At 54.8% G+C, this 195,899-nt stretch carries 190 protein-coding genes, 1 pseudogene and 1 riboswitch (2 of these 192 only partly in view); of the genes and pseudogenes, 124 read left to right on the forward strand and 67 right to left on the reverse strand.

The window, feature by feature from the left end; all coding sequences use genetic code 11:
- The 6 genes in view from AABB29_RS06095 to AABB29_RS06120 are tightly spaced (at most 12 nt apart) and all read right to left on the reverse strand, a layout consistent with a single transcriptional unit that may run on beyond the window.
- On the reverse strand, positions 1-100 hold the start of the coding sequence (locus AABB29_RS06095) for a hypothetical protein (RefSeq protein WP_341367781.1). It extends 569 nt beyond the left edge of the window; only the first 100 of its 669 coding nucleotides appear in the window; it begins with the start codon at positions 98-100; the stop codon falls past the left edge of the window.
- A complete protein-coding gene (locus AABB29_RS06100) occupies positions 97-495 on the reverse strand; it encodes a type II secretion system protein J (RefSeq protein WP_373636825.1) in 399 nt (132 codons plus the stop codon). The genes AABB29_RS06095 and AABB29_RS06100 overlap by 4 nt, the downstream gene beginning before the upstream one ends.
- A complete protein-coding gene (locus AABB29_RS06105) occupies positions 492-926 on the reverse strand; it encodes a Tfp pilus assembly protein FimT/FimU (protein WP_373636826.1) in 435 nt (144 codons plus the stop codon). The genes AABB29_RS06100 and AABB29_RS06105 overlap by 4 nt, the downstream gene beginning before the upstream one ends.
- Positions 913-1,350, reverse strand: coding sequence for a type II secretion system major pseudopilin GspG (gene gspG, locus AABB29_RS06110; RefSeq protein WP_341367778.1), 438 nt, complete (start codon positions 1,348-1,350; stop codon positions 913-915). Before gspG ends, AABB29_RS06105 begins: the two co-directional genes overlap by 14 nt.
- Entirely contained in the window at positions 1,334-2,563 is a 1,230-nt protein-coding gene (locus tag AABB29_RS06115; RefSeq protein ID WP_341367777.1) for a type II secretion system F family protein, read from the reverse strand. The genes gspG and AABB29_RS06115 overlap by 17 nt, the downstream gene beginning before the upstream one ends.
- 12 nt (positions 2,564-2,575) lie before the next feature.
- Entirely contained in the window at positions 2,576-4,270 is a 1,695-nt protein-coding gene (locus AABB29_RS06120) for a GspE/PulE family protein (protein ID WP_341367776.1), read from the reverse strand.
- A gap of 300 nt (positions 4,271-4,570) precedes the next feature.
- Here AABB29_RS06120 and AABB29_RS06125 point away from each other — a divergent pair, with 300 nt between their 5' ends.
- The 5 genes from AABB29_RS06125 to AABB29_RS06145 all read left to right on the forward strand — a co-directional run bounded on the left by AABB29_RS06125 (position 4,571) and on the right by AABB29_RS06145 (position 10,544).
- Positions 4,571-7,060 carry a DUF1800 domain-containing protein gene (locus AABB29_RS06125; RefSeq protein WP_341367775.1) on the forward strand — a complete coding sequence of 830 codons (2,490 nt, stop codon included), beginning with the start codon at positions 4,571-4,573 and terminating at the stop codon, positions 7,058-7,060.
- Positions 7,061-7,091: 31 nt separating this feature from the next.
- A complete protein-coding gene (locus tag AABB29_RS06130) occupies positions 7,092-8,402 on the forward strand; it encodes a DUF1501 domain-containing protein (protein WP_373636827.1) in 1,311 nt (436 codons plus the stop codon).
- Positions 8,403-8,479: 77 nt separating this feature from the next.
- The gene (locus tag AABB29_RS06135; protein WP_341367773.1) at positions 8,480-9,547 is read left to right on the forward strand and encodes a PilN domain-containing protein; all 1,068 of its coding nucleotides are present in this window, start codon (positions 8,480-8,482) and stop codon (positions 9,545-9,547) included.
- Positions 9,544-10,074 (forward strand): GspMb/PilO family protein, encoded by a 531-nt coding sequence (locus tag AABB29_RS06140; protein WP_341367772.1) that lies wholly within the window; start codon positions 9,544-9,546, stop codon positions 10,072-10,074. Before AABB29_RS06135 ends, AABB29_RS06140 begins: the two co-directional genes overlap by 4 nt.
- An 8-nt stretch (positions 10,075-10,082) precedes the next feature.
- Positions 10,083-10,544, forward strand: coding sequence for a hypothetical protein (locus AABB29_RS06145; RefSeq protein WP_373636828.1), 462 nt, complete (start codon positions 10,083-10,085; stop codon positions 10,542-10,544).
- Positions 10,545-10,552: 8 nt separating this feature from the next.
- Here AABB29_RS06145 and AABB29_RS06150 read toward each other — a convergent pair whose 3' ends face one another.
- Positions 10,553-11,104, reverse strand: a complete 552-nt coding sequence (locus AABB29_RS06150) for an ActR/PrrA/RegA family redox response regulator transcription factor (protein ID WP_373636829.1) — start codon at positions 11,102-11,104, stop codon at positions 10,553-10,555.
- Positions 11,105-11,255: 151 nt separating this feature from the next.
- Between AABB29_RS06150 and regB the strand changes: the two genes are divergently transcribed.
- The 12 genes from regB (at position 11,256) to AABB29_RS06210 (ending at position 27,422) form a co-directional block, all read left to right on the forward strand.
- The gene (regB, locus tag AABB29_RS06155) at positions 11,256-12,626 is read left to right on the forward strand and encodes a sensor histidine kinase RegB (RefSeq protein ID WP_341367770.1); all 1,371 of its coding nucleotides are present in this window, start codon (positions 11,256-11,258) and stop codon (positions 12,624-12,626) included.
- Between the two features lie 76 nt (positions 12,627-12,702).
- Positions 12,703-14,298, forward strand: a complete 1,596-nt coding sequence (locus AABB29_RS06160; protein ID WP_341367769.1) for a PAS-domain containing protein — start codon at positions 12,703-12,705, stop codon at positions 14,296-14,298.
- Positions 14,299-14,338: 40 nt separating this feature from the next.
- Positions 14,339-14,803: a tRNA (adenosine(37)-N6)-threonylcarbamoyltransferase complex ATPase subunit type 1 TsaE gene (gene tsaE / locus AABB29_RS06165; RefSeq protein ID WP_341367768.1), complete on the forward strand. Its 465-nt coding sequence runs from the start codon at positions 14,339-14,341 to the stop codon at positions 14,801-14,803.
- Positions 14,790-15,767: a phosphotransferase gene (locus AABB29_RS06170; RefSeq protein ID WP_341367767.1), complete on the forward strand. Its 978-nt coding sequence runs from the start codon at positions 14,790-14,792 to the stop codon at positions 15,765-15,767. Before tsaE ends, AABB29_RS06170 begins: the two co-directional genes overlap by 14 nt.
- The gene (locus AABB29_RS06175; RefSeq protein ID WP_341367766.1) at positions 15,764-16,435 is read left to right on the forward strand and encodes a nucleotidyltransferase family protein; all 672 of its coding nucleotides are present in this window, start codon (positions 15,764-15,766) and stop codon (positions 16,433-16,435) included. The genes AABB29_RS06170 and AABB29_RS06175 overlap by 4 nt, the downstream gene beginning before the upstream one ends.
- Positions 16,428-19,355 carry a double-strand break repair protein AddB gene (gene addB / locus AABB29_RS06180; RefSeq protein ID WP_341367765.1) on the forward strand — a complete coding sequence of 976 codons (2,928 nt, stop codon included), beginning with the start codon at positions 16,428-16,430 and terminating at the stop codon, positions 19,353-19,355. The genes AABB29_RS06175 and addB overlap by 8 nt, the downstream gene beginning before the upstream one ends.
- Positions 19,352-22,687, forward strand: a complete 3,336-nt coding sequence (gene addA, locus AABB29_RS06185) for a double-strand break repair helicase AddA (protein ID WP_341367764.1) — start codon at positions 19,352-19,354, stop codon at positions 22,685-22,687. Before addB ends, addA begins: the two co-directional genes overlap by 4 nt.
- Before the next feature lie 58 nt (positions 22,688-22,745).
- Positions 22,746-23,066: a thioredoxin gene (gene trxA / locus AABB29_RS06190; protein ID WP_341367763.1), complete on the forward strand. Its 321-nt coding sequence runs from the start codon at positions 22,746-22,748 to the stop codon at positions 23,064-23,066.
- Between the two features lie 137 nt (positions 23,067-23,203).
- A complete protein-coding gene (hslV, locus tag AABB29_RS06195; protein ID WP_341368997.1) occupies positions 23,204-23,761 on the forward strand; it encodes an ATP-dependent protease subunit HslV in 558 nt (185 codons plus the stop codon).
- The gene (locus AABB29_RS06200; protein ID WP_341367762.1) at positions 23,758-24,816 is read left to right on the forward strand and encodes a hypothetical protein; all 1,059 of its coding nucleotides are present in this window, start codon (positions 23,758-23,760) and stop codon (positions 24,814-24,816) included. Before hslV ends, AABB29_RS06200 begins: the two co-directional genes overlap by 4 nt.
- Before the next feature lie 8 nt (positions 24,817-24,824).
- Positions 24,825-26,135, forward strand: coding sequence for an ATP-dependent protease ATPase subunit HslU (gene hslU / locus AABB29_RS06205; protein WP_341367761.1), 1,311 nt, complete (start codon positions 24,825-24,827; stop codon positions 26,133-26,135).
- A gap of 51 nt (positions 26,136-26,186) precedes the next feature.
- On the forward strand, positions 26,187-27,422 hold the full coding sequence (locus AABB29_RS06210) for an MFS transporter (RefSeq protein ID WP_341367760.1): 1,236 nt from the start codon (positions 26,187-26,189) through the stop codon (positions 27,420-27,422).
- Here AABB29_RS06210 and AABB29_RS06215 read toward each other — a convergent pair.
- From AABB29_RS06215 to AABB29_RS06225, 3 genes are read right to left on the reverse strand one after another with little or no spacing between them, the layout of a single operon-like run.
- Positions 27,405-27,986, reverse strand: a complete 582-nt coding sequence (locus AABB29_RS06215; RefSeq protein WP_341367759.1) for a Smr/MutS family protein — start codon at positions 27,984-27,986, stop codon at positions 27,405-27,407. The two genes, AABB29_RS06210 and AABB29_RS06215, sit on opposite strands and share 18 nt — an antisense overlap.
- The gene (locus AABB29_RS06220; RefSeq protein WP_341367758.1) at positions 27,986-28,987 is read right to left on the reverse strand and encodes an MltA domain-containing protein; all 1,002 of its coding nucleotides are present in this window, start codon (positions 28,985-28,987) and stop codon (positions 27,986-27,988) included. The genes AABB29_RS06215 and AABB29_RS06220 overlap by 1 nt, the downstream gene beginning before the upstream one ends.
- 26 nt (positions 28,988-29,013) lie before the next feature.
- Positions 29,014-29,673 (reverse strand): Tim44/TimA family putative adaptor protein, encoded by a 660-nt coding sequence (locus AABB29_RS06225; RefSeq protein ID WP_341367757.1) that lies wholly within the window; start codon positions 29,671-29,673, stop codon positions 29,014-29,016.
- A gap of 111 nt (positions 29,674-29,784) precedes the next feature.
- Between AABB29_RS06225 and AABB29_RS06230 the strand changes: the two genes are divergently transcribed.
- Both AABB29_RS06230 and secB read left to right on the forward strand, forming a co-directional pair.
- Positions 29,785-30,273 (forward strand): FxsA family protein, encoded by a 489-nt coding sequence (locus AABB29_RS06230; RefSeq protein WP_341367756.1) that lies wholly within the window; start codon positions 29,785-29,787, stop codon positions 30,271-30,273.
- Between the two features lie 57 nt (positions 30,274-30,330).
- Complete coding sequence (gene secB / locus AABB29_RS06235; RefSeq protein ID WP_341367755.1) at positions 30,331-30,825, forward strand: protein-export chaperone SecB; 495 nt, start codon at positions 30,331-30,333, stop codon at positions 30,823-30,825.
- Here secB and dnaQ read toward each other — a convergent pair.
- The 4 genes from dnaQ to AABB29_RS06255 are packed head-to-tail and all read right to left on the reverse strand — an operon-like array spanning position 30,818 to position 33,516.
- The gene (gene dnaQ, locus AABB29_RS06240; protein ID WP_341367754.1) at positions 30,818-31,513 is read right to left on the reverse strand and encodes a DNA polymerase III subunit epsilon; all 696 of its coding nucleotides are present in this window, start codon (positions 31,511-31,513) and stop codon (positions 30,818-30,820) included. The genes secB and dnaQ overlap by 8 nt on opposite strands.
- A complete protein-coding gene (gene coaE, locus AABB29_RS06245; RefSeq protein WP_341367753.1) occupies positions 31,506-32,096 on the reverse strand; it encodes a dephospho-CoA kinase in 591 nt (196 codons plus the stop codon). Before coaE ends, dnaQ begins: the two co-directional genes overlap by 8 nt.
- Positions 32,093-32,920, reverse strand: a complete 828-nt coding sequence (locus AABB29_RS06250) for a shikimate dehydrogenase (RefSeq protein WP_341367752.1) — start codon at positions 32,918-32,920, stop codon at positions 32,093-32,095. The genes coaE and AABB29_RS06250 overlap by 4 nt, the downstream gene beginning before the upstream one ends.
- Entirely contained in the window at positions 32,920-33,516 is a 597-nt protein-coding gene (locus AABB29_RS06255) for a Maf family nucleotide pyrophosphatase (RefSeq protein WP_341367751.1), read from the reverse strand. Before AABB29_RS06255 ends, AABB29_RS06250 begins: the two co-directional genes overlap by 1 nt.
- Before the next feature lie 396 nt (positions 33,517-33,912).
- Between AABB29_RS06255 and hemJ the strand changes: the two genes are divergently transcribed.
- The 7 genes from hemJ to AABB29_RS06290 all read left to right on the forward strand — a co-directional run bounded on the left by hemJ (position 33,913) and on the right by AABB29_RS06290 (position 41,248).
- Positions 33,913-34,359 carry a protoporphyrinogen oxidase HemJ gene (gene hemJ / locus AABB29_RS06260; RefSeq protein ID WP_341367750.1) on the forward strand — a complete coding sequence of 149 codons (447 nt, stop codon included), beginning with the start codon at positions 33,913-33,915 and terminating at the stop codon, positions 34,357-34,359.
- 116 nt (positions 34,360-34,475) lie between these two features.
- A complete protein-coding gene (gene rho / locus AABB29_RS06265; RefSeq protein WP_341367749.1) occupies positions 34,476-35,747 on the forward strand; it encodes a transcription termination factor Rho in 1,272 nt (423 codons plus the stop codon).
- A 30-nt stretch (positions 35,748-35,777) separates the two neighbouring features.
- Entirely contained in the window at positions 35,778-37,058 is a 1,281-nt protein-coding gene (mnmE, locus tag AABB29_RS06270; RefSeq protein ID WP_341367748.1) for a tRNA uridine-5-carboxymethylaminomethyl(34) synthesis GTPase MnmE, read from the forward strand.
- 12 nt (positions 37,059-37,070) lie between these two features.
- A complete protein-coding gene (gene mnmG / locus AABB29_RS06275; RefSeq protein ID WP_341367747.1) occupies positions 37,071-38,942 on the forward strand; it encodes a tRNA uridine-5-carboxymethylaminomethyl(34) synthesis enzyme MnmG in 1,872 nt (623 codons plus the stop codon).
- Position 38,943: 1 nt separating this feature from the next.
- A complete protein-coding gene (gene rsmG / locus AABB29_RS06280) occupies positions 38,944-39,561 on the forward strand; it encodes a 16S rRNA (guanine(527)-N(7))-methyltransferase RsmG (RefSeq protein ID WP_341367746.1) in 618 nt (205 codons plus the stop codon).
- On the forward strand, positions 39,551-40,360 hold the full coding sequence (locus AABB29_RS06285) for an AAA family ATPase (protein WP_341367745.1): 810 nt from the start codon (positions 39,551-39,553) through the stop codon (positions 40,358-40,360). The genes rsmG and AABB29_RS06285 overlap by 11 nt, the downstream gene beginning before the upstream one ends.
- Positions 40,361-40,363: 3 nt before the next feature.
- The gene (locus AABB29_RS06290) at positions 40,364-41,248 is read left to right on the forward strand and encodes a ParB/RepB/Spo0J family partition protein (RefSeq protein ID WP_341367744.1); all 885 of its coding nucleotides are present in this window, start codon (positions 40,364-40,366) and stop codon (positions 41,246-41,248) included.
- Here AABB29_RS06290 and hemW read toward each other — a convergent pair.
- From hemW to rph, 3 genes are read right to left on the reverse strand one after another with little or no spacing between them, the layout of a single operon-like run.
- Complete coding sequence (gene hemW / locus AABB29_RS06295) at positions 41,245-42,402, reverse strand: radical SAM family heme chaperone HemW (protein ID WP_341367743.1); 1,158 nt, start codon at positions 42,400-42,402, stop codon at positions 41,245-41,247. The two genes, AABB29_RS06290 and hemW, sit on opposite strands and share 4 nt — an antisense overlap.
- Complete coding sequence (gene rdgB / locus AABB29_RS06300; RefSeq protein WP_341367742.1) at positions 42,395-43,003, reverse strand: RdgB/HAM1 family non-canonical purine NTP pyrophosphatase; 609 nt, start codon at positions 43,001-43,003, stop codon at positions 42,395-42,397. Before rdgB ends, hemW begins: the two co-directional genes overlap by 8 nt.
- Entirely contained in the window at positions 43,003-43,710 is a 708-nt protein-coding gene (gene rph, locus AABB29_RS06305; RefSeq protein WP_341367741.1) for a ribonuclease PH, read from the reverse strand. Before rph ends, rdgB begins: the two co-directional genes overlap by 1 nt.
- Positions 43,711-43,825: 115 nt before the next feature.
- Between rph and hrcA the strand changes: the two genes are divergently transcribed.
- From hrcA to AABB29_RS06320, 3 genes are read left to right on the forward strand one after another with little or no spacing between them, the layout of a single operon-like run.
- The gene (gene hrcA / locus AABB29_RS06310) at positions 43,826-44,890 is read left to right on the forward strand and encodes a heat-inducible transcriptional repressor HrcA (RefSeq protein WP_341367740.1); all 1,065 of its coding nucleotides are present in this window, start codon (positions 43,826-43,828) and stop codon (positions 44,888-44,890) included.
- A 12-nt stretch (positions 44,891-44,902) separates the two neighbouring features.
- Complete coding sequence (locus tag AABB29_RS06315; RefSeq protein WP_341367739.1) at positions 44,903-45,460, forward strand: nucleotide exchange factor GrpE; 558 nt, start codon at positions 44,903-44,905, stop codon at positions 45,458-45,460.
- 23 nt (positions 45,461-45,483) lie between these two features.
- The gene (locus AABB29_RS06320) at positions 45,484-45,948 is read left to right on the forward strand and encodes a TPM domain-containing protein (RefSeq protein WP_341367738.1); all 465 of its coding nucleotides are present in this window, start codon (positions 45,484-45,486) and stop codon (positions 45,946-45,948) included.
- A gap of 644 nt (positions 45,949-46,592) precedes the next feature.
- On the opposite strand, the gene AABB29_RS06325 is transcribed toward AABB29_RS06320, so the two are convergent.
- Both AABB29_RS06325 and mutS read right to left on the reverse strand, forming a co-directional pair.
- The gene (locus AABB29_RS06325; protein WP_341367737.1) at positions 46,593-48,524 is read right to left on the reverse strand and encodes a TonB-dependent receptor domain-containing protein; all 1,932 of its coding nucleotides are present in this window, start codon (positions 48,522-48,524) and stop codon (positions 46,593-46,595) included.
- A 196-nt stretch (positions 48,525-48,720) separates the two neighbouring features.
- The gene (mutS, locus tag AABB29_RS06330) at positions 48,721-51,348 is read right to left on the reverse strand and encodes a DNA mismatch repair protein MutS (protein WP_341367736.1); all 2,628 of its coding nucleotides are present in this window, start codon (positions 51,346-51,348) and stop codon (positions 48,721-48,723) included.
- 124 nt (positions 51,349-51,472) lie between these two features.
- On the opposite strand from mutS, the gene AABB29_RS06335 reads away from it, so the two are divergent.
- Complete coding sequence (locus AABB29_RS06335) at positions 51,473-53,728, forward strand: NADP-dependent malic enzyme (RefSeq protein ID WP_341367735.1); 2,256 nt, start codon at positions 51,473-51,475, stop codon at positions 53,726-53,728.
- Positions 53,728-54,591 (forward strand): ribokinase, encoded by an 864-nt coding sequence (locus AABB29_RS06340; protein WP_341367734.1) that lies wholly within the window; start codon positions 53,728-53,730, stop codon positions 54,589-54,591. Before AABB29_RS06335 ends, AABB29_RS06340 begins: the two co-directional genes overlap by 1 nt.
- On the opposite strand, the gene msrA is transcribed toward AABB29_RS06340, so the two are convergent.
- Positions 54,585-55,202, reverse strand: coding sequence for a peptide-methionine (S)-S-oxide reductase MsrA (gene msrA, locus AABB29_RS06345; RefSeq protein ID WP_341367733.1), 618 nt, complete (start codon positions 55,200-55,202; stop codon positions 54,585-54,587). The two genes, AABB29_RS06340 and msrA, sit on opposite strands and share 7 nt — an antisense overlap.
- A gap of 70 nt (positions 55,203-55,272) precedes the next feature.
- Positions 55,273-56,517 (reverse strand): argininosuccinate synthase, encoded by a 1,245-nt coding sequence (locus AABB29_RS06350; RefSeq protein ID WP_341368996.1) that lies wholly within the window; start codon positions 56,515-56,517, stop codon positions 55,273-55,275.
- 223 nt (positions 56,518-56,740) lie between these two features.
- On the opposite strand from AABB29_RS06350, the gene AABB29_RS06355 reads away from it, so the two are divergent.
- Together AABB29_RS06355 and AABB29_RS06360 are read left to right on the forward strand one after the other, a co-directional pair.
- Complete coding sequence (locus tag AABB29_RS06355; RefSeq protein WP_341367732.1) at positions 56,741-57,490, forward strand: DNA repair protein; 750 nt, start codon at positions 56,741-56,743, stop codon at positions 57,488-57,490.
- 223 nt (positions 57,491-57,713) lie between these two features.
- Entirely contained in the window at positions 57,714-58,424 is a 711-nt protein-coding gene (locus AABB29_RS06360; RefSeq protein ID WP_341367731.1) for a DNA helicase, read from the forward strand.
- 46 nt (positions 58,425-58,470) lie between these two features.
- Here AABB29_RS06360 and AABB29_RS06365 read toward each other — a convergent pair whose 3' ends face one another.
- Positions 58,471-58,908, reverse strand: coding sequence for an NUDIX hydrolase (locus tag AABB29_RS06365; RefSeq protein WP_341367730.1), 438 nt, complete (start codon positions 58,906-58,908; stop codon positions 58,471-58,473).
- Positions 58,909-58,985: 77 nt separating this feature from the next.
- Here AABB29_RS06365 and AABB29_RS06370 point away from each other — a divergent pair, with 77 nt between their 5' ends.
- The 7 genes and pseudogenes from AABB29_RS06370 to AABB29_RS06400 all read left to right on the forward strand — a co-directional run bounded on the left by AABB29_RS06370 (position 58,986) and on the right by AABB29_RS06400 (position 66,067).
- A complete protein-coding gene (locus AABB29_RS06370; protein WP_341367729.1) occupies positions 58,986-59,975 on the forward strand; it encodes an Hsp33 family molecular chaperone HslO in 990 nt (329 codons plus the stop codon).
- Positions 59,968-60,552, forward strand: coding sequence for a CoA pyrophosphatase (locus AABB29_RS06375; RefSeq protein WP_341367728.1), 585 nt, complete (start codon positions 59,968-59,970; stop codon positions 60,550-60,552). The genes AABB29_RS06370 and AABB29_RS06375 overlap by 8 nt, the downstream gene beginning before the upstream one ends.
- Positions 60,549-61,684 (forward strand): annotated as a pseudogene (locus AABB29_RS06380) (CCA tRNA nucleotidyltransferase). Before AABB29_RS06375 ends, AABB29_RS06380 begins: the two are co-directional and overlap by 4 nt.
- A complete protein-coding gene (locus tag AABB29_RS06385; protein WP_341367727.1) occupies positions 61,677-62,258 on the forward strand; it encodes a LysE family translocator in 582 nt (193 codons plus the stop codon). Before AABB29_RS06380 ends, AABB29_RS06385 begins: the two are co-directional and overlap by 8 nt.
- Positions 62,259-62,454: 196 nt before the next feature.
- The gene (locus tag AABB29_RS06390; RefSeq protein ID WP_373636830.1) at positions 62,455-64,287 is read left to right on the forward strand and encodes an ABC transporter ATP-binding protein; all 1,833 of its coding nucleotides are present in this window, start codon (positions 62,455-62,457) and stop codon (positions 64,285-64,287) included.
- A gap of 1 nt (position 64,288) precedes the next feature.
- A complete protein-coding gene (locus AABB29_RS06395; RefSeq protein ID WP_341367726.1) occupies positions 64,289-65,491 on the forward strand; it encodes a class I SAM-dependent RNA methyltransferase in 1,203 nt (400 codons plus the stop codon).
- 105 nt (positions 65,492-65,596) lie between these two features.
- The gene (locus AABB29_RS06400) at positions 65,597-66,067 is read left to right on the forward strand and encodes a L,D-transpeptidase family protein (RefSeq protein WP_341367725.1); all 471 of its coding nucleotides are present in this window, start codon (positions 65,597-65,599) and stop codon (positions 66,065-66,067) included.
- 63 nt (positions 66,068-66,130) lie between these two features.
- Here the strand turns inward: AABB29_RS06400 and AABB29_RS06405 are convergent, their stop codons facing one another.
- Positions 66,131-66,679, reverse strand: a complete 549-nt coding sequence (locus AABB29_RS06405) for a CAP domain-containing protein (RefSeq protein ID WP_341367724.1) — start codon at positions 66,677-66,679, stop codon at positions 66,131-66,133.
- 169 nt (positions 66,680-66,848) lie between these two features.
- Here AABB29_RS06405 and AABB29_RS06410 point away from each other — a divergent pair, with 169 nt between their 5' ends.
- Positions 66,849-67,430, forward strand: a complete 582-nt coding sequence (locus tag AABB29_RS06410) for a L,D-transpeptidase (RefSeq protein ID WP_373636904.1) — start codon at positions 66,849-66,851, stop codon at positions 67,428-67,430.
- Between the two features lie 61 nt (positions 67,431-67,491).
- Here AABB29_RS06410 and AABB29_RS06415 read toward each other — a convergent pair whose 3' ends face one another.
- The 5 genes from AABB29_RS06415 to AABB29_RS06435 all read right to left on the reverse strand — a co-directional run bounded on the left by AABB29_RS06415 (position 67,492) and on the right by AABB29_RS06435 (position 71,902).
- Positions 67,492-68,811, reverse strand: coding sequence for a protein kinase (locus tag AABB29_RS06415; RefSeq protein ID WP_341367722.1), 1,320 nt, complete (start codon positions 68,809-68,811; stop codon positions 67,492-67,494).
- Between the two features lie 453 nt (positions 68,812-69,264).
- Positions 69,265-69,405, reverse strand: a complete 141-nt coding sequence (locus AABB29_RS06420) for a glyoxalase superfamily protein (protein ID WP_373636831.1) — start codon at positions 69,403-69,405, stop codon at positions 69,265-69,267.
- Positions 69,393-69,875, reverse strand: a complete 483-nt coding sequence (locus tag AABB29_RS06425; RefSeq protein ID WP_373636832.1) for a hypothetical protein — start codon at positions 69,873-69,875, stop codon at positions 69,393-69,395. Before AABB29_RS06425 ends, AABB29_RS06420 begins: the two co-directional genes overlap by 13 nt.
- Positions 69,876-69,920: 45 nt before the next feature.
- The gene (gene hemH / locus AABB29_RS06430; RefSeq protein WP_341367720.1) at positions 69,921-71,006 is read right to left on the reverse strand and encodes a ferrochelatase; all 1,086 of its coding nucleotides are present in this window, start codon (positions 71,004-71,006) and stop codon (positions 69,921-69,923) included.
- Between the two features lie 62 nt (positions 71,007-71,068).
- Positions 71,069-71,902: a methyltransferase domain-containing protein gene (locus AABB29_RS06435; protein WP_341367719.1), complete on the reverse strand. Its 834-nt coding sequence runs from the start codon at positions 71,900-71,902 to the stop codon at positions 71,069-71,071.
- A 13-nt stretch (positions 71,903-71,915) separates the two neighbouring features.
- Here AABB29_RS06435 and AABB29_RS06440 point away from each other — a divergent pair, with 13 nt between their 5' ends.
- From AABB29_RS06440 to AABB29_RS06455, 4 genes are read left to right on the forward strand one after another with little or no spacing between them, the layout of a single operon-like run.
- Positions 71,916-72,638, forward strand: coding sequence for a double zinc ribbon domain-containing protein (locus tag AABB29_RS06440; protein WP_341367718.1), 723 nt, complete (start codon positions 71,916-71,918; stop codon positions 72,636-72,638).
- Between the two features lie 33 nt (positions 72,639-72,671).
- Positions 72,672-72,929 carry a glutaredoxin 3 gene (gene grxC, locus AABB29_RS06445; protein ID WP_341367717.1) on the forward strand — a complete coding sequence of 86 codons (258 nt, stop codon included), beginning with the start codon at positions 72,672-72,674 and terminating at the stop codon, positions 72,927-72,929.
- Positions 72,926-73,756: a carbon-nitrogen hydrolase family protein gene (locus AABB29_RS06450; RefSeq protein WP_373636833.1), complete on the forward strand. Its 831-nt coding sequence runs from the start codon at positions 72,926-72,928 to the stop codon at positions 73,754-73,756. The genes grxC and AABB29_RS06450 overlap by 4 nt, the downstream gene beginning before the upstream one ends.
- On the forward strand, positions 73,756-74,199 hold the full coding sequence (locus tag AABB29_RS06455) for a helix-turn-helix domain-containing protein (RefSeq protein ID WP_341367715.1): 444 nt from the start codon (positions 73,756-73,758) through the stop codon (positions 74,197-74,199). Before AABB29_RS06450 ends, AABB29_RS06455 begins: the two co-directional genes overlap by 1 nt.
- Here AABB29_RS06455 and AABB29_RS06460 read toward each other — a convergent pair.
- From AABB29_RS06460 to ubiG, 3 genes are all read right to left on the reverse strand, one after another.
- Positions 74,182-75,141, reverse strand: coding sequence for an NAD-dependent epimerase/dehydratase family protein (locus AABB29_RS06460; protein ID WP_341367714.1), 960 nt, complete (start codon positions 75,139-75,141; stop codon positions 74,182-74,184). The genes AABB29_RS06455 and AABB29_RS06460 overlap by 18 nt on opposite strands.
- Before the next feature lie 3 nt (positions 75,142-75,144).
- Complete coding sequence (locus AABB29_RS06465) at positions 75,145-76,134, reverse strand: glycosyl transferase family 90 (RefSeq protein ID WP_341367713.1); 990 nt, start codon at positions 76,132-76,134, stop codon at positions 75,145-75,147.
- A gap of 98 nt (positions 76,135-76,232) precedes the next feature.
- Positions 76,233-76,979 (reverse strand): bifunctional 2-polyprenyl-6-hydroxyphenol methylase/3-demethylubiquinol 3-O-methyltransferase UbiG, encoded by a 747-nt coding sequence (gene ubiG / locus AABB29_RS06470; RefSeq protein WP_373636834.1) that lies wholly within the window; start codon positions 76,977-76,979, stop codon positions 76,233-76,235.
- A gap of 51 nt (positions 76,980-77,030) precedes the next feature.
- Here ubiG and pip point away from each other — a divergent pair, with 51 nt between their 5' ends.
- The 9 genes from pip to infB all read left to right on the forward strand — a co-directional run bounded on the left by pip (position 77,031) and on the right by infB (position 89,461).
- Positions 77,031-78,026, forward strand: a complete 996-nt coding sequence (pip, locus tag AABB29_RS06475; protein ID WP_341367712.1) for a prolyl aminopeptidase — start codon at positions 77,031-77,033, stop codon at positions 78,024-78,026.
- Positions 78,027-78,083: 57 nt separating this feature from the next.
- A complete protein-coding gene (locus AABB29_RS06480; RefSeq protein WP_341367711.1) occupies positions 78,084-79,076 on the forward strand; it encodes an ABC transporter permease in 993 nt (330 codons plus the stop codon).
- Positions 79,073-80,275: an ABC transporter permease gene (locus AABB29_RS06485; protein WP_373636835.1), complete on the forward strand. Its 1,203-nt coding sequence runs from the start codon at positions 79,073-79,075 to the stop codon at positions 80,273-80,275. The genes AABB29_RS06480 and AABB29_RS06485 overlap by 4 nt, the downstream gene beginning before the upstream one ends.
- Complete coding sequence (locus AABB29_RS06490) at positions 80,272-81,921, forward strand: ABC transporter ATP-binding protein (RefSeq protein ID WP_341367710.1); 1,650 nt, start codon at positions 80,272-80,274, stop codon at positions 81,919-81,921. The genes AABB29_RS06485 and AABB29_RS06490 overlap by 4 nt, the downstream gene beginning before the upstream one ends.
- Before the next feature lie 73 nt (positions 81,922-81,994).
- Positions 81,995-83,545 carry an ABC transporter substrate-binding protein gene (locus AABB29_RS06495; protein ID WP_341367709.1) on the forward strand — a complete coding sequence of 517 codons (1,551 nt, stop codon included), beginning with the start codon at positions 81,995-81,997 and terminating at the stop codon, positions 83,543-83,545.
- 545 nt (positions 83,546-84,090) lie between these two features.
- The gene (rimP, locus tag AABB29_RS06500; protein ID WP_341367708.1) at positions 84,091-84,696 is read left to right on the forward strand and encodes a ribosome maturation factor RimP; all 606 of its coding nucleotides are present in this window, start codon (positions 84,091-84,093) and stop codon (positions 84,694-84,696) included.
- Between the two features lies 1 nt (position 84,697).
- The gene (gene nusA / locus AABB29_RS06505) at positions 84,698-86,320 is read left to right on the forward strand and encodes a transcription termination factor NusA (protein WP_341367707.1); all 1,623 of its coding nucleotides are present in this window, start codon (positions 84,698-84,700) and stop codon (positions 86,318-86,320) included.
- Positions 86,321-86,345: 25 nt separating this feature from the next.
- Positions 86,346-86,978 carry an RNA-binding protein gene (locus AABB29_RS06510; RefSeq protein WP_341367706.1) on the forward strand — a complete coding sequence of 211 codons (633 nt, stop codon included), beginning with the start codon at positions 86,346-86,348 and terminating at the stop codon, positions 86,976-86,978.
- On the forward strand, positions 86,975-89,461 hold the full coding sequence (gene infB / locus AABB29_RS06515) for a translation initiation factor IF-2 (protein ID WP_373636836.1): 2,487 nt from the start codon (positions 86,975-86,977) through the stop codon (positions 89,459-89,461). The genes AABB29_RS06510 and infB overlap by 4 nt, the downstream gene beginning before the upstream one ends.
- A gap of 55 nt (positions 89,462-89,516) precedes the next feature.
- On the opposite strand, the gene AABB29_RS06520 is transcribed toward infB, so the two are convergent.
- The 5 genes from AABB29_RS06520 to AABB29_RS06540 form a co-directional block, all read right to left on the reverse strand.
- Positions 89,517-89,810: a hypothetical protein gene (locus AABB29_RS06520; protein WP_341367705.1), complete on the reverse strand. Its 294-nt coding sequence runs from the start codon at positions 89,808-89,810 to the stop codon at positions 89,517-89,519.
- A 100-nt stretch (positions 89,811-89,910) separates the two neighbouring features.
- A complete protein-coding gene (locus tag AABB29_RS06525; protein ID WP_341367704.1) occupies positions 89,911-90,798 on the reverse strand; it encodes a hypothetical protein in 888 nt (295 codons plus the stop codon).
- A gap of 86 nt (positions 90,799-90,884) precedes the next feature.
- Positions 90,885-91,283, reverse strand: a complete 399-nt coding sequence (gene mutT, locus AABB29_RS06530) for an 8-oxo-dGTP diphosphatase MutT (protein WP_341367703.1) — start codon at positions 91,281-91,283, stop codon at positions 90,885-90,887.
- Positions 91,280-92,494: a bifunctional glutamate N-acetyltransferase/amino-acid acetyltransferase ArgJ gene (gene argJ, locus AABB29_RS06535; RefSeq protein ID WP_373636837.1), complete on the reverse strand. Its 1,215-nt coding sequence runs from the start codon at positions 92,492-92,494 to the stop codon at positions 91,280-91,282. The genes mutT and argJ overlap by 4 nt, the downstream gene beginning before the upstream one ends.
- Positions 92,495-92,500: 6 nt before the next feature.
- The gene (locus tag AABB29_RS06540; RefSeq protein WP_341367701.1) at positions 92,501-93,346 is read right to left on the reverse strand and encodes a peptidylprolyl isomerase; all 846 of its coding nucleotides are present in this window, start codon (positions 93,344-93,346) and stop codon (positions 92,501-92,503) included.
- 194 nt (positions 93,347-93,540) lie between these two features.
- Here AABB29_RS06540 and secA point away from each other — a divergent pair, with 194 nt between their 5' ends.
- Both secA and AABB29_RS06550 read left to right on the forward strand, forming a co-directional pair.
- Positions 93,541-96,240, forward strand: a complete 2,700-nt coding sequence (gene secA, locus AABB29_RS06545) for a preprotein translocase subunit SecA (RefSeq protein ID WP_341367700.1) — start codon at positions 93,541-93,543, stop codon at positions 96,238-96,240.
- A 67-nt stretch (positions 96,241-96,307) separates the two neighbouring features.
- Complete coding sequence (locus AABB29_RS06550) at positions 96,308-97,297, forward strand: hypothetical protein (RefSeq protein ID WP_341367699.1); 990 nt, start codon at positions 96,308-96,310, stop codon at positions 97,295-97,297.
- Here the strand turns inward: AABB29_RS06550 and radC are convergent.
- The 4 genes from radC to AABB29_RS06570 form a co-directional block, all read right to left on the reverse strand.
- Complete coding sequence (gene radC / locus AABB29_RS06555; RefSeq protein ID WP_341367698.1) at positions 97,294-98,055, reverse strand: DNA repair protein RadC; 762 nt, start codon at positions 98,053-98,055, stop codon at positions 97,294-97,296. The genes AABB29_RS06550 and radC overlap by 4 nt on opposite strands.
- A 44-nt stretch (positions 98,056-98,099) precedes the next feature.
- A complete protein-coding gene (gene dnaJ, locus AABB29_RS06560; protein ID WP_341367697.1) occupies positions 98,100-99,242 on the reverse strand; it encodes a molecular chaperone DnaJ in 1,143 nt (380 codons plus the stop codon).
- Positions 99,243-99,318: 76 nt separating this feature from the next.
- Positions 99,319-101,229: a molecular chaperone DnaK gene (gene dnaK / locus AABB29_RS06565; protein ID WP_341367696.1), complete on the reverse strand. Its 1,911-nt coding sequence runs from the start codon at positions 101,227-101,229 to the stop codon at positions 99,319-99,321.
- 225 nt (positions 101,230-101,454) lie between these two features.
- Entirely contained in the window at positions 101,455-102,273 is an 819-nt protein-coding gene (locus AABB29_RS06570) for an ABC transporter permease (protein WP_341367695.1), read from the reverse strand.
- A gap of 110 nt (positions 102,274-102,383) precedes the next feature.
- Between AABB29_RS06570 and cysQ the strand changes: the two genes are divergently transcribed.
- From cysQ to AABB29_RS06605, 7 genes are all read left to right on the forward strand, one after another.
- Positions 102,384-103,181 carry a 3'(2'),5'-bisphosphate nucleotidase CysQ gene (gene cysQ, locus AABB29_RS06575; protein WP_341367694.1) on the forward strand — a complete coding sequence of 266 codons (798 nt, stop codon included), beginning with the start codon at positions 102,384-102,386 and terminating at the stop codon, positions 103,179-103,181.
- Positions 103,181-103,981 carry a 3-deoxy-manno-octulosonate cytidylyltransferase gene (gene kdsB, locus AABB29_RS06580; RefSeq protein WP_341367693.1) on the forward strand — a complete coding sequence of 267 codons (801 nt, stop codon included), beginning with the start codon at positions 103,181-103,183 and terminating at the stop codon, positions 103,979-103,981. The genes cysQ and kdsB overlap by 1 nt, the downstream gene beginning before the upstream one ends.
- Positions 103,982-104,103: 122 nt before the next feature.
- Positions 104,104-104,997, forward strand: coding sequence for a UTP--glucose-1-phosphate uridylyltransferase (locus tag AABB29_RS06585; protein WP_341367692.1), 894 nt, complete (start codon positions 104,104-104,106; stop codon positions 104,995-104,997).
- A gap of 8 nt (positions 104,998-105,005) precedes the next feature.
- Positions 105,006-106,043 (forward strand): glycosyltransferase family 2 protein, encoded by a 1,038-nt coding sequence (locus AABB29_RS06590; protein WP_373636838.1) that lies wholly within the window; start codon positions 105,006-105,008, stop codon positions 106,041-106,043.
- Between the two features lie 38 nt (positions 106,044-106,081).
- Positions 106,082-107,092 (forward strand): glycosyltransferase family 2 protein, encoded by a 1,011-nt coding sequence (locus AABB29_RS06595; RefSeq protein ID WP_341367689.1) that lies wholly within the window; start codon positions 106,082-106,084, stop codon positions 107,090-107,092.
- Entirely contained in the window at positions 107,089-108,792 is a 1,704-nt protein-coding gene (locus tag AABB29_RS06600; RefSeq protein WP_341367688.1) for a beta-1,6-N-acetylglucosaminyltransferase, read from the forward strand. The genes AABB29_RS06595 and AABB29_RS06600 overlap by 4 nt, the downstream gene beginning before the upstream one ends.
- The gene (locus tag AABB29_RS06605) at positions 108,789-110,222 is read left to right on the forward strand and encodes a sulfotransferase family 2 domain-containing protein (protein WP_341367687.1); all 1,434 of its coding nucleotides are present in this window, start codon (positions 108,789-108,791) and stop codon (positions 110,220-110,222) included. The genes AABB29_RS06600 and AABB29_RS06605 overlap by 4 nt, the downstream gene beginning before the upstream one ends.
- Before the next feature lie 9 nt (positions 110,223-110,231).
- Here the strand turns inward: AABB29_RS06605 and AABB29_RS06610 are convergent, their stop codons facing one another.
- From AABB29_RS06610 to AABB29_RS06645, 8 genes are all read right to left on the reverse strand, one after another.
- Positions 110,232-110,696 carry a PTS sugar transporter subunit IIA gene (locus AABB29_RS06610; RefSeq protein ID WP_341367686.1) on the reverse strand — a complete coding sequence of 155 codons (465 nt, stop codon included), beginning with the start codon at positions 110,694-110,696 and terminating at the stop codon, positions 110,232-110,234.
- Positions 110,697-110,724: 28 nt separating this feature from the next.
- Positions 110,725-111,300: a ribosome hibernation-promoting factor, HPF/YfiA family gene (hpf, locus tag AABB29_RS06615; protein WP_341367685.1), complete on the reverse strand. Its 576-nt coding sequence runs from the start codon at positions 111,298-111,300 to the stop codon at positions 110,725-110,727.
- A 235-nt stretch (positions 111,301-111,535) separates the two neighbouring features.
- Positions 111,536-112,297 (reverse strand): LPS export ABC transporter ATP-binding protein, encoded by a 762-nt coding sequence (gene lptB, locus AABB29_RS06620; protein WP_341367684.1) that lies wholly within the window; start codon positions 112,295-112,297, stop codon positions 111,536-111,538.
- A complete protein-coding gene (locus AABB29_RS06625; protein WP_341367683.1) occupies positions 112,297-112,782 on the reverse strand; it encodes an LptA/OstA family protein in 486 nt (161 codons plus the stop codon). Before AABB29_RS06625 ends, lptB begins: the two co-directional genes overlap by 1 nt.
- Positions 112,783-112,810: 28 nt before the next feature.
- Positions 112,811-113,410: a hypothetical protein gene (locus tag AABB29_RS06630; RefSeq protein ID WP_341367682.1), complete on the reverse strand. Its 600-nt coding sequence runs from the start codon at positions 113,408-113,410 to the stop codon at positions 112,811-112,813.
- A gap of 2 nt (positions 113,411-113,412) precedes the next feature.
- Positions 113,413-114,381, reverse strand: coding sequence for a KpsF/GutQ family sugar-phosphate isomerase (locus AABB29_RS06635; protein WP_341367681.1), 969 nt, complete (start codon positions 114,379-114,381; stop codon positions 113,413-113,415).
- Positions 114,381-114,992, reverse strand: coding sequence for a ribonuclease D (locus tag AABB29_RS06640; protein ID WP_341367680.1), 612 nt, complete (start codon positions 114,990-114,992; stop codon positions 114,381-114,383). The genes AABB29_RS06635 and AABB29_RS06640 overlap by 1 nt, the downstream gene beginning before the upstream one ends.
- 58 nt (positions 114,993-115,050) lie before the next feature.
- Complete coding sequence (locus tag AABB29_RS06645; RefSeq protein WP_341367679.1) at positions 115,051-117,030, reverse strand: EAL domain-containing protein; 1,980 nt, start codon at positions 117,028-117,030, stop codon at positions 115,051-115,053.
- Positions 117,031-117,465: 435 nt separating this feature from the next.
- On the opposite strand from AABB29_RS06645, the gene AABB29_RS06650 reads away from it, so the two are divergent.
- The gene (locus AABB29_RS06650; RefSeq protein ID WP_341367678.1) at positions 117,466-118,602 is read left to right on the forward strand and encodes a polysaccharide biosynthesis/export family protein; all 1,137 of its coding nucleotides are present in this window, start codon (positions 117,466-117,468) and stop codon (positions 118,600-118,602) included.
- A 10-nt stretch (positions 118,603-118,612) separates the two neighbouring features.
- On the opposite strand, the gene AABB29_RS06655 is transcribed toward AABB29_RS06650, so the two are convergent.
- Entirely contained in the window at positions 118,613-119,116 is a 504-nt protein-coding gene (locus tag AABB29_RS06655; protein WP_341367677.1) for a GNAT family N-acetyltransferase, read from the reverse strand.
- Positions 119,113-119,676 (reverse strand): HD family hydrolase, encoded by a 564-nt coding sequence (locus AABB29_RS06660; RefSeq protein ID WP_341368995.1) that lies wholly within the window; start codon positions 119,674-119,676, stop codon positions 119,113-119,115. The genes AABB29_RS06655 and AABB29_RS06660 overlap by 4 nt, the downstream gene beginning before the upstream one ends.
- A gap of 274 nt (positions 119,677-119,950) precedes the next feature.
- Here AABB29_RS06660 and AABB29_RS06665 point away from each other — a divergent pair, with 274 nt between their 5' ends.
- Complete coding sequence (locus AABB29_RS06665) at positions 119,951-123,115, forward strand: AAA family ATPase (protein ID WP_341367676.1); 3,165 nt, start codon at positions 119,951-119,953, stop codon at positions 123,113-123,115.
- A gap of 11 nt (positions 123,116-123,126) precedes the next feature.
- Here AABB29_RS06665 and AABB29_RS06670 read toward each other — a convergent pair whose 3' ends face one another.
- The 5 genes from AABB29_RS06670 to AABB29_RS06690 form a co-directional block, all read right to left on the reverse strand.
- On the reverse strand, positions 123,127-124,524 hold the full coding sequence (locus AABB29_RS06670) for a hypothetical protein (protein ID WP_341367675.1): 1,398 nt from the start codon (positions 124,522-124,524) through the stop codon (positions 123,127-123,129).
- The gene (locus tag AABB29_RS06675; protein WP_341367674.1) at positions 124,521-125,063 is read right to left on the reverse strand and encodes a hypothetical protein; all 543 of its coding nucleotides are present in this window, start codon (positions 125,061-125,063) and stop codon (positions 124,521-124,523) included. The genes AABB29_RS06670 and AABB29_RS06675 overlap by 4 nt, the downstream gene beginning before the upstream one ends.
- A 172-nt stretch (positions 125,064-125,235) precedes the next feature.
- The gene (locus tag AABB29_RS06680) at positions 125,236-126,249 is read right to left on the reverse strand and encodes a catalase (protein ID WP_341367673.1); all 1,014 of its coding nucleotides are present in this window, start codon (positions 126,247-126,249) and stop codon (positions 125,236-125,238) included.
- Positions 126,250-126,363: 114 nt separating this feature from the next.
- On the reverse strand, positions 126,364-127,413 hold the full coding sequence (locus AABB29_RS06685) for a patatin-like phospholipase family protein (protein WP_341367672.1): 1,050 nt from the start codon (positions 127,411-127,413) through the stop codon (positions 126,364-126,366).
- Positions 127,414-127,494: 81 nt separating this feature from the next.
- Positions 127,495-128,151: a hypothetical protein gene (locus AABB29_RS06690; RefSeq protein ID WP_341367671.1), complete on the reverse strand. Its 657-nt coding sequence runs from the start codon at positions 128,149-128,151 to the stop codon at positions 127,495-127,497.
- 210 nt (positions 128,152-128,361) lie between these two features.
- Here AABB29_RS06690 and AABB29_RS06695 point away from each other — a divergent pair, with 210 nt between their 5' ends.
- The 32 genes from AABB29_RS06695 to AABB29_RS06850 all read left to right on the forward strand — a co-directional run bounded on the left by AABB29_RS06695 (position 128,362) and on the right by AABB29_RS06850 (position 162,036).
- Positions 128,362-129,216, forward strand: coding sequence for a branched-chain amino acid ABC transporter permease (locus AABB29_RS06695; RefSeq protein ID WP_373636839.1), 855 nt, complete (start codon positions 128,362-128,364; stop codon positions 129,214-129,216).
- The gene (locus AABB29_RS06700) at positions 129,217-130,242 is read left to right on the forward strand and encodes a branched-chain amino acid ABC transporter permease (RefSeq protein ID WP_341367669.1); all 1,026 of its coding nucleotides are present in this window, start codon (positions 129,217-129,219) and stop codon (positions 130,240-130,242) included.
- A complete protein-coding gene (locus AABB29_RS06705; RefSeq protein ID WP_341367668.1) occupies positions 130,239-130,988 on the forward strand; it encodes an ATP-binding cassette domain-containing protein in 750 nt (249 codons plus the stop codon). The genes AABB29_RS06700 and AABB29_RS06705 overlap by 4 nt, the downstream gene beginning before the upstream one ends.
- A gap of 3 nt (positions 130,989-130,991) precedes the next feature.
- Complete coding sequence (locus AABB29_RS06710; RefSeq protein ID WP_341367667.1) at positions 130,992-131,684, forward strand: ABC transporter ATP-binding protein; 693 nt, start codon at positions 130,992-130,994, stop codon at positions 131,682-131,684.
- Positions 131,685-131,732: 48 nt separating this feature from the next.
- Complete coding sequence (locus tag AABB29_RS06715; protein WP_341367666.1) at positions 131,733-132,977, forward strand: ABC transporter substrate-binding protein; 1,245 nt, start codon at positions 131,733-131,735, stop codon at positions 132,975-132,977.
- A 197-nt stretch (positions 132,978-133,174) separates the two neighbouring features.
- A complete protein-coding gene (locus AABB29_RS06720) occupies positions 133,175-134,443 on the forward strand; it encodes an ABC transporter substrate-binding protein (RefSeq protein ID WP_341367665.1) in 1,269 nt (422 codons plus the stop codon).
- Between the two features lie 94 nt (positions 134,444-134,537).
- Positions 134,538-135,629, forward strand: a complete 1,092-nt coding sequence (locus AABB29_RS06725; RefSeq protein WP_341367664.1) for an iron-containing alcohol dehydrogenase — start codon at positions 134,538-134,540, stop codon at positions 135,627-135,629.
- Positions 135,630-135,638: 9 nt separating this feature from the next.
- Positions 135,639-137,069: an aldehyde dehydrogenase family protein gene (locus tag AABB29_RS06730; protein WP_341367663.1), complete on the forward strand. Its 1,431-nt coding sequence runs from the start codon at positions 135,639-135,641 to the stop codon at positions 137,067-137,069.
- 132 nt (positions 137,070-137,201) lie between these two features.
- Positions 137,202-138,023, forward strand: a complete 822-nt coding sequence (locus AABB29_RS06735) for an AraC family transcriptional regulator (RefSeq protein WP_341367662.1) — start codon at positions 137,202-137,204, stop codon at positions 138,021-138,023.
- 176 nt (positions 138,024-138,199) lie between these two features.
- The gene (locus tag AABB29_RS06740) at positions 138,200-139,219 is read left to right on the forward strand and encodes a branched-chain amino acid ABC transporter permease (RefSeq protein ID WP_341367661.1); all 1,020 of its coding nucleotides are present in this window, start codon (positions 138,200-138,202) and stop codon (positions 139,217-139,219) included.
- A gap of 4 nt (positions 139,220-139,223) precedes the next feature.
- Positions 139,224-140,279, forward strand: coding sequence for a branched-chain amino acid ABC transporter permease (locus tag AABB29_RS06745; RefSeq protein ID WP_341367660.1), 1,056 nt, complete (start codon positions 139,224-139,226; stop codon positions 140,277-140,279).
- Positions 140,276-141,040 (forward strand): ABC transporter ATP-binding protein, encoded by a 765-nt coding sequence (locus AABB29_RS06750; protein WP_341367659.1) that lies wholly within the window; start codon positions 140,276-140,278, stop codon positions 141,038-141,040. Before AABB29_RS06745 ends, AABB29_RS06750 begins: the two co-directional genes overlap by 4 nt.
- The gene (locus tag AABB29_RS06755) at positions 141,037-143,199 is read left to right on the forward strand and encodes an ABC transporter permease (protein ID WP_341367658.1); all 2,163 of its coding nucleotides are present in this window, start codon (positions 141,037-141,039) and stop codon (positions 143,197-143,199) included. Before AABB29_RS06750 ends, AABB29_RS06755 begins: the two co-directional genes overlap by 4 nt.
- A 3-nt stretch (positions 143,200-143,202) precedes the next feature.
- Positions 143,203-144,027 carry a phosphoenolpyruvate hydrolase family protein gene (locus AABB29_RS06760; RefSeq protein ID WP_341367657.1) on the forward strand — a complete coding sequence of 275 codons (825 nt, stop codon included), beginning with the start codon at positions 143,203-143,205 and terminating at the stop codon, positions 144,025-144,027.
- A gap of 11 nt (positions 144,028-144,038) precedes the next feature.
- A complete protein-coding gene (locus AABB29_RS06765; protein ID WP_341367656.1) occupies positions 144,039-147,248 on the forward strand; it encodes a flotillin domain-containing protein in 3,210 nt (1,069 codons plus the stop codon).
- A complete protein-coding gene (locus tag AABB29_RS06770; protein WP_341367655.1) occupies positions 147,248-147,685 on the forward strand; it encodes an SRPBCC family protein in 438 nt (145 codons plus the stop codon). Before AABB29_RS06765 ends, AABB29_RS06770 begins: the two co-directional genes overlap by 1 nt.
- Before the next feature lie 24 nt (positions 147,686-147,709).
- Positions 147,710-148,177 carry a nuclear transport factor 2 family protein gene (locus AABB29_RS06775; RefSeq protein ID WP_341367654.1) on the forward strand — a complete coding sequence of 156 codons (468 nt, stop codon included), beginning with the start codon at positions 147,710-147,712 and terminating at the stop codon, positions 148,175-148,177.
- 17 nt (positions 148,178-148,194) lie between these two features.
- Positions 148,195-148,641 (forward strand): SRPBCC family protein, encoded by a 447-nt coding sequence (locus AABB29_RS06780; RefSeq protein WP_341367653.1) that lies wholly within the window; start codon positions 148,195-148,197, stop codon positions 148,639-148,641.
- Entirely contained in the window at positions 148,638-149,423 is a 786-nt protein-coding gene (locus AABB29_RS06785) for an FAD binding domain-containing protein (protein WP_341367652.1), read from the forward strand. The genes AABB29_RS06780 and AABB29_RS06785 overlap by 4 nt, the downstream gene beginning before the upstream one ends.
- On the forward strand, positions 149,423-149,905 hold the full coding sequence (locus tag AABB29_RS06790) for a (2Fe-2S)-binding protein (protein WP_341367651.1): 483 nt from the start codon (positions 149,423-149,425) through the stop codon (positions 149,903-149,905). Before AABB29_RS06785 ends, AABB29_RS06790 begins: the two co-directional genes overlap by 1 nt.
- Positions 149,902-151,740: a molybdopterin cofactor-binding domain-containing protein gene (locus AABB29_RS06795; RefSeq protein WP_341367650.1), complete on the forward strand. Its 1,839-nt coding sequence runs from the start codon at positions 149,902-149,904 to the stop codon at positions 151,738-151,740. The genes AABB29_RS06790 and AABB29_RS06795 overlap by 4 nt, the downstream gene beginning before the upstream one ends.
- Positions 151,740-152,777: a molybdopterin cofactor-binding domain-containing protein gene (locus AABB29_RS06800; protein ID WP_341367649.1), complete on the forward strand. Its 1,038-nt coding sequence runs from the start codon at positions 151,740-151,742 to the stop codon at positions 152,775-152,777. The genes AABB29_RS06795 and AABB29_RS06800 overlap by 1 nt, the downstream gene beginning before the upstream one ends.
- Complete coding sequence (locus AABB29_RS06805) at positions 152,777-153,658, forward strand: MoxR family ATPase (RefSeq protein ID WP_341367648.1); 882 nt, start codon at positions 152,777-152,779, stop codon at positions 153,656-153,658. Before AABB29_RS06800 ends, AABB29_RS06805 begins: the two co-directional genes overlap by 1 nt.
- The gene (locus AABB29_RS06810; protein ID WP_341367647.1) at positions 153,655-154,740 is read left to right on the forward strand and encodes a VWA domain-containing protein; all 1,086 of its coding nucleotides are present in this window, start codon (positions 153,655-153,657) and stop codon (positions 154,738-154,740) included. Before AABB29_RS06805 ends, AABB29_RS06810 begins: the two co-directional genes overlap by 4 nt.
- The gene (locus AABB29_RS06815) at positions 154,737-155,609 is read left to right on the forward strand and encodes an amidohydrolase family protein (RefSeq protein WP_341367646.1); all 873 of its coding nucleotides are present in this window, start codon (positions 154,737-154,739) and stop codon (positions 155,607-155,609) included. The genes AABB29_RS06810 and AABB29_RS06815 overlap by 4 nt, the downstream gene beginning before the upstream one ends.
- An 18-nt stretch (positions 155,610-155,627) precedes the next feature.
- A complete protein-coding gene (locus AABB29_RS06820; protein WP_341367645.1) occupies positions 155,628-156,476 on the forward strand; it encodes an N-acyl homoserine lactonase family protein in 849 nt (282 codons plus the stop codon).
- Between the two features lie 78 nt (positions 156,477-156,554).
- Positions 156,555-158,150, forward strand: coding sequence for an isochorismatase family protein (locus AABB29_RS06825; RefSeq protein WP_341367644.1), 1,596 nt, complete (start codon positions 156,555-156,557; stop codon positions 158,148-158,150).
- Complete coding sequence (locus tag AABB29_RS06830; RefSeq protein WP_341367643.1) at positions 158,150-158,875, forward strand: SDR family NAD(P)-dependent oxidoreductase; 726 nt, start codon at positions 158,150-158,152, stop codon at positions 158,873-158,875. The genes AABB29_RS06825 and AABB29_RS06830 overlap by 1 nt, the downstream gene beginning before the upstream one ends.
- Positions 158,876-158,885: 10 nt before the next feature.
- Positions 158,886-159,728: a fumarylacetoacetate hydrolase family protein gene (locus tag AABB29_RS06835; protein ID WP_341367642.1), complete on the forward strand. Its 843-nt coding sequence runs from the start codon at positions 158,886-158,888 to the stop codon at positions 159,726-159,728.
- Complete coding sequence (locus tag AABB29_RS06840) at positions 159,728-160,486, forward strand: SDR family oxidoreductase (RefSeq protein WP_373636840.1); 759 nt, start codon at positions 159,728-159,730, stop codon at positions 160,484-160,486. The genes AABB29_RS06835 and AABB29_RS06840 overlap by 1 nt, the downstream gene beginning before the upstream one ends.
- Positions 160,487-160,629: 143 nt before the next feature.
- Positions 160,630-161,151 carry a YqhA family protein gene (locus tag AABB29_RS06845; RefSeq protein ID WP_341367640.1) on the forward strand — a complete coding sequence of 174 codons (522 nt, stop codon included), beginning with the start codon at positions 160,630-160,632 and terminating at the stop codon, positions 161,149-161,151.
- 144 nt (positions 161,152-161,295) lie between these two features.
- Positions 161,296-162,036: a sulfite exporter TauE/SafE family protein gene (locus AABB29_RS06850; protein ID WP_341367639.1), complete on the forward strand. Its 741-nt coding sequence runs from the start codon at positions 161,296-161,298 to the stop codon at positions 162,034-162,036.
- Between the two features lie 21 nt (positions 162,037-162,057).
- Here AABB29_RS06850 and AABB29_RS06855 read toward each other — a convergent pair whose 3' ends face one another.
- Positions 162,058-162,420, reverse strand: a complete 363-nt coding sequence (locus AABB29_RS06855; RefSeq protein ID WP_341367638.1) for a dihydrodipicolinate reductase — start codon at positions 162,418-162,420, stop codon at positions 162,058-162,060.
- Positions 162,421-162,503: 83 nt separating this feature from the next.
- Complete coding sequence (gene dapB / locus AABB29_RS06860) at positions 162,504-163,313, reverse strand: 4-hydroxy-tetrahydrodipicolinate reductase (RefSeq protein WP_341367637.1); 810 nt, start codon at positions 163,311-163,313, stop codon at positions 162,504-162,506.
- A 99-nt stretch (positions 163,314-163,412) separates the two neighbouring features.
- Here dapB and rbfA point away from each other — a divergent pair, with 99 nt between their 5' ends.
- Together rbfA and AABB29_RS06870 are read left to right on the forward strand one after the other, a co-directional pair.
- On the forward strand, positions 163,413-163,808 hold the full coding sequence (rbfA, locus tag AABB29_RS06865) for a 30S ribosome-binding factor RbfA (protein WP_341367636.1): 396 nt from the start codon (positions 163,413-163,415) through the stop codon (positions 163,806-163,808).
- Positions 163,808-164,527: a phosphodiester glycosidase family protein gene (locus AABB29_RS06870; RefSeq protein WP_341368994.1), complete on the forward strand. Its 720-nt coding sequence runs from the start codon at positions 163,808-163,810 to the stop codon at positions 164,525-164,527. Before rbfA ends, AABB29_RS06870 begins: the two co-directional genes overlap by 1 nt.
- 2 nt (positions 164,528-164,529) lie before the next feature.
- Here AABB29_RS06870 and AABB29_RS06875 read toward each other — a convergent pair whose 3' ends face one another.
- Entirely contained in the window at positions 164,530-164,955 is a 426-nt protein-coding gene (locus tag AABB29_RS06875) for an NUDIX hydrolase (RefSeq protein ID WP_341367635.1), read from the reverse strand.
- A gap of 106 nt (positions 164,956-165,061) precedes the next feature.
- Here AABB29_RS06875 and AABB29_RS06880 point away from each other — a divergent pair, with 106 nt between their 5' ends.
- The 9 genes from AABB29_RS06880 to AABB29_RS06920 all read left to right on the forward strand — a co-directional run bounded on the left by AABB29_RS06880 (position 165,062) and on the right by AABB29_RS06920 (position 173,433).
- Entirely contained in the window at positions 165,062-165,973 is a 912-nt protein-coding gene (locus tag AABB29_RS06880) for a tetratricopeptide repeat protein (RefSeq protein WP_373636841.1), read from the forward strand.
- 27 nt (positions 165,974-166,000) lie between these two features.
- Positions 166,001-166,642, forward strand: a complete 642-nt coding sequence (locus AABB29_RS06885; RefSeq protein ID WP_373636842.1) for an LON peptidase substrate-binding domain-containing protein — start codon at positions 166,001-166,003, stop codon at positions 166,640-166,642.
- Positions 166,639-166,818, forward strand: a complete 180-nt coding sequence (locus AABB29_RS06890; protein WP_341367634.1) for a Trm112 family protein — start codon at positions 166,639-166,641, stop codon at positions 166,816-166,818. Before AABB29_RS06885 ends, AABB29_RS06890 begins: the two co-directional genes overlap by 4 nt.
- 62 nt (positions 166,819-166,880) lie before the next feature.
- Positions 166,881-167,138, forward strand: coding sequence for a hypothetical protein (locus AABB29_RS06895; protein WP_341367633.1), 258 nt, complete (start codon positions 166,881-166,883; stop codon positions 167,136-167,138).
- A 68-nt stretch (positions 167,139-167,206) separates the two neighbouring features.
- Entirely contained in the window at positions 167,207-168,925 is a 1,719-nt protein-coding gene (locus tag AABB29_RS06900; protein ID WP_341367632.1) for an ATP-binding protein, read from the forward strand.
- Positions 168,922-170,214, forward strand: coding sequence for a sigma-54 dependent transcriptional regulator (locus tag AABB29_RS06905; RefSeq protein ID WP_341367631.1), 1,293 nt, complete (start codon positions 168,922-168,924; stop codon positions 170,212-170,214). Before AABB29_RS06900 ends, AABB29_RS06905 begins: the two co-directional genes overlap by 4 nt.
- A 113-nt stretch (positions 170,215-170,327) precedes the next feature.
- Positions 170,328-171,338, forward strand: a complete 1,011-nt coding sequence (locus AABB29_RS06910) for a C4-dicarboxylate ABC transporter substrate-binding protein (protein WP_341367630.1) — start codon at positions 170,328-170,330, stop codon at positions 171,336-171,338.
- Positions 171,339-171,409: 71 nt separating this feature from the next.
- Positions 171,410-172,033, forward strand: a complete 624-nt coding sequence (locus AABB29_RS06915; RefSeq protein ID WP_341367629.1) for a TRAP transporter small permease — start codon at positions 171,410-171,412, stop codon at positions 172,031-172,033.
- Entirely contained in the window at positions 172,033-173,433 is a 1,401-nt protein-coding gene (locus tag AABB29_RS06920; protein ID WP_341367628.1) for a TRAP transporter large permease, read from the forward strand. The genes AABB29_RS06915 and AABB29_RS06920 overlap by 1 nt, the downstream gene beginning before the upstream one ends.
- 6 nt (positions 173,434-173,439) lie before the next feature.
- On the opposite strand, the gene AABB29_RS06925 is transcribed toward AABB29_RS06920, so the two are convergent.
- The 3 genes from AABB29_RS06925 to AABB29_RS06935 are packed head-to-tail and all read right to left on the reverse strand — an operon-like array spanning position 173,440 to position 175,468.
- Positions 173,440-174,237: a metal ABC transporter permease gene (locus AABB29_RS06925; RefSeq protein WP_341367627.1), complete on the reverse strand. Its 798-nt coding sequence runs from the start codon at positions 174,235-174,237 to the stop codon at positions 173,440-173,442.
- Positions 174,237-174,974: a metal ABC transporter ATP-binding protein gene (locus AABB29_RS06930; RefSeq protein ID WP_341367626.1), complete on the reverse strand. Its 738-nt coding sequence runs from the start codon at positions 174,972-174,974 to the stop codon at positions 174,237-174,239. The genes AABB29_RS06925 and AABB29_RS06930 overlap by 1 nt, the downstream gene beginning before the upstream one ends.
- The gene (locus tag AABB29_RS06935; RefSeq protein ID WP_341367625.1) at positions 174,971-175,468 is read right to left on the reverse strand and encodes a transcriptional repressor; all 498 of its coding nucleotides are present in this window, start codon (positions 175,466-175,468) and stop codon (positions 174,971-174,973) included. Before AABB29_RS06935 ends, AABB29_RS06930 begins: the two co-directional genes overlap by 4 nt.
- Positions 175,469-175,544: 76 nt before the next feature.
- Between AABB29_RS06935 and AABB29_RS06940 the strand changes: the two genes are divergently transcribed.
- The 7 genes from AABB29_RS06940 to pnp all read left to right on the forward strand — a co-directional run bounded on the left by AABB29_RS06940 (position 175,545) and on the right by pnp (position 183,113).
- Positions 175,545-176,609, forward strand: a complete 1,065-nt coding sequence (locus AABB29_RS06940; RefSeq protein WP_341367624.1) for a metal ABC transporter solute-binding protein, Zn/Mn family — start codon at positions 175,545-175,547, stop codon at positions 176,607-176,609.
- Positions 176,610-176,847: 238 nt separating this feature from the next.
- Positions 176,848-177,291: a cytochrome C gene (locus AABB29_RS06945; RefSeq protein WP_341367623.1), complete on the forward strand. Its 444-nt coding sequence runs from the start codon at positions 176,848-176,850 to the stop codon at positions 177,289-177,291.
- A gap of 121 nt (positions 177,292-177,412) precedes the next feature.
- Positions 177,413-178,261: a calcium-binding protein gene (locus AABB29_RS06950; protein ID WP_341367622.1), complete on the forward strand. Its 849-nt coding sequence runs from the start codon at positions 177,413-177,415 to the stop codon at positions 178,259-178,261.
- A gap of 145 nt (positions 178,262-178,406) precedes the next feature.
- Entirely contained in the window at positions 178,407-178,676 is a 270-nt protein-coding gene (rpsO, locus tag AABB29_RS06955) for a 30S ribosomal protein S15 (RefSeq protein WP_341367621.1), read from the forward strand.
- 170 nt (positions 178,677-178,846) lie between these two features.
- The gene (locus tag AABB29_RS06960; protein WP_341367620.1) at positions 178,847-179,770 is read left to right on the forward strand and encodes an FkbM family methyltransferase; all 924 of its coding nucleotides are present in this window, start codon (positions 178,847-178,849) and stop codon (positions 179,768-179,770) included.
- On the forward strand, positions 179,767-180,708 hold the full coding sequence (locus AABB29_RS06965) for a glycosyltransferase family 2 protein (protein ID WP_341367619.1): 942 nt from the start codon (positions 179,767-179,769) through the stop codon (positions 180,706-180,708). The genes AABB29_RS06960 and AABB29_RS06965 overlap by 4 nt, the downstream gene beginning before the upstream one ends.
- A 272-nt stretch (positions 180,709-180,980) precedes the next feature.
- Entirely contained in the window at positions 180,981-183,113 is a 2,133-nt protein-coding gene (gene pnp, locus AABB29_RS06970; protein ID WP_373636905.1) for a polyribonucleotide nucleotidyltransferase, read from the forward strand.
- A 69-nt stretch (positions 183,114-183,182) separates the two neighbouring features.
- Here pnp and AABB29_RS06975 read toward each other — a convergent pair whose 3' ends face one another.
- Positions 183,183-184,436 (reverse strand): DNA polymerase IV, encoded by a 1,254-nt coding sequence (locus AABB29_RS06975; RefSeq protein WP_341367618.1) that lies wholly within the window; start codon positions 184,434-184,436, stop codon positions 183,183-183,185.
- Positions 184,437-184,461: 25 nt separating this feature from the next.
- Between AABB29_RS06975 and AABB29_RS06980 the strand changes: the two genes are divergently transcribed.
- Positions 184,462-184,911 carry an NUDIX hydrolase gene (locus tag AABB29_RS06980; protein WP_341367617.1) on the forward strand — a complete coding sequence of 150 codons (450 nt, stop codon included), beginning with the start codon at positions 184,462-184,464 and terminating at the stop codon, positions 184,909-184,911.
- 19 nt (positions 184,912-184,930) lie between these two features.
- On the opposite strand, the gene AABB29_RS06985 is transcribed toward AABB29_RS06980, so the two are convergent.
- Positions 184,931-185,335: a VOC family protein gene (locus AABB29_RS06985; RefSeq protein ID WP_341367616.1), complete on the reverse strand. Its 405-nt coding sequence runs from the start codon at positions 185,333-185,335 to the stop codon at positions 184,931-184,933.
- A 135-nt stretch (positions 185,336-185,470) separates the two neighbouring features.
- A riboswitch (glycine riboswitch) is annotated at positions 185,471-185,558 on the forward strand.
- Positions 185,559-185,665: 107 nt separating this feature from the next.
- Here AABB29_RS06985 and AABB29_RS06990 point away from each other — a divergent pair.
- From AABB29_RS06990 to AABB29_RS07000, 3 genes are read left to right on the forward strand one after another with little or no spacing between them, the layout of a single operon-like run.
- The gene (locus AABB29_RS06990; protein WP_341367615.1) at positions 185,666-186,907 is read left to right on the forward strand and encodes a D-amino acid dehydrogenase; all 1,242 of its coding nucleotides are present in this window, start codon (positions 185,666-185,668) and stop codon (positions 186,905-186,907) included.
- A 42-nt stretch (positions 186,908-186,949) separates the two neighbouring features.
- Positions 186,950-187,843, forward strand: a complete 894-nt coding sequence (locus AABB29_RS06995; RefSeq protein WP_341367614.1) for an SPFH domain-containing protein — start codon at positions 186,950-186,952, stop codon at positions 187,841-187,843.
- Positions 187,843-188,115, forward strand: coding sequence for a hypothetical protein (locus tag AABB29_RS07000; protein ID WP_341367613.1), 273 nt, complete (start codon positions 187,843-187,845; stop codon positions 188,113-188,115). Before AABB29_RS06995 ends, AABB29_RS07000 begins: the two co-directional genes overlap by 1 nt.
- A 49-nt stretch (positions 188,116-188,164) precedes the next feature.
- On the opposite strand, the gene pyrF is transcribed toward AABB29_RS07000, so the two are convergent.
- A complete protein-coding gene (pyrF, locus tag AABB29_RS07005; protein ID WP_341367612.1) occupies positions 188,165-188,881 on the reverse strand; it encodes an orotidine-5'-phosphate decarboxylase in 717 nt (238 codons plus the stop codon).
- A 108-nt stretch (positions 188,882-188,989) separates the two neighbouring features.
- Positions 188,990-189,178, reverse strand: a complete 189-nt coding sequence (locus tag AABB29_RS07010) for a hypothetical protein (RefSeq protein ID WP_341367611.1) — start codon at positions 189,176-189,178, stop codon at positions 188,990-188,992.
- Positions 189,179-189,379: 201 nt separating this feature from the next.
- On the opposite strand from AABB29_RS07010, the gene clpB reads away from it, so the two are divergent.
- Together clpB and AABB29_RS07020 are read left to right on the forward strand one after the other, a co-directional pair.
- The gene (gene clpB, locus AABB29_RS07015) at positions 189,380-191,992 is read left to right on the forward strand and encodes an ATP-dependent chaperone ClpB (RefSeq protein ID WP_341367610.1); all 2,613 of its coding nucleotides are present in this window, start codon (positions 189,380-189,382) and stop codon (positions 191,990-191,992) included.
- A gap of 188 nt (positions 191,993-192,180) precedes the next feature.
- Positions 192,181-192,792, forward strand: coding sequence for a YitT family protein (locus AABB29_RS07020; RefSeq protein ID WP_341367609.1), 612 nt, complete (start codon positions 192,181-192,183; stop codon positions 192,790-192,792).
- Between the two features lie 48 nt (positions 192,793-192,840).
- Here AABB29_RS07020 and AABB29_RS07025 read toward each other — a convergent pair whose 3' ends face one another.
- A complete protein-coding gene (locus AABB29_RS07025) occupies positions 192,841-193,314 on the reverse strand; it encodes a fasciclin domain-containing protein (protein WP_341367608.1) in 474 nt (157 codons plus the stop codon).
- Between the two features lie 283 nt (positions 193,315-193,597).
- Here AABB29_RS07025 and msrP point away from each other — a divergent pair, with 283 nt between their 5' ends.
- Genes msrP through msrQ form a run of 3 tightly spaced genes read left to right on the forward strand, consistent with a single transcriptional unit; the run spans position 193,598 to position 195,641 of the window.
- Positions 193,598-194,497: a protein-methionine-sulfoxide reductase catalytic subunit MsrP gene (msrP, locus tag AABB29_RS07030; RefSeq protein WP_341367607.1), complete on the forward strand. Its 900-nt coding sequence runs from the start codon at positions 193,598-193,600 to the stop codon at positions 194,495-194,497.
- A 26-nt stretch (positions 194,498-194,523) separates the two neighbouring features.
- On the forward strand, positions 194,524-195,027 hold the full coding sequence (locus AABB29_RS07035) for a hypothetical protein (protein ID WP_373636843.1): 504 nt from the start codon (positions 194,524-194,526) through the stop codon (positions 195,025-195,027).
- Positions 195,024-195,641: a protein-methionine-sulfoxide reductase heme-binding subunit MsrQ gene (msrQ, locus tag AABB29_RS07040; RefSeq protein ID WP_341367605.1), complete on the forward strand. Its 618-nt coding sequence runs from the start codon at positions 195,024-195,026 to the stop codon at positions 195,639-195,641. Before AABB29_RS07035 ends, msrQ begins: the two co-directional genes overlap by 4 nt.
- Here the strand turns inward: msrQ and AABB29_RS07045 are convergent.
- Positions 195,638-195,899, reverse strand: partial view of a hypothetical protein gene (locus tag AABB29_RS07045; RefSeq protein WP_341367604.1) — the 3' portion only. It continues 260 nt past the right edge of the window; the window shows 262 of its 522 coding nt (coding positions 261-522); the start codon falls outside the window, past its right edge; it ends in the stop codon at positions 195,638-195,640. The two genes, msrQ and AABB29_RS07045, sit on opposite strands and share 4 nt — an antisense overlap.

Consider the following 195,899-nt stretch of genomic DNA (forward strand, 5'->3'; position numbering starts at 1 on the left):
GCGCCAATGTCATGGCGGCAATTGTCAAAGACACCAATGCCTCGGCCAGAGCAAAACCAGATTGCCCAGATCGCCGTTTTTGTACCCAGCGCCGTCTCATAGCGGTGTTTCCCGATAGCGGATGGCCCGCAGCGTCACGGGGCTGCCGTCATCCAAGGGGGGTTGCACCGTGACGTATATAAAGACCAGCTCACCTGGTTGCACAGGGCCAAGGCGCATATCGGATGTCCCGGCCTCGGACACTACCATAGACCATTCCATATCCCGGATCATTCCGCTGTCCTGCATGCCTGGTTGGACTGCAAGATCGACGCCGATCTGATCCATGATCCGGGTGGCCACCAGCATCTGTTCGGCTTGCATACCCGCCCGGCGTTCCATGAACAGCCCCGTCGATAACGCCTGGTAGAACCCCGTGATCGCCAATGTCGCGATTGAGAGCGAAACAAGCGTCTCGATCAGCGTGAACCCCTTATGCGATGCCCGCCGTCTCATTGGGAAAGCCTGATTTGTCCGGTGAGCCAGTCCAGCTCAACGATCCGGGACACTTCGCCAGCAACCAATTCCAGCGCAAGCCCTTCGTTTTCGCCGGAAGGACGGATTTGCAGCCGCGTGGTTTCATTTGTGCTGCTGACACCACGCGAAAGCGTATGTTCAGCACGCCCAGCGCGCAAAATCCCGTCATCTGCATCAAATTCCACTGCCACAGACCGCCCGGTTTCTGCCGCTTCCAGGCGGGCCTGCTGCAAAGCCAGTGCAATTCCTGCGACATCGTCTTGCAAAGCGGCCCTGTCAGACCTGCCGAAGGCCAGGATCGAGATCGAACCGATCAGGATGACAATAGCCACCGTCACCAAGACTTCGACCGTTGCAAAACCGCGCGACCCGTTGCGGCGCCCAGAGAATGGCCGCTTAGCCTTCCACATCGGCGTCAAGGCCGGTGCCGCCGGGGCTTTGATCTGCACCAAGAGAGGTGATGCGGACCTGACCGTCTTCCAGCGCATAGATGAACGGCACACCCCATGGATCTACGGGCAGATTACCATCGCGCAGATAAGGCCCGTTCCAGCCGGGAACATTGCCCGCGTTATCAACAAGCGCATCAAGCCCCTCTTGTTCAGAAGGGTAGCGCCCTGTTTCGATGAGGAAAATATCCAAGGCACTGCGCAGTTGAACAATTTGCGCTTCTGCCGTTGTGACACGTGAGGATTGCAACTGGCGCATCGCGGCCGGTCCGACCACGCCGATCAAAAGACCAACGATTGCAACGGCCACCAGCATCTCGATCAATGAGAAACCAGCGGTTGCCGCATGACGGCGGGCTTTGGAACGTCTAAAACGAGATCGCATTGACGGATACAATCGCTGAGAAAAGGGCATAAAGGCTAACTCCGATCAGAAGTCCAACACCTACAATCAAGGCAGGCTGAAATAAAAGCAGAAACCGTTCGAGGTCGCGATCGGCGGCTTCCCGCATATCGAGGGATGATCGGCTGATCATTCCCCCCAGATCACCAGCCTCTTCGCCGATCCGGATCATCTCAATCGCTTCGCGCGGCAGCAGGTCTTCGCGGCCCAGCGCATCTGAGAGCGCGGCGCCGCTTTCGACCTCACTGGTGACTGTGGCCATGCTGGTTTGCATTGGTCCTGAAGGCGCTGATTTCGAGACCACCCGCAACGCCCCGCTGAGCGTGATATCGCGGGTGAGCAAAGCGCCAAGCACGTGCAAAAGCAGCATCATTTGGTTACGCAGCAGCAACCGCCGCACAAAGGGAATACGGTTACCCAGTTTGATCAGGATTGGTGTAAGGCGTCCCCGCCGCGCGGCATAAATGGTTGCGCAGACAAGCAAGATGATCCCAAGCAAAATATATGGCCAGAGCCCGGCAAAAAGACCCGAGACCGCGAAAACCATTCGCCCCATAAACGGAACAAGTTCAATCCGGTCTTCGATGAGTGGCAAGAACTGCGGAATGATCGCCACCATGATCAGACCCAAAGATAGTAGTGCCACTGCGAGCAATATCCCAGGATACATCAATCCCGTAACGATCCGCCGTTGCACGACCAGTTTGTTCTGCATGATTTCAGCCGCAGTTGTTAATGCGCTGCTCATGTCGCCTGACACTTCTGCACCGCCAACCAGCGAGAGCGTCACCGCATCTTCTATGCCAGCCTGTTCATTTAGTGCCCGCGATAGCGGTGCGCCTTCCCGTAAACTGTCACGCACCCGCAGCGCGGCTTGCGAGATCGCATCATCACCGCCTTCGCCCATGATGGCCAATGCCCGTTCAGATTGGATCTGCCGGCCTGACAATTTGGCAAGCCGCACCAGAAAATCAGATATCTGTTTGGCCGACATCTGACCCGTTTCGCGTTTTCGCTTCTTGGTGGTTTTCGTCGCAGCCTTTCCTGTTCCAGCGTCCAGGCTGATCGGAAACAGACCCTGCGCCCGCAGATTGCGGGTTGCGTCAGTTTCATCGACCCCTTTGACAACACCAGATTGCCGCGCGCCATTTGTATCGCGTGCAACATAGGAAAATGTGCGCTGCGCCTGATCCAACAGTTTGACCCTTTAGAAATACCTGACGCCCAGGATGCGCATCACTTCTTCCATAGTCGTATGCCCTTTGGCAATCATGCGCACCCCTTCTGATCCCATCGTTTGCAATTGCCGTGCGGCATCGCTGCCCTGAGGGGTAAATAGCTCATCCGGTTCCATCGCTTCGAATAGCGCGAGCCGTCCGCGAAAACCGGTTTGATTGCAATTGTCGCAGCCAACCGCATTGACCAGATTCCATGTTGCCGGGTCCGTCTGCCCCCCAGTGCGTTGATCAAGTTTGGCAAACAGGTCCCGCGTTTTCGGGTGCGCCTTTAGATCAATGGGCGCCGCACAGTCAGGGCAAACCCGGCGTACCAATCTCTGCGCCGCCACAAGCCGCACAACAGAGCGGATCAGATATTCAGGCACCCCAAGATCGATCATCCGCGTCGCCGCATCTGAAGCTGTATTGGTGTGTAATGTTGAAAACACCAAATGCCCGGTCATCGCGGCCCGTACGGCAAGTTCAGCGGTTTCGCTATCTCGGATCTCACCCACCATAATGACATCAGGGTCATGCCGCAGCACGGTGCGCAAAGCCGCCGCAAAGGTCCAACCCAATTCAGGGTTCACCTCGATTTGCTGTAGGCCAGGTGTTTGAATTTCAACCGGATTTTCGATTGTCACGATTTTGCGTCGCGTTTCATTCAGTGCGTTCATCGCCGCATGCAGCGTTGTGGTTTTACCGCTACCTGTTGGCCCGGTCACAAGGATCAAACCATTGGGTTGTTTGATCGCAGCCCCAATGCGTTTTTCCACATGGGCTGGCAATTTCAGGTCCGGCAAGGTCGATAACCCTTCGTGGTTATCAAGAAGCCGCAGCACGATTGTTTCGCCATGGATCATTGGCGCGCTGGCCACGCGCATATCGATGTCACGTCCCGCAAGACGTTGCTGGATCCGCCCATCCTGCGGCAAACGGCGTTCGCTGATATCCATCCCGGCGAGGATTTTCAGGCGCGAGATCACACCTTCATAGATTGCTTTTTCTGGCGCGCTGACTTCAACCAGTTCGCCATCTACCCGCAGCCTGACCCGGGCTGACGTTTTGGAAGGCTCAAGATGAATGTCTGTCGCACGTCGTTCGACCGCGTTATCGAACAGACCTTCGAGGTAGCGGACGGTTGGCGCGTTATTTGCCAGTTCGGTCAGTTTGTCCGTATCAAGATCGAGGCCATCCATCTTAGGCGACACGATTGTGCTGCCAGTGGATGCATCCGCCTCTGCAGCGACCTCGCTTCTAGCCATCGCAAGTTCAATATCGCGATCGGTTCCCACGGCTAGCTTCAAATCACTGCCGAAGATCATTTCAAGCGCGGTGATTGCATCTTCATCAAAAGGATCAGCGACTGCGATATAGGCCTGTGATGGCGAAATCTCGATTGGTACGATCGCGTTACGGCGCAGGTATTCTTCGGATAGACGGGGATCTTGGGGAAGACGCTCGGGGATATCGTCAAGCGTGACCAGCGTGAAGCCAAACTGCGCCGCACTGGCACGCGCCCATTCTTTTTGTGGGACCAATCCAAGCCGATCGAGAACGGCCCTAATAGGTTGTCCTGTGCTTGACGCGGCATCAGTGACTTTGACCAGATCTGCATCGGTCAAAGTGCCATTCTCGAGAAAAACTGTCGGAAGCTTATCCCGCTTCGCTACATCAACAAGCATCTTTCAACCGCCCTCAGAAATACGCACCACGATTCGGCCTGCTACCGATATCAGCATTATTCTCAGTACTTTATCCACAGTCCCATTCCAGAATGTGGCCTAATTGAGGCATTGGCGCGTCAGCAAAGACATATACGGCACGTTCTGGATAAATGTTCTCAATCTGGCAACCAATCTGGGCATAATGCTGCCGATTGTGCCCAAATGCTATTTCCAAGTTGTTTGCCCAACACAATTTCGCCCAGATAGCGGGGGACCTTACGTCATCCGACGATCACTCTTTGCATGAGAGACATTATAATGAAAATTACGCGATCCAGACTGCTGACAGTTACTCCGCTGATTCTGGCCGCCGTTTCTAACGGCGCCGCCGCCCAAGAGGCTGCTAGTGCGAGCTCACTGTTGATCCAGAACGCCCAGACGGTAAATGCCGATACGGCGCAGGGGGCAACGACTATCCCTCTCCAAATCACAATCCCTGACGATGGGACCTACGTCTTCTCGGCCCCTGCTATCAGCGGCATCCAGCTGATTGTTGGTGGTCAGAGCCTGTTTGGCAGCTCTGTTTCATCGAGCGATGAAACTGTCAAAGCTCTGATGTCAATGACAGCCGGTACATTTGATGTCGAAGTCTCTGGCGAAGGCCTGACACTGGCTGCGCTGGCTGACGTCACCGCAAACCTTCTGGGTATGCCAGAGGCGAGCATCGTCAGCATCGCGTCAACAGGCGAGACGAGCGTTTCTTCGTCATTCTCAGCGCGGGTCGCCTCTTCTTCAGTCGCCGACGCCGTTACAGACGCGACGGCAAGCACGAGTGTTTTGACCGAAGTCAGCACCGCGTCAACGAATGTGCGGACCACGGCAACTTCAGAAGCCGCAGTTGTGAACAATATCATCACAGTCCCAAGCCCAGGTGACAATGACCGTGAAAACGTTGGCGGCATTCTACGCAACACCATTCGTGACGCGATTACTGTCGCGATCGCAAATGATCCCGTTTCTGGTGGAGGCGGTGGTACCGTTGTTGTCGGTGACGGCGAAGCGCAATCCAGTATGCTGAGCCCACCAACAGGCGTTACCTTGATCGAAGCCGTCGAAATTGTCGGCGGTGCAACCGATGAAGGCGTTGTTGCAAGCAGCGGCCAAACGATGTTTGGCGCTGTCATGGATCCAACTACATACGACGCTGTCGTCGTTACCATTGAGCCATCGGGCCGTACAGAAACCGTCGATGTGGGTCCAACGACCGGCCAGTTTGCATTCCGCTTGTTCCCTGAAGACCTGGCAACGGGTGCTGCCTCTGTTTCCGTCATGGGCGTTGACAGTGCAGACGCGACAATCGCCACTGCCCCTGTGACTTATGACTATACATCCGGGGTGGTCGCCGATGGTCTGACTGTCGCGCTATCGCGTCTGACTTATGGCCCAACGGTCGACCTGTATTCGCGCGTGCGCGGCATGGGTTTTGAAAACTATGTCAATGAGCAGCTGAGCCCTGGCAGCATTCGTGATGCCGCATTCGACGCGATGGATGTGGATCAGCTGGTCGAAGATCTGACAAACAGTTTCTCAGGAATGCAGCGCCGGGAAATGGCGCACCGGATTGCGTGGGCCGCTTACTCTGACAAACAATTGCAGGAGGTGATGGGCGATTTCTGGTCTAACCACTTCTTCGCATCGACTAAGAACACCCGCATCTACCTGCAAAACGTCATTGATCGTCAGTATTATCGCGACAATGCGTTTGGTGATTTTGAAGATCTGCTTCTCTATTCGGCGCGTAGCCCGCTGATGTCGCAGTTCCTTGACAATGACCAAAGCCGGGTTGGTAACATCAACGAAAACTATGGTCGTGAAATTCTTGAACTTCACACTGTCGGCGTTGATGGCGGATATGGCGACGAAGATGTGATTGCCGTGTCGCGTATCTTCACTGGTTGGCTCTATGAACGCACAAATCCGAACGAAGATACTTTGGCGCAAGAGTTCGCCTTTACATTCGAAAGCGATCGCCACGATACCGATGACAAGCTTATCCCATTCTTGAACACAACGATTACAGGCCGTACCGGCGCTGCTGGTGTTCAGGAAGGCGAAGAACTGATTGCCATGCTGGCTGATGATCCGCGGACACATGAATATGTATGTGGTAAGATCGTTCAGCGCTTCGTGGCGGACGTTCCACCTGCTGAGTTTGTTGAAATCTGCACCACAACCTGGGCCGACACCGACGGTGATATGCGCGAAGTGTTGCGGGACATCTTGCTTGCCCCAGCGTATCTCGAAGGCGCCGCCGATCGCGGCACGAAGTCAAAAACACCATATGAATACAGCATCGCGGTTATGCGTGCACTTGGTGTCGATATTGAGCCTAGTGATGGTTTTGGTATTTTCAGACGCTTTGAAAACATCAGCACCGACGGTGGGTATGATGCTCTGACATTTGGCCTTCCTACCGGTTTGGACGAAGTCGGTGACGCTTGGACAAACTCGGCCTCCATGTTGGGTGTTTATCGTGAAGCAACTGAGGTTGCTGAATTGACAAACACCTACGACATCGATCTGGGCGCCATGACCGAGGAAGCCGGTCTGGAAACTGCTGAGGAAGTGGCTGCGTTCCTTCTGACCATCGCCACGGCCGATGATTACACGTTGGAGGAATACGAGGCGATGGTTACGGTTTTGAAGGGCGAAGATGGCATCTTTGAACCACTGACCAGTAACGAATCTTCCGCATTCGAACAAGCTGGTGGACTGATGATCGTCCTGCCAAGCTTTTATATTCAATAATTGCCCATCCGAAATTGGAAAGGTTCAAAAAGTGACAACGCGTAGAGAATTTCTAAAGTCCTCCGCCCTCGCGGCAGCAGCAAGTATGGCTGGTGTCGCAGGAGCCCCCCAATTTGCTTTCGGTCAAACGACGGGTGGCAAAACATTCATCAAGGTGTTCATGCGCGGCGGCGCAGACGGTCTGCATCTATTCCCGGCTTATGGTGATCCGATCTACTATCAACACCGCCCAAATATCGCCATCGAAGCACCAAGCGACTCAGATGCCAACACGGCGCTTGATATCGGCGACAGCTATCGGGGCATGAACCCCAACCTGGAACCCATGATGGAAATCTGGGATGCGGGCCGTATGATGGTTGCCCCAGCAACCGCGCTTGAAGAAGGGAACCGTTCCCACTTTGATAACCAGCGTTGGATCGGTACAGGCGCTCAAAACAACCTGATCGACGGTTATTTGAACCGGTATATTCAACTGACTGGTGGTGCGTCCGACCCGCTGACTGGTGCTGTTTTGGGTAAAACTTCCATCAGTACAGAAGCACGCGGTAGCGTTGTCTTCCCCGCGGTTTTGACCGGTGACAGCTTCAGTTTGGAAAACAATGATTTCTGCAGCGGCACCGGTTGCGCCGACAACCAGTTGACTGAATTGATGCGCGAAATCTCATCTCACCCCGTTGTCGAAGATGGTCTAGAAGCATCCGTGCGCGACAACCAACTGGTCATGTTGGATTCGATTGCACAGATTCAGGCGGCTAACACCAACTACGAGACAAATGCGGGTGGTTTGGAATATTCAAACACCGACCTTGGCCGTGGTTTGAAACTGGCTGCGCAGCTTCTGAAGGCTGACGTGCCGCTGGAAGTCGCGGCGATGGACTGGAACATCGGCTGGGACACGCATTCCAATCAAATCTCGTCCTCTGCTGACAGATTTACCGATCAATCCCTGAACTATCACTCTCGGATGAGAACAGGTGCAACTGACTTCCTGACTTTCTACCGCGATATGGGCACAGCAATTGATAATGTTGTGGTTATGGTTTGCACAGAGTTTGGCCGCACAGTGATTGAGAACGGCAGCCAGGGTACCGACCACGGCCATGGATCGACATGGTTCGCGTTTGGTGGCCCAACGGTATCTGGCGTCGGACCTGACATCACAACCTTGGATACAAGCGAGCTGCGCAACAACCGCTTTGTCCCAACGCGGACCCAGTTTAAGGATATCGTTGCCGAGGTCATGATCCGCCACATGGGGATGAACCCAACGCTGGTATCGCAGGTGTTCCCTGGCCATACTACATTTACAGATCATAATCTGTTCAACAGAATTAGCTAAATCAGCGATAATGTTGTAATCGAATGCGCTGAAGGGCTACATGTCCTTCAGCGCAACTTTTTTGAGGCCCCTTTGGTATGACGCAAACTGATGATCAGTCATCCAAACCATCTTCGGTCCGTAAATCTGTCAACACACTGACAAAATACGTAAATCTGGCCTCAGCCGGTTTGGCAATGCTGAACGCACCACGCCGAATCCCGACCAAAGCACCCCCACCAGAAGTCATCGTCAGAGATAAGGGTTTTGCGATCCGTATTGATGAAGATGTCACCGAGTTTGATGATCCAAACACGCTTGCGGCAGAGTTGCGGGAACTGCCTGAAAAACGTTTAGATGTCATCTTTCACGGCCGTACCGCCCTTGATCTAAGCTTTACTATTCCAAACGCCCCGTTCAGTGATCTGGAAGCCATGATCGACGCCGAACTCGCCTACAGGTCACCATTTCAGCGTGATCAATGCGTCTGGTTTTGGCGCGCCAAGGAAACGGAAACACTTGATTGGCAGGTTGAGGCGGCCATCGTTTTGAATGCTTCTATCGATTGGGTGATCGCAGCATTTAAGGAAACCGGAAAGACAATCAACCTCGCCAGACGTACCGCACCTGATGGCACAACAAAGCTAGCAGTCTATCCCAGCTGGCTAACGCCACTGCGCCGCTTAAAGGGCCCGCGCACCGTCGGCGAAAGCATTCGCAAAGTACCCCCGTCCCTGCGCGCGCCTGCGATTGCATTGATCATTCTTCTCATCTCGGCCGTTGCCTTGTTTGCAGTGCAATCGACGCAGAACAGTTCTGTGTCTGCCCAGGCGTCGGCTGCGAATGCCCAGATTGCACAGCGCGCCGCTGAAGCCGCCCGTGTCCAAGCCTTGAAAGAATTGCGAGACGAAGGCGCTGCACGAAGCGCGCTGGTTGGCAGCCTTGCAGGTCTTTTGCCAGATGACGTATGGCTTGAGCAGTTAACTATTGAAGACGACCGCATGACCATTACGGGCTACGCCCCCTCTGCTGCCGAAGTCACCCGGTTGCTTTCAACACTGGATGCCTTATCCGATATCCAGTTTGGCTCTCCGGTAACGCGCGATAACACGCAAAACCAAGAACGCTTTCGCATCGATGCCACGCTGACGGGGAATTTGGGATGAGCGAGTTTATTTTCCAAAACCCCCGCGCTGTCCGCCGGTTTGGCACCATGCTGATCATCGGCGTATCCGTCTTGATCATCTTAATCGCGCTGATGATCTGGAACTTCACGGCCCAGCGCTTTGCCAATATCGATGAGTTGAACGCGACAATTGCCCGCGCCGAACAATTGTCGAACGCGTCGAGGGCAAACAGCGCCCAAGTCAGTTTTTATCAAAATGAAACACCCCAGTTGTCGCAATCTGAAATGCAAAGCGACATGCAGGATCTTGCACAGCAATATCAGGTTAGGCTTGAAGTTATTCGTGCCGATCAGATCGAGCAAGTGCAGGGCAATGTTCGTATGGCGCTTACACTGAACGGCGTTGTTCCAGAAAATCAATTGGGCGGTTATTTACAGAACTTAGCTGCGCATGAACCCATGGTTATTGTCGATAATATCAACCTGCGCCGCGCCCGTGGTACCCGAAATAACGAAGAACGGCTTTTGGCCATTCAGCTTAAGCTTAGCGGGTTTTCGACACAATGAAGACAACCTTGGAAAAAGTGCAATCATTTGCTCCGCTCGTTGCAACTGCCTTATGTATCGCGCTCGCTGGGGTCATTTGGTTGCCTTTGAATAGTGAAACAAGAGCCGAAACAGGATCCGTTCAGCAAAGTGATGCAGCTTCAACGGAAGATCCCAGCTTGGGCGTGCTGCAAAATGGTGCGCAATCGCTCGTCGAACGCCCCTTATTTCATGTGACAAGGCGCCCCCCCGTGGTGGCCGAGACTGTTCAATCTGCACCTGAACAGGTTTCTTTAGTACTAACAGGTGTGCTGAAGAACGACGATGTCTATATTGCGCTTCTGAGTCTATCCAACAGCAACGAAGTTTTGCGTCAACGCGTCGGAGACCGGTTTAGCGGTTGGGAAATAGTAGACATTACCCCCACCACCGTCACCGTCATCAACCCCGACGGGGAACAGCAGCTTATCGGGCTGTCTTCTTCAAATTAATCGCGACCTTAGCGCGGGCTGCGCTTAGCCAAAATCCGTTGCAATGTCCGCCGGTGCATCGACAGACGCCGCGCGGTCTCGGACACGTTTCGATCGCAGAGTTCGTATACGCGCTGGATGTGTTCCCAACGCACGCGGTCAGCGCTCATCGGGTTTTCCGGGGGCGGTGGAAGCGTGTCGGCGCCAGCAAGAAGTGCGTTTGTCACATCAGTTGCATCAGCTGGCTTCGCCAGGTAATCGGTCGCACCGATTTTCACGGCCGCTACGGCTGTCGCGATTGCTCCGTATCCTGTCAAAACCACGATGCGGCTTTCCGGGCGGCGCGCGCGCAGTTTTTCAACAACGTCCAGCCCATTTCCGTCTTCAAGACGCAGATCGACGACCGCATAGGCCGGCGGGCGCGCAGTCGCGATGGCTGTTCCCGCCGCAACAGACCCGGCCGTTTCGACCTCAAACCCGCGTTTCTCCATCGCTTTTGCCAAGCGGCGCAAGAACGCTTCGTCGTCATCGACAAGAAGCAGACTTTTATCGTCACCCAGATCCAAACCGTCGGTATTCATAGCTACGCCCTTTCTGAACTTCTACGGAAGGTAGACCAGCAAGGAAGAAGGTCAATCCTGTGGCAAGTGCGGTAGACCCGCGTTCAAACCGCTGCATTGATCACCCCCTAGCTGCGGCCTATCTTTAGACGGGACACCCCGGGACAACCAGATGCAAGCCACCGAAATCCAGCTATTCCAAGAACAAAAGCGCAGTAACTGGGTCCGTTTGCGCACCCTGATGACCCTGCGTTGGTTTGCGATTATCGGGCAGGCTATCGCCGTCTTCGCGGCGATCAAAGTTTATCATTTACAGATCAATGTTGGCCTTCCGGCCGTCGTCATTGGCGGTTCGGTGGCCGCGAATATCTTTTGCTTTTTTGCCTATCCCGAAAATCGGCGTCTGTCGGAACGCGAAGGCTTTGTTTGGCTGATTTTTGATATCGTTCAGCTAAGCTTTTTGCTGTTTTTGACAGGTGGGCTAAACAACCCGTTTGCGATGCTGATCATGGCGCCAGTGACAATCGCAGCGACGGTGCTTCATCGCAGCAGTACCATCGTTCTGGGTGTGCTCGCGCTGCTGTTGCTCAGCCTGATCAGCCGATATCACATCCCTATCGTAACCGCGGATGGTGCGATCCTGTCCTTGCCTGTCCTGTTTCAATTTGGATTTTGGGTCGCGTTGATGATTAGTGTCGTTTTTCTGGCGATCTACGCACGGCAGGTCACAACCGAAATGCACACCATGGGTGAAGCGCTGGTCGCAACCCAGCTTGCATTGGCGCGGGAACAGAAGTTGACGGATCTGGGCGGCGTTGTCGCAGCGACAGCCCATGAGCTTGGCACGCCGCTCGCTACAATCAAGCTGGTCAGTAGCGAGTTGATGGAAGAGCTCTCTGACCATCCGGACCTGATTGAGGACGCAGAGTTAATCCGCAGCCAAGCAGATCGATGCCGCGATATCCTGCATTCGATGGGCCGAGCGGGGAAAGATGATCTCCACCTCAAGCATGCCCCGATCGAAACTGTCCTGCGTGATGCGGCGGAACCGCATCTGGACCGGGGCAAAGAGGTTATTTTTGATATCACACCCGGCGATGATGGCGAACCTTCACAACCTGCGATTCCCCGTCGACCCGAGATCATTCATGGGCTGCGCAATTTGATTCAGAATGCCGTAGACTTTGCGCGTTCAGAGGTCGCCGTCTCGGCCATATGGTCACCTGAACAGATTACTATTCGTATCGCAGATGATGGGCGCGGGTTCCCCCAATCAGTGATTGGCCGCATTGGTGAACCTTATGTCAAACGCCGCCGCCTATCCGAAGATGGGCCCAGACGGCCCGGTTATGACGGGATGGGTCTGGGTCTGTTCATTGCAAAGACCTTGCTCGAACGATCTGGCGCCACGTTAACTTTTGCCAATGGCGCATCAGGAGGTGCTGTTATCGATGTTGTCTGGCCGCGTGATGTGCTTTCACCCGTCGCATCGGAACAAACACCCGCCCTTGGTGAAAACCAGCCCAACGATCCCTGGACGTAACCTTTTTCAAGCACTTAACGCTGCATTAACCTTCATATTCGATGTTCATCTATGGCGATATGCGAGGATGAACGCGATGTCATTTGGTTTATCAGAACTGATAATTTTAGGTGTGATCGCCACGATCGGCGCTGCCGGGTTATTTACCCTGTTACTGCGCATGGACAATCGCAGAACCAGACCAAATCTACAGCTTGGTAGGGCCGGGGACGGACCAGTTTTTCTATTTCAAGACAAAGATCTGATTGATGCCACCCCGGATGCGTTGGCGATGATTGCGCCCCATGTTCAAAAGATGTCTGAATATGAAGCCACGCTGCATGTCTTAGGTGCCCACTTTATCAACCTGGAGGATGTTCTTGCGGCCCACGACAAAGGTCATGTCCGTGTTGACGGTGAACACCCCAATGCCCTGTCGATGCATATCGAAAGGGAGGGTCCTGTTCTTCGTATAGCTGTGACTGACGAGGTTTCGAATGGACCAACTAAAGTAACAGACATGCTGGAGCATGATGTTCGCCTTGCTGAACTTTCAATGATGCGTGAGCTGACAAAGCATACACCCCAATTGATTTGGCAAGAGAACGGTAATGGCCGTTTGATCTGGGCAAATCAGGCATATCTTAGTTTTTCGGATCGCTTGAGAACAGGCATTGAAACTGTAACGCCGACCTGGCCCAGCAAATCCGTCTTTCCTGATCTGACAGACGCAACAGCGCATGCCGGCTCTACAAGTCGCCGTGTTGCTGTAACACTGCCGGACAAATCTGCCGAGCATTGGTTTGACGTGACAACTGTGGCCCAGCAAAACGGGTTTCTTCATTTCGCCACCGATGCCAACGCTGCCGTACGCGCAGACCGGCAAAGGCACAATTTTGTTCAGACCCTTGGTAAGACATTTGCCGAACTTTCGACCGGTCTTGCGATTTTCGACAAGCGCCGTCAGCTGGCCATGTTTAACCCAGCTTTGCATGAACTGACCCGGCTTCCGATTGAATTTCTCAGCAGCAGACCAAGTATCGACACTGTCCTGGATCGTCTCCGCGAAACACGCATTTTGCCGGAGCCCAAAAACTATGCCAGTTGGCGCGAACAATTCACAGCGCTCGAAGCTGAAGCCAGAGAAGGGACCTATTGTGAGGTTTGGGAATTACCCGATGGACAGACTTATCGCATCACCGGAAGGCCCCATCCCGATGGTGCATTCGCACTTCTGTTTGAAGATATCAGCGCAGAAATATCCTTAACACGTAGGTTTCGTTCAGATATTGAGACCGGCCAAGCCGTTCTGGATACATTGGGCGATGCAATCGCTGTTTTTTCCAGTACTGGTTCGCTGGTTATGTCCAATAAAGCCTATGCTGATCTTTGGGACACCGCAGAACCGAGTTATCACGATCAACGTGCGCTTCAAACGGAGTTGGAAACCTGGCGTGGCCGCTGCACGCCAACGCGAATGTGGTCCGAAATGCGGGATTTCATCTACGGCTCGGGCACACGAAAAACATGGGCTGATGACGCTATTCTTGATGATGGCAGACATATCCGGTGTCATGCCAATCCCATCGCCGGCGGCATGACGATGGTCCGCTTTGACTTCGCACCACCGAAAACACCCGTGATCAGCAAACTGACGATGTCCGACCCTGCGCTCTTAAGTGCAAAACGCTGATTTGGCTTGCAGGTGAGATCAGAGATCATAATGTCTCAGCATGATCACCGCAGGCACGACCATTTCTCTTCCAGATGAAAGCGACACCAGAGAATTCGCCGGAAGGATTGCCGCGATCTTGCAGCCCGGCGATACATTATTGCTGGAGGGGGATATCGGCAGTGGCAAAACCGCGTTTTCGCGCGCGGTTATTCGCGCCCGACTTGGTCAACAGGAAGATGTCCCCTCACCGACTTTTACCCTGGTTCAGACATACCACGCACCTGATGGTGATATCTGGCATTGCGATCTGTATCGCCTGACCGCCCCCGACGAAGTGCTGGAGCTGGGTTTAGACGAGGCTTTTGAAACGTCAATCTGTTTGATCGAATGGCCTGATAGGCTTGGCGATGATATCCCTGATAATGCTCTAAGGCTTGGGTTTACCGCGGATAACAACACACATTCAGTGACGTTGCATATGACTAACAGATGGGCTGACAGGTTGCACAATGTCGCATTCTGACCGTGAAGCCGTGATTGAAAATTTCTTAGCACAGTCAAGGTGGGTAGGCTGGGCGCGCAGACCCATCGTGGCAGATGCATCCGCACGTAGCTATACCCGGCTTGAAAAAGAAGGTGCATCAGTCATCCTAATGGATGCACCACCCAATCAGGTCGACAATACCGAACAGTTCATCGCGGTTGCAAAATACCTATCCGAATGCGGACTTAATCCGCCACGCATCCTGGCCCAAGAACTGGCAGATGGTATTCTTGTGCTTAGTGATCTGGGCCAATTGGACTTTGCCGAATGGCTTCGATCGAAGCCTGATGATGCGGCGGAACTATATAAAGCGGCAATCGACATATTGATTAGGTTGGAAAGCTGCCGTCCCCCCACCGATCTGACCCGACTGACCCCGGAGCTGGGTGCTGACATGATTGCGGTCACCGGGGAGTGTTATGCCCAAGGCCCAATCCGTGACTTGCAAAACGAATTGCTACAGGCCTTGCGCCAATTTGCGTACGATGCCGACACATTCGCATTGCGCGATTTTCATGCTGAAAATCTGATTTGGCGGCCGGATCAAACGGGTACGGCACGCGTCGGGTTACTCGATTTTCAAGACGCTATTGTTGCGCCTTGCGGATATGATCTTGTCTCATTGCTACGCGATGCGCGCCGAGATACCGATCCTGATTTTGTCCAAGACATGCTACAGTATTATTTCGACAAAACTGGGAAAGATCAGGGCTTTCGAACGCAGCTCGCCTGTTTGGGCATACAGCGAAACCTTCGAATCCTTGGCATCTTTGCGCGGCTGGCCACCGTCATGAATAAGCCCCGCTATATCGATCTGATCCCACGCGTTTGGTATAATATTCAGCAAGACTTAGATCACGCTGCATTGGCTAATCTGCGTGATGCAATTAACGACACTCTACCATTCCCTGATCATGATTTCCTGGAAAGCCTACGACAATGAATGCACCCATTTTGTTCTTTGCAGCGGGTTTGGGGACCCGTATGGGTGTGCTTGTCAAAGATAAGCCAAAACCTTTGGTCAAAGTTGCTGGCCGCGCCTTGATTGATCACGCGCTGGATCTTGCTGAAATCCCCCAAGTGGAACGACGCGTTGTGAACATCCACTATCGCGCCAATATGATCACGGAGCATTTGCGCAACCGGGCTGTCGTTTTCTCGGATGAAACGACACAATTGCTTGAAACCGGTGGTGGGTTAAAAAAGGCAATCCCTGCACTAAAAGGGAACCCTGTGCTGACCATGAATACAGATGCCGTTTGGAAAGGGCCGAACCCGATCAAGTTTCTTTTGGAGTCTTGGAAAGATCACATGGAAGCCCTGCTTGTCCTTGTACCAAAGGATCGGGCAGTCGGTCATTCAGGCCGTGGTGATTTTAACATCTTGGACAATGGGCAGCTGGAGCGCGCGCCAGGCCCCGTTTATACAGGCCTGCAGATGATCCGTACCGACTGCTTTGCCAACATAGAAGAGACTGCGTTTTCAATGAACGTTGTTTGGGACCAAATCGCAGCGCGAGGTGGCCTATTTGGCTGCCTTTATGATGGCGGTTGGTGTGACGTTGGCCAACCTGATAGCATCCCACTCGCCGAAGCGATGCTAGATGTTTGAGGAGAGCGATCACCCACGTGTTTTTGCGCTGCCCCCGGGCGCAGACTTTGCAACAGGTCTGGTCGATGGGTTGCTGGACCGTGCCGGTGGGTTGACGCCCGAAATGTGGGCGCGCACAGAAATCTATGTAAATACCACACGTATGCAGCGCCGTATCAGATCGGTATTTGATGCGGGCCCCGCGCGATTGTTGCCTCGGATCCGACTGATCACTGATCTGGCCTCAGACCCGGTATCAATGGGTATTGCCCCTGCGGTTTCACCGCTTCGGCGCAGACTAGAGTTGTCGCAATTCGTGGCTAAACTGTTGGAGCAGGAACCCGATCTGGCGCCACAAACCGCCTTATACGATCTGTCTGATAGTCTGGCAAACCTGATGGATGAGATGCAGGGCGAAGGGGTCAGTCCAGACGCCATCGCCGCGTTGGATGTCACTGATCAGTCCGGGCACTGGGAACGCGCGCTTAAATTCGTCAATATTATTGCACCGTTCTTCGGGGATGATGCAGAGCGGCCAGATCTGGAGGCGCGCCAGCGCCTTGTTATTGAGGCTTTGACTGAAAGGTGGGCAGCCACACCGCCCACCCATCCGATCATCGTTGCGGGCTCAACCGGATCACGCGGTGCAACAGCCCTGTTCATGCAGGCAGTGGCAAAACTGCCCCAAGGTGCGATCATCTTGCCAGGGTTCGACTTTGATTTGCCTGATGCCGCCTGGGCCGCAATGGCCGACACCAAAACATCCGAAGATCACCCACAATATCGCTTCAAGCGCTTAATGGATCGGATCGATTTTGGAAGGCAAGATGTCAGAAACTGGTCGGCCGCAGCCGAACCCCACACAGCGCGTAACGCATTAATATCACTATCACTTCGCCCTGCCCCCGTCACTGATCAGTGGTTACAAGACGGACCGAAGCTGGGTAATCTGGAGGACGCGACCCGAGGCCTAACGCTGATAGAGGCGTCTTCTCCGAGAGCTGAGGCCGAGGCCATCGCCCTGCGTCTGCGGCAAGCGGCCGAGGATGGGATTACCGCAGCATTAATCTCGCCTGATCGGACGTTGACCCGTCAAGTAACCGCGGCACTGGACCGTTGGGATATTGTTCCCGATGACAGCGCTGGCACGCCGCTTGCCCTTTCTCCTCCGGGCCGGTTTTTGCGTCATGTCGGCGAATTGATAGCAAAGCCGTTAACCTCGGTTTTGCTTTTGACTGTACTGAAGCACCCTCTGTGTCATTCGAACCGGGATGATCGCGGCGAACATCTGCGCCACACCCGCGAGTTAGAGCTTTATCTGCGTGATCGCGGCATCCCCTTTCCCAGCGAAGAAATTCTGATGCGCTGGGCCAAAGGGAACGATGCGCGTATCAAGTGGGCCACCTGGCTATGCGTCATCATCCAAGCTGGTGCGGCGAAGGATATCGGGCCGCTTCATCTTCTTTTGGATCAACATATTGCACTGGCCGAACAGCTTAGCGCCGGGCCGGGCGCCGATGGAACCGGAGGTCTATGGCAAGAGGCCGCTGGACGTGAAGCAAAACGAATTTGCGATGAGTTGCGCCAAGCGGCTGACGCGGCGGGCAGTTTATCCCAACACGACTATGCCGCGCTGTTTAACGCCATCATTTCAAGTGGAACGGTCCGCAATCGGGATGCCGGCCACCCGGGTATTCTGATTTGGGGCACCTTAGAAGCGCGTGTTCACGGTGTTGATTTAACCATCCTTGGCGGCATGAATGAGGGCGTTTGGCCGGAAGCGCCACCACCAGACCCTTGGCTGAACAGAACAATGCGTGCGCAGGCCGGATTACTGCTGCCCGAACGTAAAATCGGCCTTTCGGCGCATGATTACCAACAAGCTGTTGCCGGTTCTGACGTCTGGATCACGCGGGCTAAACGATCGGCGGATTCTGAGACGGTTCCGTCGCGCTGGATCAATCGCCTGACAAATTTACTATCGGGATTGGCTGCCCAAGGTGGGCCAGACGCATTGGAAGCGATGCGGTCCCGAGGGGACCATTGGCTGGCCATGTCAGCAGAACTTTCGACCCCATCCACGCGTGAAGAACCAAGCCCGCGCCCAGCACCTTGCCCACCAGTTATTGCCCGACCAAAGCGGTTTTCGGTCACGCAGATCAAAACCCTCATCCGGGATCCTTATGCGATCTATGCCCGGAAAATCCTGCAACTGTCCCCGCTCGAACCTTTGATCCCCAATGCAAATGCGCCCTTACGCGGCACAATCGTTCATGGGATCCTCGAAACGTTCATAAAAGAAAACCATGATCCGCTAGACCATGCGACATTTATGAAAATCGCACGGCAGCAGTTTCAGGAACACTGTCCATGGCCGACAATCCAAGCGCAGTGGGTTGCCAAACTGAATGCTATCGCCCCCAAGTTTTTGGATGCAGAGGCCGAACGCCAGACGCTTGCATCAGATCGTGTGGTCGAGGCGGCGGGTAAAGTTACAATTCCACATCTTGGTATGACCTTAACCTGCAAAGCGGACCGGATCGACAAAACCAATGATGGGTCTGCCATCATATATGACTATAAAACGGGCGCCGTCCCAACCGGGCCTCAGCAGGAAAAGTTCGACAAACAACTGTTGCTGGAAGCGGCTATGCTGGAAAAGGGCGGCTTTGACAAAATACCTGCTACACCCGTTCAGGATGCTGCCTTTATCGGCGTGAATGCAGCGTTAAAAACCGTCAAAGCCCCGTTGAAAAAGCAGCCCGTTGCGCAGGTTTGGGCAGAGTTAGAGACGCTTTTTGAAAATTGGCAAGTGCCCTCGCAGGGTTACACTGCACGGTTGGCACTGTTTTCAAAAAATGACTTTGGCGCCTATGATCATCTGTCTCGATTTGGCGAATGGGATACAAGCGACACACCTTATCCTATGGTTTTGACATGATCCGCGATGCTGCCTCTCAGCGTCAAATCGATGCTGCTGACCCGCAGGTTTCAACTTGGCTGTCTGCCAATGCTGGATCGGGGAAGACCCGCGTTCTGACTGACCGGGTGGCTCGGCTTTTGCTGGACGGTGTGTCCCCGCAAAACATTCTTTGTCTGACCTATACCAAAGCTGCGGCTGCCGAGATGCAGAACCGTCTTTTCAAAAGACTGGGCACTTGGGCCATGATGCCCGCCGCACAACTAACCCATGACCTGCAGTCACTCGGCGTTGATCGTGCCATCGATACAGACCAGTTAAAAGAGGCGCGCACATTGTTTGCCCGGGCGATCGAAACTCCGGGCGGGCTTAAAATTCAGACGATTCATTCATTCTGTGCCAGCATCTTGCGGCGCTTCCCGCTCGAAGCACAGGTCAGCCCACAATTTCGCGAAATGGAAGATCGCGATGCAGAGCGACTACGTGCCGATGTTGTTGATCAAATGCTCTCCGGTGATGATGCGACTGTTGTGCATGAGCTTTTGAGCCATTTCACTGGCGACGATCTATCAAAACTGACCGCGGAAATCGCGTCTCATCGCGACACCTTCAAAGCGGATCATTCGGTCGCTGAAATCAAAACCTCGCTTGGTTTGGCCCCAGATGCCATGCGTTCGGACGCGCTGAAAATAGCATTTACCGGCACTGAAGCTGACATCGTTTCCAACCTGACCGCATGTTTTGCCAATGAGTCCCCCAGCTACAAGAAATTCGCCGCCGCCCTTGCCGCCCTTGATCTGGAGGATCCTGATTGGTCAACCTTGGACACATTGTTCGGTTTGTTTCTTTATGCGGGTACAGCAAACTCTAAATCCGCCAACTTTCCGCAGAGCAACCATACAAAAGCCGTAGAAGCGATGGCGCCCATCGCCGAAGAGGTCCATGATTGGATGGACCGCACTGCGGAAGCCTGCCGCCATCTTTGGACGATGGATGCGGTTGAACGAACCCAAGCATTATACGCGTTTGGCACCAAATTTGTCCCAAACTATGAAGCACGCAAGCTGGCAATGGGTGCCTTGGATTTCGATGATCTGATCCATAAGGCAAATGCCCTTTTGATTGACCCAAATGTCGCCCAATGGGTTTTGTTTCGCCTTGACGGTGGCATCGATCACGTATTGGTCGATGAAGCACAGGATACCAGCCCGACCCAATGGTCTGTGATCAAACAACTGACCCAAGAATTTGCAACCGGCGAAGGCGCCCGTCCAGATCGGCAGCGCACGGTTTTTGTCGTCGGCGATAAGAAACAATCCATCTATTCATTTCAGGGGGCTGATCCGGCGGCTTTTGATGAAATGAAGGACCATTTCCAGGGGGCTCATGCGGCGATTGGCAAACCGTTTGAAGCAACATCGCTTGATCATTCCTTTCGTTCGGCCCAAGCGATATTATCGGTTGTCGATGAGACATTCACCGGTGAATTGGCCGCTGGTATGGATGACCGCCTCAGCCATATTGCCTTTAAGACAGAGATGCCTGGCCGCGTCGATTTGTGGCCGGTTATCGAAAAATCCAAAACCGATGATACCCGTGTTTGGTACAAACCAGTCGATGAACCAAGCGAAACCGACCATACCGTTCTTTTAGCAAATCAGGTTGCCGCGCAAATCAAACGGATGATCAAGGAAGAAACCCTTCCGGTTGAGATCGACAATACCAACACCTATGCCTCTCGCCCGATCACTGAGGGTGATTTTCTAATTCTCGTACAACGACGCTCAGACCTGTTTGCTGAGATTATTCGCGCTTGTAAGGCTGCCAATCTTGAAATTGCCGGAGCTGATCGTTTGCGCATTGGTGCAGAATTGGCTGTCAAAGACCTTACGGCATTGCTGAGTTTTCTTGCCTTGCCAGAGGATGATCTGTCTTTGGCGGCGGCACTGCGATCACCCTTGTTCGGTTGGTCAGAGCAACAGCTGTTCACGCTTGCCCATCACCGGCCAGAGAAAAGCCATCTCTGGGCGGCGCTGCGTCATGCTGATCACCCTCAGACACTTGCCATTCTAAACGATCTGCGCAAACAGGCTGACTTTTTACGCCCCTACGATCTGATTGAACGGGTGCTGATCCGTCATCAAGGCCGACAAAACTTGCTGGCCCGCCTTGGCCCCGAGGCAGAGGACGGCATTGATGCGTTGCTTCACCAAGCATTGAGTTATGAAAGCAATGGCGTTCCCAGTTTGACCGGCTTCCTGACCTGGATCGAAACCGAGGATGTTGAGGTCAAACGCCAGATGGATAGTCAGGGTAACCGCATCAGGGTCATGACGGTTCATGGCGCGAAGGGACTGGAAGCACCCATTGTCATTCTTCCAGATGCTGCAAAGCGCGATGTTAAACTGAATGCCGAGTTCCTGCCTTCGGGTGAACATCTGATTTGGAAAACGCCAACCAAGGCATCAGCACCCGCTGTAATGCAGCTGCGCGATGAGGTGATTGAACGCCAAAATCAAGAACGCGCCCGGTTGCTATATGTGGCCATGACCCGTGCCGAAAAATGGTTGATCGTAGCGGCTGCAGGGGATGTTGGTGACGGCAATGCAAGCTGGTACAATATTGTGCAGAACGGGATGCAGCGACGGGGTCTATTTGATGCGACTGCGGGGGATTTGCCCATTAAACGCGTCGCAGAGCTTGATTGGAATGGTCCAAGTATCGAGATCAAAGCCCCCATAAATCAACCGGAAATCACGGTGCCAGAATTTGGCCCGCTTCCCGCAGTTGAACGGATTGTAACAGTCGCACCCTCTGATCTGCCGGGCAAAAAGGTTCTGCCGGGCGATCTGTCAGGCACCAGCAATGAAGATGCGATGGAACGAGGGACACTGATCCACAAGCTTCTCGAGCATTTGCCGAACGCTGACCGCCAAGATCGAACCAATCTTGGTCGGATGCTTGTGGATGATCCTGATATCATCGCAGAAGCGATCACGCTGATCGATCATCCTGATCTAGCGCATATCTGGACGGATGATGCGCTTTGCGAAGTTGATATCACAGCCGATATCATCGGTTTGGGCCGGATGCATGGCACCATCGACCGGTTAATCGTTCAAGATGACGAAGTACTGGCCATTGATTTCAAATCAAACCGGCTTGTGCCTGATAATCCCGCAAATGTCCCTGTCGGTCTGTTGAACCAGATGGCAGCGTATGATGCGGCGCTTCGGCAGATCTATCCAAATCATCGGATCCAAACCGCAATCCTTTGGACAGCGACCGCGAAATTGATGCTCATTCCGAAAGACCAACTTCACGATGCGCTGATCGCTGTTGCAGCGTCTTGACGATTTCGGTTGAGGTTCCTAGTTTCGGTCTCCGTATTTCTCGCCAAGGAGACACCTGATGGCAACTGTAGCAGTAACAGACGCAACCTTTGACGCCGAAGTGCGTCAGTCCGATATCCCCGTCGTTGTGGATTTCTGGGCAGAATGGTGTGGACCATGCAAACAGATCGGCCCTGCGCTGGAAGAATTGTCCGACGAAATGAACGGCAAGGTCAAAATCGTCAAAGTCAATATTGATGACAACCCAAACTCGCCCGCGCAGTTGGGTGTACGCGGTATCCCAGCACTGTTTGTCTTCAAAGGCGGTGAAGTTGTGTCGAACAAAGCTGGCGCTGCACCCAAAGCTGCAATTCAGGGCTGGATTGAAGATTCGATCTAAGTCAAAGTCGGATGGCAAGAAACGGGCGCCTTCACGGCGCCCTTTTTTATATGGCTTGGCCGTCGGCTGCGCATTTGGCAGGGTTGTTTGATGATGTTTGCCACTCCATATATGCTGCGACCCGCAAGGAGCAGATGATGACCAAAGAAGAATTTCCCGGCTGGCATGGGACGACAATTATTGGCGTCCGAAAGGGCGGACAGGTTGTTATTGCCGGCGACGGTCAGGTCAGTCTTGGCCAAACAGTGATCAAAGGCACCGCGCGCAAAGTCCGGCGCCTTTCACCCGGCGGACAAGACGTAATTGCCGGTTTTGCCGGATCCACCGCAGATGCGTTTACATTGCTCGAGCGGCTAGAGAAAAAGCTAGAAGCAACGCCCGGACAGTTAGCCCGTGCCTCGGTCGAGTTGGCAAAAGACTGGCGGACCGACAAATACCTACAAAAACTAGAGGCAATGTTGATTGTCAGCGACGGTGCGGATTTGTTTGTGATCACCGGTGCCGGTGATGTGCTTGAGCCTGAACATGATATTGCCGCTATCGGGTCGGGCGGCAATTATGCACTTGCGGCCGGCCGCGCGATGATGACGACCGGGCTAAACGCCGAAGAGGTCGCCCGTCAGGCCATGGCAATCGCCGCTGATATTTGTGTTTACACCAACGGCAATCTGACCGTTGAATCGATTTCCGCATGATTGAGAAAGACGATCTTCGGGCGGCTGTGGGTAGCGGCCTTTTGACGGAAAAGCAGGCGGCAGATTTAATCAGCCTGTCAGACAGTCGCCGCGGCGCGCGTGAAAACCTTTCCCCTGGGGATGAACCATTTGAGCTGTTCAAAGGGTTCAATGAAATCTTTATCGTTGTCGGACTAACCATTTTGGCTTTCGGCTGGTTCGGTGTCGTTGGATTGGCGCTGGGCGATCGGATCGTTGACCTTAAGCAATACGCCGCTGTCGTCGCGTTGACCGGTGCTGGTGTACTTTGGCTTTTGTCCGAGTATTTCGTGCGCAAGCGCCGAATGATTGCGCCCGCTATAGCGCTTTCGATCATGTTTGCGGGCAATGCTGCATTTGGTTTTCTGACCCAAATGACGCACCTTTTCATGATACCACAGAGTGACTTTAGCAGCGTTCCACTTCCGCTTTTATTGGCGACCCTTTCGTTGCTGATCTATTGGTGGCGCTTCCGTGTGCCTTTTGCGATGGCCATGATCGCTGTTGGGCTTTTTTCCGTTGCGATTGTATTCGCTGCCAGCCGGGGCGGCCAAGTCGAAGAGATCGGTGATCTTTTCCTGCTTTCCGCAGGCGGTCCTTTCGCATGGATCACGCTTGTCCTTGGTACATTGGTTTTTGCCGTCGCGATGTTCTTTGATATGAGCGATCCGCACCGGGTCACACGGCGTTCGGCCAATGGTTTTTGGCTGCATGTCGTTGCTGCACCAGCTTTGGTGAACACGATTGCGCTGTCGTTGTTAGATAGCGACCGCGATGGGATCTTGCTGGGCGTACTTATGTTATTCGCCATTGTTGCCATCATCATTGATCGGCGATCCTTCTTGATGGCCGCTATTGGCTATATCGTCGCCATCGCTATTACCTTGCTGGATGGCGACGGGGCAGCGATGACCGTGCTGATCCTTGGCGTTGTACTTCTTTTGCTAGGCGCCTTCTGGGAGCGGATCCGCGCTTGGATCTTGCGTCTGCTGCCCGGCTTTATCCCGCTTCACCGCTTGCCACCTTCTCAAGTCTGAGGACATCTATGACCGACCTGACACCCCGCGAAATCGTTTCTGAACTAGATCGGTTCATCATTGGCCAAAAAGACGCCAAGCGCGCCGTTGCCGTTGCCCTGCGCAACAGATGGCGACGCAAGCAGCTTGGCGATGATTTACGGGATGAGGTATACCCCAAGAACATCTTGATGATCGGCCCTACCGGTGTTGGTAAAACAGAGATTTCACGCAGACTGGCAAAATTAGCCCGCGCACCCTTCATCAAGGTGGAAGCCACGAAATTTACCGAAGTTGGGTATGTCGGCCGCGATGTCGAACAAATCGTGCGCGACCTTGTCGATACCGCCATTCTTGATACGCGCGAACATATGCGTGAAGATGTACGCGCCAAAGCGCATGCTGCCGCAGAAGATCGCGTCATTAACGCTGTTGCTGGCAGCGACGCACGGGATACCACACGTGAGATGTTCCGTAAAAAGCTGAAAACCGGTGAACTAGACGATACCGTGATCGAACTTGAGCTTGCCGATACATCCAACCCACTGGGCGGCTTCGAAATACCCGGTCAACCTGGCGGTATGACCGGCGGCATGATGAACCTGGGCGATCTTTTTGGGAAAGCCATGGGCGGGCGCACCGTCAAAAAGAAGATGACCGTCGCCGAAAGCTACGAGGCACTTATCGCTGACGAAGCGGATAAACTGCTCGATGATGAGATCGTCACGAAAGCAGCACTTGAGGCCGTGGAACAGAATGGCATCGTATTCCTTGATGAGATTGATAAGGTTTGTGCGCGCGCAGATGCGCGCGGCGCGGATGTGTCCCGCGAGGGCGTTCAACGCGATCTTTTACCACTGATTGAGGGAACAACCGTTTCGACCAAACACGGTCCAATCAAGACCGACCATATTTTGTTCATCGCCTCAGGCGCGTTTCACGTTGCAAAACCATCCGATCTGCTGCCCGAGTTGCAAGGGCGCCTGCCAATCCGGGTTGAGCTGCGCGCACTGACCGAAGATGATTTTGTGCGCATCCTGACAGAGACGGATAATGCGCTTACCTTGCAATACTCAGCCCTGATGAAGACCGAAGAGGTGACCGTCAGTTTTGCTGACGATGGCATCAAAGCACTGGCAAAAATCGCCGCTGAGGTAAACGAGTCCGTCGAGAATATTGGCGCGCGTCGCCTTTACACCGTGATTGAACGTGTCTTTGAGGATTTGTCGTTCAACGCCCCCGATCGGTCCGGTGAGGACATCACAATTGATGCCGCTTTCGTTGAGACGCATCTGGGCGAACTGGCCCGATCTACAGATGTAAGCCGATACGTTCTCTAGCCATCAAATTAGCCCTTTCGCACGACGCCCTTCGCCGTCATCAAAGGGCGTATGACAACCCAACCCGGATACCTGCGTTTTATTCGTGAAAACCTGCCATTTCTGGGAACAGGTGTGCTGTTGTCGTTCCTGTCCAGTTTTGGGCAGACGTTTTTCATCGCCATTTTCGGCGGCGAAGTACGTGAAGCATATGGTCTGTCCAACGGTGATTGGGGCATGATCTATATGATCGGTACCGGCGCGTCCGCGCTTGTGATGGTCTTTGCCGGAGGGCTGGCCGACCGGTTTCGGGTTCGTACATTGGGTATCGCGGTAATCTTGTTATTGGCGGGCGCCTGCCTGTTGATGGCATTCAATGCAACAGCAGCCCTTTTGCCCTTTGTCATCTTTGCGCTTCGATTCACAGGGCAAGGCATGACAAGCCATGTCGCAACTGTCGCGATGGCCCGGTGGTTCGTGGCAACCCGCGGGCGTGCGCTTGCGGTCGCAGCTTTTGGTTTCATGTTTGCAGAAGCAACACTGCCATTGACGATGGTTTGGCTGAAATCCTTTATCGACTGGCGAACACTTTGGATGTGTTTTGCTGGTTTCTGCGTTCTTGCCTGTATTCTGCTACATCGCCTGCTTCGCTTGGAACGCACACCCCAAGCCATGTCGGACAACAGTCAATCAACCGGTATGGAAGGCAAACACTGGACCCGTAGCGACGCCCTGCGCCATCCACTTTTCTGGGCGATGATCCCAGCCGTGATGTCTTTCTCTGGGTTTGCGACAGCCTTTTGGTTTCACCAGGCGCATTTTGCCGAAATCAAGGGATGGTCTCATCTGGCGCTTGTGTCCGTATTTCCCCTTGGGACGACCGCTTTGGCATTGTCGACAATCGGATATGGTTGGGCCATTGACCGGTTCGGCGCCATTCGCCTTTTGCGTATTTATCTGCTGCCGCTGGTAATCGCATTTGTTTTGCACTGGTATGCCCCATCGCTGGTCTGGACCGGTTTGGCTGTTATCTTGATGGGCATCGCGGGCGGCGGACAAGCTACTTTGCTAAACGCCTGTTGGGCAGAATTCTACGGAACGCAACATTTGGGCGCGATCAAATCGGCGGCAGCAGCATTAATGGTGCTTGGGTCGGCGATTGGACCGGGGCTAAGCGGTTGGTTAATCGACATCGGTGTCGGATTTGAAACCCAGCAACTTGGCTATGCCGCCGTTTTTGCATTTGCCGCATTGCTACTGATTAAACCAACCCAAATGGCGGCCAGAGCTTTAGCGGTTCCGACGTAGATACACGTAGTAGGCCCCATCGCCGCCATGCTTTTGATGGGCAGGCGTAACTTGCAAAATCGTCGGGGCCAAAGGCGCCAAGGCAAGCCATCTTGGAACTTGGTGTCGCAAGACACCATATCGGGTTGGAATAGGACCACCATCATCACGATCCTTGCCCTTACCTGTAATCACCAGGACGAGCCGTCGACCCGCAGCCTGCGACTGTAAAATAAACCCGACAAGTTCGGGATGTGCTTCCGCCAATGTCATGCCATGAAGATCGATCCGCGCCTCAGGCGACAGTTTCCCCCGTTTCATCCGCCCAAATGACTTGTGGTCCATATTGATCGGCGTGCGACCGAGGCGGTCTGCAATTTCGGGTAGGATATCATGCGCCCGGTGTACCGAAGCCTTTTCACCGACCACAAAGCGGGGTGCTGGTTCTTTGGTGAGTGGTTTCGTTTGCGCAGGTGTTTTCGGCTTTTCTGGTAAGGATGGCTTAGGGTCGATTGGAGTCGTCCGTTCTGCGACACGGTCCCAAAGCGCGCGTTCTTCCGCCGATAAGTGTCGTGGCCTTCGCATTACCGATGGGTCGCAATAAGACGATGCGCAATTGTTGTTGGCATCAGTACAATCATCCGGCCGGCGTCCTTGATGGTACCAGCCTCGCGGCCTGCCGCATCGCCGGTGCCGATAAAGATATCAGCGCGTTGCGCCCCTTTGATCGCTGATCCCGTGTCTTGTGCGATCATCAAGCGGTTCATCGGTACGGCGCCTTCCTTTTCGATCCAGACCGGAGCGCCCAATGTGACAAACGCCGGATCAACCGCAATGGATCGGCCCGGTGTGATAGAGCGGTTCATGGCACCCAATGGACCGCGCTCTGCTGGCACTTCACTTACTTCACGAAAGAAGACATAGCTTTCATTTTCCCACAAAAGTGCCCGGCCCTCATCCCGATTCTCGCGAACCCAGTTCCTGATCACCGCCGCCGAAACCTGATGTGGTTCAAAAACACCACGATCGACCAGTGCCATACCAACAGACGAATAATTCCGACCATTCTTGCCACCATAGCCGACCCGCATGACCGACCCATCCGGCAATTTGATCCGACCAGATCCCTGGACTTGCAGAAAAAACAGATCAACCGGGTCGGTCAACCAAGCCAATTCTAAGTCGCGACCAGCAAGGGGGCGATCTTCATCAATCTGACGGCGGGTGAAATACGGCTCGCCCGGTGTCAGATCGTCTGGAACTGCATATATGGGGTATTGATAATCATTGCCACGTCGACGTGATCCCGGCAATTCGGGTTCAAAGTATCCGGTGAAGACCATTGGTGTCCCATCTTCGATGAGGATAGGAACAAAGAATTTTTCAAAAAAGTCGCGTGGGTTTGGATCAGTTGCTAGAAAATCGCAAAGCACTTCCCATTCGATACCGGGTATATCGCGGCACGTATTTTGGAAGACAACCAATGCAGATTGATGGTCATCACCCGCCCAACCGTTCAGATCATCAAAGCTAAGCTGTTGATAGGTAGGTTCGGCCATCACACTGCCCGTCAAAGTCAACGACATGCAAAGGCCGCCAAACCAGGAACGTATCATTCGCCAGTGGCAACAAGCCGCCAGTTTGGATCGCCAGAGTCCATGGACCGCGAGAATGTCCAAGTATCTTTCTGACGTTTGATTTCCTTTTCGCTTCCTTCAACGATATCACCAGCATTGTCGCGTACCACAGACGTCATCTCGCTTTTGAAGCGAACAGAGATGTCCCCTTCTTTAGTCGCTTCGTCAAATTCAGCATGGGCCAGTGTCATATCGCTCACGCCGATAAAATTCGCCTCAACCGTCAGACCCTTGCGTTCGCGATCTTCGACAACACCGGCAAAAGCTTCGTAAACATCATCCGATATAAACGGCTTGATCGATTCCAGATCGCTGTTTTCAAACGCCATCAGGATCATTTCATAAGCGCCGCGTGCACCGCCCAGGAATTCACCAACATTAAAGCTGGGATCAGTCCGCTTCATAGCGGCAAGCGCCGTCGCCGCCGCTGATCCTTCGCTTACGTGATCTGTGATATCCAAATCTGGCCCACCATCGATAACATCGAATTCAGGCGTACGACGACGATCTGGATCAGGACGGGTAACAGCAGGTTTTTCAAAACCTTCGCGTGTTCCCAAGACGCCGCGAAGCCGTATGATCAAAAAAACAGCGATGCCGGCAAGCACCAGAAGCTGGATTAGCGGAGAGTTCATTAGGACCTCGTTCAAGGAAGGCATGGAAACATGCCCAATCCATACTTATGTAGGTCAGGGGCAGGCCCAAGTCCACCTTGCCTCAAAACAACTTACGAAAGGTTCAAGATCATGTGGCTACTCGTCGCATTTATTGTAATCCCAATGATCGAAGTTGCCCTGTTTATCCAGGTCGGCGGCTTTATCGGTGTTTGGTGGACATTGCTGATTATTCTCGCCACAGCGATTGTCGGTTCGTACCTGGTACGCAGCCAGGGGCTGCGCGAGCTGGGCAAGCTGCAACAATCCTTGTCTAATCTAAAAGATCCATCTGAACCGCTTGCAAATGGTGCCATGATTTTATTTGCCGGCGCGCTTTTGTTGACGCCAGGTTTCTTTACCGATGCAGTCGGGCTGTCACTGCTGGTTCCTGGTGTGCGTCGGACCGCATATCTTTGGGCAAGAGAACGCGTCAAAATCAAAACCTTTCAAATGGGCGGTGGCGCACAATCGCAGCAACAGGCAGATCAACCGTCCGACACAGTTATCGATGGAGAGTTTGAGGACCTTACTGCGAACAAAAAACCAACACATGGCCCGTCGGGCTGGACCCGGCATTGAGCCTTTGCAAACGGCCTGCTAGGAACGGGTAATTTTTATTAACTGGAGCAGTTTCCAATGTCCGATACACCCGAAAACGGTGCAAAACCCGCAGAACCCAAGCAAGTGAACAGCCGTGTCGTCGCCCAGTATATCCGCGACATGTCTTTCGAAAACATCCTGGCACAAAAAGGCGTGTCAGGTGACGCACAACCTGAAATTCAGGTGCAGGTTAACTTGGACGCACGTAAGCGGTCGGCCGAGAACCAGTTCGAGGTCATCACCAAGCTGAACATCACCAGCAAGACCAAAGAAAAAGGCGAGCCGCTTTTCGTTCTTGAGCTGGAATATGCTGGTGTTTTCCAGATCGAAGGTGTTCCGGATGAACAAATGCATCCGTATCTGTTGATCGAATGCCCGCGGATGACGTTCCCGTTCCTGCGCCGCATCGTTAGCGATGTCACACGCGATGGCGGCTTCCCGCCATTGAATCTGGAAACTATCGACTTCCTGTCGCTTTATCGCACAGAGCTCGCCCGTCGGGCAGAAGCAGAAAAAGCCAAAGTTAACTAAACGACTTTTTCCAAAGCGCATCGTCGCCCAACGCATCTATGAATGCTGTATGGGCGGCGGCCTCTTCTTCGGTAAGCTTTGACGCAAGCGGCGTTGGCCGTGCAGTCGGGCGCCAATTATCATCCTGATGATCATTTTTCGTCTCAGTTGACGCTGCTGTTAATGCAAAGTCAGGCTGCCTGCCCCCAATCAGCTCAAGATATACTTCGGCGAGGATTTCACTGTCCAAGAGCGCGCCGTGAAGGGTCCGAGACGAGTTATCGATGCCAAAACGCCGGCACAAGGCATCAAGTGAAGCAGGCGAGCCGGGAAAACGGCGCCGTGCGATGGCTAACGTATCCAGGGCCTGATCCATTGGCAAAAGCGGCATGTTCAGCCAGCCAAGTTCAGCATTCAGGAATTTCATATCAAAAGCGGCGTTGTGGATGACCAGCCGCGCATCGCGGACAAACGCGACAAATTCTGCAGCAATTTCTTTGAATACTGGTTTGTCGCTCAGGAATTCATCACCTAGGCCATGCACGGCAAAAGCCTCTTCCGGCATCGCGCGTTGTGGGTTGATATATTGATGATACGTGCGCCCCGTTGGAACATGCCCGATCAGCTCTACGGCACCAATTTCGACGATCCGATCACCCTCGTCCGGTTCAAACCCTGTGGTTTCCGTATCTAGAACGATCTCACGCATAGGCTGGCCCCGATAATTTAGCGATCAAGTCTTTCACGGCTGCTTTTGTATCATGAATGTTAAGCGTCTCAATCACATGATCCGCACGCGCCCGCTTGGTTGCATCGGGCATTTGGCGTGCCAGTATATCGTTAAATGCCGTTTCAGTCATACCAGGGCGGGCCAAAACACGGGCCCTTTGGACATCGGATGGCGCCGTCACAACGAGAACCGAACTCAACCAAGCCTCCGCCCCCGTTTCGAAGAGAAGCGGTATGTCGAACACAAGCAATGGATCTGAATGGGAGGTAATGAAGCCTTGTCGATCTTGAGCGACAAGCGGATGTACAATCTCTTCGAGTTGGTTCAGCACATTCGGATCAATCTTGATAAGATCTTTCAGCCGATCTCGGGAAACAGCGCCATTTTCGATAGCTTCGGGAAATCGCTTGGCAATTAACGGTACTGCAGCACCGTCTTTTGCGTACAAGCGATGAACTGCCGCATCAGCATCCCAAACGGGAACACCAAGAGACTGAAACATCTTTGCCGTGGTCGATTTTCCCATCCCGATCGATCCGGTCAGACCAAGCAGATATGTCATGCGAGAACAGCCTGGCGTGTATTGTCGTCAACCTCTGGACGCATGCCGAACCACCGCTCAAATCCGGGGACACCCTGGTGTAGCAGCATACCCAGACCGTCGACCGTCTTGCAGCCGATGGCTTCTGCGGCGATCAAGAAAGGTGTGCGCAATGGGGTATAGACAATATCCGTAACAACCGTTTGAGATTGCAAATCGTCCAAGGGTACCTTGAATTCCTGTGCGCCCTTCATCCCAAGTGATGTGGTGTTGATCACAATATGTGCGTCAGCCAACATCGGGCCGGCCTGCACCCAGTCGACAACTTTGATACGTGCACCAAATTCAGCCCGCAGCGCCTCAGCTTTTGGACGGGTCCGATTTGATAGCAATATCTCAGGCACGCCTGCATCAGCCAATGCCACAATGATCGCCCTTGCCGCGCCACCTGCACCGAGAATAGCAGCGGGTCCGGATTTGGGATTCCAGCCGGGTGCACCCTGTTTCAGATTTGCTATGAATCCATAACCATCTGTATTATCAGCAAAAATCCTGCCGTCTTCTTTGAAAGTCAGTGTATTTGCCGCACCGATTAGCGTTGCGCGGTCAGTGATGTGATCGGCAAGTTGAAGTACAGAGACCTTGTGCGGCAAGGTTACATTTGCGCCGATAAAACCTTGGCCCGGTAAAGATCGGATTGTGGTTTCCAAATCCTCTTCGGCAACTTGAAGCGCAGTGTAACTGCCAGCCAAATCATAGCGGCGGAGCCAATAATTGTGGAGTTTCGGTGAGAGCGAATGACTGATCGGATTGCCGATCACACCTGCTTTTGGAATATCCGTCATTATTCAATTGTCCCTCTAAGCGCGAGATAAGACAAGAGCTCAAGAAGCGGCAGCCCCAGCACATTGAAATGATCACCTTCGATACGTGTGAACAAACGTACACCTTCTTCTTCAAGCTTGTAGGCCCCCACCGCATGCTGGATGCTTTCCCAGTTACGAGAAACATATGATTGAAGGTAGGTATCCGAAAAATCGCGCATGAACAGACGAACGAAACCGACATGGCGCCACAGTGGTTTACCATCAAGATAGATAACAGCTGCAGAGAAAAGTTGGTGCTTTTGTCCGCGCAGCTTTTTTAACTGATCAACCGCTACCTCTGTCGAGGCAGGTTTGGCGAAAATCGTCTGCCCCATCGCAAGAATTTGGTCACAGCCGATGACAAGGGCACCGGGTGCTTTGACCGACACACGTTGTGCCTTCATTTCTGCCAGGCTGCCGGCAATATCACGCGGGCTGGCTTGCTCTGCTTGCAAAGACTGGCGAATGAGGTCTTCATCAATGCGCGCAATCACTGTGGTAAAGTCCACGCAAGCGTTACGGAGCAATGTTGCCCGAATTTCTGAGCCAGAAGCCAAGATGATCGGCTCAGACATGTGGATAACCTTTAGGAAAAACGATGTGCATTCAAGAGGACCAACTGTGCATCTTCAGTCCGCCAACGGCTGGCTGGGGACTGTCCAGGTTTTCTATCACGACGATCCAACGGTTTTCCACAGTGCGTAAGAATAATTTGTGCTTGGGGACAAACTAGGATCAAACGCATGACATCCACCTTCTCGACAGCACATTGCTGGGTTCGGATGAGGTACAAGGCATTGATAATAATAATGTATATTTGAAAAATGCTACTACTTCTCAATCATCTAACGGCCGGGGATAAGTTTGAGGATAGAAAAATAAGTCACAGAAAATCTGCGTACAAACAACTACATCATCTTTTCTTTCTTTCTATATTTATCAAAGAAGAAAAACAAAGAAGGTAAAACGGCATGGATATATTGATCGGATACTATGATTGGATCAAAGCGGTACATATCATGGCCGTGATCGCTTGGATGGCAGGATTGTTCTATCTGCCAAGACTATTTGTCTATCATGCTGAGCGTGCTGCAGTCGGTTCCGAAATGGATAAAACCTTTCAGATCATGGAAGAAAAGCTACTGCGGGTGATCATGACGCCGGCGATGATTGTCGCTTGGGTGGCCGGACTTATGATGATTGGGATGGGTGGGTTTGATTGGGGTTCTGTTTGGGCCTGGGTTAAAATCATATCTGTTGTCTTGATGTCAGGTGCGCATGGCTGGATGAGTGCACGACGGAAGGATTTTGCAACTGGTCAGAATACACGGTCTGGACGGACGTATCGGTTGGCGAATGAGGTCCCGACAGTACTGATGGTCTTCATCGTTATTGCGGTGATAGTGCGGCCGTTCTGAAACATTGACTCGCATAGCATGTCTAGCTTATACGCCGAGGCACTTCCCGTCCGGGAAAGTATTTTCCATGTAATCTCAAAAATAGGGCAACTTTCTTTTGCCCGTGGAATGCTTCTATGTCCCAACATCGATTGAATCTTGCTGATCTCAAGGCGCAAAGCCCGAAAGACCTACTTTCGCTGGCTGAAGAGCTTGAAATTGAGAATGCGTCTACGATGCGCAAAGGCGACATGATGTTCGCGATCCTGAAAGAACGGGCGGATGAGGAATGGGTCATCGGTGGAGACGGTGTTCTAGAAGTGCTTCAGGACGGGTTTGGATTTCTCAGATCACCCGAAGCAAACTATCTGCCAGGTCCTGATGATATTTATGTATCGCCTGATATGATCAGGAAACACTCTTTGCGGACCGGGGATACGGTCGAAGGCGTGATGAAAGAGCCAAATGATAGTGAGCGGTACTTTGCGCTTACATCGGTGGAACGGATCAACTTCGAAGAGCCGGAGAAAGCGAAGCATAAGGTTGCGTTTGACAACTTGACACCGCTCTATCCTGATGAGCGGCTAAATATGGAAGTGGAAGATCCGACGATTAAGGACCGGTCAGCCCGGATTATCGATTTGGTTGCGCCAATTGGTAAAGGGCAGCGATCGCTGATTGTTGCACCACCGCGGACGGGTAAGACGGTGTTGCTGCAAAATATTGCCAACTCGATCGAGAAAAATCACCCAGAGTGTTATCTGATCGTTTTGCTGATTGATGAGCGTCCTGAAGAAGTGACTGATATGCAGAGATCAGTGAAAGGCGAGGTTGTTTCATCCACTTTTGATGAGCCAGCGTCGCGCCATGTTGCGGTTTCTGAGATGGTAATCGAAAAGGCGAAGCGGCTGGTTGAACATAAGCGTGATGTTGTCATCCTACTGGATTCGATTACGCGTTTAGGACGAGCATTTAACACGACCGTCCCATCCTCTGGTAAGGTTCTGACGGGTGGTGTTGATGCGAATGCGTTGCAACGGCCGAAGCGTTTCTTTGGTGCTGCGCGGAATATTGAGGAAGGTGGATCGCTTACGATCATTGCGACAGCTTTGATTGATACGGGATCGCGGATGGATGAGGTAATCTTTGAAGAATTCAAAGGTACTGGCAACAGCGAGATTGTGTTGGATCGGAAGGTTGCAGATAAGCGCGTCTTCCCAGCGATGGATATCCTGAAATCTGGTACGCGGAAAGAAGAGTTGCTGGTCGATAAAGGTGATCTTGCCAAGACTTATGTGTTGCGTCGGATTCTCAACCCGATGGGGACCACTGACGCAATCGAATTCTTGATTGGAAAGCTGAAGCAGACCAAGACAAATTCTGACTTCTTCGATTCAATGAATACGTAATTTATTGTTTATTTACAATAGGTTGTATATTTGGACACGATTTTTGCCCTAGCAACGGCGCGTGGTCGGGCCGGTGTAGCGGTTGTCAGAATATCTGGCAGCCAAGCACGGGGTGCGGCAGGCCGAATTATGCGGGATGTTCCAACATCGCGCGGTGTCCGTCGCCTTTTTGATGCTGAGGGCGAACTTTTAGATAAGGCTTTGGTATTGTGCTTTGATCGCGGTCGAAGCTTTACAGGCGAAGACGTTGTAGAACTGCACTTACATGGCAGTCCAGCGATTGTCGTGGCGGTGCTAAGCATTCTTGGTTCAGATACAGCTTTGCGTCCAGCCGATGCGGGAGAGTTTACAAGGCGGGCGTTGGACAATGGTTGTCTTGATTTAGCACAGGTTGAGGGACTTGCTGATCTGATTGATGCCGAGACAGAGAGCCAGCGAAAGCAGGCTTTGCGTGTGTTCTCTGGCGCCTTGGGTGAGATTGCAGAGCGGTGGCGCTCAATGTTGATCCGCGCGGCAGCTTTACTAGAGGCTACGATTGATTTTGTTGATGAAGAAGTACCCGTTGATGTGACGCCAGAGGTAGATCAGTTGCTGCGGGCAGTTACGCTGGAGATGAATAAGGAGATCGCGGGGGTACATATCGCTGAACGCATTCGGGATGGTTTTGAAGTGGCGATTATCGGTGAGCCGAATGTTGGGAAGTCTACTTTACTTAATCGGCTTGCTGGTCGAGAGGTCGCGATTACTTCGGAAGTAGCAGGTACAACGCGGGACGTCATTGAGGTTAGGATGGATTTGCAGGGTATTCCTGTGACAGTTCTTGATACAGCGGGAATGCGGGAGACAGATGATTTTATCGAAGGTCTGGGTGTAGAGAAAGCAAAGGAACGCGCCGCAAGAGCGGATGTTCGTGTCCATATGATGTTAGATGATAGTATACCAACACCAAATATCGATAGCGGAGATATTTACGTGCGAGCAAAGGCAGATCTGTCAGACAGTGCTGCGCTGTCGGTTTCCGGTATGACAGGTGCTGGTGTCGACAGATTGATTGGGTTGGTAAGCGAGATTCTTGAAGAGCGCGTTGCTGCCGTTGGCGTTGCTATGCGTGAACGACATCGGAATGCAATGCAAAGGGCGGTAGAATACCTAAGTGTAGCGGTCACTATGTTGGAAGATGAAAACGCTACAGTGGATCTAATTGCTGAAGAGCTTCGATCGGCGATTCGATCGGTAGATAGCCTTGTTGGCCGGGTTGATGTAGAACATGTATTAGATGAGATCTTTTCCAGTTTTTGCATTGGCAAATAAGGAGTGTTTCACGTGAAACATTTGGATTACGACGTGGTTGTTATTGGCGGTGGGCATGCCGGAGCTGAAGCTGCACATGCTGTCGCGCGTATGACACGTCGTGTCGCGCTTGTTACGCTAAGTCGTGACACGATTGGTGTCATGTCATGTAATCCAGCGATTGGTGGTTTGGGAAAGGGACACCTGGTCCGCGAAATTGACGCACTTGATGGTGTTATGGCCCGGGTAGCTGATAAAGCTGGTATTCAATTCCGTCTTCTAAACCGAAAAAAAGGTCCAGCAGTTCAGGGTCCTCGGGCCCAATCAGATCGTGCAATCTATCGGTCCGAGATTCAGCGAGAGCTATTTGAGCTGGATGACCTCGATATTATCGAGGGCGAAGCGACTGATCTTCTAATGGAAGGTGATCGTGTCGTCGGTGTGTCGTTGAAAGATGGATCGGAGATTAGGTCCTGTAGCGTCATTTTGACCACAGGAACATTTCTGCGTGGTGTTATCCATATTGGTGACGTATCTCGGCCAGGAGGACGCATGGGCGACGATCCATCAATCAAGATGGCCGAGCGGCTCGAAAGCTATAACCTGCCGCTTGGACGCCTGAAAACTGGTACACCGCCTAGATTGGATGGTCGGACTATTGACTGGGATCGCTTAGAAAAGCAGCCCAGCGATACTCAGCCTGTGTTGTTCTCGTTCCTATCGAGTGCCCCTTTCGCCCGACAAATCGAGTGTGGCATTACGCATACAAATGAGAAGACTCATGAGATCATTCGCAAAAATCTAGATAGATCCGCGATGTATGGTGGGCATATCGATGGAATTGGTCCTAGATACTGCCCCTCAATCGAGGATAAAATTGTCCGTTTCTCCGAAAAACCGTCGCATCAGATATTCTTAGAGCCGGAAGGGTTGAACTCAGATACAGTATATCCAAACGGAATCTCGACATCGTTGCCCGTTGATGTGCAAAACACCTATGTGAAATCAATCTATGGTCTTGAAAAGGCGGAGATTTTGCAGCCAGGATACGCGATCGAATATGACTATGTGGATCCCAGATCATTGAAGGAAACACTTGAATTGCGCTCGGTGCCTGGACTTTACCTTGCAGGGCAAATTAATGGGACGACAGGTTATGAGGAGGCAGCTGCGCAAGGCCTTGTAGCAGGACTGAATGCGGCATCAGCGGCAGCTGGAAAAGACACAATCGTGTTTAGTCGAAGAGAATCCTATATAGGAGTGATGATTGATGATCTTATCACCCGGGGCGTATCAGAACCGTATCGAATGTTCACATCACGCGCTGAATTTCGGCTCTCACTTCGCGCGGACAACGCAGATCAACGGCTAACAGAATTTGGTCGCAAAATTAGCTGTGTTGGCGATGAGCGTTGGCAAAAATACTCATCGAAGATGGATAAAATTAATAGCGCACGGGTTGCGCTTGATAAAATTACAATAAGTGCTCGTGATATCGCTGGATCTGGCGCGAACCTAAATGCTGATGGCCCTAAAAGATCGGCTTTAGACGCACTGTCGTTGGCTGATTTTGGTTTTGCTCAACTACAGGAAATTGAGCCTGCAACGACGTCTATTTCTAAGGACATTCAAAAACAAATCAAGAATGATGCGTTATATGCACATTACATTGCCCGTCAGGCCCGAGACATTGCAGCTTTGGAGCGGGATGAAAAACAACGAATACCAGATGATTTTGATTACGGAGCAGTTGGTGGATTGTCGAATGAGCTCGTGGTGAAGTTGGTTTCGGTACGGCCTAGCAGTATCGCACATGCTGGGCGGATTGAGGGAATGACCCCGGCGGCGCTCATGCTGTTGATCAGTGCGTTGAAGCGGCAGCAACAAGTGGCGACAGGCACCTAATATGCCGAATGAAGTTGCCGGCGAAGATGTTTCACGTGAAACATTTGATGATTTAATCAAGTTCTCAGATTTGGTCCGAAAATGGACCACGAAGATCAATCTTATCGCTCCGAGTACCATTGATGACATCTGGAGTCGGCATGTCGTCGATTCATCCCAACTATTTCGATATGCTCCAAATCAGTTCAACCATTGGGTCGATATCGGCAGTGGAGGTGGCTTTCCCGGGATTGTCATGGCGATATACGCAAAAGAACAACAGCCTGCTGCAAAATTCACTCTCATTGAGAGTGATCAGAGAAAAGCGACATTCCTGAGAACAGCGTCCCGAGAGTTGAGCTTGAATGTAAGTGTCGTTGCCGCTCGAATCGAAGATGTCCCATATGGCGCAGCAGATATTGTATCGGCCCGCGCCTTAGCCACACTATCTACCCTTCTCCCATTGGCTAATCAACACCTCGCACCTGATGGAACTTGTCTATTTCACAAAGGGAAGCGTGTTGATGAAGAAATAGAGGAAGCACGGAAAAATTGGCTGTTTGACCTTGAAGAACACCCAAGTTTCACCGATCCTGCCGCCCGACTCCTCGTTATTCAAAGGATATCTCGTGCCGAATAATTCTTCTTCAAACGGCCCCAAAATCATTGCAATAGCGAACCAAAAGGGTGGAGTTGGGAAGACAACCACGACTATCAATCTTGGCGCAGCGTTGGCTGAGAAGACGAAAAAGGTCCTTTTGATTGACCTGGATCCGCAAGGGAATGCCTCTACCGGACTAGGTATTGATCAAGATATGCGTCAAGCTACCACATATGATCTTTTGTCCGGCGACGCTGATCTTTCCGATGCATCGCAAACTACGGCGATTCAGAATTTGTCGATCGTACCCGCAACCACCGATCTAAGCTCTGCAGACATAGAACTTATCGACAATGAGAAACGAAGTTTTCTACTCAAAACTGTACTCCGCGATATTTCAAACGACAAAGCCCCGTATGACTATATCTTGATTGATTGTCCTCCATCGCTCAATATATTGACAGTCAATGCCATGGTCGCAGCGCATTCAATCCTTGTACCGCTGCAAAGCGAGTTTTTCGCGCTTGAGGGTCTGTCCCAATTAATCCTGACAGTAAGAGACGTACGGCAGTCAGCAAACCCCGACTTGCGGATCGAAGGGATCGTGCTGACAATGTATGATGCGCGAAATAATTTATCGCTTCAGGTCGAGGAAGATGCGCGCGACAATATGGGCGATATGGTTTTCAAAACGGTGATCCCACGGAATGTCCGAGTCAGTGAGGCGCCGTCGTTTGCCATCCCAGTTCTCGCCTATGACAGTGGTTCAAAGGGTAGCGCAGCGTATCGATCGCTTGCTAGCGAACTTATCAAAAACAACAAAAATACAGGGACATAGAAAATGGCGAAGAAGACAACAAAGACCCGTGGACTAGGTCGCGGCTTGTCGGCGCTGATGTCTGATGTGGCGCAAGATGGTACCGAAAATGTAGGCACCAAACGCGCCGACCTCGTTGTGCCTATTGAGCAAGTTCATCCCAACCCTGATCAGCCACGACGCACCTTTGATGAAGATGCTTTGAAGGAACTGGCAACTTCGGTTGCGGAAAAAGGTATTATCCAGCCGATTATCGTCCGTCGCCAGGGCAATTCCGAAAGCTATGAAATCGTTGCAGGCGAACGTCGGTGGCGGGCTGCGCAAATTGCCAAATTGCACGAAGTACCGATCCTGATACGTGATTATGATGATACGGAAGTCCTCGAGATTGCGATCATCGAAAACATCCAGCGTTCTGACCTGAACCCGGTGGATGAGGCAGCTGGCTATCGTCAGCTGATGGACAAATTTGGCCACACTCAAGAGAAGCTGGCAACAGCGCTTGGCAAAAGCCGTAGTCACATCGCAAATGTCATGCGTCTATTAACCTTGCCCGAAGAAGTGCAAGGGTATTTGGTTTCAGGCACGCTCTCAGCTGGTCATGCCCGGGCACTTATCGGCAAAGACAATGCCGTTGAGTTAGCGCGTGAAGTTATCCAGCGTAAACTTTCCGTCCGCGACACCGAAAGCTTGGCGAAAAAAGGACCGGCGATCAAGAAGAGGTCTGTATCAGGTGCGCCGGTGCCGAAAGATGCCGACACCGTCCAAATTGAAAACGAACTTACCGCAAGCCTTGGTATGAAAGTCACGATTGATCATAAAGCCGGCGATAATGGTGGTAAGCTCGCGATTTCATACAAATCGCTTGATCAATTGGATGATCTCTTGCGGACCTTGTCCGGCGGCTAAGGTGAAAGTAATTCGCGTAGAACAGCATTCAAAACCGGCCGGCCTTCTGCTGTAGATCGTAACCGGTTTTCTTGAATATCGAGCATACAAATTTCTATTAAGCTACTGATTTTTTTATAAAAAGTATTTCCACTTAATGCATTCAACCGGTCTAACGATATACCGTCCCGCAGCCGCATCCCCATCAACAAAAACTCTGAAACTTGATCCTCGATACTCAACGAAGAACGGTTAGATTCGCCGCTGCCACTCTTGTTGACTTGGGATAACCACGAGGTTGGGGCGCTAGGGGCTTCCGTTGAATAACGTTGGCCGTCGATGGTCAGTCGTCCATGAGCGCCTGGTCCGATCCCGGCATAGTCACCATATTGCCAGTAAATCCGATTATGCGTGCTTTCGAAGCCTGGCTTTGCATGGTTCGAAATTTCATAACCATTGAATCCAGCGGCGTCGCAAATTTCCTGTGTTAAGGCATACATGTCGGCGGCATCATCATCGTCTGGCAAATCGCGCAACTTCCCTGCCGCATAGCGATCTCCAAACGCCGTGCCGTCCTCGATGGTAAGTTGATATAAGGACAAATGATCAATCGCCATGGACAGCGCTTGCTTCAGTTCCGCCTCCCAAGCCTGTAACGACTGTCCCTGTCGTGCATAAATCAAATCAAAACTGACGCGATCGAAATTCTTACGGGCGATTTCAAATGCATCCAAGGCCTCTGCCGCGCTGTGCAAACGCCCCAACGCGCGTAAATCGGTGTCGTTCAGCGCCTGAATGCCCATTGAAACGCGATTAACGCCAGCACCGCGATATCCGGCAAATCGTCCGGCTTCGACTGAGGTCGGGTTAGCTTCCAGCGTGATCTCTATATTGTTCGCAATCTGCCAAGTCGCGCGCACTTTGGTCAGCACCGCATCGACAAGATCAGGGTCCATCATACTTGGCGTTCCGCCACCAAAAAACACTGACCGCAAAATACGGCCTTCGGTTTCAGCTCCGATCCGGCCGATTTCGCTCAGATAGGCCCTTTTCCAAGCTTTCTGGTCAATCTGGCTGACAACATGCGAGTTGAAGTCGCAATACGGGCACTTTGCCTGACAAAATGGCCAGTGGATATAGAGCCCAAACCCGCCATGTTCCCAGTCTTCAGGCAAAGCAACCAGCGATCAACTTTGCCATCGCATCGGCGCGGTGGCTGATCTTGTTCTTTTCCCAGCGATCCATTTCCCCGAAGGTCACATCATAACCATCAGGTTGAAAAATGGGATCATATCCATGTCCTTGATCGCCGCGCATCGGCCACACTATTTGCCCTGGCATCACGCCTGCAAATACTTCGTCATGACCATCTGGCCACGCCAGAACCATCGTGCAACAAAAACGAGCGGTCCGCGGAAATGGCGCTGATACAGTCTCTAACGCAGCCCAAGTCCGCTCCATTGCCAAATTAAAGTCACGTCCGTTTGGCGTTTCGGCCCAATCTGCCGTGTAGACGCCAGGCGCCCCATCCAAACCATCAACCTCAATACCGCTATCATCGGCAAGACAGGGCAAGCCCGTCGCCTTTGCCGCCGCATGTGCTTTGATCCTCGCATTGCCAACAAAGGTTGTTTCCGTTTCTTCCGGCTCTGGAAGTTTATGATCGGCGTTTGATGTCAGCGAGATATCGAACGGAGACAGCAGATTCACCATCTCCTCCAGTTTACCGGTATTATGGGTTGCGATCACCAAAGTATCGCCATCGAATTTCCGCATCAGGACACCGCGGTCAATTGTGCTTGTGTCAGTTCAGCCACGCCTTTTTCGGCCAGATCCAACAGCCCATCCATTTGCGCGCGGGTGAATGTTGACCCTTCTGCGGACATTTGAACCTCAATCAACTTACCGCCCGTCATGACAAAGTTGCCATCGACGCCAGCCTCGCTGTCTTCGGGATAATCAAGATCAAGCACCTCTTGCCCTGCATAAATGCCGCACGAGATCGCCGCGACCGGATCGACCAATGGATCGGCCACAACATCCCCTGCTTTCATCAGTTTTTGAACGGCAAGCTTTAGCGCGACCCAACCGCCAGTGATCGATGCGCAGCGTGTCCCGCCGTCAGCTTGTATGACATCGCAATCAACAACGATTTGCCGCTCACCCAGCGCCACACGGTCAACGCCTGCGCGCAAGGATCGGCCAATCAGCCGCTGAATTTCTTGTGTCCGGCCCGATTGGCCATTCTTTGCCTCACGGCGCATGCGCGTGTTCGTCGCGCGGGGTAGCATTCCATATTCAGCTGTGACCCAACCGAGGCCAGAATTTTTCAGGAATGGGGGCACGCGTTCATCAATTGTTGCGGTGCAAAGCACATGGGTATTCCCACATTTGATCAGGCAAGAGCCCTCCGCATGCATCGTTACCCCCGTTTCAATGGTAACAGGGCGCATTTCATTGGTCTGTCGGCCGGATGGACGCATGGGATCACTCCTAATTGTTGCTTCTCTCGGATACGCTGCTCAATTATGAAATCCAACCCCGATTGACGCCGGGCATGCTTTCGTTTTAATTGCCTCGCCCTAGTTTGAGAACCTGATGAACGATCAGACGCCCAACATTGAAGAAATGAACGAACGATCGCGCGAAGTTTTTCGCCGCGTTGTCGAAGGCTATCTCGAAAGCGGTGCACCTGTGGGCTCACGTACCCTGACTCGCAGTTTCTCTGAGCAGGTCAGCGCAGCCACGATCCGAAATGTCATGCAGGATCTTGAGTTTTTGGGTCTTCTCGACAGTCCACATGTCAGTGCCGGTCGGATACCCACGCAGCTTGGTCTTCGTATGTTTGTCGATGGATTGCTTGAGGTTGGCGACCTGGACAATAAAGATCGTGAAACAATTGATCGGACGCTTGGCGGCCATGATCAAGATGTTGGGACGGTTCTAGATCAAGTTGGCCAAGCTTTATCTGGCGTTACGCATGGTGCTAGCCTGGTTCTCACCCCAAAACACGAAGCGCCGATCAAGCACATCGAATTTGTTTCACTTGCACGGGATCGAGCCCTTGTTGTGCTGGTCTTCGCTGATGGTCATGTTGAGAACCGGATTTTTACACCACCCGCCGGACAAACCCCCTCATCCATGCGCGAAGCTGCGAATTTCATCAATGCGATTGCTGAAGGTCGGACATTGTCCGAGCTTGGTTCAGTGATTTCCCGAGAAATTGCTGCGCGGCGTCAAGAAATTGATAGCCTAGCGGCCGATTTGGTCGAAAACGGGCTGGCGCTCTGGGAAAATGAAGGTGAAGCAACCGAACGGCTGATCGTGCGCGGCCGGGGCAACCTGCTATCTGACAGCGAAGATGAAGTCGACCTGGAACGTATCCGTAGCCTGTTTGATGACCTCGAACGCAAACGTGATATCGCCCAATTCCTGGATTTGACCGAAGATGGCGACGGTGTGCGCATTTTTATTGGGTCAGAGAACAAATTGTTCTCACTTTCGGGTTCCTCTCTCGTCGTTTCCCCTTATATGAACGCCGACCGCAAGATTATTGGCGCCGTTGGTGTCATTGGTCCGACACGTTTGAACTATGGGCGGATCGTGCCCATCGTAAATTACACCGCGCAGCTGGTGGGCAAGATGATTGCCGACCGCTCATGACAGGAAAAATGGATGTCTGAGAAAGAAGAAGAACTGCAATCGCTTGATGAACTCGCTGCAGAAGCGGATGAGCCTGGTTTTGATCAAGCCGAAGCGACGTTCGACGAGATCGAGGCGCTCCGGGCCGAACGCGACGATTTCCGTGATAAATTTATGCGTGCGCTGGCCGATAGCGAAAATATGCGCAAACGGGCTGATCGTGATCGACGCGAGGCGGAAAATTACGGCGGCTCCAAACTGGCGCGGGATCTTTTGCCAGTTTACGACAATATGAAACGCGCCCTCGCCTCTTCCCAGGAAGGCGAAGAAAAAGTACCCGATGCGTTGCTTGAAGGGATCGAGCTGACCATGCGTGAGCTGATCAATGTATTCAAAAAGCACGGGATTGAACCAATCGAACCTGAAGTCGGTGACAGGTTTGATCCGCAAAAGCACGAAGCCATGTTTGAGGCACCTCTACCCGACACAAAGGCCGGAGATATCATCCAGGTATCCACGACAGGCTTTATGCTACATGATCGGCTGCTGCGCCCTGCGCAGGTCGGCGTATCATCAATGCCGGCTTCATGATAAACTCTCTGAAAGCAGGGGCTTTGCTCCTGCTTTTATCTTTGGGTACGGCTTTTGCGCAGTCCTACCCCGCTGACGTCGATCATTACATCAACGACTACGCGAACCTTCTGAATGATACAGAAGAAGACAGTCTGCGGGCTACATTGGACGAACTTTATCAAGAAACCGATATCGAGTTTACGGTTTTGACAATCCCACGGATGTCGCAATACGGCCATGACGGCAGCATCGAAACCTTTGCCACCGGGTTATTTAACACCTGGGGTATTGGTGACGCAGACCGAAATGATGGTTTGCTATTGCTGGTATCACGTTTTGATCGCGAACTCCGGATCGAGGTTGGTGCAGGCTACGGTGATCAGCTCAACGGTGCCATGCAGTACGTTATCGATAAGAAAATTGTCCCTCATTTTCGTGTAGATGACTATCCCGCAGGTATTGAAGCTGGCGTCACCGAAATCATCTACGAAGTCACCGGCCGCTAACCGGGCGAATATGACAGCTCTTGGCTTGTTCGGACATGGAATGGTCTGAAACGGGTCTTTGTCGGCCTTGGTTGGTGGTTGCTGGCCCCGGTTTTTGCCGCTTTTCCGTTTGTCGTCCGGCTTGTCCGGCGTATTCAACGCAACAGACCGCGCATCTGTCCAAATGATCGCAGCAAGATGCGTCGCCATCTAGAAGAATCCGAAGATGACGGCCTGTCCCCTGGTCAGCTGATGGAAGAGCAGCTGGAAAGCGTTGACTACGATGTTTGGTATTGTGACCACTGCGATCATATCACAATCGAGGCTTACCGCAGCTGGCTCTCTCGCTATGGTGCGTGTCGCGAATGCAAATTTCGAACGGTTTCTGGCAATAGCCACACCATCCGCGTGGCAACCTATTCTTCAAGCGGTTTGCGCCGGACAGACTACAGTTGCCATCATTGCAGTGCGCAATATTCGGTGACCCGTACGATTCCGCGAAAGACAAAAAGCTCATCATCGAGCTCAGGCAGCCGTCGCGGCGGTGGACGATCCAGTGGCGGTGGCGCTAGTGGGCGTTGGTGAGCCGTTAGATTCCAGCAGATTCGTTTGGACAGAACATCAGAGTTTGTCCCGCCAAGATGATGGCGGGACAGTGTGACGACTTAGAATTCGTAAGTCACACGTACACCGAATGACCGGCCGGGCTCATATAGCGGGATCAGGTCGTCAGAATCGACAAATTCTTGACCGTAGGTCGCGTGATCAGCGTATTGGGCATCAAACAGGTTGGCCACCTCGCCGCGCACTGTAAGACCTGTCAATTGGCGTGGCTTGTATTCAGCAAACGCATTAACGACTTCGTATTGTGGCAACGGTGATGCATCCGAACCAAAGTTGTACAGATCCGTCCGCTCAAGTGCGATTTGTGCATCGCCCCCTACTGTAACGCCGATGGCGTCAAAAGTATGGCCAACCTCAAGCACAATTTGTTCGCCGACTGGCGTTGTCAAATAGCGACCGGAATAACTATCCGCCTGGACGCCGTTAATTTCGCTGTTAATGTTTGCATAGCCGAATTTAACGAAACCTTGCGCCCATTTGTACTGAGCGCCCATCTCAAAACCTACTGATTCAAGATCGGATGTCGTCTCTGGGGTGCCTTGTGGGGTACGTGCATTCTCAATCACAGTACGAAAGACTTTGGCATCTAGTTCTAAAGCGCCAAGATGGGTAGCGGCACCGATGTAGATGTTTTCAGAGCGCGCGACTTCGATTTCATCCGGATAAACCCAACCAGTGTCCATGATAAAGCTCTCAGCCAACGCGATACCACCCCAGCCATGGGATACACCCGCGCTTAACGTGATTGTATCTGTGACATCCACGTCAGCGGCGACGTTAGAAGATGCGCCAACATTTTCATAAGATGTCCCATCGAGTCCCTCAAAACGCTGTGCGTCGATCCGAGCACCGGTCGATACCCGCGCACGGTCTGCCAGATCGAAACGACCTTGGGCGAAGAGACCAATGTTTTGCGCTAACTCTTCGGCAAAGAAGCCACCACCGCCAACTTCTTCGATGTTGACAGAGTCGCTGTAGAAGTCGGCACCGACGACAATCGTACCGCTGTCGATAGTGAACTCATTTTGCGCCTTACCAGTAACGCTTTCACTGGTGCCGCCAAATGTACCGAATGCACTTTCTCCGGTTTCCAATTCGGTTGTGTTATATGCAAGCTGAAGGAATGGTGCCCACAGATTGGTTGTATTGCCTCCGGTATAGGAAAGGACCAAGTTCTGCCGGGTTAGACCATAAAGCCGTGTGCTGGTTGCTCCAATCGTTCCCGCAAAGTCAGCTTGGAACGGCCGTTGTGCTGCATCTTCGACACGTTCATAGGACAGCTCAATTCTGCTGCCATCGGTGCCATTATAAGCAACCTTAGCCAGTCCACTTTCCAGTGACGTGCTGGAACCAAGGATCGTATCGCCATTCCCATCTTCCTGGACGTCACCATCGGCGACATTACCGAACACCAGATATTCAAAATTGCCATTCCGACCATACAGGGCAAGGTTTGCTGAAGCAGTCTCACCATTGCTTTCAAACCCGGTTGAGAAACGGCCGCCAAATGTTCGGCCTGGTTCCAAAAGATCATCAACGTCTTTGGTTTCAAATGCTATTGCACCGGCCAAGGCGGCCGGTCCAGCGTCTGCTGGTGCGACACCGGGATCGACCCGAACGGCTTTCAACAGTGTCGGATCAATATAGGTTGTGGCAGAATGGTGGAAAATCCGATTGTTCTGCCTAGCCCCATCAATGGTGACGTTCAGGTTATTTTCCTCAACACCCTGCACGTAGATTTTCTGTGAAACAGGAAGCGAGCTCCCAACTGAGATCGCAGCTTCGGTGCTAAATACATCTTGCAGATCGGTTGGATCGGTCCGTGTGAGATCTTCGTTGTCGATCCCGATTGTTGTTGTGGCGTCGGACCCAAGATAGATCGTCCCCAGAACAAATGGTTCGGTGGCCTGCGCATGGGCCATACCAGCGGTGAAGGTTGCCACGACACTGGCAACAAAGGCGTTCGTTTTCATTGCTATCCCCTAATTCGAAGTAGTGGGTAGCTAGTGAAACGATGGCTGCCTGGACTATCGGGCCTATTTCACCGGCTTTCAGGGATGGCAAGTCGCAGAGATCGGAAAAGCATCCTCACCGGTATTTATGTAAGTAGTGTTGCCCAAAATCCGCGTGGGTTGATTAGCCTTGAACAAAATACGGTAACCGCCGAATTTACAGTAAATCCCGTAGTTCATAAACAAGGGCAAGTGCCTCTTTTGGGGTCAACTCATCGGGCAAGACATCCTTCAATTTGTCTTCGACAGCAGAGCTTGGTTCTGGTGTCGTAACAGGTGCCGGCGTGGCTGCAAACAAAGGTAGATCATCAATGATCGCCTTACTGCTGGAACCGCCCTCTCTTTCGCCTTTTTCTAACGCGTCCAAAACGACCTTGGCCCGTTCCACAACAACAGGCGGCAGACCCGCCAACCGGGCGACTTGCACACCATAGCTTCGGTCTGCCGTTCCGCGTTTCACCTCGTGTAGAAAGATCACATCGCCTTCCCATTCCTTTACAGAAACGGTGGCGTTTTCCACGCCATCCAGCTTTGCTGATAGGGCAGACATTTCGTGGTAATGGGTGGCAAAGAGTGCGCGGCAGCGGTTCACATCATGTAAATGCTCTAGTGTGGCCCAGGCGATCGAAAGCCCATCATAGGTGGCCGTCCCCCGCCCAATTTCATCCAGGATCACCAAGGCGCGATCGTTGGCTTGATTCAGGATCGCCGCCGTTTCCACCATTTCGACCATGAACGTGGAACGGCCCCGTGCGAGGTCATCCGACGCACCGACGCGGCTGAAAATTTGACTGACGATACCAATATGCGCTTCATTCGCCGGAACAAAACTACCCATCTGTGCGAGCACGGCAAGCAAGGCGTTTTGGCGCAAAAAGGTCGATTTACCGGCCATGTTTGGGCCGGTTAGTAACCAAATAGATGCATCGGTCAGCCCGCAATCATTGGCAACAAATGGGGCACCGTCTTTTTGCAACGCGGCCTCGACAACTGGATGCCGCCCGCCCGTGATCTCAAAGGCGCGGCTGTCATCTACTTTCGGGCGGACCCAGTTTTCAGCGACGGCCAGATGGGAAAGTGCGGCAGCCAGGTCGATCTCGGCCAATGCCCGGGCCAATGCTCCCAAAGGACCGGCCTGCGCAATAATTGCCTCTGTTATGCTAGAATAGAGTCGCTTTTCGATCTCAAGAGCCCGCCCACCAGCATTCAATATCCGTGTTTCAATCTCGGATAGCTCTACGGTCGTAAACCGCACCTGATTGGCAGTCGTCTGGCGATGAATGAAGGTTTCACTTAAGGGCGCTGCCATCATTTTTTCCGCGTGGGTTGCGGTGGTTTCAATGAAATAGCCCAGCACGTTGTTGTGCTTGATCTTCAGCGACTGGACGCCGGACAGCTCTGCATATTGGGCCTGCATATTGGCGATCACAGACCGGCCCTCATCCCGCAGGGTCCGCACTTCATCTAGTTCTTCGTCGTAACCAGGGGCGATAAAGCCGCCGTCTCTGGCCAGTAGCGGCGGTTCAGCGATCAAAGCCTGATCGAGTAGATCTAGAAGCCGATCATGTCCGGTCAAATCCTTGGCGGCAGTCGACAGCAGGTTTGGCATTGCATCGGGCAGCGCCTCAGCCAATGAAATCGCCTGACCCAGCGTATTGCGCACTGCTGCCATATCGCGCGGCCCCCCACGATCCAGTGCGAGGCGGGACAACGCGCGATCCAAATCGTACACGCCGCGTAAATGGTCCTGGATATCGGCCGTCAATCGACTCTGTTCCACCAGAAAAGCAACAGAATCCTGCCGACCTGAAATGACAGACAATGTACAAGATGGCGAGGATAACCTACGCTCCAACAGACGCGCACCACCTGCCGTGACGGTGCGGTCGATGCAATGCAGCAGCGATCCTTGACGTCCACCACCGATGGCCTGCGTTAATTCCAGCGATTTTCGGGTGGCAGCGTCGATCTGCATGCCAGCCGATTGCCCTTCAAGAACGGGTGGTCGCAAAAGCGGCAAGTTTCCTTTTTGGGTGATCTCTAGATATTCCACCACGGCGGACATTGCGGCGATTTCTGGTCGGCCAAATTTGCCAAATGCATCGAGCGAACCGATTTTGTAGAGATTGCAAAGGCGCTTTTCGCCAGCAGAACTGTCAAATGCGGCGGCTCCCAAAGTGGTCATTGTGGCGCCGGAATCAGATACTAACCCGGCCCAATCAGCCTCTGATCCATCGACAACAATCAGCTCTTTTGGGGTCAATCGGGCCAATTCAGGGCCTAGCATGGTCCCGGGGCACGTCATGACGTGAAACGCACCGGTTGAAATATCGACCCAAGCTAACGCACCCTGATCGCGCACGACATGATAAGCCGCCAGGAAATTATGCCGGCGCGCGTCCAACAGTGAATCCTCGGTCAAAGTGCCGGGGGTGACCAGGCGGACAACTTCGCGTTTCACAACGGCCTTATATCCGCGTTTCTTCGCTTCGGCTGGGCTTTCCATCTGTTCGCAAACAGCAACGCGAAAGCCCTTACGGATAAGCGTCAGAAAATACCCCTCAGCCGCATGATGCGGGACGCCGCACATTGGAATTTCATTGCCCTCATGCTTGCCGCGCTTTGTCAGCGCGATATCCAACGCTTCGGCAGCTGCGACGGCATCGTCAAAGAACATCTCGTAGAAATCGCCCATACGATAAAACAGCAGCGCATCCGGGTGCGCTGCTTTGATTTCAAGATATTGTGCCATCATGGGCGTGACATTGGATTTAGCGGTACTCATGCATCCCCCCGGATCATCAGTGGCACATTAACAGGCCATGAAAGACGCGACACCCCGAAATGAATACGTTGCGAGCGGTACACCGAAACCGTTATGTCTGGGGTCGCAACCTTGGGGGGACACGATGCCGAAGACGAAACTGACGCGTGAAGACGCACTGCAATTCCATATGCACCCTGCCCCGGGCAAATGGGAAATCCAAGCGACAGTTCCGATGACAACCCAGCGCGATTTGTCATTGGCCTATTCCCCAGGCGTCGCCATCCCGTGCGAGGAAATCGCCGCCGACCCTGCAACGGCTTATGATTACACCAACAAGGGAAATCTGGTCGCCGTGATCTCAAACGGGACGGCGGTTTTGGGGCTTGGCAATCTTGGCGCGCTCGGCGGTAAGCCGGTAATGGAAGGAAAATCCGTCCTTTTTAAGCGTTTTGCGGATGTAAATTCGATTGATATCGAACTGGACACCGAAGACCCCGAAGAGTTCATCAAAGCGGTCCGTCTTATGGGCCCAACCTTTGGGGGGATTAACCTCGAAGATATCAAAGCGCCGGAATGTTTCATCATTGAACAAACCTTGAAAGAGCAGATGGACATCCCCGTGTTTCACGATGACCAGCACGGGACGGCGGTGATCTGTGCGGCGGGTCTGCTGAACGCGCTACACTTGTCGGGTAAGAAAATCGAAGACGTCAAAATCGTGCTCAACGGCGCCGGTGCGGCGGGGATTGCGTGTCTTGAACTGCTCAAGGCGATGGGCGCCAAGCATGACAATTGCATCATGTGCGACACGAAGGGCGTCATCTACCAAGGTCGAACCGAAGGGATGAACCAATGGAAATCGGCCCATGCGGCAAACACCAAGGCGCGTAGTCTCGATGACGCAATCAAAGGGTGCGATGTCTTTCTAGGGGTCAGTGCAAAGGGGGCGGTGACTCAGGAAATGGTGTCTAACATGGCCCAAAACCCTGTTATTTTTGCCATGGCGAACCCCGATCCGGAAATCACGCCCGAGGATGCACATGCCGTCCGCGAAGACGCGATCGTGGCCACAGGGCGCAGCGACTACCCCAATCAGGTCAACAACGTGCTGGGCTTCCCCTACTTGTTCCGGGGTGCGCTCGACATCCATGCACGCGCCATCAATGACGAAATGAAAATCGCCTGCGCCGAAGCTTTGGCCGCCCTCGCCCGCGAAGACGTGCCGGATGAGGTCGCAATGGCCTACGGCAAAAAACTGAGCTTCGGGCGCGATTACATTATTCCCACGCCTTTCGATCCTCGGCTTATCCACCGGATCCCGACAGCAGTTGCACAGGCGGGAATGAAAACTGGTGTCGCGCGGCGGCCCATTGTCGATATCGAAGCGTATGAGGCGAACCTCAAATCGCGGATGGATCCGACGCAATCGATCCTGCGCAGTTTGAATGCACGGGCGCGGGCCAACCAGTCGAAACTCGTCTTCGCAGAAGGGGATGATCCGCGCGTCTTGCGGGCTGCTGTGCTTTATCAACGCTCAGGCATGGGTAAGGCGTTGATTGTCGGACGTGATGAAGAGGTAAAGGAAAAACTCACAGCCGAAGGGTTGGCCGAGGCATTCGAAGAGCTGGAAATCGTCAACGCGGCGAATACGGCACATTTGGATACTTATAAGGATTTCCTCTATCAACGATTGCAGCGCAAAGGTTTTGATGGGCAAGACGTGCACCGGCTTGCCGCGCGGGATCGTCATGTTTTTGCGGCATTGATGCTCGCGCATGGGCATGCTGATGGCATGGTGACTGGCGCTACGCGAAAATCGGCGCATATCCTGGAACTTATCAATCACGTTTTTGACGCCGAGCCGCATGACGGGGCCGTCGGCGTGACTGCCGTCCTACACAAAGGACGGATCGTGCTGATTGCCGATACCTTGGTGCACGAATGGCCGGACGAGAATGACCTTGCTGATATCGCCGAACGTGGGGCTTTTGTGGCAAGGGAACTCGGGCTTGAACCACGGGTGGCGTTCTTGTCGTTTTCGACATTCGGTTACCCGGTCTCAGAACGGGCCGAGAAGATGCATAAGGCTCCCAAGGTACTTGATACCCGCAATGTCGACTTCGAATATGAGGGCGAAATGACAGTTGATGTGGCGATGAATGTTCGCGCACAAGAAAACTATCCATTTCAGCGCTTAACGGGACCAGCCAACGTGCTAGTGGTGCCTGCACGGCACTCGGCGTCGATCTCGGTCAAATTGATGCAGGAAATGGCGGGGGCGACTGTGATCGGTCCCATTCTGTCTGGGATAGGGAAACCTGTACAAATCTGCTCAACCGTTTCCACGGTAAATGATATTTTGAACATGGCTGTAATCGCAGCTTGCAAGGTGGACTGATGGCAATTTGGAATCTTGGATCAATCAACGCGGACTACATCTATTCGGTACCGCATATTCCGGCGCCAGGTGAAACGCTCAGTTCGACGAAGCGGCAGGCCTTTCTTGGGGGTAAGGGGGCAAATATGTCAGTTGCTGCCGCCCGTGCTGCGGCGCATGTGAACCATATCGGGGCCGTCGGTCCAGATGGCGGTTGGGCGGTTGAACGGTTGTTGGAATATGGCGTAGATATCCGCAATATCGCCGAAATAGACACTGAAACAGCCCAAGCTATCATCATGGTGGACCCCGGGGGTGAAAACGCGATTTTATTGCATCCCGGTGCAAATGCGGAAATTCCGCAAACCACGCTGCAAACTGCTATGGCCGAGGCGCAGACTGGCGATTGGCTGGTTATTCAGAACGAAACGAACCTTCAAAGAACTGCCGCTGCACTTGGTAAGCGGATGGGATTGCAGGTTGCGTATGCAGCAGCACCTTTTGATGCGGCGCGGGTACAGGCGGTTCTGCCACATCTTGATTTTCTGATCCTGAACGCGATCGAGGCCGAGCAGTTGCATAAGGCGACAGGTCAGTCGCCCAAGGATCTGCCGGTGCGCGATGTGATCGTTACACTCGGGGCTGATGGGGCTGATTGGTACGGCACGGGCGAAAAGGAACATTTCCCCGCGCGTCAGGTTGATCCGGTCGACACGACAGGCGCGGGGGATACGTTCACCGGATATGTGCTCGCTGGGCTGGACCGCGGAATGCCAATGGCACAGGCGATCAAACAGGCAACCAAGGCTGCCGCGCTAATGGTAACGCGGCCCGGAACGGCTGATGTCATTCCTGATCTGTCCGAGGTACAAGCGCTTCAGTGATCGGCAAAAATCGCGTCTTCACCCCATAACGCGGTTACACGGGCATCTCTGCCACACGCTTCGCGATAGAAAGTATAAGCCTCGGCCTGCGTTTTAACGCCGCGTCTGGTCACGACAAGTGTGGTGCCGCGATAGTAATCCTGATGAATGGGTTCTGCTGGATAAAATGGACCAGCTTCCAAAATTGCCGTGACGACCTGTTGTCCCAGCACCTCTTGCGCAACCAACTTTGCAGTCTCTGCAGCTGCATATTCGGCCGTATTAGAGACGAAAACAGCCGTACGGTAGCTATCGCCGCGGTCACAAAATTGGCCACCCGCATCGGTCGGATCGATCGAGCGGAAAAACGCATGTAATAATTGTTCGTAGCTTACAACATCCGCATCGTAAGAGATCTGGACAGCTTCATAATGGCCAGATCCCTTAAGCGTGCGATATGTCGGGTTTTCAGTTGTCCCCCCAGTATAGCCCGAGACAACCTCACGGACGCCAGGAACGGCTTCAAAATCGCTTTCAACGCACCAAAAGCAGCCGCCGGCAAAGATCGCGGTGTCGGCAGCGGTTTTGACAGGAACGATGATACTGAAGGTCGCAAGAAACCATTTTAACATCTGATCACGCTCCGAAACTTTCGAAACAGCGTAATCAGATGATCAATGCGTTGCAATTCACCCCAAGGTATCAGTTTTTGGTTTTTCTGTTCCGTGCCGCCAGCAATTTCAAACGCAAGGCGTTCAACTGGATAAAGCCTTGCGCATCAGACTGATCGTATGCGCCCATATCATCTTCGAATGTGACATGTTCTTCAGAATAAAGCGTTTCATCCGACCAACGGGCAACAGTCGTAACCGAGCCCTTGTACAGTTTCACCCGAACAGTGCCGGACACATGTTCCTGGCTCTTGTCGATCAGGGCTTGCAGCATTTCGCGTTCAGGTGAGAACCAGAAACCATTGTAGATCAGCTCGGCATAGCGCGGCATGATGCTATCCTTAAGATGCCCAGCGCCGCTATCAAGCGTGATCTGCTCGATCCCGCGATGGGCTTCCAACAGAACAGTGCCGCCGGGGGTTTCATAGACGCCGCGGGATTTCATACCGATAAAGCGGTTTTCAACCAGATCAAGACGACCGACGCCATGCTTTCCGCCCAGCTCATTCAGCTTGGTTAGGATCGTGGCTGGTGACATCATTTCACCGTTAATGGCAACAGCATCGCCACGCTCGAAGGTAATTTCGACCATTTCGGGTGTATCAGGGGCTGCTTCAGGGCTGACTGTGCGCTGGTAGACATGTTCCGGCGCTTCTTCGGCGGGGTCTTCCAGAATTTTGCCCTCAGATGAGGTATGCAGCAGGTTCGCGTCAACGCTGAAAGGGGCCTCGCCGCGTTTGTCTTTGGCGATGGGGATTTGGTGCTTTTCAGCAAAATCGATCAGCTTGGTGCGGCTGCCCAGATCCCATTCACGCCATGGGGCAACAACCTTAATCTCAGGGTTCAGCGCATAGGCGGCCAGTTCAAACCGGATCTGGTCGTTCCCCTTGCCTGTCGCTCCGTGGGACACGGCATCGGCGCCTTCTGCGGCAGCAATCTCAACCAGCCGCTTGGAAATCAACGGACGCGCAATGGATGTGCCCAGAAGATACAGACCTTCATAAAGCGCGTTCGCACGAAACATTGGGAAAACGAAATCGCGGACAAATTCTTCGCGCAGGTCCTCGATATAGATGTTGGTTGCACCCATCATCTCGGCCTTTTTGCGGGCAGGTTCCAGCTCTTCCCCTTGGCCAAGATCGGCGGTGAAGGTGATCACTTCGCAATCATACTCAGTCTGCAACCATTTCAGGATGATCGAAGTATCCAATCCACCAGAATAGGCGAGAACAACTTTTTTCGGGGCGGTCATGCGCTGGGCCTTTGCATCAGATATATCCTAAGCCGGGCGATACCGCTTTTCAGAAGGCGGGGCAAGGATCAGGCCATCATAGAGCTTTCCGGTAGTTTGCCTGCGCCATACAACCTTAGATTTATCAATGTGGATTTTGGAACAATCGGGGGAACGGAACAGCTGATTTCCCCATGAAAGCAGCCGCCTTCATGCCCATTTTCTCAGTGGGGCGCACAAAGACGAAGGACCAAAGGAGAAACAGAAAATGCTGGCTGCGAGACTTAGAAGTGTATCAAGCGTCGTGAATATGGCGCTATTGATTTTGGTGGGATGTATGGCCGCAGCGGCTGTGATCTATACAGTCATTTGCCTTTTGGGTCTGGCCCCTTGGCTTGAATTCACAGCTGTGTTTGGGGACACGGTCTTGCCGCAAGCAGGACAGTTCTTGCAGATCGTTGGTACGCTTATATTGATCCTCTTTGCGTCATTTCTGCCGTCCAGCGCCAAGATCAATCAATTGCAGAATAGCCATCGCGCGTTCCACCTGAAAATGGACGATGTGACGCGCGCTTATCATGCGGCTCATGCCGCAGATCGCTCGGGCATGTTTACACTAAAATCAGAATTTGATGCCGTACGTGAACGACTTGCATTTCTACGGGATCACCCAGAACTTGGAAATCTGGAAACAGATATCATGGAAATAGCTGCGCAGATGAGTCAGCAGTCACGTGATCTCGCGCAAATCTATTCGGATGAAAAGGTTGATCGGGCGCGCATGTTCTTGCGCCAACGCCAGCAAGAGGCGGAACAGCAAAAGGCGCGTATTGAACAAGCGTTGCAGGATTGCCGTGAAATCGAAAAATGGGCAGCCGAAGTAGACATGGAAGAAAGCATCGTTGCGTCGCGCCTGTCTCAGCTCGAGGCGCGGGTCGCCGAGGTAATGCCGACACCGAACGCGCCCTTCGGTGGTGCAAATGTCTATCCAATGCCACATGGTATTCCAGCAGAATAAAGGGCGCCCTGACCCCAGACTTACGGGGTGACCCAATATGCGCACTCATTTTGGTTTGCTAATATGCTGAAGTGAGGTACCGTGACCTACGGCCTCGCTTGGGCCACCGCCCCTCACTTCGGAAAGCACTGTCGTGCGGAGCCAATGGATGTGACCACACTCTGACGGGCGCGGGCATAAGGGGGGATTGCACCATGTCGCTCGTCCTGAGAAGGACACGAAAATGCAGCTTTCTGCACCTATCTACCTATTAAAACATCAGGCCAAGAGACTGGCGCGCGCAGGCAATTTGCCACTTCATAAGGCGTTGGACCAAGTGGCCAGCCGCGAGGGGTATCGCGGATGGAGTCATCTTACCGCTTCGGCCCAAACCGGCCCGGCCGAAGCGGTGATGCGGCATCTGACACCCGGCACCCTGCTGGTCCTTGCCGCGAGGCCGGGCCATGGCAAAACGCTGCTTGGGTTAAAACTGGCAAGCGAGGCTGCGCGACTTAACCGTCGGGGCTTTGTCTTTACGCTGGATTACCACCACCGGGATGTCGAAGGTCGGCTGACCGATATTGGTGTGACGGGTCACAATGGTCTGACCGTTGATACCTCAGACGGGATTTGCGCGGATCATATTGTTGATCAGATTTCAAAACATACCGCGCCCGCGCTGGTCATTGTCGACTACCTGCAGCTTCTGGATCAGAACCGTCGTCATCCCCACTTAAACGATCAGCTGGGCGCGCTGCGCCAATACGCAGATCAGACCGGCACCATCTTTGCCTTGATTTCCCAAATCGACCGATCTTTTGATCTAAGCGGCAAAGAAATACCGGATATCACTGATCTGCGTCAGCCGAACCCATTTGAGACGGATCATTTCGATGCAGCTTGTTTCCTGCATAACGGGCGACTTAACGTCACATCGCTAAAGGCCGCCCCATAGCATCGCGGGGTTGAGCCTAGCAGAAGTCCAGCGGGTATCCGACCGCTCAAATACCGGCCCCGGCCAGAAACGTCGCGTCTCCGTCATTAAACAGCATGGCGAGGGCCGTCTCGCGATGCGCCCAAATCGCGGTGTGGTCTGGCTCGGTCGGCTCGGCCAATCGGCGCACCGGAAAGGCCTGATAAATGTGGCAGATTTTTTCTGCCCATTTGTCGTATTCAGGCATATAGGCAAACCGCCGAAATACGCCCAGACGGCGCGGGCGGGTGATGCTCCAACCGGTTTCCTCGAATACTTCGCGGTGCAAGGCTTGCACCGGGCTTTCACCCGGATCGATCCCGCCGCCAGGCAGTTGAAATTCGTTATGAATTCCGCCCTGCCAGGTCAGCAAAACCTGATCCCCACGCAGCAAAACCGCATAGGCCCCATGCCGTACCTTGTATCGCTGACCGCTTTTGGGCGTCTCGCCATACCGTTTGATCATAGCTTATCCCCTTGGACCCGATCTTGCCCCGCTTATATAGGCGCGGTATGCCAGCCCTGTACATGTAAGGAAAGCCTATGAGCATCGGCAAAATCGCTTGGGATGATACTGTCCTGCCGTTTCAACTGGACGCCTCGGATATCCGTGGGCGCGTGGCCCGTTTGGATGGGGTGCTTGAACAGGTGCTGGCCCAACACGACTATCCGCCGGTGATTGAGGCATTGGTCGCTGAAATGGCCCTGCTGACTGCGTTAATCGGCCAGACGGTCAAGCTGCGGTGGAAACTGTCTTTGCAAGTCCGCGGCTCAGGTGCGGCCCGACTGATTGCCACCGACTATTACGGTCCCACCGACGAAGGCGCCCCTGCGCGCATCCGTGCCTATGCGTCCTATGATGCAGATCGGTTAGAGCCCGAAGGCGAAGGTTTCCCGCAAATCGGTGACGGGTATTTCGCAATTCTTATAGACCAAGGCGAAGGCATGACCCCTTATCAAGGGATCACCCCAATCGCCGGTGGTTCACTGTCGGCCTGTGCCCAGACATATTTTGCACAATCCGAACAAATCCCAACCCGGTTTGAGCTGACCTACGGGCGTTCACAGCAACCCGGCGAAGATGCGCATTGGCGGGCAGGCGGCGTGATGTTGCAGCACATGCCCAAAGCCTCACCCCATGTATCGGGTGAAGGCGGCAGCGGCGAAGGTGGGTTGATCGAGCCGGCTGATATCTTGGCCAATGATGAGGGCGAAAACTGGTCCCGCGCCAACATCTTGCTTGATACGGTCGAGCAACTAGAACTCATCGGCCCATCCGTGGCGCCAACGGATCTGCTGGTCCGTCTGTTCCACGAAGAGCAACCTCGGGTCTTTGACGCGCAAGCGATCACATTTGGATGCAGCTGCTCTGAAGACAAAGTGCGGCAAAGCCTGTCGATCTATTCAGCCAAGGACATCAGCACCATGGTGACGCCCGAAGGCACCGTGACAGCAGACTGCCAATTCTGCGGCGCCCATTATGTATTTGCACCCGAAACGCTCGGGTTTGAGGCAAAGGAACCCGGTGCCTGATCTTACCCAAAGACTGCAGGATGCATTGTCGCAATCAGGCGATGCATCCTCTGACTTTGACCTCAATGATGATGTGCGCGTGCCCGATCACGCGCTGACGGCAGCGTCCGTTTTGATAGGCATTCGGGCGGAAACAGAGACTGTTATTCTCACAAAACGCTCTGCGCGGCTCAAACACCACCCCGGGCAAATCGCCTTTCCTGGCGGCAAGCAAGATCCTGGTGATGCAGGGCCGATCGATGCGGCTTTGCGTGAAGCCCAAGAAGAAATCGGATTGCCCCGACATCAAGTCGACATACTTGGCGCGCTGCCCCCGCACCAGACTGTGACAGGCTATCAGGTAACACCGGTACTGGCACTCGTGAACGGGGGGTTTGATCCGACCCCAGAAGCTGGCGAAGTCAGCGAAGTGTTCGAAGTACCACTGCGGCATGTCACTTCACCTCAGATGTTCCAGATCGAAGGGCGACGCTGGCAAGGCCGCAAACGGCACTATTATGCCGTGCCTTACGGACCCTATTACATCTGGGGCGCCACAGCCCGCATCCTGCGCGCACTGGCAGAGCGTATGACATGATCCAGCTCACCGCATCCTGGCTGCAAGATCGGGCATCGCAACAAGTTTGCGCATTGTTGACTGATGCAGGCTATCAGGCCTGGTTTGTTGGGGGGTGCGTGCGCAACGGATTGCTGGGTGTGCCTGTGGCCGATCTAGACCTCTCGACCGACGCACATCCCGACCAGGTCACAGCCCTTGCCAAAGGCGCCGGACTTAAGGTGATCCCAACAGGGATCGCGCATGGAACAGTCACTATTCTTGCGGAAAACACGCCATTTGAGGTGACAACATTCCGGCGTGATGTCGCGACAGATGGGCGGCGGGCAACCGTCGCCTTTGCCGATAACATGACGGATGACGCGCGTCGTCGGGATTTCACGATGAATGCCCTCTATGCTGATGCGCAGGGTCAGATCGCGGACCCACTTGGGGGCTTACCGGATCTTCAGGCGCGGCGGATCCGGTTTATCGAGAACGCCGATCAACGGATCAAAGAAGACTACTTGCGCATACTGCGGTTCTTTCGGTTCTACGCATGGTACGGTGACGCCAGTGCCGGTATCGACCCCGATGGGCTTGCTGCGTGTGGCGCAAATGTCGAAGGGTTGCAGCAACTATCGGTGGAACGGGTGACCAGCGAGCTTCTGAAACTGCTTGCTGCGCCTGATCCAAGCCCTGCTGCCGCGTCAATGGCATCGACGGGGGGCTTGCGCAGATCCTACCTGGCGCAGAAACGGGCGCGCTTTCCGTGTTGGTGTATCTCGAACAAATGGGTGGCCTCCAGTCAGATGCAATCCGGCGGCTCGCAGTTTTGGGGGGTAACCCGGTGCAGGCGCTGCGCCTGTCGAAAGAACAAATCAAACGTCTTGAACAGATTGAAACGCAGATATCGCATGCCGAGGCGGCATATCGATTTGGGGCTGATGTCGGGATGGACCGTCTGATGATCGAAGCGGCCTCGCTGGGGCACGAAATAGACACTAACCTTGCCAAAAAGGTACAACATGCGGCCAATCAGACCTTCCCGCTAAAAGCGGCTGATCTGATGCCGGGACTGCAGGGTGCTGCGCTGGGCAAGGCGCTGAAAGCGGCCGAGGCACGCTGGATCGCGTCCGGCTTTTCACTGACAAAGGCCGAACTTCTTGAATGAATTTCTACCGCTTTTCGGGTTCGTTTTTCTGGGGCTATTCTCACCAGGGCCGAATGTCATCCTTCTAACAACATCAGGTGCACGGTTTGGTTTCAGCCGAACAACACCGCATATCCTTGGGGTGGCCTTTGGGGTAGGTATAACATCCGGCGTTACTGGCCTTGGGCTTGGGGCATTGCTGCAAACGCTGCCAGAACTGACGTTGATCCTGAAAATGGCGGCGGCTGGGTGGATCGTCTGGATGGCCGTGCAGCTATGGGGCGCGGACCCGGCGCAGTCTAAAGATCAGGAAAGGCCATTTACTTTTCTAGAGGCGGTTTTGTTCCAATGGGTGAACCCCAAAGTATGGGCTGTGGCATTCAGCGCGATGGCTTACGTGCCAGCAATGACGCCTCTGGGGCAGGCTGTGGTGTTAGGTGCGACATTCTCGGGGTTGAACCTTGGCGTTTGTCTGTTCTGGACGTCGACCGGAACGGCTTTGTCCTACCTTTTAACCAACCCAGGCATTTGGCGGCTCTTTATGCGCATCATGGCGCTTGCATTGGTTTTGTTTCCGGTTTTGGTTTTTCTTTGAAAAGAACCTCGTTATGCTTACGGCATAGTTCCCTCTTCGCTTCTGGCCTCTGATTGTGCGATTTCGCCGGCGCGATGATGTTTTTGTTGGATGATGTCGTTAGCGTTCTAATTTCAAAGCCAAGACCGCCCGTTATTTTGCAGGCAAACAACATCTACGGCCAAAAACGTGCCGTAAGCAGATAGGCAGGCAAGTCATGCAAGTCGAAACATGGATTGATCCGTTTAAGCGGGCTGATGGACCGCCGCCGCACACGCTGCTCGCCTTTCTGCGCTGGGCGATGTCGGGCGGGTTCAAAGTTATTGGTATTGCCGGTCTATGTTCATCTTTTGCGGGCATGTTAGAGGTCATGACGGCAGTGATCCTGGGCTGGGTCATTGATGCGGCATTGTCATCCAACGTCGATGGGTTCTTCTCAACCAATAGCTTGATGCTGATCGGCGTCCTGATGTTTTTCATGATCTTGCGGCCGCTATCCTTTGGGGTGTCCGGTGTGATGCAATCGGTCGGCATGGCGCCTGCGTTGAACAATCTGATCTTGTCGCGCCTGCATCGGCACACAATTGGCCAAGCTGTCGCATTCTTCGACAATGATTTCGCCGGGCGGATTTCGCAAAAGCAGATGCAAGCGGCGCGGGCGATGACCGAACTGACCGTCGATATGATCCATACAATCGCCTTTGCGTTGGCGTCTGTGGTGGCCTCTGTGCTGCTGCTTTTTACAATCGATATGCGTTCTGCGGTACTTTTGGCGGTCTGGGTGCTGGCCTATGTTTGGGTGATCAAGTTCTTCATGCCGCGCGTGCGTAAGCGGTCCAAGGCGCGGGCCGCTGCACGGGCTATGGTGACGGGTCAGGTTGTCGACACGATCACTAATATCAAAACGGTCAAGCTTTTTGCCCATGATGACCACGAAGACCGGGCCGCAATCGATGCGATGCACAGCTACTGGACGACCGCTGTCAGCTGGGGCTGGATGGCCGCCAGTTTCCGTTTTTCCATGATGTTGCTTGGTGGAGTGCTTCCAGTCATTTTGGTCGGTGCTACACTGTATTTCTGGACAACGGGCAGCGCGACAGCCGGTGATATCGCGGCAGCCGGTGCAATTTCCCTGCGCCTGGCCCAGATGACGGGCTGGGTCAGTTTCACGATCATGGGCATGTATTCGAACGTGGGCGAGATTGAGGATGCAATTCGCACGCTCAGCCCGGCCCATGCGCTGACTGATCGTCCGGATGCAAAGCTGCTAGAGGTGCCGCATGGCGCAATCACGCTGGATAAGGTTAGTTTCAACTATGGCGGCGGGCCGGGTGGGCTGTCGGATGTCTCGCTTGATATTGCGCCGGGCGAAAAACTGGGGCTTGTCGGTGCGTCGGGCGCGGGTAAGTCGACGCTGGTTGCGCTACTTTTGCGCCTTTACGACACCGAAGAAGGGCGCGTGCTGATCGACGGGCAAAATGTGTCCGCGGTCACGCAAGAAAGCCTGCGCCGCCATATTGGGATGGTCACGCAGGAAACGGCCATGTTCAACCGGTCGGCGCGGGATAACATCCTTTATGGCAAACCTGACGCCAGCCAGGATGAAATCGAAGCCGCTGCGACCCAAGCCGAGGCGCATGAATTCATCACGACGCTCAAGGATTTTAACGACCGGACAGGGTATGAGGCGCATCTTGGCGAACGGGGGGTCAAGCTATCGGGCGGCCAAAGGCAAAGGATCGCGATTGCGCGGGCGATTCTGAAAGATGCGCCTATTCTTGTGCTGGATGAAGCGACCAGCGCGCTCGATTCCGAGGTCGAAGCCGCTATTCAAGCCGCGCTTGAAAAGATCATGGCGGGCAAAACGGTGATCGCTATCGCCCACCGTCTGTCAACCCTGGCGCAAATGGATCGTATCGTCGTTCTTGACGCGGGGCGGATTGTAGAACAAGGAACACATGCTGATCTTCTGGCGGCAGGCGGGCTTTATGCCCGGTACTGGAACCGGCAATCAGGCGGTTTCATCAATGTAAAAGACGCTGCGGAATAACATGCTGACCATCGAAAGCCTGAACCATCTCGGCCTTGGCCGGGCCTCTGACGGGCAATCGGTCTTGCCGCGGGTTTTGCCAGGGGAATTGGTGGACGTGGCGCAGGATGGTACCATCCGCATCGTCACACCATCGGCTGATCGGGTCGCGGCACCTTGCAGGCATTTCAAATCCTGCGGCGGTTGCGCGATGCAACATGCCAATGATGGGTTTGTGGCCGATTGGAAGCAGGATATCGTCGCAAAAGCTCTGCAAGCCCGTGGCTTGGATCCCGATTTCAAACCAATCGTGACATCGCCAGCGCAATCGCGGCGGCGGGCCAAATATTCTGGGCGCCGGACGAAAAAAGGGGCGATGGTCGGCTTTCATACCAAAGGGTCAGACACCGTGATTGCAGTGCCGGATTGCCAGTTGGTGACACCAGCACTGACAGCCAGCCAACCGGTACTCGAAGCGCTGACTTTGCTGGCCTGCTCACGCAAGGGCGAAATCGATCTGACTGTGACCGAAGCGGCGCACGGGCCTGATATCCTTGTCGAAACAGACAAGGATCTGACACCGCAATTGCGGGTCGAACTGGCAGGGCTTGCAAATAAATACGGGTTGTCACGGCTGGTCTGGAATGATGAACCAGTTGTGGTCATCAATCCGCCTGCGCAGGATTTCGGGGGCAGCAAAGTAACGCCGCCACCCGGCGCATTCCTGCAGGCAACGAAACATGGGGAATTGGCGCTACTTTCCGCGGTTGAGCAAATCACAAGTAAGGCGATCCGGATCGTCGATCTTTTTGCGGGGTGCGGGACATTCACCCTGCCGCTTGCAAAACGGGCCGAGGTTCACGCAGTCGAAGGCGAAAGTCACATGCTCGCGGCGCTGGATAAAGGATGGCGCGAGGGGCACGAGTTGCGCAAGGTAACGACGGAAACGCGTGACCTATTCCGCAGACCGCTTGAACCGGATGAGCTTGGGTATTTTGATACGGCTGTCATCGATCCACCGCGGGCGGGTGCCGAGGCGCAGATCGATACGCTGTGCCGCTCTGACATTGGCACCATTGCGATGGTGTCCTGTAACCCCGTGACATTTGCGCGTGATGCAAAATCACTTGTAGATGCAGGTTTTGATATGGGCTGGGTCCAAACTGTGGATCAGTTTCGCTGGTCCGCCCATGTGGAACTTGTTGCAGCTTTCACACGCAAGTGAATCATTAACCAAATCTTTTCCTCCCTTTGGCCACAATTATTCAGTAATACAGTCAAAACGGCGCAGACCGGGGCAGTAGGCAGAGACATGATTTCAAGACGGTCAATGATGATTGGCGCCGCACTTGGTGCGGCAGGTTGTTCAAACGATATTCCAAGATATACCGGGCCAGAGGTAACGCGTATTCAGGTGTTCAAGCAGCAGCGCGTGATGCAATTGCTGCATCACAATGGGCTTTTGAAGCAATATGATGTCGCGTTGGGTTTCGCACCTGAGGGTCATAAAGCCCAAGAGGGCGACGGGCGTACGCCCGAGGGTGCCTACCGTATTGATCGGCGCAATCCGCAAAGCCGCTTTCACCTATCGCTGGGTATTTCATATCCAAACGCGTCAGATGTCGCGCGCGCGCGTGAGCTCGGGGTTAGCCCTGGCGGGGATATCTTCATCCACGGTACACCAAAGGCGTGGCAAGGTTACCGGGACTGGACCTGGGGCTGCATCGCCGTACAAAATCACGAAATGGACGAGGTCTACGCCATGGTCCAGACCAACACGAAAATCTTCATTTACGCCTAATTTTAGCGTTTAGCGAGAGGCAGCGAAGCTGCGTCTCAAGACAATCACGAAACGCTATAAATTCTAAACGGCGGATGGGATGGCCTGCTGTACAGCCGGGTCACTTCCCATGTTGAGCGTCCACCATAACTTGCCGCTTTGTTCCTGAAACCAGGCGAATCCCATAAAGCGGGCGTTTGGATCAACGATGACGGTGCGCGTATCATTTTGACCCATCCATGCAGCCAAAGTCTGCAATTCGGTCTCGTAGGATTCTGAGATATTCTCACCCAGCAATCGGCCCGGAAAGCCGACGCGGCGGGCGCGATCAAGTGGGCTTGACCCGTCAGATCCGAAAAGCCATGGGCGGTTCTGGATCGACATATCGCGGGCATGGGTCGCCGCAGCCGCGTTCAGGCGTGGGTCAAGTTCCACCGGCGTTACCCCAGCCCGCTGGCGAATAGCGTTCACACTGTCGAGCATCCGAAATTGCACGGCGGCTTCGTCGCGGGGTCTGATCCGATAGACGGATTGCAGTGGCAAACCATCTGGCCCAACGGCCCGCTCGGGTGTTTGACCACATGCGGCTAACACTGCTGCCGACAGACCCAACATCAATTCGCGTCGATACATTATCTTCTCGCCCTGTACTGTGCCGGTCTTGCTTACCGGTATTGTCCAGACACTTCAAACACACATCGTCGCACCTCAACGTTGCCTGACGATTGTTTGAATTGCGGTGGCCCCGGGGACACATTAGATCATAGAGTGATGAGCCTTTTCATAGGATTCGGAGTAGATGATGAAGAATGATTTTTCGCGCCGTGGGTTTTTGGCTGGGACAGCAGCCGTGATCGGAACAGGTGCTGCCGCGCAGGGTGCTAACACGACCGAGATTGAAAGCGATATCTCGCAAGGGGTGCAGCGTAATATCTCAAGCTTCCGTTCGCTGGATTGGCAGCCCTATTTTAGCAATCTTCGCAACGGTGCCATTCTGGTCGATATCCAATCACGTGCGCTGCATTACTGGTCCGAAGATCAATCGATCTACAAGCTGTTCCCAACTAGCGTACCACTGACTGAGGATTTGACCCGTACCGGCCGTACCGAGATTACCCGCAAGGTAGAGGGGCCCAGCTGGGCGCCGACCCCTGCGATGAAAATTCGTAACCCTGAATGGCCTGATTTCATCGGCCCCGGCCCGGATAACCCATTGGGAACACACGCGCTTTATCTAAGCTGGCGGTATTACCGTATCCACGGCACGCATGACACGCGTAAGATTGGGCGGCGTTCTTCAAACGGCTGTATCGGTCTTTATAACGAACAAATCGCCGAACTTTATGGCTATGCCAAAGTAGGCACGCAGGTATTGCTGATCTAAGTATTGGCCGCAGCTTTTAGTTTTCTGGGGCGCCTATCCGGCGCCCTTTTTGCCGCGCGCCTCAGCTGCGTTTCCGGTGGACGATTTTGGAAAACACCAATCCAACGACACCAAATCTGGGTTTGATTGGCGGCGGCACTATTTCAGGAAGCACGTCGATAGATTTTGGCCGACTGGGTCGGCTCGGTCGGCTGACTTCGCTGCGCGGCCGGCGAGGTCGTTTGATTTTGCCGTCTCTAGCCTCAGAAGTTTCGGCGTTAAATTCTTCGATCCAGTCCAGCTTGCGCCGTTGATCAAGCGGTGTCACTGGCGGGGGCGGCGTTTCGGCTGTCTTGCCGACACGTGGCTGCGATTTCTTCACAAACTCATTGGTTTCCGACACCAAACGGGTCAGCGTTTTTCCAAGATTATCGTTTGAAACCAACTTGAAAGGCGCTGGTGCGGCTTTTGTGTCTTTGTTGATCATATCCGCCCATTCGCGGGCAGATTGGATGCGGTCTTTGGGCAGGATTTGCATGGCTTTGTCGATCGCCGCCAGGAAATCGGGATCAAAATCGTCAAAGCGGCCCGCCAGAGGTTTGCAAGGATCGGGGTTCTTTCCAGCGAATTCTGCCATACGGGTCTGGCTATTCGGCGGCGCTTCGCCGGTGATAAGGTGGTAGAATGTTGCGCCCAACGCATACAAGTCGCTACAGGGCGATTGTTTGCCGCCAGCAAAGTAAAACTCTTGCGGCGAATAGCCGTCTTTGACGACCAGCACGGATGACAAGGCGCGTGTTTCGCGGCTCGCCTCTTCGCGTGCGGCACCAAAGTCGATCAAAACCGGGCTACCCCATTTATCCAACAGGATATTGTCGGGCGAGATATCGCGGTGCAGTAGATCTTGGCGATGGACCAGATCGACGGCGTCCAGCACTTTGATCAACGTCTCGGTGATCTGGCGGGGCGTCAGAACCTGCTCTTGGTCCTTGATAATATGCAACATATCCCGGCCATCGATCAGATCGAGCACCATATATGCGGTTTCGTTATCCTCAAAAATCCGGTGTACACCCACAATGTTCGGATGCCGCATTTTGGCAATGCTGCGTGCTTCACGCATGAACATTTCGACAATGGCCCGGTATTTTTCGTGATGGGTATGGGACCGGACCAAAACCTGCAGGCCTTCACGGCGGCAGAATACTTCAGGAAAGCACTCTTTGATCACCACGTTCCGCTCAAGATAGTTGTCTTGCGCCAGATAAGTGATCCCAAAACCGCCATTGCTGAGCGGGCGTTTAATGGTGAACTGATCGCCAAGCAGAGTCGTTCCGGACGGGAGCGCTTCGCTCCTTTCTCTTGGAACATCCTCAGATTTGATCGTCTCCGCAGGGATCATTTTTCACCAAATATGCGCGCGTAATTTTGCGCGAGCGACACAAGAACTCTAGATAGACCGTTGATTATGCTGAATTATGTTTGCAATGGGGCCGAGTTGCGAAAAGTTGGGGGTTTTTGAGGTGTTTGATGTGGGGAATATCGGCGAAAATCGCTGGATTCTCCATTCCTATATTCTGATCTGGTTTTAAAAATACATCAACAAAATCAATAGTTTAAATCTTAACAGACCCATGTATTGCGCTTGCGTTACTGACGATTTTCCGCGGAATATGCATTCCAAACGCTCCGCGCCCAGATTGCCACAATTGCCGGTTTTTTGTGCGATTTGCTGCCTTCGTTAACGATCTGACAACGCTCATTTGTCGCGTATGCCTAGCGTACAGATGGCGTACATATGTTGTACATACGCAGTACGGTTGCCATTTTCCCTAATAAAATATGAACGAATCGATCAGTCCGCCAGAACGGACATGTCGATTCGAAGATGTGCTTTGCCATCACTTGTTCGCTCTTTGGACCATCCTTTTGGTCCAACGACCCCCCGAATCCTTTTGCGCAGATTCGCGAATGCAGCCGAGGCTACCGTATCCACAGGATTATCGAGATTGAGATCAAGTCGTGACCATCAAGGTCGGACGGGTTCGGAGCTGACAACGACAGCCGAAAAGCGTTTGGACAAGTACCAACCCTGTACCTGTCACCTGGGATGACAGATAGCACGAACAATAGTGGTGCGAAGCACACAGTGATCCGAAGGTAGATTATCCCCATCTCGGCCAGTTTGGGTGCGCCACTTGCTGCCATGATCGCGACCTGATCGCCAAACAGGATGAACAGCAAAATCAGCCCACCGCCAAGGACCAAGGCCAGACCATGCGCGCCAACAAATACAGCGCGTGCCGCTTCGATCCGTTCCCCGCCCAAATGGAAGATGGGCCTCGCGTTACGCGGAAGAAAGGTTTTTGAGATATCAAGGCAGAACTGAACCAAGATATCGTGTCCGCGAGAGGCAGGCGTCTGCAGCCTTGCCACCCGCACACGCGTCGTTTTCCTAGGCGTCAACGGGGGTCCGTTTTGTTCAGCGTTGTTGATTCTGATCTTGCAGCGTTACCCGAGCCAGCCTTTCAAGTTCGACTCAATCACCCCGGTCAAAGCGTCGATATGAGCCGCGTCGTCGTTTAGGCAGGGGATATAGGTGAAATCCTGACCGCCAGCCTCTTCGAAGCTTTCTTTGATCTCTTCGTTGATCTCTTCCAGCGTCTCGATACAGTCGGCTGAAAACGCGGGTGCGCAAACGGCGATGTTTTTTACGCCTTCTTCTTCGGCGAGCCTTGCGACTTCTTCGACTGTGTAGGGTTTCAGCCATTCTTCGGGGCCGAATTTTGACTGGAAGGTCGTTACGATTTGCGTGTCGTCCCAGCCGAGCCGTTCTTTTAAAAGCCGCGTCGTTTTCTGGCATTGGCAATGATAGGGATCGCCTTCGCGCAGGTACCGCTCTGGTACGCCATGATACGAACAGATCAGCTTTTCGGGTTTGGTTTCTGCTGCCGCGTAAGCCTTTTCAACCGATTGGGCGAGCGCATCGATATAGGCGGGGTTTTCGAAGTATGGTTCGACAATCCGCGCAATGGGCTGCCATTTTTCTTCCATCAAGGCCCGAAAGAACTGGTCATTCGCCGTCGCCGATGTGGCCCCCGCATAATGCGGATAGAGCGGGAAAAACAGGATTTTGGTGCATCCAGCCTCAACCATTTCGCGTACCTTTGATTTGGTTGAAGGGTTTCCATAGCGCATACAGAAATCAACGCGCACATCATCCCCGAAGCGCTGGATCATTTCTGCCTTGATCGCCGTCGTCTGTTTTTTGGTGATCGTCAGAAGCGGGCTTTCGTTATCTTCTTCGTTCCAGATCGATTTATACGCGGCCCCCGATGAAAAGGGCCGTTTGGTCAGGATGATGAGCTGCAAAAGGGGCTGCCAGAGCCAAGCAGAGTAATCGACCACCCGTTTGTCAGACAGAAATTCGCTGAGATATCGCCGCATTGGCCAATAATCGGTTGCGTCCGGCGTACCTAGATTTGCCAGAAGGATCCCAACCCGTGCTGGCTTGATTGCCGGATGATCTGCATTTGCGTGGACCGGACAGGTTGCCGGGCGTTCGGCCTTGTCGTCTTGTGCGTCAAACATTGTCATTGTTCCTTACCTAGCGCTGATTCCATCTGTTTGGAATGCACCTCAGTTTGATCAGAGGTAGATCAGTCTTCTGATTTATCCAGCCGCGTTTCGCTTGTATTCAGCGCATCCGCAAGCCGTGTTGTCGCGCTGCCCGGTCGCAGCGCCTGTGGTTGGTTTTCCGATGGTGCCCAGCCCGTCAGGGTGATGATTTCAAATGTTGCGTTCACCCGTCCGTCATCATTTCTGAAATTGGCCGCGTAGATACAGGCCGCTTCTGTCAGCATATTGCGCGCCGTTGCGTGTTTTATCCGATCATCCAACGCGTTGTTTTCGCCCATTTTGCGCAGGTCGTGCATCAAGTGAAATGCATTTGCATAGCTGGCTGTTAGTGGTGTGCTGTCAGCTACTGGCAAAGCGTAACCGGCCCGTTGTAACAGCCCGCCCACATCCCGAATTTCCCCCATCGGTGCGATCCGTGGCGACAGGCCGCCGCTGATCGCCACCTCGGCCTCGGCCAATGCGCTGCGCAGTTCATGCAGCGTTTGCCCCCCGAAAAAGGTGCACAGCAGCAGCCCATCGGGTTTCAGCGCATGTCTTGCCTGGACCAATTGCCCGACCGGGTCATTGGCCCAATGCAAGCAGAGCGTATGCAAGACCAGATCATGCTGCCCAGGTTCTAGCGCAAGCGTCTCATCATCTGGCACGATTGTCGCGTCCGGGTATTTTTCGGCCCAAAAATCGGGAAAACCAGTCACAATCGCGATTGATTGAAAGGTTCTATTAACCTCAATCAGTCTTTCTTGAAGTTCATCGGCGACCGTTTCGTGCAAAAATAGTGCGTTGCGTTCGGCGCGGGCGCGGTTGCGTTGCAGGGCGATCCGGTCGGTGAGTTGGGGCATTGTCATGCCGGTCATTTAGGGCGCATTCATGCGGTTGCAAAGTGTCATTCGGGCGATCTATCCCGCGCAATGCGTGGCCTGTGATACGCCGACGGAGTCTGAATTTGGTCTTTGCGGCACCTGTTGGCGTGATGCCAAGTTCATAGGCGGTCTTGTTTGCGATACCTGCGGCACCCCTTTGCCTGGCGATGATCCGGGCGAGCCTGTTCAATGCGATGATTGCATGACCATTGCCCGCCCTTGGGATCGCGGCCGCGCTGCGTTGGTCTACACCGGCATTGGCCGCCGTTTGGTTTTGTCATTGAAACACGGGGACCGCACCGACCTGGCCCGTCCTGCCGCATTGTGGATGACACGCGTCGCCCGTCCTTTGCTGCGAGATGACACGATCCTTGTTCCCGTCCCGCTTCACTGGATCCGATTGGCCCGTCGGCGATACAATCAGGCTGCTTTGCTTGTCCATGAACTGGGCAAGGCTGTTGGTCGTCCGGTCTGTGCTGATGCCCTGATCCGCCCCAAAAAGACCCGCGCCCTTGAGGGTCATAACCGCGAATCCCGTTTTGCTGCTTTATCCGATGCCATTGCCCCCCATCCCAAACGCGCCTCGCAGATTGCGGGCAAATCGGTATTGCTTGTTGATGATGTCATGACGTCCGGCGCCACCCTGGCTGCATGTGCAGAGGCTGCAAAACTGGCCGGTGCCGCAAATGTGTCAATCGTGACACTGGCCAGAGTGGTCAAAGATGCCTAAATCGGTGGGGACTTCGTTACGGGGACCTGATCAATGGCAAATGTTGAGATTTACACCAAACCCACCTGTGGCTTTTGCCACATGGCAAAGCGCCTGCTAAAGTCAAAGCAAGTGAGCTTTTCCGAGGTGAATATTATGCTGCAACCCAAGCGGCGCGAAGAGATGATCCAGCGCGCCAAAGGCGGTAGCACCGTTCCGCAGATTTTTATTGATGGCACCCATATTGGTGGCTGCGATGATCTGATGGCGCTTGAGCGCGCAGGCAAGTTGGATGCCTTGCTGGCTGCATGAAGGTTGCGCTGCTTCAGTTGAATGCGTCCGACGATCCGGCTGCCAATCTTCGTCAGACCGAGGCCCGCATTGCTGAAGCCGCTGCGCTGGGCGCGGGTTTTGTGCTGACCCCTGAGGTCACCAATTGCATTTCCCAAGACCGTGCCCATCAATCCAGCGTTCTCCAGCTTGAGCCTGATGATTTGACCCTTGCTGCATTGCGCGCTGCCGCCGTCCGTCATGATGTTTGGCTGTCGCTTGGATCGCTTGCGGTGAAGACAGATGATCGTCATGGCCGCTTTGCCAACCGCTCATTCTTGATTGATCCCAAGGGCCGCATTGTCGCGCGTTATGACAAGATTCACATGTTTGATGTGGCTGTGTCAGAGACCGAAACCTATCGCGAATCCGCCGGCTATCGACCCGGCCATAGCGCTGTTGTCGCCGAGACCCCTTTTGCCAATATTGGCTTGTCCATCTGCTATGATCTGCGTTTTGCTTATCTTTATCGCGCATTGGCCCAAGCTGGCGCGCAGATCTTGCTTGTTCCATCCGCGTTTTCACCCGTTACCGGCGCGGCCCATTGGGAGCCTTTGCTGCGCGCCCGCGCTATTGAAACCGGGTGTTATGTTTTTGCAGCCGCCCAAACTGGTACCCATGCAACAACCGCCGGAAAGCCCCGCAAAACATACGGTCACAGCATGGCTGTATCCCCTTGGGGCGAGGTCCTGTTGGATATGGAAACCGATGAGGGCGTCGCGCTGGTTGATTTTGACCCGAATGAAGTGGCACAAAGCCGAAAGCGCATTGCCGCGCTAAGCCATGATCGACCCTTTGAAGGCCCTTAATGTCCGACAATTCGCAGAACCTGGCCGTTTCGCTATTTAGCGAAATCCTTGTTGTGGACCAATTGGCCCGCGCAGGTGTTGGCCGTGCCTTACCAAAGGGGATGGAGCTATCCCATTTTTCGGTGCTGAACCATCTTGCCCATACCGGGACTGAACGTACCCCAGCCCAGATCGCCAAGACATTTCATCTGACCCGTGGTGCTATGACAAATACGCTTAATAAACTTGAGCGCGCGGGCTGGGTACATATCCGCCCCGATTGGGATGATGCGCGCCGCAAAATGGTTGCGATCAGTCCCGCTGGGATTGCCGCACGTGATGCAGCCCTGGCCGCGATCACCCCGGTTATCGCGGATGTTGTCCGAAAAGTTGGCGAAGACCGTGTTCGTACCGCATTGCCGGTTCTGCGCGAGATGCGCGCAAAGTTAAGCGAGATGGAATAAGTCAGACACCTTGGGATCAATGGGACCTGACCCTAGCGTGCGGCCAAGCCCATCCGCCAGGCCGATTGTTGGCTCCCAGCCCAAAAGTTGCTTTGCTTTTGCAATATTAGGGCAGCGCCTGGTGGGATCGTCGATGGGCCGCTGTGTGAACTCAACCCGGCTTTTGTTGCCGCAAGCCTGATTGATCTGGTCGGCCAGTTCCGCCACGCTGATTTCATTGGGGTTTCCAATATTGAAGACTTCGCCCCGCGCGGCATCGATCGCCCCGAGCCGCATTAGCCCTTGGACTGTGTCGTCGACATAGCAAAAGCTGCGCGTTTGCGTCCCGTCACCATGGACAGTCATGACCTGCCCGGCCTTTGCTTGCGCCATGAAATTTGGCACAGCGCGCCCATCCTCAATTTCCATACCCGGCCCGTAGGTGTTGAAAATCCGAGCGATCCGAATGTCAGCGTTTTGTGTGCGAACGGCGTCCATCAGCAGGCTTTCGGCTGCCCGTTTGCTTTCATCATAGCAGGCACGCGGCCCAATCGGGTTTACATTGCCCCAGTCAGTTTCGACCTGCGGATGCGCCAGTGGGTCGCCGTAAACCTCGCTTGTTGAGGCTTGAACTAAAGTCGCCTTACACGCCATCGCGTGTTCCAATAGATGCATTGCCCCCAGCACATTGGTCTTCCATGTCTGGATTGGGTCTGCTTGGTAATGGATCGGCGATGCAGGGCTGGCCAGATTGAAGATCACATCCGCCGCCCGAAAGTCACGAATTATGCTGACGTCTTGCCGGTCAACGGTCACACCGTCTGGCACGTGTCCAGTTCCCGTTGAAAAATTGTCGACCACATGCACCCGGGCCCCGGCATTCAGCAGCGCGCGGCAGAGATGTTGCCCGATAAATCCCGCCCCGCCTGCCACCAGGGCGGTTTTTCCGTCGAAAAATTCCATGAATTATGTCTCTCGCTCTGTAATCAGTCGTGCGGCTTCGGCGCTTTCGCTTTCAAATGTCAGGGTTTTTGCAAGGGCTTGCCCATCGGCGGCAATTTCTTTGGCTTTGTTTGGGTATGATCTGACCCAGTCGATCTGGTCGCCCAAATCACTTAGGTCAGCCTTTATTGGCACGTAATGTTCCCACGGTTTTAGTTTGTGATAGTACCATTGGTAAAATCCCCCTGGGCTGTTGACCTTCAGCACACAGCACCCCAGTTTCAGTCGTTGCATGAAATTGCACCATGCGTTGCTGTACCCGTCAATATCGACGGCATATTTCATGCTTCCCCATTGGTGCCTGTCGATCGGTGCGCCTGTCAGTTCAGCAGTCCTGAGGATGTTGCAAAAGGGCTGTGTTGGATCATAGAGAAACCGAAAATCCACCCCAAGCGCTTTGCACTTTAATGCCATGCGGATCCGTTGCGCGGTGCTGGGGTTGTCGATCAGTTTTGGATCAAGTGAAAATACACCGGTTCCGTTTGGTGCCCCGCGCCAGATGATATCGTCGCTGCGCGCTTCCCAATCAAGCGCTTGGCTTTCTGCAAACTTGTCCGTTTTCGCATAGCCCCTGTCGCGAAAGAAATGCGAATCTGGCAGCGCCGTATAAAGATCGGACGTGATCGCAAATCTGTATTGCGCGCTGGAAAGCTTGTTCCCATCGGACATGTCTGCCGTGATTTGCCGGACCGTGTCGGGTGTCTGGCTGAACCAATAGGCATAGGGCGCAACCCGTTCGCAGTAGATCGCTTGCCGGTACCCCCGCCAGCCTGGATTAATTAACCCTGTGATCCCTCCGTTTTCCCGGCGCAGGATCAGGTCATGCGGTGCCTGGGGTTCCTGTGAAGCCGCGATTCTGATTGGCAAGGGCGCGACGCCCGCCCGTTTGCACATGGCGTTGGTGCCGCTGCGCAGGCGCTGGATGTGTTTATATTGATGGATGGGTTCGCGCACCCATCGTTTTACAAGAGAATGGCGGGGAGGCATCGTTTCAATCTGGATTGCGGGCAAAATGGCCACGGGTTTCCATTTTTGTGCCTTGGTTCCCTTCGTTATTCAACGGGTTTTGTTGCAGCAGTCACATAGTTCACCGACAGGTCCCGATCCGAGATTGACCAGCTGAACTGCGCAAAATTGAACACAAAGCCTTTGCGGTCGACTGGCTGCATGCCTGCTTTGGTCATCAGCGCGAAGAGTTCATCTGGCGTGATGAACTTGTTCCATTCATGCGTCCCTTTGGGCAGCCAGCGCATCACCCATTCCGCCCCCACAATTGCCATCGCAAAGGACTTTGCGTTGCGGTTGATGGTCGAGCAGATGTGGATCCCCCCCGGTTTCATCAATCTTTGGCAGGCCGTCAGATACCCAAGCGGATCGGCCACATGTTCGACCACTTCCATATTCAGAACCGCGTCGAATTGTTCGCCTGCCTCTGCCATCGCCTCGGCGGTGGTGTGCCGGTAGTCGATATCCAGCCCTGATTGTTCCGCATGAATTTTGGCAACCGGGATGTTCCGTTCGGCCGCGTCTGCCCCCACTATAGTTGCCCCAAGCCGCGCCATGGGTTCGCATAAAAGCCCGCCGCCGCAGCCAATATCCAATATACGCAGCCCTTTGAACGGCGCATCTTCCTGCAAATCCCGTCCAAATTCTGCAGCAATCTGGCTGGTAATATATTCCAGCCGCACCGGGTTCATCATGTGCAGAGGTTTGAACTTTCCGTTCAAGTCCCACCATTCTGCGGCCATAGCCTCGAACTTGGCGATCTCGGAGGGATCAACTGTGTTTGTGGCCGACATTTTCAGCTCCGCATTATGGTCAGTGGCGATGATACTCGATATAGATTGCATATGGACAAAGTCGTAGGACAAAAGCGCGCAACGGCGCATCTTTATCCGCCAATTGACCCATTTGATCAGCGTATGCTGACCGTGGGTGAAGGGCATAGCATTTATGTTGAGCAGGCGGGGAACCCTGACGGTATTCCTGTGGTCGTTCTACATGGTGGTCCGGGCGGCGGCTGTAGCCCTGCCATGCGCCGCTATTTTGATCCTGAGATTTTTCGCGTTGTGCTGTTTGATCAGCGTGGCTGCGGCCGCTCGCGCCCCCATGCCAGCGTTGTCGGTAACACGACCTGGCATTTGGTTGCTGATATTGAACAGATCCGGAAGACGCTGGGCATTGATCGTTGGATTGTCTTTGGGGGCAGTTGGGGCGCCACGCTTGCCTTGGTTTATGCCCAAGCCCATCCTGCCCATGTCGCAGCTTTGACCCTGCGCGGTGTTTTCCTGATGACCAAACCAGAGCTGGATTGGTTTTATGGCGGCGGCGCCGGAAAATTCTGGCCTGATCTTTGGCAGCGTTTTGCCGGGATGATCCCCAATGACGAACATGATGACTTGATCGCTGCTTATCACCGCCGTCTGTTTTCTGGCGACATTCCGAAAGAAACCCGTTTTGCCAAGGCTTGGGCTGCCTGGGAAAACGCGCTTGCCTCGATCGGCAGTGACGGCATTACCGGCGAAAGCCCCGCTGATTACGCCCGTGCCTTTGCCCGGCTGGAAAACCATTATTTCGTCAATGGTGGCTTTTTGTCCGAGGATCAGCAGATTCTGCATCCCGCGCAGATGGCCAAGATAGCCGATATTCCGGGCGTTATCGTGCAGGGCCGTTATGATATGATTTGCCCCCCCATTTCGGCGCATCGCCTGGCGCAGATGTGGCGCAAGTCGCGTCTCACTTTGATTGGTCGTGCGGGTCATGCGTTATCAGAACCCGGTATCAGTGCTGAATTAATACGCACCATGGATATGATGGGCGCCCAGAGAAAAGCTTTGAGGCTTTAGGGTTTACAGATGAAAATTTCCCGTTAACATTCATGATAACACAGGGAACTTTATATCTTGGGCAACGTCCTAACGATCATTCTACAGCGCCTTGCGCTTGGCCTGCTTACCTTGCTTATCGTGTCGGTGGTTATCTTTGTCGCTGTCAATTTGCTGCCTGGTGACTTTGCGCAATCCATTCTTGGCCAAGGTGCCACGCCTGAGGCTGTTGCATCGATCCGCCGTGATCTTGGCCTCGATCAACCGATGGTTACCCGCTATTTTGACTGGCTTGGCGGCGCGCTGCGCGGTGATTTTGGATCAAGCTTTGCCCAAGCCAATTTTGCCAGCTTCAGCGGCACCAATTCAGGCGCCACGACTGTTGCCGCCCAGATTGCCCCGCGTTTTGCCAATACGATGTTCCTGGCCATGGTCACAGCTGCGATTGCTGTCCCCTTTGCGATCATTCTGGGTATTCTAGCTGCCCTTTATCGCAATTCGGTTTTCGATCGCGCCACAAACATCTTCACCTTGTCGTCGATTTCCAGCCCAGAGTTTTTCCTGGCCTATATCCTGATCTTGTTTCTGGCGGTCCTGAACCCGATCTTCCCGTCGCTTTCCAATATCTTTGAAGGCATGCCCTTTAGTGAGCGCCTGGAAAAATCGATGCTGCCTGCCCTGACCCTGACCCTGGTTGTCACTGCCCATATGATGCGCATGACCCGTGCTGCCATCATCAATCTGTTGGCCAGCCCATATATTGAGATGGCCCGCCTAAAGGGGCTTTCCCCCATGCGCGTGATCGTCAAACATGCGTTGCCCAATGCCCTTGCCCCGATCATCAATGTAATTGCCTTGAACCTGGCCTATCTGATCACTGGCGTTGTCGTGGTTGAGGTCGTTTTTGTTTACCCCGGCATTGGCCAGCTTTTCGTTGATAGCGTGAAGATCCGCGATATCCCCGTGGTGCAGGCCTGCTGCCTGATCTTTGCCTCAGCGTACATTCTACTGAACCTGACAGCTGATGTTATGTCTATCCTGTCCAACCCCCGTTTGAGGCATCCGAAATGATCTGGCTGTGGATTGCACTGGCGCTGGCCGGCATGGCTGCATTGGCCTGGGGATTTCGGTTTGCGGGTCAGTTGGCGACGTCAAATGCCCCAAAGTTTCGCGATATGCCTTTTGGTGTCGCCTATGGCTACATCCTGGGCGCCGTTGCTTTGGTATGGTTGACCTGGGCCTATTTTCAGGGCCGCAGTCCTGAACCAGAAATAGCCAATAAGTTCTTTTTCCTGCGTATTGCTATTGAAGGCTTCATCTTTTTTGCAGTTGCCGCGTGGCTGTTTCGCCTGTTTGGTCGCTATGTCGGCACCGCGTGGAGCCGCAAGCTGTTTCGCGCCATGCCGCTGACGGCCTCTTTTGGCATTCTGGTCATCCTGATCTATGCGGTTTTCGCGATTTTTGCCGGTGCGATTGCCCCTTACGGCCAAGAGCAGATTATTCCCGGTGTCGCTGCCAATATTATCCCCGGCGGTGATCCGGCGCTGGGCGGCAACCCCGATTTTCTTTTTGGCACTGATCAGATCGGCCGCGATATTCTAAGCCGCTTGATCTATGGTGCGCAGAATACCGTTGGTATTGCTTTTGCGACGACCCTTCTCGCCTTCCTTCTGGGTGGCACATTTGGGTTTCTCGCGGCCACCTTGGGCGGTTGGCTGGATCAGATTCTGTCGCGCATGGTCGATGTGTTGATGGCCATTCCGTCGTTGATTTTCGCCTTGTTGCTGATGACCATCGCCAGCGTTTGGGCCCCGGAGTTGGGCATTCCTCTGACCGTCTTTATGGTTGTCATCATCGCGGTGATCGACAGCACCCGGGTTTATCGTCTGGCCCGCGCCGTTGGGCAAAACATTGTGGTCATGGACTATATCGAGGCTGCGAAGTTGCGCGGTGAAGGTCTGGGTTATTTGATTTTCAAAGAAATCCTGCCCAACGCGACCGCCCCCTTGCTGGCCGAGTTTGGTTTGCGCTTCTGCTTTGTTTTCCTGACGATTGCCGCTTTGTCCTTCCTTGGTGTGGGGATCCAACCCCCCTTGGCCGATTGGGGTACGATGGTCCGTGATCTAAGCGGTTTTGTGAATTACGCGCAGTTTGCCCCGCTGGCTGCAACCACCCCATTGCTTGCTGCTGGTGCGATTGCTTTGCTGACCGTTGCGGTGAACTTTGTCGTGGACTGGATGCTGCACCGATCTTCGGGGTTAAAAGAATGAGCGACGAACCACTTCTGAAGATGCGCGGTGTCAAGTTGGAAGGCCGCAGCGATGAGACCTGGAACCCGATCATCAATGGTATCGATCTGACCCTTGCCCGGGGCGAGGTGCTGGGTTTGATTGGCGAATCTGGTGCTGGCAAGTCGACCCTGGGCCTTGCTGCCATGGGCTATACCCGTGACGGCGTACGTATCAGTGGCGGGTCCGTGGAATTTGACGGGATTGATTTGCTGACTGCCTCTGCCGCGGTCAAGCGCGATTTGCTGGGCAAACGTATCGCCTACGTGGCCCAATCCGCCGCCGCTAGTTTCAACCCTGCCCATAAGCTGATGGATCAGCATGCCGAAGGTCCGGTTCAGCATGGTGTGAACAGTCGCGCTGAGAGCGAAGAGGATGGGATTGAGCTTTATCGCAAACTGCGTTTGCCGAACCCGGATCAGATTGGCTTTCGTTATCCGCACCAAGTGTCTGGTGGCCAGTTGCAGCGCTGCATGACCGCGATGGCCATGTCTTGCCGTCCTGATCTTATTATCTTTGATGAGCCCACAACTGCCCTTGATGTGACCACCCAGATTGAGGTGCTTGCCTCGATCCGCGATATTGTGGAGCAGTTCAATACGGCAGCTATCTATATCACCCATGATTTGGCCGTTGTGGCCCAGATGGCTGACCGTATTAAGGTCTTGCTGAAGGGTGATGAGGTTGAGACCGCTGATACCCGTACCATGTTGGCGGCGCCGACACAGGAATATACCAAATCGCTTTGGGCTGTGCGTAGTTTTGAACGCCCGCTGAAGCCAGCCGTTCAGACCGGGGCCGTGCCTGTTATCAGTGTCCAGAATGTCGATGCTGCCTATGGCAAAGTGCCTGTTTTACATGATGTCAGCTTTGATATGCACGAAGGCCGCACGGTGGCTGTTGTGGGTGAAAGCGGATCCGGCAAATCGACAACGGCCCGCTGCATCACCGGGCTTTTGCCGCCGAAGGCCGGTCAGATCACGCTGGATGGTGAGGTTTTGCCGCTCGACTATCGCAAGCGCGACAAAAACCAGCTGCGTCAGGTGCAGATGATCTATCAGATGGCCGACACTGCGCTGAACCCGCGCATGTCCATTGGCCAGATTATCGCCCGCCCGGTCCAGTTCTATCTGGGTTTGACCGGTACTGAGCGCCGCAAAAAGGTTGAAGCCCTGCTTGAGCAGATCGAGCTGGAACCTAGCAAGTACTACCACCGTCTGCCGTCAGAGCTGTCAGGTGGTCAAAAACAGCGCATTGGGATTGCCCGTGCTTTGGCGGCCGAGCCCAAGTTCATCATCTGTGATGAGGTCACATCCGCACTCGATCAGTTGGTGGCAGAAGGTATTCTGCGACTATTGGCCCGCTTGCAGGATGAGCTATCACTGTCTTACATGTTCATCACGCATGATCTGGCCACGGTGAAGGCCATCGCAGATGAGGTCGTGGTGATGAAGGATGGCCGCGTCGTTGAGCAAGGCCCTAAGGCGGAAATGTTTACCCCGCCCCACCACGCCTATACTGATTTGCTGCTGTCCTCGGTTCCGGAAATGGACCCTGATTGGCTGACAAATCTGCTGACCGAACGCGGAGTTGATAACATCGGCGATGCCGCTGTTGATAAGATGTAGAAAGAATCACCTTGCTGGTGACTGATATCCGGGCCTGCGAATGCCCGAAGAAACAACCTAGGGAGAACGACAAATGAACGGAATTAGTAGACGCGGTCTATTGAAGACGGGTGCCGCTGCTGGTGTGCTTGGCCTGACGGGGATGCCCCTGCGTGCGCAATCGCGCGGCGGGAAACTGACTGCTGGTTTGGGCGGTGCGAACACTACCGATAGCTGGGATGGCCGCACCCATTCCGATATTTTCATGATCGCTGCCGCACATGGCACCGTCTTTGACTGTTTGACCGAAGTGGCCGCTGATGGATCCTTGAAAGGCGAGCTGGCCGAAAGCTGGGAAGCATCCGCCGATGCCAAGACCTGGACTTTCAACCTGCGCCAGGGCGTCACTTTCCACAATGGAAAGCCTTTTGGTGCGGATGACGTGATTGCATCCTTGAATATGCACCTTGGTGAAGAATCAAAATCAGCTGCCAAGCCGATTGTTGAAGCCATCACCGAGATGACCAAAGTCACCGATCATCAGATCCAGTTCACCCTGGCCAATGGTAATGCCGACTTCCCTTATCTGATGTCGGATTATCACATCCTGATGTTCCCTGCCGGTCAGATTGATGAAGCTATCGCCAATGGCATCGGCACAGGCCTGTACCAGGTTGTATCCTTTGACCCCGGTGTCCGCTTTGTTGGCCGTCGTTATGAAGATCACTACAAAGGCGACAGCGCTGGTTTCTTTGATGAGGTCGAGTTTATCGCCATCAACGACAACACAGCCCGCATGAATGCCTTGATGACGGGTCAGGTTGATACAATCAACCGCATCGACTTTAAGACCGAAGCCTTGCTAAAGGCCAACCCTGCTTTGCGCATTCAGGAAGTCACCGGGAACCAGCATTACAGCTTCCCCATGCTGACAAACACCGCCCCGTTCAATGATGTGAACGTCCGCCGTGCCTTGAAATATGGGATCAACCGTCAGGAAATGGTCGACAAGATCCTGCTGGGCCATGGTCAGGTTGGTAACGACACCCCAATTGGCCCCGCCAACCAGTATTTCGCTGCTGATATGGAACCACTGACCTATGATCCTGATCAGGCCAAATATTACCTGCAGCAAGCTGGTCTAGACAGCATCGATATCGATCTGTCTGCTTCGAATGCTGCGTTTGAAGGCGCTGTTGATGCCGCCCAGCTGTTCCAGGCAACGGCTTCGGCTGCTGGTATCAATATCAACGTGGTGCAGGAACCTGCCGATGGTTACTGGTCCAACGTTTGGCTGAAAAAGCCATTCTGTGCCTGCTACTGGTCTGGCCGTGCGACTGAGGACTGGATGTTCTCGACTTCCTATGAAGCTGGTGTGCCATGGAATGACAGCCAGTGGGATGAAGATGACAGCGCCCGCTTCCAAGAGTTGCTGATCTCTGCCCGTGCTGAGTTGGATAGCGACAAGCGCCGTGAGCAGTATGGCGAGATGCAGCAGATCTTGCGTGATGATGGTGGCGTGCTGATTCCAATGTTTGCCAACTATGTGCAGGCGGTGAACAACCGCATTGCCTCGCCTGATACAATCGGGAACCTGTGGCAGATGGATAACGCCCGTATGGCCGAGCGTTGGTCGGTGGCGTAAACCCCGGATACATCGAAATTTATGCAAAACCCCGCTCAAAAGCGGGGTTTTTTCGTTTCTTAACCACTTGTTAACCAACTGTTCAACGTGAGTTCACCTCACGTCATCTAGGTTTACCCCTGTTAGTGAGTAGCATCGTATTTGGTTGAGGATTGAGAGCCAAAGAACGTGCTGTTTCGAAGCGTAAAGTTCTGGTTCCTGGACCCCTTTTCATTGTGATTGGGCCATCCTGCCGCGGGCTTTACGTTGCGCGGAATATGATTGCTGGAGCGAACGCCAGTCGGACAGGGTCCTCAGTCCCTGTTTGGGTGGGGCCGGACTCAACACGTGCTTTGGTAATGCAATTCTGCCGGTCAGGCCGAGTGGTGGCATGATTTCAAAGGAGGCAAGTCAACTTGGTTGGCTTGCCTCTTGCTTATCTGCCTGTCCTTACGTATATGCTTCATAACAGCGGCGCCTTGGCTTCCACCCCCACGGCACCACCGGGAAATATCAACGGGCCGCGCGCCCGTTTTTTTGTGCCCAGATGAAGGGCTTTGTAAAAGATGAATGATCTGATCGCCAAGGCGGCTATTGACCGCCGTATCGCTGAAATTGTCACCCCGGTCGTTGAGGACATGGGATTTGAGGTCGTGCGTGTTCGTATGATGTCTGGCAAAGAAACCATTCTGCAAATCATGGTCCAGCGCCCCGATGGCCAAATCGAGGTCGATGAATGCGGCCAGATTTCCACGGCGTTGAGTGCTGTTCTGGATGTCGAAGATCCGATCTTGGATGTTTACAATTTGGAAGTTTCCAGCCCTGGCATCGACCGCCCCCTGACCCGCCTGAAGGACTTTGAGCAGTGGGAAGGTTTTGAGGCCAAGATCGAAACGGATGAGCTGATCGACGGTCGCCGCCGCTTTAAGGGCCAGTTGGCTGGTATTGAGGGCGATGAAGTTCTTATCAACATTACCGAAGGCACTGTTGGTTTGAAATTTGAATGGCTGTCAGATGCCAAGCTGGTTCTGACAGATGAGTTGATCCGCGACGTGCTGCGCGGACGTAAAGACGCGGGTCAGATCGACGAGACCCAGTTTGATGAAATTGAAACCATCATCGACGGTGATGAAAATGCGCCTGTGAAGGGCGATGCCGAGGAGAGAACTTAAGATGGCATATACATCCGCCAACCAGTTGGAGCTTTTGCAAACTGCCGAGGCTGTGGCCCGCGAAAAGAACATCGAGCCCGGGCTTGTTGTTGAGGCGATGGAAGAATCGCTCGCCCGTGCTGCAAAGTCCCGTTACGGCGCCGAGATGGATATTCGCGTCTCTATCGATCGCAAGACTGGCCGCGCCACCTTTACCCGTGTCCGCACGGTGGTTGAGGATGAAGAGCTTGAGAATTATCAGGCTGAGTTCACCGTTGAGCAGGCCAAGGAATACATGGAAAACCCCGAAGTGGGTCAGCAGTTCATCGAGGAAGTCCCACCCGTTGAGCTGGGCCGCATTGCTGCCCAATCTGCCAAGCAGGTCATTCTGCAAAAAGTCCGCGAAGCTGAGCGTGACAAGCAGTATGAAGAGTTCAAAGACAAGGCGGGCACCATTATCAACGCCCTCGTCAAGCGCGAAGAATACGGCAATGTCATCGTGGATGTAGGGGCTGGTGAGGCCGTTTTGCGCCGCAATGAAAAGATCGGTCGCGAAGCCTATCGCCCCAATGATCGCATCCGCTGCTTTATCAAGGACGTGCGCCGTGAACAGCGTGGCCCGCAGATTTTCCTGAGCCGTACGGCGCCCGAGTTCATGGCTGAGCTGTTCAAAATGGAAGTTCCTGAGATCTATGAGGGTATCATTGAGATCAAAGCCGTCGCCCGCGATCCGGGATCGCGCGCCAAGATCGCTGTGATTTCCTATGATGGCTCCATTGATCCTGTGGGCGCTTGCGTTGGGATGCGTGGTTCCCGTGTGCAGGCTGTTGTGAACGAATTGCAGGGCGAAAAGATCGATATCATTCCTTGGAATGAAGACATGCCGACCTTCCTTGTGAATGCGTTACAGCCCGCCGAGGTTGCCAAGGTTGTTTTGGACGAAGAAGCCGGCAAGATCGAAGTTGTTGTGCCTGATGAGCAGCTTTCCCTTGCCATTGGTCGCCGCGGTCAGAACGTCCGTCTGGCCAGCCAACTGACCGGTCTTGATATCGATATTATGACCGAAGAAGAAGAGAGCAAACGTCGTCAGGCTGAGTTTGAACTGCGCACCAAGCTGTTCATGGATACGCTTGATCTGGATGAATTCTTTGCCCAGCTCTTGGTCTCTGAAGGGTTTGCAAACCTCGAAGAGGTTGCCTATGTCGAGGTTGATGAGCTTTTGGTCATCGAAGGCGTCGACGAAGATACTGCCAGCGAATTGCAGGCCCGTGCCCGTGATTATCTGGAAGAGCAAGCCAAGAAAGCAATGGAAGCTGCCCGCGCCCTTGGCGTTGAGGACAGCCTTGCCAATTTTGAGGGTCTGACCCCGCAAATGCTTGAAGCGCTGGGCAATGACGGCGTTAAAACGTTGGAAGACTTTGCGACCTGTGCCGACTGGGAGCTGGCCGGTGGCTGGACCACAATCGATGGTGAGCGCGTCAAGGATGACGGTGTTCTGGAGCCATTCGATGTCTCCCTTGAAGAGGCGCAAGATATGGTCATGACCGCCCGCGTGTTGCTGGGTTGGGTCGATCCGGATGATCTGGTGACCGAGGAAGAAGAAGGCGAAGACGCCGAGACAGAAACAGAAGAGGCGGAGGCCTGATTTCAGGCCTTTGGTGGGGCAGTAAATGGCGCGTGGTGGCCACAACAAGCAGCGCGGTGATGTTGAACGAAAGTGCATCGTCACCGGCGAAGTGCAGCCAAAGGCTGGCCTGATCCGCTTTGTTGTGGGCCCGGACAATCAGGTGTATCCTGATGTCCTGGGCAAACTGCCGGGCCGCGGGATGTATGTGACCGCTGACCGCGATGCTTTGGATCAGGCAGGTAAGGGTCAGTTTTCGCGTAGCGCGAAACAGACGGTCGCCGTTCCAGATGGGCTGACCGCAGAAGTCGAACGTCAGCTGGTCCGCCATACGGTCGATCTGATTGCATTGGCCCGCAAGGCCGGACGTGCGGTTTGCGGCTTTGAAAAGGTAAAGGGCTGGCTTGCTGGTGGCGAACGGGTCCGTGTGTTGGTTCAGGCCAGTGATGGTTCGGACCGCGGAAAGACAAAATTATGGACGCCCGAAGGGGCCCGATATTTCGGATGTTTGACGTCAGCCGAATTGGGTTTGGCTTTTGGGCGCCAAAGTGTGATACATGGCGCGCTTGCCACTGGTGGACTCAGCAATCGTGTTGTAGAGGAAGCCACAAAGCTACGCGGTTTGCGCGAAGTGAACGGGGGCGATACGGCCGCCGAGAAGGATAAAGAAGCTAGATGAGCGATAACGACGGTAAAAAGACACTTGGCCTTGGTGGTTCACGTCCCAGTAACGTGAAGCAGAGCTTTAGCCATGGGCGCACCAAGAACGTCGTGGTGGAAACCAAGCGCAAGCGCGTTGTGGTCCCTAAGCCGGGTGCCGCGAAACCAGCCGGTGCCGGTGGCCCTGTCAAAGGTGGCGACCCCTCTAAGCGTCCTGCCGGGATTTCTGAAGCCGAGCTTGAGCGCCGGATGAAGGCGCTTGCCAAAGCCAAGGCCGCTGAGGCGGAAGAGCAAGCCAAGCGCGAAGCAGACGAAAAGGCCCGCGCAGCTGAGCGCGAAGCCCGCCGTGCTGAGATCGAAGCCAAGGAAGCCGAAGATCGCGCCCGCGAAGAGCGTGCCAAGGCGAAGGCCGAGGAAGAGGAACGCAAAAAAGCCGAGGCCGCCCGCGCCAAAGCTGCCGCTGCGGCCCCGCCCCCTGCCGCTGCTGTCCCTGGCGAGACTGAAATTTCCCGCCCATCCGCCGCACCGCGCAAGGCCGATCGTGGCAATGAAACACGCGATAAGGCCAATAAGTCCAAGCCGGGTCGTGGCAATGACGAAGGCCGCCGTTCCGGCAAGTTGACATTGAATGACGCAATGGCTGGCCGCGATGGTGGTCGCCAACGCTCAATGGCGGCTATGAAGCGCAAGCAAGACAAGGCCCGCGCTAAGGCGATGGGTGTCTCAGCTGAGCGTGAAAAGGTTTTCCGCGAAGTGGCGCTGCCAGAGGCGATCACTGTGTCTGAGCTTGCTAACCGGATGACCGAACGTGTCGCCGATGTCGTCAAGGCCCTGATGACCAATGGTATTATGGCAACCCAAAACCAGACCATTGATGCTGACACAGCTGAATTGATCATTGAAGAGTTTGGCCACACCGTTGTTCGCGTCTCTGACGCTGATGTGGAAGACGTTATTCAGACTGTTGAGGATAAGCCTGAAGATCTGAAATCACGTCCGCCGATTATCACGATTATGGGTCACGTTGATCACGGGAAAACATCGCTTTTGGATGCGATCCGCAATGCCAAGGTTGTTGCTGGCGAAGCTGGCGGTATTACCCAGCATATTGGTGCTTATCAGGTGAAAACGGACAGCGGCACCGTCCTGTCCTTCCTTGATACGCCTGGTCACGCTGCGTTTACCTCGATGCGGTCCCGCGGTGCGCAGGTCACTGATATCGTTGTGCTGGTTGTTGCTGCTGATGACGCAGTGATGCCGCAGACGGTTGAGGCGATCAACCACGCCAAAGCGGCTGAAGTGCCGATGATTGTTGCGATCAACAAGATCGACCGTCCTGCTGCAAACCCCGACAAGGTTCGTACCGATTTGCTGCAGCACGAAGTGATTGTCGAAAAGATGTCCGGTGATGTGCAGGATGTCGAAGTGTCGGCCATCACAGGCCAAGGTCTGGATGACCTGCTTGAGGCCATTGCGTTGCAGGCAGAAATTCTGGAACTGAAAGCGAACCCGACCCGTGCCGCAGAAGGCGCTGTTATCGAGGCCCAGCTTGATGTCGGCCGCGGTCCTGTTGCGACTGTTCTGGTTCAGAACGGCACGTTGCGCCAAGGTGATATCTTTGTTGTCGGTGAGCAGTACGGTAAGGTCCGTGCCCTGATCAACGACAAAGGCGAGCGGGTCAAAGAAGCTGGCCCTGCTGTTCCTGTTGAGGTGCTTGGCCTGAACGGTACACCTGAAGCCGGTGACGTTTTGAACGTTGTTGAAACCGATGCACAGGCCCGCGAAATTGCGGAGTATCGCGAAAAAGCGGCTAAGGAAAAACGTGCTGCGGCTGGTGCTGCCACGACGCTTGAGCAATTGATGGCCAATGCCAAAGCCGACGAAAATGTCAGCGAGCTGCCTATCGTTGTCAAAGCTGATGTGCAGGGCTCTGCCGAGGCTATCGTCCAGGCGATGGAGAAAATCGGTAATGATGAGGTTCGCGTGCGCGTTCTGCATTCGGGCGTTGGTGCGATTACCGAAACCGATATCGGTTTGGCCGAAGCCTCGGGTGCGCCGGTCTTTGGGTTTAATGTCCGTGCCAATGCAACGGCCCGGAATACTGCGAACCAAAAGGGTGTCGAGATCCGGTATTATTCGGTCATCTATGACCTTGTGGATGACGTGAAGAAAGCGGCCTCTGGCCTGCTATCTGCCGAAATCCGCGAGAACTTTATCGGTTATGCGTCGATCAAAGAGGTCTTCAAAGTGTCCAATGTCGGTAAAGTGGCCGGCTGTATTGTCACCGAAGGTGTCGCCCGTCGTTCTGCCGGTGTCCGCTTGCTGCGCGACAACGTAGTCATCCACGAAGGGACGCTGAAAACGCTCAAGCGCTTCAAGGATGAAGTGCCAGAGGTTCAGTCTGGTCAGGAATGCGGTATGGCGTTTGAAAACTACGACGATATCCGTCCCGATGACGTGATCGAAATCTTTGAGCGTGAAGAGGTTGAGCGCGAGCTGTAAAGACGTTCAATAGGATGAAATTATAAAAGGCAGCTTGTGATCAGGCTGCCTTTTTCTATACCGGTTCTTGGCCGTAGTTTTCCCAATACTCGCCCATCGCCAGCACGCATGACGTTCCATTGGCGTAGTTTTGTACGATGGTCCAATCCCCACTGGATGGCACGATCCAGATTTGGATCATCGCATCGGGGTCCCTGATGCCGCTGGCCTGTGGTGTTGCCCCATTTACGGTTTGAAGCTGGTCATGCAACCTGGTCGTGTCATCGCAGAACAGATCGGTGAATTGCGCCTGCCCAGTTTGCGGAATGGCGATGCAAAGGCCGGCGAATAGGGTACGTATTCTTGTCATTTTTGACCGTCGTCTTTTTCCGATACACAGAAGTGTAACAGAATTACGACAAATCACCTATGCCCAATTATCTCTGGTCATCCGATATGCTGTAAGCGATCTATTCCTCAGCTTCCTCAGCTTCCTCAGCTTCCTCAGCTTCCTCAGCTTCCTCAGCTTCCTCAGCTTCCTCAGCCGGTTCCGGTACGATCACCCCTGTCCCGACAGCATAGCTTGCCGGTATGTGTGGCAAATCCTGAACAATCGCCATCATGTCCAACTGCTGTAGGAGCCGCACAATGTCTTCATCTTCGGCAAGCGTAAGAAATGTAATTTCAACCTGCCCGTCCATGTTCATTGATAAGTGTCGATAGGTGACTGGCGTTGTTTCAGCCTGATCGGCCTCTTCGCTGATTTCTGGGTGGTCTATGACCGCTAGCCCGTCAAGGAATGCAAAGATGTTTTCGGCCTCTTGCGGTGTTGATGTGATTCCGCCTTTGGCCGCGCGCAGCCCATCGCGCGACAACATCACGCCAACCGCCATGATCTTATCGTCCTGCCGGTAAACCCTAACTCCGCCTGATTTGCGTGCAGCCGCGACCTCTTCAAAATACTGGAGCAGTTCGTTCGACGGGTTAGTGTATAGTGCTGTGCGCCGTATTTCATGGCCGACAATGGTTTCAAGCGCAGTGATGTCGAATGGTTCGGCCGTCCAACCCTGCGGCGGGGCTGGCAGTACGTCTTCGGGTTCGAATGGCAGCGAAAGGAAGATCCCGTCGCGCATCCCTGTTACCATAGTTGCGATTGACCCGAAGAATCCACAGCGACGCGTGCAACCGTCTTCGCGTCTTTCGGCATATTCCTCAGCTTGCTCATTCAACGTATCGTTGATGGCGGCGCGTGTCTCGGATCTACGATCCGGGGTCAAGTAGGTGTCGACCGCTAGCATCGCAGTCAGTAAGACGATGATCCCGCCTATCGCGGCCACGACCAGGGCAATTTTTCTCATAGGATGTTTCCGTCTTCTTTTAGCGTTTTCATCGCTGCAGCAACATTAGACGTCAGTTCAGGGTCCGAGCAAGACAGCGCGCGTTTTTAAAGCCAATCGCGCAGGATTGGAATTAGCGGGATGTCCGCTGCGGGCATTGGGTAGTCCCGCAATGCACTCGCCCGCACCCATTTCAGCGCCTGTCCTTCACGCGATTGCGGGATGCCTTCCCATTTGCGGCAGGCAAAAAGCGGCATCAGCAGGTGGAAATCGTCGTAAGAGTGGCTGGCGAATGTCAGGGGTGCCAAACAGGATGCCCATGTGTCGATGCCAAGTTCTTCTTGTAATTCGCGGATCAATGCTGCCTCGGGCGTTTCCCCGGCTTCGATTTTCCCGCCTGGGAATTCCCAAAGCCCGGCCATGGATTTTCCCGCCGGACGCTGTGCCAGAAGCACCCTTCCATCGGGATCAATCAACGCCACCGCTGAGACCAAAACCGTTTTCATGACCGGTAATCCGCGTTGATGCTGATATAGCCATGGGTCAAATCGCAGGTCCAAACGGTGCTTTTCCCTGCACCGATACCCAGATCGACGCTGATGCTGAGTTCGTCGTTCTTCATATAGGCGCTGGTCGCGTCTTCCGAATAGTCCGGTGCCCGCCAGCCATTTTCGGCGACGGTGATGTCTCCGAATTTGATATTGAGTTTATCCCGATCTGCGGCGGCGCCGGATTTCCCGACCGCCATTACCACCCGGCCCCAATTGGCGTCTTCCCCCGCAATGGCGGTTTTCACAAGCGGTGAGTTGGCTATGGATAACGCCACTTTATGCGCGTCACTGTCGCTTTGCCCGCCAGAAACGTTCACGGTCACAAATTTCGTGGCGCCTTCGCCGTCGCGGACGACCTGATGCGCCAAGTCCAGCATCACATTATGCAGTGCCTGGGCAAAATCGCTGTTTCCGCCCACATCGACGCCGGACGCCCCGGTTGCTGCCGCGATCAGTGTGTCTGATGTCGACGTGTCACTATCCACGGTAATGCAGTTGAAGGTCTTGGCGTTGTGGCCAGATACCAACGCTTGCAACGTCGGTTGCTCGATCTTGGCGTCCGTAAATATATAGACCAGCATCGTTGCCATATCTGGCGCAATCATACCTGAGCCCTTGGCGATGCCTGCGATCTTGACCGTTTGACCGTTGATATCCACCGACGCGCCAGCGCCCTTTGGGAACGTGTCGGTTGTCATGATTGCCTTGGCGGCGTCAGTGATCGAATCTGGTGCAAGATTCGCAGCCAATTCCTGCATCTTACCGACGATCCGGTCATGCGGCAGCCGTTCGCCAATCACGCCGGTTGACGCGGTGAAGATTCGACGCTCGTCGATTTGCAAAGCATCCGAGACTGCCCCACAGATCGCTTTGACGCTGCCATCCCCATACTTGCCGGTGAATGCGTTGGAGTTGCCAGAATTCACGATAATTGCCGCAGGTCCGACCGGATCCGCCCCTAATTTCGCCTGACAATCCAGCACATTTGCCGACCGTGTTGCCGAGCGTGTGAACACCCCGGCAATCGTGCTGCCGGGCGCAAGCGCCGCAAGCATCACATCATCACGCCCGGCATAATGCACCCCGGCCGCTGCCGCAGCGAAGGTGATACCATCGATAACCGGCAGGTCTGGAAAACCCGCCGGAGCAAGAGGAGAAATCGTCATAGTTGCCTATTGATCCAGAAGTTCGATCTGATCGAGCAGATTGACGTCAAACGCGCCTTCCTCGGGCCGTTCGATGACAGCATCTGCGGCCAAGGCCTCTAAACGTTCGGTCACGGCAAGTTCTTGCAATTCAGCTGCGATCTGCCGACGTGTTTCATCAAGCGTTGGTTGCGGTTTGGCACGTGTTTCCACCAATGTCGCCACATGCCAGCCAAACTGCGTTTCAAATGGGTCGGATACACCGCCGACCTCAAGCGAGGTTATCGCGTTTTCAAACTCGGGCACCATGGCGCCTTCGCCGAACCAGCCCAGATCACCGCCGCTTGGCCCCGTTGGCCCAGTGGATACGTCACGCGCGACATCAGCAAATGCGGCACCTTCATCGATCCGAGCCTTCGCGGCGATGGCCTCTTCCTCGGTTTCGACAAGAAGATGTGATGCGCGAAATTCGGGAAGCTCTTCCGCATCGGCATAGCGTTCTTCATAGGCGGCGATTACCATGTCTTCGGTCACGGATGTTTCGGCGATTTGTGTGACGACATCGGCGGCCAGCATGGAGCGGCGTTCATTGGTCAGGATGTAGTCAATCCGGCCTGGGGGCGTTTCGACTGAATCTGCCAAAAGCTGCTGTTGGATCAATTGGTCAACAATGCCGCCAAACAACAGCTCGTTCGGCATTTGGGCAAATTGCTGCGGCAATTGCGAGCGCGCGACGATCATCTCGCCCAATGTGATTTCGGTGTCACCCACTTTGGCCACAACTGTCGCCGCAGACACATCCTGCGCGGTTGCCGCAGATGACATCACAAGCGCGGTCGCCGCCGCCCCCAAAAATGTAACATGTTTCAGCATTAAACGTTCCCTTGATAGGCCGTGGAAGCCCACGGCGTTGACACTGCATATCCGGCCCCTTACATCCCTTGGACAGGCTCGAGGGGGCCATTTTACGCTAATCTTGGCCCTTTCTATGTGGCCTGTAACGTGGCTACAAGCGACCTCCTCTCAAATAGATGTCAGACAGGCGCAGACGCGCCGCCGGAGTGAATATGCTGGGTATCGGAACGATCGCCAAAAAGGTCTTTGGCACCGCGAATGACCGCAAGGTGAAAACCGTCCGTCCGCTTGTTGAGAAAATCAACGCGCTTGAGCCAGAGTTCGAGGCGCTGACCGACGAAGGCATCAAAGACAAAACCGAAGAACTGGCGACCCGCGCCATGGGCGGCGAAAGTCTTGATGCGCTTTTGCCCGAGGCGTTTGCCAATTGCCGTGAAGCTGCAAAGCGCGCCCTTGGTTTGCGCGCCTTTGACACACAGTTGATGGGCGGCATTTTTTTGCATCAGGGCAATATCTCTGAGATGAAAACCGGTGAGGGGAAAACCCTCGTTGCGACCTTCCCGGCCTATCTGAATGCGCTGACGGGCAAGGGCGTGCATATCGTCACCGTGAACGATTATCTGGCTCGCCGCGACGCTGAATGGATGAGCAAGGTGTACGCCGCCCTTGGCATGACCACGGGTGTTGTCGTGCCGCAGCAGCCCGCCGAAGAGAAGAAAACCGCCTACGCATGTGATGTGACCTACGCCACCAATAACGAGCTGGGTTTTGACTATCTGCGGGACAATATGAAATCTGAGCTGGATCAAATGTTCCAGCGCCCCCACCATTTTGCCATTGTCGATGAGGTTGACAGTATCCTGATCGACGAGGCGCGGACGCCGCTGATTATCTCGGGCCCCGCCCAAGATCGGAGCGAAATGTATGCTGCGATTGATAAGGTTGTTCCGACAATTGACGAGTCGCATTACACGCTGGATGAAAAGAGCCGGCAGGTTACCTTTACCGATGAAGGCAATGACTTTCTGGAGCAGAAGCTTGCAGAAGCTGAATTGTTGCCCGAAGGACAGACACTATACGATCCTGAAAGCGCGACTTTGGTCCATCACGTCAATCAGGCCCTGCGTGCCCATAAGCTGTTTGTGAAGGATAAAGACTATATCGTCCGTGACGATCAGGTTGTTCTGATTGATGAATTCACGGGCCGTATGATGGCTGGTCGCCGCTTGTCTGATGGTCTGCATCAGGCGCTTGAGGCCAAGGAAGGCGTTTCGATCAAGGCCGAGAACGTGACCATGGCCTCGGTGACCTTCCAGAACTATTTCCGGCTTTATGAAAAACTGGGTGGTATGACCGGTACAGCGGCCACCGAAGCCGATGAATTCCAAGAGATTTATGGTCTCGGCGTTGTCGAAGTGCCGACGAACCGTCCGGTTGCGCGGATTGACGAGGATGATCAGGTTTACCGTACCGCGCGCGAAAAATTCGATGGCATTGTTCATGAGATCAAGGAAGCCCACGCAATGGGTCAGCCTATCCTTGTAGGGACGACATCGATTGAGAAATCCGAATATCTGGCCAATCTTCTGGCTGCCGAAAACATCACTTACAACGTGTTGAACGCCCGTCAGCATGAGCAAGAAGCCCAGATTATCGCAGATGCTGGTAAGCTGAATGCCGTGACTATCGCCACCAATATGGCTGGTCGCGGGACCGATATTCAGCTGGGCGGCAATGTGGAAATGCGCGTTTTGCAGGCTTTGGCCGCTGATCCGGACGCCGATCCCGAGGCGCTGCGCGAAGCGATTGGCGCCGAAGTTGCTGAAGAGAAGGAAAAGGTCAAAGCCGCCGGTGGGTTGTTTGTTTTGGCAACCGAACGCCATGAGAGCCGCCGTATCGACAACCAGCTTCGCGGCCGGTCTGGCCGTCAAGGTGACCCGGGCCGTTCCGCTTTCTTCCTTTCGTTGGAAGATGATCTGATGCGGATTTTCGGATCCGACCGGCTTGATAAAGTTCTGTCGACTTTGGGCATGAAAGAGGGCGAAGCGATTGTGCATCCATGGGTGAACAAATCGCTGGAACGCGCTCAGGCCAAGGTAGAAGGCCGCAACTTTGATATCCGTAAGCAGTTGCTGAAATTCGATGATGTGATGAACGATCAGCGGAAGGTGATCTTTTCACAGCGCCGCGAAATCATGGAAGCCCAGGATTTGTCGGATGTCGCCAAGGATATGCGTGACCAGGTGATTGATGATCTGGTTGCTGACTTCATGCCGCCAAAAACCTATGCCGACCAATGGGATACAGAAGGTCTTCAGACCGCTGTGATGGAAACCCTTGGCATCGATGTACCGGTCAAAGATTGGGCTGCGGAAGAGGGTGTTGATGACGATGACATTCGCGAACGTCTTGAAGATGCCGCAGATGCATTCATGGCAGAGAAGGCCGAAGCCTTTGGTGAAACGACAATGCGCAGCGTGGAAAAGCAGCTGTTGTTGCAGACCATTGATACGAAATGGCGTGAACATCTATTGACGCTGGAGCATCTGCGTTCGGTCGTTGGCTTCCGAAGCTATGCCCAACGTGACCCGCTGAACGAATATAAGACCGAAGGCTTCCAGCTGTTTGAACGTATGTTGGATGGTCTGCGATCCGATGTGACGGCAAAGCTGTCGCAGATCCGACCCATGTCTCAGGAAGAACAAGAGCGCATGATCGCCCAGCTTCGTCAGCAGCAGGCAGCTGCCGCTGCACAGGTTGCTGCAGAGCAGATTGCTGCGCCACAGCCGGGACAAGCCCGCGAGGGATTTGATGAAAATGACCCTAGCACATGGGGCAATCCGGGCCGCAATGATCCTTGTCCTTGTGGATCTGGCAAAAAATTCAAACATTGCCATGGGCGTCTGGCCTGAACTCTGACATAATTGGGCCACCGTTTTTCACTATCGGTTGCTCACTGGTAATGTCGCGGAGATGGGGATGTCGCGTATCAGCACGTTAAAAACCGCTGCAAAGACGCTGGCTGTCGCGCTTGGCGTTGGCCTTGTCATGCAGCTTGGCGTCGATCCGGCTACATCCGAAGACACTGCCCCAACTGTAGACCGTAGCGCTGTGCGTACCTTGATGATGTCGACCAATGCGCAGGGGGAAGCCGTCTTTGGCGTGCCAGATGTTGTCACGACCCCATTACCGCATGCCCAGAATGTCCAAGCGGTTGTTGCCGTTGATATTGTCTACACTGAATTTGCGGTGCCGCAGATGGGTACTATTCTGGCCACACCAATTGAGGGATGCGCGGCGACATTGGATGCCACAGCCGCACCAGCCGCAATGGTTTCGTTGACCCTTTCTGCGCCTTGTACCGCTGATCAGGATCTTGTTTTGCGCCATGAAGGTCTGCAGATCACGGCGCGGACGGATAGTAGTGGGACTGCTGATTTCCTGGTTCCAGCCCTCGCGGTGAATGCTGAATTTTCGGTGCTCTTTGAGAATGTTGAGCATGCGCGCACCGCGCTTGAGGTCCCTGATATGCGCCTCTACGATCGTACCGTTTTACAATGGGCAGGGCGGTATAACTTGCAACTTCATGCACTTGAGGCAGGTGCGTCCATTGGTGATCCTGATCATGTTTGGTCTGCATCGATGCATTCGGCCAGTGACGCAATTGCTGGGACGCATGGATTTGTGACCCGTTTGGGGTCGGTGAATGTCGATTTGCCATACTTGGCCGAGATTTACACGTATCCCGCGGGGCGCGGTAAAGCCGTTGCGGATACGGTGTTGCAAATTGGTGTTGCGGTCACAGAACAGAATTGCGGCCGCGAAGTGGATACGATTGTGATCGAATCGCGTGCTGGTGAATCCGTAGTTTCCCATGGATTGGCTGCTGCGTTGCCGGATTGTTCAGCCGTTGGTGAAGTTGCGATCCTCCCTGATCATTTTCAGGGCGGCACCCTCACCTCGCATTAATTGCTTAACAGGCCATGCGCCCGAAAGCTGAGTTCGCAGGATTTCCCAATGATTAAATGATCATGCACCGTTAGACCCAAGCTGGCGGCGGCGGATGATATTTGCCGGGTCATTTGTATATCGGCGTCTGACGGTGTTGGATCACCTGAGGGATGATTATGCACAAGAATCAACGAGGCCGCGTTAAGCTCTAACGCCCGTTTGACGACTTCGCGGGGATAGACGGGCACGTGATCCAAGGTTCCCTTGGCCTGTTCTTCATCCGCGATCAGTACGTTTTTTGTATCCAGGAATAGGATGCGGAATTGTTCGGTGTCGCGATGTGCCATCGTCGTGTGGCAGTAATCCAGCAAGGCATCCCAGCTTGAAACGACGTGCCGCTGCATGATCTTGGCGCGGGCCAGCCGGTGCGCCGCAGCTTCGACGACCTTCAGTTCAATTACAACAGCGTCGCCAACCCCATCCACCTGCTTCAGCTGCCCAGTTGATGCCGATAGCACCCTGTTGAAATCACCAAAACGGTCGATCAGCCTACGCGCTAGCGGTTTGACATCCTGCCGCGGGATGGCGCGGAACAGGATCAGTTCCAGTAGTTCATAATCGGGCACAGCCGTTGCCCCGCCTTGCATGAACCGTTCGCGCAACCGTTTACGATGGTCGCGCATGTAAGATGGTGTGCGACCGCTGGGAACGGGCGTCACGCGAAGCACATCGTCGCTATCTGCAAATAGTGACCGGGATTCGGCAAACTGAGACATGATCCCAGATTGCCGATATCAAGGTTACTGCATGGTTAAGGCAGTTAGCCTTTCATCGAGTCCCAGAAGCTTTTGACCGACTGGAAGAAGCTGGACCCTTGTGGGTTATTGTCTTCGCTAAGTTGATCAAATTCTTTGAGGATCTCGCGTTGGCGTGCCGTCAGCTTTACCGGGGTTTCGACGGCAAGTTCGATGAACATGTCGCCTGCAGAGCCACCGCGCAGTGCAGGCATTCCTTTGCCGCGCAACCGCATTTGCCGGCCGGATTGGGACCCTTCGGGTACTTTCACCCTGCTGCGTCCGCCATCGATCGTTGGCACCTCAATTTCGCCGCCCAGCGCAGCGGTCGCGATTGATACCGGCACCCGGCAGAACAGATTTGTATTTTCCCGTTCAAAGAGCGCGTGGTCGTTTACTTCTATGAAGATGTACAGGTCACCCGTGGGCCCGCCACGCATGCCTGCTTCGCCCTCGCCAGCGAGCCGAATCCGTGTACCGGTTTCCACCCCTGCGGGGATGTTTACGGATAGCGATTTCTCTTTTTCAACGCGGCCTTGACCGTTGCAGCTCTGACAAGGGTTCTTGATGGTCTGCCCCATGCCGTTACAGGTCGGGCAGGTGCGTTCGACAGTGAAAAAACCCTGCTGCGCGCGCACCTTGCCCATGCCGTTGCAGGTTGGGCAGGTTTGTGGTTCAGAGCCGCCCTCCGCGCCGGTACCATTGCATGACCCGCAAGCCACCGCCGTTGGGACCGTGATGGTCTTTTGCATCCCGCTGAATGCGTCTTCCAGTTTGATCCGCAGATTATAGCGAAGGTCGTTGCCACGTTGCGGACCACCGCGCCGTCCGCCGCCGCGTCCACCGCCCATGAAATCGCCGAATAGATCGTCGAATACGTCTGAGAACGCGCTTCCGAAATCGCCTTGGCCACGTTGGCCGCCACCGCCGCCGCCCATGCCGTTTTCAAAGGCCGCGTGACCATAGCGGTCATAGGCTGCCTTTTTGTTTGCGTCTTTCAGGACTTCGTAAGCTTCGTTGGCTTCCTTGAACTGCGCTTCTGCGTCAGGATTGTCTGAATTCCGGTCCGGATGCAGTTCTTTTGCCTTCTGGCGGTAGCCTTTTTTGATTGCCGCAGCGTCCGCCCCTTTGGGGACGCCAAGAACATCATAATAGTCACGTTTTGCCATGATTACTTTTCCCCCTTGGGAATGGAAAAGACCGGCCCTCAGCGCGGGCCGGTCAATTTCCTAAAGGCTGTGCGCCTTATTCACCGCGCTTGTCGTCATCCAGATCTTCGAAATCCGCATCGAGGATGTCGTCATCTGCTGCAGGTGCGTCAGGCTCTGCTTCGCCTTCAGCTTCTTGCTGCGCCTTGTAGATCGCTTCGCCCAGTTTCATGGCAGCTTCGGTGACGTTTTGAATGCCGGATTTGATTTTCTCGGCTTTCAGGTCGTCGCCTTCCAGGTCGTCTTTCAGCGCGGCAATTGCCAGCTCAATCGCTTCGATCGTGGTTGGATCGACCTTATCCGCATGCTCTTCCATCGATTTTTCAGTCGAATGGATCAGGCTTTCGGCCTGGTTTGTTGCATCGACAAGCTCGCGACGGTCCTTATCGGCCTCGGCGTTTTCTTCGGCGTCTTTCACCATTGCTTCGATGTCGTCATCTGACAGGCCACCAGAGGCTTGGATGGTGATTTTCTGCTCTTTGCCGGTGCCTTTGTCTTTGGCGCCCACTTCGACGATGCCGTTGGCGTCAATGTCGAATGTCACCTCAATCTGCGGCATGCCGCGCGGTGCTGGCGGGATGTCTTCGAGGTTGAACTGACCGAGCATTTTGTTGTCTGCGGCCATTTCGCGCTCACCCTGGAACACGCGCAATGTCACGGCATTCTGGTTGTCTTCGGCGGTTGAGAAGACCTGAGACTTTTTCGTCGGGATTGTTGTGTTCCGGTCGATCAGACGGGTAAAGACACCGCCCAGAGTTTCGATACCCAGCGACAATGGCGTGACGTCCAGCAGAACAACGTCTTTCACATCACCTTGCAGAACACCGGCCTGAATGGCCGCGCCCATGGCGACCACTTCATCTGGGTTCACGCCCTGATGGGGGTCTTTGCCGAAGAATTTCGCGACTTCTTCGCGGACCTTTGGCATCCGGGTCATCCCACCAACCAGAACAACTTCGTCGATGTCTGATGTGGACAAACCAGCGTCTTTGATCGCGGCCTGACATGGCTTCATTGATGCTTTGATCAGATCACCGACAAGGCTTTCCAGCTTGGCGCGTGTCAGTTTCATCACCATGTGCAACGGCTGACCGTCAGACCCCATCGAGATGAAGGGTTGGTTGATTTCCGTGCTGGACGAAGATGACAGTTCGATCTTGGCTTTTTCAGCGGCTTCTTTCAGACGCTGCAGGGCCATCTTGTCTTTCGTCAGGTCGACGGAGTTCTCTTTTTTGAACTCGTCAGCCAGATAGGTCACGATGCGCATATCAAAGTCTTCACCACCTAGGAACGTGTCCCCGTTGGTGGATTTCACTTCGAACAATCCATCATCGATTTCCAGGATGGTCACATCGAATGTACCACCACCAAGGTCATAGACCGCGATTGTCTTGCTGTCTTTTTTATCCAGACCATAGGCCAGCGCAGCAGCTGTCGGCTCGTTGATAATCCGCAGCACTTCGAGGCCAGCAATCTTACCGGCGTCTTTCGTCGCCTGGCGCTGCGCGTCGTTGAAGTAGGCTGGGACTGTGATGACCGCTTGGGTCACATCTTCGCCGAGATATGTTTCGGCAGTTTCTTTCATTTTGCCGAGGATGAAGGCCGAGATCTGGCTAGGGGAGTATTTCTCACCCTTGGATTCGACCCATGCATCCCCGTTGCCGCCGTCGACAACAGCGAAAGGCATGTTCTTTTTGTCTTTGGCAAGGTCCTTGTCATCGAACCGGCGGCCGATCAGACGCTTCACAGCAAAGATTGTGTTTTCCGGGTTCGTTACCGCCTGACGTTTTGCAGGCTGCCCGACAAGACGCTCTTCATCGGTGAATGCCACGATTGATGGCGTTGTCCGCGCGCCTTCGGCGTTCTCGATGACCCGTGGCTTTGAGCCATCCATGATGGCGATACAGGAGTTCGTGGTTCCCAGGTCGATACCAATAACTTTGGCCATTTTTCAAATCCCTCTAGTTAGGCGGTTTGAGCAGCGCGGACCCAATAAGGCACCCGCACCAGTTACATGTTTTTGCGCATGGGTCTCACCCAGCGCAACGATCTTGGCGTATATAGGGATGCGATTTGGGGCCTGCAACCATAGGATCAACAGCAAAATGGTAAACTTGGCCTGTTTTTTGCGGAAGCTTGATCGTTTGGCCAGCAAAGCGGCCTTTTGGCCACCTTATCGCCCTGCTGACCAACTTTTGGATACTTTGCCCCGTGTGTAGAATTCGCCCATCAATCCGATCATCAACAATCCGATTCCAACATAGATCGGGTATGTAATTGAGGTCACAAACGGGGAGTAATGGAGGAAGACGAAACCCCTGACCTGATCGATGATGTGGAACAGGGGGTTCCAGTCGAACAACGCAACCATCGATGCCGGTAGCAGGTTCACGACAAACATTTTACCCGAAGCGATGACATTGATCCTGATGTAAAGCCTGCGAATAAGCGGCGCCAAATCGGGCATCCAGGGCACAATAGCCCGAAAAATCAGCCCGACCCCAATCCCTGTGAACCAGGCGAGCAGCATCATCGCGAAGGCCCCCTTTGGATTGTAGATCGTGATGGGTGTGAAGGCGATGTGATAAACTGTCAGGATAATGCAGAGCGCGAGAAACTGCTGATAAAGAGAAGCTATCGCCGATGCTATTACAGCTACAATCGTATTCATCGGCGCATGCAGCATCATAGGCGATGCCGGTCCCGCAGCAGCAGCCACGGCCGACAGCGCCCGAATATGGGTCATGTACATAAAGATGCCGGTCATGATGTAGAGCAGAAAATCCCCCCTAATCGGAGAGCTGCGCATCCCCAGCACCATGAACATGATCAAGAAGGCACCAACCATGACAAGCACTTGCATTACGCTGAGGATCAGCCCCACTACCGCATTGCGATGTTCCTGACGCAGCTTTCGGACACAGGTGTGATAGATCACCTCTGCCATCGTGAAGACGCTGCTGGGGCGTCTGCTTGTTTCAGGTTGGAACATTCGTTGCTTTCAGTTTTGCCAGCGCCTGCCTAGCATGAACTTCTTGATGATCGCTTGACGGAGGACCATAAGGGCCGCGCGGCTTATTTTCAACAACAGGAACATCTAGCATGGACTATGAAACACTCACCAAGGTCATGCGTACGCTGGCGTTGCAAGCAGGCGAAAAGATCATGGAGATTTACGCCAAGGATGACTTTGATGTCCGCGCCAAGACAGATGATAGCCCCGTGACCGAAGCCGATGAAGCAGCAGATCAGATCATCAGTGCAGGCTTGCGCGCAGCGTTTCCCGATGTGCCGCTTGTCACCGAAGAGCAAGCCGCGTCCCATCTACAAGACGTTAACACATTTCTTATTGTTGACCCGTTAGATGGCACCAAGGAATTCATCAAACGCCGGGGCGAATTTACCGTGAATATTGCGTATGTTCAGGATGGGACACCTGTCCGTGGCATTGTCTATGCACCTGCGAAGGGACGGTTGTTCTACACGGATCCGGCTGGACAATCGGTCGAAGAAATTGGCGATTTTGCTGACGATAGCGTGGGGCCGGTTGCCCCGATGACCGTGCGCAAACCTGACAATGCTGGCCTGTTGGTTGTTGCATCCAAATCGCACCGTGATCAGGCGACGGATGATTACATCGGCAAATACAATGTCACCGACATGAAAAGCGCTGGTTCATCGTTGAAATTCTGCCTTGTCGCAGCAGGTGAGGCAGATCTTTATCCGCGTCTTGGCCGCACGATGGAATGGGACACAGCCGCCGGTCACGCAGTACTTTCTGGTGCGGGCGGCCAAGTGGTGCGATTTGATGACCACACCACGCTCAACTATGGAAAGCCCGGCTTCGAAAACCCCTATTTCATCGCTTTGGCGCCTGGTGTTGCGTTGGAAATGCCCTGATGTCTGTCCTGATCGTTATTCCTTCACGCTATGCGTCATCACGCTATCCCGGCAAGCCGTTGGCACAATTGCGCGGCAGCACTGGTGAAGCCAAAAGCCTTATTCAGCGGTCTTGGGAAGCTGCAATGCAGGTTGACGGCGCCGATAAGGTCGTCGTTGCAACGGACGATACCCGAATTGCCGACGCTGCAGAAGCCTTTGGCGCAAAGGTCGTGATGACCGCAACGACTTGCCAAAACGGAACCGAGCGTTGCGCGGAGGCCTTGGCACATGTTGCCGGGGATTATGATATCGTTGTCAACTTGCAAGGTGACGCTCCCCTGACGCCAGCGTGGTTCATCGAAGATTTGGTTGACGGCTTAAAGGCTAACCCAAATGCTGATGTGGCGACGCCGGTGTTGAATACCAGCGGTGCGATGCTGGATGATCTGCTGCAAGACCGCCGTGAAGGGCGTGTTGGTGGGACGACCGCGGTTTTTGGCACTGACAACAATGCGCTTTATTTTTCGAAAGAGGTCATCCCTTTCACCGGGCAGGAATATGCGCCGGACGCTGCAACACCAGTGTTTCATCATGTCGGGGTGTACGCCTATCGGCCGTCGGCGCTGCGTGCCTATATGGGCTGGTCCATGGGTCCGCTTGAGGCGCTTGAAGGGCTTGAACAGCTGCGGTTCTTAGAGCGCGGTGTGCAGATGCTGTGTGTTGAAGTTGAAGCCAAAGGTCGCCAGTTTTGGGAACTGAACAATCCAGAGGATGTCCCTCGGATCGAACAGATGTTAAAGGACATGGGGCATCCATGACTGGAAATTGGGCGAAATCGAGCCGGGTTCGACGTAACGTGATCGATTTCCGGCCATTTTAGTCTTAATGTGGCCCTGTTACATTGATACTGACTTTTTCAGCTTAAATTGGGGGCACGGTTATGCATAAAAAAGTCACGAAGGCGATTTTCCCGGTCGCAGGGATGGGTACGCGGTTCTTGCCTGCCACGAAGTCTGTGCCAAAAGAAATCATGACCTTGGTGGACCGCCCGTTGATCCAATACGCGATTGACGAAGCACGCGCCGCCGGGATTGAGGATTTTATCTTTGTGACATCGCGCGGAAAGTCAGCGTTAGAAGACTATTTCGACCTTGCCCCTGATCTTGAGGCATCGCTGGAGGCCAGTGGTAAGTTTGCACTTTTGGATACACTGCGCGACACCAATATGGATAGCGGCGCGATTGCCTATATGCGCCAGCACAAGCCGCTTGGTTTGGGTCACGCGGTGTCATGTGCGCGCAAACTTATTGGGGATGAACCCTTTGCGGTGATCCTGCCAGATGATGTCATCGCAGCTGAAACCCCCTGTTTACAGCAAATGGTTGAGGCCCACGCAGAAACGGGTGGCGCCATGGTCGCCACCATGGAGGTTTCGCCAGAACGCGCATCATCTTACGGCATTTTGGATATCTCACGCAGCGACGGGCCCTTGATGTGTGTGAAAGGCATGGTCGAAAAGCCAGCGCCCGGAAAAGCGCCGTCTAACTTGGCCGTCATCGGGCGCTATATTCTGACACCCGCAGTACTGAAAAATCTTGATACGATTGAGCGCGGCGCGGGCGGTGAAATTCAGCTGACTGACGCGATTGCCAAGGAAATTGCCGAAGGCCGCGATGTTTTTGGCTATCGATTTGACGGACAACGTTTCGATTGCGGATCCAAGGCTGGTTTTCTGCAGGCGACGGTGGCCTTTGCGCTTGCTCGGGATGATCTGCGCGATGAGTTCAGTGAATATCTGGCGCAAATCAAAACGTTCCAGCAGGCCGCGCAGTAAGGCGTACATTGCGCGGTCCCGGCGACAGCTATTTGTCAAAGCTCTGGTTTAGCTACCGCTTGCGTTGGAAGCGCCGCAGGTTGCTGTGGCGCATCTGGCGCAAGCGCCATCAGATAACAGCCGTTTTCGATCGAACCGCGCAAATCGCAGATGATGCTATTCTATGTTTTGCGACCGTCCGAAACGAAATGCTGCGATTGCCCTATTTTTTAGAGCATTATCGCAAGTTGGGCGTCACGCAGTTTTTGATTGTTGATAATGACAGTGATGATGGAACGACCGCGTTTCTGGCCGCGCAGCCGGATGTTTCGCTTTGGACCACCGCACATAGTTATAAGCTGGCACGGTTTGGCATGGATTGGCTGGGGTGGTTGCAATGGCAATTTGGCAGCGGCCATTGGTGTTTGACAGTCGATGCGGATGAATTGCTGATCTATCCTGACAGCGACACCAGGGGTCTGCCTGCACTGACAGACTGGCTGGATGCGCGCGATATTACCTCTTTTGGGGCGTTGATGCTGGATATGTATCCCAAGGGTCGCTTGGCTGATGTGGACTACCAGCCGGATCAAGATCCGATCGAAACGCTGTCTTGGTTTGATGCGGATAACTACCGTCATCGCCAGCATCCCATCTTTGACAACTTGTGGATTCAGGGCGGGGTCCGTGAACGTGTGTTTTTTGCTGGTGACCCCCAGAAATCCCCGACCCTTAGCAAGACGCCTCTGGTCCGGTGGCATTGGCGTCATGTTTATGTCAGTTCAACCCACCAAATGCTGCCCAGGTATCTGAACCATGTTTTTGATAAAAAGACAGACCGCAAGGTCACTGGTGTGCTGCTTCATACAAAATTTTTGCCGAATATCGGTGTAAAATCAGCCGAAGAGATCGACCGCGCCCAGCATTTTGAAAACAGCGCGGTTTATGTCGATTATCACCGTGCTTTGACCGAAAACCCGGTGCTGTGGTCCCCGCAATCATATTTGTATAAGAATGCCCAGCAGCTGATTGATCTTGGCCTGATGTCAAAGGGTGACTGGGGCTGACGTGACAACAGATAGAAATAGGGGCAGGTAACGAATACTTGGGCATTTGGACATCATATCGGCTTCGATTGCAGCGCAGGCGCTGGAAATTGCGCGCCCGCCGCAAAGCGCGCGAACTGACCCCTGTTGAGGATCGCACAGATCAAATTAGGCCGGATGATATCCTTCTGTTTTGTACCTTTCGGAACGAAGATATTCGCCTGCCATATTTTCTGGAGTATTATCGCAGCTTGGGTATCAACCATTTCTTATTTGTTGATAACAATAGTGATGATGGCGGTTTGGAATATGTTGCCGCTGAACCGGATGTATCCGTTTGGTCAACGACTGCGGGCTATGGCGACTCGCGCTATGGTATTGATTGGCTCACGTGGTTGCAGGGCAAATATGCCCACGGGCACTGGGCATTGACGGTCGATGTTGATGAATTCTTTGTCTACCCATTTTGCGATACGCGCCCTATCCGCGCGCTTGCAGATTGGCTTGATGCCTCAGAAGTGCGTTCTTTTGGCGCGATGCTTTTGGATATGTATCCAAAGGGGCCTGTCACGGACGCCGTTTATAAGCGGGGGGCAGATCCGCTGGATGTCGCAAATTGGTTTGATCCGGGCAACTATATCATGAGCCGCAACAGACTTATGCGTAACCTGTGGATACAAGGCGGTCCACGCGCACGCATGTTTTTTGCAGACAAGCCCAAAAAAGCCCCGGCGTTGAATAAAGTGCCGTTCGTGAAGTGGCGCCGGCCCTATGCTTATGTCAGCTCGACCCATATGATTTTGCCGCGCGGCTTGAACCTTGTTTATGATCAACAAGGTGGCGAGAAAGCGTCGGGTATTTTGTTGCATGCGAAGTTCCTGAACACGTTTTCTGATCGCGCGACTGAGGAGGTCGCCCGCGCAGAGCATTACGGCCGGGGTCAAGAATACAAATCCTACATAGCCGAGCATGGCGTCGCACCGGACCTCTGGTCGCAATGGAGCGAGCAATATATCAACTGGCGCCAACTTGAGATTTTAGGCCTGATGTCCAAGGGAAATTGGGCATGAGCGTTGGCGTTGTCATGTTGGTTCATACCGCATTTGATCGGGCCGAGCAGGCGGTGCGCCATTGGGTCGCCGGTGGGTGCCCGGTTGTCGTGCATGTCGACAAGGATGTTGATCGGCACACTTATGATACTTTTGTCGCTGCTTTGTCAGATCTGGACCACGTTCTTTTTTCAAAGCGACACCGTTGTGAGTGGGGTGGTTGGGGCCTTGTCGCGGCATCGCAGGCTGCCTCAACCTTGCTGCTGGAACAGTTTCCCGATGTTCGGCATGCCTTTCTCGCGTCAGGGTCCTGTTTGCCACTGCGCCCAATCGCTGAGTTGCGGGCATATTTGGATGCCCGTCCCGATACGGATTTTATCGAAAGCGCCACAACGGCCGATGTGCCTTGGACTGTTGGCGGCCTTGATCGTGAACGTTTTACCCTGCGGTTTCCTTTTTCGTGGAAAAGGCAGCGTTGGCTGTTTGATCGTTATGTCCAGGTGCAACAGCTGGTCAGGTTAAGGCGCCGCATTCCCGAAGGCATTGTGCCGCATATGGGGTCGCAATGGTGGTGCCTGACACGCAGCACCTTGCAGGCGATCTTGAATGACCCGCGGCGCAAGCGCTTTGACGCTTATTTCAAACTGGTTTGGATCCCTGACGAAAGCTATTATCAGACATTATCGCGCTGCCATGCCAGGAAGATTGAAAGCCGTTCGCTGACGCTTTCTAAATTTGATTTTCAGGGCAAGCCGCATATCTTTTACGATGATCATCGCGAATTGCTATTGCGGTCAGGCTGTTTTGTGGCGCGCAAAATCTGGCCCCATGCTGATGAGCTATATGCAACCTTTCCCGTCAAGATCCCATCGGTACCGGCGCAAACCGAACCTGCCCCGGCAACGATTGATCGCCTTTTTGCAAGCGCGGTGGATAGGCGGTTGAATGGGCGGCAAGGGTTATTCATGCAAAGCCGCTTTCCGAACACAGATCGGGAAAAGGGCATCGCAGCTACGCCTTATGCGGTTTTTCAGGGTTTGGATGACCTGTTTCCGGATTTCACCGACTGGCTCTCGCGACGTAGTGGTGCGGAGATACATGGGCATCTGTTCGCAAAGGACCGCGTGCATTTCTCGGATGAGGCGTCAACTTATCGCGGCGCATTGTCGGACAATGCACGCTTGCGTGATTACAATGGCCGAATGTTTTTGACGAATTTGCTATGGGCCGGACGAGAGAAAACCCATGGTTTTCAATTTGGGCCAGCTGATAGCCAGGACATCAGATGGATGATTGCCAAAGATGCGCAAGCGCGCATTTGGGTTGTCTCAGGTGCTTGGGCGGTGCCGTTATTTTTGTCTGGTCGATCAGCTGCAGATGTGCGGGCTGAAGCGGCCCGGTTGCAGAGGATCGAAAACAAGTTTTTGAAAATTCTGCGCTCTAGTCACACCCGTGCGCGCATCGAGATCACAACACTGGCTGATTTCATGCAATCTCCCATGGATATGTTGCAGGACATCATTGACGATATTGCCGGTCATCGCGGGCAAGCCGTCACGGAGGTACCAAAGATGGCGGATTTAAGTGGTTTGGCTGGGTTTCTGCAGGACCTCAAAAATCAGGGCATGCATCCTTTTCTCACTGGTGAATTCACCGGGCAGACGCAGCGGAGCAGCAATGATGTTGATCAGCCAAAGCCTTATGTTGTGGGCGGAAAATGACCAAGTTTCGTTCTTTCATTATGTTGGCCGAAATGCGTACGGGGTCCAATTTTCTTGAATCTAACCTGAATGATCTGGCTGGTGTGCGTTGCTTGGGCGAACTTTTTAACCCCGCATTCATTGGTCACCCAAAAACAGATGATGTTCTTGGCATGACGCTTGACGCGCGCGAGGCTGATCCACTGGCGTTGCTGACCAAAGTGCAAGACCAGGAAGAACTTTGTGGGTTCCGCTATTTTCACAATCACGATCAGCGGGTGCTTCAACCCTGCTTGCAGGATAAACACTGTGCTAAGATTATTCTGACGCGCAATCCCGTAGATAGCTTTGTCAGTTGGAAAACCGCGCAAGCAACCGGACAATGGAAACTGACAAACGCAACCCATGCGAAAAGCCACCAGATCACCTTTGACCCAGAAGAGTTTACGGTCCATTTAGAGCAGTTGCAGGCGTTTCAAACCCGTGTGCTCCGGGTGTTGCAGACGACGGGACAGACGGCCTTTTACATCACCTATGACGATTTACGCGATATTGATGTGATCAATGGGTTGGCTGCGTTCTTGGGTGTGAATGCGCGTCTGTCGAACCTCAATCGGAAGCTAAAAAAGCAAAACCCTGAACCGCTGGAGGACCGGGTTGCGAATTTCACGCAAATGCAAGAGGCGCTGGGCCAGCTTGACCGATTTGATTTGTCACGCACGCCCCATTTTGAGCCGCGGCGTGGACCGGCCATACGAACCTATATCGCGGCAGCGCAGGCACCACTGGTTTACATGCCGTTGCAGTCCGGGCCGGAAGCGGCGGTTTCCCAGTGGTTGGCTAACCTTGATCAAGTTGATGTGTCGGCGTTGCAGAATAAATTCACGCAAAAGACGCTGCGCCAATGGCAGCGCAACACGCCCGGCCATCGAAGCTTTACTGTATTGCGTCATCCGCTTGCCCGTGCGCATGCCGCATTTTGCGACCGTATTCTGCAGGATGGTCCTGGCAGTTTTCGTGAGATCCGCGCGAACCTGCGCCGGGTTCATAAGTTGCCGATCCCTGAACAACGTCCGAATTTGCAGAAGTCATCAGGCTATGATGTTGCGGCGCATCGGATGGCGTTTTTGGCCTTTTTGACCTTTTTGCGAAATAACCTATCGGGGCAGACAGCCATTCGCGTCGATCCGGCTTGGGCGGGTCAATTGACCTGTCTGCAGGGCATGGCAGAATTTATGCTGCCGGATGTCATTTTGCGCGAAAACATGTTGGCGGCTGGCTTGTCCGATCTGGCAAATGATGTCGGTCTTCAAGACGCGCCGGACATTATCGATGCTGTCCATCCGCATGAAGGCTGGCTTGCGGCTATTTATGATGCGGAACTCGAACGTGCCGCGCGCGAGGCCTATCAGCGCGACTATGATGTATTTGGATTTGAGGCCTGGGGCTAGGTCTTGACCCTAGGCAGCCTGCGACGGCTGAAATTCCGTTAGAATCGTATGGAGCGTTGCCGGTTCGCTATTGGCGCGCAGCTTAGCGCAAATTGCGTTATCGCGCAGCGTCCTTGATACCAGCGCCAGCGCTTTAAGATGATCGACGCCCGCATTTTCCGGGGCGATCAACGCAAAGATCAGATCGACAGGCTGCCGATCCACAGAATCGAATGGCAGAGCTTTTTCTAAGCGCAGAAAGATACCTTTGACATCGGTTGCATCCGCCATGCGCGCATGGGGCAAGGCAACGCCTTGACCCACACCCGTTGGGCCTAAACCTTCGCGTTGGATTAACGCGTCAATGACGGCGGATGGGTTCAATCCATAACTGGTTTCAGCCAATTCGCCCAAATCATGAAACAGTCGCTTCTTGCTGGTGCACGACGAAATCGTTTTCACTGCAGAAGGCTGCAAAATCTGTCCAATTTCCATGGGCCGTTTCTTTCACCAAGCGTCGGGGTCAACCCGATATGCGTGGGTCAATCCAACCAATATTTCCATCGTCTCGTCTGTAGACGACGTTGATTCCGTTATGTTTCTCATTGCGGAAGACAAGCACGGGCGCACTCGCGATTTCCATTTGCATCACCGCTTCGCCGACGGACAGTGAGGGGATCTTGGTCTCCATCTCTGCCACGATCATGCCGTTTACAGTGTCATGTGTCGCCTCATCCGACTCGTCTCTTGGCTCGAGGATATATGACCCTGCATCCGAAAGTTCAACTGGTTGCGAGCGACCGCTGTGATGATCCTTAAGACGCCGTTTGTAACGACGCAATTGCTTGTCCATTTTTTCGCCGCTGCCATCAAAAGCGGCGTATATCTCATTCGCCTTCCCTGTTGCTTGCGCAGTCAGACCTGTCGATAGATGAACGATCGTCTCGCACACGAATTCATGGCCAGACTTAGAAAAGACAACATTGGCATCAGTGGGGCGTCCTGCGTACTTTTTTAGGATTTCGTCCAGCTCAGTCCTGACATGGGATTGCAGGGCTTCGCCAATATCGATTTGTTTGCCGCTGATTTGATACCGCATCGTTTCTCCAGTTTGATTTGATCGGGCATGCGCAAACGCCTCCGGCTCGGGGGCTAGAGCGCATTATCCCGGTGATTGAAAAACGATAACAGCCCGTTAAAGCTTCGCTGATCCCCACACACGGGCACAATTGCCAGCGCAGTATCAGTGGAAGGACACGGGTTAGTCATCACCCATATTTGGCGATGAATCACCCTGCTTTGTCAATGATGCAGTGGTTAACGCCGACTGTTTGTCAATTTACACGGAAGTTATTACCCAGGTAGACCCGGCGCACATTCTCATCCTGAATGACTTCTTCAGTGGTGCCGTTCATCAGCACCTTTCCGTCGTGCAGAATGTATGCCCTATCCACAATTTGCAGTGTTTCCTGCACATTGTGGTCGGTGATCAGCACCCCAATCCCCCTGTTCTTCAGGTCAGCCACCAGATGCCGAATCTCGCCAACGGCAATCGGGTCAACCCCGGCGAATGGTTCATCCAGCAATACGTATTTGGGGCCCGCAGCCAGGCAGCGCGCAATCTCGACACGGCGCCTTTCCCCGCCCGAAAGCGCCACAGCAGATGCGCGCCGCAAATGTTCGACAGAAAACTCTGATAACAAAGCCTCAAGCCGTTCGCGTCTGCGATGTCGGTCAGGTTCGGCGATCTCAAGGATTGACATGATGTTGTCTTCGACAGTCATGCCACGGAAAATTGACATTTCCTGTGGCAGGTAGCCGATACCTAATTGCGCGCGCCGATACATTGGTAGCGCCGTAATCTCGCGCCCATCAATGATGACTTTTCCGCCTTCGGGTGTCACCAAGCCAGCGATTGAATAAAAACAGGTGGTCTTTCCCGAACCGTTGGGCCCGAGCAGGGCAACAACCTCACCGCGGCCAAGATCGATACTGACATCGCGAATAACCGGGCGTTTCCGATAGCTTTTGCGTAGATTGACAATGTGTAGACCAAAATCGCCTTCTTGGACGCTTAGGTTTGGGCTGGCTTCCATCAGTTGCCGCCTTGCTGCAGCACTGTCCGGACCCTGCCTTCCATGGTGGCAGTCCCGTCGGTCACATTGATCCTCATGGTCTCCGCAGAAATCGCACTGGCGCCTTGGGTCAACAGTACGTCACCCGACAGCAAGAGCATTCCTGTCACAACATCATAGTTTGCCGATTGCGCTTCGGCTGCCTCGTCTGCGGTGACGAACGTCACGTCCCCGGTTGCGATCAACTGGGTGATATCGCTGGTATCGGCAGCATAAACGACTTCGACATTTCCTGCTTGCAACCGCAAATCACCCTGACCGATGATGACATTTCCCGAAAAAATCGCCCGTCCGGTGTCTTGATCGACTGAAAGAGAATCTGCTGACACCTCAATCGCGGCTGAGGTATCAACCGTTATTCCACCAAGATCGATGTTCGTTTGTGCGGCAAGACTGCCAGCCCCAAGAATGCAGGCGAGCAAGATCCCAAAAATTTGTCGAAACACTGGTTTTTACCTTTTGTCGCCTGCGCTGTCACTGCTGCGGGTTATACACCAGTTTCACGCCGTTGGTGAATAGCATCTGCTGGCCTGTATTTTCAGAAGTAACCTGAAATGTCACCATGCCAGCAGTCAGCTCGCCAAACGGTGCCCGAATTTCGAGCAAACCATCGGATTTGACGACCCCGGTGTCCAGAGCGGCGATTAGGCCGTTGGTCTCCATCTCATACCCCGTCGAGGTGTGTAGTCTTGCGAGACCTAAGAAACGGGCGACTTTTTCGCGGCCATCCAATTCGCCCAGCGGCGCAGTGACTTCGACATAACTGCCGTCGGGGTTATCCATGCGGAGCAGCATTTCATTGATACTGACCGTATCGGGGTTTGCGTCATTTGGTGTTGCATTGCGTGCGGAAACCGAAAGGATAGCACCCTCTTCAGTGACACCTGAAAAGCGCGGCTGCGAAAGGCGCTGTTCTTGCGCTATTGCCTCGACCTCTGCGAAGGCGATGTCTGTTGGCTCGTTTTGGCCGCGTGCAAATAGGAAGAGCGTGGATAACAACCCCAAGGCGCACAGCGGCAAGACAATTTTAGCCCACCCTACCCACATTGAATAAAGGTTGTCGGCGTTGCCCATGATCAGACAATCCCGGCACGTAGGCAGTCATGAATGTGAAGGATGCCGACCACCTGTCCGCTGTCATCCGCATTGGTCACAAAGACGCATGTAATTTTGCGTTGGTTCATAACAGCAAGAGCCTTTTCGGCGAGCGCATCTGGACGCACTGTTGTGGGGCCTTTCGTCATCACTTCGCCCGCTTTATGGGTGAGCAAACCATCCATATGCCGCCGAAGATCACCATCGGTGACAATTCCGGCTAAACCACCATGATCGTCCAAAACGCCAACGACGCCAAAACCCTTTTGGCTGATCTCTAACAGAGCATCGCTCATCGGTGTATCGACATGCACAAGCGGTACTGTGTCTTCATGATGCATCAGGTCGGCAACTTTTGACAATTGTGCCCCAAGCTTCCCGCCTGGGTGAAAGTCGCGGAATTTTTCCGGGGTGAAGTCGCGATGCTTCATCAGTGCTACTGCAATAGCGTCACCCAATGCCAATGTCATGGTCGTCGATGTTGTCGGAACAACACCAGTACCACAAGCTTCACCGAGGTTGGGTAGCAAAACGGCGATATCGGCTTGCTGCAGCAAGGTACTGTTTGATCTGCTTGCGATGCCAATCATCGGAATGTCAAAGCGTCTTGTATAAGCAACCAAATCGGCCAACTCCGGCGTTTCGCCTGAATTGGACAATACGATGACGACATCCCCTTTCGTCATCATCCCCAAGTCACCGTGGCTGGCCTCAGCGGGATGTACGAAATGGGCTGGTGTTCCAGTACTGGCTAAAGTCGCCGCGAGCTTTCTGGCGATATGGCCCGACTTCCCCATGCCAGAAACAATAACCCGGCCCGTTGCCTGCAGCAGCAGCTCAATCGCGTCGTCGAATGTTTCGTCCAGCTGGGCTGCAAGTTTGACAAGCGCGTCTGATTCTTGGGTAATTACCTTGCGCGCGGTTGTGAGATATTTTGAGGGCTTTTTCATCAATGCGCAAAGATATCTGTTTCAGGCCAGCCAGCGAGGTCCAGTTGTGCCCTAGTTGGCAAAAAATCAAAACATGATTGCGCCAGATCCGCACGGTTTTCCCGTGCCAGTAATGTCTCAAAAGCATCTTTGAGCTGATGTAGGTAGAGTACATCTGATGCCGCGTAGTCGAGCTGCGCCTCTGTCAACTTTGGTGCTCCCCAGTCGCTTTGTTGCTGGTGTTTCGAAATGTCGATGCCCAGCATGTCTTGCAGGAGCGTCTTGAGGCCATGCCGATCTGTGTAGGTCCGCACGAGTTTCGATGCGATTTTGGTGCAATAAACTGGTGCGGCAAGCGCACCAAATGTGTTTAGCAACGCAGCAATATCAAATCGGCCGAAATGGAACAGTTTCAATACCAGAGGGTCTTCGAGCATTGCACATAGATTTGGTGCTTGCGTTTGTCCTTGGGCAACTTGCACCAAATGGCAATTCCCGTCGCCACCGGACATTTGGATTAGGCACAACCGGTCCCGATGCGGGTTCAGCCCCATGGTTTCGCAGTCAATCGCTACAATCGGACCAAGGTCTAGTCCGTCAGGCAGATCATTTTGGTAAAGAAAATTAGCCATCTAGAGCTTTCATTTACAGGTCTACTCCCAAATCAGATATGCTGTGCCGGTGTAATGCTCAAGCCCGCAATGCTTGTGTGGGTTGTTCACCGCCTGCGTCCAAAGCCCGATTTGCGTTTTGGGCAAGCCATTGTTCAAAGTCATCTGGCGGCATCGGGCGGGCGTAGCCGTAGCCTTGTGCCAATGTGCAGCCGCGACTTTTTAGATGCTCTGCTTGAACAGATTCTTCCACACCCTCTGCGATGACGTGAAACCCAAGTTCCGCAGCAAGAGCGAGAATCGCCCGGACGACGCTGTCGGCATTCTGGTCCGGTAGTGGCGCGATGAGTGAACGATCAAGTTTGATGCCAGATAGCGGAAGCTGAGTGAGTTTGGATAGCGATGCGTAGCCCGTTCCAAAATCGTCAAGTTCCAATGCCACCCCGCATTCTGCGAGGCTGTCGATATTGATGGCGGCCATGTCATCTGCTCCGTTGATCAGCGTTGTCTCAAGCACTTCGATGACCACCTGGTTGACGTCGAGACCGGATTGTTGAAGTTGCAATAAGAAACGTTCCATCAGATGCGGGTCCGCAATGGTGTCGGGTGCGGCGTTTAAAGAGATACATGGGCGCCAAATGTTTGTACGCCCCCAATTATTGGCGAGATCCATAGCCCGGCGCCAAATACAATGATCCATATCGATGGTCAGCCCTGCACGCTCGGCCGCTGGTAAAAACTTATCTGGGGTGAGAAGCCCATGTTTTGGGTGCCGCCATCTTGCCAAGACTTCAGCACCCTGTAATCGCCCGTCTGACAGCCGAATTTGCGGTTGAAACCAGGGTTCGATTTCTCCGTTTTTGATTGCATCGCTCAATTCAATCTGAAGCTGTTTTTGCGATCCAATTTCGTCCCTAAGGGTCAGCTCAAAGGGTTGTGATCTGTTGCCGCCTTCATTTTTTGCGTATTGCAGCGCCAGACCAACATCGGCCAAGATTGTAAATGGGTCTTGATGGGCTTCCGTTAGCTTTAGATAGCCAATACTCGTGACGATTGGCAGTCGTCGCCCCCCAATCTCGAGAGGATCGGCGAATGACGCGCGGACGCGATCAACCAGCGCTTTGGGTGGTTCATCTGTCACAAGGACAAATTCATCGCCGCCAACACGTGCGACGAGATGATCATCATCGATGCAGCTTTGCAGAATGTTTCCAACGGTGATCAATACGCGATCCCCGTATTCGTGCCCGACCTCATCATTGATGGATTTAAAGCCGTCAATCCCGATAAATAGGATACCCAACTCGCCCACGGTTCCATCCGAAATGCTGTTTTCCAAATAGGCCATTAGGCAGCTTCGGTTCGGCAGATCAGTGAGCGGGTCGTGATTGATGATGTATTCAAGCTTAGCGTTTGCAGATTGTAGCGCCGCTTCAGAACCGCGCAGGACATCACTTTGATGTCGCAATTTGCGAATGTTCGAATTGACGACAAGTTGGGCCGGCGTAAAGATAAAGATCCCCTCGACGATGAGAGCTACAATCGTTGCGATCAAGAGTTTGCGCTGCAAAACTGTCAGTGCCTGAACATCCGCGTTTGCGGCTTCTTCAAAAAGGAACGCTGCCGATAGAAGGGCTTCTTCTAACCCCTCCTGCTCAAAACATGCGATCAGCTTTGTTAGGAGTTGATCCCTTTGGTCTGGATCGGCATCTAAAAACTGCCGCGACATCTGGATAAAGTCAGTCATCATTCGATGAAGCGGTTGCCGGTCTTCAAAGTAAAGCGCCTGCAGATCATCCGACCAGATGCCGGAAGACATCATTCCGAAATGGGCCGTCTCTAGCCTAATCGCTAGTTTGGCCAAATCATGAAGGTCGGATGTGTTGTTTGTCGATATGTTTTCTGTAAGCAACAGTACTTCGTGTCCGTGGATAACCTGTGCAGTGCTCGTCTTGATGATTTCTGTTGCTGCAGCACTGCGTTCGATAGAGATGCGGTTGACTGTGATTGTCGCGAAAAGCAGGCCAAAAATGATGAATAATGCGACAGAGTAATGCACCCACAATCGTTCCGGATTGCTCTGGAGAAGGCGTCGGTGAACCCGGCGCGAGAGTGATCGCATGAATCGCATTAAGCGGACCCCAGTGACTTAACCCTCTAAACATTGCGTAGATTTATTAAGGTACAGTTGACCCCGTTTTGATCTTGTAAGAGCAAAAGCGGTTTAAGGCTTAATTAACCAATATTGACGCAGTCTTGCCACGGGGCGAAGAGAGTTAGGTTTGGTCTGATTGTGCGGTCATTATTTCACAGTTTTGTATTGTTTAGCCTGCTGCTGTTGACCGCATGTGGCGTTGCATACGTATCACCCCAAGTCGGTCAAAATGTTCGGGTTGTGCCGATCAGCGCAACATCACTGCAACAGGCGAATCGGCAGAGTTATGAACCAAAACAGGTTCCATCAGCATTTTCACAAGCTGCGGGCACCCCGATTTTGACGCCCCGTTTTGATGCTCTGCCTGAGCCGAGCCAAGCCGGCGCGCCGCCTGCGCCGCTCGCAGCGCGTCTTCCCCCAATTTCGGATCCCGGCCCTTATCGCATCGGGATTGGCGATATTGTGCGGGTGGTTCGGCCCGGTATGGTTCGTGCTGAGAATGACCCTGTTGGTTCGCAATCTCGTGGTGATCCTGTACAGACTTATGCTGTCCAAGATGATGGCGCGATAGCAATACATGATTTGGGTCGGATCACCGTTGCTGGCTTGACCTTACAAGAAGCTGAAGCCCGGCTTTTTCAGCAGATGGCCGAGCGTTTGGTAGAGCCGACTTTCAGCCTTGAAGTTGCCGAGTTCAAAGCCGCCCGCGTATCTTTAGGCGGGGCAGTTGCCAATGCCGCCGTTTTGCCCATTACGCTTACCCCGCTTCATTTGGATGAGGCCCTTGCCCGTGCGGGGGGCATAGCGACGGCGGATCTGACCAATACGTCTATTCGGATGTACCGTGATGGCGGGCTTTATCAGATACCGATGCAAGATTATCTGAGCCGCCCCGAGCTGCAAAAATTGCTTTTACAAGATGGCGATAGTATTTTTGTCGACACGCGCTTTCCGTTGGAGAAAGCGCAGGCCTTTTTCGAAGAACAGATTGCGGTGGCCCAACTTCGTCAACAGGCGCGCCAGCAAGCCTTGGCTGAATTGAATGCCGAGATTGACCGTCGCCAAGCTACCCTGACCGAGCGTCGTAGCGGTTTTCAGGATTTGATCGCATTGGATGCGGTTCCAAGGGACTATATCTATCTGACTGGCGAAGTCACCAATGCGGGGCGGCAAGCCATGCCCTTTGGACGCCAGATGACACTGGCGGATGGGCTATATGCGAATGGCGGATTTTCTGCGGAGACGGGAAACCCATCACAGATTTATGTGCTGCGCGATGCCGGTGCTGGTGACGTGACAGCATGGCAATTAGATGGTCGCAACGTCGCCAATCTGACTCTGGCTACGCGGTTCAATCTTTATCCGAATGATATCATCTTTGTCGCCGAGCAGCCCGTGACCCGCTGGAATCGGGTAGTGCAGCAATTGGTGCCCTCTTTGATCACAAGCGGGGCTGGTATAGCCGTGGCCAATTAGGGGCCCGGCCCTAGCTGGAGACCGAGATGTCGAAACGCTTACGTATCCTGTCAACGATCGTTCCATCTGATAAAGCAAGGCCGGTCAGTCGGTCGTAATCGACAAAACCAAGACCGCTGTAATAGCGCAGGCCCGGGGTATTATCGGCACGGATTGTCGCATCTATTGCGGCAACGCCAGCTTGGCTGGCAGCGGTCCTTGTCGCTTTGAATAGATGTTGCCCCACCCCTTTGCCAGCGGCACGATTTGCAACAAAACTGGCAATGATCGCCCAATCGTCTGGGACGCCGTCTTGTTCGGGTTTCGCCCAACGCAGCCATTGGAAGCCTAAAACGACCTCCTCTATCTCGGCGACCAGGCAGCTGATAAGCCCGTCGGACTCGATGTAGTGTTCCAGCATCGTCGTTTCATCAAAAAGCGTTTGATGTGCCGTGGTGCCGCCTGCCTCAATGATGGCGTTCAGGAGCGTGACCATATCTGGTGCGTCCGCAGCTGTTGCTGGCCGAATGATCATAGTGCCTCCATCAATTTTTGATGCAGCGCTGTGAAATCATCGCGTACCTCCATCGGGGGTCTTAAACGAATGTGTAATTTCTTGGTCAGCATAGGGTCTTGTTTGCCAAAAATTTTGTTAGCTTCATCAATGGTAAAGCCCGCGATTTGAACGGCTTCAAGCCAGGCAGATAGTTTATCTGCCTTTTTGATCTGGCGCTTGACGGTCGCCGGTATCTGGGCGGGCAGGCCAAATCGTAGATGTATGGCGGCGGTCAGCCTTTCATCCAATGCACCATAGCTAGGGCCAACGGCGGCTTTTACTGGGCTGATCATGTCGCCGATCACGTATTCAGGCGCATCATGCAGCAACGCAGCCAATTGCCACTTCACGGGCGCCTTGGGGTTTTGGGCGCAGAAAATCTCGGTCACTAACAATGAATGTTCGGCGACAGAATAGGCATAATCGCCTTTTGTTTGTCCGTTCCAGCGCGCCACAAAGGCAAGGCCGTGTGCGATATCGACAATTTCGATATCCATCGGAGTCGGGTCCAAAAGATCAAGTCTGCGACCAGAAAGCATTCGCTGCCAAGCACGTGTCACGTCTACACCACCGCATCATTCCAGATAAATTCAGGCTAATGTGCACGTCTGCTGCCGAGGCGCAAATGCAAAGTTGGGGTATGTAGGCCGTTGAAAAAAATCGTGCCTTGGCGCCGGTGAACCGATTTTCGGGTGTCCGAAGTGCGCAAGAGTGACACCGACGCATTCCTATGACTCATTGCTCTGACAGTGCTGGTAGGTCGGATCAAGCTGAGTTAGACGTGTCTTTGTCATGGAGGGCAACAACAGCACAATGAGTGATCCCTTGGTTGGTCAAGGCCAACGGCGTCAGGTTTCCGTCCTGTTCGCCGATATGGTCGGCTATACTGCCATGGTTGCTGATTTGGGCGAAGAACAGGCGCTGCATTTTGTCCGAATGGTCTATGAAACGTTGGTGCAAGCTGTTGAGGCCCATGGCGGGACCGCCCGTGACTTCGCGGGTGACAGCATCATGGCGCTTTTTGGGATACCGGAACCGCTTGAAGAACCTGCACTTCATGCCTGTCGCGCGGCGATGGCGATTCATGCGGCGTTTGAATCGTCTGCGGATGATATCGAGGCGCGTTTTGGTGTAAGGCCAGCGATGCGGGTTGGTATCAGTTCCGGTACTGTCGTGATGGCGACGGTGCAAAGCAATGACGGCCCCACAACGGCCGTAGGCAACACGGTCAATCTGGCATCCCGGATCGAACAATTGGCGCCAGCAGGTGGAACCCTGTTATGCGACACGACGCGGCGCCTGGTTGAATGGGTGACCGATATCTCGCCCTTTGGGGCCCGTCAGATCAAAGGTCTTGAAAGCCCGGAAGATCTCTGGAGCCTACAGTCGGTGCGGGATCGTTCGACACGGTTTGATGCCTCTTTGGCGCAGGGGCTTAGCGACTATGTCGGACGGCAGACCGAGCTGGACCTGATGTGTGATGCGCTCGCCCGGTCTGCATATGGCGTTTCTGTGCTCGATATCGTGGCTGAACCTGGCCTTGGTAAAACCCGCCTTGTTTTCGAATTCATGCAACATGCGTTGGCCGATGATCCGCTTGTCTTGTCCGGCTATTGCTTTGCGGACGGGCAGCAAACTCCATTCCTGCCGATCCTGGAAATCACGCGCAAGATGTTTGGGATCGTGGACGCCGACGATCCTGACGAGGTCAAGCGCAAGCTTATATCCGGACTGCATGCTTGTGACTGTCATTCTGACGTTCATCTGGCCATTCTCCTGAACCTGTTGGGACTGAAACCGCCTGCGGGTGTTCTTGATGGTCTCGATAGTGTTTTGATTGGCCTGCGCACACGGGAATTATTGCCGCAGCTATTGGCAGCGAAATGCGCGTTGCAGCCAGTCATTTTGCTGTTGGAGGACTGTCATTGGATCGACACGGCCTCAGAAGAGCTTTTGCATAATTTGATCCAACAAGACGACTTCAAAAACCTGCTGATCATCCAGACCCGCCGCCCGGAATATGCGCCGCCTTGGCTGGGTGATCCGCTAGCCAAAACGATCGCACTTCGCCCGCTTGGGTCGACCGATATTGCCCATCTCGCACAAAACCGGTTGGGTGTTGAAAACCTGCCCGAGGCGCTTGCAACGCAATTGAATGAACGCGCGGGCGGAAACCCCTTGTTCGGTGAAGAAATACTGAGCTTCCTGCTAGATGAGGGATCGCTGCGTATCAGTGACGGTGAGGTGGAATTTGATGCGCAGCAAAGCGCGCGCGATTTGCCCGTCACCATGCGTAGCCTGCTTACCGCCAGGTTAGAGCGGTTGACGCCTGAAGATCAAAAGCTGCTGCAAACGGCTTCGGTGATCGGGCGCAGGTTTAACCCTGGGCTGGTATCAGAGCTTTTGAACAAACCCGAGGGTATCGACGCGACGCTCGCGCGGCTGCAAGAGCAAGACGTTGTCTACCGGGAGCAGAATTCGTCGGATTACATCTTTAAGCACGTTCTTTTGCGGGATTCGGTCTATCAGAACCTTGTTTCAGCAGATCGGGTGGCGCTGCATTTGGCTGTGGCAGACGCGCTTGAGGTCCGCAATTCCAACCGGTTACAGGAAACAGCCGAAACTTTGGCATTCCACTACGGGCAGACAGACCGCAGCGATAAGGCGTTCCGTTACATCGTGATGGCTGGCGACAAGAGTTTAGGCGTCTATTCACTGGATGAAGCCAACCAGTATTTTGCATCGGCGCTGACGTTGTACCAAGATAATCCTGATTGCGCCCCAAAGGAACAATTTGCGGCATTTCTGGCAAGTTACGCGCTGTGTGCAAATATTTCATTGCGCGTTAATCAGATCATAGAGCTTGCTGAAACGGTGCGACCTGTGTTGGCGCAGGTTGGTGATAGTCCTGACCATGCCCTTTTTCTGCATCACTATGTGTCTTGTCTGATTTGTAATGCCAAATACCGGCAGGCCTATTGGGTTCAGCAAGAACTGACAGAAATGGCCAAGCGCCTGGGTGACCCGACCTCATTGGTTTACGCGATGGTGAACGAACTATCGGTGTCGATCTATTTTTCACCGATCACGAATGAGGAATTCGCAGCAAAAACACAGCAGATTGAAACGCATTTGGAACGTCTTCAGGACGCTTATATCCAAAATTACTTTCTTGCGACATTGGGCTGGAACGAGTTGACCCGAGGCCGGGTTGCAAAGGCGCATGCCGCCTCTGATCGGATGATCGCCGCGAGCAAATCAAATGACGATCCCCGGTCACTGGGCTACGGCACTGCGATGAAAGCTTTGATCGCGATGGTGACGGACGACCATGACCTAGCATTCCGCGAGGCGCAAACGGCGCGGAAAGTGTCAAAGGTGCCATTCGAAACTGCTATCGCAGATGCCGCCCGCCTGGCCGCCATGGTGCCGCTGCAAAAACCCGGCGCGATCGAGATGATCGATCAGCATATCAACACTTGTGACGATAAAGGCTGGGCGTTGTTCACCTTTGGTCCCGCAACCATGCTTGGCGTTGCCTATGCGATGAGCGGGCATATCGCCGAGGGCCTGCGCCAGATCGAAGGTGCAGTCCAGAAACGTACCGATGAAGGGTCTCAGATTTCGGCGGATTGGGCACGCTTGTTTTTATGCGAGCTTTATTTGGCTATTTTGACCGGCGAAGGCGGTGGATCATTGGCTGTTTTGATCCGCAATCTGAGGTCTATCCTTAAGGTGCGTCTGTTCGGTGAAAAGCGTCTGACCCGGATGATCGAAGAAATCCGCCTGAATCCACAATACGACGATCAGGGTCATTTCATAGCGCGTTGCGATATGATTATGGGCCTTTTATATAAGGCGAAGAAGAAAAAGCAGCTTGCGCGCACCCACCTGTCAAAAGCACGGGTTGTGGTAGAAACCGCGGGCCAATCGCCGATGCTGACACGCATTAACAGAGCATTGGCCGAATTGGCCTGAGCCGCGCTGCCTTATTCGGTCAGCGCAGCCAGGTATTTGATCGCCGTCATACTGGGCAAGAACGTGTAGGCGCCGCCACGGGCATTGATCAGCCGTGGGATTTCGCGCAACCGGATGCTGTCACCGTCGGGAAGGGTCATGTCAAACACGCTTGTTTCGGGTGTATTGGCTCCGAGAAGCGGATCGTTTGTGCCCGTGATATTTGGATCTTGTAGACCGACATTGATCCAATCGCACATGACCGCTTCGAATTGTGCGCCGATATTGGCGCCGATAAAGCTGCCCAGCAGGCCGCGTTCGGCATTATCAGGTGCCTTGGGGTCGAAATCCGGGCCATATGACATACCGCGCCGGACAAGGCGGCGGGTGTAGTTCGCAATGCGCTGCACGATTGGGCCGCCACGTGGATTACCACGTCGCAAATGCGCCCCGGCGGGACAGCGGGACGAATGCGTGTAGTCAAAATTAGTCAGTGAGACTTCTTTTTCCGGAAACTGCGCGTCTGGCGACAGCTCATAAGGGACCCCGTTACGCCAGCGTCCGCAGAGCTGTGCTGCGACGACCTCGCGCAGCGCCCCATGCATATCGAGCCCTTTGCCGATACGGTCCAGATGTTTGGGGTCAGCCAATTGGTCCCTTTTGGGATGATCCATCAGAAAGCTCGCTGCTTCGTCCAGATACCGTTCAAATGCGACAACGTCTTGCGACAAAATCCGAAAGGCGTTGAATGAGCCGTTAAAGCCCAGCTCTGGTGGACTTGGAACGCGAAACAGAACGCCTTCTTGTTTGGTTGGGTAGCCAAGTAGCGCGGTTCCAAGCGGATCCATGGGTTCATCAACACCGACTTGGTCGGGGTCAATCACATGTTTGAAACGCGGTTGAGAAATCCCATCCACGTAGTCAAAAAATACTTTCCCGTCAGGCAGGCTGCGGCCATCGCGTGTGCCGAGGATATGAAACGCTTTTGCGACTTGTGCCTCGATCTGATCAAGATGGGTCAGATCATCTGTGTGAATCGAAGCGATGATGTGGATACGCTTTGGCTGATCAAAGGGTGCGGGCCAGTTTTCAGGAGCACTTTCGCCAAAATCCCCGATTTTCATCGCGCGGGCGGCCATGCCCTGTTTGAATTCTGTCGGAAAGGTCTTCAGGTGCGCAGCCGGTGTGCCCAGTGCGCGCAGCCCCTCATATGTAATACCAATATTGAAGCAATACTCTGGCTTTACTGTCCATGTGGCACCGCGTGTGATGCCAGGGACATCAGCATTTCCCCCATCAACACCAGCTTGCAGAAACTGCCGAGCAGCGGACAGGTCACTGACTTCAAGGACCAAATGACGTACAAATTGGCGGCGATAGCCGCGCAGGATATTGCCCTGAATATCCGCAAGATCGAAATTATTACTCACCAGCCTTGTCCAAACTTTTGGCGCACTTGCGCGGCGGAAACTCCGGGATAGGCGCGATAGCCGCCCCCCAATGAAATGTTGCGATTGGCGTGCATCTGCAAAATGAAGTTACGCGGCAATGTGTTCAGCGCATGCGGCGGCTGATTGGGTGTCTTGCCCTGCGCAGCGTCTTGCAGACCAAACAGGTCTGTCGGGAAATCCGGGGCTTGAAACAGATCGTGTTCGTGGACCCAATCAATGAATTCTTCGACATTATGTTCGGTTGGGATCAGATGCTCTGCTCCGTCGACAAGCGACAAAACCGCGTCAAAAACGCTGCCAATTGTCGTGATGAAATCGCGGATATAGTTGCTGAAATCGCCATCATAAACCGAAATCATGCAGATATTCTTGTCAATCAATAGAAACCGGGCGAAATGCACGGTTCCAACATTGTCCAAACCTGCAAAAATCTCTTCGACATTTTGCGCAATCGCCATCGTGGCTTTGGCACGCCCGGCGGGTGATGCATCTTTCAGGGGCATGATGAGGTTCATCATGCGTTGCACATTCTCGCTGGGTTGCGGCGATGGTCGTGGGCCGCCGGGCAGCTTTGGCCTCGGATCGCGCCAAATCCAGTAGGGCACGACGATATAGCGAGAGAGAAATTGAAACCAACCCCTGTCTTGCAAGGAGTTGACATAAGTGTTGAACCAACCGTCCTGCATTGGATTACCTCTTAGAAAACGGGCACGGGGTCGCTTCCCGCAATTTACTGGAAAATTCGTAGGTCTTCAGCCTGACATGCAGCACCGGATCATCAGAAAACGCGATCCCATCTGTTAGGAGCCCCGGATTGAAACTGAGCTTCTCGTTATCTGCAATCTGGTCTTCGGGGATAGCATCAACGGTAAGCGTGCCCATCATGATCCGCTTGCGATGCGGTGGCCAAGATCGGGTGGAATCGTTGAAATCATCACCCACCTCTCCGATGGTCATCATAAGGGAAAAACGGGCCGTTTCATTCGCTAATCTGTCCCTGAGTTCTTGCCGCAAATAATCGTCATCGGGCGTTGCGTTTGGATCGGTGTTTAAAACCCCTGCAATGGGCTGCCAGGAAAAACGCACCCAGCGGCGCGTTCCATCTGGAGCCGTCACAATAAACGTATGTACGGCGTGATAGGCTGCGCGGACATAGCTGACAGGCGCACCAATCTGCGAGGCCTGCAATACGCTAAGCTGTGCATATTCATGTTCATCTGCGAACTGCAACGCACCCTCATCGGGACTGATCGTTTCGCCTGGGTAGGGATCACGTTCCGGCAAGATCAGCTTCAACAATCCTGCGATTTTTTGCCATGGCGTCTGGCCCTTATAGGGCTTGGGTGCCGCCATTTCAGCAAATTCCAGAAAGGTTTCAGGCGTTGGCGCAAAGAACTCTGGCAAGGTCATTGAGATCAGATCGGTGTCAGTCCCATCCGGCAGGTGAAATCGTACGGCCATGCCGCGCACATCGGACCACCCATCATGCACAACCGCACAGCCTGACCCGTTTGAAAACCGGACGATTACGTCGGTCTTTTCGGTGTCAAAGTGTTTTGCGATGCAGAAATTTTTGGCAATGGGCGAGGGTTCGAAAAACCCGGTGGCACTAATGCCAATGGTATGTACCGGGCGCAACGCCTTGTCGCCATCGGGGCGTTGTAAGGCAAACACGAGCTCTTCGGATATTTCGGAATCCTGCATTGATACCCTTCAGTTAATAAATTGTTAACAGCAATGGAATCACTCTAGAAAGATCCCAGACAAAAGCAACAGCGACCGCAACAGTTGCACAGTGGCTGTGAGGGTGACGGTAATTCACCAGCGTTGCAGCATCTCAATTGCCCTCTCCCAATGCTTGGTTTGCTTACTGGCTTCTATTGCCTGATCCATGAGATCGTAGGATTCCGGTTCATGCGTTGCGAGTCCGACCACCTTGGGTAACGGCGGGTTCAGCCGGACCAAACGATCTTTCAACACAAGGCGGGCCATCCAATATTGGTTTTCGGCGGATGTGGTTAGCATCATTTCGATCAATGCGCCTTTCGGCGCCTTTGAGGTGACGCCGAACCATTTCAATAGCCCCCAATCATCGGGATTCTTGACCATATCTTCGGATATATCCGCGGGCTGGAGCCCGGTACCGATTGATAACGCTTCGACATTTTCAAGGTGCTCGGCCTGATTGGCGGCAATCGCGACATTGATGCCGTTCAACACAGGGTTGTTCGCGAACATACCGCCATCGGCGAAATACCCGTAATCGGTGTCTTTGGTGCGGATAAGATGCGGTGGGAAATATGAAGGGGCCGCCGCACTGGCCAATGCAATGTCCAAAAGCGGGACGTCACGCATGTTCATCCAGCTTTCATATTGCAGCTCTTGATTTGTGATGGTGAAGGGCGCCCAGCCGATGTCGGCGCTGCGGTTCAGACAGACTGTATTGACGGCCAGAACCAGGTCAGTCGGTAACGATGAAAGTGTCCGATCGCCCACCAGAGTATGGCCAATCTCAACAAGCCCTGACGCATCATATTGTGCCCCGGTGATGCCCGGACCGCCGCCCAGCTTGAACCGTTTGAGCAATTCATCAAAGGCTTTGTCAACGATCCCCTGTTCATTCACGCGAAACAGCGTATCCGCGTCATCGCGGTAGTGTTTGGCAAGAACACCGATAAGATCGCCAGTATCTTTGCCCTGTGCGCGACCATCGGCCAGTGTAACCGCAATCAATCCACCGGTGGATGTACCTGCAAATCCGTCGGCCTTGTCCAGAAACCCTGTTTCTGCGTGCAAATCCTGCAATAGCCGGCAGGTCAGATATCCTCGAATGCCACCCCCATCGCAGGAGACCAATTTAAATGGCATAGGTACGTTCCAAAAATACTTTTGTTAATTCGTCCCACGCAGGTTGATGACAAATTATGGCTTTCTTAAGTTTCCGTGAACTTAATTTTCCAGTTTCTGCAGGATTGCCTCAAGCGTCTGCGCAATTTCGGTCAAATCGGTTTGTGTTGCGGTTGTTCCGGTGCTGCCGGATGCTGGGAGTGTTTGTGCAAGGGTGGCCCGTTCATCCCGGGCGGTATTTGCATTTGTGGCAAGCCGCGCCAGCGCACGGTCCACATTCCCCATTTGTTGCTGCAGACGCGCAATATCGGCCGCAGCAGTGTCTAAGGCGTCCATGCGTTCAGACAGTGCATTGATCCGACCAGTCAGATTGACCAATCCGCGCTTAGCCAGAGCAATTTCATCCATCACCAAGGTGGATGGGGCAATTTGACCATTTTCAGTCGTGATGCCCTCGACGGCATCCTGCAAGCGCGAGATGCGCCCGGTCTGATTGCCAAGGCCCCGCACAATTAGGTCGATCTCTTGTCGCAGACGTGCATTGTCTGCACCTTCAGGCATATCGTTTGAGGCTGGTCCGGTGGCGTTTGCTTCAAGCGCACTGATCCGGTCCTGAAGGCCTGCAATCTCTTGGGCTGGCGCGGAATTGTCGCTTCTGTCTCGTTGCATTAGCGGGACAAAACCAATGTAGGTTGCCACAATAAGGGCGGCGGCGGATATCCCCAGGGGTAACCGGTTATCCTTCAAAACATCGGACATGATGGCATCCTTTTGGTGGTCAACACGCTGTCAAAGCCTGCCGCCTCTTCAATGCTTTGATCAAGATGGTGGAACGTTCGGATCGGACAAAAGCAGATGAATGGTTACGCGATGATCCCTTCTGGCATTCTCGAAAACCGGTTTCTTGATGGAGCCTGAAGACAGCGGTTGCATCTAACATTTGCAACCGCACGACGGGGGAGGATGCGATTGTCATTCATCATTGATGCGATCTTTATTGGCGTGTTGCAGGCATCTCCGCTTATCCTCGCGGCGATGGGCTTTACGCTGATTTACTATCTGAATGGCTTCATCAATTTCGGATATGGTGAGGGCATCACATACGGTGCCTATTTCGCATCTTTTCTGAACGTCTCTTTTGGTCTTAGTTTCTATCTTTCAATTGTCCCTGCCGCCATGATGACCGGGGCGCTCAGTGTGCTGACCTACCTGTACGTATTCCGTCCGGCGACCCAGCGCGGTGTCAAACCAGCGGAACTGATCATCCTGTCCGTGGGTCTTTCCTTTGTTTTGCGCTATGGTCTTATATTGATGGTCGGGGCCGAGAATGTCTTTTTGAACGAGCCGCCGATAGCCTTTTTCACCTTCGCCGGAACGGGTGCGACCAGTCTGCAGTTTATTGCACTTATTTTGGTCTTTACCTTCGCATTTAACCTTTACTGGCTGATCTACCACACCGGGTTTGGCGAAAAGGTACGTGGATTGGCGGACAATCCCGACCTTGCCCAAGTCAGTGGCATCGATCCGCATCGCGTGTCGATTTATGTCTGGTTTATCGCGGGCGCGGCGGCTGGGCTGGCTGGAATTTTTCAGGGCGTCTTTGCCCTCGTGAACCCGTTGATGGGCTGGAACCTGATCCTGATCACCGTCATGGTTTCGATCATTGGGGGCGTTGGCAGTGTTCGCGGCGCACTGGTTGCCGCTGTCGTCGCGGGTATCCTGACCGCTGCGATTACACTGATCACAAAGCCGCTTTACGCAGAGGTCGTCCTACTGTCTGCGTTTATCCTGATTTTGTGGCGACGTAGCCCGAGGTTGGCGTAGATGGCTTATCTGATTTTCTCGCTGTCTTTGCTGTTGATCTATGTTGGGCTGGCGTTGGCGTTACATGTCCAATTCGGGATGCTGGGCATCGCTAATTTTGGCGTTGTTGGCTTCTGGGGCCTTGGTATGTACGCGATGGGCATTTTGCAGGTTCAGCTGGATATGTCTTTTGTGGACGCGCTGTTTCTTGTTCTCATTTTGTCGGTGGCCGTGTCTTGGCTGATGGGCTGGCTGATACTGCGATTAGACCCGCAGGCGACCCTATGCGCGACGATTGCTTTTGCGGCGATTATTTCCCTGCTGATTGTCACCGAAAAATGGGTAACAATGGGTGTCGTTGGCCTCGGCACGATCAGATATCCGTTTCGGATCGGAGACGGGACCGAGTTTCTCTATTTTGTATTTTTGGTTGCCATTGTTGTGGGTCTGCAGGTCTTGATCTTACGCTTGCATAAGTCGCCCACGGGCAAGCTGCTGAAGGCCATAAGGGACAATGAAGGGCTGTGCGCGTCGCTGGGAAAGAACACCTTTCAAGTCAAAATGTTTTGGTTTGTCCTCGCTTCGATTGTCATGTGTTTGCTTGGTGCACTGTCCGCCCCGCTGAACCAGTTCTTGACGCCGAATATGATGGTTCCGTCCGTGACCTTTGCAGTTTGGATCGCCTTGGTTCTTGGCGGTAAAGAGCACGCGCTGGGCGCAGTGATCGGGGTCTTTGTCACATTTGGCATTTTTGACATTCTGATCGAAACCTACGCGCCGGTCTCGCCCGACTTGGCGGTGGTTGTCCCGAACATGAAACTGTTCCTTTATGGCCTGCTGCTTATGGCGGTTCTGATTTATCGTCCAACTGGCCTGCTGGCACCCACAACGCCACCTGAAAAGGTTTGGCAGGAATTGCTGCGCACAGGAAAAACCGCCTTTTCGGGGGCGGCCACTTTGACGCAGCGTGGGGTTGAGAAGACCAAAGAAGCGCTTGGAAAAAAATCAGAACAATCCGGCGGCAACGACCCCGCAGGCAAGTCATGAAGCTTTCGGCAACCAACCTGACCAAATCCTATACAGGGCATACCGTGCTCGACATCCAAAATGCGCAGTTTGGAGGTCACGGGATTGAGGGTTTGATTGGGCCAAACGGGGCCGGGAAATCAACCTTGCTTGGCTGTCTGACCCGGCGTATCGCGGCCACGACGGGGGATGTTCGGCTTGAGGATGACGCAGGTACATCCACATCGCTTATGGGCGTGCAATCGTATGAGGTGGCACGCAAAGGATTGGTGAAAACCAACCAGCGCATCCAGAATTTTGACAGTTTGACGATCCGCGACAGCCTGCGCATGGCGGCAACGCCATCAGGCAAACAGGATTGGCGTAGCGTCTGGCGTTTGGCCCCGCCTGACGATGTGCTCGAAGCAGAGATTGACGTTCTGTTGTCCCGTTTTCCGTTCAGCGACCCAGATGGTTACGCCATGTCGGGTGGCGAAAAGAAGCTGCTGGATATTCTGCGCTGTGTGATCGTAAAGCCCAAGATGCTGCTGATGGACGAGCCCACCGCCGGGCTGCCTGATGAAATCACTAAGGACGTGATGAAGCTAATGCAGGAAATGGTGGATGCCGGCGAGATGACGGTTGTTATCATTGAACATGATCTTGATCTGATTTGGGCCAATTGCTCTTATGTGCACTTCCTGTCCGAAGGATCGATCCTGTTCGAAGGAAAACCTGATGCGGTGAAGAAAAACCGTGTTGTCGCTGAAAAGTATATGGGGGTCTGAACGATGTTTGACGTCCAGAACCTTGGCAGTGGATACGGCGATGTACAAATCCTGTCGGATCTCAGCTTTGAAGTTGGCAATGAAATTTTGGCGGTTCTGGGGGCAAACGGGGCCGGCAAAACTACACTTTTGTCGACCCTGGCGAAGGTCGTGCCAGTGCGCGAAGGATCGATTGCCTGGCAGGGACAGGACGTGTCCGCGACACCCGCTTATGAGCTGTCAAAGCGTGGCATTGCTTATGTTCCGCAGGAAGGCAACGTCTTTCCAAACCTGTCCGTGGCGGAAAACCTGTCTCTTGGCGCCCTAGTCGGTACGCGCTCCAAACAAGAGCGGTTGGACGAGGTCTACGCACTTTTTCCGCGCCTAGCGGAGCGCAAGGATCAAACCGCTGGCAGTTTGTCGGGCGGTGAAGGGCAGATGTTGGCGGTTGGCCGTGCCTTGATGCAGGATCCGCAGCTTTTGCTGCTGGATGAACCCTCGGCCGGACTGTCCCCGCTCTATGTCGATATCTTGTTCGAAAACATCGCGCAGGCCCGGAAGTCCCGCAATATCTCCATCATTTTGGCCGAGCAGAACGCAAAAAAGACACTCGAAATCGCCGACCGTGTGCTCGTTTTGAGTTTGGGTCGGATGCATTTGCTTGAACCCGCAAAGGGCTTGAGCATGAAGCGGCTGATGAAAGCATATCACATCTGACGTCAGCCCTAAAAAACCGCGCGAAAGCACGGAATCTGGGAGGAAAACATGACTACAAAATACTTATTGTCTACGGCAGTTGCAGCGCTGACGCTCACGGCTGGCAGTGTTTCAGCGCAGGATATCAAGGTTGGCCATCTGACTTATCATACGGGCGAGTATGGTGGGTTTGGTGAATTCTTTGATGCGGTCACGGATTTTGCGCTTGAGGTGATCAACGAAGACCCGCCCTTGGGCCGTCCGTTGACGCCGATCCATCAGGATATCGGCACAATTGGCGAGGCCCGCGCGGCAAGAAAGCTCGTTGATAGTGAAAACATCGATATCCTACTGAACGCGGCCCATAACTATCAGTCTTATCGGGATTACATCCTTGATAAGGTGGATGAGGCTGGCGGGCCATTGCTACCATCTGTGCATGGCGGCGCGATTGAGGCCGAATTTGGCGGCGTCGAATCAGAGCCGCTATTCCGCGGATCGCCAATGGATTCGGCGCAAGGTGCTGCTGCGATCTTGCACGCAGCGAATGCAGGCAAGCAGAGCATCGTGCTGGTTGCGACCGAAGTTGCTGGATCACAATTGCAGAAGAATGCGGGCGTCATTGCTGCTGAAAAGCTTGGAATGGATGTTCTGGCAACGATCGACATCCAGCCCAACCAACCGAACTATCGCAGTGTCGTTAGCCGTATCGCAGGGCTTGACCCTGATGCGGTTGTCGTCTTCTCGGCCCCGGCGGATGGGGGTGCTTTTGTCAAAAACGCGGCCGAGGCAGGCAATAGCTGGTTCATCGTTGGCACGCAGGAATGGCAGGAGCCGGGCTTTATTCAAACCTTGACGGCAGATGCGGCCGCTAAGCATGAAGAGGTCGTTCTGGCGGCCTATTCAAACTCTGGCAGCCCGGCATGGGATTACTATGAACCGACGCTAAATGCGTCATCCCATGCACCGCAGATCGGTGACGCGGGCAACTCCTACGCCATGCAATACTATGATCTGCTTGTCTCGACGGCACTGGCTATCGAAAAGGCCGGCACCACGGATTCTGCCGCTTGGACCGAAGCCATGTACGAAGTAACCGGGGGAGACGGCAAAATCGTCTACACCTACGCCGAAGGGATCGAGGCAATCAGGGCCGGTGAGGCGATCAATTACGACGGCGTGACCGGATCGATGGAATATACTGGCACCGGTGTTCCGGCTGGCATCTTCGGTATTTTCCGCTGGCAAGGCGAAGAAAGCCTTGAGCAGGTCGCCTTGGTTGACGGCGACGCTGTTCTGGAACTTGATCAATAGACACATCGACGTCGCTTTTGATACGGCCCCAGTTTTTTCTGGGGCCTTATTTTTGGCAAAAACTACGGATCAGAGCCGCAAAAAACAGACCTATAGCAATGTCGTCGCACCCCTCGTGATCCGCGAATCGTATCGGGCAGGTTTTGATCAGAATTGGACGGCCCGGAACAATCTCGGGCTGCACTAGGGAGGAACCAATGAAAAATTCTTTGAAACTGGGTGCGTCCGCGATCGCCATGACAGTGCTTGCCGGGGCCGCTTGGGCAGATGGGCATACAGGACCATTGAAGGTTGGCGTTCTGGCAACGCTTGAAGGCACCTACACAGCGCTTGGCGAAGACGGCGTGCGCGGCATCCGGACCGCTTTGGAAGCGGCTGACAACATGGCAGGCGGTAGAGAGATTGAGATCATCATCCAATCTACCGACACCAGCCCGGACAGCGCGGTCCGCGGTGCCCGGAAATTGGTTGAGCAGGACGGCGTTGAGATCGTGATTGGGCCATTGTCAGGCTCTGAAGGGATCGCGATCCGTGACTTTTCAAAGACCCAGCCAGATGTAACCTTTATCAACGGCTCCTCTGGTGCGCTTGAAACGACCTATGTTGATCCTTCTGAAAATTTCTTCCGGTTCAACACGGATGGCGGACAGTGGTCCGTGGGTCTTGGCCGATATGTCTTTGAAGAAAAAGGCTGGGAAGTCGTCGCGACCGTTGGTGAGGATTACTCCTTTGTTTATACGCAGGTAATGGGCTTCACTAAAGATTTCTGTGAAGCAGGCGGCGAGATTACTGAACGTTTATGGGTTCCTCTTGGGACAAAGGACTTCGGATCAATCATTGCCGCGTTGCCTGATGATGTAGACGCGATCTATCTGGGCCTTGGCGGTGGTGACGCTGTCAACTTCCTAAACCAATACCAGCAGGCGGGCGGCGACGCGAACCTGATTGGCGGGACGATCATGGTCGATGGGACCGTCCTGAATTCGCGTGGTGACGCAAAGAACGCACTGATCGGCACACCGTCGTCGGGTCCACAGGCAGACACCTGGGATAACGAAAACTGGCAAAACTATGTGAAGCTGTATCAGGATACATTTGCCCCCGAAGATCGTTTCCCCAGCCCCTCTTTGTTGGCGACCACCTACTACAACGCAACCAGCGCTATGCTGCAATGCGTGAATGATGTTGGGGGTAATCTGGGCGCCGGGCAGGCTGATTTCCGCAATTGCCTGACTAACCTGGAACTGGAATCGCCCACGGGCACGATCCGTCTCGATGAGAACCGGCAGGCGATTGCGGCCAACTTCATCTCAGAGGTCGTTGAGCTTGAAGATGGCACGCTTGCCAATGAAATGGTGGGTATGGTTGATGAGGTGACGCAGACATTGGGTCTGAGCAGCGCCGCATTTGATCAGTTGGGCCTGCCATCACGCGATACGCCTGAATGTCTGGCGTCTTACGAATAAGATCTGACTAAAGACACTGGCGGCACCAATTGATGCCGCCAGCAATCCGGACGAATTTCCGTCCCTATCCCGCACCCCGGAAGCGTTGTTCGAGATGACCCTGATCACCTTTCAATCGCGCATACATTTTGCCACCGACGTGCTGGAAGAGGCGCTTCGTGCAGAACTTGAAGAAAGCGAACACCGCCGGGTTCTTGTGATCCATGATCAAAAGCAACCTGACGCACAATTGTTAGAGCGAGTTTATATCTCGCTGCCTGACAACGTATCGCGCGAAGTGGTCGCCATTGCGCCGGACCATTCCAAAGTTGTTACAGGCGAGCTGGGCTTGGTGCATGAAACGAATGAGCGGGTTGATGTCATCATTGCCCTTGGCTCGGCGCGTGCCATTGGTCATGCGCGCAAATGCCGCCAACTATTCGCGCAATCACGCATGGCAAGCCTTCCCCAAGAGGAAAGGCGTACGCAAAGAACGCAGGCATATCTACCTGATTTCTTCGCGATCCCCGGTGTCGATGGTATGCCCGACCCTTGTCTATCGGGCGGCGCGACTGCCAGTTTTAAGACCAGCCCACCCAATGTGATTATCTGCGATCCATCTGTGATCGCTAAATCAACCGAAACTGATATTGCAAACGCCTTTGCCAAAACGCTTGGCCGTTGTCTGGGTACGTTTGCGGGTTCAAATTTCAACCCGCTTGCTGATGGTATGGCCGCAGAAGGCCTGCGCCGTCTGGCGATGATTTTGCCGCAGGTCTATGAAAACCAAACGGCGCATCCGTTGATGCGCGATTTGATGGCTGCGTCCCTGATTGGATCAATATCGCAACAAAAGGGTCCTGGATTGGTCGAAGCGATCGCAAATGCGCTGACCCTTTTGACGCAAAATGATGTCGATACCGGCTCGCTACAACGCATTTTGATGCCACGCCTGCTGCATGATTTGCAGCTGATCTCGCGCCATGATGAGGCGCTGATCTTACGTCTTCTTGATGCCGAAGACGACGCTTCCCTCAGCCGGAGCATCGAGGAAATATTGGATCCGCTGCCATTGAATAGATCGCTGCGCGATATGGGGCTTGCCCTGTCCGATGTTCAAAAGGCGATCACAGCGGCCCAAGATCGCATTCACATGCCTGGGCCCGTAGCCAAACAAATACAGACCATCGTCGAAGACGTCTTTTGAAGGATCAACATGAAGCCGCTTTTCATTAACGGACAATGGCTTGAGACCGGCCATGCAACACCGAACATCAACCCGTCTAACACGGATGATGTGATCGACCTTTACGCCGAAGGCGGACGTGCCGAGGCCGAAGCGGCAGTTCAGGCCGCAACGGATGCTTTTACCGATTGGGCGTTTTCCCCGGTACAGCAGCGCCATGACGTTCTGAAATTTATCGGTGATGAATTGATGGCGCGAAGGCAGGAAATCGGCGAACTTCTGGCCCGGGAAGAGGGCAAGATATTGGCCGAAGCCATTGGCGAAGCTGAACGCGCAGCGCGTATCTTTGATTTTTTCGCGGGCGAGGCGCTACGGCTCAGTGGGGAGGTGTTGCCATCGACACGCCCCGGTGTGGGTGTTGAAATTACGCGCGAGCCGGTCGGTCCCATTGGGATCATCACCCCTTGGAATTTCCCAATTGCCATCCCCGCGTGGAAGATCGCGCCAGCCATTTGCTACGGAAACACGGTCGTCTTGAAACCGGCCGAGCTGGTACCGGGCTGTGCCTGGGCGTTGACCGAAATCATCAGCCGGTCGGGCCTGCCAAACGGCGCCTTTAACCTGGTTATGGGGCCGGGCCGGGTTGTCGGTGCGACCTTGCTGGAGACGCCGCAGATCAGGGGGTTATCATTTACCGGCTCAGTGGGAACGGGCCGGATCGTTGCAGAGGCATGTCTGCGACATAACCGTAAGATGCAGCTTGAAATGGGCGGCAAGAACCCGTTGGTGGTCCTCAATGATGCTGATTTAGAGGTGGCGACGGATGCGGCGCTGAATGGTGCCTTCTTTTCCACCGGTCAACGATGCACGGCGTCGTCTCGTTTGATTATCGAAGACGGGGTGCATAGCCGCTTTGTTGAGATGCTGACTGAAAAAACCCGCAATTTGCGCGTGGGTCCCGCATTGGACCCGGCAGCACAGATGGGTCCGGTCGTGGATCAGGTCCAGCTTGATCAGGATATGCGGTTTATCGAAGAGGCCCGAAAGGATGGGGCAAATCTGCGGGTGGGCGGCGCGTTGAAGCAATGTGAAACGCCGGGCTTCTTTCTTGAGCCGACGCTGTTTACGGATACTGCCCCGGATATGGCCATCAATTGCGAAGAGGTCTTTGGACCGGTTGCGACAACGGTTCGGGCGCGTGACTATGAACATGCGTTGGCATTGGCGAATGACACAGAATTTGGCCTAACTGCCGGTATTTGTACAACTTCCTTACGATATGCCACCGATTTCAAGCGGCGTGCGCAGGCTGGAATGGTCATGGTGAATTTGCCGACGGCCGGTGTGGATTACCATGTTCCATTTGGGGGTACGAAAGGCTCTAGCTTTGGTCCGCGTGAGCAAGGGCGTTACGCGGCTGAGTTCTTTACGACAGTAAAAACAGCCTATTCGGCCGCTTGAAAACCGTAGAGTCGGATCATCTGCATTCGTACCAAATAGTCTGTTTTGATGCCCGGACGGTTGATTCGAATCGAAATTCGGTACGATATGACTGGGCCTTCTTGGGAGGGAAGGCATTTCAGGGAGGACACCATGAGTACGGCGCTTGCTGTGTCGCATGGCTATTTTGGTCGTGCCGCCATTTACGATTTAAACAGACCCATTACAACGCATGCCCATCGTGAAGGGCACTTGATTTTTATGGTTGGTGGCAATCACGCAACCGTCACCATCGGCTCTCGCAGTTTCGAATGCGATGAAACTTTTGCCGCAGCTATCAGCCCTTGGGCGCAGCATTCGTTTGAGCCAGCATCGGAAGGAAGCACCCAATGCCTCGTCCTGTATATTCGGCCGATGTGGTTTTTGGAAAATACCGGATCGTCTGATTACGCGCTCAGTTTTGGGCGGGCGCGGCTGCAAATGACCGACACATTGAAAGACATGCTCAATCGTCTCGTCAGGCTGATGATGTCGGATAGTCTTGACCTGAATGTCGAGGATTTACTGATTGATCTGACCAGCCAATGCTATGAGGCATCCTGGGTTGAACGAACACGGCCATGCAATCTTCAGGCGCATCGCAGCTTCAGCGACTTTAGGGTACGCCGGTCGCAGCAGTTGATGAAAAATTACCTTTGCGATCACAATGGTCTTGATGCTTTGGCAAGTGAAGTTGGCCTGTCGCGCCCCCATTTTTTCAAACTGTTCAAACGTCAAACAGGCGTGACGCCGAATGTCTATTTCAACACGTTACGGTCCGAGCGTGCGATCGACGATCTGCTGTCGACGAATAAATCTGTCACCGATATCGCCCATGATCTGGGTTTCGCGAGCCAGGCGTCTTTTACGCGATTCTTTTCTTTGAACGTTGGCATCTCGCCGACCGACTATCGCCGGGTCGCGCGCATCAGCTAGGGCCGCAATTTAGCGACCCTCAGAAACCAGTGAATACTTCTGGATACGTTCAAGCTGGCTTCTCTCACTTAATCTGACCTTGTCCGGGTCGCCAATGCGCGTCCGGCAAGGGAGGAAAAATTCATGAAAGGTGCAGGAGCTTTCCTGACCCGCGATCTCTTCTTGGGGCCAAGAAGGTGAGAGTATTTGCGGCGCGGCATCCGATTTGGGCGGGGATCATTGTGATCGCCGTGCTGATCCTGCTGTACATGATTTTTGCGATCTGGCCGGAATGGCTGACCGACGGTATCGGATCAAAGAAGATCTTCCTGAACGCGCTCTTCAATGGGGTTACGCTTGGTGGTCTCTATTTCCTGGTGGCGTCGGGTTTTACCCTGATTTTTGGGCTTATGCGCAACGTGAATATGGCCCATGGCTCTTTGTACTTGCTTGGCGGCTATCTTGGATTCTTTATCGCTGATCAGACAGGTCTATGGTTGCTTGCCTTCCCGATCACATTCCTGATCGTTGGTCTTGTTGGCGTTCTCATGCAGATCTTTGTCTTCCGCAGAATGGAAGGGCAAGACTTGCGTCAAACACTTGTCACTATTGGGATTTCCATTGTGGCAGCGGACCTGATGCTGTGGGTCTTTGGTGGTGATTTTTATAACATTACACCTCCTTCCTGGCTGTCCGGTCCGATTGAAACAAACCTGATCACCAGTCAGCGTGTCCGTAGTTCGGGTGAGGTGGTGACCAGCTATCTAAAATACCCCGCTGTGCGCATCGTCATCTTTGGCGCCTCGGTGGCCATTGGAGTCGCGATGTGGCTGGTGCTGAACCGTACACGCGTTGGGATGCTGGTACGGGCCGGTGTAGATGACCGCGATATGCTAAGCGCCACAGGCGCGCGCATTCAGGTTGTTTTTCTGGGCGTCTTCTTCTTCGGAGCCGGTCTGGCGGGTCTGGCTGGCGTTGTCGGCGCCACTTTCCAATCTGCAGCCCCGGGTGAGGATGTGCGGTTCCTACTGGCATCGCTGGTTGTGGTCATCGTGGGCGGTATGGGCTCGATCCCGGGCGCGGCGCTGGGCGCATTGCTAATCGGTTTAGCCGAGCAATTTGGCTCGGTCTATTTCCCAACCTACGCGGTCGTTTTGACCTTTCTAATCATGGTGGCGGTGCTGGCATTCCGTCCCCAAGGCTTGATGGGAAGGTAGCGCGATGACGATGGAAACTGACGCAAGAAGCCTCTCAAGCCCAGATCGCAAGATGTGGGTCGAACGGGTGCCAGCCGCCTATTGGGTTGTGGGGTTTATCCTGCTGATCTTGCCATCCTTTGCCTCTGATTTTGTGATGTTCCAGATCTTCGGATGGACCTTCATCCTTGGCATGATCGCCTGTTCGCTGATGTTTCTGGGCGGGTATGGCGGTATGGTTAGTCTGGCCCAGATGACATTTGCTGGCGTTGCAGGTTACATGGTGGCGATCTTTGGTGACAGCGCCATTGATACGATCAGCCAAGGTTGGCCGTGGTGGGTGACAGTGCCGCTTGCCCTGCTCATAGCCGTTATTTTTGCGACGGCCATCGGATGGTTGGCCGTTCGGACCGAGGGCATCTACACCATCATGATCACCGTCGCGATAGCAGCGGCGTTCTTTTACTTTACGCGCCAGAATTACGACATCTTCAACGGGTTTCAGGGCTTTAACACAGTTGTTCCACCGCCTCTGTTTGGCGTCAACTGGCGTGATCCGATGCCGTTCTACTACATGACCTTGATGTGGGCGGTGATAACGTATTTTGCGATCGTCTATATCTCACGCGCGCCGTTTGGCCTGGCATTGCAGGGTGTGCGAGACAATCCGCGCCGCATGGCCGCGCTTGGGTATAATGTAACGGCACATCGGGTTGCTGCCTATGCGTTCTCGGCCATTCCTGCCGGAATGGGGGGGATATTGCTGACTTGGCAATCGGCCCAGATCAGCCCGGGCACCGTCGGTATTCAGCCTGCCATTGATATCCTGATCATTGCGGTCGTTGGCGGCATGGGGCATCCGATCGGCGCATTCATCGGTGCGTTTCTCTATGTTCTGCTGAAGACCTTTGCGATTGATGTTCTGATTGCCTTGGGCCTCAGCGGCGACCGGTTTCAGCTTTTGATCGGTCTTGGCTTTTTGGTGGTTGTCTATTTCTCAGAAGATGGCCTGATCGGAATTTGGCAGCGCATCAAGGACGCGCGGAACCGCGACCCACTAACAGGGGAGCCGCGGTTATGAATGGACCAAATGAAAGCGCCAATGCGTTAGAGCTGCGCGGGATGTCCAAAAGCTTTGGGGCCTTGGCGGCGCTGTCGGATATCGAACTGTCAGTTGGTCCTGGTGAGCGCCGCGCGGTGCTGGGATCAAACGGCGCGGGCAAGACGACCCTGTTCAATTGTATCACCGGGGATTTTCCACCCAGCGAGGGATCAATCCGCTTTTTCGGCGAGGACATCACCCGCTTTCCCCCGCATGAGCGTATCCGCCGCGGCCTGCGCCGGACCTATCAGATTTCACTGCTGTTCACGGGCCTTAGCGTGATCGACAATGTCTATCTGTCTTGTCTCGGCGTCAGCCGTGGCCGCTTTTCTTTCCTTCGTCCCCGGCGCAATGATGCGTTGGTGTCTTCTGCCGAAGAACTGACACAACGCGTGAACCTGTGGGACGAGCGGGACACGATTGTCAGCGATCTGTCCTATGGTCAGCAGCGCCAGCTGGAAATCGCGATGGCCCTGTCGGGCGCGCCCCGTTTCATCCTGTTTGACGAGCCCGCCGCTGGCCTGTCCCCGACAGAACGGCGCGAGCTGGTCGAGATTCTGACCAATCTGCCTTCCCATATGGGCTACATCATCATCGAACACGACATGGACGTGGCCCTGCGCGTTTCGGACTACGTCACGATGATGCATAACGGGCGCATCTTCAAAGAAGGCAAGCCTGCCGAGATCGAAGAAGACCCCGAAGTTCAGGCCCTCTATCTCGGGGGGGACGGACATTGAGCGCGCTTGAGGTCAAGGATCTGAACGTCTTTTACGGGCAATCCCATGCGCTGCAGGGTGTGAACCTGCGCCTTGATAGCGGTGTTCTGTCCGTTGTTGGCCGAAACGGTATGGGCAAGACCACCCTTTGTAAGGCGATTATGGGGTTGGTGCCGGTCGCCTCTGGCGCGATCACGTTTCAGGGGCAGGACATTGGCGGGCTGGGCCCATCCGATACGGCGCGGATGGGGATCGGCTATGTGCCGCAGGGTCGCCGATTGTGGCCCTCGCTGACCGTGGATGAGCATCTGAAGCTGGTGGAGAAGCGCGGCGGCGCCTGGTCGGTGGACCGTGTTTATGGTGTTTTTCCCCGTCTGGCTGAGCGCAAGACAAATGGCGGTGCGCAACTGTCAGGGGGTGAGCAGCAGATGCTGGCCATCGGGCGGGCCTTGCTGCTTAACCCCAAGCTTTTGGTGATGGACGAGCCAACAGAGGGCCTCGCCCCTGTTATCGTCAATCAAGTGGCCGAGATGCTGATCCAGCTGGGCGAAGAGGGCGACATCGATGTTCTTGTGATTGAGCAGAATATCGGGGTGGCCTGCTCTGTCGCATCCGAGATCGCCATCATGGTCAACGGCCAGATCAACCGTGTCATCGATAGCGGGGTACTGGCGAGCGACCGTGATCTGCAGCAGGCCTTGCTGGGTGTCGGGCGTCATGCCCATGACGAGACGGATGAAGCCAGCGCCACATCCGAAACAGAGGCCCCCGCCCACGCCAGCATCACCCGCATTTATATGTCGAACCCAGCGCAGCCCACGCGATGGACGCCAAATGTGCCTGTGCATGTTCTGGAAGGCCAGGCGCGCTCGGTCACTGATGTGCAGGGCGTAGCCGTCTCTGCGTCTGTGGTGCCCATCAGCGCCGGTTTGAACCGCGCCGCCCGGGCCGGGCATGGGTCTGTCTATGTGTGCGGTACGCTTGATACCAAAGGTGCCGAACTGACATATATGGCCGACTTCGTCCGCGATATGGGGCTCAAGGTTCAGACCGTCGATTTGTCGACCTCTGGCAGCGCTAGTACCGCTGATATTCCGCCTCACGTCATAGCCGCCTCGCACCCCAGCGGCGCAAGTGCCGTCTTTACCGGCGACCGCGGTACGGCCGTCGCTGGCATGACGATGGCCTTTGAGCGCTGGATTTCAAAACGCTCGGATGTGGCAGGATTGCTTAGCGCGGGTGGCTCCGGTGGCACGGCCCTTGTCGCACCCGGTTTCCGGTCTTTACCGGTGGGCGTGCCTAAGATGATCGTCTCGACCATAGCAAGCGGCAACACCGAACAATATGTCGGCCCAGCGGATATCGCGATGATGTATTCGGTCGCGGATGTGCAGGGGATCAACACGATCACCCGCGAGGTGCTGGCCAATGGAGCAGCCGCGCTTGGCGGAATGGTTCTGGGGCGTCAGCGCAGGAAACCTGCCACCTCCGAGGACAAACCGGCCATCGGGCTGACGATGTTCGGGGTGACCACGCCTTGCGTTCAAATGATCACCCGCGAGCTTGATGAAAACTATGATTGCCTCGTCTTCCATGCGACCGGCGTCGGGGGACGGTCGATGGAAAAGCTGCTGGACAGTGGCAAGCTGTCGGCGGTGATCGACATCACAACAACCGAAGTTTGTGACCTTGTGGCAGGCGGCGTTTTTGCAGCCACCGAAGAACGGTTTGACGCCTCGATCCGTTCCGGCCTGCCCTATATCGGGTCTTGTGGCGCGCTCGACATGGTGAATTTCAACGCGCCGGATACTGTGCCTGCGCATTACCGTGATCGCTTGTTCTATGAACATAACCCGCAGATCACGCTGATGCGCACGACCCCCGAAGAGAACGAAAAGATGGGGCGCTTCATCGGCAACAAGCTGAACCAGATGACCGGCCCCGTTCGCTTTTTCCTGCCCGAGGGTGGCGTCAGCCTGCTGGATGCGCCGGATCAGCCCTTTTGGATGCCGGAAGCGAATAAGGCCTTGTTCACCACCCTTGAGGCCACTGTGAATGCCACCGCGAATCGCCAGTTGGTACGCGTGCCGCACAATATCAATGATCCCGAATTTGCTGACCTGATCGTCCGGACATTCCGGTCGTATCACGGTCAACCCCGCCAAGCGAGAGGAGCTTAAGCCATGTATGACCGCAATGACCTTATGAAGAAATTCCGAGCCATGCGGGATGCGGGCGAGCCGATTATTGGCGGCGGCGCTGGTACGGGCCTGAGCGCGAAATGCGAAGAGGCGGGCGGGATCGACCTGATCGTGATCTACAACTCTGGCCGCTACCGCATGGCCGGGCGCGGGTCGCTTGCGGGCCTGATGCCATACGGCGATGCGAATGGCGTGGTGATGGAAATGGCGGGCGAGGTGCTGCCGGTCGTGGAAAAGACACCAGTGCTTGCCGGGGTCTGCGCCACCGACCCGTTTCGTCTGATGGATAAGTTTCTGGATCAGGTAAAAGCGGCGGGTTTTTCAGGTGTTCAGAACTTTCCAACCGTCGGCCTGATTGACGGCAATTTCCGCGCCAACCTGGAAGAAACCGGAATGGGCTATTCCCATGAGGTCGAAATGATCCGCATGGCCAGCGAACGGGGCCTTCTGACCACGCCTTATGTGTTCAGCGAGGATGACGCCCGAGCCATGGCTGGCGCAGGCGCTGATATCATCGTGGTGCATCTGGGCCTGACAACGGGCGGGTCTATTGGCGCGGAAACGGGTTGCACCCTCGAACAAGCCCCGGCCCTGACGGATGCCTGGGCCAAGGCGGCGCTGGATGTGAACCCTGATGCCATCGTGCTGGTCCATGGCGGCCCTGTCGCGATGCCCGAGGACGCCGATTACATGCTCAAAAACACCCAATATTGCCACGGCTTTTATGGCGCCTCTTCGATGGAGCGGCTGCCAACAGAAATCGCGCTGCGCGACCAAACTGCCGCGTTCAAGAAAATCGGACGCTGAGGAGACGACTGATGACCGGACAACTTATCGGACAACTTATTCTTTGGCTGATCATGGCCGTTATCGTGGTCTTCATCCTCTATTGGGTGATGAACTGGCTTTACCGGCGATCCACGAAAGAGGTCGCGTTTGTCAGAACCGGATTCTTGGGCGAACGGGTCGTCATTGATGGTGGTGCTTTCGTCTGGCCCATCATCCATGACATCACGCCGGTGAACATGAACTCGATGGACCTCGCGATTACCCGCGAGAAGGAAGAGGCGCTGATCACCGCAGACAACCTGCGCGTCGATATGGATGTTGAGTTTTACGTCAGCGTGCGCGGCACAAAGAAAGATGTCAGCCTGGCCGCCGCCACTATGGGCCGCCGGACTTTGGAACCAGAACGCCTGCACCGCTTGCTGTCTGGTAAATTCATCAGCGCATTGCGCACCGTTGCGGCCGAGATGACCCTGACAGAGCTGCACACCAAACGCGCTGCAGTGACCGCTCGGGTGGCTGAGCTGACCCAGGAAAGTCTGGATAAAAACGGGCTGGAGCTGGAAAGCGTCGCGATCACCGATATCGATCAGACCGACATCCAGTTCTTCAACCCGTCCAATCAGTTCGACGCCATCGGTTTGACCAGCGTGATCGAGTCCGTCGAGGCCCGCCGCAAGCTGCGCAATGACATCGAACAGGACACGATGATCAAAATTCGCGAGCGCAATCTGCAAGCGGAAAAAGATACGCTGGCGATTGAACGCGAGTCGGAAGAGGCGCGGCTAGAGCAGGAACGCGATGTTGAATTCCGCCGCGCGCAGCAGCGTGCCGAACTGGCCCGCGAACGGTCCGAACGCGAAAAAGAAGGCGAAGAAGCAACGCTGACCAACCGCGAGGCCATCGAAAAGGCCCGTATCGCGAATGAGGAGATGATCGCCGAGGCGCGCATCGCTTCTGAACGGAAAATTCGCCAGCAAGAGATCGAACGTCAACAAACCGTGGATCAGGCCGAGGTCGCCGCCCGCGAGGCGGTGGAAAAGGCCCGCATCGGTCAGGAAAAGGTGCTGGCCGAAACCCGCATCAAGACCGACAAGGATACGCAAGCCGCTGACATCGCGGCAAAAGAGGCGATTGAAAAGGCCCGGATTGCCCAGGAAAAGAACCTGACCGAGGCGCGGATTGCCAAGGATCAGGACACGCAATCCAAGGAAATCGAACGCCAGCGCATCGTGGATGAGGCGGATATCGCCGCACGCGAGGTGATCGAGAAGGCCCGCATCGCGCAGGAACGCGAAGTGACCGAGGCACGGATTGCACTCGAACGTTCTACCCGCGAACTCGAAATCGCCCGTAATCTGGCAATTGATGAGGCGACCATTGCCGCCCAAGAGGCCGCGGAAAAGCTGCGCATCGAACAGGAACGCACGGTAAATGCCGAGCGCATTTCCAGCGACAAGGCGACCCGCGAATTGGAAATCGCCCGGCAAGAGGCGTTGGAAGCAGCGGAAATCGCCAGCGCGCAGGCCACAGAGGCCGCCAAGATCGCCCGTGAAAAGGCATTGTCGGCAGAGCGTATTCTGGCCGAGCAGGACACCCGCGCCAAAGAGATCGAACGCCAGCGCGTGCTGGACACCCAGCAGATCGAAGCCACCGAGTCCACCTCGAAAGAACGGATTGCCCAGGAAGAGCGCATTCGCGCCCTTGAGATTGCCCGCAATCAGGCGCTGGATGAGGCCGAAGTTGCTGCGCGTGAAGCTGTGGAAGCCGCCCGGATCGAGCAGGACGCGCGTCTGACCGTCAAGCGGATCGAAACCGAGGAATCCACCACCGAACGTGATCTGGCCAAGGCCAGGGCCGTTGAGGCATTGGAGATCGCGAAATCCGAAGCGATTGAAGCGGCCCGCATCGCCAAGGAAAAGAAGATCGCGGCAGAGCGTATTGCCTATGAGCAGGATTTGCGCGAACGCGAAATCGCCCGGAACCGTGCGGTCGATGTAGCCAATGTAAATGCCTCCGAAGACGTGGCCCACGCACGGATCGAAGAAGAAAAACGCACGCGCGCGGCTGAGATCGCCAAGGATGTAGAGATCCGCTCTCGCGAAATCGAAAAGCAGGAAGCGGTCGAAGCAGCTGAAATTTCCAGCCGCCGCCTGGTCGAACAACAGCGGATTGAGAAAGAGGCAGAAACCACCGCTGAAAAGATCGCCCGCGACGAAAAGATTCGGTCGCTTGAGATTGCCCGTAACAAGGCGATGGATGCGGCGCAGATCGCTGCCGATGAGGCGATTGAAGCCGCGCGCGTGGCCAAGGAAAAGACGGTGGATGCCGAAAAGATTCTGGCCGAACAGGAAATCGACGCCAAAAAGCTCGAGCGTAAGAAAGCCATCGAACAGTTGGAAATCGCCCGCGTTCAAGCCCTGCGCGAGGCGGAAATCGCCAGTCAGGAAGAGGTGGAGCGCGCCAAGATCGCCTCGGAACGGGGTCTTGATGATGCCCGTATCGGCCACCAGACTGAACGTCGTCGCCTAGAGATTGCCCGCGAAAAGGCTGTCGAAGAGGCCGGGATGGAAAAGGCCATCGCGCTTTACCAAAAATCCCTGGATGAAAGTGCCGCAGCGGTCGAGGCTGAAAATGCCAAGGCCCGTGCGCTGGAAGCCGCCGAAAAGGCCAAGACAGCTGCCGAAACCGAAAGCGTCACCCGCGAGAAGGCGCTGGATATTCTGCGCGCCGAAAAAGAGGCCGAACGCACACGTCTGATCGCCGATGGCGAAAAGGTCCGCCGTGCTGTCGAAGCCGAGGCACAGAAGCTGATCAACGAAGCCGAAAACGTGCTGTCCGACGATGCCCGTCACGCCGTGTTCCGCCGCAAGATGCTGGAGCATGTCGAGGGGATCATCGCCGCCAGCGCCAAACCGCTTGAGAATGTCAGCGACATCAAAATCATGCAGCTTGGCGGATCGGGCACCCAGGGCCTCGAATGGGCCAATGGCGGTGGCGGATCCGGCGGCGGTGGGGGCGGTGATGGCCCCAGCCCTACCGATGAAGTGATGAACAGTGCGCTGCGCTACCGTGTTCAGGCCCCGTTCGTTGATAGCCTGATGAAGGATATCGGGATCGACGCCAAAGACATGGGCAAGTCTGACATCTTTCGCAATGCCAGCGACATGACGCGCGCAAACTCGGAAATTGCCCGCGCCAAAGCCCAGCAGGATAAGGCCAAGAAAGAGGATAAATCCTGATGGCGCGCGTCTTTGCTTCCAGCGTGATCGGCGCCCCGGCGGAACGGGTCTGGGATCGGGTCCGCGATTTCAACGGCCTGCCCAAATGGCACCCGCGCATTCGCGACAGCCGGATCGAGGATGCGTTGCCCGCTGACAAGGTTGGCTGCATCCGCAACTTTAACCTGCAGAACGGGGACAATATCCGCGAACAGCTGCTGGGCCTGTCGGATTACGACATGTTCACCACCTATTCGATTCTCGAAAGCCCGATGCCTCTGACCGACTACATCGCAACCTTGCGCCTGACGCCGGTCACCGACGGGGCCCGCACATTTGCCGAATGGACTGCTGAATTCAACTGCGCCCCCGAGGACGAGACGGACCTCGTCACAGGGATCGGGGGCAATGTCTTTCAGGGCGGGTTTGACGCCCTGAAACGCCACTTTGGGGGCTAACCCAAAGAAATAGGGAGGAAACCAATGAAGAAATTTCTTGCAACACTTGCCGTCACAGCCACCGCATCTGGCGCTTTTGCAGACGGTCACGCGCGTGAATTGCCACCGCTGGTCATGCAGCCCAATGCTGAGCGTGTTACATTCGAACATATCGACGCGCTCAACGCGTGCGACTGGGATCGCCTGATGGCGCAATACCCCGAGGAAGTGCTGATCATCCTGCCAAATGGTGCCTGGGTCGAAGGCCGCCCTGCTGTGGGAGATGTTTTTGCCGGGTTCTGCACCCCGCGCGAAGAGGGCGGTTTCATCGGCGCGACCTTCATCGCTGAAAAGGTCAAAACCGTTGGTGATACGGTCAACGTATCCTGGCGGGTTGAGGCCGACTGGCTGGCCGAGTCCTACAAGGGCGCCGACGCATATGTCACCCGCGATGGTCTGATGTACGTGCAGGTCACGACATTCGATCCGGCCGACATGGTCTTTGCCGAGTAACGGACAGGAGCAAGGTCGTGCCCAAGGTTTATCGCAGTACAGTTCTGGAGTCCCCGATTGAGGCGGTCTGGGATATCTTGCGCGATTTCAACGGGCACGACCATTGGCACCCTGAAGTGACCAGCAGCCAGATTGAACGCGGCCATGATGCCAGCAAGGTCGGCTGTGTCCGTAAGTTCAAGCTGAACGATGGTTCAGAGCTGCGCGAGCAGCTGTTGACCCTCAGCGATATGGAAACCGCCTTTTCCTATTGTCTGCTGGATACGCCCATTCCGCTGCTGAACTACGTCGCCCACGTGCGCCTGACCCCGGTGACGGATACGGATGCCACGTTTTGGGAATGGCACAGCAGTTTCGATACGCCCAAGGGCCGCGAGGGCGAGCTGGCCGAACTGGTGGGCGAGAATATTTACATGGCCGGTTTCGCCGCGATCCGCGCCCAGCTGCAACAGGAGAGCGTATGATGCAGGTGACGACAATCGAAAACCTCTCTGCCGCGCCGCCGCAGGATGGGAAGGTTTTGGCAGGGGGCACGCTGCTGATGCGCGAGGTGAATTATCGGCCGCATCAGGTGCCCCATATCCTGCGCATCACTGACCCTGGGTTTGCGCGGATCGAGAGGCGCGGTAGCCAGATTGCGATTGGGGCTGGTGCGACGATGACCGATATTATCCGCTCCTCTGATCTGGCGGCCCTGGCCCCCGCCGCCCGCGCGATAGGTGGCCCGGCGATCCGAAATATGGCGACGGTGGGCGGGAACCTTTTTGCCCCGCACCCCTACGGGGATTTCGCGACAGCTCTGTTGGCGCTGGGTGCGCAGGTGCAATGGGCCGATGGCAGGACAGAGGATATCGAGGCGTTTCTGTCAAACCGGGCCTCGGCCCGCGGGATTGTCGCCGCCGTACTGATCGATCCGCCCCGCGCGGACGCCTTGCGTTTTGCGAAGGTCAGCCGGACCAAGCCCAAGGGCGTCTCCGTCCTGTCTATCGCAGTTCATATCGACGGGATGGGCCGGCAGGTCAACGCGGCCCGCATCGCCTTTGGTGCGATGGGGCCAACCCCGCTGCGCGCCAAGGCGGCAGAGGCCGCTTTGGCGGGTAAAACGCTGGATGCCCAAGGCGTGGCCGCCGCCTGCGCTGCCTGCGCTAATGATCTGGCCCCTGCGGATGATGCGCTTGCCAGTGCCTGGTACCGCCGCGAGGTCGCGCCGATCCACCTTCGCCGTCTTTTGTTGGGGGAACGCTGATGCCCAAGACACCGATCACATTCACTTTGAACGGGGCAGAGGCTGGCATCTTTGTTGAGCCCGGCCAAAACCTGCTAGAGGCGCTGCGCCGCGAGGCGGGCGATCTGTCCCCCAAATTTGGTTGCGGGCAAGGCACCTGTGGGTCCTGCACCGTGTTGATCAATGGCGAGCCGCACTTGTCCTGCCTGACATTGGCGGTAGCGGCGCAGGGTAGCGATATCTCCACCACCGGCGGCCTTGGCGGCGAAGAGCTGCACCCGCTGCAAAAGGCCTTCGCCGAAGGGTTCGCCGCGCAATGTGGGTTCTGTACCTCAGGCATGTTGATGGTGGCCAAAGCCCTCTTGGAGAGCAATCCGCGCCCCACCCGCGATGAAGTGATCGAAGCGATCAGCGGCAACCTGTGCCGCTGCACCGGCTATGAGCCCATCGTTGATGCGATCCTCGACGCAGCGGCCCGCATGCAAGGAAGGGTCAGCGCATGAGCATCGAATTCCGCAAAGACCTGTTCGCCGATGAACGCGATGACAATCTGAACGAGATCGGCAAGCCCAAGCTGCGGCAGGATATCGAAGGTCATGTGCGCGGCCGTACTGCCTATTACGATGATCATCTGTTTGATGGGTTGCTGCATATGCGCTGCGTCCGCTCGCCCCATCATCATGCGAAGGTGCGTTCGGTCGATACGTCAGCGGCAGAGCGGATGCCGGGCGTTGTGCGTGTCATTCGACCATCGGACGTGCCCAATAACCTCAACACGCTGCTGTCGCTGATCGGCTTTGGCCGTGATGATGAGCAGCTTTTGTCAGATCAGGTGGTCCGTTACGCTGGCGAGCCGATATTGGCCATTATCGCAACAAGCGAGGCGATTGCCCGCGCGGCTTGTGCCGAAGTGCGGGTCGATTGGGATGTGCAGCCCCATGTGCTGGATGTGGAAGAGGCAATTGCGCTGGGGGCCCCTTCGGTCAATCCAGCCTACCCCAACAACACTTTTGAATACGGCCCTTACGACCATGTAAAACTGCGCTTTGGCGATGTGCAGGCGGCCTTTGCCCAGGCCGACCACATCGTCGCGGCCGAATATGAAATGTCCCCGATTGAGCAGGCCCCCATTGAAACCTGCGGTGCCATCGCAGCCCCGGAAACCGCAGATCGTTTTGTCTGCCATACAGGTACGCAGGCGTTGTTCTTTTCACTGGGTACTTCGGCCAAGCTTTTGAACCTCGCCTCCTCTCGCTTGCACTTCATTGGCGGCACGGTGGGCGGTGGCTTTGGTGGCAAGGTCGACAGTATCGTTGAACCGATGGCGGTTTTGGGTGCCATGCTGACGGGCAAACCGGTCAAGTTCCAATGGGACCGGGAAGAGGAAATGCAGGTTGGCGCGCCGCGCGGGGCCGAACGGTGGCGCATTAAAGATGGCGTCTTGGCCGATGGCACCATCGTCGCCCGTGAATTGACCGGCTTCTTTGATGCGGGGGCTTACACGCGGCTGAGTTCTTATGCGGGCACAAAATGCACGGGCCACCTGCCCGGCCCCTATTCCATCCCGAACGTCGCATCGAACACCTATTGCGTCTACACCAACCGCACGCCCGCCACCGCGATGCGCGGCTTTGGCATTACCGGCGTCGATTTCGCAATTGAATGCCATATGGACCGCGTGGCCGAGGCGGCTGGGGTCGATCCCATAAGCCTGCGGATCAAGAACGCCTATCGCGATGGCGATATGAAGGCGCATCGGCGCGAGGCGAAAAATTGCGCCTTGGTCGAAAGCTGTCAGGTCGCTGCGGGCAAAGCGGGTTGGGGCCTGTCGGCCGAGGATATGGCCGCCTCCTCGCTAACCGGCACGGATGCTGCGCGGCAGGCGATCCCGGAAACGGCATTGGACGGCGAAGGCAAGATCGGCGAACGCCGTGCCGGGCGCACGGCCAGCACATCCCCTGCGCCGGGCACCAGCAGATTGCCCGCAGGCAGCCGGGGCGAGGGCCATATGGCTGTTCCGGTGCAGCGCCCGGATATGCAGATCGCGCCAGAACGTGTCGGGCATCATGATCCCGCGGCCCATGCGCAGGCAAATGCCGCCCCGCAAGCGCAACCCGCCATGCCCACGCCACCGGCGGCGGCCCCGACTCCACCAGCACAGGCTGCCTCTGCCCCACCCGCTGCGCCACCTGCTGCGACGCCGCCGCAAGCCCCAACGCCTGCTCCGGCAACGCCGCCTGCGGCGCAGCCGAAACCTTATGAGCCCGATCAGCCGTTTTCACGCGGGGTCAAACGGCCCGGGGCATCCCGTTTTCTGTCAGGATCAAGGAGGCGCTGATGACCGTACACGCTGGACGCGGCTTTGCCTGCATCAACTATCCGATTGGCATGAACCTTGGGGGCGATCCGTCTCAGGCGCTGGTGCATTCCACGCCGGACGGGAAATTCATGGTCACCCTCTCGGCCATTGATTTGGGACAGGGGATGAAATCCGTCTGCCGCCAGATCGCGGCCGAGGCCTTGGGCGTTCCGCTGGAAGATGTCTATGTGGACACCGCCGACAGCGACACTGGCCCGCATGATATGGGATCTTTCGCCTCACGCGGGACGCACCGGATGGGCAATGCAGTAATCCGTGCCGCCTCTGAGGCGCGCGCGCAGATGATGGAGGCCGCCGCCGAGGAACTGGAAGTCAGCGCGGCTGATCTGGACACCGACGGGCGCGGCAATATTCAGGTAAAAGGGGCCCCGTCAAAGACGATCACCGTGGCCGATACGGCCATCGCCGCCCAGTTCAAACAGGGGCGCACCCTGTCCGGGCGCGGTATCTTCCTGATCGAACCATCGGGCGTGGATTGGGAAACCGGCGAGATGAGCCCCGTGACCACCTATGCCCATGCGGCCCTAGTCATCGACGTGAACGTCGATGATGAAACAGGTGAGGTTGAGGTGGTCAAAATCAACTCTGCCTATGAGCTTGGCCGCGCCTTGAACCCGAAGCTGGTGGAACAGCAATTGGTCGGCGGCGCGTGGATGGGCGTGAGCCACGCGCTCTATGAAACGACAGAGCCTTATTACCCAGCACGCGATCACCTGCCGCAGGATTTTAACACCTATCTGATGCCGGGGCCGGGTGAGATTGTGGATCATGATCTGGCGGTGCTGGAACGCCCTGCGGCCGATGCGCCGTATGGCGGCAAGGGCCCCGGCGAGATGTGCGCGAACCCTGTTCTGCCAGCCATCGCCAATGCCGTTTACAACGCGGTTGGCGTGCGCGTCGACAAACTGCCCATCACGCCAGAGAAGGTGCTGCGCGGCATTCAGGCCAATGGCGGGGCCAAGCCCGGCCCGCGTCACCCGGGTAGCCGCGGCTGATGTCGGTTAACGCCAATATCGCCGGGCTGCACAGCCCGGAAGAGCTGAAAGCGGCTCTGACAGATGCGCAATATGTGGCGTCCCCTGCTTTGGCGACCTCGGCCTACCTTAGCCTTGCCCTGTCCAAGCCGCTGCTGCTGGAAGGCGCGCCCGGTGTGGGCAAGACCGAGGCAGCAAAGGCGCTGGGCGGTGTGCTGGGCCGCAATGTGATCCGGCTGCAATGTTATGAAGGGATCGATGCGGCAGCCGCGCTTTATGAATGGAATTACCCGCGTCAGATGCTGGCCTTGCGCCAATTTCAGGACAGTGAGGTAAACCTATACGGCACACAATTCTTGCTCGAACGCGCCTTGCTGACAGCTTTGCGCAACCCGACCGATACGTTGCTACTGATTGACGAGATTGACCGCGCCGATCAGGAGTTTGAGGCATTCCTGCTGGAATTCCTATCCGATTTCACGATCACCATTCCTGAAACGGGTACAGAACGGGCGAGCCGTCCGCCGGTTGTGATCCTCACCTCGAACCGGACCCGTGATCTGCACGAGGCGCTGCGCCGCCGCTGTGTTTACCACTGGATCGATTACCCCGATCCTGCGCTTGAGGCCCAGATCGTGCTGACCCGCGCCTCGACCGTGGCGGACGCAACGGCACAGGCGGTTGTGGCCTCGGTCAATCTGATGCGGGCCGAACCCTTGGCCAAGCCGCCGGGCGTGGCCGAAACCATCGAATGGGCCGAAGCGGCGACGCTGCTGAACACCCAAGGCGCGATATGGCCAGAGGCCTTCGCCCGCGCGATTGGTGTGGCGATCAAGGATCAGGATGATCTGGCTTATCTTGCGCCCAAGCTTGACCAGATATTGCCGGGGCAAGCGGCATGAGGCAGGTGCTGGACCCCTTCTTTGCGTTGGCAACAGCGCTGCGGCAGGCGGGCTTTGCCGTCTCCCCCGACCAGACGATAGGCTTTATCGAGGCGGTGGGCGTCTTGGGCGCGCGCGGGATCAATGATGTTTACCTCAGCGCCCTGGCCCTGTTTGCGATCCCGCCCGAACGGCGTGAAGAGTTTGACGCCATTTTCCGCGCGATTTTTGCCGGCCAATTGGTGGCTGCAGATGCGGACAGCGATGATGACGACATCGACGCGGTTGAGCCTACAGACGAAACCATCGAGATTGAGGTCGAAGAGGCCGAAGAACCCACCGGGGATGAGGCAACCGCCGCAGAACGGCTGGCACAGCGGGCCATTCAGACCGACCGGGATGCCTTGCGTGTCTTCCGCGATCAGGCGGCGGCCCGTTTGCCGCGCCGCCTGTCTTATCGCCGTCAGCGTAGCCGCAAGGGCGACCGGATCGACCTGCGCCGCGCGCTCAAGGCAGCGGCCCGTACCGACGGCGATTTGATGGTGCTACCGCAATCGCGCCGCAAGACGCGTCAGCGGCGGATCGTTTGCCTTGTCGATGTGTCCGGGTCGATGAAAGATCGGTCGGACGCCTTGCTGGGTTTCGCCCATACGCTGGTGCAATCGGCGGAAAAGGCGGAGGTTTTCACCCTTGGCACGCGGCTGACGCGGATCACGACAGGACTGCAACTTTCTGATCAGGATGCTGCACTGAACCGGGTCGCACAGTCCGTCAGCGATATTGATGGCGGCACAAGGATAGGTGAGGCGCTGCAGGCCTATCTGGCCGTTCCGCGTTATGCCGGTTTTGCGCGCGGCGCGCTGGTGGTTGTGCTGTCGGACGGGCTGGAACGGGATGATCCGGCGGCGATGATCGACGCCTCCGCCCGGCTGTCGCGACTGGCCTGGCGGTTGCACTGGCTTACGCCGCTAGCAGCTGATCCAGGCTTTGCCCCCAAGACCGCCGGGCTAATGGGCATCCTGCCGTGGCTGGACGATCTGGGTGACGGGTCAACGGCGCAGGCCATTTCAGATCACGTTCTAGGTATCGCGAGGGCCGCATGATCGACGCACATCATCATATCTGGAGACAAGCTGACTTACCTTGGCTTTTGGGGCCTGAACAGCCGCGTATCTTTGGGCCCTATGCCCCGATCAAGCGGGACTATCCCATTGAAGAATATATCAAAGACGTCAAGAAATCCGGCATCACCGGGTCCGTCTATGTGCAGGTCAATTGGGCGCCCAATTGGGCCCTGGACGAAGCGCGCTGGGTACAGGCCGAAGGCAAGCGCACCGGCTGGCCGATGGGCATCGTTGCCTATGCCGATATGACAAGCCGGCACTGCGCGGCGCAGCTTAAGGCGCTGTCGGACATCCCCGAGGTTCGGGGCATCAGGCATCAGTTCCACTGGCATGAAAACCCGCTCTATCGTTTTGCGCCCCATGCCGATCTTTGCGAAGACAGTCAGGTTCAGGCGAATGTCGGGCTGCTGGCCGACTATGGGTTCAGCTTTGATCTGCAGGTCTTTGCGCGCCAGATGCCGGGGGCGGTCAAGCTGGTGAAGGCGAACCCGCAAGTGACATTCATCCTGCAGCACGCGGGCATGCTTGAGGACAAAACCAAGGCCACGCGCAAGCTTTGGCTGGACGGAATGACGGCGCTGGCAAAGTGTCGGAATACTGTCTGCAAACTGTCGGGCCTCGGTACGTTTCTGCACAAGAATGATACCAAACACATCACCGATCAGATCGGTGTTGCTCTGGACCTGTTCGGGGCAGAGCGATGCATGTTCGGGTCCAACTTCCCCATCGAAAAGCTGTGGACCAGCTTTCCCAAACTCATCGGCGCGCATCTTAAGGCCGTGCCCGAGACCGATCACCAATCCGTTTTTTCGCAAACAGCAGCCCGGGTCTACCGGCTGAAGACTTAACCAAAGGGAGTAATCATCATGGCACTACAGATTCATGTGCTGGATTTCGGGGATATCGAGCTTGAAACCTCGTTCCTCGTGCTGGGGCACGAATGCGGGCGCACGCGGCGCGTTCCGGTTTACGGGTTTCTGATCACCGGGGGCGAATATCCCATAGTTGTGGATACTGGCTATCGCGACAATGCGATCATGGAAAGCCTTGGCATGCGCGGCTTGCAGTTCCACGACAACATGATCGAAAACCAGCTGGCCAAGCATGGGCTGAAGGTGGGCGACATTCGCTATGTGCTGCACACCCATCTGCACATTGACCACGCAGGCAAGGACGACAAGTTCCCCATGAACACCACGGTCATCCTGAACCGGCGCGAGATGGAGTTCAGCGTCTCGGGCATCATGTATCCGCAGTACCCCAAGCCTGACATCCAGCACCTGGTCGAGCGTATCTATGAGCCGGACGCCATGCGTTTCATGGATTTGGAGCTGACAGGCGCCGAAGAAGTTATGCCTGGCGTTTGGTGCGAGGCGGCGGGTGCCCATACCGAAGGGTCGATGAACGTGATTGTGGAAACAGCCGAGGGGCTCGCCTGTATTTGCGGTGATGTCGTCTATGATTTCAACGATCAGATCGTGAACCATGTCCGTGTGAACAACTACATGGAACCGCAGGTCACCGGGAACCATTCCGGGTCCAAGCGGGCCGAGAAAGCGGCGTTCAAGAAACTGATGAACAACTACACCTTCGTGCTGCCCACCCATGACAAGGGCGCCAAAATCGAGCGCGGGCAGGTTGTTGGCCGCACCGGTATGGTCGTGCCCGGGCCACTGACAGAAACCCTGCCGCGCCGCGAATGGTTCCCGATGTAGGACCATTCACACTTTGTCCTGCCCCGTTTCTCCCCGGGGCAGGATGGGCAAATTCACTTATGACAACGGGAGGCTCGCATGGGCCACATCGCAACTGATCCGAAGTTTCTGTCGCTGATAGAAGAGCACGCGCCAGTGCATCAGATTGGCACGGGATACATCTTTACCGAAGGGCCCTTGTGGCACCCGGTTGAGCAATCGCTGATCTTTTCGGATATCCCCGGCAGCACCCGCCGCAAATATGTGCCCGGTCAGGGGGTCAGCGAAATTCAAAAGCCCACCAACAAGGGCAACGGCATGACCTATGATGCCGATCTGAACTTGCTGGTTTGCGAGCATACGACCTCTTCGGTCGCCCGGTTCCGCCGCGATGGCACGCGCGAGGTGCTCGCCACCCATTTCGAAGGGCGCGAGCTGAACTCGCCTAATGACATCATCGTGCGCCGTGATGGCGCAATTTTCTTTACCGATCCGACCTATGGGCGGATGGACCACTTTGGCACTAAGCGCCCGACGCAGATGGGGTTCCAAGGGGTTTACATGCTGCCCCCGGGGCATCAGCCGGGGCAGGAACCGGTTCTGGTGTCTGATCGCTATATGTTCACCCAGCCCAATGGCCTTTGCCTGTCGCCTTGCGAAAAATTCATGTGGGTCAATGACACCGATCAGGCCAATATCCGCATGTTCGATGTGGGCGAAGACGGCATGCTGCGCAACGCCCGTATCTTCGCCAGCGGAATAATAGAGCCCCTGCGCAAGGGCGTGCCTGACGGGATGAAAAGCGACAAAGACGGCAACGTCTATGTGACCGCACCCGGCGGCGTTTGGGTCTACGATTTCCACGGGATGAAACTGGGCGAGATTATCCTGCCCGAGATGGCTGCAAACCTGCATTGGGGCGATAGCGACTGGAGCACGCTCTATATCTGCGCGGAAACATCCGTTTACGCTGTCAGCACCAAAACGCAGGGCCATGCCGAGGCGTTTATGCATCCCAAGGCAGATGTGCCGACGCCAAAGGCCCCGCCGCCCAGCGCCCCGGCGCATATATTGCAGCTCAAGGACACGATTGCGCGTCTTGAGCCCAGCAAAACGGCGATGATCATTCAGGATTTGCAGAACGACGTGATGATCGAAGGCGGTGCCTTTGCCGAAACTGGCAGCCCGCTGCACGCCCGCACGCAGAACGTTGTCGCCAACAATATCCGCCTTGCCAATGCCGCCCGCGCCAAAGGGGTCATGGTGATCCATGTCTGGATGGTTTGCGAGCCGGGGCATCCGCATCTGGCGCAACATGCGGCGCTGATGCAGGGGCTCAAGGGCGAGAATGCTTTGGTACGTGGAACCTGGGGCGTCGAACCAGTAAAAGGGCTTGAGCCGCAAGGCGCGGATCTGATTGTCGAAAAGATGTCGATGAGCGCTTGGGAAACATCCCGGCTAGAGGCCTATCTTCACCACGGCGGGCGCGACACGATCATCAATTGTGGCTCCTGGACGAATATGAGCGTAGAACACACGGCACGTACAGGCGCTGACAAAGGGTTTCATATGATTGTTCCTGAGGATGCATGCTCGACCATGAATGAAGATTGGCATCGGGCCTCGATCAACTTTGGCATGCAGAATGTGGCGACAGTCACCACGACAGATGCTGTCATTACGGCATTGGCGTGATGGATCAGGTCGCAGTCGTCACCGGCGGTGCCCGGGGCATCGGGCTGGCCTGCGCGCAGGAATTAGCGGCGTCAGGTAGCAAGATCGCCCTTTGGGACATGGACCCCAGCGCTTTGGCCGAAGCCAAAGAACTGCTGCCGCAGGCCGAGACTGTCACCGTCAATATGGCTGATTACGCCCAGATCGAGGCGGCAGTGGCAACGACCGAAACGGCGCTTGGGCCGGTGACACAGGTTGTGAACTCTGCCGGGATTGCCGGGCCCAATACAGTGATTGAGGAGTATCCGCTGTCGGACTGGGCGGATATCGTGCAGATCAATCTGACCGGGTCGTTCTATCTGTTGCGGGCGGTTCTGCCGGGCATGAAAGAGCGCGGCTATGGGCGGATCGTTCTGATCGCGTCGGTTGCTGGCAAGGAAGGCAACCCAAATGCCAGCGCCTATTCGGCCAGCAAGGCGGGGGTGATTGGCCTGACCAAATCTGCGGGCAAGGAAACCGCTCATCTGGATATCGCGGTGAACTGCGTGACGCCTGCGGCGGCCAAAACCCGCATTTTCGATCAAATGAGCCAGGAGCATATCGATTATATGCTGTCCAAAATCCCCCGTGGTCGCTTTTTGCAACTGAACGAGGCGGCCGCGATGATTGGCTGGCTCTGTTCCAAAGAAAACAGCTTTACGACAGGGGCGACATTCGATCTCTCCGGTGGTCGGGCAACCTATTGAGGAGAATTGGATGAAGTTCCTACGTTTCGGGCCTATTGGCGAGGAAAAGCCCGGCATCATCGACCAAGACGGCGTGATGCGGGATTTGTCGGCGCATGTGGATGACATCGCGGGTGCAAACCTGTCTGAGGACAGCCTAAGCGCATTAGGCCAGATCGATCCAACCACGCTACCGAAGGTTCCCGAAAACAGCCGGATCGGCGCCTGCGTTGGCGACATCGGCAAAGTGATCTGCATCGGCCTGAATTATTCCGACCACGCCGCCGAAAGCGGGATGGCGGTGCCACCGGAACCTGTGATCTTTTTCAAAGCGACAAGTGCGGTTTGCGGCCCCTACGACAATATTGAGATCCCGCGCGGCTCAAATGAAACCGATTGGGAAGTCGAATTGGCTGTGATCATCGGAAAACACACGAAATACGTTGATGAGGCCGACGCGATGGATCACGTCGCGGGCTACGCCATTATGAACGATGTCAGCGAGCGCGAATTCCAGCAGCGGCGCTCGGGCCAATGGGTCAAAGGCAAAAGCTGCGATACCTTCGGGCCCTTGGGGCCATGGCTGGTGACGAAAGACGAAATCGCTGATCCACAGAACCTTGGCATGCGCCTTTCGGTCAATGGGCACCAATATCAAAACGGTTCAACCGCGACGATGGTGTATAAGGTACCCTTCCTGATCTCATATCTCAGCCAATTCATGTCGCTGCAGCCGGGCGATGTGATCTCGACCGGGACGCCTCCGGGGGTTGGGATGGGCCAGGACCCCAAGGTCTATCTGAAACCCGGTGACGTGGTTGAGCTATCCATCGACGGGCTGGGCGATCAGCGCCAGAATGTGGAGGCAGGATAATGGGACGTCTGCAAGGGAAACGGGCCGTTGTGACGGCGGCGGGTCAGGGGATCGGCAAGGCGATTGCCGATCTTTTCAATGCCGAAGGGGCGCATGTCTTTGCGTCCGACCTGAACGGCGATTTGCTGGCCGGATCGGATTTCGCCGACAAGCAGGTGCTGGACGTCACGGATGTAGACGCGATCAATGCTTATGCAAGCCGGGTTGGCGATGTTGATGTGCTGTGCAACATCGCAGGCTTTGTGCATCACGGGACTGTGCTGGATGCCTCGGATGAGGATTGGGATTTCTCCTTTGATTTGAACGTGAAGTCCATGCACCGGATGATCCGGGCATTCCTGCCCGCGATGCTGAAAGACCGCTCCTCGCCCCAGCAGCCGGGCGCAAGCATCGTGAACATGTCGTCGGGGGCCTCATCAATCAAAGGGGCACCCAATCGCTATGTCTATGGGGCCTCCAAGGCGGCAGTGATCGGCCTGACAAAAGGGGTGGCCGTCGATTTTGCAGGGCAAGGGTTGCGCTGCAACGCGATCTGTCCCGGCACGGTCGAAAGCCCATCCCTGCAAAACCGGATCGCGGCGCTGGGCGAAGAGTTCGGCAGCGTGGAAAAAGCGCGTGCTGCCTTCGTCGCCCGCCAACCCATGGGCCGAAACGCCAACGCCGATGAGATCGCGGCCATGGCGCTTTATCTGGCGTCGGACGAGTCGGCCTTTGTGACCGGATCAGAGTTCAAAATCGATGGGGGGTGGACGCTCTAACACGGCTGGATGGCCGCCGTTGCAGCCGACACCGGGTAGCGACAAAGGACATGTAATCAAACGGATATTACCTTTCGTCTGCTTTCATTGACTTTGAATTTTGCCCTCGTCACGGTCACACCTGATAATGCGGAGGAGCGCTTATGTCAGAGAACAAGACCGGCATAGAACAAGAAGTGACAAGCGCCGTTTTTGCGGCACGTTGGATCATGGCGCCGATGTATTTGGGCGTTGTCATCAGCTTGGCCTTCCTGACCTTTGTCTTTTGCCGGGAAGTGCTGACATATATACCCGAACTGATCTCCATGACCCAAGAGGGCGCGCTTGTAATGGCGCTTTCGCTGGTTGAGATGACGCTGGGGATCAACCTGCTCTTGGTCATTCTGGTGGTAAGTTACCAAAGCTTTATCGTGAATTTGCGGCCATCTTCGGAAGGCTTCGCAAAAAGCAACGCGATCGATCTGGCCGGCCTGAAGTCCAAGCTGATTGCGGCCTTGATCGCGATCACCGGGATCAACCTGCTCAAACGATTTTTAGAAGTAGGTGGCGGTGCAGTTGAATATGGCGGGGCCGAGCTGTTCTGGTTCATCGCCGTTTTCATGAGCTTCGTAATCGCGTGGGTGATGCTTGCGGCCATCTCCTGGCTGACCACGGGCAAAGGCTAAGCGGTATATCCTTGATCACGTGTAGACAGCGTCACGCTGTCTGACTACATCTGCTTGATGACAGTTGGGCGCCCTGCATGCAGCGGGCCCGAGGCGCAAGCATCCCTTCATCAGATGCGGGCACATCCGATCGGAGCGGATATTTTGGATTTTTGGATCGTAGCAAGCCTCGCGGCGTTCTTTATGGGGCTGTCGAAAGGTGGGATGCCAATCATTGCGATGCTGTCCGTGCCGCTGATGGCCTTGATCATGGATCCAGCGCTGGCCGCGGGTCTGCTCTTACCGATCTATATCGTGGCGGATTGGTATACGATCTACCTGTTCAGAAAGGCCTTTTCGGTACGCAATCTGAAAATCCTGATCCCAGCTGCTTTTGTCGGCGTGGTAATCGGCTTTTTGTCCGTCTCTCACGTGCCTGCAAATGCGCTCAAGCTCTTGCTGGCTGCAATCGGGATCTATTTTGTCACCGATTCCGTTTTCAAACGGTTGCGACGCAAACAAAGCCCCGCGCGTCCGGCAGATGTGCCAAGGGGGGCGTTCTGGGGAACGGTAGCCGGGCTGACCAGCTATATCGCGCATTCGGGCGGGCCACCCTACCAAGTCTACATTCTGCCGCAAAAGCTGGACAAGATGACCTATCTTGGCACCACGGCGATCTTGTTTGCTTGCATCAACCTGATGAAAGTGGGCCCGTATATCTGGGCGGGCCAGCTAACATGGGACAGCTTCACACAATCACTTTGGTTAGCGCCCATGGCGCTTTTCGGCGCATGGAGCGGCGCACGTATCTCCAAGATATTGCCCGAGCGGATATTCTATCTTCTGATCGAAACCGCCTTGGGGCTGATGTCGCTAAAACTGCTTTATGAGGGGCTGACCGGCTAGGAAACCCGCCTGAGCTTGGGATCACTGCAATCTAAACGACGCAGATTGGCCGACGCCGCGATCAACGGTAAAGCGCAATGTGTCATCACCCCGCGCCTCGACCAGTTGGCAGTTATAGGGGATCACATCATTGCCCCAGCTCATTTCGCGGCAAAAATACCCGTCCTGCCAGCTCCATGATCCCGCGATGTCCCAGCCCAAAGCAGCCCCGGCAATTTGGCCATCACCAGAAACGGTCAGGCGCACGCCATAAAGCCGGTTCCGCAGCTCTTTGCCTTGGATCAGGGACACGAATGTGGCCTGATCTTTGATGGGAACATAGCTATCGGCGGATGCTGGCGCCGCGAAGACAGCGATGAGCAGGGCTATTAATGTATGTTTCATCAGAGCACCTCATTGGTTTGAGAATACTCCTCTTACGTTGCCAAGACCCGATTGGTTCACTTCGGATGCTGGGTTCTCGGATGCTACAGGCCCAGAACGTCCAGCATATCATATTCACCCGGGCGTTTGTCCTGGCCCCAAAGGGCGGCCTTCACCGCGCCGCCTGCAAACAGCGCACGATCTGTTGCCATGTGGCGCAGCACGATACGTTCGCCATGACCTGCAAACAGAACATCATGCTCGCCGACGATATCGCCGCCACGAATGGCGCTGAAGCCGATATCACCTTTTTTGCGCGCACCGGTTATGCCGTTGCGGCCACTGTCACTGACATCGTTCAAAGAAACACCGCGACCTTCGGCAGCGGCCTCGCCCAACATCAGCGCTGTGCCCGATGGGGCATCTACCTTTTGATTATGATGGGATTCGATGACTTCAATATCGAAATCCTCATCAAGCGCGGCAGCAACCTGCTTGGTAAGCTTCACCAGCAGGTTCACGCCCAGTGACATATTTCCGGCACGCACGATAACGGCATGACGGGCCGCCGCATTGATCGCTTTCAGATCATTATCTGTCAGGCCGGTTGTGCCGATCACATGAACGGCACGGGCCTGGGCCGCCAGCCCGGCAAAATCGACAGTTGCGGCGGGGGTGGTGAAATCGATGACAGCTTGGGCCTTGGCAAAGGCCTCAAGCGGATCACTGGTGACGGGGACATCAACAGGCTGACCGCCCATGGCGACGCCAATATCAAGGCCCTGCCAGTCATGGCCATCGCGGACCAACGCGCCAACTAGGCGGCATTTGTCAGACGCCAGCACTGATTTTATCAACATCTGGCCCATACGGCCTGATGCACCCGTAATCACGATGCCGGGAATGTCTGACATGGTTTTGCTCCTTGATGGTTTGGGCTGTCTTTAGCGGCGGTTTGTCTCGGACGCAAAGGCTTGCTTGGCATCGGTGCGCGCAAGGCGTAAACGGATGATATGGCTAAGAACGCAAATCGTGATGGGAAGGCCCCGACGCAGCGCATGTTGCGGGTGGGCGAAATGATACGCCGGACCCTTTCGGAAATCCTGCAACGGGGTGACGTGCATGATGACGAACTGGCGCGGATGTCGATTACGGTCGGCGAAGTGCGGATGTCACCGGATCTGCGTATCGCAACGGCATTTGTACTGCCCTTGGGTGGGCAGGGCAAAGACGAAGCGCTCGCAGCGCTGCGCCGGAACCAGCATGAGGTGCGGCATCTGGTCGTGAAAGGCGGCACGATGAAATTCGCGCCCGAACTGCGTTTCCAGATCGATGGGACCTATGACCAAATGGATGCGACCCGCGCGCTGCTCGCGGATGAGCATGTACGTCAGGATCTTGACGATTGATGCGCTGGATCGCGGTTGCGCTTCTGTATCTGATGGCGGCACCGGCGCTTGCAGTCACCTGCGAAGACGTTCGGTTCGAAGGCAAACGCTTTACAACCTGCACTGTCGATGCCGTTTCAGAAACATTGCGGCTTTTTCACCGGGATGCGCAGGGCGAGGTTCTCGGCAGCTTTCGGGCGATCAACGCCGATTTGGATGACAAACAGCTGTTGTTCGCAATGAATGCGGGGATGTATCACGAAGATCGGTCTCCGGTTGGGCATTACGTGGAAAACGGGGTCGAGACGATGCACGTTATCCCCAATGCGGGGCCCGGTAATTTCGGGTTGCTGCCAAATGGGGTGTTTTGCATCAACGACGACAGCGCGCAGGTCTATGAAACGAGGGCGTTCATAGATCAAGCGCCTGCATGCCGGGATGCGACGCAGTCAGGGCCGATGCTGGTGATTGACGGCGCGCTGCATCCACGGTTTCTGCCGGACAGTACGTCGCGCTTTATTCGCAACGGCGTCGGGACAAACGCTGACGGAACGCAAGCCGTCTTTGCTATCTCAAATGAACGGGTCAGTTTTCACGAATTCGGCAGGCTGTTCCGGGACTACCTGCAATTGCCAAACGCACTTTACTTCGATGGAAAAGTGTCGCGACTACATGCACCAGCGCTCGGGCGGTCGGATGTTGGTTTTCAACTTGGGCCAATCGTTGGTGTCGTACGTTAGGGTCAGGGAAATCCTGTTTCGCTAACCACTATATCCAGGATGCGCTGCACACTGGGGCTTTGTGGCAAAGCTGCGGCCTGGTCCGGCGTCAACCATTTCGCGTCGGCGGCATCATCGGCAGCGACGGGAACACCGCTTTCATACCTGCAAACTACGACGGCCAAAAGAAAATGATGGGTGATGGTGCCAGCATCGTCATGCGTAATGGCATCGACATTTGTTAGATAATGCAGCGGGGTGGCGACAATACCGGTTTCTTCGCGCAATTCGCGGGCGGCAGCCTCCAGCGCAGTTTCGCCCAGCTCAACATGGCCGCCAGGAAAACCCCAGGTTCCGGCATTTGGCGCTTTGCGGCGTTGGACCAACAGGAACTTGCCATCATGATAAACGACAGCAATTGCGCCGAGTTTTGGGGTCAGTTTGCTCATGATTGCAGGCTATGGCGGCCACTTGCCCAGGTAAAGCACCTTTGCCCTTGGCCTTCGCCATGATTGCGCACATATAGAGACCAACAACTCATGAAGGAGACGGACCATGCTGGAATTGGATGCGACCCCAAACGCCCCCGCTGACCTGATCAAAGACAGCGACGATGCGCAATTTGCCAAAGATGTCATTGAGGCATCGCAAAGCGTTCCGGTCATCGTGGATTTCTGGGCGCCATGGTGCGGACCATGCAAAACGCTTGGGCCCGCGATTGAAGCTGCCGTGACCAAGGCGGGTGGCGCGGTCAAGCTGGTCAAGATCGATGTGGATGCGAACCAGGCTTATGCCAGCCAATTGCAGGTACAATCTATTCCAACGGTCTATGCGTTTTATCAGGGGCGCCCGGTGGACGGTTTTCAAGGCGCGCTGCCGCCATCGGAAATTGATGCTTTTGTGGAAAAGATCGCGGCCATGGGCGGCGGTGCTGCTGATGACGGGTTAGGCGCTGCGATCGAAGCGGCCGAACAGATGTTGGCTGAAGGGGCTGCTGCGGATGCGGCCGAAACCTTTGCCGCCATCTTGCAGGAAGACCCGGCAAATGCGGCAGCCTATGCCGGTTTGGTCAGCGCATATCTGGCACTAGATGACGTCGATCAGGCCGAGGCGATCTTGAACGGCGCACCTGCTGAAATTTCAACCGACCCGCTGCTTGAGGCGGTGCATGCGCAAATCACCTTGGCGCGCGAAGCCGCAAAGGCAGGTCCAGTGGGCGATTTGCAGGCGGCAGTCGACAGTAACCCGGACGATCATCAGGCACGTTTCGATCTGGCAACAGCGCTTCACGCAAGCGGAGAGGTGGAAGAGGCCGTTGCCCAATTGCTCGAACTTTTCCGCAGGGATCGCGAATGGAATGATGGGGCGGCGAAAACACAGCTTTTCACCATTTTTGATGCACGCGAAGCCAAGGATCCGATTGTTCTGAACGGGCGCAGAAAGCTGTCATCATTGATATTTGCCTGATGGGCGGAACGACCTACGTTCTGATCAATGATAACATCAAAAGACCTGCCAGATATCATTCCGGTTTTTCCCCTGCCCGGGGCGCTGCTGCTGCCGCGCTCCCGGCTGCCGCTGCATTTGTTTGAACCGCGCTATCTGGCGATGCTGGATGATGTCCTGAAAACGCCATCGCGGCTGATTGGGATGGTGCAGCCCTACGAGGCGCCCGGCTCGGAAAAAAAGCTGCACACGATTGGCTGCGCTGGCAAATTGACCGCTTTCTCTGAAACCGAAGATGGGCGCTACATGATCACGCTATCAGGGGCTTCTCGCTTCCGGATCGTCGAAGAGGTGGACGGGTTCACACCGTACCGGCGATGCAAAGTGAATTGGCAAGGGTTTGACCGCGATCTTGGACCAGCTGAAAAAGACCATGGCTTCGACCGGACACGTTTCATGGAAGCGTTGGGGCGGTATTTGAAAGATCAGGGCCTTGCCACTGATTGGGAAAGCCTCAGCGAGGCCGATGATGAGCTGCTGATCAATTCCCTTTCCACGCTGTGCCCGTTTGACGCCGAAGACAAACAGGCGCTTCTTGAGGCACCATCTCTGTCGACCCGCCGCGAGACATTGATGACCCTGATCGAATTTTCCCTCCGCGGCGGCAATGGTGAAGAGGTCATGCAATGAACGAACCGGAATTCGACCCCAAAATGCTTGAGGCACTGGTGTGCCCAATGACCCAAGGCAGTCTGGAATACGACGCCGAGAAACAAGAGCTGATCTCAAAATCCGGCAATTACGCCTTCCCAATCCGCAACGGTATCCCGGTGATGTTGATTGACGAGGCGCGGCAGCTCGACTGACCTGCGTTTACTCTTTCTTGATATTTCCGGTTTTTGTTGGCCGAAAAGATGATGGGGTGCCGATGGTCCGCAAATTACATCCAGCTGATGAATTGGCACTGATCCACGAAGATCTGCGCAGGCTTAAGGCGCGCGAGGCGTTCTTGCGCAATGGTTTTCTGCGCGACAAGCTGCCCAAGCGGGGGTCAGATGCTTTGGTTGAGGTCAAGACATTGCGGTCCCGTGTGCTGCGGCAAGATAAACTGCCGGACGCTATCCGGGATGATCCGCAATATTGGGAAGAACGGCGACTGACACAGGTACAAGTGCGCAACTTGTAGTCGTTAAGGCTGGCAGCTTAGGAACTGCCGCGCTTGATTTTTGCCAAGATACCCTTCAGATCATCGGCATGCGCGCCGCTTATTTGATTTTTCTGACGATCGTGATGGTAATCGCGGCAGGGCTTCACTGGGCATCATTTTCCTATTTCAAAGCAGAAGAAATCGAAACTGCGGCGGCGCGGCTGACGCTTTATCGCAGTACGCTTGAAAACCAGTTGCGCCACTTTGCGCATTTGCCGTTCCTGTTATCGCTTGATCCTGTTGTGACGGCGGCGCTTTCTGGGCAGCCGCCCGAGGTGCTCGACCACCGGCTTGCCCGGTTTTCGGCCAGCGCCGGGATCGATGCGATTTACGTGATGGATAATGACGGGCTGACGATATCCGCGTCCAACACCGCGACAGCACAAAGTTTCAAAGGCCAAAACTATGCGTACCGGCCCTATTTCCAGGAGGCGATGCAAGGTCGGTTGGGTGAATTTTACGGGATCGGGGCAACAACGGGCATTCCTGGTTATTTTTATGCCATGGCGGTGCCGGGCTCTGGCGGGACGACCACGGGCGTTGTGGCGATCAAGGTCGATTTGTCCCGTTTGCAGGATGATTGGCTTGCTTCGGGGGAACGGATCCTATTGGCGAACGCCGATGGGGTCGTTCTTTTGGCATCGGACCCGGCATGGCGGTACAAAACGATCTCGCCGCTGACATCAGTGCAGCGCGACAGAATGGTCGCGTCCCGGCAGTTCGGAACCGAGGCGCTGGAGCCGCTCAATTGGGCGGTCGCACTGCGTGATCAAACGGCAATCGTCGGGGATGAACGGTTTCTCTATCTAAGTACCGCAAATTTGCCCAATGGGTGGTCGCTGCACTTCTTTGCTCCGGATGATCAAGCGCGGACACGGGCCTGGCTGACAACCGGGGCGTTTCTGGCCTTTGTCCTGCTCAGTGTCAGTGTGCTGCAGCTTAGCCGGTTACGCCGTGTGCGAACAGCGCTTCAAAGCTCTGAACGTGAAGAAGCGGCGCTGCGATCGGCCAATGCGCGCCTGGCGGTTGAGATCGAAGAAAGACGCATGGCGGAACAGACGCTGCAAAAAACCCAAGCCGAATTGGAACGCGCCGGACGGCTGGCTGCGCTGGGGCAATTGGCATCCTCGGTGACGCATGAGTTGGGTCAACCCATTGCAGCTATGCGCAACCAGCTGGCGGCATCGGAAATGACGGTTGGGCCGACGCCGCTGAATGACAAGATGCAAGGGCTTGTGGCGCGGATGGAAAACATCACCCAGCAGCTTAAATTCTTTTCGCGTAAAGGGCGGGACAGTCTTGAATTGTTTGACCTTGTAGATGTGATGCAAGACGCGCTTGAAATGCTCCAGCCCAGTATCGAGTCGCGCGAAGCGATTGTTGATTTTCAACCACCGCAGCATGAGGTCAGTCTGGTCGCCAACAAATTGCGGATCGAACAGGTCGTGACCAATATTGTGCGTAATGCGCTTGATGCGGTTGAAGATAGCGTTGCAAAACAGGTGACAATCACCGCGGGCAGCGCGGCCGATCAGGTGTGGTTCAAGGTGGCCGATACCGGGCACGGTCTGGGGGATAAAACGCTTGAGGATTTGCGCGAACCCTTCGCGACAACCAAAGAAAGCGGGCAGGGCATGGGGCTTGGCCTGACGATTTCCGCAGGGATCGTGTCCGACCATAACGGGACGATTTCTGCTTATGATAACCCCGATGGTGGGGCTGTCTTTGATATCCGCTTGCCGCGCAACCTGACCGAGGAACCATGACCCAATACCGTGTTCTGATCATTGATGATGACCGATTGATGCGCAATTCATTGGTCGACCTGATCGAAGCGGCAGGCTGGGTGGCCAAATCGCTCGCGCGGGCGACGGATGCAGCGCGGTGGATTGTGCAATTCGAACCAGACATCATCTTATCCGATGTGCGGATGCCCGAAATGACAGGGCTTGATCTGTTGCGAACGCTGGAAGCGGCCCCGCCAATCGTACTGATCTCGGCACATGGGGATATCCCAACTGCGGTCGAGGCGATGAGCCAGGGCGCGTACAGCTTCATCGAAAAACCCTATGATCCCAAGCGCTTGCTTCTTATCCTCTCGCATGCGGGCGAAAAACACCGGATGTCGCAAAGTAACGAACGGCTGAAAGCGCGGATACAAGAACTCTCTGGATTGGACCGGGTGCTTTTGGGGCAAACCCTGCAAATGCACCAGCTGCGCGATACGATTGCGATGGTTGCAGGGGGCGACGTCTCCATCCTGATTCAGGGCGAGACAGGAACGGGTAAAGACGTGGTGGCGCGGGCGATTCACGATCTGTCGCCCCGGTGCGATGGGCCATTTATCGCAGTGAATACCGCCCAAATATCGGCCGAGAACCTGCCTCATATCGCAGGTAGCGCCGCTGGTGGTACACTGTTTTTGGATGAAATCTGCGCCTGCCCATCTGATCTGCAACCGATGCTCTTGCGGCTGATTGATTGCGGCGATGTGTTGGTGCCCGGGGAAGGGACACCCAACCATGTGGACCTGCGAATCATAACAGCCACAAATGAAGACCCGGCGCAGGCCGTGGCTCAGGGCAGATTGCGTCAGGATCTGCTGTACCGGTTAAGTGGCTTTCAGCTGAACCTGCCGCCGCTGCGGGAACGGTCGGATGATGTGACTTTGCTTGCTCTGCGTTTCTTGCAGGAATTTGCAGGCCTCTATCAAACCGCCGTACCCGATCTGACCGAATCCGAGATCGCGGGGCTGATCGCCCATGATTGGCCGGGTAACGTGCGCGAATTGCGGCAGGTCGTCGAACGGCGGGTGATGATGGCCAAGCAAGGGGTCGGGACAATGCGAGATGCGATTGCAGGCGTCCCGCGCGATCAACCCGACAGGCAAGGGCTCCGTGATGCGGTCGCCGCGCTCGAGCGGCAGATGATCAGCATGGCGATCCAAACCCATGATGGGCGCATGGACGATGCTGCGCATGCGCTGGGCATCGGCAGGCGGACTTTGAACGAAAAAATCGTCAAGCTTGGGCTGGATAAAGACGCGCTCTTATAGCTCTGCGGATTTCCGCAGGGCAAGGCCAGACGCCCACGCGTTTTTCTTCATGTGCGCGGCGTGCGGAATTGGTTTTATATAGGGCCGGACCAAAACTGGGAGGCCTGTCTGAAATGAAAAACTATCTAAACCGCGTAGCTGTGGCTGCTCTGACATTGGGCGTCGCGACGACTGCCGCCGCTGAAGAATGGAACGTGTCTTTGTGGGGTGCACCGCGCGCCTTTACCGAACATGTTGAAAAACTGGCCGAGCTGGTCAGCGAAAAAACCGGTGGTGAGTTCACGCTGAACATCAGCTATGGCGGTCTGTCGAATAACCGCGAGAACCTCGACGGGATCTCGATTGGCGCGTTTGAGATGGCACAGTTCTGTGCCGGCTATCACCGCGACAAAAACCCGTCCATCACAGTTCTAGAGCTGCCATTCCTGGGCGTATCGACGCTTGAGCAAGAGATCGAACTGTCCATGGCCGTGTATCAGCACCCGGCTACTGTGGCTGATCTGGCACGCTGGAATGCGACTTTGCTGATGCCATCGCCTCTGCCGCAATATAACATCGTTGGTGTTGGTGACGCGCCTGCAGCGCTGTCAGATTTCGATGGTCTAAGCGTGCGTGCAACAGGCGGTATCGGTGCTGCGATGGAAACAGTTGGCGCTGTTCCAACATCCATGTCGGCTTCTGAAGTGCGTCAAGCCATGGATTCGGGCGTTGTGAAAGCCGTCGCTTTTGCACCGCATGCGCATATGTCCTTCGGAACCATTGAAAACGCGACCTGGTGGACTGAAAACCTCAACCCCGGCACGGTGAACTGCCCGGTTGTTGTAAACACTGACGCGCTTGATGGCCTGTCCGATGAACACCGCGAGGCGCTGCTTGGCTCTGTTGAAGAATCGCTGGATCACTATGTGGCCAACTATAACGGCGCGACAATGGATGCATGGGGCCCTGCCCTGGCTGAGCGTGATATCGAAGTCGTCTCATTTTCGGATGCTGAAATCGCAGCATTCAAGGAAGCTGCAGCCGCACCAGCAGCCGCTGCGTGGATCGAACAGAACACAGCCGCTGGCCTGCCCGCGCAAGAGCTTTATGATCTTGTGACCGGCATGATCGCTGGCGACAGCTGATCGACATTCGGCCCCGCCTGATCAATGATTGGGCGGGGCCAATTCATTCCCAACTTATTCGGTGAACCGCTATGGCAACTGCATCTTTGGTGCTGACCGATGACAGCATGCTCAGCAAACTTGATCGTGGGCTGCTGCATGTTGAACGATTTTTTGCGCTGATCAGTGGGCTGGCGGTGTTCAGCCTGATGGTGCTTGCGGTCGTCTCGGTGACGGGACGGAACGCGATGGCATCACCTCTGCCCGGCTATGTGGACTGGATCGAACAAGCGATGCCGCTGATCGCCTTCATGGGGATTTCCTATGTGATGCGCGAAGGCGGACATATCCGAATGGACATCGTCGTGGGCCAATTGCGGGGGCGGCTGCTTTATGCGGTTGAGTTGATAACAACACTTCTTGTGCTTTTGCTGGTCGCGCTGCTGGTCTGGGGAACCTGGGCGCATTTTCAGCGCAGCTTTGACTTTGGCGCACCACTTTGGAGCCGGGACAGCTCGATGGACATCGCCCTACCGATCTGGCCTGCGAAATTGCTTGCGCCAGTGGCGTTCAGCCTGCTCTGCGTGCGGCTTTGCTTGCAGGTCTGGGCCTATGGCCGCGCTGTCATCACCAATAATCCGATAGCCGTTCCATTGATTGCGGATGCCGCCAAGCAAGCGCAGATGGAAGCCGATCAATTGAAGGCAGAGAACTGATGGAACCGATTGAGATTGGGCTGTGGGTCACCGGCGGATTGCTGGTGATGGTCGTTCTTGGGATGCGCGTTGCCTTCGCAGCGGGCATGGCCGGAATGATCGGATTGATCTGGATCTTTTGGGAACGCAAAGACTATGACTTTGCAGAATTCGCATGGGCGCTTGAGGTGGCCGTTAAGACAGCCGGGCAAGTTCCGCATTCCAAAGTATCCAGCCAGGCGCTTTCGCTGATCCCGACATTCATCCTGATTGGTTATCTGGCCTATTATGCAGGCTTGACCAAGGCATTGTTCGAGGCGGCCAAACGCTGGATCGCCTGGGTGCCCGGTGGTTTGGCGGTATCGACGGTCTTTGCAACGGCAGGCTTTGCGGCGGTGTCAGGGGCGTCGGTGGCGACCTCAGCAGTGTTCGCACGGATCGCGATCCCCGAGATGTTGAAAATTGGGTATAACAAACAATTCGCAGCCGGGGTCGTGGCGGCGGGCGGGACGCTTGCATCACTGATCCCACCTTCTGCAATTCTGGTGATCTACGCGATCATTGTTGAACAAGATGTGGGAAAGCTACTGCTGGCGGGGTTCATCCCCGGGGCATTCTCGGCGCTGATTTATGCGGCGCTGATCATCGGGATGGCGTTGACGATCAAAGATTTCGGACCAGCGGTCAAAGGATATACATGGCGCGAACGGCTTGTATCGCTGCCACCGGCATTGCCGATTGTCTTTGTGGTCGTGACGATCATCTGCTTTGTCTACAACCCGTTTGGGGGCGATGCCTGGGGCACACCAACCGAAGGCGGGGCGATCGGGGCGTTTGTTGTCTTTCTGATGGCGCTGTATCAGGGGATGCGCTGGCCGCAACTGAAAGAGGCATTGCTGGAAACGGCGAAGCTCAGCGTCATGATCTTCACGATCATCTGGGGCGTCTTGATCTATGTGCGCTTTCTGGGGTTTGCGGATTTGCCCAGCGCGTTCTCAGACTGGATTACATCGCTGACCATGTCACCAATGCTGATTTTGATCTGCATCCTGCTGGCCTACGCGGTGCTGGGGATGTTCATGGACGCAATCGGCATGCTGCTTTTGACGCTGCCGGTCGTGTATCCGGCGGTGATGGCGCTTAACGGGGGCGAAGCCGTGGCAGCAGCAGATAGTGCCTTTGGAATGTCAGGGCCGATGTGTGCGATATGGTTCGGGATCCTGGTCGTGAAAATGGCCGAGTTTTGTCTGATCACGCCGCCCATTGGGCTAAACTGCTTTGTCGTGGCCGGGGTGCGGGACGATCTGACCGTGCAGGATGTATTCAAAGGGGTGACGCCATTCTTTATCGCAGATGCGCTGACGATTGCCCTGTTGGTGGCGTTCCCCGCCATCGTGCTGTGGCTGCCAAGCCTTGCTTGATGAAAGCTAGCTGAGGCGCCTGGCGCCCCAGCCAATCAATGTCAGTGCGACAAACAAGATTGCGGCGACACAGACAATCGATGGGCCCGCAGGGGTGTCAAAGATATAGGCACCCTGCAGGCCGGCTATGGCCGATGTGGCACCAATGCCGGCCGCGATCATGGCCATGGCTTCGGGGGTGCGGGCCAGGTTCTGTGCGGCGGCGGCTGGGATGATCAGCAACGCAGCAATCAGAAGAATGCCGACAACCTTGATGGCGACAGCCACAGTAATGGCCAGGGCAACGGTCAAAATAAGCTGTTCGCGCTTGGGGCGCAAACCACTGGCATAGGCCAGCTCCTCATTGAGCGTTGCCGTTAATAACGCCGACCATCGCCACAAGATAAGCGCGACAACCAGTGCGGCTCCGCCCCAGATCACCAGAAGATCACCGCGCGAAACAGCCAGAATATCACCAAAAAGATAGGCCATCAGGTCAATGCGAACGCCAGACAGGAATGATACTGCAACCAATCCGAACGCCAGGGCAGAATGGGCAAGAACGCCCAGAAGCGTATCCATCCCATAGCCACGACCCGCTAGAAAATTGACGGTTAGCGCCATGACCAATGCGACGGCCATTGCACCAGCAAAGATCGATATCTCAAGGGCCAGCGCCAAAGCTACACCCAAAACGGCGGCATGGGCGGTTGCATCGCCAAAATAAGCCATACGGCGCCAGACCACGAAGCAACCCAATGGGGCAGCTGCAAAGGCGACACCAACGCCAGCAAGTGTGGCGCGGGTCATAAAATCGTCCAGCATTATTCGGCGGCCTCATGGGTATGTGCGTGGTCATGGTCATGATGATGATCGTGACGATAAAGGGCCAATGCACCGCCGGTCCCCGTGCCGAACAACGCCCGGTATTCCGGGGCAGATGCGACAACCGCCGGGGTGCCCTCGCAGCAGACATGACCGTTCAGGCAGACAACGCGGTCTGATGCGCTCATCACAACATGCAGCTCATGGCTGATCATCAAGATCGCACAGCCACTTTCGCGGCGAACGGTCTCAATCTGTTGATAAAAGGCAGCTGATCCAGGTTGATCCAGCCCTTGGGTGGCTTCGTCCAACAGCAAGATATCCGGTGCATTAATCAGGGCGCGGGCCAGCAAAACGCGCTGGAATTGCCCGCCTGACAATTTGGACATTTGCCGTTTCAGTAAATCAGGAACACCGGCGGCCTCAAGCGCGGCTTGGCAGGCGGCGCGGGAAACCCGATGGGTCAGACGCATGAACCGTTCCACCGTGATCGGCAGGGTTGGATCAATATGCAGCTTTTGGGGAACATATCCGATCTTCAGACCGGGCTTAAGTGTGATATCACCATTGGCCGGTTCCGTCGCACCGATGATGGCGCGCAGCAGGCTGGTCTTGCCAGAGCCATTGGGCCCGACAATCGTGACAATCTCACCGGGTTCGACATGCAGGTTTACATGGCGCAGCACGGTATTTGCGCCATATGCGACGCTTAGGTTTTTGACTGTGATCAGTGTCATCTTTCAGCCTTTTCCACGCAGAACGGGCAGACACCTTCGGCCTCTACGACAGTTTTTTCAATTTGAAAACCCGCCGCACGGGCGGCGTCCCCAAGGGCCGTCTTGGTTGGACCAGCCTGCGCCTCTGCAACCGTATCACAAAGGCGGCAGATCATAAACGCCGGGGAATGATCCTCGCCGGGATGGGTGCAGGCGACAAAAGCGTTGAGGCGCTCGATCTTATGAACAAAGCCATGTTCGGCAAGAAAGTCCAAAGCGCGATAGGCCACCGGCGGCTGAGAGCCGAAACCAGCTTCGCGCAACATATCCAAAATGGCATAGGCGCCCAATGCACGATGTTCGCGCAGCAATAGTTCAAGAACCTTGCGGCGGACAGGGGTCAGGCGCAGGCCAGTGGCAGCACATTGCTCTTCTGCAGACGCTAAAGCTTCGCTGATACAGACAGCATGGTCGTGCTCTTCAAACCCAAGCGGGGACGCGTCTTTGCCATGCATGTTTGTGCCTCTCTTGTCATGTTATATTATATCAACTATGACACCCGAAATGTTATACAATCACATCAGGTGTCCAATGTCCAGAAAGCTCACTTCACTCTCTATGATCGCCGGTTTGATGGGCGGCACAGCATTCGCTGATGTGCCCAATGTTGCGGTCGATATCGCCCCAGTCCATTCGCTTGTGGCGCGGGTGATGGATGGCGTGGGCGAGCCTAGCTTGATCATGCCACCCACTGTATCGCCACATGAATACAATCTGCGCCCATCTGAAGCGGCAGCATTGCAGAATGCGGACATTGTGGTCTGGATGGGTGAGGACCTGACCCCATGGCTTGAAGGGGCGGTTGAGACTTTGTCAACAGATGCGGCTGTGATCACACTGCTTGAAGCGGAAGAAACCAATCTCTTGGACTTCCGCGAAGGGGCTTTGTTTGAAGCGCATGAACATCATGACGACCACGAAGAACATGACGACCACGACGATCATGATGATCACGACGATCATGATGATCACGCAGAAGATCACGACGACCATGAGGACCATGAGGATGATCACGACGATCACGCCCATGACGACGATCATGATGAACACGATCACGAAGAAGCGCATGACGCCCATGACCACGGCGAACACGACCCGCATGCTTGGTTGTCGCCCATGAACGCATCGGCTTGGCTGAACCTGATCGCGGCGGAATTGTCAGCCGCTGATCCGGAAAACGCAGGTGCCTATTTCGCGAACGCGGCCGCAGGCCAGGCCGAGCTCGAAGCCTTGTCCAGCGAAGTCAACGCCCTGCTCGACCCCGTGCGCGGCGGTTCCTTCATCGTCTTCCATGACGCTTATCAGTATTTCGAAACAGATTTCGATTTGGCAGCGTCTGGGGCGATCTCAATCGGGGACGCATCTGACCCAAGCCCGGCCCGTATCGCCGAAATTCAAGAACGGGTGCGGAACGAAGGCGTCGGTTGTGTCTTGGCTGAGGCGCAGTTCAACCCAGGTCTGGTCAGCGCGGTCCTGGATGGCACCGACGCGAATACAGGCGTGATCGACCCGCTTGGGGCAACGCTTGACCCGGGGACGGCGCTTTATCCGCAACTGATCCGAAATATGGCAGCAACACTGGCCGAATGCCTCTAAATGAAACGAAAGGGACCGGTCGGAACGGCAGTGTTGCGACCGGCCCTTTGATTCTGCGCTTGGGCAAAGGCCCGGCATCGGGACAGTTTTCCAAAATGTGAAAACATGGCGCACTTGTCCATGTCACAGGTCTTCCTATATCCGATCAGAATACCATTTACGGTTGGACCGGGCCGCAGGGCGCGTTAAATTGCGCGTTGACCGGGGCAATGGTCACAAGATCGAAGAGGAAACGATCATGAAGCGCTATGTAGTTGCAGCAGCAATGGCTGCCTTGGGTGGAGCCGCCTCTGCAGATGGGCACGCGTCCACGCAAGGCGATCCCGCTGCAGGTGAACAACAATTCAACCGGCAATGCGTGGCTTGCCATGTTGTCCGGGATAATGCGGGCGAAGTTCTGGCCGGGCGCAACGCACGGACAGGGCCTAACCTCTTCGCTTTGGCAGGGCGGCAAATCGGCGCGCTTGAGGAATATCGGTACAGCGATGGGCTGATCGAACTTGGCGGGACCGGGGCGACCTGGACAGAAGAGGCGTTTGTGAACTACGTACAGGATCCAACCGGTTGGTTGCGTCAGACGCTCGACAATCGGCGGGCGCGGGGCAAAATGGCCTACCAGGTTCGTCAAGCAGACCAAGCCTATGACATTTACGCCTATCTCGCCGGGTTCTCGGCAGAGTAGGCAGCGGTCCGGTAACAGCGTGTTAACCCTAAGTTTGGTTTTCCGGCCACTTCTGGCAATGTTCATGCTATGTACCCACTGAATCGGGCCAGTGGGTGGCCCTGAACAGTGGGACTCTAAGATGCTTGCCATTCTGGGGCTGATGGGCGTTGTCGTATCAGCAATCATGATCACCGGACCCGAAGAGGATGACGTCGCCGAAGACGATCTGCCTGAGGAAACCGATGAGGACGACCCGAGTGTTGAGATCGTCTCAGTCGCTGATATCGCTGGGCTAAGCGATGACGATACCGTTGTCTTCTCGGGCGATGAAGATGACAGCGTACAGACGGGCGCAGGCGATGATTACATCCATGGCGAAGATGGTAACGATTATCTGGATGGCGGTGCGGGCGACGATCAGCTCCATGGCGGCCGTGGGGATGACGTGATTCTCGGGGGGGCCGGCGCAGATGAATTAAATGGGCATGTCGGGGACGATATTCTGTCCGGCGGTGCGGACGATGACACACTGAATGGCGGTGATGGAGACGACGTGCTGATGGGCGATGACGGCGATGATGCGTTGCTGGGATCGCTCGGAAATGATGTTTTGGTTGGCGGCTCCGGCGCCGACACGTTGCACGGCGGATCGGGCAATGATGTGCTTTATGATCGGGGTGACGACGACCGCGACTACCTCAATGGTGGTGCGGGTGATGATGTTCTGATGGGCGGTGCGGGCGACAATCTGAACGGCGGCACAGGTTCGGACACTTTCAAACTGATAGAAGGGAATGACACGATCGTCGAAGACTTTGACCCGGCTGAGGACGTGATCGAAGTGACATTCGACGGGGATGCGCCAACCCTAAGCACGGAACTATCAGAGGATGGGCTGGTGCTGATGGCTGACGGACACTCGGTAGCAACCTTTATCAATCTGACAGAACTTGACCTGGCTGCTGTATCTTTGGTGCCTGCTGCGTAAGGCGGGCAACAAAACACTTTCCTTTTGGATGAAATCCCCCTAAACGCAGCCATCCGCGCAGGGAATCCCTCGCCGGACCCTCCATGGGCCTTTCTGGACGACATCCCGGATTGCGCCATCAACCCTCAAACCAAAGGAGACCCCGATGTCGATTACTGCTGAAGAAAAAACACGGATCATGAAAGAATTCGCCACCAAAGACGGCGATACCGGATCCCCCGAAGTACAGGTTGCGATCCTGTCCAGCCGCATCGCGACACTGACCGAGCACTTCAAAACACACAAAAAAGACAACCACGGCCGTCGCGGTCTGCTGAAAATGGTTGCCCAGCGCCGCAAGCTGCTGGACTACACACGCAGCAAAGATGAAGCACGCTACCAAGACCTGATCAAACGTCTGGGTCTGCGCCGCTAATCCCGCGCCAACCGCTGAAATTCCTGAAAACGTCCACCCATCCGGTGGGCGTTTTTGTTTGTATAGCGGGTGGATTGTGTAACACTAAGCGCCAAGCAAGAAGAACAAGTCTGGTGTTGGCGTTATGCCGGTAATAGGTCAGACGTCGTCTGTACTGATGAGGTGAGCAAATGGATGCCACAACAGATAGAAACCGGTGGCGGGTATTACGCGATATGCTTCGACCTGAACGCCTAACCTCAATTGTCGACATCGGCGCAAACCCAATCAATCCTGCCCCCTATGACGCGCTTCTGTCCGAGAACCTCGCATGCGTCTATGGATTTGAGCCACAGCCCGCAGCATTTCAGCGCTTGGAAGAAAATCCACATCCAAACCGGGTAATTCTTCCCTACGCTATTGGCGATGGTACAAGAGGGACTCTCCATATTTGCGAGCACAGCGGCTTTACGTCTCTGTTAGAGCCAAATCCAGAAATGCTCGAATATCTTGGTCAGTGGAAGCAATACATGGAGGTCATTGAGACGGCCACAGTGGACACAAAAATGCTCGACGATATCGACGAAATCAAACACGTCGATCTTGTCAAGATCGACATTCAAGGGGGTGAGTTGTCTGTTTTCAAGAATGCGGAGAACGTGCTAAAAAACGCTATAGCTGTATTTACCGAAGTGGCTGCGATACCACTGTATAAAAATCAGCCCCTTCTACATGATCAACTCCAGCTTTTGTCGCAACATGACTACTGCCTCCACAAGTTTGATTTCTTTAAATCAAAGTCCCTCAATAGCAAGTTTGCGAGGTTTCTGAGACAAAAACATCATCAGAACCAGCTTGTTGATGGTGATGCTATTCTTATCAGGGGGCTGCCAAAACTTGAAAAACTGCCTGAAGAAGAGTTAAAGCACCTCGCCATCCTCGCCGATGCCATTATGAAAAGTTACGATCTGGTTCTGAAAATACTGGAAATTTTCTACGAACGGGGCCTCATCGCGCAAGAACAGCAGATATTGTCATATTGTGATTTGCTGCCGATGGCGCGCACCCGGCATCTGCGGTTGGAAAGGCGTCGCTTAGATAAAGGTACAACATGATTTCGGCTGTGCTGATTTGTTATAATAATGAAGCGTTCATTGCAGAGGCAATCGACTCAGCGGTTAAACAGCAGCCTGCATTTGATCAGATTATCATCGTTGATGATTTTTCCGGCGACCAAACGTTCCAGATCGCAAAAGAATATCAAAGCAAAGATGACCGAATCCAACTGGTGCAAAATGCGGCAAACTTGGGTCCCGGCCGAGCCCGGAATGTTGGGATGGCCTTAGTGAGTTCTCCATTTTTCTGCTTCTTGGACGGCGATGATTACTTTGACTCAAATGCATCAAGTGTGATGCATCGCGCCCTCGAAGAACACCCGGGGGCGGAAATGTGCATCTTTGAAGGCATCGCTTTTGATCCGTCGGGCAAGCAACGCCGCAGTGCAGCCGTCCGCGCGGGGGTCTACGAAGGACTTGAGGCCAAAAGAGCGCCCATGCTGAATGTGACGTTCCCGTGGAACAAACTTTACAGCACAAACATGGTTCGGCGGCACAAAAACCAATTTCCCAGCGGAAAGTACGAAGATGTGCCCTGGTGCTATCGATGCATTTTTCACGCGGATACTGTCGTCGGCGTGAGCGCCCCAATTGTTCGGTACAGGATCCATTCAGAATCGACGTTGCAGCGCCGCCTAGATCACCATTTTGATGCTTTCAAACAATGGGAAGCGACCTTATCGGTTTTTAGAGATGCGCCAGATGTCCCAAAGGAATTCTTTGCGTTCGTTCAAGCGAACTGTTTCATGCATCTGACACATATCCTATTTGCAGGACGTGTGCCCGAGGATCGTGAAGTAGAGTTCGCGCAGCGTATCAGAGAAATCTTTCCGTCCAACAAAGCGCTGCGCGGAATGTTCGATGGCCATCGCTATCAGCCTCTTGGTATGCGGCGGATCAGGCGTTTACGCCGCCTGTTGGCCAATGCGCCCGACTAGCTAATTTCAGGACGCACCACCTTTGTTGTACATACGCCGTATGTACGGGGTCTGTACGCATTCTGTATGGCCGAATTCCCTTTTTCCTATCTCAACCACACGTCCAGCTGCAGCGTCGCGCGGTTTCTCTTCCCAAAACCCCGAAACTGCGATATGGCCCGCAAATCTGAAAGCCGGCGCCCGCATTCCAGCGCCCGACAAAAGAAGATACCGGAATGAGGGGGAATACGCCCCCTACGCAAAAGGCCCGCTGGGCCAACTAGGAAAATATGATGTTTAACGAAGTGAAAAAATCAATGCAGTGGGGCGAAGAAACGCTCACACTGGAAACAGGTAAGGTTGCTCGCCAGGCAGACGGCACTGTCATCGCCACATTGGGCGAGACATCCGTGATGGCCAACGTGACCTTCGCAAAGGCACAAAAACCGGGTCAGGATTTCTTTCCTCTGACCGTCCACTACCAGGAAAAATACTATGCCGCCGGGAAAGTCCCAGGCGGCTTTTTCAAGCGTGAAGCCCGTCCCACCGAGAAAGAGACGCTGACTGCCCGCTTGATCGACCGCCCAATTCGCCCACTGTTCGTCCCCGGCTTCAAGAACGAAGTTCTGGTGATGTGCACCGTGCTGTCCCACGATCTGGTCAATGATCCTGATATGGTCGCGATGATCGCCGCCTCTGCTGCGCTGACCATTTCCGGCGCTCCCTTCATGGGCCCGATTGCAGCTGCCCGCGTTGGTTTTGTGGATGGCGAATACATCCTGAACCCTGAAATCGATGACATGCATAACCTGCGTCTGAACCCAGAGCAGCGTTTGGACCTGGTTGTTGCCGGCACCAAAGACGCCGTGATGATGGTTGAGTCTGAAGCCTATGAGCTGACCGAGGATGAAATGCTCGGCGCCGTGACCTTCGCCCATGAGCAAATCCAGCCAGTAATCGACCTGATCATCGATCTGGCCGAAGACTGCGCGAAAGAGCCGTTCGCATTCGAAGCCCCCGACTATGCTGATCTATATGCTGCTGTCGAAGCCGCTGGCAAAGATCAGATGGCTGCCGCCTATGCGATCCTGGACAAGCAAGAGCGCACTGCCGCTGTTGCCGCCGCCAAGGCCGCGATTGTCGAAGCTCTGAGCGAAGAACAACAGGCCGATGCCAACCTTGGCTCTGCCCTGAAGAAGCTGGAATCCGGTATTCTGCGTGGCGCTGTTGTCAAAGACGGCAAGCGTATCGATGGCCGCGCGCTGGATGAAATCCGCCCGATCGTGTCTGAAACAGGCATCCTGCCACGCACACACGGTTCGTCACTCTTCACCCGTGGTGAAACACAGGGCCTCGTTGTGACCACACTCGGGACCGGCGATGATGAGCAGATGATCGACGCGCTGACCGGCATGTATAAATCCAACTTCATGCTGCACTATAACTTCCCACCCTATTCGGTTGGTGAAGTGGGCCGCGTCGGTTCGCCCGGTCGTCGTGAAATTGGCCATGGGAAACTGGCTTGGCGCGCTTTGCAGGCTGTTTTGCCTGCTGCGACAGACTTTCCCTACACCATCCGCGTCGTGTCCGAGATCACGGAATCGAACGGTTCGTCCTCGATGGCCTCGGTCTGCGGTGGCTCGCTGTCCATGATGGACGCTGGTGTTCCTTTGAAAGCGCCGGTTGCCGGTGTGGCCATGGGTCTGGTGATGGAAGATGACGGCTCTTACGCTGTTCTGTCTGACATCCTGGGCGACGAAGACCACCTGGGCGATATGGACTTCAAGGTCGCGGGTACCGAAAACGGGATCACGTCCTTGCAGATGGACATCAAGATCGCCGGTATCACGCCAGAGATCATGTCCAAGGCGCTGGGACAAGCCAAAGCTGGCCGTCTGCATATCCTTGGAGAGATGTCCAAGGCTCTGACTGGCGCGAATGAATTCAGCGTCCACGCACCTAAGATCGAAACGATGAACATCCCAACCGACAAGATCCGCGAAGTGATCGGCTCGGGCGGTAAGGTCATCCGCGAGATCGTGGAAACATCCGGTGCCAAGGTCGACATCAATGATGATGGCGTGATCAAGCTGGCGTCAAACGACGCCGAGGCGATCAAGAAAGCCTATGACATGATCCATTCGATCGTGGCTGAGCCCGAAGAAGGCGTGATCTACAAAGGGACTGTTGTGAAACTGGTCGACTTTGGTGCTTTCGTGAACTTCTTTGGTAAGCGCGACGGTCTGGTGCATGTCTCCCAGATCGAAAACCGCCGCCTGAACCATCCATCCGATGTGCTGAAGGAAGGCCAAGAGGTCTTCGTCAAGCTGCTCGGCTTTGATGATCGCGGCAAAGTGCGTCTGGCCATGAAGATGGTTGACCAGGAAACCGGCGAAGAGATCAAGAAAGAAGAAGCGGCTGAATAAGCCACGCGTCTTTGTTGAAACAACAAACCCCGGCAGCGTTGCCGGGGTTTTTTATTGCGCTGAACCGCTCTATCGCAGCGCGCGTCCCTTGATGATCGCGTCGGCGCCGAATTTTTCGCGGATGGCGTCAGCGGCTTTTTCTGCGTCGATACGTCGGCCAGCATCGGGGTCCAGAAGATCACCTTCGCGGTCGGCGGTCTCGGCGGATGTGATCTCGGACAGGCCCACCCCGAGCAGCCGGTAGGGCCCCCGATCACCGACTTGATCGAAAAGGCCACGCGCGGTCCGGTAGATCGTATCTGCGATTTGAGTCGGGTGATGCAGGCTTTGCCGCTTTGTGATTCCCTTGAAATTATGCGTCTTCAGTTTGAGCGTCACAACGCGCCCCGCTTTATCCTTGGCTTTGGCGCGCGCACTGACCTTTTCGGCCATACGCCAGATATGCCCATCAAGGATATCGTCATTACCGGTGTCTTCGCTAAATGTTGTTTCGTTCGACAGGCTTTTGACCGGGTTGCGGGCACTGATCTTGCGTCCATCTTCACCGCGCGCAAGTGAATACAGTCGTTCGCCCATCCCGCCGAACCGATCATGCAGGTCCCGCCGATCCCAGCGCAACAGATCATCGAATGTATGAATACCCGCATTATTCAGGCTGGTTTGTGCTGCGGGTCCGATGCCCCAGATCAGCCGAACTGATTTGGGCCGCAGGAAAGCGGTGGTTTCTTCCTTGCCAATCACGGAAAATCCGCGTGGTTTGTCCAGGTCAGAGGCGACTTTGGCCAGAAATTTATTGTGTGACAAACCGATAGAGCCGGTCAGCCCCAATTCATCCTTCATGCGCTTGACCAGCCGGGCAAGCATGACCGCAGGCGGCGCATGGTGCAGCCGGGCGGTGCCGCTGAGATCCATGAATGCCTCATCCAGGGACAGGGGTTCGACCACGGGCGTCAGTTCGTCCATCATCGCCCGGATCGCCCGGGACGCTTCGGTATAAGCGTCAAACCGGGGCCGCAGAACGACTGCCTCGGGGCAGAGTTTCAGGGCCTTGAACATGGGCATCGCCGATTTCACCCCCTTGATCCTGGCGATATAGCAGGCGGTTGATACCACACCCCGTCTTCCGCCACCGATGATCAGCGGTTTGTCGGCCAGATCGGGATTGTCCCGCTTTTCAACGCTCGCATAAAATGCATCGCAATCCATATGGGCGATGGTAAGATCAAATAGTTCTGGGTGCCGCGTCACGCGCGGACTGCGGCAGGCCGGACAGCGGGTGTCGCTGTCGAATGTCGTCAGGCAATCGCGGCAAAGGGCAGGCATGGTTCTATGATAAGGGGCGGCTGATATGGATACAACGCCACCTCATAATGGGGCAAAAGTTGCCTTGTTCCTTGGGGATCAGCTGGTGAGCATTTTGCGCGATGACCTGCCGCATATTCCGCATCCAAACCGATGGGATTTACCCGGTGGCGGCCGTGAGCGGGGCGAAAGCCCGTTTGAAACCATGGCCCGCGAAGTCCAGGAAGAGCTCGGGCTGATCATCCCCGCCGAGGCCGTGTTATGGGAACGTGCTTTTTCCTCGGCCAGCGTTCCGACCACCTGGAATGCGTTCTTTGTGGCGCAAATGCCCGCGGCGGCAGCGGCAGATATCGTTTTTGGCGATGAAGGCCAGCGCTGGGCGCTGTTCACATATGACGCGTTTATCGCTTTGCCTGATGTCTTGCATTATTACCCGGATCGCTTGGCCCTTTGGATTAAAGAAACGGGTGGCTTGCCCGCACCCCCAAATTTCTAGAAATTTGGGCGCCCCGCATTTAGATTTCGGCGTAGATTTCCAGCAAGTTCCCGTCTGGGTCGCGGAAGAAAACCGTTCTGTGTCCAAATGCATGATCGGTTGGGCCCGACATGATGGTAACGCCCTTCTTTTCCAATTCTGCCGCGCAGGCATCGACCTGTTCAGCACCGACCTTAAACGCAAGCTGTAGCGCAGCGGTCTGAGCAGGGACAGGTGGGTCGGTCGCGGTCCGCCCAGGCCGCGATAAAACGAGCGTATTAGGCCCTAACTGATATTCAATCCAGTCGGCCGACAACGTACGTGTCACAGTGAACTGCATGATATTTTCGTAAAACCCCTTCATAGCGGCCATATCGCGCACAAAGATCACAGTGTAATCGACGCGTTGAATGGCTTTGAAAGGTGATGGAACCTGTTCGGGCATTTCATATCCTGCTTATTTTTCGACCAGATTGTTGGGTCTTGGTCACGAATGTTGAAAATGGAAGTGATCACACGGCATCTTCAACATTTTTCAATTGCTTTGATAGATAAATCGCGTAGAAGTTTCGTATAGGAAACGCGCTGACCGGGAGAGTTCGGTTCAGTCCGCCGCCGAAGGAGCAACCGCCCCGGTCACTCTCAGGCAAATGGACCGGTTGGGGTGCAAAACGCCGAAGAGAGGCCTTCAATGGTCCGCCGAAGGAGCAAGCCCAGAGCTGGGTGAATCTCTCAGGTACAGCAGACGGCGGGGGCAGATGGTCGGAGCTTTGCCATGCCTCATATTGCTGTTCTTGGCGCTGGAATCACTGGTGTCACCACTGCTTATTCGCTTCATAAACGCGGCTTTGAAGTGACGGTTTTTGACCGTCAACGTTATGCTGCGATGGAGACCAGTTTTGCCAATGGCGGCCAGTTGAGCGCGTCAAATGCTGAAGTGTGGAACCAATGGTCGACCGTTCTGAAAGGCATCCGGTGGATGTTGCAGAATGATGCGCCGCTTTCGGTAAATCCACGCCCCGGTTGGCACAAGATCAGCTGGATGGCCGAGTTTCTTGGGAATATCCCGCGCTACAAGGCCAACACGATTGAGACAGCCCGCCTGGCTGTGACGGCCCGGGCGGGTTTGGCCGAGATGGCTGAGCAAGCCGGTGTTGATTTTGATTTTACGCCCGCCGGCATCCTGCATTTCTACAAGACACAGCAAGATCTGGACCATGCCCGCAAGGTCACCGGCTTGCTGCAGCAGGGCGGTCTGACCCGCCGCGAGCTGACCCCGGCAGAGGTGCTGGCTAAAGAGCCGACATTGCGCGGCGATATTCTGGGCGGCTTTTGGACCGAAAGCGATAGCACCGGCGATATTCACAAATTTACGGTTGGCCTGGCTGATTGGCTGCAGGCGCAGGGTGTTCAGTTTGAAATGGGTCACGCGGTGGAAAATGTTCGGGCCGACGCTGACTCTGTAACAGTTCAAGGCCGCACCACGCAGCGTTTTGACGGCGTTGTCGTATCTGCCGGTGTTGCCTCGCGGTCATTCGCGAAGATGCTGGGCGACCGTGTGAATGTGTATCCGGTCAAAGGCTATTCCATCACTGTGAACCTCAAAGATACGGCGTCGCAGGATGCCGCGCCAACCGTGTCTCTGTTGGATGACAAGGCCAAGATCGTGACGTCGCGCCTGGGCCGCGACAGGTTCCGCATTGCGGGTACTGCAGAATTCAATGGAGAAAACCGTGACATCCGCGCTGATCGGGTCAAGCCGCTGGTCGATTGGTGTGAAGCCCACTTCCCCGGCGTCAGTACCGAAAGCGTTGTGCCTTGGGCCGGGTTGCGCCCCATGATGCCGAATATGATGCCGCGTATGGGTGCCGGACGTTCGGACCGCGTTTTCTACAACACCGGACATGGGCATTTGGGTTGGACCCTTAGCCCGGCGACGGCAGAGATTGTTTGCAATAGTGTCGCAGGTCGCTTCAAGAAAACCAGTATGCCTTTGCATACATTGAAATTAGCCTGAAACATACCTATCTGACCCTTATAACAAAAGAGGGACTGATTTATGCCAATCGAGGAAATGCTTTCTGAATTTCTGGGCCAGAACATACTGTTTCTGCTGCTCGCTGTCTTTATTGTCGTCTGTATTCTTACCGGCGTGCGGATTGTACCGCAGTCGGAAAAATATGTGGTTGAACGGCTTGGGCGGCTACGCTCTGTGCTTGGGCCCGGCATCAACTTTATCGTGCCGTTCCTGGACCGTGTCCGCCACAAAGTGTCGATTCTCGAGCGTCAGCTGCCCTCGATGACCCAGGATGCCATCACGTCTGACAACGTGTTGTTGCAGGTCGAAACATCCGTTTTCTACCGGATCATTGAACCTGAAAAGACTGTGTACCGGATCCGTGACGTTGATGGCGCGATTTCGACAACTGTCGCAGGGATCGTTCGGTCTGAAATCGGCCGGATGGAGCTGGACCAGGTACAGGCCAACCGTGCCAATCTGATTGATGCTGTACGTGCCCAAGTGGCCGAGCAAGTTGATGATTGGGGTATCGAAGTGACCCGTGCTGAGATCCTTGATGTGAACCTTGACCAGGCGACCCGTGAAGCGATGTTGCAGCAGCTGAATGCAGAACGTGCCCGCCGTGCGCAGGTTACCGAAGCGGAAGGTCAAAAGCGTGCCGTTGAGCTGCAATCGGATGCCGAGCTTTATGCCGCCGAGCAGGACGCGAAAGCCCGCCGTATTCTGGCCGATGCCGAAGCTTATGCGACCCAGGTTGTGGCCGTGGCGATCGCTGAAAACGGTCTTGAAGCTGCCCAGTATCAGGTTGCTTTGAAACAGGTCGAAGCCCTGCAGAAATTGGGCGACGGGAATGGCAGCCAGACAGTTGTCTTGCCAGCCAATGCCGTTGATGCCTTTACCAATGCATTTGGGATGTTGAAAGGGAGAGGATAATGCCACTCTGGACAGAATGGTGGGTTTGGATGTCGGGGGCTTTGATCCTCGCAACACTTGAAGTGTTGCTTCCCGGCTATATCTTCCTGGGGTTTGCGCTGGGCGCGGGCGTTATGGGATTGCTGATCTTGTTCGGTATCTCGGCCAAAGGATTGGCGCTGACCCTTGTTATCTTTTCGGTTTTGTCCCTGATTTCCTATCTTGTCATGCGCAAGGTCTTTGGTCTGCGTTCAGGTCAGGTGAAAGTCTGGGAAACCGATGTAAACGACTGACGGGCCGTCGAGGCAAGTCTTTAGCGTTCTGATGTTTTGACCCTCAACCTTATTGGTTGGGGGTCTTTGCTTGTGGCGAGCCCAGTTCCGCTAGGATGTCATTTGCTGCTTTGCGTGGATCCGCAGCCTTCCAAATGGGTCGTCCGACAACGACGTGATCCGCCCCGTTTGCAATCGCTTGCGCCGGTGTCATCACCCGTTTCTGATCACCTAGATCAGCCCCGACAGGTCTGACCCCGGGTGTGACGATCAGTTTGCCATCGGCCTCGGGCAATGCACGGATCAGCGCGGCCTCTTGCGGAGATGCGATCACCCCATCGGCCCCGTTTGCCAGAGCGGTTCCCGCCCGTTCTTGTACCAAATCGGTCACGTCACCAGCCCTGATGCAGGATGCGTCCAGATCTTCCCGGTCCAGTGAGGTCAGGATCGTTACCGCCAGAATTTTCATATCAGAGCCGCCTGCCCCTTCGCGTGCCGCACGGACGACATGCGGGTCCCCATGTACAGTCAGAAAGTCCAGGTTGAATTGCGCCACACCGCGCACCGCCGCTTCGACCGTCGCGCCGATATCAAAGAATTTCATATCCAGGAAAATGCGTTTTGCATGCTCTTGCTTCAGCTCATTGGCCAGCGCCAGCCCGCCGCCAGTCAGCGTACCCAGCCCAATTTTGTAGAAGCTGACACTGTCCCCGAGCGTCTTGGCCAGTTCCAGCCCGTCCAGCACATTGGGCACGTCCATTGCAACGATCAGGCGGTCATCAGCCATGTTTTTCCCCTTTGTTGATCGGCGCGGGTCTATCGGCTCGCTGCTGCAAGCGCAACAAAGGGGAATGCAAAAGGCGCAGCTTGCCCCCGCAGCTGCGCCTTTTGTGATTTACTGACCGATCATACGGCGCTGCAAATCATTCTCGTGAGTGGCCGTATTGTCGTGACGGCGGTTCAGGATTTCGGGTGTCTTGGCGAATTCCGAGATGCCGCGCAGACGTCGCACGGCCTCTGGAGAGAGTGGGAAAAGCCGCATCCGCGGGTTGGGAATAGCGTCTTTGCTGATCACGTTTGACATTGTCCGTCCTCCTAACCGCTATATGCACGTTCCGATTGTGATCTGCGCGGGGAAAACAGAACCGGGCTTCCCAGTATGGGAATCCATACCCTGCCCACTTGTACGCAACGGCCAGCATTCCCATCTATGATCCGAGGCTCAACACAGCATGTGCCGCCAAGCCGGGCATGCATCACTGGGCGCTTAACAAAGGAGAGACCCATGAACTTAGATAAGTTCACTGAGCGGTCGCGCGGCTTTATCCAGGCTGCACAGACGATCGCTATGCGCGAAAACCACCAACGGTTCGCGCCTGAACACTTGCTCAAAGCACTGATGGATGATGAAGAGGGGCTTGCCTCAAACCTGATCACCCGTACCGGCGGCGATCCAAAGGCGGTGGCTGAGGCTGTTGATGCCACCCTCGCTAAATTGCCCAAAGTGACTGGCGATGCGGCCCAGGTATATTTGGACAATGTCACCGCCAAAGTCATCGATGAGGCCGACAAGATTGCCAAGAAAGCAGGTGATCGCTTTGTGCCGGTCGAACGTCTTTTGACCGCGTTGACGGTTGTTAAATCCAAGGCCAAGGATGCGTTGGATGCTGGCGGCGTGACGGCCCAAGGCCTGAATGCTGCGATCAATGATATCCGCAAAGGCCGGACCGCCGATAGCGCCACAGCTGAAGACAGTTTCGAAGCCCTTGCAAAATATGCCCGTGATCTGACTGAGGCTGCTGAGCAGGGGAAGATCGACCCGATTATCGGTCGGGACGAGGAAATTCGCCGGGCCATGCAGGTTCTTAGTCGCCGTACCAAGAACAACCCCGTTTTGATTGGCGAACCCGGCGTCGGCAAGACTGCCATTGCAGAGGGGCTGGCCCTACGAATCGTTGATGGCGATGTGCCTGAAAGCCTGCGCAACAAAAAGCTGATGTCGCTTGATATGGGTGCGTTGATTGCAGGCGCCAAATATCGCGGTGAATTCGAAGAACGGCTGAAATCCGTTTTGAAAGAGATCGAAACCGCTGCTGGTGAAATCATCATGTTCATCGATGAGATGCACACCCTTGTTGGGGCGGGCAAATCAGATGGTGCGATGGATGCTGCAAATCTGATCAAGCCGGCTTTGGCGCGCGGCGAACTGCATTGTGTCGGTGCGACCACCTTGGATGAATACCGCAAATATGTCGAAAAGGACGCCGCGCTCGCCCGTCGGTTCCAGCCATTGATGGTTGAAGAACCGACTGTGACGGACACGGTTAGTATTCTGCGGGGCATCAAGGAGAAGTATGAGCTGCATCACGGTGTCCGTATTGCCGACGCAGCTTTGGTGGCGGCTGCGACGCTATCGCATCGCTACATCACGGATCGTTTCTTGCCCGATAAGGCCATTGATCTGATGGATGAAGCCGCTAGCCGTCTGCGCATGGAGGTCGACAGCAAACCAGAAGAGCTTGACGCGCTTGATCGCCAAATCTTGCAATTGCAGATCGAGGCTGAGGCGCTCAAGAAAGAGGATGACAAGGCGTCCGTTGATCGCTTGGAGCGTCTTGAAAAAGAGCTGGCTGATTTGAACGACCGTGCGTCTGAAATGACGGCGAAATGGCAGGCTGAGCGGGATAAGCTGGAAGGCACCCGCGAGGTGAAAGAACGGCTTGATCGTGCCCGCGCTGATTTGGACATTGCCAAGCGGGAAGGCAACCTGGCCAAAGCGGGTGAGCTGTCTTACGGCGTCATTCCTGACCTTGAACGCAAACTTTCAGAGGCCGAAGAAAATGACGACCTGATGGTCGAAGAGGCCGTCCGCCCAGAACAGATCGCCGAAGTGGTGGAGCGCTGGACCGGTATCCCAACATCGAAAATGTTGGAGGGTGAGCGCGAAAAGCTGCTGCGTATGGAAGAGGAGCTTGGCAAGCGGGTGATTGGCCAAAAAGCGGCGGTGACGTCAGTTGCCAACGCCGTCCGCCGTGCGCGTGCAGGGCTGAACGATGAAAACCGGCCGTTAGGTTCCTTCCTGTTCCTTGGGCCAACCGGTGTGGGTAAGACCGAACTGACCAAAGCGGTCGCTGAATATCTGTTCGATGATGACAGCGCGATGGTGCGCATCGACATGTCTGAATTCATGGAAAAACATGCGGTTGCCCGTCTGATCGGCGCGCCTCCGGGTTATGTTGGCTATGACGAAGGTGGCGTTCTGACGGAGGCCGTCCGCCGTCGCCCTTATCAGGTTGTTCTGTTTGATGAGGTTGAAAAGGCGCATCCGGATGTCTTTAACGTGCTTTTGCAGGTTCTGGATGATGGTGTGTTGACCGATGGCCAAGGCCGCACGGTCGATTTCAAGCAAACGCTGATCATCTTGACATCAAACCTGGGCGCACAGGCACTTAGCCAATTGCCAGAAGGGGCCGATGCAGCGGATGCCAAACGTGATGTGATGGATGCGGTCCGCGCGCATTTCAGGCCAGAGTTCCTGAACCGCCTGGATGAGACCGTGATCTTTGACCGGCTCGCCCGCGAGGACATGGCAGGCATTGTTACAATACAGTTGAAACGTCTTGAGAAACGCCTTGCTGGCCGCAACATCCAGCTTGATCTGGACGAGGCCGCCCAGAAATGGCTGGCCGAAGAGGGGTATGACCCTGTGTTCGGCGCCCGCCCGTTGAAACGTGTGATCCAACGCGCGTTGCAGGACCAATTGGCGGAAATGATCTTGGCTGGTGATGTCATGGATGGCGATAGTATCGCCGTTTCTGCTGGCGCAGATGGGCTGATTGTCGGGGACCGCCTTTCCGCGTCGAACCGGCCCCGCCCTGACGATGCGGTCGTGCATTAGCGTAAGTGTACGCAGCTAGTCTGTTACAGTTCGTGATACGGGCGTGTGGATCAGGATTCACGCGCCCGTATTATATTCCTGATTTTCATTTTAGCGTTTACGCGACAATTTTGGCAATTTGCAGTCTTTCGGCGCCGAATGCCCTCGCTGGCATTGTCGTTAGCCTTTTGTTGTTCCAGAAAGCGACTATGCGAACATCTGAAAAAACAACACAGCACGATCTTTTTGACGACATACAAGGGATGTCGCTGGGAATATTTATGGCCGGGTTTGGTTTGCACCTGCTGACGACTGTCGGTCTTATCACTGGGCAGACCGCAGGCGTCGCGGTCATACTATCCTATTTGACCGATTATTCTTTCGGGACGATTTTCTTTGTCATAAATCTGCCCTTCTATCTTTTGGCATGGCGGCGTCTGGGCCGTGCTTTTACGATCAAATCACTGATCTCGGTATCGCTTTTGTCGGTCTTTACCGATTTGATACCACGTGGTTTCGATATCGCGTATCTGCATCCAGCCTTTGGCGCGGTTGCATTTGGAGCAATCACAGGGGTCGGCCTGCTTGCGCTTTTTCGGCATAACGGGTCGCTTGGCGGCTTGGGGGTTGTGGCGCTGCTTATTCAGGACACAACCGGTTTCCGGGCCGGTTGGGTTCAGTTGATCTTTGATGCAGTCGTGTTTGGTGCCGCGTTTTTGTTTTTTGAGTCCGCAGTTGTTTTATATTCGCTTTTGGGCGCGATGATTTTGAATGTCATCATCGCAGTGAACCACCGGCGTGATCGATATATCGCAACGTGATAGGCCCCGGCGTGTATCGCCGAGACCTAAAGTCGACTGAGGGCCGGTTTAGCCTGCTGGCAAAATGACTGAGTCGATTACGTGGATCACGCCGTTTGACGCTTCGATGTCGGCGGCAACAACATTGGCGCCGTCTACCATGACACTTGGTTCAGTCATGATCGTGACATCGGCACCATTGACGGTTGTTGCGCTCATGTCGTTGCTCAGATCGGTTGACATGACCTTGCCCGGCACAACGTGGTAGGTCAGAATTGCGGCCAGTGCGTCTGGATCTTCCAGCAGCCCTTCGACGGTTCCGGCGGGCAGTGCGGCAAAGGCCTCATCCGTTGGGGCGAAAACGGTGAACGGACCGTCGCCTTTCAGCGTGTCGACCAGTCCTGCAGCTTCGGCTGCGGCGACAAGTGTTGTGAAGGTCCCGGCTTCGACTGCGGTGTCGACGATATCCTTTTCACCCATTGCGAAAGCGGATGTTGCAACTGCGGTTGCGGCGGTCAGTGCAAAGAAAGTTCTGCGTAGCATAGTGAAGTCTCCCATTTGAAAGGATGCTTTCCGTCAGCATCGCCCTTTCTACGGGAGGCTTGCTTTGCGGATCATCACGTGAAACACGTGCACAGCTCTTGACCGGTGTCGCATGGTTGCTAAGCCGCACCGATTTCAATTTTCCAGTCACATATCTGTGATATTCCGTGATTAGAACCGCTGAATTTTGGAACATTTCAACCATCTGGCGCCATCGTGAGACACTTTACAATATAACTGTCCTATATGAACTGACGACAACGCTTAAACGGAGAACCGCCATATGGCATATCGCTGGACAAATGATCTGACATCTACGGATATCACGCCGAAATCTGTATATCTGAACCGTCGTCAGATTTTGGCCGGAACCGTCGGCCTAGGCGCCATCGGTTTGGCGGGTAAGGCGCAAGCCAATGATCTGGATCCCAACACGCTGGAAGAAATCACCAGCTACAATAACTTTTATGAATTTGGCACCGGCAAGGAAGATCCTGCGCGCAACGCGCATCAGCTGGTCACCTCTCCTTGGTCGATCACTATTGATGGATTGGTCGATAACCCGGGCGAATACGCCCTGGCCGACCTGCTGGATGGTCTAAGCATCGAAGACCGCATCTACCGGTTCCGCTGTGTCGAGGCATGGTCGATGGTCATCCCCTGGAACGGGGTTGAGCTGGCGGACATCCTGAACAAGGCTGGCGTGCAGTCTAATGCGAAATATGTTGCTTTTGAAACGGTCGTGCAGCCAGAGAACATGATCGGCGTTCAGCGCCGCGTTCTGGATTTCCCTTATGTCGAAGGCCTGCGCCTGGATGAGGCTATGCATCCGCTGACCATTATGGCCACTGGCATATATGGTGAGCCGATTGCCAACCAAAACGGTGCGCCGATCCGTCTGGTGGTGCCGTGGAAATATGGGTTCAAATCGATCAAATCGATTGTGCGTATCACCTTGACCGAGGATGAGCCGCCCACAAGCTGGAACAAGGCCAATGCCCGCGAATATGGTTTCTATAGTAATGTGAACCCAACCGTTGATCACCCCCGCTGGTCGCAAGCGACCGAGCGTCGGATCGGTGGCGGCCTGTTTGCCCCGCGGATCGATACATTGATGTTCAATGGTTACGAAGATGAGGTCGCCAGCCTTTATGAAGGCCAGGATCTCTCGGTCGATATCTAGAGGCTATGAACGTGCCCCTGAACCATATGATCCGCAATCTTATGCTGTGTGGTGTTTGCACCGGGCTGCTTGGTGGCGTCGCGATGGCGCAAAGTTCTGCATCACGCAAGACCTTGGATACGGATGGGTCTGGTACGGTTGAGATTGCGTATTTTGCGTTCTCAAAAGACATCGAAGATCGCATTTTGTCGGCCGACTGGGTGCAGCCTGCGAACGGTTCTGAGGCCGTCGAGGTGTTTGTGGTTGTTGTTGACAGTTGGCGTCAGGCGGGCGTCGCAAATGCTGGTTTGATCTGGAGCGCGCCGTTGCGTGATCAACTAGACGCGATGGGGGGGAGTGACGAGATGTTCGCGCTGTATGACGTTCAGTCCGATGCCGTTCCTTATGAAAAGGTCTTGTTTGTAGTGACCGAGCTGGATGGCTGGTCAGTAAGCGATGATTGCCTGACAAAAGGGGTTTTCGCATCGCTCTATGAAGCTGCGGCCGTGCCGGCAGCTGAAGTTCTACGCTGCATGCAGGAGAGCCAATGACCCTTTCTCAGGCAATCAATGGCGCGCTGAGCAAGCTTCCAGCGTGGACTATATATATAGTCTGCGCGCTCTGGACGGTTTGGCTGTTTTATCTGGCCATCACTGGCGGTCTTGGGGTCGAACCGATCAACGCGCTAGAGCGCCGATATGGTGAATTGGGATTGAAGTTGCTGGTGCTGGGCCTTCTGGTGACGCCGCTGCGCAAATGGACTGGGGTGAACCTGTTGAAATTTCGCCGCGCCATTGGGGTCAGCGCCTTTTTCCTGGTTCTTGCACATTTCAGCGTTTGGGCGATTCTTGATGTGCGGTCTCTGGACGCCGTTTGGACTGAGATCGTCAAACGTCCTTATGTGACCGTTGGTATGGCGTCTTTTGTTCTGATGATCCCGCTGGCGGTTACTTCTAACAATCGGTCCGTTCGTAAACTGGGCGCTGTCACTTGGCGCAACCTGCACAAGTTGACATATCCCGTCGCGATCCTTGCCGTGGTCCACTATCTATGGCTGGTGAAGGGCTTTCAGATTGAACCGATCATTTACGCGGTGATTATTGCAGGCCTGCTTATTGCGCGTTTGCGCAAACCTAAACCGGCAGGTGCCCGGCAAGCGGCCTAAGGCTGGGTTTGCGGCAAAAGCAAGTCTTCGAGAAAATAGGCGGACAACGCCGCGCGCCCATTTAGGCCAGCCTTACTATATACAGTTGTCGCCTGTTGCCGTGCCGTGCGGTCGGTGATCTCGCGCAGATTGGCGATTTCTTTCATCGAAAACCCTTTGAGCAACATCAGCGCGACGTCTTTTTCAGCCGGTGTCAGCCCCCAGCCATCAAACTGCGCGCTCATGTAAGCACCAAGACCTTCAAGTTGCTTACGCGCC

The organism is Yoonia sp. BS5-3, from assembly GCF_038069655.2.
Classification (GTDB): domain Bacteria; phylum Pseudomonadota; class Alphaproteobacteria; order Rhodobacterales; family Rhodobacteraceae; genus Yoonia; species Yoonia phaeophyticola.

Coding starts and splice junctions, on each gene's coding strand:
- AABB29_RS06100 (WP_373636825.1), bottom strand. CDS start 495: ATGAGACGGCGGGCATCGCATAAGGGGTTCACGCTGATCGAGACGCTT.
- AABB29_RS06105 (WP_373636826.1), bottom strand. CDS start 926: ATGTGGAAGGCTAAGCGGCCATTCTCTGGGCGCCGCAACGGGTCGCGC.
- gspG (WP_341367778.1), bottom strand. CDS start 1,350: ATGCGATCTCGTTTTAGACGTTCCAAAGCCCGCCGTCATGCGGCAACC.
- AABB29_RS06120 (WP_341367776.1), bottom strand. CDS start 4,270: ATGCTTGTTGATGTAGCGAAGCGGGATAAGCTTCCGACAGTTTTTCTC.
- AABB29_RS06125 (WP_341367775.1), top strand. CDS start 4,571: ATGAAAATTACGCGATCCAGACTGCTGACAGTTACTCCGCTGATTCTG.
- AABB29_RS06135 (WP_341367773.1), top strand. CDS start 8,480: ATGACGCAAACTGATGATCAGTCATCCAAACCATCTTCGGTCCGTAAA.
- AABB29_RS06140 (WP_341367772.1), top strand. CDS start 9,544: ATGAGCGAGTTTATTTTCCAAAACCCCCGCGCTGTCCGCCGGTTTGGC.
- AABB29_RS06150 (WP_373636829.1), bottom strand. CDS start 11,104: ATGAATACCGACGGTTTGGATCTGGGTGACGATAAAAGTCTGCTTCTT.
- regB (WP_341367770.1), top strand. CDS start 11,256: ATGCAAGCCACCGAAATCCAGCTATTCCAAGAACAAAAGCGCAGTAAC.
- AABB29_RS06160 (WP_341367769.1), top strand. CDS start 12,703: ATGTCATTTGGTTTATCAGAACTGATAATTTTAGGTGTGATCGCCACG.
- tsaE (WP_341367768.1), top strand. CDS start 14,339: ATGATCACCGCAGGCACGACCATTTCTCTTCCAGATGAAAGCGACACC.
- AABB29_RS06170 (WP_341367767.1), top strand. CDS start 14,790: ATGTCGCATTCTGACCGTGAAGCCGTGATTGAAAATTTCTTAGCACAG.
- AABB29_RS06175 (WP_341367766.1), top strand. CDS start 15,764: ATGAATGCACCCATTTTGTTCTTTGCAGCGGGTTTGGGGACCCGTATG.
- addB (WP_341367765.1), top strand. CDS start 16,428: ATGTTTGAGGAGAGCGATCACCCACGTGTTTTTGCGCTGCCCCCGGGC.
- addA (WP_341367764.1), top strand. CDS start 19,352: ATGATCCGCGATGCTGCCTCTCAGCGTCAAATCGATGCTGCTGACCCG.
- trxA (WP_341367763.1), top strand. CDS start 22,746: ATGGCAACTGTAGCAGTAACAGACGCAACCTTTGACGCCGAAGTGCGT.
- hslV (WP_341368997.1), top strand. CDS start 23,204: ATGACCAAAGAAGAATTTCCCGGCTGGCATGGGACGACAATTATTGGC.
- AABB29_RS06200 (WP_341367762.1), top strand. CDS start 23,758: ATGATTGAGAAAGACGATCTTCGGGCGGCTGTGGGTAGCGGCCTTTTG.
- hslU (WP_341367761.1), top strand. CDS start 24,825: ATGACCGACCTGACACCCCGCGAAATCGTTTCTGAACTAGATCGGTTC.
- AABB29_RS06210 (WP_341367760.1), top strand. CDS start 26,187: ATGACAACCCAACCCGGATACCTGCGTTTTATTCGTGAAAACCTGCCA.
- AABB29_RS06215 (WP_341367759.1), bottom strand. CDS start 27,986: ATGCGAAGGCCACGACACTTATCGGCGGAAGAACGCGCGCTTTGGGAC.
- AABB29_RS06220 (WP_341367758.1), bottom strand. CDS start 28,987: ATGTCGTTGACTTTGACGGGCAGTGTGATGGCCGAACCTACCTATCAA.
- AABB29_RS06225 (WP_341367757.1), bottom strand. CDS start 29,673: ATGAACTCTCCGCTAATCCAGCTTCTGGTGCTTGCCGGCATCGCTGTT.
- AABB29_RS06230 (WP_341367756.1), top strand. CDS start 29,785: ATGTGGCTACTCGTCGCATTTATTGTAATCCCAATGATCGAAGTTGCC.
- secB (WP_341367755.1), top strand. CDS start 30,331: ATGTCCGATACACCCGAAAACGGTGCAAAACCCGCAGAACCCAAGCAA.
- dnaQ (WP_341367754.1), bottom strand. CDS start 31,513: ATGCGTGAGATCGTTCTAGATACGGAAACCACAGGGTTTGAACCGGAC.
- coaE (WP_341367753.1), bottom strand. CDS start 32,096: ATGACATATCTGCTTGGTCTGACCGGATCGATCGGGATGGGAAAATCG.
- AABB29_RS06250 (WP_341367752.1), bottom strand. CDS start 32,920: ATGACGGATATTCCAAAAGCAGGTGTGATCGGCAATCCGATCAGTCAT.
- AABB29_RS06255 (WP_341367751.1), bottom strand. CDS start 33,516: ATGTCTGAGCCGATCATCTTGGCTTCTGGCTCAGAAATTCGGGCAACA.
- hemJ (WP_341367750.1), top strand. CDS start 33,913: ATGGATATATTGATCGGATACTATGATTGGATCAAAGCGGTACATATC.
- rho (WP_341367749.1), top strand. CDS start 34,476: ATGTCCCAACATCGATTGAATCTTGCTGATCTCAAGGCGCAAAGCCCG.
- rsmG (WP_341367746.1), top strand. CDS start 38,944: ATGCCGAATGAAGTTGCCGGCGAAGATGTTTCACGTGAAACATTTGAT.
- AABB29_RS06290 (WP_341367744.1), top strand. CDS start 40,364: ATGGCGAAGAAGACAACAAAGACCCGTGGACTAGGTCGCGGCTTGTCG.
- rdgB (WP_341367742.1), bottom strand. CDS start 43,003: ATGCGGAAATTCGATGGCGATACTTTGGTGATCGCAACCCATAATACC.
- rph (WP_341367741.1), bottom strand. CDS start 43,710: ATGCGTCCATCCGGCCGACAGACCAATGAAATGCGCCCTGTTACCATT.
- hrcA (WP_341367740.1), top strand. CDS start 43,826: ATGAACGATCAGACGCCCAACATTGAAGAAATGAACGAACGATCGCGC.
- AABB29_RS06315 (WP_341367739.1), top strand. CDS start 44,903: ATGTCTGAGAAAGAAGAAGAACTGCAATCGCTTGATGAACTCGCTGCA.
- AABB29_RS06325 (WP_341367737.1), bottom strand. CDS start 48,524: ATGAAAACGAACGCCTTTGTTGCCAGTGTCGTGGCAACCTTCACCGCT.
- mutS (WP_341367736.1), bottom strand. CDS start 51,348: ATGAGTACCGCTAAATCCAATGTCACGCCCATGATGGCACAATATCTT.
- AABB29_RS06335 (WP_341367735.1), top strand. CDS start 51,473: ATGCCGAAGACGAAACTGACGCGTGAAGACGCACTGCAATTCCATATG.
- AABB29_RS06340 (WP_341367734.1), top strand. CDS start 53,728: ATGGCAATTTGGAATCTTGGATCAATCAACGCGGACTACATCTATTCG.
- msrA (WP_341367733.1), bottom strand. CDS start 55,202: ATGTTAAAATGGTTTCTTGCGACCTTCAGTATCATCGTTCCTGTCAAA.
- AABB29_RS06355 (WP_341367732.1), top strand. CDS start 56,741: ATGCTGGCTGCGAGACTTAGAAGTGTATCAAGCGTCGTGAATATGGCG.
- AABB29_RS06360 (WP_341367731.1), top strand. CDS start 57,714: ATGCAGCTTTCTGCACCTATCTACCTATTAAAACATCAGGCCAAGAGA.
- AABB29_RS06365 (WP_341367730.1), bottom strand. CDS start 58,908: ATGATCAAACGGTATGGCGAGACGCCCAAAAGCGGTCAGCGATACAAG.
- AABB29_RS06370 (WP_341367729.1), top strand. CDS start 58,986: ATGAGCATCGGCAAAATCGCTTGGGATGATACTGTCCTGCCGTTTCAA.
- AABB29_RS06390 (WP_373636830.1), top strand. CDS start 62,455: ATGCAAGTCGAAACATGGATTGATCCGTTTAAGCGGGCTGATGGACCG.
- AABB29_RS06395 (WP_341367726.1), top strand. CDS start 64,289: ATGCTGACCATCGAAAGCCTGAACCATCTCGGCCTTGGCCGGGCCTCT.
- AABB29_RS06400 (WP_341367725.1), top strand. CDS start 65,597: ATGATGATTGGCGCCGCACTTGGTGCGGCAGGTTGTTCAAACGATATT.
- AABB29_RS06405 (WP_341367724.1), bottom strand. CDS start 66,679: ATGTATCGACGCGAATTGATGTTGGGTCTGTCGGCAGCAGTGTTAGCC.
- AABB29_RS06410 (WP_373636904.1), top strand. CDS start 66,849: ATGAAGAATGATTTTTCGCGCCGTGGGTTTTTGGCTGGGACAGCAGCC.
- AABB29_RS06415 (WP_341367722.1), bottom strand. CDS start 68,811: ATGATCCCTGCGGAGACGATCAAATCTGAGGATGTTCCAAGAGAAAGG.
- hemH (WP_341367720.1), bottom strand. CDS start 71,006: ATGACAATGTTTGACGCACAAGACGACAAGGCCGAACGCCCGGCAACC.
- AABB29_RS06435 (WP_341367719.1), bottom strand. CDS start 71,902: ATGACCGGCATGACAATGCCCCAACTCACCGACCGGATCGCCCTGCAA.
- AABB29_RS06440 (WP_341367718.1), top strand. CDS start 71,916: ATGCGGTTGCAAAGTGTCATTCGGGCGATCTATCCCGCGCAATGCGTG.
- grxC (WP_341367717.1), top strand. CDS start 72,672: ATGGCAAATGTTGAGATTTACACCAAACCCACCTGTGGCTTTTGCCAC.
- AABB29_RS06450 (WP_373636833.1), top strand. CDS start 72,926: ATGAAGGTTGCGCTGCTTCAGTTGAATGCGTCCGACGATCCGGCTGCC.
- AABB29_RS06455 (WP_341367715.1), top strand. CDS start 73,756: ATGTCCGACAATTCGCAGAACCTGGCCGTTTCGCTATTTAGCGAAATC.
- AABB29_RS06460 (WP_341367714.1), bottom strand. CDS start 75,141: ATGGAATTTTTCGACGGAAAAACCGCCCTGGTGGCAGGCGGGGCGGGA.
- ubiG (WP_373636834.1), bottom strand. CDS start 76,979: ATGTCGGCCACAAACACAGTTGATCCCTCCGAGATCGCCAAGTTCGAG.
- pip (WP_341367712.1), top strand. CDS start 77,031: ATGGACAAAGTCGTAGGACAAAAGCGCGCAACGGCGCATCTTTATCCG.
- AABB29_RS06485 (WP_373636835.1), top strand. CDS start 79,073: ATGATCTGGCTGTGGATTGCACTGGCGCTGGCCGGCATGGCTGCATTG.
- AABB29_RS06490 (WP_341367710.1), top strand. CDS start 80,272: ATGAGCGACGAACCACTTCTGAAGATGCGCGGTGTCAAGTTGGAAGGC.
- AABB29_RS06495 (WP_341367709.1), top strand. CDS start 81,995: ATGAACGGAATTAGTAGACGCGGTCTATTGAAGACGGGTGCCGCTGCT.
- rimP (WP_341367708.1), top strand. CDS start 84,091: ATGAATGATCTGATCGCCAAGGCGGCTATTGACCGCCGTATCGCTGAA.
- nusA (WP_341367707.1), top strand. CDS start 84,698: ATGGCATATACATCCGCCAACCAGTTGGAGCTTTTGCAAACTGCCGAG.
- AABB29_RS06510 (WP_341367706.1), top strand. CDS start 86,346: ATGGCGCGTGGTGGCCACAACAAGCAGCGCGGTGATGTTGAACGAAAG.
- infB (WP_373636836.1), top strand. CDS start 86,975: ATGAGCGATAACGACGGTAAAAAGACACTTGGCCTTGGTGGTTCACGT.
- AABB29_RS06520 (WP_341367705.1), bottom strand. CDS start 89,810: ATGACAAGAATACGTACCCTATTCGCCGGCCTTTGCATCGCCATTCCG.
- AABB29_RS06525 (WP_341367704.1), bottom strand. CDS start 90,798: ATGAGAAAAATTGCCCTGGTCGTGGCCGCGATAGGCGGGATCATCGTC.
- mutT (WP_341367703.1), bottom strand. CDS start 91,283: ATGAAAACGGTTTTGGTCTCAGCGGTGGCGTTGATTGATCCCGATGGA.
- argJ (WP_373636837.1), bottom strand. CDS start 92,494: ATGACGATTTCTCCTCTTGCTCCGGCGGGTTTTCCAGACCTGCCGGTT.
- AABB29_RS06540 (WP_341367701.1), bottom strand. CDS start 93,346: ATGCTGAAACATGTTACATTTTTGGGGGCGGCGGCGACCGCGCTTGTG.
- secA (WP_341367700.1), top strand. CDS start 93,541: ATGCTGGGTATCGGAACGATCGCCAAAAAGGTCTTTGGCACCGCGAAT.
- AABB29_RS06550 (WP_341367699.1), top strand. CDS start 96,308: ATGTCGCGTATCAGCACGTTAAAAACCGCTGCAAAGACGCTGGCTGTC.
- radC (WP_341367698.1), bottom strand. CDS start 98,055: ATGTCTCAGTTTGCCGAATCCCGGTCACTATTTGCAGATAGCGACGAT.
- dnaJ (WP_341367697.1), bottom strand. CDS start 99,242: ATGGCAAAACGTGACTATTATGATGTTCTTGGCGTCCCCAAAGGGGCG.
- dnaK (WP_341367696.1), bottom strand. CDS start 101,229: ATGGCCAAAGTTATTGGTATCGACCTGGGAACCACGAACTCCTGTATC.
- AABB29_RS06570 (WP_341367695.1), bottom strand. CDS start 102,273: ATGTTCCAACCTGAAACAAGCAGACGCCCCAGCAGCGTCTTCACGATG.
- cysQ (WP_341367694.1), top strand. CDS start 102,384: ATGGACTATGAAACACTCACCAAGGTCATGCGTACGCTGGCGTTGCAA.
- kdsB (WP_341367693.1), top strand. CDS start 103,181: ATGTCTGTCCTGATCGTTATTCCTTCACGCTATGCGTCATCACGCTAT.
- AABB29_RS06585 (WP_341367692.1), top strand. CDS start 104,104: ATGCATAAAAAAGTCACGAAGGCGATTTTCCCGGTCGCAGGGATGGGT.
- AABB29_RS06600 (WP_341367688.1), top strand. CDS start 107,089: ATGAGCGTTGGCGTTGTCATGTTGGTTCATACCGCATTTGATCGGGCC.
- AABB29_RS06605 (WP_341367687.1), top strand. CDS start 108,789: ATGACCAAGTTTCGTTCTTTCATTATGTTGGCCGAAATGCGTACGGGG.
- AABB29_RS06610 (WP_341367686.1), bottom strand. CDS start 110,696: ATGGAAATTGGACAGATTTTGCAGCCTTCTGCAGTGAAAACGATTTCG.
- hpf (WP_341367685.1), bottom strand. CDS start 111,300: ATGCGGTATCAAATCAGCGGCAAACAAATCGATATTGGCGAAGCCCTG.
- lptB (WP_341367684.1), bottom strand. CDS start 112,297: ATGGAAGCCAGCCCAAACCTAAGCGTCCAAGAAGGCGATTTTGGTCTA.
- AABB29_RS06630 (WP_341367682.1), bottom strand. CDS start 113,410: ATGGGCAACGCCGACAACCTTTATTCAATGTGGGTAGGGTGGGCTAAA.
- AABB29_RS06635 (WP_341367681.1), bottom strand. CDS start 114,381: ATGAAAAAGCCCTCAAAATATCTCACAACCGCGCGCAAGGTAATTACC.
- AABB29_RS06640 (WP_341367680.1), bottom strand. CDS start 114,992: ATGGCTAATTTTCTTTACCAAAATGATCTGCCTGACGGACTAGACCTT.
- AABB29_RS06655 (WP_341367677.1), bottom strand. CDS start 119,116: ATGATCATTCGGCCAGCAACAGCTGCGGACGCACCAGATATGGTCACG.
- AABB29_RS06660 (WP_341368995.1), bottom strand. CDS start 119,676: ATGCTTTCTGGTCGCAGACTTGATCTTTTGGACCCGACTCCGATGGAT.
- AABB29_RS06665 (WP_341367676.1), top strand. CDS start 119,951: ATGAGTGATCCCTTGGTTGGTCAAGGCCAACGGCGTCAGGTTTCCGTC.
- AABB29_RS06675 (WP_341367674.1), bottom strand. CDS start 125,063: ATGATGAACCTCATCATGCCCCTGAAAGATGCATCACCCGCCGGGCGT.
- AABB29_RS06680 (WP_341367673.1), bottom strand. CDS start 126,249: ATGCAGGATTCCGAAATATCCGAAGAGCTCGTGTTTGCCTTACAACGC.
- AABB29_RS06685 (WP_341367672.1), bottom strand. CDS start 127,413: ATGCCATTTAAATTGGTCTCCTGCGATGGGGGTGGCATTCGAGGATAT.
- AABB29_RS06690 (WP_341367671.1), bottom strand. CDS start 128,151: ATGTCCGATGTTTTGAAGGATAACCGGTTACCCCTGGGGATATCCGCC.
- AABB29_RS06700 (WP_341367669.1), top strand. CDS start 129,217: ATGGCTTATCTGATTTTCTCGCTGTCTTTGCTGTTGATCTATGTTGGG.
- AABB29_RS06705 (WP_341367668.1), top strand. CDS start 130,239: ATGAAGCTTTCGGCAACCAACCTGACCAAATCCTATACAGGGCATACC.
- AABB29_RS06710 (WP_341367667.1), top strand. CDS start 130,992: ATGTTTGACGTCCAGAACCTTGGCAGTGGATACGGCGATGTACAAATC.
- AABB29_RS06715 (WP_341367666.1), top strand. CDS start 131,733: ATGACTACAAAATACTTATTGTCTACGGCAGTTGCAGCGCTGACGCTC.
- AABB29_RS06720 (WP_341367665.1), top strand. CDS start 133,175: ATGAAAAATTCTTTGAAACTGGGTGCGTCCGCGATCGCCATGACAGTG.
- AABB29_RS06725 (WP_341367664.1), top strand. CDS start 134,538: ATGACCCTGATCACCTTTCAATCGCGCATACATTTTGCCACCGACGTG.
- AABB29_RS06730 (WP_341367663.1), top strand. CDS start 135,639: ATGAAGCCGCTTTTCATTAACGGACAATGGCTTGAGACCGGCCATGCA.
- AABB29_RS06735 (WP_341367662.1), top strand. CDS start 137,202: ATGAGTACGGCGCTTGCTGTGTCGCATGGCTATTTTGGTCGTGCCGCC.
- AABB29_RS06745 (WP_341367660.1), top strand. CDS start 139,224: ATGACGATGGAAACTGACGCAAGAAGCCTCTCAAGCCCAGATCGCAAG.
- AABB29_RS06750 (WP_341367659.1), top strand. CDS start 140,276: ATGAATGGACCAAATGAAAGCGCCAATGCGTTAGAGCTGCGCGGGATG.
- AABB29_RS06760 (WP_341367657.1), top strand. CDS start 143,203: ATGTATGACCGCAATGACCTTATGAAGAAATTCCGAGCCATGCGGGAT.
- AABB29_RS06765 (WP_341367656.1), top strand. CDS start 144,039: ATGACCGGACAACTTATCGGACAACTTATTCTTTGGCTGATCATGGCC.
- AABB29_RS06770 (WP_341367655.1), top strand. CDS start 147,248: ATGGCGCGCGTCTTTGCTTCCAGCGTGATCGGCGCCCCGGCGGAACGG.
- AABB29_RS06775 (WP_341367654.1), top strand. CDS start 147,710: ATGAAGAAATTTCTTGCAACACTTGCCGTCACAGCCACCGCATCTGGC.
- AABB29_RS06785 (WP_341367652.1), top strand. CDS start 148,638: ATGATGCAGGTGACGACAATCGAAAACCTCTCTGCCGCGCCGCCGCAG.
- AABB29_RS06790 (WP_341367651.1), top strand. CDS start 149,423: ATGCCCAAGACACCGATCACATTCACTTTGAACGGGGCAGAGGCTGGC.
- AABB29_RS06795 (WP_341367650.1), top strand. CDS start 149,902: ATGAGCATCGAATTCCGCAAAGACCTGTTCGCCGATGAACGCGATGAC.
- AABB29_RS06800 (WP_341367649.1), top strand. CDS start 151,740: ATGACCGTACACGCTGGACGCGGCTTTGCCTGCATCAACTATCCGATT.
- AABB29_RS06805 (WP_341367648.1), top strand. CDS start 152,777: ATGTCGGTTAACGCCAATATCGCCGGGCTGCACAGCCCGGAAGAGCTG.
- AABB29_RS06810 (WP_341367647.1), top strand. CDS start 153,655: ATGAGGCAGGTGCTGGACCCCTTCTTTGCGTTGGCAACAGCGCTGCGG.
- AABB29_RS06815 (WP_341367646.1), top strand. CDS start 154,737: ATGATCGACGCACATCATCATATCTGGAGACAAGCTGACTTACCTTGG.
- AABB29_RS06820 (WP_341367645.1), top strand. CDS start 155,628: ATGGCACTACAGATTCATGTGCTGGATTTCGGGGATATCGAGCTTGAA.
- AABB29_RS06825 (WP_341367644.1), top strand. CDS start 156,555: ATGGGCCACATCGCAACTGATCCGAAGTTTCTGTCGCTGATAGAAGAG.
- AABB29_RS06830 (WP_341367643.1), top strand. CDS start 158,150: ATGGATCAGGTCGCAGTCGTCACCGGCGGTGCCCGGGGCATCGGGCTG.
- AABB29_RS06835 (WP_341367642.1), top strand. CDS start 158,886: ATGAAGTTCCTACGTTTCGGGCCTATTGGCGAGGAAAAGCCCGGCATC.
- AABB29_RS06840 (WP_373636840.1), top strand. CDS start 159,728: ATGGGACGTCTGCAAGGGAAACGGGCCGTTGTGACGGCGGCGGGTCAG.
- AABB29_RS06845 (WP_341367640.1), top strand. CDS start 160,630: ATGTCAGAGAACAAGACCGGCATAGAACAAGAAGTGACAAGCGCCGTT.
- AABB29_RS06855 (WP_341367638.1), bottom strand. CDS start 162,420: ATGAAACATACATTAATAGCCCTGCTCATCGCTGTCTTCGCGGCGCCA.
- dapB (WP_341367637.1), bottom strand. CDS start 163,313: ATGTCAGACATTCCCGGCATCGTGATTACGGGTGCATCAGGCCGTATG.
- rbfA (WP_341367636.1), top strand. CDS start 163,413: ATGGCTAAGAACGCAAATCGTGATGGGAAGGCCCCGACGCAGCGCATG.
- AABB29_RS06870 (WP_341368994.1), top strand. CDS start 163,808: ATGCGCTGGATCGCGGTTGCGCTTCTGTATCTGATGGCGGCACCGGCG.
- AABB29_RS06875 (WP_341367635.1), bottom strand. CDS start 164,955: ATGAGCAAACTGACCCCAAAACTCGGCGCAATTGCTGTCGTTTATCAT.
- AABB29_RS06880 (WP_373636841.1), top strand. CDS start 165,062: ATGCTGGAATTGGATGCGACCCCAAACGCCCCCGCTGACCTGATCAAA.
- AABB29_RS06885 (WP_373636842.1), top strand. CDS start 166,001: ATGATAACATCAAAAGACCTGCCAGATATCATTCCGGTTTTTCCCCTG.
- AABB29_RS06890 (WP_341367634.1), top strand. CDS start 166,639: ATGAACGAACCGGAATTCGACCCCAAAATGCTTGAGGCACTGGTGTGC.
- AABB29_RS06895 (WP_341367633.1), top strand. CDS start 166,881: ATGGTCCGCAAATTACATCCAGCTGATGAATTGGCACTGATCCACGAA.
- AABB29_RS06900 (WP_341367632.1), top strand. CDS start 167,207: ATGCGCGCCGCTTATTTGATTTTTCTGACGATCGTGATGGTAATCGCG.
- AABB29_RS06905 (WP_341367631.1), top strand. CDS start 168,922: ATGACCCAATACCGTGTTCTGATCATTGATGATGACCGATTGATGCGC.
- AABB29_RS06910 (WP_341367630.1), top strand. CDS start 170,328: ATGAAAAACTATCTAAACCGCGTAGCTGTGGCTGCTCTGACATTGGGC.
- AABB29_RS06915 (WP_341367629.1), top strand. CDS start 171,410: ATGGCAACTGCATCTTTGGTGCTGACCGATGACAGCATGCTCAGCAAA.
- AABB29_RS06920 (WP_341367628.1), top strand. CDS start 172,033: ATGGAACCGATTGAGATTGGGCTGTGGGTCACCGGCGGATTGCTGGTG.
- AABB29_RS06925 (WP_341367627.1), bottom strand. CDS start 174,237: ATGCTGGACGATTTTATGACCCGCGCCACACTTGCTGGCGTTGGTGTC.
- AABB29_RS06930 (WP_341367626.1), bottom strand. CDS start 174,974: ATGACACTGATCACAGTCAAAAACCTAAGCGTCGCATATGGCGCAAAT.
- AABB29_RS06935 (WP_341367625.1), bottom strand. CDS start 175,468: ATGCATGGCAAAGACGCGTCCCCGCTTGGGTTTGAAGAGCACGACCAT.
- AABB29_RS06940 (WP_341367624.1), top strand. CDS start 175,545: ATGTCCAGAAAGCTCACTTCACTCTCTATGATCGCCGGTTTGATGGGC.
- AABB29_RS06945 (WP_341367623.1), top strand. CDS start 176,848: ATGAAGCGCTATGTAGTTGCAGCAGCAATGGCTGCCTTGGGTGGAGCC.
- AABB29_RS06950 (WP_341367622.1), top strand. CDS start 177,413: ATGCTTGCCATTCTGGGGCTGATGGGCGTTGTCGTATCAGCAATCATG.
- rpsO (WP_341367621.1), top strand. CDS start 178,407: ATGTCGATTACTGCTGAAGAAAAAACACGGATCATGAAAGAATTCGCC.
- AABB29_RS06960 (WP_341367620.1), top strand. CDS start 178,847: ATGGATGCCACAACAGATAGAAACCGGTGGCGGGTATTACGCGATATG.
- AABB29_RS06965 (WP_341367619.1), top strand. CDS start 179,767: ATGATTTCGGCTGTGCTGATTTGTTATAATAATGAAGCGTTCATTGCA.
- pnp (WP_373636905.1), top strand. CDS start 180,981: ATGTTTAACGAAGTGAAAAAATCAATGCAGTGGGGCGAAGAAACGCTC.
- AABB29_RS06975 (WP_341367618.1), bottom strand. CDS start 184,436: ATGCCTGCCCTTTGCCGCGATTGCCTGACGACATTCGACAGCGACACC.
- AABB29_RS06980 (WP_341367617.1), top strand. CDS start 184,462: ATGGATACAACGCCACCTCATAATGGGGCAAAAGTTGCCTTGTTCCTT.
- AABB29_RS06985 (WP_341367616.1), bottom strand. CDS start 185,335: ATGCCCGAACAGGTTCCATCACCTTTCAAAGCCATTCAACGCGTCGAT.
- AABB29_RS06990 (WP_341367615.1), top strand. CDS start 185,666: ATGCCTCATATTGCTGTTCTTGGCGCTGGAATCACTGGTGTCACCACT.
- AABB29_RS06995 (WP_341367614.1), top strand. CDS start 186,950: ATGCCAATCGAGGAAATGCTTTCTGAATTTCTGGGCCAGAACATACTG.
- AABB29_RS07000 (WP_341367613.1), top strand. CDS start 187,843: ATGCCACTCTGGACAGAATGGTGGGTTTGGATGTCGGGGGCTTTGATC.
- pyrF (WP_341367612.1), bottom strand. CDS start 188,881: ATGGCTGATGACCGCCTGATCGTTGCAATGGACGTGCCCAATGTGCTG.
- AABB29_RS07010 (WP_341367611.1), bottom strand. CDS start 189,178: ATGTCAAACGTGATCAGCAAAGACGCTATTCCCAACCCGCGGATGCGG.
- clpB (WP_341367610.1), top strand. CDS start 189,380: ATGAACTTAGATAAGTTCACTGAGCGGTCGCGCGGCTTTATCCAGGCT.
- AABB29_RS07020 (WP_341367609.1), top strand. CDS start 192,181: ATGCGAACATCTGAAAAAACAACACAGCACGATCTTTTTGACGACATA.
- AABB29_RS07025 (WP_341367608.1), bottom strand. CDS start 193,314: ATGCTACGCAGAACTTTCTTTGCACTGACCGCCGCAACCGCAGTTGCA.
- msrP (WP_341367607.1), top strand. CDS start 193,598: ATGGCATATCGCTGGACAAATGATCTGACATCTACGGATATCACGCCG.
- AABB29_RS07035 (WP_373636843.1), top strand. CDS start 194,524: ATGATCCGCAATCTTATGCTGTGTGGTGTTTGCACCGGGCTGCTTGGT.
- msrQ (WP_341367605.1), top strand. CDS start 195,024: ATGACCCTTTCTCAGGCAATCAATGGCGCGCTGAGCAAGCTTCCAGCG.